Consider the following 230686-nt stretch of genomic DNA (forward strand, 5'->3'; position numbering starts at 1 on the left):
TCGTTGGTGCGTTGGATTGCCGAACGGGAAGGCATCGAGCAGGAAACCTTAGGCACCAAAGGCAAGAGTGGCATCCTCCTGTCCATGGCCACCCGCGCGGCCTTCCTGCACAATCCCACACACACGATAGTTTTCTCTTACACTCCTAAGCATGCTTCCTGGATGAATCAGGTGGAAATCTGGCTCAGCATCCTGGTGCGCAAATTGCTCAAGCGAGGAAATTTCCGTACGCTGGATGATCTCAAACAACAGATTCTGGCTTTCGTTGCTTACTACAATCGGACTATGGCTCATCCATTCAAGTGGATATATCAAGGTCTTACTGTTGATGTTTGATCTCAAAGATATTTCTGCCCACCTGTACTAGATATCCATATCTAATGGATTACAGGAGAAGGCAAACCAGATAAAAAGAGGGCTTCAACGACTCATTAAACAGGTCGACCGATTTGGCATTCACTTGCAAAGCCAAAGTGATAATAGCGTCTTCTACTGACAGTAGAGGTAAATTGCTGACGAGATTTAACTCTCTGGGAGAGATATCGTTCAGGTTTCTCTCAACACGCTTTAGCGATTGCTTCACGGCCTTCCATTAGGAAGATCTGTTATTGAGTTTCTCCTCTAACCATGCTCAAATTGTGATGACCATCTTGAATGCGAGACTCCAGGTAGAGGCACATAAGTATATAGCGTGCAACATGTACCCAAGGCCATGAAGTGCTTCAATAAGGTGCATATAGTGATGATATTACCAACTGTTGCTCAGCTCATACACAACCATTATACTTCCATTTATTGCCCTTCCAGCTTGTAAAATACCACAATTTCCCATTCTACTTTCTAACACAGAATCAAAAACCTCCTTAGGCTTTATGCCTTTATTCTCTCTTGGATTTTTGACATAAAAGTGTCTTGCTCAATATCCTCAGCTGTCAGGAAAAGAACTTGCAAATTCCTGTGTTGTTTGAGATTTGCATAAACCCTTTCCTTTAAGGTCTTTGACTCGATATATTCCGCTTCTTCGCGCCCCCAATACTCAATATACAAGTTATATTCATACAGAAAGAAACTAGGATGAATATAACTTGTGATATTTTCCTCCGTCCGGTAAGGGATACGTGGTTCATGTTCATAAAGGATATTTTCCTTCTCGAGCATAAGAGCTATCTTGTATTCAACTTTCGAGCGAATTTTGACTTCAAGAGGTGTTTGAAATGGTTTTTCCTTCCAGTGCTTTTCCCAGTCTCCTGTAACAAAGAAGGCCTGAGTTTGCTCAGGGTTTACTACGATTACGGAAGTTCCTTCAACATATCCCTCGTCATTAACATTTGATACAATACCAATACCGAGGGAAGTATTAAGGTGATCGCCAAGCTCTCCTGGATCTGCATAGATGGATGCAAGATTTTCTTCTAAAAGAGGCTCTTGTATCTCAATGACACTTTGTCCCCCTGAACGAGACGTAAAAAGTATTTCTCTCAATTTCTTTAAAACACGGCGCGAATTCAAACGTGGCGCGAGGTAAATATGCTCGATATCACTGCTTGCACTCAGACAAACTGGGCAACCATCTTCACATGTATGTTTGTAAAGACCAAGAAGTTGCAAAGCCAATTCATGCCTTAAATCGTTTTGTGCAACCCCAGCTATTTGCAATGCTTCATAGAACTGATAAATAGACGGCAATGTCGCTTTATCAAGATATCGAACTGCGTGTAAAATAGTAGCCCTTCGATCAACATTACCAGGAACTTGCATTTCTAAGAGTTCCTGCACAGTAAAAAGTTCTTTCAAAACCAGTGTAGGGTTAACAGACTGTTTGTCAGCAACATCAACTCTTTTAAAGAGCATGCGCCCCAGCATTCTCGTTGCCTCTTTTGACGGCTTGTACTTAAACCCTAGCTTTTTTAAAAACAGTTGCACCGTTTCCTCTAAATTACCAGAAGTCAGTGCGCGTTGAACTTCTATAATCTGCTCTATGGACGCTTTTGCAAGTGCCGTGCGAATAAGATCCTCTCCTTCGCCAATGGGGCATCTGCCTAATTCAGTTACAAGGGTCCAATAGAGAGAGGTTTCAGAAGCGTCTTGTACATCTAGGCGCTCAAAAGCTTGGGTGATTCCACCGGCTCCCCCTTCGACCGTATCCATAATGAGAATACGTGGAATGTTGGTGTTATCGACAAGCTCGAGTATAGGAAGATCAGCATAAGCGATGAGCGAGTCGCTATCAACACCTCCTAAGCGAGCCACAAGATTTTTGAGCAGTGTACTGAAACTGTGTAATATGACACTAGTTACAAATGCTCTGAATTCCTGTTGGTTTTTCTGGTGAAAAGCTCTTTCTAATACACTATTTAAATCGCTGAAGAAGGCGGTGTTTCTCTCGAGGAACTCTTGAAAATGTTCAACTTCTCTTTCCCGTGCAATACGATGAGTCCTGTAGTATGAAACAAGCGGGTTAAGGTCTAAATCTGCGTCAAGTAGACGAGGAGGGCCTTCGAGCACAGCCACCTCATGGAGCCAATAATCCACAGCTACTTCGGTCCAGTCAAGCTGTGTCTGGATAAAAAGCTCCCACTCAGCCGACTTGGGAGCAATACAGTAAATGGCAAAATTGCGGCGCATAGAAAGGCGCAGACTTGTGTCTTCCAAAACCTTATTGACCGTCTCCTCCAAAAGATCAGGATTGACATAAAAATAAATAGCTTGAGTCTTGACAGAATAACCAACAAGAATAGGCTTTAGCTGGCTCGTTTCGTCTCTTTCTCTCTCTGGGGGATAGAAATAGCGATGGATTCTCGCTACGTGCTCTCTTCGCTCTCCTTTTATATCGATATGCATATCGTAGTAGACCCGGTAAAACCCCGGAAGGGCATTCCCCCCGCGTTTAAATCCTAATATGCTGCTGAAAACGCGATTCAAAGGGTGAGAAAAGTTCAACTCGGATGCAGCTTCTCTTATAGGATCAGTAGGAGCAAAGGGGATAATGATAGAATTTGCCCGTGCTGATGAGCTTCTAGAGATAGGGAACGAGCCTTTGGGTTTAATAGTATTAGGCTCATTTATGTCAAGCGCATACCCATCAGTATGTTCTCTTGTATCAGAATTGGTTTTGGTCGGAACAAACACCCAATTTGGACTATGTGATTTATCCGGCGGGCTAAAGCTTTTTACACGCAATCGCTTTAACGTCATAAATTGCAAGCGGCGAAAGCGCTCATAGATGAATTGAGAAACGCCAAACATACTATCGGGTTGGGTCGCAATATCCTTTTGAATATCGGGGAGATAAGTCTCATCATCCTCTTTTCGATTTTCTTCGTCAGAATTGTCCGATTCAGTTATCTCTTTTTGAGGATAAAGAAAAGTGGATTGACCATCTAAGGGAACAGGAGTCCAGTGTATCGCTTTCCTCTCGCGTAAGCGATATGAAACGTTTCCTGGTAGAAGTTCGGTTAAGGCAAAGGCGACATCTACCGTTAGCAGATCGTTTTCCTCTAGTGGATCTTTCTCTGGATCGGGGTAATGAACAGTAAGGGTTGTTGCCTCTTGGTTCTCTTGCAACATCCAATCAACATGTTTATAGGTTCTGATCCAGTTATCTCTTTCTCGATCATTGCTTAAATGCCAGTTTGGTTTTGCGAATTGATTTAGTAACCGAACAGGGAGCTTACTTTTCTCATCCGATAAGGGAGATAGATAAAATGGATTATAGGTCGGATCTAAGAGAAAATTTTTGCTGACAATCTCTGTATCCTCTATATACTGGTTAAAGTCTCCTTGGCTATTCAACGCATTCCATGCGGGCTTGAGAACATGTGGAAGGAGTTTTTTATCCATGGCCAACCAGCCAGCCATAAAAATATCGTTACCCTCTTCTCGTATCCACTTAAGCTGACCGCGTTTAAATTTAAGTTGTTCTCTTGTCTGAGTCAAAGTAAGAATTAATGTTGTATTATCAGTGTTCTCTGCAAACCATCTTTTTTCACGTACTACATCTTCCCCTAGGCGAAAATAATGCTTTCCAGCTTTCGTGAAGTTAGGGATTTGAGGGTTGCCGCGTACATTATTAATATTTTGCCGACGCCAACACGCCAATAAATCAAAGAATGCTAGTAGAATGTGTGTACGCTGAACATTAAAGTTACTCGCATTGAGCGGTACGTCATCAAACGTAGGAGCGTACAAAGCCTCTGGATGAAAAAAGTAAAAAGCATCTTTATGCCTGTACGGCCAAAGCAATGTAATAATTATTGGAGAATCATTAGGATCACGGCCGGCTCGTCCTCTTCTTTGAATAAAGCTAGCAGCATTCGGAGGAGCTTTATGCTGATACACTAGTTGGATAGCATCATCATCGTAACCCACTTCTAGAGACGGCGACGCGGGGATTAAGTCTTTATCATCAAGTAATGATGCTGTTGCATTTGCATAAACAGGGTCAGCGACGTTTAATTGTTGATTACACCCATGTAACTTTGCAAAAATCCAGCAATCTCCATCGAGGAAATGGGGGCATTCGTGCAAAGTAGCCTCTTTCAGGCGCTGGTCGCATCCCATACCACATAAATCTTCTAAATGCCGTCCCTCTTTTTTGCGATCTGTACGAATTCGCCAAAGCTCATCCTGGTTGGCGGAAGCCTGCTGACTTATTCCGGGAATATAAGAAGGAGCAGGATCAGAGGAAGAGCCGTAATTATATCGGAACTGCCTCAGATCATTGATAGAGTCGAAAAATGCTAAACCCCTCCATGCCTTACGTTGTTTAGACACTGGATTAAGTGTTACAGCATCTGGCTTAGTCATCAAATTGTGTATTGCGGCCATAACAATTTGGATAGCAGCAGTCTGATCAGTAACCCGGAAATCTGCTTTTTCAGGTGTTGGAGAAAGATTTCGAGGATAAATAAAGATGTAGCGCTCTCGACCATCTGTATCTTCAGTATCGCCCTTCTGAGGTTTGATGCATCTTAGCTGTGTATTATTATGATCTTCTATATCTAGTAACTTGGCAAGAAATGCGACTTCGTTCTGAAGCGTCGCAGAGACTCCAATCACCAGAGGATAGCGTTGAGGTTCGCCTGTATGCTTATACACTAACCTGACTCGAGCTTGGAAACGCTTGATGAGGCGTGAAATATGAGCTCCTCTTAATTGCTCATAGAGGTGAACTTCATCAAGGACAAGATAGCGTGGGGGAACAGTAGGCCCAACATTATCCTGGGATGGATTTTCTACCCATAGACCCCACAAATGGCTGTACTCTTCGCGAGAAAGCCATTGACTTAAAGAGATATCCGTAATGATAAGAATATGTGGAGCATTCTTCTTCAATGCCTCATGCGTAATATAGAGAGAGCGAATAGTGTGGTTACACATTCCGTTGTCGCACTGCAATGTTGGGCAACCCCTATCAATATCGGGATCTTCTTCATTTACCCAATATTTCCCCTTCCCACAACGAGCACACTTTTCGAGTAACTCTACCCGGTAAAATGTTTGGTCGCCGCGCTTTTCAGACTTCCATCCTTCTTCTTTGAATTTTTGGGCATTATCTGGTACATTACTGTTTTGAATACCTAATGTGATACGTGGGCCATCCTTCTCTTGAAAACGTGTGGTGTATTTGAGAAGCCGAGTAAGCTGGTTTCTGGCCAAACGAATGCGTGGATACACTAAAACAGCACGTACCCCCTGCCTTGATCGTAGCGATTCCGGCTCATGAGCAATATCTAAGAGAATGGGAAAAAGAAAAGCTTCCGTCTTGCCAGCCCCCGTATCTCCAGCCACAATGAATGATTGATTACTTGTATTTCCTTGCTGAGCACAAGAGAAAATTTCGTTGAGGGACTTAGCTTGAAATGCGCTCACTTTTTCAAAACCGGCAGAATGTAAGAATGCATCTTCAAATTGCAAACCAGGAGGAATTGCACCTCTCAAATCTACCGTCCTTGTAGGACGAACACGCTTACGGAACTCTACACGGATATCCTCAATAAGCAGGGGGGCGTCTTTAAAAAGATCGCTTCTCTTCTCTTGTTTCCAAAAGCGCTGTCGTAATAAGCGTAAGAGACGTACCATCTCAGCAACACGAGATCGAAAATAATTTTGCCTCCATTCAATTACTTCCCCTTTAATAACTAAGAGGCGTAGTATCTCATCAACCTCTTCAAGAGACAGATTCGATAGCTCATCCGACGAGCTCTTACGTTCAGAATCTCGGGAACCATTAAGTTCAGAAAAAACGGATTCTGGTGTAACATGAGTGGAATAGAGTCCGACATTAATTTGTTGTGCCTCAAGCTTCTCTAAAGTAGCAAGCACATGAGACTGAATCTCTGCATCTCTCATCAAGGGATACTCCTCTATTTATATCTAGTCATTAAGGCTTCATCCCACTCATCTCCACTGGATCCAGTATTCTCACCCATACTCAGGGAATGAAATAATTTGACCGTTTCTTTAGGCAAATGAAGATTAAATGGCCTTGGTTCCAAAAACCTGCGTAAGCTCAATTTGTTATATGGCAAGGATGCGCCATACCTCCGATCGAGAAAAACAAAGACACATCGATCACTTTCGCTTCTAATACCTCTTCCGCATGCCTGCAAAATTAACGAGAGAGCTGTCCTCTCCCTCGCATATTCACTGGCTTTCTTGGCCACATCTCCGCCCAATTCTTGAGCAACTACAGCAAAACGTTCTGAGTATAAAGCCTCTAAGCGTTGGTGATACAGTTCCATGCGTTCAAAGGGAAGGGAGACACAAATTACTGTCTTGATAAGGTTTCCGGAGAAATTTGTGCCTTCTGCAACTTTCCCTGTATATATGGCAAAGAGGTAAGCCCGATCGTGTTTTCTGACAAGGATGCGTAATTGATCCTCAATAGGAACTGCGTTTTCTGCCTCTTCCCTTTCTGGCGGCCTCTCCTCTACGATTAATTCCTGTTCGCTCTTATCTTCTATGAGAACTCGCACCTGCCGCAAAAACTCATAGCTGCTAAAAAAAACCACTGTAACACCCGGAGTTACCTGGCCAATTTCTTTTATGTGAGCAGCATAGCCACCTAAGAATTCATTGCGCTTTTTATAACTCCCAACAGTGTTGGGAGAATAGATCCATCGCTGGTGTACCAACGGGAAAGGGGATGCGTATACGCGTGGTAGCGTCTTCTTTATCGGCAAACCAAAGAGTGGCAATTGATAGTACAATTCTTTGGCACTGTCGGAAGGGGCGGCCAGAGTGCCGGACATGCTTACACTTGCGTTAACACGGCTGTAACCCGCTTGTAGTATATTAGTAACATCTACTAACCGGAAAACTAGTCTCGATTTTTGATCTTCTGATGATTCAGCATGGTAAATCACCACTTTTTCATCCGGTTGGAGTAACATCCTAAGGATGCGCGATGGCACAGGAATACTGTTACCCTCTGCCTCAGCGTCCTCTCCATCGAGGAAATCAAGTGCTTGCTGAACCATCTCTCTTCCTCCACATGCTTGTAGAAGTTGAGATGGCAACATGCTTTTATCGAAGGGAGCCTCTTTAACTCGGTCAAAGGCACGCTTCAATAACTCTGAAACAAGAGGATTCGACACACGGCGAATTACTTCCTCAAATTTGCCCACGGAAATATCTATACGCCCCTCTTCTCGGATGCGCTCTGGCAAATTATGAGCTTCATCGACAATCAAAATACTATCTTGTACAGAAAATCCGGCTCTATCTGCCAACGCTTTTCCTTGTGCGGCCTGTGAAAAGAGCCACCAATAATCACAGATAATTATGTGGGCCTGAGGCATCAACTCCTGGAGCGTATGGTACGGGCATATCCTGCCTTTTTGCTTCAAATGAGCTTCAACTTCCGTCCATGAAGCATGGTACGAAGGCAGCATTTCCCAGGTGGCCTTGATCTTTGACTGCTTGCATACATCCGTTAATTGCTTTGACTCGGGGAAAAGACACCATTGGCTTCGCCCAACTAGGTCGATCACACGAAGTGGCTGTCCCGTCCTTTGGCCAAATATCGGCGCTAAATGCTTTTGTATCTCACGTATAGGGTTGTCATGTTGGGCAACACGGTTAACAAGATAATAAATACGACGGTTATGAGGAGCTTTTGCAACCCACGCTAGGGCAGGAATAAGAGCAGACAAAGTTTTGCCAATCCCAGTAGGGGCTTGAGCGAATAAATGGCTGTAGTTTTGATGATGTATAAGGATTGAAGCCCAGTCTGCTATAAATTCCTGCTGGCAGGGGCTTTTTCCGTTCGCAGCTAGTCGCCTTTCACAGGACCCTGGCCAGTAAGTTTCCCAGTCAAGAGCGTTTTCAACAGCAACCCAATCTTCATGTTTAGCTTCTGTAGTAAAGAGCGACTCCTCGTGTTGTCCTAGCTCCCAATCAGGAAAGACTCTCTTTAACGTATTTAGAAGGCTATCTATACTTTCCCACGTTATCTCTGCTATTTCGCGCAGCGCAATGTTAGCGCGGTCAGAAGGCTTCCCCTGGATTGTCAAGGTTCCTGTACTTGGGTAATACCATAAAACACCGCCGTCGGTAAAATCAAATCGTTCACCACCAATCCCACGCTTTTGCCTCCAACCAATGCCAAATACCTTAGAAATATGTATATGAAAATCAGGGAATACTTCAGACACCCTCCCCTTGAGAGACTCTAACGATCTAGGAATGCCAGTGTTACCATTTGGGGAACGATAGATAATTCCATCAGCAATTTCTTTAAAAGTTTTGTAAGATTTGGTCTGTAATTTACCTCTCACAACTAACTTTCCTGTAGAGTACGCATTCCAATCTAATATTCCGCCATCGATAAAAGTGAAACGGTAAAAACCGCTAGGGTGATAATCAAGTCTCCACGCAGGAAGAGAGAGATCTACAGAATCTGCTGTCGTCACAATTTCTGCTGGGCTCGTTAGTGTCGTATTAGGTAATGTTACATTGCCCTTGACGATATCTTGTATAGGTGCAAAATGCATCTTAGCATGCATTCTGAGCGTAGACAAACCATACTTCTGAAGGATGTGTGAAGCAACAGATCGCAACTTGACAATATCGGATGCTCCTCTAGGAAGACCTTCCTCTATTCCTACTGCAAATCCATAGTCCTGCAATGCTCTCATGAAAGCGGCATTGGCAAGGATAGATGCTGCAGCTACTGCAATACTTGTCTCCCCTGCTTCCTGGAATTGAGCCGGTTTGGGTAGACCTTGCTGAGCAAAGGCATTCTCAAGGCGGTCAGTTTTCTGTGAAAATTGATTGCACATAATCACTGAAGCGGGAGAGGCCTGCCAAACTTGTTTAGCGGTCTGAGCGTATAAATCCGCTAAAAGTACATTAACATTGCGAAAATTTTCGTATTGAGTATTATACAATTCTGGACTGAGAACGTTGACAAAATATTGTTTTTCGGGTATTAGTTGTCGAATCTTTTCATCTAGCTCTAAAATTCGAGGCAAGGAGAGTTTTTTACTATCACGTACCCCCAGATTATACAGTAGCATTTGATTTTCTTTAGTAACTAAAACCGCTGCTACAACTAGAGGGCCAAACCAGTCTCCTTTGCCTGACTCATCAATACCCAGCTGGACATCGGAAATTGTAGGGGATCCTTCATTAGATGCCACATCATTATTAGCGAGAAGTTTTTTTTGAGCCAGCTCTGCCGTCACACGCTCCCGATACCACGTTGTTAAAGACATTTTAAGTGGCGATACTGGACCGCCAATTACCATACGACCATTCTTAGGATAAAAATCTACTACTGCATGATATGATGGATGCGAACGAATAATAATCTGTTCCCCATAGGGAATAGACTTACCTTCTACAAAATCCCACCCCTGAGATAACGCATACTCCTTAAGCGCCTCAAACTTATTCCCCATTTATACCTGCTTCTCCCTATCAAAATTAGGACTTCTCCATATAAAGTGAATCCCTTCTCGCCTATTTCAAGCAAACGCTTTATAGCCACACCTTTTCAAGTAGACATAAAACGGCGAAATGAACTAACGATCTCTTGAGGGGCATCGAGAGCGAGGAACACAATTAAACTCATTTTGGCCCTTGAAGCGCCAACATACATCAAAGCGTTTATCTCATCGGCAGATGCCGATTGATCAATCTCACACAGAACAACGACAGTGTTCTCGAGGCCTTTAAAACGGCGAATAGTTGTTGCAAAAATTTGGCCGGCGTTCAAAGGCTGACTATCAACCAGTTGCACATTTCCAAAACTTTGATTCAATATTTTACTCGATTGTATTCCTCGTGCGCTCAAGACAGTAATTTGGTCGTGAGTAAAACCGCGATCAGCAGTAAGCTTGTGAAGGAGGCGCCTCAGTTGTTCCTTTTCATCCTGAGGATCAGTATAGAAATTAACCTCTATTGGAATTCCTTGTGGTCCTAAAGCCTTTGGATGATAGGGCCCTGTGTAGAATTGCTTCACAACTTCAGCAATCTTTTGTGTGTTGCGGCAATTTTCATCTAAATGATAAGGGGGATGGTCTAAAGGAATAGAGGCGCGATCCGGATAAATACGTTGGTTATCATCAAAAAATATATACATATAACCATTTTGAGGGTCATGCGACAGCCACTGCAACGCTTCCCACCACTCAGACCTAAAATCCTGCCCCTCATCAACAATGATAGCATCGTAACGCGATCCTAAAGCATCAGCGGCTTCCATAAGTAGGGTAGGCAAAAAAACGTTAAAATACTCAGGAGAAGCATCTTCTTGATACAAAATACGCTCACCTGCTTCTCTACCAAGAGAAACGCATAAATGATGAAAATCAAAAACATCGAAAATTTTCTTATACTCTAGCTCCTCACCTATATGATGAGCTAATAACTGATTATAGCAGGTAAAGAGGACTTTCTTCTGTTCATCTTCAGCAAGCTGGCGTGCTTTCTCCACGGCAAGAAAGGTTTTACCCGACCCAGCGCACCCTGCAATAGCAGCCCTGCGGTGACTACGTATAAAACGTAAATACCCAAATTGCTTTTCAGTAAGTTGAATAAGAGCTTGCTCATCGGCACGAAGGCTTTCTGCTAACAAGGGATTGCGAATGCGACCAGGTTGATAAAGAGCAGCAATCAACGCATTAATGCCACCAGATCCTGGAGCCCTATCAGGCTGATTTGAGGGAGAGGATTGCTGGAGCCAAAAGTGATAGGCACGCCTTAATCTCGCCTCCAAATTCACTAGATCCATTGCGTCTATGATAATATCATGGGGAGCATTTGCTCGAAACATATTTGCCGAAGGGGGGACGACCATATCAGGGAAAGCAACAACATGACCAATAAGCACACGCTCTCTCGGCCACCCTCGCATATTACGCACTTTTTCAAGAAGATCCTTTTTACATTTCATAGCTTGCTCAAAAGGATCCTTAATATCATGATCTCCAAATCGATTCGTACTGATAAAATGCCCAGTACTTGAATCGAAACGAATGCTGCCTCCCTTTACCTCAATCACAAGCACGCCAATACGTGCATTTGCGACAACAAAATCTGTTTCGCCATCACGAGGTCGCCCCATGTGGTCAGTGCCAATCCATTTCACGTGGTGAAAAACAACCCATTCATCGCCTAATTCGCGTGCAAAAGCCTCATATAAACGTCTTTCTGCTGAAGACTGAACATCCTCATCAAACAAAGGAGGATACATCTGAGCCATTGAGCACTTCCTTTTCTTACCCAGGCACACACAGCGTCCTACAGCCTTTATGGCTAACCAAAAAAAATTCTTTCAAAAATCACCTAGCTCACAATAGACTTCCTTTTTTAAAATTCAAAATGAGCGAATCGGTTTTTAACATAGAAAATTTCTCTTCTGCGCAAGAAAAAGGCCGAGTTCGACAACTAGGTGTGCATCAAAACTTTTCCGGTGAAATACTGCGCTGAGCCCCAATCCAACACATCACGCAATTCATAGCGAAATGCTTCTAATACTCGCTCTCTATCTTCCTCTTCAGGAGCTTCAGACTCTTTCCAAATCAATAAAATATGGAGTTCTTCGGGTTGGGTGTTTGCGGCAATTATATATCGGCCAATAGTGCCAGGGAAAAGATGCTGTTTACTTTTTCGTATATGCTCAAGTCTTTGTATTAAAAGATTGGACATTCCATCTTTTGGATGAACCTTTATAAATATCGAAAAAAGAGGATTGTCATTTGAAGAAATACGCCAAATAGGAACCTTTTTCCGAGGTCGACCAGCAACATTAGGTTGAAACTTTTCAACATCTGCTTTAAGGATCAAATAGTTGCGACCAGCTTTAACAGCTGGAAGACGGCCTTCAGTAACGTATTCATAGACAGTTTTATATGCAAGCCCAAGAGTTTTTGCTGCTTCACTAACAGTAACGCAATTTGGGATATCAGGGATATTAAGGTAGTTTTCCATGAACCTAGTGTATTTTACCAATCTGTTTTTAACAGCGCCTTTAAAGATGTTGTTTTTAAAAGGCAGAAAATAGTACGATCTCACGATATTTTTGAGTTCTAGCAGTACCTTGACGGGTAAAATTATGAGGAATTTTGAAGGAGAAGATCAAAGCCAAGCGCTAGCCAAACACAAGGGTACAAGATATCATATATGTTGTAAAAGATGAATATCCATCCTTTCCAGAATCATAGTGGCTCTCTGGCTCACAATCCTTTGTAAAATAACGACTTTTCTGCCACACTCTGTGCGAATAGCTATAGAGCTTGCTTACCTGTATAAATAAGAGCTTTTCAACCGTTCTAATGGTAAATAAGAACTTCTATGTCAAGCCCTAAAAACTCACCAGGAAGAAATTATGGAGTAAAGACATGAAGCAGGGAAAAGCGGGAGTTCCTTCAACTGAGCATGAGGAAGTGTATCATGCGGTAGTGTGGTGTCAAGGCGGCTGCCCCACGCCGCTTGCATGATCTGATAGGAGTATACTCAGTTCAAGGTCAAAAAAGAGACAGGTTAACCTCGTCAAAGACGAGCCCTTCTAAGCAGCTCTGGGAGCATGATGCTTTCGAGCAGCTTCAAAGGTCTCCCGTTGGTAGGTTTCGCCTCGTTGCCACATGGCAAACACGATGCGTACCCAAATGTTTGCCAAAGCACGTAGAGCCATGCTATGGCTCTTGCCTTGCTTGCGCTTCCGTTCGTAGTAGTCCTTGGCCCACGCTTCTTGTTGGGTACTTTGCCAGGCAAATTGATAGAAAGCGTTCCGAAGTGGCTTGATGCAAGCAAGCCGCTGATGGACTTTGGCGTAGTTGCCACTCTCAAAGGGCACTGGCGAGGTTCCAGCCAGCGCCTGAATACTGTTTGGGTTGGCATACCGCTTGCGATCATCTCCCCATTCCGCCAACAAACGAGGAGCTAACCGTTTGCTAGCTCCAGGGAGACTTTCAAAGATCTGGCTGTCTGGATGTGTCAAAAAAAGCTGCGCAATCTCCTTCTCGTAGGCTGCAATTTGCTCCACCAAAGGGAGCAGTTGTGCCATCAGAGCTAGCATCAAGCGGGACCTCGTTTTAATGGTGATCGAATCGGCTTGAAGACTGGGTTCACGAAGAGCTTCAAAGATGCTAGCCGCTACCTTCTTGTACATTGGATGACCCGCCTGCTTGAGGACAGTGCAAAGCTCTTCTTGCGTCGCCATCTGAGCGGCCTGGAGTGTAGGATAGGTTAGCAAAAAAGCCAACGTCGTCTTTTGCTGAAGCTTGGTGAATAACGTCAAGGCTATGGGGTAGTAGGCTTTGAGACAAGCAGTCAGTTGATTGACCAGGCGGGTTTGCATCTTGATCAAGGTGTCTTGATCACGCGTCAAGGCTTTGAGTTCGGCAATGATCGGGCTATCGGGCTCCAACCGCCGCAGATCCTGCAACTCAGAGCGACCATGTTTGGCCAGCAAGTAGGCATCAATCAGATCGGTCTTGGCTCGAGAGGCTACGCGTCTGCAATCAATGGTTTTTGGATTGACAGGATAGAGAGGGACTCTCGCCTCCAACAAAGCGGTGATGAGCAGGCCATGCTTGGTTTCGATGATACAGGCGATTTGGTCGAGCGGTGCAATTTCACGCAAGAAGTTCACCAATTTCGTCACCCCTTGTGGGGTGTGCTCGATCCGAAGCTGGGCGACTTTGCGGCCCTCTGCGTCAATCACAACGACGTCATGATGATTATCAGCCCAGTCGATGCCGGCAAACCACATAGGAGAATCCTTTCTTTCTCGGCAAGACATTCCTGGAGGATGCGTGTCCTTATACTTGGCGCTCAAAGCGCGTCCTTCCAATCATCATTGGTGTCCAGGAACATGCCCGGGAAGCTCATTCTTATTTTATCGGTCGAGCCGAGTGGCGAAAATGCGCTTTCCCAAGCAAGTCCAGCCTAGCAAGTTGACTCACTTCCTAGTGTCCTCAGTAGGAGGACCTCGTCTCAAGTTTACCGTATAAGGTGAAGAGCGAGCAGGTTTTAAGGTGAAGAGTGAGCAATCGGCGCGAAGCATGAGCACTGGCGTGGAAGTGCCTGGGAAAACCGCTCCACATCTGGTGTGCTGGAATAGAGTGTTGTAAATTGAGTTTCTCGTCTCAGACTGATTGGCTGTTGGAACGCTCTATAGACCACATCCCTACAAGAGCGCTTTCTGAAAAGAGGGTTCTTTCCCCCTTGACAACAAAGAAAATCGATGGATATACTATTACCGTACACTGTTCGGAAATGGGAAGGAATGCCAAAGTGATGAGTCCTCGTGAGAAAAGGCGAGCCAGGACCAGAGAAACCATTCTGGAAGCGGCGATGCAGATTGTGATGCAGCATGGTGTCGATGCTTTATCGATGCGCGAGATAGCCGAACGCATCGATTATAGTCCATCAGGCCTCTATGAGTACTTCTCTAGCAAAGAAGAAATTATTGCTGAATTAGTGAACGAGGGCTTTGAGCGCCTGACGGCACGCATGGAACATGGTACTCAGGGAGCAACGGCGCTGTCGCGTTTACAGGAAGCTGGTAAAGTGTATATGCATTTTGCCTTACAAGAACCACAATTATACCTGATGATGTTCAATCACAGACCGCTCTCCCCATTCCCATTCACCGAAGTTGAGCAGAACACGGCCTATTCTCAATTGGTTCAAATTCTTCAGGATGGCCTCCTGTCTGGAGAGTTTCGTTCAGCAAGTGGAGCCGGTTGGCAAGAGTTAGCTTACGCCAGTTGGTCCCTCATGCATGGCTTAGCGATGTTACGGCTGACATTGATGAGCCAAGTCACAGAAGATATAGACCGTCTCCACGAAAGAGCATTTCAGGCTTTTGTCGCACAGTTGAAATAGCGTCAAAAATTTTGGGTTTTACCGTACAATGTACGGAAAGCGTTTGCTGTTCTAAAGAGAGAGCAAAAAGGAAAAGGAAATTCCTATGGCAAAGCTTATCAAAGAGCGTGTGACCGTTGCAAACGAGCAAGAGCTGGTGGTGTTTCTGATTGGCATGCGTGTCAATAATGTGTGGAAGGTGCAAAAATGGGTACCAGTAGCGGCTGCAATGACACGCATGCTGAAAGAGTTGAAAGAGCATCCTGAGATGGGCTTGCTGGGTATAGAAACAACGCTGAACTTTCCCACGACACTCATGGTTCAGTACTGGCGTTCGTTCGAAGACCTGGCGGTCTACGCGGGGAACAGAGATGCGGTCCATCTGCCAGCTTGGCGGGAATTTAATCGGCAGGTTGGAAGCAATGGTGACGTGGGGATCTGGCACGAAACCTACCGCATTCCAGCTGGACACTACGAGGCTGTTTACAATAATATGCCTAAGTTTGGACTGGGAAAGGTTCTCCCTCTCATTCCAGCAATCGGACAAAGAGAGAGTGCGCGTACCCGTATGGCGGCAAAACAGAAAGCATTGCAAGGTATTCAGCAATAAACGTCAGCATCTGCTCGCAACATCCTGTGATTGACACCCTGGCCGCTGTGCATCGTTCCAGTTCGCCAGGGTTTTTATTTACAACACTCCATTCCAGCACACCAGATGTGGAGCGGTTTTCCCAGGCACTTCCACGCCAGTGCTCATGCTTCGCGCCGATTGCTCACTCTTCACCTTAAAACCTGCTCTCTCTTCGGTTCTTACACATTCCCGGTGAAGCTCGCTTGCTTCCCAATACGGCCTGATGTTTCATGGCGAAATCTTCTTTCCTGCTAGAAAGCATGAAGAACTCGCTGGCGGAGCAGAGAGATACCTGCTCGTCCATACCCCATCCTTTTGATCAGCTTCAGTTTGTTGACGTGCCCCTCAACCAATCCGTTGTTTTGGGGGAGGGTTAGTCCTGCCACGACTGCGGCCTTGTCTCTCTCAACACTGGTAGCAAACCCTTGCAGTTCACGAATCTGGCTCGCTCTGGCCTTCTCAAGCCAGCCGTCAAGCCGTTCTCCGGTACGAGTGCGCAGCATCTGGGCGAACTGCTGAACCAGGGTGTAAGCCAGCTCGATCTCTGGATCGAGTTGGCGGAGGGTGAGAAGTATTTCTTGTTCATCGGTCGAAAGTGCTTCAGGCCGACGAAGAAAGAGAAAAGCCGCAGACTTTGATGAGAGAGGCATTGGAGAGAGGGTGCATGCTTTTGCAGCGTTCTTCTTCCCCTCTGGAAGCAAGCGAAGCAACTGGTCATGCATTGACTGATACGATTGAGTGTAGCCACGCTCCAGCAGTTCCCGATACAACTGCGCCATATTATGACAACCAGCTTCCCACCGTTCTCGCAGATAGGGGAGGTGGCCATCAACACCCGTCTTGCGCAGAGGTGATTGTCGTTCAGGAAAGGTGCCACTCCTCAACCAGCGTGTGACCGTGGCAATACCGATGCCAACCTGCTCGGCAATGGTCGACAGGGTGAAGCCTTGTTTCCGTAAGGCCACGACCTGCTCGTATTGAGCCAGACGCTCCGCTCGCTTCGCTTGGCTCAACTCGGCTCCCTTCCGATGAGGTCTGGGTGGCTGTTTCGCTTGCACTTCCGAGAGAGAGGGGGCCGAGGACTTCTCGGCCTGACCTCTACGACGAGCAGCCAAGTGGCGGGCCAGCACCCCCTCCAGAGCCTCGCCAAGATTCTTGAGGACATGAAACCTGTCTGCACACTGTACCGCCTGGGGAGCGGCGGTCTTGGCTGCTGATGCATAGTCCCCTCCCCGATCTCGACTCACCAGTTCAATTTCTGGGTGGGTCGTTATCCAGGCTGCGGTGGTTTCTGCCGATCGATCAGGCAACACATCAATGACCCTGTGACTGCGCATGTCTACCAGGATCGTGCCATATTTGCGTCCTCGCCGAAACGCAAAATCGTCGATCCCAAGCTCTATCACCTGTTGGAGCGGTTCTCTTGGAAGCGCCATGATCCGACGAAGCACCGTCATCCAGGAGGTCTTAATCCCTAATCGCTCAGCTAAACGCGCTCCCAGCATGCCGCCAGTTGCTAAGCCGAGAGCCTGAACGATTTGAAACAGGCGAGCAGTGACTCGCGCCAGAGGTTCAATAAAGGGGGTGAAACGTTCGGCAAAGATTTTTCGCGCGCACGTACTGACATCACAAAAGCATTTGCGGACCAGAACGCGCAAGCAGACACGCTTTCCACCGGACGGGAGATCCGTGATCTGGCGGACGTAACGGCTATGAAATCGGTGTGCCGGAGTGCCACAGAGGGGGCAGCAGGGATGTTTCCGTATGCAATGAGCGGTAATTGTGAAGACCTCATCAATCATCTCGATCTCTGTGACCTCCAGTTCCTCTGGCAAGGCAAGCGTAACAGGTACTTCCATCTTCATCTGATCCTTCTACAAAAGCAGTATTATTAGTGTAGAACGATCTATCGATACGTCTATAGCAAGCGAACTTCACCGGGAGTGTGTAAGAACCTCTCTTCACCTTATTTACCATCTAAAAACGAGAACATTACTTCGTAATTCGACGGTGGTTTTGTATGGAGATGTGATACCTTGAAGTTCTACTTGCCCAATTTTGAGGATTTAGTTGATCCTGACTATAATTTTGTGACCGACTAGCCTTCGCCCGAACGTGGTGATCGGTGGTTACATGATAGTTTGGCACACGACTTTTTTAATGAGTTAATTTTTGATGGCATGCTTGTCTCAAAAGCGTCATTATCTCCGACTTCCGAAAAGTATATCCAAAGAGCCGGGTGCATGCATGCACCCGCTTAGATAAAGCCGTTCCCGTGATGGACGATTGTGGGGCATTTACTTATTTCTTATCAGAGAACCCAGCCTATACTATACAGCAGACGATAGACTATTATCAGATTTTCGACTTCACCTATAGGGTATCGCTTGATCACCTCTGCATTATAACAATTGACACCCTTGAAGCAGCATTGAAGCAAGGGCGATTAAAGCAAAAATGGTGGGAAGGCAAGACGATCCAACAGATCCAGAAAGAGCGTTTCGAGCGAAGTGCTGGAGAGAAGGAGCTTTCCATGAATAGACCGGCGGCCATCACCTTCGTTCGCTCCACAGGAGATGTGGTCGAGCAAGCTCGCCTGCGGTATCTGCTTGACGGAGAACCTCTTGCACTAACAATCAGGCAGCAGATGTTTGCTGACCAGCAGGAGGATGGAGGATGGAGACCTTTCTGGGCATCCGATTACAGTTCGCTGGATGCTACCTATTTCCGCTTAGCGCAAGCAGAGCAGCTCGGCCTCAGCACAAACGAAGCGGAGATTGCTTCTGCCCTCATCTTCCTCACGCAGCGGCAACGCAAGGACGGCAGTTGGGAAGATGAGGAACAGATGGCCGAGCAGACACCGCTCTGGGCAATGCCAGGCGACCTTTCTGCTCGCCTCTATCTCACCGCCAATTGCGGCTTCTGGCTCACGGCTTTGGCAGACTCATCCGAGAATGCACGGTAAGCCGCAAGCTACTTACAACGGTATCTGGATGAAAGGGGGACAATTCCCCACCTTCGTCCATGCTCAGTGGTTAGCAGGAGGTTTGTGGTATCGCTTGCACTGCCACGAGGCCCAGCGAGTTTTCGGCTCCTTGGCACAACAGCTCATCGGCCTTCCGGCGAGTAATCTCGCCTGGTTACTCTCGACATTGCTTCTGGCAGGGATGCCATTCGACCACTGTGTGATCGAGCACGCCGTTTCACGCTCGGAGCAGCAGCAAGAGCCAGATGGGCGTTGGTCGAGCGAAGATGGGTCAGCCCGAGATATCCATACCACCTTAGAGGCGATGCGAGTCCTTCGCCTTTGTCAACGTATCTAACTGTACGTCATCTGACTAATTGACTTGAATGTTGTTTTTTAACACCCAAATGCGTGTCCAGCTTTTTGGATCCAGTACACACTCAATGCCCAAAAAGTTGCTTGATTGTACGTAGGTACCTTCTCTGTACAGAGCTCCACTTATAGGTAATACTTAGCCGCGTATTCTTCGACTGCACGTACTAAGCTGGTAGATCCACTTGATTGAGGTCGTACTACTTTTGCCGAATCGATAAGAGGCCCAACGCCATACGTCATCGCGTGTTTCATAGCAGTGATAACCATCACAACCATATCAGCCTGCAATGCGATCGATTTTGCCATTTCAGTCAGTACTTTATCTGTGCAGATACGGATTTCCAGCTTTGGATTGCGAGCAAGCAGTTGCTCTTTAGCCCGTTGTGCAGATGGCTCCAGCAAAGAATAGATACCAATCCTATACCCCTCTGGCAAAAGCTTGATAGGATCATCGGTCGCGGTAAGATGACCTCTGAAACGCTCACGCAATGCATCCAAAAGAGCATCGCTACCCGGAACGCAGCGGCTTAGATCTATCCAGCCATTCACGTTCGTTATCTGATGATGTGGCTGGACACGTACCAACTCCGAAATCCAGAGCTGATACCAGGTCGTCAGTGCAGCTGGTTCTAGGCCGTAATCCAGCAGCATCTCACAAGTGTCTAATGCCCACACTTCAAGCCTGGGTATAGGTACGCCACACCACTCTTTCAAGTGGCCAAATACAGCCTCGCAGCTCTCAGATGCGGAGCGTAACTGTGCTTCTGCCAGGCGTAGCAAAAGCCAGCCTGTATACTGCAGCTCCTTGGGTACTGCTAGCAGTGCAAGATACAACGTTTCGTAGAGACTTCTATAGAGAGGCACATCCGTCCTAGGGAACTCTTGGTCAGACAAGAAAAACTGCGTAATCTTCAGGAGCGCATCTCGAACCAAATCTTTCTTGATCAGTTGGGCATCGTCGACAATTTCTAGTAAACGCTCCGTAAACTGTTCTATATGCGGCTCTGTCCAAAAGCGTTCATCACAGATCTCCGCCAAGCGCGTGATTGCCTTGCCCAGTTCCGAGTTAGAAGAAGAAGCGTGTTTGATGTGGTCAAACCACGCCAGCCAATCCTGAATAAGAGCAGGTCCCTGTTCTGCCCCTTCCGCCATCTGTCCCTCGGCCTGGGCAACAAATTGCAGCAAGGTACCATGAATGTGACTGATAAAGGGGAACCGTTGGTTCAATTGCTGCAGCTCGGCCGGGGAATACTTACCGTAGGATACGAGGGCCTCTTCAGCCAGAGATACGTCGATTGTGTGATACGCTATCTGCATGCTGAGAATTATCTTAGCGTCGCTCTCCTCGACTTCTTTACTATACCGCCGAGCTGCATCAAAGTCTCCATAGTCCAAGGCTTCGCGCGCGAGGCTCAAAGGCGTTCTGACAGCAGCCAGCTCATTCACTGGTGCGGAAGACACCTCTGGAGCAAGTAGAGAGAGAAGCTGCTGAATACACAACTGGGCTTCAGAACCTGAATTGACATCCACCAGCGCAAGCAGCGCCACACGGTCCCCCTCCAGTGCGGATTGATACGCAAATACCTGCACCACAGGTCCTTCTGTAAGGCCCAGACGCCCCGTAAGTAACGAGCCAAGCAAAGGAAGGCTCTCACGGAAAGTTTCTAGTGCCTCCTGCCACTGGTTTTGTTGTTCTAGGGGAAAAAGCACCGTCTGGTGGAAAGCTGTTAATAGCGCACCGCGTACAGAACGAGGCACACGTGCTTGCACTAACTGTGCTCTGTCGCGGCATTGCCATATTTCATTCCAGCGCCGCTGTAGGGCAAATTGTTCGATCTTTAAGAAGAGGAGGTTTTCACCCGTAGTCAGATTGAGGAGGAGCATTGTGCGTCGAGCCTGCTCAGCCTCGCCCCACTGAGCAGCGGCAAGCGCCATTCTAAACCGCTCGTAGAGGCGGCCGTAGGTGAGGACCTCATCTCTACGCTCGGCATGCGGATACCTCTCTTCCAGATCCATCCACAAACCGAGGGAATACAACACCTGGTGCTCGAATTCTTTGCGCGACTTTAGTACGTAGTAACCTGATGGGTAGAGTTCGGCCCCCAGAAGCTGCAATGGATGTCTCCCATTGAATGGGAGCGGCTTTAGTTCCTGGGTGAAAGTCGCATATGTGGGCACAAGAAAATGCCTGACGCGCTGACACGCTAGCTCCAATTGTCTGCGATCAGAAGCAGTAATAAGGAAGCGGGACGATTGCAGGTTTGGAACAACAACCGCTTTATAGCCATCGCTTATTCGTTCCAGCAGTTGCGCCAGGAACTCGTTCTCAACGTGTATCTCACATTTTTCTGAGTCACAATCGGTCTGACCTTCCAGAGCGCTTGCTAATTCCAGGACTTGCAATGCGAATTTGTAACGCTTTTGCTCATTATAGCGAATTACTTTCATACTCTAGCCTTTGCCAACTAGCACGCGCTTCCTGCAAGGCGCGAAATATATCCGCAGGTTCGGTGGAAAGCTCTACATTCTCATCGTTGAGATACACACCAGCATGGGTAAAGTTCATAGACCCACGTAGATAGCAATTCTGCGTGATCAAGCCCTTAGAATGAACGTCCCTATCGTAACGATACTCGACGTTGGTACGCCGAAGGTCACGCAGACACTCTTCTGTTGCAGGGTGATGGGGGCGGCACACTATACGAATACGCGTCCCCCTTTCCGCTAACAGCCAGAGAATATCCACGAGTGTCAACTCGCTCTTATTCAATTCGCGCGCAGCCGCACGAAACTGGCCGAAGCGGTTGTCAATCAGTACAACCCTACCCAACCAAGGCGAGAACAAATAGAGCTCCTCACTGGGATTCAGTAGTTCTAGCGCGAACAGCGATTTCAAACAATCGACGAGCAGGAGAGAGCTAACCCTAGATTTTGATCGGATCATACGGTTAGGCATGGGCGAACTCCTTGATCCACAACTCAATTGTCCAGGTAAGGTCTGTACGCATAATACGCTCCACAGTTGGGAACAACAGCTGAAACCCTATTTCTATTGGCTCCGTAAGCAAATCCATTATGTGTTGCTTGCAGGCGAAAAGTTGGTCCTGTGGACACAGTATCTGTACTTTATAAGAAGTGGAAAGTACATGGCGGGCTTGTTGCACCCAGCCCTGCTGCTCACAGGCAACTCTTTGCACACCTGGCGGTAAAAGCGAACGCAGCAGAGCCCGCGAAGGCTTTACCAGTTCCTGATACCAATGAGATTCCTCAATACAATCGGGGCAGCTGTCGGTACAGTTCAACCAGAGAAGGGATTGCAAAATGTTAAAACTTTGGCTCGGATCTTGCGTGCTAACTCCTCCGATACGCTGCAAGATAGCTTGCAGCCTCTGAGAAATTTTCTCATGCTTCAACGCAGCGACTGCAATTACGCGTATATCGATCTTACAATTGAGCCTCTGCTCTTCATCGCGCCAGAAGCGAAGAAGGTGGGCCAGCAAGTCATCGCTGTCCTGATCCGAATTGGGGCGCAGCCATTTCGCATGCAGAGCGACGAGCAATTCCCGCGTCGCAGGTATACCATGCCGCTCCAAAACGGACTTCAGGCGTTTATGCAATTCTTCTTGCTCTTTAATATCGTCTTCCTGGCGCAGAGCTGCGAATACTTTTTTCAGTTGAGGATTTCCGCTCTCTACTAACTCTGCCACCCGTTGCAACTGCGTGGCTAACTCCTGGCGCTCACAGTGGTGCAGTGCATCGTACATTGCTAGTTCGAACTCGTAAGGGCTACTCTCTAGGAGAGAAGCCAGTCGAGAGATGAGACCCACTCCCCCGGGAGTCTTTTCCGAAATCCAGACGCTTTCTCCATCCACATCCATAATCAGTTCGTCCGGATCAGAGTCAGGGATCATTTGTGTAAGCGCTGCGAACAGGGTTGAACCTAACGAGGACGCATAACACTCTCTCAGCCACGCCTCCATGTCCACATCCTCATCCTGCCAGAGCACAGATGAGCATTCTTCTAGCGCCTGCACAATATCGGCATCTCTTAGACGTTGTTGGAGCTTCTCATGTAAAGGTCCAACTTTCTCCTCACCGTAATCTTCAGCCTGCTGGCTTTGGAATATGACTTCCATAGTACGCTGAGCCAGTTTCTGACGTTGATCCTTCACAATCGGCGCTGCTTCAGCGAGGCTTCGAGATATACCGACAGCAGTTGCAACAAGCATCGATAGCTCTAATTGCCAAAGCCACTCGATTTCAAAGCGCGAGAGCCTCTTTTCCTGGACATACCTGTGCCGCCTGAACTTGTAAAGGAAGAATTCTGGGCGTAGATCTCGGTAGATAGACGACCAACTGGGGATATTCCGACAACCCACAATATCAAGGGGCTTGAATTGGAAGCGCAGCGCGTCCACATGGTACACAGTGCCGATTGCAGCAGGGTGACGTGCTTGAGTTTCGAAACTCAACCACAAGGGCAGGGGGTCTCTCTTGTTTCCATTGCGTGTTTCGTATCGCACCTCGGCTTTAATGCCGGTAGCAAGGCGCGCGACTTCGACCCATGAACCGTTGGAGAGGGTATAACTACTAATTGCGGTGAAAGTAGTTTTCCAGTCAGAAGTATCGGGCAACGCAATCGTTCTATCCCCGCTCGCCTCCTCTCCCGCCAATTGTACTTTGTGAGCAAAATGCGAACGCCACTGGTAATGCGCGCTACTACTGGGGCTAATGTCTTCTGGTACTTGCGCCAACGTATAAGCCCGAGGGGAGAAAAGTTGATACTGTGTTCCTCCCACTTCGAATTCTTGCGGAACCTCATCAAACACGATGGAGAGCCCGCTAATCGATAGTGTGTCCCGCAGTTGCTCAGCATGCGGCATGGGCAACCAGTGCGCCTCCTTCTTGCTATCACTCAAGGAGAAGCGTTTGCTAACATTGCCCGGTGCGAACTCGCTTAAACACTGCTGCAAAGAAAGGTAAACTACTTTCGGCTCCGTTTGCGGTATCGACGATCCCTTTTGCCGGGTATTTTGAGACAGCGTTAAGGGTATATCGAGAAGCTTAAGGTCGGTAAAAAGGGTGGACGGAATGAAATCAGGCAAGGGGTTTCTAGAAATATTATCGCCCCATACCTCCACAGCGTGAGTCTCGCTATTCAATCGCTGCCAGCTGCTATTTAATTGCCTCGCCAAGGTTGGCAACACTTCAAAGACGAGTGAACGAGGTTCTTCCCAAAGAACGGAGTCGAGCTCCCTTTGCTCATACAAACCGAGGGCACGGCGTAGATAGCGCCCCAGGTCATCGAGCAGGTCGCCGTTTAAAACATCCTCGACAAGGGTATAAAGAGCTCTCCTCTGGTCAGCATTCCGATTGTGCGCCTTTTCATCACTACGCAAAACGTCCCACAGGTCAATGTTCCTGCAATGCTCCTTCTCCTTTAGCTTCAGCGAGAACCAGTCCATAAGGGCAAAAGTGGCCTGGATCTTGCGCACATAGTAGTTATCAAGCGGAATGTCTATATTTTTGAGCTCAGGGTCAAATAAGTTCTCTGCGTGTTGAAATGCCCAGCGATCCCTTCCGTAAGCTGACGCAACGACAACCATCCATGGACGCATCAAGCGCAAGCGGCCGGCGCGCCCTTTGCGTTGAAGAAAGGACGCCATACTATGTGGGGATTTGTGTTGAATTACCGCGCCAACGCTGGGATCATTGAACCCTACCTCTAGGGTACTGGTAGCGATTACGACATTGGCACTCGTATCGACACCTCGGCTCTGCGATGACGTCAGGCTTATCCGCAGCGGCGCAAACAAATTATGGCCGATATCTTCACACACGCGCCAATCTTGCCCCGCCTGAATCTTCCTTCTCGTATCTGGATCCTGCCTTCTGCGGCTGCGCCACTTACTCAGGACCTTCGCCTTTTCAGCATCCAACTCATTGTAGTACCACCTGTTGAGCACATCTAGCTTATCGGCAAAAGCGAAGATCTTGCGCCCATATGTCCTCCTTGATGGCTGCGTATCGGTTGTATCCAACATGCGCGCCAGCAACATGACGGTCTGAATCGAGGTCGAGAGCAAGTTCTTAGCGGAGACAGGATCGCCTTTCAGAACCAGGTTGTACTCTGCCCCTTCAACCTCAATATCCTCCCACTGCGGTCGTACGTAGCTGACAAGACTCGGCGATATGCCGGTTAATCTAGAAAAGAAAGAGGAGGCATCTTTCAGAGTGGCAGATAAGCCCACACAACAAAGTCTCTCAGTTTGCCTTCGGCAGCGTGCGTGGCGCCAACGACGCAATAGATAGGCGATATTAGCCCCGTGCAGCCCTTCGTAAGTATGAATCTCATCGAGCAGCAACATCGTGGGCAACAAATCAACGCGATCCACGCCAAACAGGCGGTGTTCCCCCGCGTAGCTCAAACGGCGGTTAAGCATCTCAGTGGTCGTAAACAAGATATCCGGAGGAGTGTGCTTCATCTGCTCGCGCGTGAGCAAAAGGTGATGACCTTGTATCTCAAAAGAGCAATCTGGGCAACGCAAGCGCGCGTAGCTGCCGTATTTTTTCTGTTTGTTGTCCTCTGCTTCTCGTTCAACATCCTCCCGGTACCAGACGAGAGCCTGGGGGTTGCTTTCTTCTCCCGGCAATCCGGGCAGGGGAAATAGGGGCATTCCCAGCCTGCAATACCACTTTGTGGCTTAACGGGAGTCCAACCTGAATGCCCATCTTTCAGCAATCTTTCGGCTGAGTATGGGGTATCGCCGTAGTAAGCACCAACCGCGATACAACGCTTCTTATGGGCCTGAAGGAAGCTATCCAGCTTACGAGCCTCCAGATAGGCCTCCAACAGCTGGTCCTTCAATAACTCATTGCGCGGATAAATCGCAAGTGCCTGCACATAGCGGCTCTCCATTCTCAGATTAGAGGCAATCTCAGCCATGGCCGGGATGTAGAATGCCTTTGTTTTACCGGCGCCCGTTCCAGCTCCAATGACTAAACCGCGATCGTTATACATGCCTTTTTCAGCAAGATGCAGGCTACGGTGTTGTTCTACAATGGCTTGCTTTTGAAAGCGAGAGAGAGAAAGCTCTTTGCCAGTCGGACCTTTCAGCAGGCAAGTTACCGCCTCTATATAGAAAGGGTCAGCGCCGTCTGTGCGCAATTCGTCGCACAGCTCTTTTATACTCACATCGCGTTTGGGATAGCTTCTTCTCTTGATGTCTATCTTGAAGTCACTCACTAATCGCGGGGCCGTTTGCCAATCTTCGGGAGAAAAACGCTGCCGCAGCAGAAACAAAAGGCGAATCGCCTCCGCGAAGCGGCTCCGATAAGACTCTTTTTGAGCGTTTGACGGGAAAATGAGCTTCCGATCCTCGAGATTTTCCAGAAGAGCTTCGGGCTCTACCCCAAACCCCTGCAACTCCAACCAAAGCTCTTTTCCTTTCCCGCTGAGGTGCTCCAGTAAATCCGGTAGCATTACTCGAAGGGGGCTTTTGACATCAACAAAACCCCAATTGAGTAATTTCATCTCATTCAATTCAATTTCCGTCAAAAGTTCATTTCCCAAGGCATCGAGCTTCTCGCCTAGTATTTCTTCATCCGGCATATTTCTCTATCCTCTTTTTCTCCCGGTAAAACCAATAAAGAAAGCGCTTGCATGCTCTCCCTGCCGACACCAGTGCAAAACTTCATCTGTAAGGTCCGCAAGCGTGGCTTGATCTTTTAAGATATTCTCCAAAAACTTCTTCACATCTGAGCTCAAGCCTTGGATATCGCTTAAATGCTGATTGAGTTGCCGCAAGCACTCGTCAAACTCTAGCAATTGAGCCGGAGTCAGTGGTATGTGTTCAATGTAGTGCTGCAAGCGTAAAGTCAATGTCTCGTAGGTAGCCTGCTGTGCCTCTACTTCGGGAAGGTAACTCACCAAACGCAGTAATTCAAACGTCTCCCTAGTGTATCCCTGTGCATAGAGTTTCCAATGGGCTTTAAGGTCATCAATGAGTTCTTGTGCTCCCCTCTGAAGTTGTGCCAGTTCCTTTACTTGGCGTAGCTGGCTCTCTTGCCTCTTGGCGCTAGCGTCCACATCGCGGACCAATTGCTCCATAGCAGATCCAATGTCTTGGACTATAGGTTCAGCTAACCGCCCTTTTTGCAATATTACAAGGGCTTTTAACTGCACAGCTACTTCTTTGAACCGAACCAATGCATCAAAGGTCGCTTGTATAGATGTCAGGTTATTTTTCAACCGCTCGAGGTAATCAATTTCCTGTATCTGCTGGCATACTTCTTGCGATAAACTAACAATCATGCCCTCTCCTCTTTCACCCGCTGCACATCAAGAGTGTTAGCGATTTCCCGGTACATAAATACCACCTCTTCCTGTTTTGACGCACTCTCGGCGGTTACCTGACTTTGAAGTTGAGTGAACCTTTTCACATTCGCCTCTCTCAGCTTTGTCGCTTCCTTCACAAAGCTTTCGAAATAGGAGAGGTAGTCCTGCGCCTGCAAATACAATTCCCCGTTATGCGAGAGATGCAGAGCAAGTTGCTCTTGCGTCTGCTTTTTTAAGTGATTCTGTAACTGCGCCTGCATACTGCTAAACTGCGTGGCGTTCAGAGAACGCCTGATGACAAAGTTGGTACCCCGTTGCGTCTCCGCCATAACTTTTACGAAGGTCTGTAAAGCCTGAAACACCTCTTTGGGTGATCTGTCTTCTAAAAAAGCGCTCAAGCGAGCTAGAAGGTCCTCAATTGCCACACAGTCATCGCTTAGAGCTACCGCGAATTGAGTTCGTAGGAGAGTATAGACTGTTACAACATCACTCCATGGCAAGACAGCAGCAGAATCGAGTTGGGCAGCATCAGGCAGTTGCCAGTCATTTCTTCGCAGTTGCTTGAGCAAGCGCATTCCCCGTGGTGCATCCAGAAAGCGCACATCACCGCTTCCTCCTTGAGAACAATTCAAAGCACTCAGCAATAGCGAGCAAAGCTCAGAGGCTCTTTTCTGCGTAATTTGCCTTACGAGACCGGCCCATGTACGAGAGTGCTGTTGCTCCACCTTTTGCCGAAGCTGCTCCCACTCAGCGGTGGAATTCCTGGTACTGACGCAAAAGTTCACAAGGTCAAGCCACAATTCCTCAGGAGACGAATAGGAGATTCGCAGAGCCCCCTGAAGGCAAGCCATAATCAAACAACTGAAGACGAGCATTTCATCGAGTGGCAACACGTTGCTGACCGAGCGATGAGGCTGCTGAACGAACTGGGCAATCTCAGACTCATGCAAGTGCAACCAGATGCTGAAGTTCGATAAACAGCCGCTCAATACGGCATCCGTCAAGTCCTGGCCGCTCTCCCTGATGCTTACCAGCGCTAGCAATACTGCCATAAGCTCGGGATCGCGTTTTAGCGTCAGATAATGAGCAACATTCATCCTCCCATCTTGAGACTCAATGCAGATTCTTCTTCCCTTTAATGCCTCTTCGACCTGGCGATCACTGATATGGTAAAAGTCCCAATCGATAAAGGACCGGAGCAGGGGAACAAGTAATTCTCGATACTCTGCATAGTAGACCAGCTTACCTCCATTAAACCAAGCGGTGATATCTCGCACATACCTGTTTTGCTGTTTCTCCTTCGGCTGATTGGGCAGTGAAGGTGCTCTTTCGGTTATTCCACTTCCTTCCGCCTGACCCATCCCCAACGGCGATCCAGCTGATCCGGGGCCCCCAGATGTGCCATGATGAGATGTCACGGAAAGCGCAGGGCCGGCAATACGCTCACCTGGAATTGGTTTTATGCCAAAGGCTTGAAAAACCTCTTGTGGCAGATCTCCCACTAAATTGCTTGCTCCAACCTCCATTGAGTCAACCGTTCCATTGCCCCAGATCATCATTAGTGTCTCGATACGTTTAGCATCCTTGCCTCCTTGAAAGGCAATCACGTTGTGCTGCATCTTTTCAAGGGAAAACGTGGTAAATTCTCCTCCAAACTCAGAAGATGCAGGAGGATAGGCTCCCTGCTCAACTTTCGGGCCATGGCTTTGCATAATATAGTGCAGTACGTTATGGAGCAGCGATCGTGGAGTGCGCTTGCTGGTGGAGGTATCGATATGCTGATAAAGGGTCCAGATAGCCTTCTGATTAAACGGATAGAGACCAATTTCCTGCTCGTGCTGACCATCCGGCTGCATCTTATGGGTGCCAAAAGCTCTGTGGCAGTCTGTTTTATATGCGCAGCTTGCGCAAGCATTAGGGAGCTGGTCAGGTTTCCCCCCCTGCCCGAGCCACACATCCAACTCTCTTTGTTCCAGGCGCATAACGTTCAAATAACGAGATGCCAGAGCGGCAGTAGCATTTACATCAGAGAGCAGTTCGGAATCACTTAATCCTCCTTGAGTAGCGTTTAGGGAAATGATATGCGTTAAGCGGTCCTTCATATTATCAGGGACATGATCCGTGAAATAGCTGTCTGTAATGCCAACCACAGAAGCGATACGGCAAAATTCCTGATTCCCTTCGCCCACATGCTGTGTTGCCAGTACATCGAGCAGGCCGGCATCGATGCCGGTCAGTGCCGTAATATCCTCAATGAAAAGGGTTAGGGTCTGCTTTCGTAAGCGCAGCTGGCGACGTAGGTCATAAAAGATTTGCTTAAAATCATCGCTTGTGAGTGCGGTGGCGTGCCCAATTGCGAAAGAGAGCAATTGGTTTAGGTAAGATACCACCTGGCGACGCTCTTCTGCCCGATCTTCACCCTGCAAGCGTTCAGCAACAAACCTGGCTTCCTGGTACCCTTCCATCTGATTGAGTATTGCCGCTTTAAAAATGAAATCATTTTCTTCGAACTTCGGCATTTCGCGGTTTTGGATACCTGAACCACTTCTGAGGAACCGTATAATACGGTCGATAGGGCCTCCTGCCTTCATCAATTCCTGGCGCACCACAAAGTCCAGCAGGTACTTTTCCAACCTACTTCTTTTCGCCAGCCACCCAGGCATCTCCACTTGCGGCATTTCGCCTATCCCCACAAGTAACTGGCTAAGGAGTGTACCGGCCAACGCTTCCTTAGAGATTTCGATACGTGCACCATCGAGCTTCTCGAGCTGCTCCTTCATCGTTTCTTTGTCGAAAATACCCGAGTGGATGATTTGCTCCAGAGTGCCACGCAGGCTGCACTGTGCTCGCTCTATGAATAATACACGTTCGTGCTCCTGATCTGCTTCCGCAGCATAGCGCTCTTTGAGCCAACGAATTAAATGCGATTTCCCCGTACCTGGTATTCCTTGGACGACGACAAAAGCATGCCTATCCAACTCAGCGCAATTCTTTAGCTCTTGAAGCAACCCATTCTCGCTGGTATCGCTAATTACTTGGGGATATCGATGGTAAGTGAATTTATTCAGGGGAGTGTGAGTGGCAAGAAACGTGGCTGTATCCACAGAAGCCGCTTCTTTGTTGATGACCTGGCCGATGCGCTCACTTTTCCAGCACTGAACTAAAGCAAAAGGCTTCGTTTGCATACCCTCTAACCTCCCAGGTATTCAATATGGGTTAACTGCTGATGCACACTTCCTTGAGCCGGATACAGCTGCCATACGCTTAGGGAGTCAGCCTGGTACTCCAAACGAATGGATTGCAATCTATCCAGTGTCCGTAGCCCCGTTGAGAGCATTAGGCTTAGCCTGTTCCCCTGGACATCAGAACCCCGGCTGGCTTGCCAGCACAGAGTAAACAACTTTCCACCATCTAGTTCAGGGCACGCTCTTCCCAATCTCTCTATAAACTGCTCCAGAGTCATATATTCGCCTTCTTGAAAAATTGCCGGCAAAGCAGCTCTCAGCCGTCCGGTCGCGTCTGGCACTACTACTTCACGCCCATTAAATCTCATTGACCAACCCAATCCGAGAAATACCGCCCATTTACGCCACCCGTTGAGCTTTGTATCATTGAAGAGCCGCTGGTCATCCGTTGCCTGGCTAGGAGACATATCAGCATTGAACTGGGGGAAATATTTCTGTTCTGCTAGCTCATAGAATACACGTGTATCCTGTACAGCGTACCAGGCAGAGAACAAATTAAAGAGATAGTTTGATCGGTGCCTTTCGGTCACACCTAATAGCAGGTCACGCATACAGTCACGAAACGCCGACTCGCTCGCTAATTTATCTGAGGATACGCCCAAAGAAATCGTTTTATCTTCACGCTCCTGTAGCAAACCTATATCTATAGCCTGCCGTATGGCTATCGCAGTGGTGGAACCGGCGACTGTAGCAGCGGCAGATTTGTCGGTCAGCACCTGGGGCTGCAATAGGTCAAAAATCTCCTGCTGGGTGGAAGTCTCGAGGTCTGCCACCAACCTCGCTAGTGCCCATAAGCGGCGCCACTCAATTCGCGCATCGTTAATAATTTCCATATAAACTCCGTCTAAAACAGCTCATTCTTCCACCTCGTCAAGTGCATATACAGGTGGTCCAATTTTTCGCTCATGCCTTCGATCCGATCAACAAAACGGCCCCGTTCGCTTTCTAAAAACAGCGACCGATGAACAATATGGACCAGTGGAACGCGTTGACTATTCCAACGCCTCAACTGTTTGGACAGGCGGCGATAGAACAGACCTGCAGGGATGTCAGCTGCAGGATATACAATGCCAGTAGGTACTGTGTAAAGGGGGAGAAACTCCAAATCCTCCTCGGTCAAAATTTGATGAGGGGTCGCGTTTTGATTGGCAACGCGTTTGATGAGCCCTTGCAACCACGATGAATCAGAAGATAACTCTTCTGGCAGAATAATTTGTTGAACGCCGGCTTCAATTAACTCCACCAGTAATTCATCGATCTGCTTCTGTGCGGTGAGGTCACGCAAGCCATCCCAGGTAACATGTAAAACGGCTCGCCAACCCATTAGCTCGCGTAAATCAGCGGCGAGGAGCTCCGCGTTTGGTTTGCCAGATTCGATGTCTACGCTCAGTGGAAGTGATTGCTCATAGGGGGGATTTTGCACGCCGCGGCAGTAGGGGCACCCTCCGCATGCTCGTGCACATCCAGGGTACAAATCGCTCAATTCGTAAGCCAGGCATCGTTGAGCCGTTTCCCCGCTGTATTCTTTTGCGATTGTTTCCATTTTTGTCAGGGCGGATAGGATATCCCTGACTTCCTCCCGTCGTTTCTCTTTCAGCAATTGGATGAATTCCGGGTTTTCCGGATACGCCGTTATAACGGGATCTAATAAGCGGACCAGTAACCAATCTCGTATCGAAAGGGTCGAAGTATCGACATTCAAAGAATTGAGTGCCGGCGCAATATCTTCACGGGCATCCACGATCTGGAGCAACCCGGCCCGCTGCATGAGGAGTAGGGTGTGTTCGTTCCACTCGCGATTTTTATCGCTACGGCGCATATCTGGTTCATTCGCTGGAGAGGCATTCGTATCCACTAAAAGGTCGGCTGCATGCTCAGTGGATAGAACGCGTCCAGTTCGGTGCATCCCTTCCCAACGGTTCGCGGCCTGCTCTTCGGTGATACGAGCAGCCCATGTCATGCCTTCAGCCACCCTGTAATCTTCTTCCGTCGTGCAAAGAAGGCTGATTGCGCTGTAGCCGTCACGTCCCGCTCGCCCAACTTCTTGATAAAAGCGGTCGACATTTTCGGGTAAACAGGCGTGAATAATAGTACGTACATCGCTCTTATCGATACCTACACCAAACGCTGATGTGGCAACCATAAGATCGATCTCACTGTCCCTCCAGGCACGGATCAGTTGCTGACGCTTGGCTGGTGGGGTCTCACCCGTAAAAACTCCCAGCCGTTGGAAGCTCTGACGCAGTAAAATTTCCTGCCAATGCTCAGCATCTTTCACCCTGGAAACATAGAGAATAGCCGGGCGTGGCAGATGCCATAAAGCCTCCAACACTCTCTTCTCACGTGTACTGCTATCTCTTGAAAAATGGGACCAATATGATGGCTCCGGACGCAGGCGGTTTGCCTGAACACTGAAAAACGAACCATCCCGCCCAAAGAGCTGTCGAAGCAATGCCATACACTTTTGCGACACGGTAGCCGAAAGCAGTAGCGTTCGTAACTGCCCGCCGGAGTGCTCTAATAGTCGCTCGCGATAGGCAGCGAGGAACTGAAACCGGGTACGGAAACCGGCGCCCCAAGTCTCGACAAGATGAGCTTCATCGACCACCAGCCAATTAATAGTTTTCTGACTGGCTGCCTCCAAACAGACAGTATACAAGTCAGATTGCATCAGCGCTTCCGGCGATGTATACAAAATGGGCAACGTGCCGTACTTGATGCCTGCACATATCGCTGCTCGCATTTCTCGTGGGGTATCCGCAGTCCAGGCCTGCGGCAGATACTCAGGAGAGGTTACCGATTCGAAAAAGCGAAGGGCGCTTCTCTGCTGATCAATGGCAAGTGAGACGGTTGGCACCACCACTAGCGTTGTTCCGCCTTTAATGCGACCTCCTTTCGAAGCATGCCACGCGGGCTCGAGAATAGCCAGGCTTTTTCCCATACCCGTCGGCATAGTTACAAGTAGTGTGGAACCTGGGTCGCAAAACAGGCATCCCTGCACAGCCGCCCGCTGAGCCAATGATTGGTACCCGGCAAAGTGTCCCAGTGTCATAGCATACAGTAACCCGTCGCCTAGTACATGAGTATTCGAACGCCGCCGCACTATATGGTCAATTTCTTCTGTCCCCTGCAACCACTGTGGATGCCACTCATCAGCCATCAGTTGGATCATACCCGGTTCATCGCTATCCACAGCCCCCCATAGACCAGTTCTAGCTTCTTCCGCGCTAAGTCGCTGCCAGAGGCGTACTGGCGCCGCCAACCGTTGTCTATGGCTACGGATGACTTGCCGTAGGAGCACAAGCACATCTGCACTCCCTTCCTCCGTTTCGCTCCAGTGTTGCAATGCTTGAGCAAGACGTAATAATCCATAGCTACGCACACTCTCGGTCTCTGTCAGCTCATCTTGGCAACGCTTCAGCTGATGTATAAAAGCAGAATAATTGGACGTCTCCGTACTCAAAAGCAACTGAAACGCATCAAAGAGCTCGCTCATCACACAACTTACTTTCCTTGTAACACCCAATAACAGGCGGATTCTAGATTCCTGATTGGGCGGCGTATACCCTCAACAAGTGCCTGCGAAATACGCTCGTGATCTTCGATTTGCTCCCACGTCAGCATAGACTGCCCGTTTATGTAGTGGTTTCGCCAGTGGTAGATGGCTTTCAAGCCCGCCGCCTGTTTCTCAAATCTGTCTCGCGCCTCTCCAGCCAACTCTTCCATGTACTCGTCTAATTCCTCGGAGAGAATGGTATCTGCAAGATTAAGCGTGCGGTCGGTAACGGTATGCCACTCATCAACAGGGTGTTCTCTTTTAAAGGTCTGCAACCGAGACACAGCACCATCGCGTTTACCCAGGTGAATGTCTTCCCCCGAACTATAGGCGCGCTGGGTAAGTTTCCACACTGCGCTACTTGTGCTCTCTCGCCGTCCTTCCTCAGAGATAAGCAGGCGAACCGTAGAAGTGTGCAAAAAGCCCAAGGCTCGGAACAGATGAGCCGGATCATAACCGAGCTGGTACAGTGGTCGTGGATCGATAGTTAAGCTAAAAAGGAGTTCGAATCCGCGCCATGTTCCTTGTACTGCTGGGGCATGCCGCAAAATAGCGCAGCAGCGACCTCTGTCGGCCTCTATTGCATTATCGACAATCGCGTCAATCCAAGGGTCGTTGCCTGGGGCAAAAAAGACGAGCTCTTCATGGTGTACAGCAATTTCCCGGTTAAATGTCCCTCGAATTACCAGATTATTTTTACGACCTGACCGGCGCAAGGCCTCTTCCATATTGGGAGGATTGAGAAACCTCGCCTTATTCATGCTCGCAATATTGAAACGCTTCGGATAGAAGGTTACAATATCCGCATGCGAGTCATAAGCTGCGTACAGTCCAGCGATGCGTGCCCACTTGAGACAAGCAGTCCGCAGAAGCTCCCCGTCTTGAAAGCGCTCACTAATGTGATCGAACTCCCCCCTCAAACTGGTATGAACCGAAGCTTCTTCAAAGTAGCGTTCCTCTTCTACTTCTTCACGTAGCTTCTCTGCCTTACCCACCATATCTTTCACCTGGTGGGACACGCCCCAGCGCGGATCTTCTTTTATCGCTGCCAGCAGCTCTTCTTGGACACCCTCCAGCACGATTTCCATCCCACTCATCGAGCGCGTAAAGAGATGAAATGCATCCTGCCAGATATGGAAAAGATCTTCTTCGGGCCAATCCTGACCGTAAGGAACGACTGAACGCACGGTCCCCGATTTTCCAAACCTGTCTACCCGGCCAATACGCTGCTCTATCTGAGCCGGGGTCCAAGGGAGATCTATGTGGATGATCAGATCTGCAATTTGAAAATTACGGCCTTCACCTCCCAATTCATCGCTAAGTAAGATACGGCAGTGGGGAACGCTTTGGAAAGTATCAGCACTGTTCTGAAGTTGCTCATCGTTCAAAGAGCAAGTAAACTGAGCAATGGCATTCCGGCCATAGCGATGCTCAAGATAGGGCAAGAGAGTTTCTAGCGTTTGTAACCAACCAGAGAAGACTATTACCTTCTTCGAAGAGCTTGTACTCATGATCTCATGTAAAGCATTTAACGCACTCACCAGGCGATGAGAAGCGGGCGGAGGAGATGGTGTGAAACGCTGAAGAGATTCGGTCAAAGCCTGCTCTGTCAGCTCCTGCCAGCGCTCAACCAGAACGAGGAGTGGCTCAAGAAAACGCAACCGCTCCTCCTCCAACAGAGGGCCATATTCCAGAATCCCATTAATACGTTGTTCCTCAGATCTAGGCGCAGCAGGTACCAACAGCTGTTCCAAGGTATGGGGCGGAGCCGATTCTACAGGGTTGGTGACATAGGCAATGCGCGACTCCAGTACATCTAGTAACGCAGATGGACTGCTTGCAGAGGCATACATCCATACCTTACAGTATTCTGTTACCAGCGGATGGTCTGTAAATGCGCGGCTATACGCATTAATATACTCATACAGTTCCTCCAGCGCTTCCGTTTCCGCAATGCTAGGAACATATGCCCAAGAAGGGTCGAGTTCACGTCGGGGCATTGGCGCGGTAATGTGGACGCGGCGATTACGTATTATCCTTCGCTCAATCTGATAATTCTCGCTGACATAGGCAAAAACCTCTTTTGCCGCAGATAAACTATCCCCCTGCCGCATCTCCTCATCATCTACCTTATTAATCAAGTCCATCAAGAACGTATCCTGTTTGAGGCCCATCCACATATGATCCATCTCATCTACAAATTCCTCCGCATCGAAATCTTCTTCCGTCAAGGTACGTCCGAGAAGAGTCATGCGGCGCCGTATCTTGGCTTGAGCTTGCAATAGCTCCTCAAAAGCTTCCAAGTCTTGGATCTTATATCTGCTTGGATTCATTAGAGACAGAATGTAGAGGTACTCCCGAGCATAGCGCTGGATAGGGGTAGCAGAGAGTATGAGCACCTTTTCAATACTGGAACTCAGTTGGTGTACACGCTGATAAAGTTCCGGCAGCTTGTGCAAATGGTGGGCCTCGTCTACAATCAGCACTCCCCACTTCTGGGTACGCGCCATAAGCCACAACTCTTCGCTGCGAGCTAGCTCTTCCACACACAGAATACAGCCGCCCAGAGACATACAAGACTCTATTTGCTGTGAGGTGCTAACAATGGGAAAGTCCAGCCAGAACTTCTCATTCAGTTCATTATGCCACTGTCGAGCTAAGGCCGATGGGACGATAATAAGAGCCTTTAGAGAGGGATTGCGTCGGCGCAACCCCTTGAGAATGACACAGGCTTCTATCGTTTTCCCTAATCCGACCTCGTCCGCTAAAATGTAGCGGCATGTTGTATCGGCTAGTACTCTGGAAACGACTTCGGCTTGATGGGCCAACAACATCACACGGGCACTGACCAGTTCATCGACGCCAAAGGTGACATTGTGCAGCTCTCGATAAGCCTGGATTAGGTAGTCGCGGGGGAATTTCCAGCTTGGGTTCTGAAACTCGTAGCTGAAGAGCTGCAAGGCCGGGGGATAGTTTTGGCGATCCGAGGAGACGTGGATATTTCCCTCATCTAGGCGCAAGATCCGCTTCTCCCCCTCAATTTGGACATAGTACTCGATCGATTTTCCCGGGTCCCACACGTCTTGACACTGAAATAATATGTGTCCCTGTTTGCGAGTTACTGGAGAAGTAAATTTCGTATGGGGCAAAATAAAACAGCGGCTGAGATGCTCTAAGAGACATTCTGTTTCGATCGTTTCTTGTTCTGAAGGGCGATACAATTTTACACGAGCAGTGTTTGTTGCATCGTCAACGGAATGAATTTGACCGAGCCCAAAGTCCCGGAATTCAGTGTCTGGTCGCTCGTTTTCCAGAGGTACACGTACATACATGCCGGGTAAAAGAACAGAGTTCTGGAGGCGTTCTATCTCCAATTGACCACCCTTACTTCTATGTAGAGGCATCAACCCCTCTGACAGGATCGTTATATATCAATTGCGTTTTTACTAAAGTCGGTAAGGTATCATCACTAGCTTTTGAAGATATAGAATAGTAGAGGTCTAAGGATGCCCGATTATTATACCAGAAATATATAAATGCACAAGTACCAGAGTAACACCTCCATATGTTCTGAAACGTATAATGCCAATGAGTATCTTTTTTTCTTTCCTTCATTAAAAGGCAAAAATCCTTGATCCAATGGAGTTAGATAACAAAGTTCCATACAGCTCTTTTTTATCGTATTCATGGCTGTGTTATCGACATTACAAACAGAAAATCTACAAGGGACAATAGAAGTAGAGTGATTTCCATATTGGTGTTTAGATAAACAGGACCTATGAGAATGTGCTTCGCACATTCTGAAAAAAGGAAACCATGTTCACATTGACGACTCTCAAAAGACATTTAGCCCTTGGTTTTGGCCTTGTGCTTGCTTTTGAGGACCACGCCATGGCGTGGAGCAGGCTGCGGATGGAACCCAGAGGCTCGTCCTGGCGATTTTCCTCGCTTTTGGCACATCCGAGTCGGCGTTCCCAACTGCACCAAAAGCGAGGGCATTGTCCGACGAACTTGTCGGGGGGTCAGCGGACGTTGCTTGGGTTCCCAAGGCCGATACACGGCCTGTCCCAGCGGACGTGCCAACAGCAACTGGTTCAAAGCCAGCGCCACCAACAGACTCCAACGCTCGAATTGCTCGGGTGTGCGCACACGGGCCTGGGTCCAGAGCAAGTCTTGCTTCATGAAACGGTAGCCATGCTCATGAGAGAAGCGATGGGCGTAGGTGGGAGCGACCTCCTGCAAAGGCATGTCTGCCGAGAGCTGAACAAACCAGCTCTCACGCGGATCGCGCTTGCTGTTCTTGGCCCCCTCGCGCACCACACGCACCACACACACCTCGACATCACGACCTTGTTTGAAGTGCAACCCGCTCCAACGCGTGAGGTGGACAGGCCTGCCCTTCTCATCGTTTGCGCTTACGCTCTCATCGGCCCCTGTCAGCGTTTCTGCTCGTGTGCCTTGCAGCAAGGCTCCATCCAAAGGGATACGGCCTTTCTTGCTTTTGCGCACGGGCTTGCGATACAGCTTGCGGTTGCGCTTGAGACGAATGAGCACCTGGCAGCCCAACTCCTTGCAGGCACGCAAGAACGCAGCCGTCGCATACCAGCGATCTGCCAGGATGACCACGCGACGTTTGAGGTGAGGAACCACCTCGCGCAGCTGGATGAGAGCCACCTCGGTAGCCGTTTGGTCGGTGCGCACGCGTCGCTGATCCAGGATGCCAACCCAACTGCCAGGCTCGGTAGGCAAGAGCATCACCGTCGAGAACTGCCATCCCACACTCACTGGCTTGGTGGCACGAGGCAGATTGGGGACGTAGATGATGCCGCGATCTGGGCTGGTTTCGGCTTCTGGCCGAGGCACACTACTACAATCAATGCTGATGCAAATGAGTTCCTCGCCCCCTCGTTGCTGCAAGAGGGCGTGGATGCAGACGGCGCGCAAGGCGTCCTCATCAATCTTGCCATTGGTCAAGCCTTGATAGAGGCTGGACCAGCCACGCTCGAAAGCAGGCGCTTGCGACAATTCGATCAGCGAGCGAGCCTCGGACTCGCTCAGCAAGGCATCACACAGGTTGAACAGGGCATCGGCTCCGCGACCAAAGCACGCGTAGGCTTGCTGACGAAAATCGGTCAATGTGTTAAAGTACATCCACGTAATGCTCATTTCTTGTTGATTTTTCTTGTTGAAAGAACATTACGTGATGTGGCAGCTCTTGGCAATCAAGACTGCCTTTTTTCTTAGGTTTATCTAAACGTCAATTCCATAGAAAAGAATGGATATTCTTTATAGAACCTCCGCTTCTGGAAACCCCTGTGTTTTAACCAGGGGAGGAAAGAAGCGTTCCTTTTCTGGGTAGAGAGGGTGGCGGTACATCCTTCCCTACTTGACAAAACATGTTATATATGAGATGCTTTCTGTATGGACAGAACAATTGTATTGCAACTCACCCCGACACACGAGCAATCTGCTCTCTTGCAGCAAACATTGCAGGAGCATACGGCTTGCTTTAATGCTGTGGCTGAGGAAGGTTTTACTTCCAAGTGCAGCAATGGTGTAGAACTGCATAAGCGTACATACTTTGATTTGCGTACGCAATATCCCAACCTGCCGGCACAACTGGTGTGCGCTGCGCGTGTCAAAGCCACCGAAGCAGTGAAAAGCGCGCTTGACCGCGTGAAGAAGGGTCGCAAGGCGAGTACACCGCGTTCTCGTGTCTGTCCTATCCGCTACGATCAGCGCTCCTACTGGATCAGGTGGGAGAATCTGGCGACCAGCCTTGCCACTGTGCAAGGACGTGTACAACTCACCTTCACTGTTCCCAAGCATGCAGAGAAGTACGTCGGTGGCAAGGTGTGTAGTGCCGACCTGTGTTATCGCAAAGGCAAGTACACTTTGCACGTGGCGGTGAGCCTTCCTGATCCTGTTGTTTCTCCCTCCAATGAAGTGATTGGCGTTGACCTCGGATTGACCCATCCGGCTGTGACTTCCAAGCATCAATTCTTGGGAGAGCGTCGATGGAAAGAGCAAGAACGCCGTCTCTTCCGCCTCAAACGAAAACTGCAAGCCAAGAACACCAAATCTGCTAAAAGGCACCTGAAAAAGCTTTCGGGCAAACTGTTTCGGCAGAGAAAAGACCATGACCATGTGCTCTCCAAACGCCTTGTTCAGAACGCCACCCCCGGCAGTACCATCGTGCTTGAGAACCTCACCCATATTCGCTCTCGTGCACACATGCGCAAAGGCGAAGGCCAGCGCCGCCTGCATTCGTGGAGCTTCGCTCAGTTCCATGCCTTCCTGAACTACAAAGCTCAGGAGAAGGGCATTGAGGTGGTGAAGGTAGACCCACGCCACACGAGCCAAACCTGCTCGTGTTGTGGACATCAGGCGCGTAACAATCGTCGTTCTCAAAGCCTCTTCCTTTGCCGTGGGTGCGGCTTCAGCCTCAATGCTGACCTGAATGCTTCGCGTAACATTCGCAACAAGTACGTTGCGTCTCTTGCCAGCCTTGGTACATCTTTGGCTGGTGGGCTGTCGTCAAGCAGCCTCTCGTCTCAAGCTTCGGCTTAGGGACAAGCCCCGTGCATGTATGCCGGGGTTCTTGACTTATCTTCAATACCAGATATACGCGCTTTCGTTTCATAACTAGCTCCCACAGACTACCCCTCAAATGATGTTATTCATCTAGTGCTAAATGAACTTTTCCGCTATAGAGGTGTATGAACCAGTACAGGAGATTTACATCGTTTCAGACTAGTGTATAATTGTGGTCTCACCCTAAGTGAAGTTACTTCGCGCATACCTATCTAGATCATCTTTATCAGTAGTGCGGCCAAGCGACGAGGAAAAGGTCAGGGATCACATAACTCACATCAGTATTGTTTTGGTCATTTGAGTGCATCTCGAAGTGGTATACTCTCCCTTGCTAGACCATTACAAGCCGCTGTATTCCTATCGGATCTTTGAGCAACAAAGCTGTAAGGAGAGTCCGGGCTTCAATTCCTTTATATTTCGCTTGCCAGAGCACACAGGATAGGGAAATGTGGTCAGATAACGACAAAACTTGTTTGTCTGTGCAAACAGAAGCATATTATACGTTCTAAATACGAGAACATCGTATTGCACGTCGATGGTGGTTTTCTAAGGAGAAGTGAGACCTTGAAGTTCTACTTGCCCAATTTTGAGGATTTAGTTGATCCAGATTACAATTTTTTGACTGACCAACCATCCCCGCACCGCGGTGATCGGTGGGTACACGATAGACTAGCGCACGACTTTTTTAATGAGCCGATTTTTGATGGTATGCTCGTCTCAAAAGCGTCATTATCCCCATCGTCTGAAAAATATATCCGCGGAGCTGGCGGCATGCATACATTCGCTCGCTTAGATAAGACAGTCCCTGTAATGGGCGATTGTGGAGCATTTACTTATTTCTTATCCGAGAAGCCCACATATACCATACAGCAAACGATAGATTATTATCAAAATTTCGACTTCACCTATGGAGTCTCGCTTGACCACCTGTGCTTTATAACAGTTGATGCTCTTGAAGGTGCATTCGAACAAGGGCGTTTAAAACAAAAGTGGTGGGCAGGCAAGACCACCAGGCAAATCCAGGAAGAACGGTTTGAGCTAACTCTACGGAACGCTCAAGAGTTCATAGACTTGCACGCAAAGCAGAAACCCTCTTTTACGCCAATCGGTATTGCTCAGGGAACAAGTCCTGAGCTTTACTATACAGCTGTAGAGCAACTCATCAAAATGGGGTATGAGCACATCGCCCTAGGTGGCTTAGTAAAAAGCAAAGATAATGCAATCATTGCTATTCTCGAGCGCTTACAACCACTGATACGGAACGGGATCCAACTGCATATCTTTGGTGTTGCCCGCTTATCCCTTGTCCCCGCATTTTTGCAGCTAGGCGTTACGAGTGCTGATAGCTCTGCCCCTCTACGTAAGGCATTCATGGGTGATACCAATTATTGGACATTAGATGGGAAAAAATATCAAGCTATCCGCGTTCCAGAGGCCAGGTCAGAGAGAACAAAGAGGGGTGTGTTTACAGTTAAAAAGGTGCTCCAAAACAACGAGCTCCTCTCAGTCGAGACATTAGTAGAGCTTGAGCAAAAAGCCCTCGATGTATTAAGGGCCTATGACAAGGGACAATACAGCTTAGAGGACACTCTTGAAGCAGTACTAGAGTATGATCAGTTGTACGGAGAGAAACGTGACCACAGAGAATCTTACCAGCGCACCTTACAGGACCAGCCTTGGAAAGCGTGTGATTGTCCTATTTGCCAGCAGCTAGGTATCGAAGTGGTCATTTTCCGGGGCAATAATCGCAACAGGCGACGTGGCTTCCATAATGTTAGGACTTTTTACACTCAGCTCCAATACGTGAAAACCCATTCAGAACCATATGTGACGCCTGCCGAACCAGCAGAAGACATTGACACACCTGTACAGCAGCTCCTTTTTGAAGGAGTATAGTCGTTTCGATAATAGGCTGCATAGAGGCAAACCATTGCACAAGCATTTGCCTCTATGCAGCCTATGCGCGTATTTAGTTCGAAAGCATACAGAGCCGAAGACCAGAAGAGAGCTGTTTGGACTCTTGCATCAACTCAGCTAACACTTCCATGGGAACATCAGATAAAGCCAACCCCCTCTGGCCAGCTTGATAAACTTTTTCAACCCAAACATGCAAATGCGGCGGCAAATCATTCGAAGCCTTCTGATCCAGACGAGCTTGTATTGGTAGCAATTGTTGCTGCCATGCCGCGACTTCTTGCGAGAGGAATCTACTTCCCCAGCGATATTCGGCACTTATAGCGGTAGCATCAACACGAAAAATATGTTGAAAGATATCTTTGGCTGAGTCACCCTCACACCGTCTCGCTAGGCGGGGAGCATCGTACAAATTCTCGCGTAATTTGAAAAAATCGTCGAATAACTGCCCCCATTCCTTGCAGACGTCCTCGCGTATATTACTTCTCATGGAGTACTGAGCATAGCGCGCAATATTCTCCAGAATGGGTTTCGGCAAAGGGGCAACCTCTTCCATAAGTTCTGGATGTAGGCTCCCTCTCCACACATACAGGGAAAGAACAAATCGCTCCAATGGCATCCCTATCTGCGTTTCCAATAAAGCAACCATTCGCTCCTGATACTGATGGGCCTCGAGAATAAACGCAATAACAGAAGGGGTGTTCAAAAGGCGTTTTTCGAGCTGCTTTGTCTCCCCCCCTCTTGAATGAGCGTAGCGATAGAGGTCAAAGGCGACATGGCCGACTTTTCTGGTAATGGTGATACCAACGCCTTCATCTATACCCTCCAAGTAAATGGGTGGATTTACGCTCAAATACGGTTTCTGCCAGGAGAGGATACCATATGGGCGAGCAATATCGGGATAATGAATAGCGGTCGAGAAAGTAGCAGAGCGCAATAAGCGTGCTGCGCCTTGGCGCAAAGTACGAAGCAGCTGCCTGTTAACTGGTTTACCTGATAGCCAATCCCTGATCGTGACTTTTTCCTCATCGTTGCTTTCTACAATTTCTGCTTTTTGCGTCTTATATGATTGGACAAGTGGTTCTATAGGGATAGCAATAGGACCTCTTTCTTGCTTGCCGACGAGTTGTAGTACCTCTTGCGAGATCACCACTTCACGTGTCTCATGGTCAGCAATAATGGGCCCATACAACTCACATATACGAGCGGCTTCCTTATCTATGCAGAGAGCGGTGTACTCGGCACGAGCATACTTCTCCACAGAAAGCAGCAAGGGCTCGCCCTTTTGAAGATCATCAAGGATCATACGCAGGTGACGCAAGAAGTAGCGAGGCTTTCCTTTCCCAGCCGGCAACGCTCGGTACACCCGCACAAGTAACTCCCTATTAAAGGGATAGAGTGGTGTAACTTGGCAAGAACCACAACGAGTGTGATACTCAGCGAGGTATTGAAACGCTAATTGATCGCAGTTCTCTTCAGAAAGAATGTACGATTCCAGTCCAGCCTCATCTGAAAGCCACAATTTCTCCACTCTATCATCGATCGTATCCAGATGAGTAATACGTTCCAACAACAAACGTCCCCGTTGGCTCGTTTCAAAAGCCGCTGGGGTAAGCCCTATCACAACGTCCCAATTTCCTTCCTCTAGCGTAATAAAGTAGTCCAGAAAATCACTTGCAAAGACATTGAGGGATTGCACGAGATCGTCGACAAGAAGGATAGGGCGTGTTCCGTAGTGCTGTTGTACTTCTTGCGATATAAGCCGCAAGGTTCTTGAGAGCGCTAACCCTTGAAGGAGATGGGCATTGAATGCTGTAGTTAATTGATAACGGAATTGCTCATACTCAAATGGGAGAGGGATAGCAGTTTCCCGTGAGATAGCCTCCCATGCTTCTAAACTCAGCAGCTCAAGTGCCCGATTTGTTTGAGTACTATTACCAAGTGACAAAACACGTTCAACGTGAGGTTGAATGATATTGAGCAAACGATAAAATAATGCGTTGATGAGATCATCCGATTCCAAGAGATTCTCGAGAGCAAACAACAAGATCAACTTCGTTAATGCACGTGGTTTTTGACGCGCCATATTCCACTGTTGCTCTATAGTTGCAGAGAGAAAATCATTTGAAAGGAGGCGTTGAAAACGCTCGACAATACTGAGAGCGTGCAATTCATTGCGAGAGATACGTACCATTGTAGCTGCCCTCTCAGCGTCTTCTTGCCTAATACGTGTCTCCAACCACCGCATCACTTCAGACTTGCCGGAGCCTGGCGCCCCGTAAAGTATCCAAATGTGATTGCCCGGCATATGACCCGCTGGCTCAAGAATTGCCTTGAGTAGCTCTTCTTCTGATAGAGTGTAGATAATGTCATTTTTCTTGTACCGCCGGAGATGCATGGGATAGTGTGTGCGTAAGAACACTTCTTCACCCAGAAGATACCGCTGATCTGCGGTCGTGGCAAAAAGTGACAATCCGTTTTGTTCACTCCCCTGCTCAACAGAGAAAGTCATGCCAAGCCTCCTGCCCATCTTATATACTGTACCTGCTCATCGCCGAAGTAAGCCCTACATGGTGTGTCCTTCCGAGCAATAAATGACACAATTCCTCGCTGGGCCAGTGCTTGCAAGGGGATTGTTACAGCAAGGGAGGCATCTAATGTCTGAGTAGCAAATGGCACAAAGCTCGCTACATGCTCTTCGAAGAAAGACTGTAGCGTGGTTTCAACGATTGAGCAACATGCAAGTATGTCTTGTAATAAAGCTGGAGCATAGGTGCATTGAAAACCGCCACCAACTCTCACCCCCACGCCAAAAAATGCCATAACACGCTTCCAAGACTGAATCTTTTCTTTGCTAATCCCACCCACTTCTTTTACACAGTGAAGTTTGTTCACTTCGAGATGCATGTTTTCTATGAAGAGGCAATTGCGCTTGACAAATATTTCATCGAGGATACGCATGTACAGAGGATCGAGGCTGTGCTTGGTTTCGATGATGCCCTGCGAAATGAGGGTTAGTTGCCGCAAAATCAACAACCTAGGTGGTAATGGAACATGAGGTATGGCTTCGTAGAATGAATTGCTCTTCTGAGCGAGTGAGATTGTACACAGAAAAGCTAGTGCATCGTCAACGCTTTGCGTCGAAACTGATGAAGCCGGAGCAAAAATGAAATTACGATAAATGTCTTGCTGTTCAACGGCTTTACGAGCCTCAAGTAGGTAGTTAAAAATGGCAATGATTTCTGGTCCATAGACAGTGCGAAAAAGCATAGCACCATTCCACCCATTCATAAATTTCCTTCCTCTGCTAAGGAGAAGTTCATCAAAGTAGCGCACTCTGGGGCAACGCGGTGAGATGAATAGATTCAATAGCTTCCAACGGCTTGTATAGCCATTTCGTCCACTTTTCTGAGCAGAGAAAGACTTCTCTCCTATTTGTGACATATATTTACATAAAGGGCAAGTTTACCCCCTGCATATTAGTACTTATGAATCACAAATGCGCGTCTAGAGCCGATTGAAAGGGTAGTAGTGTAACATGGAGTTTTTTGTCAGCTGGTACCACGGAGATGCATGTTACCCAGTATACGATAATCATTGTTCCCTACTTGTAAGCATAACGTCAGTACCGTTTGACTGGACTGTCCAGTCCCTTCTGCAGCCACCTCGAAGGTTACTTATCGACAGCGGAGCATTTCATCTCGTCACGGCATCTTCCATCTCACCCAGATTACTCGCCGACAACGGTATGTACGATGAGAAAGGGGCAACACTCAAAGCAGGAGCACAATCAATTGAAGAGAAGATATCACAATTATCTCCCAAGAAAGTACTGGAGAGGCAGCTATCAATATTGGGAGAGGAACAAATCCCCACTATTGTTTGCGCGCTTGACTACCCTATTTTAGACCCGCACCTGAGTTTACAAGAGAAATCAAAGTGCATTACACAAACAATTGCCTTCGCATGGGAATTCAAGCATCTTCTTGAGGAGAGAAGGATGTCAAGCCATGTCACGCCCATGGCGATTATCCAAGGGTATGATATCGATACCTTAAAGTGGTGTGCACATGAGCTGGCCGCAATCGATTTCCCTCTGTATGGGTTGGGGTCCCTGGCTCCACTCAAAAGGCATGAGCCTATTATGGAACGAGTCAGAGCAGTTGCCTCTATCATTGAGCCAGAAAGACTACATATCTTTGGGGTAAGTGCGATACAAACCATTCTAGCACTCAAGGAAATGGGAATCCATTCGTTCGATTCCGCGCGTCCCGCAAAGGCCGCTGCATACAATGAAATTTTCTATAGCCACCCTTTTCGGCGTTTTGGAATTTTAGAGCCTTCCTCAGAAGGCAGTAAGCTCAAAGGGCGCATTCCACGTGTAAATCGACTAACTGAACCGCTCAAATGCCAATGTCCCATTTGCGTAGAACATCCAGAGAGCATTTTAGTTGTTGGGAAACGCGCAAATATTAAGGCTCGGGGCGTCCACAATTATTATCACCTCAAGCGTGTACTTTGTGACGCCCCAATCTGTTAGCACCTCTTTGGTACCTGATAAACAGCAATAGCAGCTAACGTGCTCGCCGAACGTCCACCCCTAGCAACCCAAGAACACGGCGAGCCGCACTAGCATCGAAATCGCGAACCGAGACACCACTGATAAGCTGAACGAGCCATTTCGGAGCAACAGGCGTATCATCGATCAGGACATACCAATCTCTGTAATTCGTTGCTTCTGAATTACCTTTCTCCAAGGCAGTACGGGCCTTCTCGAAAATTTCATCTTTGGTGAGACGAATAGGCACGCCCTTCAAGATCACTTCCTCGCGGGGATTCTCCTTCGCAAGTATCTGGTAATCCGGTGGATACTCCGTAGGCTTCCAAGTTTCCCCCTGCAGCCAGGCTCGAAGTTGATTTGACTTCGTGGCCATCGGCCCATCCGTGATCGTTACAGATACAGTAGGAGAAAGCAAGGACTCCCACCCTTCAAGGGCGGGGAGATAGAGCTGGCTAAGAGCTAAACATATTTCATTGTAATCGGCCGCTAAAAGACAACGTAGTTTCTCTTGAATTTGCGGCTGTAGCTCTCGCGCTCGCTCAGTAGTCATTACTCTGTCATAGAGGGGAATGGGTTGCCCAGCTGGAATAAGACCGAACTCTGCAGAAAGCACATACACATCTAATGAGTCTGCTGACGAAGATGAATGGCGATGATGCTTCCTTAACACTTTCCACATTGGACCGTCATAACGTTCCAGGGCAGGGACTTGGCCTTCCGTCGTCTTTTTTCGATCGGAGCAAGCAAGAATAAGCAGCCGTTTATTCCTCATCTGAGGAGGATCAGCCTCAAATAAAGATAATGTATTTTGTTGGAGCATTGTAAGCGCACTCTCTCTCAAACACAAAGGTAATAGTAGGTTTTAAACCTCATTCTCATTGAATAATAACATATGGTGGAGAGGCTCATGCGGGCTCCTAGCTACTATTGGTGAGTTACTACGAGAGATGATGCGCATAGAACCAAGAAACGCTGCGCGAAGCACCAAAGGAGCCACACCCCTGTTTGTATTCAACACACTTCACAAACAAATGCCGCTCTATATGTCCAGGACAAGAGAGGTAAATAGCTCATCGCTAGAGAATCCAACGCCTGCCTGCAACCATGTATCGGGTATGGTAAGAGTCTTTGGGTTCAGAGGGATTCGCCACTGCTTTATTCCGGAGATAAGGGTGCCATCTGCCAACACATAACGTGGAATGATATACCCCTGAGAAGCCACACCTTTCAGCAAAGGAAGCGCAAAAGAAGTTACATAGCGTTCCCCACGGCAGGATAGTGGAAACGATGCCAATACCGTCCGGTCTGTATCTACAATATCGACAATGACCGATGAGCCAAGGGGGCCATCCATATCTACCACAACTTGCCCATCTTCTACATGGCAAGTGTAGACCACAGGGACCCATCTTATCGTGAAAGAGGCGGTTTGCCCTTCGCTAGACACCTCAAATCGTGTTGATTCGCTCTTACATTCCTGTTGAACGGCATTTAGCTCTGTTAATAGAAAGTTTCCATTACTATCTGCCCTCCTTTGTTGAAGGCATTTGCCTTCCTGAAAGAGAGAGACCAGAGCGCCTGGTCGTGTAAAGACGTATACGACTGTTTGCTGCAATGAGTAATAGTCGCCTGTTTCTACACATTTGTAGTCAGTCACCCTCCTGCCGACCTGCTGCCTTTGATAGAGCCGCACACCAAATACAACGGGGCGTACTGCAATCTCGACGAAGGCGCCTATTGAAGGGAATACAATAGATGTGGTAACCTCCTCGGATGAGAAACCGAACAAACCGGGGTACTGCGCATCCAACTGAGCAATCGTCCTCTTCATGGACGGATAGATGAAGAGCGTCGTTGTTGTATGCAAACGATTCTGCGCCGTGTTCCAGAGCAAAAGAGACGGCGAAGTGCTCACTGTTAATGGCAGAGGTTTCTGTTCCCAAACCAGCTGGTTTATGTCTGTCGAAACCTTCAGAGGAGGCAAGAGAGTGAGGGTAGCGGTGTCGAGCAGTCTTTCATCCCGATAGAAGAAGAATTCATAGTGTCCATAGCGCTCTTCCCCCAATAGCTCTCCAACAACCCGATCAAGGTCCTCAAAAAGCTGCAAACGCGCAGTATAGGAGTGAGGTTCGGTCTCACTTCTGTTGAGATGAGAACAAAAATCTGTTTGAAAGATACATTGCTCCCTGGAGAATACCTGACACTCTATAGAAGCTTCACCAACGTCGATGTCTGTAAAAATACGCAGAGAGGCTTCTGAGAACCGCTGTATTTGCTTTTGAGAGAAACGGAACGGCTCTCTATGTGTATTGGGAATCATTTGCGCAAAGAAATAGCTCCGCCTCAGGAACGCCCACACACAACTCCCTAATTGTAGCCGGAAAGGGCCCTCGTCCCATATGATGCGATAGATAGCAAAGTCTCCCCAGCTGTGCTCTAAGAGCTCAACTTCTAGGCACCGTTCATCGTAGGAAAGCCGGTCCCCTACCGGAGCAAACAAATAATACGCCCGCTCCTCTCCCTCGTCCCTCACTCCCATTGGAATATGCTCAAATGTACGAGCAGAGAAAAGGTATGCTGGTTGGAGCTGAACAAGCTTTTGACTAAGTGGCTGCCCATCCAGGGAAAGTGTGAGAGAAAGTGATTGACAACCTGGTTGTAGGGGAAAGACGATACTACGGCTTTTCTTTAAATACCCTTCTGAAGAGAGGAATCCCTCCCATGTATGGTTTTGTGATGTTGTAATCGCAAGAGGAGCCCTTGGCTTCGTGGGAAAAAACACCTTAAGCGCATCGCATCGAAGTAAAAGCGTAGGCCCCTCTTCCGTCTCACCCATGGCGAGAGCAATCTCCCAACTCACGCCCTCTGACGCCTGACATAGCTTCCCGTCTATCCACAATGGCTCTCCCTTAGGGACTCCTCCAACCCAGATGTAACACACCTTGCCTGTTTCAAGGATACACTCCCGGCTCTCTGAAGTCCTACTACCACTTTTGGCCGTGAAACGTACGGACCTCTTATATCCTACAAATCCCTTACGCAGCGGTACAATCTGCCCACTAGGCCACTGTGCGATGGCCGCTAAAGACACCCACGGCTGGGGAACAACTCGATACATCGTTTGATCAAGAGAGTAGAGGCCGTAGGAAAGCGTTTGGGCTTGCCAATGCTTACATGCTACATATGCTGCCACAGTACCGCTACGCGGAGCTCTTACATGAGCATGTAAAGACCCCTGAGCTATAATTTTAAGGAACAGTGCAGGAGTTACGTAGTTTTCTAAGCGCGCAAAAATTTTCCCTAACTGTGCTGCATTACGGACAAAGTGGATTTTAGCAAAGTCGTATTCTTCACCTAGGCTCTCTCTAATTTGCTGGCTGTAGGAGTCCCGATTGGTCGAGAAAAAAGACAGTCCATTTTCTGTCGTGTACTCCACAATACGACTTAGTAGCTGACAATCTCGACTGAATCCGGGAAGGGCTTTCGGGTGAAGATTCAATACCCTCTTAGTACTTCTCTCGTATTGGAGTAACATCTCGCTGGTTATTTCTTCATGCCCCACTTGATAATAGTACCAGTAGAAAAACTCAATACAATCCTCCAAATTAACTTCGGAAGCTTGTACCTCAGAAATAAGAGATTTGACAATGAGCCGGTTCTGACTACCTCGTAATTGTGGAATGTTATACTCTTCATAGCTCTGCCAAAGCAAGTCAGCCGCTAGGCTATAGTCAATTCCGTCGGGGATTCCTATTTCAGAAGAAAAATTCTTCCAAAAGACATTATCGTCAGTAGGCTTATTTCTTCGTACGTATTCACAAGCGAATGCAAGCAATGCAGCGCGAGCTTCCTTTTGTTGGGTGATGCCAATACGGTTATAATACTTGAGAGTATCGCGTGCGCAAGAGAGCAACTGCTGGTATTCCTCATCATCATACTCTATACGGGCAAAGCGCCTTAAATACTCATATCTACTGCAAATTTCCTTGTAGAGAGAGGATAATGGGTTCTGCAGAGCCGACATTTACACTCCCCCTTGCTGGTTCACATATTGATAAAACGCAAATGCCAGCTGCGGGCACAAGTCCCTATTGTAACGGAAACATGTATATGGCAGTACGAGTTGCTCTGGTTCATCCTGGGCAGCTTCTAGAATTTCGCCCACCATTTGCCAAATTTGCTGCCAATTTTTCCTCAGCAGGTAAAAGCTCCCCGAGCCCCTACAGTAGAGTCAATCAGGGCGCAATCATAATCAGAAGTGTCATTAGGATAGACGATTTCGCGTATCTGATTCTTATTAATACCGGTATACTTCGGCATAGCGGCAATGATCGCATGCTCCAGCGTATGCAAAATCAGATATTTCAGATGAAGCTGGGGCTCAAAATGGGGGCACTCGGGGCAAAACTGCTGCTCTCCCGGACACACTTTCCCTGGCACAAGGTTCTGTACGACGCGACACCACTTTCTCCTCGGATCAGGCTTACGGCCTCTTTCCCAGGATAACAATTCAGGCTTCGGCCCAGTAGACTCCCGCTCCTCCTCATTTGCTTCATCGTACGTTGTGGTCTTTTGCTGACGACAGGTGCACTGTGAATTCGCCTCGTGGCACTCGTGGGCTTGCGGGTGCGTCATAAGGAAGCGTTGCAGCATCTCCTCAAAACCAAAGAAGACGGCATGTGTATCAGAGGTATTTGCTAGGTATCTATTGGTATTGGGGAAAATAGGCTCAATATCAATTAAGCTATCCCGCTCTGAATAAGAATAGAAACGGCGGTAAAACTCTCGCGCCAGTTCTACAATACTCACGTGTTTGAATTCCAGGTAACCTGCAAATGTCATCAAGCGAGGCATCACCTCACCCTTTACGAGGATATACTCTTGTACTGCAGAACGAAATGTGGGGATATTTTTTACGTGAATCTTCTTGTATTTTCCCGCGGCCTTACAATCCTTGCACACAAAACGGGCGGGTTCAAAGCCGTCCTTTTCATACGTTTTACCGAAATAGGACTCTGGCCTCTGCAAGAATGTTCTCGCCATTTGTTGAGGGGTTTTCATCCCTAAGGGAACGTGATCTATCTGCTTTACAATCGCCGGATCAAGCTCATGATACGCATGGTAATTCACCTCCGTACCGCAGCGGCGACATTGCCAGGTCAGCATAGGCAATGCCCTAAATCGAAAATACTCGTTATGGCGATCACCTTTCCCCACACGCTTATAGCCCTCTGCTACAAAAGAACTGTTATCTTTCGAACTCCTAGCCTGCTCTATACACGCTGGATTCACACACACCTTTGGGACAGGAGGTTGGAAGAGCTTGCCACAACCGCCGCACATATACACTTCCGTAAGCTGACGCAGTTCAGAGCGACAGTATGTACAGCGCTCGTCCCCGCTCGTTTGTCGCTATACGTTGCCCCGCACTGCGGACAGTAAAAGCGGTAGGGATTATATTTTACGGCTAAATCTTTCGGGGTCTCAAATTGGGTTTTGATAACAACATTGATCGGATTGTCGGGAAACGGACTACGGTTATTGGCATCGCCAAACATGCGGGAAAAGTAACGAGCCGCAGCCTCTTTGGCGGCAGAAGTAAGGAATAGCTCTTTTATACGTCCCTCTGCCGAGTGATCGTTTTCTTTGATTGTATCTATTTTGAATGTGACGCTCCCCTGTGAAGCATACCCTCCAACAGGCCGAGAGGAGATAGCCTGCCGGCGCGAAACGGTATCTCTTAAATCATCGTTACCATTTTCACGAATAAGGTACATGCCGACGCTTGGGCCCGAACTACGCAGGTCAGGAACTAACTCGCGGTCTTTTGCAGTCATTCCAGAAAGGCAATCGCCGTCCTGCATATCGCCATTCGCGCTAGAAATTTGACTGTAGAGTTGCTGCCACTTTCCTTGCCACCAGGCGCGTATATCGTCAAAAGATATTTCAGTTTCGCAAATATCCGGTATGATGCGCGCTTCCTGTTTGATCCATTCCTGAAGCGTAGATACGCGCTGGCGGGTAAATATTTCTTGAAAGAGGATCTCTCCAATCTCTTCACAATCTTCCTGGTACGTGTATGTACGGCCATTTGCGGACAAACGCAGGTTACGTAAATCGATAACCTGTATTTCCTCTTTCTCCGTTGCATGTAAATGGTATGCTAACCGATCAAGAAACCGTGCGTAAATATGGCTCTTGAGCACGGCTTCGTTCGAGACGATAATGGGCGCATCTTCAAAATCATCGACAGTCGGGTGGGCGTACTGCCGAAAGTGCTTGAGGAAGTAAAAATCGAGCGGGTTACGCGTATCGACCACCGTGAGAGCGAGGGAGTCCTTCCGGCGACCGCCGCGGCCAACCCTTTGCGTATACTCATTAGCGGTAAAGGGAGCGCCACTATTTATAACTGTCGTCACATCGCCTATGTCAATACCCAGCTCCAGCGTACTAGTAGCCACCATGACATCGATAGGTAGCGCTGTAGTGCCGTCATCAGAAGTATGCAAAAGCTTTGCCGATGAAAACCGGTTGACAGATTTGATGCGTTCGTCTCGTTCTAATCCTCCGCGATGCCAGCCGATTTCAAGTTTCTCGTCATACAAAGCGCCTAGCTCATATGCGCGCCGATACCAGCGGTCAACTGCGCTGATAATATCAGCCTCGATCTTGGAGAAAGGCTTGTAGTCACCAGATTGAGCAGCTATACGACGTGTCAACAGACGGGGAAAGAGCTTTGCATGGTACGTAGAATAATAGCGATCTTCTTGATCACGAAGATAGCGAACAATATCATCAGTATCCTGCCGAAAGTTTGAGAAGATAATCGTTTTACGGAAATGGGGATCGCGGAGCAAATGACCAATCACGTCAGCAACGTTAAGGACCGAAGTAATGACCTTTTGCTGCTTTTCTTTGGAGAGCATGACCGGAGCAATAGCATAGTGGTAGCGATACCGTGTCGGAGGCGCTAAATAGTCCAGATAGGGACGTTTCTCCTCAGTTTCCTCTTCTTCCCGCCGTCTCGGCCGGAGATACTTTACCCTCTGGACCTCCGTATTGAAAATGAGACTGGCGAGCTCTCTCGCATTACGTATGGTCGCACTCACGCCTACATACATCGGTTTGTGCTCGCATGCTTCCTCAAATCGGCGTAGAAGATGAGCAATATTACAACCAAAAACGCTGTTATACATATGAATCTCATCAAAAACGACCAAATCGATCGCCTTGGAGAAAATATGCTTATGATAACGCGGAGATTGCAGCATGCGATTGATCATATCCGGACTGGTGATGAGGATATCAGGCGGATACCTGAGGATATCTTGGCGCGTGAGGCGGAAATAGTCAATTTCCGCACCGCATACGCAGCGCGCGATGATGAGTTTTCCATTCCCTTCTTGCATTTCCTTTTCGGGGAAATTCGTCAACACAGCTGAACAATGGGGGCAGAGCTGCAGCAGGCTTTTCTCGGTGAGCAGATTATATCCCGAATTCGGCGTATCGCCGGTGAGGACTCCAACACTTATTTTGCGGTCCTCAATGGTGCCCTCATTCAAAAGGAACAAAATTTCTGCTATTCTCCTTGCCTGATCGTTGGCGAGAGCCCGCGTAGGGTAGATGATCATAGAGCGAACACGATTCGAGGGGATACGACCGGCACGCAACTCCTTTTCACGTTGATTATGTAGATGCGAAATGAGCGGTACGAGGAATGCTTCTGTCTTACCGCCACCAGTTGGAATGGACAAGAGCAGCGGCTGTCTTGCACTATCGTCTGCTTTCGTAAGCTCGCGAATAATATGAACCAGTGCGTCTTCTTGGAATAACCGCAGTCGAAAATCCGCGCCAACTTCCCAAAGCCGAACAATAGCATCGCGTAGAGAGGGAGAAATGAACTTGTTCCGCGAGCTCTCTAGCAACCCATCGACTGCAACAAGCTCACTGATAGGGCGCCCATTTGTGAAAGGATATAGCGCCTCCGGTTCGGATTGTGCAAATAAGCTTTGACTTCCTAGTTTGTCCTCCGAGGAGCTAATATATGCTCGATACTTATGAGTACCATTACCTGTATCAAAGCGATCCTCGGTTGCAGTTAATGTATCAAGCAGAAATGACAAGACGTTTTCAGGGTGAAAGAAAGCAATAAGCAGATTCTCATCTTCTTGAGAAATCAGTTCATTGAGTGTTTGAACAGGAGCAGTCTGATTTCCTTCAAGATAACGTCCTCCCTGCACTTCAATGCGCTTAAAAATAAGTGTTGCAGAATTAAGTCGTTCACCGGTCTGGTCAGTTGCCTTTTGTAGAACTCCAGGGTGCCGGTGCTCTAATTCTTGCAGAATATGTTTGAGCGTTCCAGCTTGGACAGTTTCTACGTTTACTGATTGCTCAGTTTTGATCTCTCCTATGTGAGAAAAATAAACAGAAATCATATATCGCTCCTCTACTGCATCTTAATCTTGCTAAGAACCTATTTTGCTACTCAAATACATTTGCCTTCATCCACTCAAGGATGTACCAGCGCAATACGAGAAGCTTTTGCGCGCGGTCGAGTTCGGGAAGTTTATCCTCTGATAAAGGATGTTGAGATTTTAAAAGAGGTTGGATAAGCAGGCGCTCTATATACTGCCAGTTATACCAATCTGACCAACGATCCTCTCCAGATAAGGGGGGGAGGGAAGGATCGACACCTTCTTCCAAGTTGAAATAGAACTTGAGAGCATCGACTGTTTGCATCCATAAGGCGTCATATGCGGATGCATTGACAAGGGGTGCCCCTCTGGGTTGTTTCTCAACACGGCCACGAGTATCATAACTGATATCAGATTTATTCGATGTATCACCTTCACGCCACAGTTGAGCACTCTGCTGTTGTAATTCCCCTAGTTGCTTTTCGGTCTGTTCAAGTTGGCTATGGAGAAGACGCTTTTGATGAACGAGCGCGTTTTTATCATACTCTAGCTTAGCGACTTTAACTTCCAGGCCTGCACTGTACTCACGTTCTTCGTCGCGCTTTGCATACGCACTCTCAACCTCGTTCTGCAATTTTAAGAGCTTTGCTGATATTCCTTCTTCGGCTTCCTGGGCATATATTTGTGGTAGAGAGTGCAGGTGTTGAACTTCTGCCTGAAGAGATGTGTGTGCTTCTCGGAGAGAAACCACCTGATTATTCAGCTTTTCGCCACGCTGTTTTAATTCATCATTTTGAGCCAGAAGGAGCGCTTTCTCTTGTAGAAGACCGACGCGTTGGTTTTCCAATTCCTCGATCTTGTGGTTAGCAGATTTGTGTCTCGCCTCTATATCTTTGAGTTGCTCCTTCTGGGAAGTTATTTTTGCGTTCGCAACCTCTAGTTCCTGAGCCAGGCGGTAACGCTCAACCCTTACCATTAGATCTGATGCTGGGGTCAGCAACGCGAGCAACAAATCTTTTGCCTTTAGAGCTTGCTGAATAGCTTCCCGTTCATCTAAGCGTAAGGCCCAATAGAGGCAATCAGAATTAATAGAAGTGGTAGCTAATAACTTTGCAACATCGTCTTCAAGAGTTTCTTGATGAATCTTTTGAGTGACTTGCTCACATACTTCTCGATTTGAGATCAGCCAGCACCCAAGCAGAGCAATCTTTCGCTCCATGTCATGAGCGTCTCGAGCCAGTTTAATAGGAACACGCTCCCAAGGTAGGTGTGTGGCACGGAAACCCGGAAAAACCCGTTGCTGCAAATAGCGGTCATGCTTGACTAATTGAATGATTTCATTTCTGTGAATCCCTCGAACTAAACATTCCAAGTCAGGCTCCGAAGAGGATTGAAGCACATTTTCAGCATATTTACTGATAAATTTGGGCTTCGTCATTTATTTTCCCATTTCTAAGGTTATTTCTGAGAGGACATAATCACGAGCCAGTCTCCAAAGGAGGTCAAAAGACGTTGCAGTTCGAAAAAAACCCTTGGACACGAGACGAAGATCACCCAGCAACTGATGAGTGCCGATTAAAACATGTTTAGTGCACACTTCTTTTACTTGTAAACTGTTATTTTGAACTTGCCAGAAATTTGCAGCGTTACCCTGAGCTATCCAGTTTTTAAGCAGCACCCACTCATCCAAAGATATATTCAAATCAGATAGTGTGTAGAAACCAATTTGCTTATTCAATAAGCTCCCAATACAGCCAAGAAGGCGTAGACGTAGTTCCGCATGGGAAGATAAGTCTGCATAGTGAAGAAATAAGACGTCATTAGGTAGCGTATGCAATAAGAATCGCTCCTTCTGAACTAATAGCCATAGTAAAAAGTAACTCTCATTATTGAGGTGCTTTAATGTGTGCTATGGATTGTACTGCAAGGAACACCAACATATCAAGATTTTCGGCATTCAACAGTAAAACATTTATCAATCTATAAAGGAGTTGAACTTTAGGCCAAAGGAACAAAGTGCCCAATGCCCACAACCCTATATTTTCAAGTATCTACACTGAAGAATTAGCGCCTCACTTGATCAATTTGAGCATCAATCCAGCACTGTACTTCAAAACATTAACTGATCAGCTACAATCTATCGCATGCCTGACTCTCAGGAATGAAATATTCGATCTCTTTGCCTCGATCCAAATACACTTGCACTCTTAATTTCCCTGGGTACATGTGCAGATTTTCTAGAAAACCTAAATAATTACAGCCAACATCAAAACAACAAAAGCTACTCTCTTTCCGTCTCTCAAACAATTCACTAAAAGCTGTTAATATCCCCGTTTACTAGAAAGATGGGGTTCAATTTGTCTTTTTTACTAACCTAGAGCATACTTCACGGCAGACAAACGTTCCACCTTTCTACCTGCAGAAAGCAAAAACGATTCAAAGCGATTTTCCGACGACTCACAGGTAGGCAAATGAGACGGAAAGTGATAAACCGAATGCCAACCAAGAGATAAGCAGTTTCATAGAGACTGGAAGACTGCTTTCTTATGTTCCTACCCTTTTAAGCAAATAACGATCTTAATACGCTATTTAAACTGATAAAGGGAATTTATTTCGGTAGGTAATACAAATATGACCTCTGCTCTTGAAATAGATACGGTGTCTTACAACATGGAGAATTATATTAGTACAAAAGCGTGGCTAAACATACACAATAGAAGGGTAAATGCTATAATGTATTACTCGTAATTTATGTCAAGCATGAATCCCTGCTTGTGGAGAATGCGAAACGCTGCAAAGGCTTTTGAGAAAAATAGCGCTAGACCGGCGATGAGGTCGGGTTAAAGTGCAAGATGATAAGGAAGGACCCGGATGAAGTTGGTTGCTGATGAGATATCTAGGGATGGACATGGCTGGGGAGCGTTCTGGCCTGGCGCACGTAATAAGAGAAAAGCGGCGAATGGTACCGGCCCTTGCCAAGAAGAGCTCCTCGAAGATTGGTCTGCTAGCTTGGATCCCCTCCAAAACCAGCGGTACCTACTTGCCCACGCTCCAACCGGCATAGGTAAAACGGTTTCATCCCTTGTACCAGCGCTATGGTGGGTTGCTCAGGCCCCCGATCGCCGCCGCATCTACTATTTGGTCAATCGCGCAGCACAACACGATAATCCTATTCGCGAACTGAAGAACCACCTTGCTCCTCTATTTGAGCAACGAACAGGGCGTCATCTGCGCGTTGCAGACATCGTTGGTCGCCAACAATTCTGCGTGCAGCCGAATTCCCCGGCATTAAGTGGCTCCTGTAAGGATGCCTTCCTCACTGCCACTTGGGAAGATCTGCCCACACGCGTCATGTCCTGGCGAGAGGTAGATGCCCATCTAAAGAGAACGGGCAGTTTTTGCCCCTATCACGCTCTACAGAAGCTCATGGCGAGTGCACACGTCGTGATTTGCGACTACTGGTGGCTCTTCTCCCGCTCAGCTCAGAGGAACGGCATGACCGAGAGAGCAGGCTTTTCCCCCCGAGATAGTATCGTTATAGTAGATGAGGCACACAATTTACCCATCAGAGTGCGCGACGAGCTGTGCATCGATGAATACACCGAGATTATAGAGACTGCTATTGCCGATGCGCCAGAGCTGGTACGGCAGCCTATGCTGGGAGTTACGAGTGCGGTGAAGGACTTGCCGCCTAATGTTGGCATATCGCCCTCGGAATTACTGGGGATCTTCGGGGGGAGGGAGAATGCGGAGGTCGCTCTCGGCGTTCTGGAGTCGGCAGAACAGCGTTTAGAAGAGAAAGAGGATTCCTTACCAGTCCGCATGCTCCGTCTCCTGCTGGAGCCAGACGACCAGGTTGTGATCTACCAGCAGACGCCGTTGGACGAGAGGCAGAAACTCGTCTTTCGCGTGGTAGATGCCACTCAGGTGATGAGTGAGGGCTATAAGCGAGCTTACGCGGTGCTGTGCATGTCGGGTACGTTGGCAGCACCTGCAGACAAGAGCACCGAATTGCCCTACCAGCTTCCCATCTTTGGCCTGCCGCCGGATAAGACATTAGCTCGAGTCTATGCCTCCCCTTTCCCACTTCGTAACCAGGTGTGGGTGTGTGCAGCGGACACATACGGTACTGCCCAACACCGTAATGAGTACTTGGACACCTATGCGAGCCATATACTGTCCGTTGGCCGAGAGACCCCCGGCGTAACCGCTGTTTTCTTCAGCAGCTACTCCTTTTTGGAGCGGGTGCGTGCGAAAATTGTCGACCCGTTCGAGAAGACATTGATCGTGGCAGAGGAGTCGGCAAAGCCTGATGAGCCCCCAATCGCGAGGTGGAGTGCTGGGACCGATGAGGAGAAGCTGCGGGAATTGGTAAAAAGCCACCGGCGTGCGTACCTCTTCGCGATTTATAAAGGGAAGATCGCTGAGGGGGCCGACTTCTCTGATAACCTCATTAAAAGCGTCATCTGCATCTCCCTACCCCTGGAATACCCCGGGCTTTACCACAAGCGTCTCCAAAGCCTCTACGAGAGGGAGTTCGCTCCTTTGGCATTGGAGCCCCATGACAATGTGAAGGAGAAGGCCAAAGAATACGCTTGGCATAGGGGGTCTCTTTCTCTGGTCCTCCAGGCCTGTGGCAGAGGTATACGGAGTGAAAGAGATAGGTGCGCATTTGTCTTGTTGGACAAGCGCTACTGCGACGATCAGCGCATAGGTGGTTACGAATGGCGGCGCTTCCTCTCGCCACCACCGTTTAACCTGATCACCCCCGCTATACCAGTTGGCTCACTGCACCGCTGTACCGTGGCTGCCGTCTCATCGGCAGCGTGGGAGGATGTGCTATTGAGAGTATATAGATAGGCATACAGGGAGAGAGCGAGATTCATATGGATGGGAACAAGGCACACGCCGCAGTACTGGCGGCCCTTGAGTCGGTAGAGGCCCAGCAGATCAACCTGGGACTCTATGCCACGCAAGTAACTCCGGAGACCCTATATAATGCCATTAAAAAAACACCGGATGCCTTCTCAAAAGCCCGACCCCCCTCAGATGCGAGTGAAGTTGAACAGATACTGCGCAGCCTTGCCGCGAAAGGAGAGGCCATTGAATGGATGCCCAACCTCTTCCGCTCGCGTATAGCAGAAACCGTACGTATCTTGCGTCTACTGCGGCAGCGGGTTTGGCGACACGAACTACATGTTGAAGATCCTCTCCTCGTGGAGGACATTCGCGTTGAGTTCCGCCAGCGTATACGGCCTGTGCGGGTTTTGCCCATCGCCGGGCAGATACCCGTCGGCGTAAATCCTAGCGTTGCTAGGGCCCTGGAAGAGTCGCTCATCCCCCCGAGCGGGAGCGAGTTCTGCGTGAGCGGCTTCCAGGCGAAGGCCATGAACGAAATTTTCTCTTGCGCGCTTCAGGGCAATGAGGACAACCGCTCCTTTATCGTCGCGGGCGACACCGGTGCCGGGAAAACCGAGGCTTTTTTCTTCCCCATCCTGCTTGACATCGCGTGCGAACCTGCGCAGTTGCGAGTACGCCAGGGGGTGCGGGCCGTTCTCGTCTACCCACGCATCCGCCTTGCACGCAATCAGTTGAGCCGCCTACTGCGCTATACCACTAAGTTGCAGAAAAAGGGTGCTCCCCCTATCACGCTCGGCGTACAAATCGGGGACGTACCCGACAGCGCCGAGAGCCTCGGCGTCAATGGTAGCAATAAGGGCAAGAGGTGGCATTCTAAGGTACGCAACGGGCGCACATTCTATCGCGTGGAACTGTTAGAGGGGTGTTTCAACTGCAAACCTGGGTGTTACTGGGTGGAGGACGATGACCCCAATATCGACCGTGGCTGCCCGCGCTTGGTATGCGATCATTGTGGTGACATCGTGGACACGCTCTACATTACACAATCCGCGCTCAAGTGCAACGCCCCAGATATCCTCATCATCACTGACATTTCGCTCAGTCAGTGGCTGGCGCGCGAACAGTATAGCCACCTGTGGGGACTGTGGACGCAGGACGCGTTAGGGCAGGTAGAGGCACCCACCCCTCCCCCGCGCTTCCTGGTTCTTGACGAGGTTCACCTCTACGAGCAACTCAAAGGGGCCCACATAGCGCGGCTGATAAAGCGCTTCCAGGCACGCGTGCGACTCATCTACGATCGCGGTGGACCGTCGCTGTACCACCCGACGCATCACCCGGTGGTCATAGGGGTATCTGCGACGCTGCACGATGAGCGCGCCTTCCTGGCAAAACTTCTGGATGTGAACCCGGCCGACGAGGAACAGTACAACCGATTGCAGTGCATTAAACCGCAGCCAGGCGACTCAGAACCAACCGGGGGGAGAGAGCGCTACATCTTTATTTATCCCCGCAACCTCTCGCCCACTCCCAGCAAGCCTGAAAATCGCGTCGACGATCAGACCGCTGCCATCCAGATCCTCATGGCAGCGGTGCATAATCTCATGAGCAGAGATAAAAAATGGCGGGCCCTGGCGTTTTTCGACTCCATTAATGACCTACGCCAGTTCAGCCATAACTACGATGACCCCGATTACGGTTCTAAATCCCGCAGCGGGAACCGGGTGAAACAAATCCCGCCCGCAAATCAGGATGAACTATGGCGCATTCGCACTGACCGCATTAAAAGCGACAGGAGTAAGAGGGTACTCAATAAATGCGGTATTGGTTGTAGCGCCCGGTCGCAGGCGTCTTCCCTTCACGAATGCCCCCATTTTCAATCAGGTGACTGCTGGGTCTTTGCCAAAACGCGCGGCTGTAATCGCGTGCTTAAGCTGGCAGACCCGGTGTATGCCGGCGCTAGGGCGGCAGCCCTGGACAGTATGGACCTTATACCCTCATCGCCTTCTTTAGAGGTGGGCTACGATGATGAGGCCATACAGCTCGTCTACCAGCATAAGGCCCCTGCAAATGCAGTCAGCTTTATTCAGCGCAGAGGACGGGCAGGACGAGACCCAGAGGACTCACCTGTCATCATCACCCTGCTTTGGCCCTATCGGCGCGACGACGCTTTTTACTTCTTCCGGCCTGAGGCGCTTTACGAACCCACCTTCGATGATGTACCACTCAATGCGGGTAACTTCACTGTTCAGCGCACACATACCCTGCTCGCGTTCTTTGATCTGCTTGCCTGCTGGCGACGACAAGACATAAGCAACATACGCGCGGAAGAGCGCATAGCGGACTTTAGCGCCGCCGGATGGCATCATTTCCCCCTCAGCAGCGAAGCCGTGAGGAGCTCCCAGTGGAAAAACAACGGGAAAGAACTCGTTCTATGGAACGCTCAGACAGGACGAAGACTGCCTCCGTTACGGGGCAAGCAAATCTCAGACAGGCACGTAGAACAGCGAGACGGGACCATCTTTATGAGAGGCTGGCTTGCTATGGAGAAGGATCTGCTCCCACACGTCCTCCTGTCGGCGTGGGAGAAGCTCAATGCCCATGGAGACCTTGACAGCTACATACGCCTATCGGAGATCGCGAGCAGAGCATTCCGCGAGGACAGGTCGTATCCGTTCTTGCCAAACAAGCCAGAGCGGCTCCCTGAGGCCCTCGGGCAGTTCGGCAGAAAAGAATGGCACTCCAGTAACGAAAATGACTGGCGGAATTGGCTAAAAACGTATCACCATATCGACTGGCAGCTACAAGGGAGCCAGGAAACGACGACCTTGACTGTTCACTATCCGGCTACCCAGGGTAGCCGGATACTGCGTGAGGAAGAACTGCCGGGCAGGGAGCGAAGAGAGCTTAGCACCGATGTCACATTTGCCCTCACCGAGTTCCTTCCGGGAAACGTCTCCTATCGGTTGCGAGAAGAAAATGCCATTCACTGGACACCTATACCGCGCGAAGGAGAGTCCACTTTTCTCTACCCCCGTAAAGCGGAGGGGGGAGACGATGACCCCGAGTACTTCCCCAAGAAAGAGGATATCGCGGGGCAAGCGAATAGTATCTTTGGCATCTCGACCTACCTGTACAAGCAGTTCCCAGATTTACAATTCTTTCAGCTCAATCGATTGCGAGTGGTCACCTTTGGCGTTCCAAACGAGTCGAGCAGCACCACTTGGTATTTTGTCCCCAACGAGAAGGAACCGAACAAAGGGTATGCAATCGAGCACAAGGAACTAGATGCTAAGCGGGTGGTGGGAGCCTTTCAAATCTCCCGGCGCTCGACGGCCAGCGCGAACTCAGCAATCGTCCCCTTTATTGCCGACTCGCGCTATGGCCCCCGGCGTCTGACTCTCTCACCCCCGCTCAATATCCTATTCAGTTCGGTTGAGGGGTTCTTGGAGGAGGGGAGGTCTCTCCTGGGTTACTATCGCGTCTTCTACGGGATGGACATTACGGTCAAGGGCAGTAATCAATCGATATCCCTTCACCGCCACTTCTACGGACCAGGAACCGGGGGAAGCGAACAAGAAGCTCCTAAGCCGGTAATGGTGGGCTATCGTATCAAGACGCAGGGCATTTGCTTCCAGATCAACCCGAATCTTATAGAGCAGGCTGTGGGGCGCCTCTTGAATGACGAGGACCTTCGCCTCTCTCTGCGCCGTAACTTCACCCTCTATCAGATCGCACCAAAGTCCGCAGAGTGGGACCTGTTTATCAAGACACAGCTGGAGCGCGCGGAGGTGGCGGTTGATTACTGGTTGCATGAGGTCGCGACTCAACCCGGCGAGCCCCGCCTCCTCGAAGCATCACGGGACAAGGAGCCCTTACTGGAGTACTACAGAACGTGCCGCATTGTGCGCCCCGTGGATGTAGAGGGCTTCAGAGAGTTTCTCACCAACCATAGCGATTTCTTCGAGAGCCTCAATAGTTGCCTTGAGAGTTCCTTCAGAAAGACCCCCGCTTTCCGCAAATTTGTTACCAGCGTCATCCTGCACAGCCTAGCCGCCTTGCTCAAAAACCTCGTCGCCCGCCTCGGTGGTTTGGGGAGCGACGAACTAGTGGCTTACATTGATCTCCCCATACTCGAGCGGGTCGACTCCTCGATCTATCCCCGTATTCTAATTATGGATACGGTGGAAGGCGGTTCGGGGGGATAATTCAGGCGTTCGAACGAATCGACTTACATACGGACTCGAATACAGGTAACGGCAAAGACTCGCTCTGGTGGATGCTGCTTGCCGAGCTCGGCCGCTGCCCAATTGGCGACGGCGAGGCGCTGCTGGAAACAGTGCTTTCCAAAGCGTCCGAGAAGCAGATTGTAGATCTACAGGAGGCCCCCGACGCGCATAAGGAGCAGAGGCTAAGGGAGCTGCTTGTCACTCTCGAAAGTCCCCCTCCCAGTAGAGAAGCGGAACGCATGCTGGGGCGAGTGCTTTTTAAAGGCATCGAGGTAAAAGAGGGGCAGACCATCAATCCCGCTTTGATCCTCAAGGAACTCTTTGCACTGCAATCGTCGCTGGAGAGCAGGGTGCCTGGAACCCTCCACCGGCAGGCAACCATACTGCGCGCAGTGCTTAATCCCGATCCCAGCAGGCAACCCGCTATAGCAGCACTGCGCGCAGTGTTAGGGGCTGGCAGCGTTGCCAAGGATGAACCAGATCACGAGTTGGCGCTGCAACTCCTGGACTTGTACAACCGCGCGTGCGACGATGGATGCCCAGTCTGTCTCAGCGCTGACAGTGATATTGAACACCACTACTTGGCCCCACTGCTCAATTCGAGGCGCGCTCTAAAGGGGCTTCGTGGTGTCTTGCTAGAAGGTACCTCTGGGAGCTGCGTCTCAGAGGTAAAGGGCCCCCTAATGGAAGGGAGGTCTGCCCGTGTGCAGGCGGAGCCGGGCAATCTGGGGGATCAACTCAATCCCACTATTGGATTGGGGATCGTACAAGAAATCGATGACGCAGGGCAGGCAAGCGATACGTCCGCCTTTGTAGTCGACTTCGACGCGGCCGCAGATTTCCTGGTCGACGGAAAGTGGCAGCCACGCTGGGGTGACCCCAAAGATATGCCCTACAAGACTCCAAAGGGAAGACGCGTTCGCACTTCGGATGAACGTATCATCGCCTCTGCGCTCGAGGGTGCAGGTATTCCCTTTGACTACGAGCCTGCACTCGCCTACGAGGATGACGAGGAACGGATCCATCACATTCATCCCACCTTTCACCTGTTTAGGCACGAGCTGTACCTCCAGTATTGGGGTCCTAACGATGCCCTGTATATTGAGTCGAGACAACACAAGGAACAGGTCTATATGCGTCCCGACGTTCAGCGTCGCGCGCGCGTCCTGTTTCTAGAGCCAGAGGATCTAGAGAACGGCACATTCATGGAAAAGATAGAAGCGAGGATCAGAGATGATCGCATGGAATGACTTCTGCCAACTGGTGACCCATACCATTCAGCGTACACTGGATCCAAACCGGGACAGGAACCAGTGGGACGCTATCTGTGCGCCGCTTGATACGTCTCTCTTTCTGGTTGCCGGTCCTGGTAGTGACAAAACGACCGTGCTAGCTTTACGTGTGCTCAAGTTCATGTTTGTGGATGGTGTCGATCCGTCGGCTATCTTGGCGACCACTTTTACCCGGAAGGCTGCTGCAGAACTACGCTCTCGTATATTAGGCTGGGGCGATAAGATGCGAAAGGAGTTGATGCGCACCCACCCGGCGCTCAAGCCGAGGCTTGAGCGCCTCGATCTCAATCGTATCATTACTGGTACGTTAGACAGCATTGCTGAGGAGGTAATGCGTGATAACCGGGCTTCGGGCACCTAACCAGCCGTGGTGATAGGATACGATATATGCCAAAAGATATGAGCGCCGATTCGCATCTCTTGAGTTTCTACGCGTTTTTAATATGTGTAAGCATGATATTAATTCCTTTAGGAGTGAGTAAGAACGTACAACACTGCACCTTTCTCGGCAGTATGTCAAGTCCTGTGTAAAAAGGCAAGATCTGGCTGAGCTTGCGATGCAGGTGGCATCGTGAGCTTGTGAAAGGTCAGACTGCGAATGACGGCATAGAAAAGCAGGAGACAGCTGCCCTCATTGCGAAAGGCAGCAGCCATCTTGTGCGAACGCCGCTTAACTTCGCCAAAGAGTCGCTCACTCACATTGTTGGTCCGAATGCACTTCCAGTGCTCCCTGGGGAAGGCATAGAAGGTGAGGCAGGACTCCAAATCTCGCTGGAGGCACTCCACAGCCGTTGGATAGGCCTTCTGGTACTTCTCAATGAAAGCTGCTACGGCTTGATCAGCCTGTTGTCGGCCTGGCTGAGAGAACAGGGCTTTGAGTTCAGGTTCTACCTGCTCTCGCTGTTTGCTGGGAACATAGCCCAGCACGTTTTCCATTTTGTGCATGACGCACCTTTGCCTCTGCGAAGTGGCAAAGTGGCTGGTCATCGCCTTGATCATGGCCTGATGGCCATCACTGATCCACAAATCCACCTGCTCGATGCCTCGCTGCTTGAGATCCTCAAAGAGGTCTTCCCAGGCGTGCTGATTCTCCCGATCTCCAATGCGAAACGCGAGCACTTCGCGTTCTCCGCTTGTTCGAATGCCGACTGCCGCTAAGATGGGCATCTTGCAGCCTTGCCCATTGTAGATGACGGTGAAGTAGGTTCCATCGACAAAGCCATAAGCATAGTGCTGGGCTAATGGACGGGCTTTCCACTGCTCATACTCCTCCTCAAGCGTATGGAAGACTCGAGAAACGGTTGAGGCGCTGGGATGCGAACCCGTGAGAGTCTCGATAACCTCTCCCACTTTGGCCATACTCACCCCCTTGATAAACATCTCTTCGATGGCTCCATCCAGTTCGTCTCGACGCCTGTGGTAGCGCTCAAACAACTGCGTGTGATAGCCTCCACGCGTGCGAGGAACCGGTAAATCGGGGATCTCTCCCACGGTCGTGTCCAGATGACGCGTGTACTGCCCATTGCGCTGATCACGACGGCTCTGGCTGCGCTCATAGGGTTTGGCCCCAATGAAGGCCGTCACTTCTTCTTCTAACACCTCGATGAGGGCAATGCGAACCGCGTACTGGAGTCGCTCTTTCACCAGGCGCTCAAAGGCATCTTGACTGCTGATGATTTCTTGGATACTGTTGTCTCGAGTGGTCATGGTTCTCCTCCTGGTTGTGTTTTCGACTTGTTACCAGGTTTAGGATACCAGACCTTCTTTTTTACACACTACTCAGGATACTGCCCCTTTCTCATCTCGCGCTGATTGCTCTCATTGGCAATTACAATGAATTGCAATTTGAACATCAAAAATGTTAGTGCCACAGATTTGCGCATAAGCGCATCAAGCTCGTTACCTGTGTGACCTCGCGATCTCTGCGAGGAGCCAGATGATCGCTGATCAGTAAAAGCGGCAGCTCTGATGACCTGTATTTCCAACTGCTAAAATCCACTGCAATTCAACAAATTTTGTTCATATACATTTTTATATATGCTCTGTCATCATACGAACTATTTCCAGCGGTCACACCTTTGGTAGAGAGATATTTGCGAAAAAGGAGAGGATCTTCAATGAGCAATTCTTGCAATGCTTGCTCAGAAGCGGCCAATGTCTCTTTCAATACAGGGTATCCATCTGAAGCCAGAACAATGGTTGTAATATTTTCGGGCAAAGGAAGAACCCGGATACCTTCATCAGGGACGTGAAAACCATCAAGTACAGGAAACCAGTACTGACCGGTTGACGGATCGTTCTGGAAGATCATTTGCCGCTCTAACAGGGGGAGAATAAATGCGCGGCCAGTATCCTCCTGACGCAACTGCTCAAGTGATTTTCCCTGAACCACCTCAGCCTCTAAAAACAGCGAGCGAGCGAGGGACGTGATGCGATCCACTTCCTTGGTATTGACAATGGGTTTCCCATCAAGCAAGCACTGGCAATCGCCAACGAACCACACTTCTTTCCGTAAAAAGCTTACTGCAATAAATGAAGCGACCGCACGCTGCACCGGGTCTGCTTGCATGATCTCAACAACATTATGCTTCTCATATAACTGCTGAAGCGCCATCGTCAATTGATCAACCGCCTGGCGTGCGATTACCTCAGGTGGAAGCAATGCAAACGCATCTCGTATTACCGTTGCAGCAACGCGACCTCCTGTTTGGCCATCCCATCTTCTCGACGTTTTCGAGGTCGCCCCATCAATTATCGCGACAAAATGGGGACCAATATAGATGGCATCTTCACAATCCTCCTCAATACCTGTTTTTGCGGCGAGAAACTGTTCTTTCACCATGTATTGCAGTGGGACAACATCCGTTGACGTTTGACGTGGAGCGTTGTTCTCTACCATGCGTAACTTCTCTCAACTTTCATGCGAGTGGGATAGCCTTCAACAACCTGGGTACTCACAAGCAACACAAAATTTCTCCGCCCATCTTTCGTGAGTTTCCGCAGCAGTCCTTGCATATTCTCCGTAAAAAACTTTGCTGCTGCTACCGTACCATATGTATGCGAGCCTGAAAAGAGGATTGCCGTTCGTTTCCGCGAGGTAAAAGGATTATAGGCTCGTATAATGAGGCCGTAGTCGTTCACCACCTGGCGCTTCGTCACACTTCCCTCATACTCAAGAGCCCCTTGATCCACCCATCGCCCTCCAACCTTGTGAGTACGCCAGATAATGAGGCTATCAATGACTTTGGCCGGTTGCTCATCCTCCAACAATTCCAAGAAGCGCGCAGTCACCGCATTCGTTTTCGAGCTCCCGAGAATGAGCAGATCATTCTCAATGCGCTCTTGCAGGTGATCCGTAGCCAGAAAAATATTTCGAATATCGAGATGCTTGTGATAGGCATGATGGAGTGACCGAAGAGCAAGGGCTAACGCTCGCACCTGTCCAATCCCTGTTGCAGGGCGATTGTACACGCCAGTATTCGTCGTGGTGGAACTAGAGGCACAAACAATGAGATTCGCGGGATCCTTAACTTGCCAGAGCGCTCTGTGGGGAAGACGAACACTCAAGAAAAAACCAATATAGGCGAGAAGCGCTCCTAGCGGCAACCAAACAATATTCGAAAGTACATTGATGAGAATGGAATGGATATCTTCCATGTTTCACATTTCCCTTCATACATTCACGTGTTTTACTTCTCACGCCTATGAAGGAAATATACATGGATTTCTGGCTTTCATCTACCTAAAAGATACTTTTCCTATTTCGATGGAGATCCAAATTTTTGACGAACTCATTTTAAACAAATAGGAAAACATTAAACTGAAAAGGTTGCTATAGGCTTGATAGCATAAGGAAATTTAGGCTCAACCTTATACTCGAAACTCTTCTGGAACCTGGTCATCAGGAACATCCTCAAGTAGCTCAGTTCCTGGGACTTCAAGCACTCGTGCAATACGGTTGAGTGTAGAAAGAGAGGCGTCATGATAGGGATTACGCCATATCTTCTGTATCGTTTTGTACGAAATATCGGAAAGTCTCGATAATTTCGCCATCCCCATACCCTTCTCTTGGGCAACATCTTTTACACGCAATCGTAGCAATTTTCTACCTCATAACTCACCAGATCTAGTTCATACTACTACAGCTTGCTACTTGACGTAAGCTGGTCTGTAATGGTATTACTTAAGTGGTCAATACTTAAAGAGTGGTATTTAAAACCAATATCGGACAAAAGAATGCAGGCCTTTAAATAAGCATGGAACGTTTTGAATGCCTGTAAGCAAGGTGGCTCAACTAAAGAGCAACTTACGTTACTAGAAAGCAGTAGATAAAACGATGAATGATCGGAAGAAAAAACCAACCATAGAGCAGATACGAACCCTGTTCCCTTTTGATGTACCCGAGCTGGCACGAACTGCAAGAGTAGAAACAGGTACTGTCTATCAGTCATTACTCATGCGCCCTATCCATCGCCGGGATGCAGAACAGATCCTTCTTGCGCTCTCCACCCACACAAACCTCACCTTGACCTTGGAGAACGTCGGTATCGTGCTCTGGGAAGAATACTTGACCCTCTGGCTGCTTCGAGCCTCAGCCCAGCCGGAAGAATCAGAAGAAGAGCACACAAACGCCTACCATTTCGTCTATGCCCGTGATAAGTTGGAGGCACAGTTCCGTGCCCAGATCTGGCTTGCCCAGCATCTCCACCTTCCCACTCACACGTTCACTCCCTGCCCAAACGGCTTTGAAATCGGGCCTCTACGTGTCCCTGGCATTTGCCCGGATGAACTCGTAGATACGGAAACACTTCCATACCCATTTTGACCAAAGTGAGACCTATCGATGTAGAAAGGACCTATTTCTCGCACCATGAGCACCATCCAACTACCCAACGTGACGCACTCCCTGTTGCTTAATAACCAGCAGTCTACGCTCAACAAGACCTTATACTATTTCCTGGCTCATCACGCTAACCGCGCACTCGACATCTGCACCGCTTGCCTTTCCCTTGCTGATCGAGGACTTGTACCTGGACGTCTCCAACACATAGCAAACATACGTCTGCTCCTCCATCCTACCACCTTTGCCAACATTGGCAGTGATCCTCCGAATAATGCAGCTGCTCCCCACCTCTCAGAAACTCCTCGCGAGGAAACGTGGGCAGAGCATGACTATAAGCAGCGTTGGCACGAGTGATACGCTCAGAAAGATACGCTTGTCTTTTTGTCAGGTCGACAGTAGTGAAGAAGAGGAAAGGGAACGATGTTTCACGCTTCCACCCGTATTTATGCAGGAGGACTCGGCACCTATGGTCCCCTGCTGCTTGATCCACTGGCCTCCGCTGAGCAGGCCCGCGTGATCACGCAGTATCATATGCTCACCTCAGCCCTCAAGGAACCCTTGCCTGAACTGGAAGAGCAGACCTTTGCAGTGTCTTCCCCCTCGCCTCCCCTCATCCTGGATCTTGGGTGTGGGCCAGGTGGCACCTGGGCCTGCGATGTCGCCTTTCACGATCCCTTCTGCCTGGTCTTTGGCGTCTCGGCTCTTGCCCCCTACGTTCGGCAGGCCAATACCTTTCGCCAGATGCAGGAGCAGACCCGTGTCCGCTTTCTCCAGATGGACTTTGCCAGAGAACTGAGTTGCCCTGCCAACTTCTATACCCTCATCAATGGCCGCTTCTTACGCACCTTTCTCGCACACGACGGCTGGTCACGCCTGCTTCAAGAGTGCTTGCGTGTTCTGCGCCCTGGAGGACTCCTTCGTCTTACCGAATGCACGGCCGCAACCTCGAATAGTCCCGCCTGTGAACTGCTGAGCCACTACTGCGAGCAGACCCTTGCCATACGAACACAAACCCTCCTCGCTCAGCATACAGAGAGCAGCCAGGAATCCTCGGCTCTTGCCAGTGCATCCTCTCAGCACGAACACCTCCTGAACCTGCTTCATGAGCTTGGCTACTGTGCCATTGCGGAGCACAACACCGTGCTCGACTTCTCAGCGGGAACGCTCTATCAGGCCAGTATGCGCACCAATGCGGAATCCTTCTTTTATCAGCTTGCCCCGCTGTTGTGTCAGACGATAGACCTCACCCCAGAGAGGTTTACCGACCTCTTTGAGCGCATGCGCGCGGAGATGAGCGCCCCCACCTTCAAGGGCCTTTGGACCCTCTCACGTGTCCATGCCTACAAACCAGGAGGGATCCAATGAGTCACACCCAGAGTATCCCGCTCCGACACGGCCCGCTGCTCTTCTTCGAAGAAGACATGAACGAGCACCAGGATCGCGCCACACAGCCGCATCGCCTCCTGCCGCAGGTGCAGAAGGATCCACCCTCTCCAGCGTCCAGAGGAGCGCTCTATCCCTTCTATACCCCCTCTGACCCGCTGGTCCTTGATGAGCAGGTTCTGGTGTCGCCGGTACATCCACTGGAATGGCGACGCCGCAGCCAGCAGGCGCGCATGCTCATGCAGCATTTTCGCGTTCCCCTTCCCGAACAACCCGAGGGCTTCCCGATGAAGCGCATCCTGGACCTGGCGCTCGATCCCAATGGCGAGTGGCTGCGACACCTGGCGGCACACGCGCCCAGGACGGAGTGCATCGGTCTCACCTCACAGGAGAGCGCTGCCAGGCAAACCGCCTTCTTTGCCGCCGTCCAGGGCTGCCACAATGCCTCTGCTCAGGTCTGTTCACTCACCCGGCCTCTTCCCTTTCCAGCCGAGAGCATAGACCTCATCAGTGGGCATTTTCTGCATGCGACCCTTCCCGAGTACGCATGGCCACTCTTGCTGGAAGACTGTTTTCGGCTCCTTCGACCAGGTGGAGTGTTGCGCCTGCTTGAATGTGTGCAGGGCGAGAGCACCAGCGCGGCCGCAGGTACCCTGTGTGCCACCTACTGGCAGCAGATGGGCAGGCTGCGCGCGGCGGCCCGTCCATCTGCCCGGGGAACACAAACCATTCGTTCCGCCCGACCAGAACGGCTCCCGATCCGGATGGAGAAGACAGGGTTTGTCGCCATTGAGCAGCAGGAGAGCCTGCTCGACTTTTCTGCCGGGACGCCTTTTCATGGCACACTCTGTGAGCAGGCCGATGACTTCTTTCAGCTCCTGGAGCCGTTCTGCACAGCACACTCCTGTTCTCGCGAGACCTACCAGCAGACCTATCACGAGATGCAACTGGAACTGCTCGAGCCGACCTTTCGCGGCTACTGGCACCTCTGCACCACCTGGGGCTACAAGCCATCAAGGCACATCTTACGACCGATCCCTGACATGCATGTGGAGCAGCCATTCCCGCAGGTCCTTTACACGTGCTCGCTGCCATGTTCCCTTTCATTGAGCAGGAGGGAGCACAGGCACACAAGAACAAGCAGAGTAGAGAGACGACAACACCAGCACACACCAATTGATCAGCTGTAAGCAACAGATGCACACCATCACCAAGGAGAAAAGACCATGCAACAGACACACACGACACAGAGAGCACCATCCTATCACCTGCTCCTTGTCACCATCTGTGAGCAAATGCGGGCGACGCACGCGACCTTGTCCCTGACGGCCATCCTTTCACCATCGCTCCCCATTGCAGGCCGACGAGAAGGCGAGGAGACTATCGCAGAAGTGGCCTTTGAACAGGGGAGAATTGTTCGCTGCCATATCTGCATCCGCGCGAACGGACGAGTCCTCATGCAGCACAGAGAAGCGCTCCATGTGCTGCACACAGCAGGAATGCTTCTCTGGCAGGAGTCTTCGTACCAGGACATCCATGTGGCCGATGCCGTGACCTCATCGCTACCCGCTGTGAGCAGCGACACAGAAGAGTCAGATCGTGTTCCCTCTCAAGCTGTTCCTGTTGAGCAGGTGCTTCAGGCCGCGCTACCGATTCGTCTCCGCCACGTCTTTTTGCTCAGCAATGGACACCGTACGCCCCGAGACATTGCGCAGGTGCTCCATTTGCCGCTTGATGAGGTCGAGCGCTTCATAGAGATCCTGCACACACGCCACCTGACGATCTGGCAATCGAAAGCATCCTGAGCCAACCCGGTGGATGCACAGGCCCAAACGTCTGTGCATCTCACACCCACATCGACAAGCCTTACAACAGGAAGGAGCGCAAAGAAGAGGTCATGAACACCGGATATTCCCTCGATAGCGTGCAACAGCACCCGCCTCACATCCTCGTGCTGGGGACACAGGACGAAGCGCGCATGCTCCAAACACGGCTGCGAGGCGGGCATTTCAAGGTGACCCACCTGGCCCATCTCGGAAGTAGTGCCTCCGTCATGACGGTGCGACTGATGCAACACGATGTCTGGCTTGCCTGCTGCATACATACCCAGCAGGTGCAACAGATTCGCCAGATCACGCCGCGCACGCCTCTGGTTATCTGTTCTGAGCGGGAAGAGGAGGCACAGATTGTCAGGATGCTCGATGCAGGGGCCGACGATTATGTCTTCTTTTCCTGCGGGAAGCAGGAGCTCCACGCTCGCTTACACGGGCATGCCAGGCGCTATCGAGCATCCCTCTCATCCTCTTGTGATATGTCAAGGCAAACTGGCCCATGCTCAGTGCTTGAAAGCGAGGACACAAAGATTCGCTTATTATGCGTGGAGCGATGTGTCGTCGTCCGTGGGCAGTTGCTGCGTTTGACACCCATCGAGTGTACGCTGCTGTTCACTCTCATGCGCGAAGGGGGAAAAGTGCTCTCCCATCAAGCATTGCTCCATACCGTCTGGGGAAGCGGGTATCACGAGGAAGTGGATTATATCCGCGTCTACCTGCATACCCTGCGCCTCAAGTTGGAAGACGATCCGAGGCATCCGATCTATCTCGAAACGATCACGGGGGTAGGGTATCGGTTCCACCAGCCATGCATTCCCATTTTTTCGGATTGATCCAATGTGGAAGAGCCGACAATACTCCAGATTATTTGTTCGCATTTTGCTATGCTGTGAAATATCGTATGCCAGTAATACTAAAGGGCTCTGTTTATTTTCCCCTTTTATAAGCGAAAGCAAGGGGTGATAGCGTCTCTTCACCAATATTCCAGGGGTCTAGGCACTGAATTTCGCCACCTACGAAGCTCGAAGGTGTTACTGAAGCAACTTGGATACACGAGAGAAGAAAGAGTGCAGCATTAATCTATATGGTTGAAACTCCTAGGGTGACCTTTTTTATAATAGCCTTCAAATCAGGAACTTCAGATGAAAGTCGTTGCTCAAAAGCGAGGGAATTCACAGGAGCTGCAAGTATATCTACATCATAAGCAAATGAAAATAGAAGAAGATATTTTACGGTTATCTTAAAAAGCAAGCCACTTTGAATAGACCGCATATATTTAAAATATTGAAGTAACTTCTTCTCATCCTTGTCCATAACTTCTTCTTCTACCTTTTGCTTAAATTCCCAATCAAGATTAAGGAACTTTATACTCAGCCTACTGATGAGAACTGCTGAGTATTTTTTAGCGTCTTTTGAATGTTTGATAAAGTTATTAAATGATCGTAGGTTTTGGTCCAACTCACTAATAATATAAGCATCTTTACCCTGCTGGAAAATACCTCCTATTTGTAGAGTAAACTCTTCACAAGCTTTTTGAAAGACTTCACGAGCACCAGCATATTCATTATCATTTTCTTTATATAAGCTGGCTAGCATCTTAAAATCATAATATTGGCTTTCTAAAATCGAAAGAGCTATATTTATTGGCATATACACATCGTCAATGTAAATACGCGCGCTTGTAACATAGCTTTCATCTAGCTTCTGCTGATAAGTCAATTTAATTTCTTTTATCTTCTGACGAGCATTGAGAGCTGAAGCTAAAAAAGAAAGGATAGCCCCTATAACAACCCCGCTCACTCCAATCAGAGCAATCCACAAATTATCTGTCATAGATATATTCCTTATCATTAAGGCTTAAACGAACAATATAACGTCCAAATAATAACATCTTCAATAATAAAAGTACATTTGAGCTCAAATGAGCGTTGCAAGATCCACCACTCCCGCTCCTGATCGCTCCCCCTGGCACCGTCTTTCCAGAGCTGGCTTTTCAGGAAAGGCTATGTAATAGAACAGACGCGAAACCCACCTTCCACAAGAAGCGCCTGGATGCGCGCAAGACGCTCCTCACTGTGGAACACAATGTTCTCAGCTCGACTTTGTACATTTTTGCTAAGGAAGAAGGCATGAAGCCGCCACTGAAGTAAGATAGAAACTGATCAAAGCCTATCTTGCTGAGGAGAATGTTCATGCCCCTACCAGAAGCCATTCTCGCCGTTGTGGCCCCCTTTCGGCCACTGTTTACCGCTCCCACCTGGAGAAAATTGATGACGTTACTCATGGGCACCTTGCTGGCGCACGGACCCCGAACGGTGTGCAGCGCTTTGCGCTTCAGCGGGGAGCAGAGCAATGGGAACTGGAGCCAGTATCATCAGGTGCTCAATCGTGCTCGCTGGTCGCCGCTGGCTGCCAGTCGCTGTTTGCTGCTGCTGATGGTACAGACTCTGCTTGCGCAGGATGCTCCCATCGAGATCGTCATCGATGAGACCCTGGAACGACGGTGGGGACCGATGATCAACAAGCGAGGCCATTATCGCGATAGCGCTCTTTCCAGTCGCAAGCGAGCGGTGAGCAGCAGCGGACTGCGTTGGATGGTGATGGCAGTGGTCGTAACGCCTGGCTGGACCAAGCAGCCCTGGGCACTGCCCTTTCTGGTGGTTCTGACCACGACGCCTTCCTTCAACGTGCATCTGAGCAAGCGGCACAAAACGATTGCTAGGTGGGCAGAGCAGATGATGAGTCTGGTGCATCGCTGGCTCCCCGACCGGCAGATCAGGCTCTTGGGCGATACCGCCTACAGTTGCCTGGAACTGGGCGTGCGCTGCCGCCGCTATGAGGTGGCCCTGATCGTGCCTGCTCGCTTGGACAGCGTCTTGCGAGAGCCTCCTCCTCCCGTCGAGCAGCGCCGCAAAGGGGGCAAGCCTCAGGTGGTCGGCCCGCGCTTGCCCTCCTTGGAGCAGGTCCTTGTCGACCCGGCTACGCTCTGGCACGACCGTAAGATCGAATGGTATGGACAAGGCAAGCGCCGCGTGCAGTGGTGTACGGGCACTGCCCTGTGGTATCGGTTTGGACGGCCCCCCTTGCCGATCCGCTGGGTCCTCACGCGTGACCCGGAGGGCAAGCGGGAAGCCAAAGCCCTACTGTGCACAGATCAGCAATTGGAGGCGCTCACGATCATCAGGACGTTCATGAAGCGCTGGAGTCTGGAAAGTACCTTTGAACAAGCTCGTGCTCATTTGGGCATCGAAACCCAACGCCAGTGGTCAGATCTGGCGATTGAGCGGAGCACGCCGCTCTTGCTGTGCACGTCTAGCTTCGTTGCCTTAGCAGGGACTCATCTAGCTTCCCGTGAGCCGGTCGCTATCGAGCAAACTGCATGGTATCGCAAAACATCCGCCACATTTCATGACGTGCTGGCGGCGTTGCGACTACGTATCTGGATACAGCAGATCATTGCAACACCCTCCCACGAGCCTGCTGTTGGATTGCTCCCTCGTTCTGTGCTTGATCGGCTGCTCTATGCTGCCTGTTTTTAGTTGGAAATGTACAAAGTCGAGCTCAGAGCCTGTTTTGGAACACACCGAAAGATGAGGTAGGCTCAGGAGACGTGATCCCAAGGATGAGAAATGAACGGAAAGGTTGAAACCATGGTGAGTATTCCCTCTTGCATCCGCGTCTTTATCTGGTATACTCCTTCTGGGAAATGGGCGCTTTGGCAATATCCTCAGTGGTGATGGACACTCTCTTCTGGCTTTGTTGGCGAGAGGCAAGACAGCTTGACTTTTCTCTCAGGATCGGACCTCCCAAGAGCATACTGGTTTTCATATGGCCCAGAACATGAGAAGGTTTCCCTCCCAATATCGGGCTTTCCCAAAGCAGAGATGAGTCAAGATCAAACATGGAGACGAAGCCTATTTCAGAGAGTCAGCCTTCCCACGAGAGGCTGCTTCTTCTCTCAACAGCATCCATTGAGCACAACATGGAGGTTAAAAATTGGATCAAGTTCTTGCAGAACAGCTTATTCGCGCCTATGTAGATGGATGGAAGGAACATAACCCTGCCAAAATCCTGAGTACACTCCATCCAGACTGTGTTCTCATCGAGTCTCAAGGCCAGGCCATTCGGGGCGCTCATAAGATCATCCGCGAGGTGGAAAAGCGCATTGCAGGCGAGTATGGCCCCTGGAAGATCAACCGATGGGACATTACCACGCTCGTTGTTGCCAATGAGCTCAGTTTTCTTGAATGGATCTTCGAGGCGCATAAGAGCTTTGAAGGAGCCTCCCTTGTTCGCTTCAAGGAAGGGAAAATCAGTTCTGTGCGGGAATATCGCACCACTCAACCCCTCTGGGAGGCGAGCGAGGAGTGACTTGCACCGCCAGAAACTGCTTCAACATTTCTCTCTCGTCTGTTTTGTTCTGCCTGTCCTTTCCTCTAGGAAGGGGCAGACAGAGACTGCTCCCAACTCGACCCGCACGTTGAGAGCATTTATGAGAGAAGAGGTTCATCGCTTCGGCCGAGACGAGTGACCAGCAGCCGAATCATTGCTATCTGGATAAGCGTTTCACTCGTTTGCACCTTGCGCTCATAATCCTTGCTTAAGCGCCTGTTACGAGACAGCCAGCTAAATGTGCGCTCCACCACCCATCGGCGAGGCACAATGCTGAAACCACGCACACCAGGATCACATTCCACCACTTCCAGATCCCAATCTGCTTGCTCCTTGCACCAGTCAGCCAACTGTTTCCCACGATAGGCAGCATCCGCCCAGATTTTCTTGAGGCGTGGGACGAACGGAGCTAACCCTGAAAGCCAGGCACCGAGCACCTCGAGTATCATGGACATCGGCAGACGTCACGTAGATGGGGAGTGGTAAGCCGAGCATATCGACGAGCAAGTGACGTTTTCGCCCTTTCACCTGTTTATGAGCATCATAGCCACAAATGCCTGCGGATTCCTCGACAGTTTTCACGCTTTGTGCATCCATGATGGCAGCACTGGGATGCGGGTTCCTTCCCTGTCGTTCGCGCTCAGTCTGGTGAAGCGCTCGCAGCAAAAGCGTCCAGGTACCTTTCAGGCGCAAGCGCCGGAAATGATAGAAGACCGTTTGCCACGGCGGGAAATTAGCCGGTAAGTAGCGCCATGGGCAACCAGTGCGCAGCACGTAGAAGATGGCATCAAAAATGATACGCAGGAAGTGGATTGGAGGCCTGCCACGTTTGGACAAGGGAGGAAGGTGACGTTGCAGAGTCTCCCATTCCGCGTCGGAAAGATTGCTTGGGTAACTGGTTCTCATGCATTCAGGTTATCACATAGAGATCCTTAGCCCATTTCCAAAACACGCTCTCACCATCGATCGTACGCAGTTCGACCATCTTCACCTGGAGGTCACGACAAACACGCAAGGCGCGCGGCATGTCCTGTGAAATCTCATCTGTGATAATGCTCAGTTGCAAAAGGCCTCTCCTCGCACTTCAAAAACGCACACATGAGCATCGAAACAGGGTCAGATGCTTCACAAAGTTCAGCTCAATACAGTCCCCGTACCGTTTTAGCACACATGGTCATTTTACAAAATTTTTGTATTTTTGGGCATCAACTTCTTTTCCAGCGAGAACTATTCGTATTTTTCACCTCTCCCCCATAGTAACAATTGCCAGCCAAACGTATGCAAAAATACAGAAAGGGAGCCACTCATCAAGACATGGCCCCCTTCCCGTCTCCTGGCAGATGCCGTCATGGGGTCTCATTCCAGGCGATGCCCAAAACGTCGACCCTTCTGGAGAAGGTCGATCTCCCGATAAAAAGTCTAGCATTGGCAAGAATACGAGACCCTGCTCAAAACGTCGACTCTTGCGAAAAATACTCGACCGTCTGGAAACGAGTCTACGATCGTTGAAGATCATAGATCTTTAGCACCAGAAAAGGTCGACGTTTCTGCGCAATAAACGCAGACCCGAGAGAGCCATACGCATACACGCGCGCACGCGCGTGATGAATTCACTCATCTCATATATTCTCTTTCACCAAAAAAGAAACATGAAAATAATGATAGTGAAGTGAGTGAATATCACCTCACACAAAAACAAATCAGCCATTTCGCTATGGTTGGCACCGATGAGCAATCAGGTCGATCGTCTCCATCCTTCAGGGCTGCAGCTGAAGATCTCTCTGCACTTCCGGTAGCAGAAGAGACCTCTTCCGCTGCTGGCAAGGAGTTGCTCCCAATGTATCGGCCTCAACGTGCGCCTCAAGCGAATATACAGGCACACCTCGCACCCATGTGGCTCTGACTTCGCCCGAAACTGGGAAGAACTTCGCCCACTATTGGGTGGTTTTCCTCTTCCCATTTCATACCCTCGTTGAGTACACTTACCCCTGACACGTGAATAGATCAACAACGAAGAAGGAGCTACTCGATGTCTCACCTGTTTACTCGCGCCTTACTCTCACTCATGACAAGAAGACCGCATGTCATGCTCACGAGATGGGGAGGGATTGTTCTGCTTGTGATAGCGGGGATGCTGCTCACTGTTCATCCTCCTGCTCCCTCTGGCGCATCTCCCGCCGTTCAGGGGATCTCGCTTTCTGCTCCTCCCGTCACACAGGCAGGTGGAAGCGAATACGCACGCATGCATTTCAGCCCTTCCTCTCAGCAGCAAACCTTTCCCTGTGGCATTGGGGATGTTACCTGCTACAGCAATGAGTTTCTGGCCAATCTGACCGAGCAGATCTGGGATGTCGTGCGCCCCATCATCGAACTCTTTATGCAAAATCCCTTTAATTTCCTGTCTCAGACTCCCGCGCTCGCCACCTATGACAACAGTCAGATTCAACAGATGGTGAGCTGGGAACTGGGCTTTCTGGATACAGCGGTGGTGGTCCTTGTCGGCTTCCTGGCCTACAATGTGCTCATTGGGCGAAGCATCGGCGTTCCCATGCCCTCCTTGCAGGAAGCCCTCCCGCGGCTCTGTGTGGCCTTTCTTGCCGCCCACATCAGCCTGTACATCTGTCGACTCATCATTGATTTCAACAATGCCCTTTGCCTGGGCGTCGACGAATTATTTCTCCACACCTTTCTCAAAGACACCCTTTCCCTGATGATCAACTTCGTGGGGCAAACGCCCGATCAGGTCGCGCTTGGCTTCCTCTTGCGCGTCTGGTTTGTGATTTTTCTCTTCTGGCACATGGTCTGGCTCGCCTGGCAAATGCTGGTCCGACTGGCCGTGGTCGCCTTGCTCACTACCCTCTCCCCACTGGGCCTGCTCTGCCTGGCCCTCCCGCAAACACAACGCTGGGGCCAAATCTGGCTCTCTGCCTTTGTCTCCACCGTCATGATCCAGTTCATTCAGGTCACCGCGCTGAGCCTGGGAGGGCTCCTGGTCAGCTATAGCACCAGTATTCAGATCAGCACAGGCCCGGTCGCAGGACTCGACACCATCATTCAGCAGATTGTGGCGCTCCTTCTGAGTGGGGCCGTGTTCTACCTGGTCCCGCGCCTGCCCTCCATGATCCAAAACTATGCCCTGCGCCCGATCTTACAGGCGCAACAGCAAGCCGACTCCGTCCAATCGCAGGTCACCACCCAGGTCGAGTCGATGGCCATTCGAGCCATCGCGGCCCTCTAAGCGAAGGAAAGGTAGGTGAGAAAGGATGCTCAAGTTCCTCCTTCTTGGCGGCATGGTCCTTGTTGTGTTTGGGATGTTTGGCACAAGCATGACCGTGGCGATGGACGCCCAAGCTCAGGGAGCCCCTCAGACAACGAATCCCGGTCTCCCAACCATAGATACTTCGGGCTCGGGCAAACGCGGCGAAGTGGTGCAATGGGCGCTCAAGATGGCAGCCCACCTCCATTGCACGCCAGTTCGCCTTGCCACCGATTGTCAGGGCAGTGGCGCTGACCACTACTATGACGCGGGCTTCCCGCCTGAGATCATCGCCTGGGCGAACACTCACTGTCCAGGATGTACCTCCTGGAGTCCAGACACCTTCCAGTGCGTGGTCTTCGTCATCGCCGCCTATGCCTACGTCCAGCCACTCCCCGTGCAGGGCCAGAACGCCAATCAGTACTGGGACCACTTTGCCTCTCAGCCTGGGTGGGAGCGTCTGCCCATCCGCGGCGCCACGCCCCAGCCCGGCGATATCATGGCCTGGAATGGAGGGGCCTACGGACACGTGAGTATTGTCCTTGGCGTTGACCCTCACCATACTGCCATTACCTTTGCCCAGGCCAATGGGGAATTTCCGGTTCAAACCCTTCCTCTCAACCCCAATGGATCAGTCAATACCCAGAACGGGTACTGGAATGCCTTCGAGGTGGTGGGCTACCTTCACCCCCTCACACTTTCCTAACAAAGAACGAAAAGGAGAACACGATGATGACCATGATTTACTGGCACCCAATACTCGCAGCCACCGTGCTGCGGGTCCTGGGAAGCCTGCCCGCGCTTCACCTTGTGGGATGGCTGGCTGACCCTCCCATTCCTCATCCACTCTTCCCACTCGCCATAGCAGCCGCTGGGGCGGAGGCGATGCCTCCTCCATCACTCAGTTTTTCAAAAACCTCTACGACAACGGCATCAAACCCGTGGCCTATGCCGTCGCTCTCTTCTTCTTCGCGTGGGGCGCGATCGGCCTGATGTTTCCTCATGAGCGATCCCAGGACCACGCGAAGGCCGCGCTCTACCGCGCTCTGGGAGGGCTGGCCCTCGTGTTGCTCGCAACCGCCATCTCGTCCATCATCAATAACGCTGCCCCTTGAGGGGGAAAAGAGGTATATATGAAGGGAGCTTTTTTGCGATGACATCGACCCACACGACAGAGGCGTCCACCAGACGCCAGACCTACACCGTGCCCACGCACATAAACGAACCGGATAAGCTGCTCTTTGGACTCACCGCACGTCAGTTGCTGCTCCTTATCACGGGCGCGAGCCTGGCCTATGCCACCTGGCTCCAGGTGCTGACCTGGGCCATGGCCTGGGGGGTAGGACTGCTCTGGAGCCGGGGACTCGCCTTCCTGGCCGTACTCCCACTGGTGTTAGTCACGCTGGCTGGCGCCTTTCTCCAGATCGCCGATCGCACTCTCGAGATCTGGGTCCTGGTGTGGCTACGCGCGCATCTTGCCCCTGTAACGTATGTGTGGCGTAGCACCAAATGGGATGAGGCTGAGCAGCGTCGTCTTCACACACGAAACAGCGCGCTCACACGACAGAAGGCACAGAAGCACGAAAGTGAGGGATGGTTATGACCTTACAGGAGGATCAACGCACGCATGAACCGCTCCTCGCCATGCAACAGGAGCGCTCCCAGATGGGAACGGTTCGTTCAGAACGCTCCTCTCCTCGCCCTCAGCGCCCACCTCGTCGCCAGCGTCGAGGGAGGCGGAAACACGGAAGTGTACAACGCGAGTTTGTCTTGTTTGATCAGGTTGTACAGGATGTGCAGGTCAATCGCGCGCCCCTCGCAGAGGGATCGCAGGAGCGCGCATATCTGGCTGTCCTTGAGATACGGGCGACCAACTATACACTCAAATCTCAAGAGGAGCGCTCGACGATGATGCTCGCCTTTCGCGCCCTTCTGCGTTCGCTGCGTTTTCCCATCCAGATGCTCATTCGTTCGAAGCGCATGGATCTCTCCTCCTATGTGGAACAGCTTCATACCCACATGGGCCTCTGGCAAGGAGAAGCCTTTGAGATTGCGATCTCGCATGAACGCGCAATGCGCCTGCTTGGAGCACAACGCACGCTCATTGATCGCCGCTTTTATCTCCTGCTCACCGCTGATCAAGAGGGGGTACAAAGTACCTGGAACAGCTCCCTCTGGCGCATACTCAGTCGTCGAGCAAGGAAGCGTGCTCGTCAGGCGCGCTTGGACGAGGCCCAACAGATCCTTGCTACCCGCGTTCAAGCCATACAGCATCAACTGGCCGCGATGGGACTCCTGAGCCATCGCCTGGCAGGCAAAGAACTGGCCGATCTGACGCATGGTGCACTCCAGGGAGAGCAGGCGCTGCGCTTTCCGCTGCCTGAGAGCGTCTTCGCGCTCTCCGAGAAACCATTCGCGCGTCCAGCCCTTGATGTGCTCTCTCCCTCGTCCCAGGAGGAAGAGACCTCGTTCGACCCGTACACCGTCGAGATGGAGGAGGCTTTGCTCCTGCCCTCAGCCCGTGACCGTTTGCTGACCCCTGCTGATCTCATGGCCCTCAAAGACCTGCTGGCCCCGGAAAGTGTGCGCGTTACCTCGCGCTATCTGCAGGTTGGCGAGGAATATGTGCGAGGGCTCGCGGTCGTTGGCTTCCCGCGCGAGATTGTGGAGGGGTGTCTGGCGCCTCTGCTCGCCTGTGATGAGATCTTTGATCTGTGTTTTCATTTCTCGCCACAAAACAGTGCAGAATTCGTCAAACGACTGCTTTTCCGCAAAGAGCAGTACGCCTCCACCCAGCGCATGAACCTGCATCGAGGCAGGCAGCAGGACCCAACTCTCCAGGTGGCCGAGGCCGATGTCACGGCACTCATTGGGCCGCTCGCAGCTGGAGAAGAGAGCATGCTGGAGATGGGGTTCTACCTGTTGGTCCGCGCGCCCGACCTCGCCACTCTTAACACGCGCACTGACCGCCTGCGCCAGATCCTGCACCAGCATCTCTTCGTGGCCCACCCAACCACCCTGGAACATGCCGAGGCCTTCCGCACATGCCAACCCCTCTGTACGGATACCCTTGGGCGGACCTTTACGACGACCAGCACCGTCGCCGCCTGCACCTTCCCCTTCATGAGTGAGTCGTTCGCCATGCAGGACGGCACCTTTGTGGGCGTGACCACCAGTGGTGAACCCGTCCTGCTCAATCCCTGGGCACTGGAAAGCCCACACGAATTCTGGGGCGGGGTGACTGGCAGTGGCAAGTCCTATTCGGTCAAACTGTGGCTGTTGCATGAACGCTTCCGCCATCCCGACACCCAGGTCCTCATTCTCGATCCTTCCCGCGAATATGAGCGCCTGGTCGACGTGTTTAGAGGAACGGTCCTTCGCCTCTCTCCCGGCTCCGAGCACGCTATTAATCCCTTTGATGTGCTCCCCCGGGGCGTCGACATGGACTGGTATGTCACCACTCAGAGGCGAGGAGACCGGCTCGCGGAAAAGATGACGCAGCTGCACGCTTTCCTGGACCTGCTGCTCGCAGAATACATCCCCCATCCCACCACGCTCTCTGCGCGGGAGAAGGCCTTCCTGGATCGGGCCTTCTACGAGTGCTATAGACGCGTGGGCATTACGGCAGACCCACGCACCCATGATCGGCAGGCGCCTCTGCTACGAGACCTCTACGATGTGCTCAAAAGCGGCGTCGTTGGCCAGGACGACTATGGCCTGGCTGATCGGCTGGAGCGCTATGTCCATGGCAGCCTCTCTGGGCTCTTCAATCGCCAGACCAGTGTCTCCCTTGAGACCTCGCTCATTAGCTTTGATGTGAGCGAGCTGCGTGGCAGTCGAGAACTGCGTCCCATCGGCATGTTTTTGATCGCGGAGTTGATCTGGTCGCAGGCCCTCTTTCATCCACGTCCCAGGCGCTGCTACATCGATGAGGCCTGGTCCCTCATCGCGCACGAGGAAGGGGGACGCTTTCTGGAACGGTTGGCGCGTGAGGCACGCAAGCACTACCTGAGCCTGGTCACCATCACCCAGAACCCGGAACAATTCATCCTTAATCCCTATGGCAACATCATCGCGCAGAATGCGCTCATCAAAGTCCTCAAACGCCTGGATAGCGTTGGTGCTCAGGCTGCTCGTGAGGCCTTCGGCTTGACACAGGAAGAAGAGCAGTTGCTCCTGTCCATACAGCAAAACCGGGCCTTGCTCTCCGTTGGTTCCAAACGCATGCTGGTCGAAATGAATGCCTCACCGGAAGAGCATGCCCTGATCACCACCAATCCACAAGAACTGGCAGTTCAACGCCAGCAGACACAGAAGGAAGGGAAGAGAGCATGAAGAACCTCTGGCCATTGGCACAGCAAAAGCCGCTCTCCTTTGTCGCCCGCATCATCCCTGCTCGTGGGATGACGCTTGTTGAACGTAGCGCCCTGGAAGGCACTATGCAGTCACTGGTGCTGCAAGGAAGCGCACTCGCTCTGGAAATGGCAAGCACACCTGCAGACACCCATCAGGCACGAAGTGTGCACTTTCTCTTGCGCGCCCCGTCCGAAGACACCTTACGGGCCGCCACGCGGCAGATCCAGGTGCGCTATCCCCAGGCTATCGTGCGCCATGTTCCCCCAGAAGAAGACCCATTACACGCACAAGAACATGAGATCATAAGTGCGATGGAGCTACGAGCCGGGGGCGAAGCGTACGAGACGCTGCGATCCTGGTCCTCAGGATCGCCCCATGAGCAAGGGATCGATCCGTTGCTCGGGGTGCTCACCACGCTTGAGCATCTTCCCGCCGGAATACGCGCAGTCACCCAACTGGCACTCACTCCGCTGCCACCAACCTGGGCGCGCAAGTATCAGCGCCTCTCCGTCGAGCACCCGCTTGAGGAAGAGCGAGAGCAACGTCGCGAGGCGCAAGCACATCTGCGTCGTGGCGCACCGGGCTCTGAACAAATCGTGCTCGTGGGCATCGTGGTCGGACTCCTGCTTCTCTGGAATTATGGTCAGGCGCAGCATCTCTTCTCCTCGTGGCTGCAAGAGGACGTGCTCAGTCTCCTGCATGGCTCCCTCCCCCATCTCTCCTCTTCCCAGCAAGCCATTCTTGGGATAGGGCTGGTGGTGGGAATCACGCTTCTTGCAGGAACCATCAGAGGCATACGCTGGCTGGGAGAACATCTGTTTGGGGGGACGAGGTACTACGACATGAAACGCGTGGCCGAGAAGATTGGCAAGAGCGCCTACCGGGCGCGTCTGCGTGTCTACCTCATCGAAGGGGCTGATCAAGGGCAATCGCTTGCACAGGCACCACAAGCGCAACCGGTGAACCACACCATCAGAGCACGGCTCGCGTCCTCCTGGCAGGCGTTGCAGCGCAAGCGAGCACAGCAACGACGCCACCACCAGGTGCATGCCACGCTCTTTGCCGCCTACAGGCACTGCCACACCTCAACGGCCTACTTTACCTCCCACAAGCACTCGACACATCACGCACAACACCTGACCCAGGAAGGAGCCTGGTGGAAACATCTGCAACGTGGCACCCTCTTTCTCACTGGAGAGGAAGTGGCGGCCCTCTGGCATTTGCCGCCTGGAGACCACTTGAGTGAAGGGACCAATGTGGAACAACGGCAAGAGCGCTCCCTGCTCGCCCCTCATGTGCTCACAACCGGGAACGGGTGGCAGATCGGCACATCAACTCACGCTGGCAGAAGGGCGCCGGTGCGCTTTCCTCCTTCGGAAATCCTCAAGCACAAGTTCGTGATTGGGCGGACCGGAAAAGGCAAAAGTACCCTCTTTCACCATCTGGCGCTGGCGCATCTCTCTACCTGCCCAAGACCGCACCCTGGTCTCTGCGTGATCGAGCCGCACGGTGATTTGATCGAGGATCTTCTGGGATTGCTGCCGCCAGAACGAGAAGAAGAGGTCGTTCTTCTTGATCTGCATCAACAAGGGTTTCCTCCTGGGATCAATCCCCTTGATGCCACACAGGTCGCTTCCCTGGAAGAAGCAGACCTTATTGTCAGTCACCTGCTCACCACCTTTAAAGGCATCTGGAGTACGGCCTGGGGACCACGTGTGGAAAATGTCATGCGCTTTTCGTTGAAGACGCTCTTAGAGGCCAACCGGACACTCGTACATACGGACCCCCACCAGGGTCCGGCGCAGCAATACACCCTGCTTGATCTCACCGTCCTCCTCAATAAGCAGAGCTTTCGCGCACGCGTGCTCGATCTGGTCGAAGATGTACACGTGCTTGACTGGTGGCACCAGTATTACGAGCGCCTTGATGCCAGGATGCAGGATGAGATTACGACGCCAGTGCTCACCAAAATCTCGGCCTATGCCAGTGCGCCGATCTCACGGCGTCTGCTTGGGCAACCCACCTCAACCATCAACTTTTCGCAGATCGTAGAAAAGAGCCAGATCCTGCTGGTCAACACGGCAAGTGGGCATGTCGGCCAGGATGTCTCCTCGCTCATTGGGGCCTCGATCCTGGGGCTCTTTTCAGCGGCGCTCTCCCAGCAACTTTCCCTCCCACTGGCAGAGCGCAACGTCTTTTTGCTCCTGGTCGACGAGTTCAAAAACTATCCGGTCAATTACGGCTCCATCCTGAGCGAACTGCGCAAAGCAGGCACCTTCCTGGTCCTGGCCACCCAATCCCTGGCCCAACTCGATGTGGTGGACCGGGCCTTGCGTCCAACAGTGTTTGCCAATAGCGATCATCTCTTTGTCTTTACGCTCGCCGGAGAAGATGCCTACTTGCTGCGGCATGAACTGGGTCATCTCTTGAGTCCCGAAGATGTGACCAACCTCCCCGACTACACCTGCTACGCGCGCTGGTCGCTCAACGGGCAACGACTTCCGTTCTTTTCCCTCATGCTTGATCTGCCACCTTCCGGAAACATGCAGGCAGCAGAACACCTACGCGAGCAATGTACGTTGCGGTACGGTCGCCCAGTCGATGAGGTCGATACACTGCTTGATCAACTCAATGCGCGCCATGGAGCGCGTCCACGCAAGAAAGAGAGTCTCCATGAACCGACAGATTCCCCCTTCCCACACCTGGAATCAGTCCCCCCTGTTCAAGAAGCAGACCATCAAGGGGTGGCACTCTCCTCCTCACCTGCCATCATCCCCCTTTCCACGCCCTCATGGCTGGAGGCAAAAGAGGACCCTCCCTACACACAGGAAGCACAAACGATCATCGCTCAGGACGAACAAACACACGCATCGAGCGAGAAACGGGTCCGTATTCGCCGCCCCAAGGCACCGGTGATGCAGGCCTCAGCAGAGCGTGATGCAGTCCCTCCCCAGGAAGCGTCCGTTTCGCCACAAGCACAACAGGCCGCGTCTCAGTCTGCTCCATCCCAAGCGATTCCAGAAAAACACTAGCGGAAAGGAAAACCATCTATGCACCTGTTTCATGCATCTCACATATCCATCGATCAGGGAAACACAGAAGCACTGCTTCTTGAACAACATGCCGAGCGCCAGGCGCTCTCGGCAGTACGCGGTGCCAACTTCACACAGTGTCTAACCCTGCATCACCTCGCGGCAGACCTGGAACTAGTCGATCCACGAGGAAGGCCTCATCTCATGCACGGCAAAGACCTCTTTGATGAGCGCACCTGGACCAAGTTTCTCGCCTCCCTGCAACACCCCATGAACATCCTCTCGCTCACGCAGAGTGCTGAACCGCTGGTCAAACTCTATCGGACGTGGCTGCTCACCAAATACACGCAACGCTATCGTTGGCTCAGTACCCCCACGCAGATTCAGTGGTTTGAGCAGGTGACGGCCCTGGTAATCCTGCGCAAAGTGATGGAGGCCAAACATCACGCCTGGACCTATCAGCAAGACGAGCATGCCTTTGCGGATAGTTGGTGTGCTATGGAGATGAGGCACCTCATGACGCTCAACAGTATGACGACGGAAATCGCCAAGGCCATTCATCACATCGTCAGGCAACCTGAGCAGGCGAAGGAAATGATCGAGCATCTCTTTGATATTCAGGCGACACGTCTCCTGGATCGCCCGGTCCCTCTCCGCCACCCACTTCCCTCGCTCCCTCCACTGCCCGAGGGAGTCGCCTTACCGCAGGCAATTCTGCCTCTGATCGCGCCCTCTACAGATCAGGCAGAGGTGTCGCCTCAGAGTACCGCAAAGGAGTAACGACGAGTATGCAGACGCCCCAGCACACTTCTCAACAATCAGCCCAGCACCTCGGATTCGACTATACCCTTCTCGATGGAGAGACCCGTCACTTCGTCTACCAGAAAACGGTTGAAACACAAGGCTATCTCAAACGTACTGCCGAAGATGTGATCCAGATTGGACGCAATCTGCATGCCGTGAAAGAACGCCTGCCCCATGGACAGTTCATGGCCTGGGTCAAAGGGGAATTGGGGCTGACACGACAGAGTTGTCAGAATTTCATGCGGGTGGCAGAGCGCTTTGGAGAGAACGTGCATCGGTTTGGCGCTATCCCCATCTCGGTCCTCTACGAACTGCTCAACGCACCCGAGGACGTGCTCAAGCAGATCGAAGAGCAGGAGATTCCACCCACGCTCCCTGCGGTCCGTGCGGCCAAAGAGCAAGCGCGTCAGGAAACCATCAAAGAGAGACCCGTCGTGACGGCTTCAACACCCGAACAGGCACCAGACCATGACGAATTGCTCCAACTTCGTCGGCAAATCGAAACGCTGGAACGAGAACGCCTCCAACTCCGTCAGGACATTGCCTCTCACCAACACAAGGAACAGGAGGCACCTGTTCTTCCAGCACACGTCCAACAACATATACAGACCTTGGAGCAGCACGTCAAAGAGTTGAGCACTCAGCGCGACATGCTTTCACGCCATCTTGCCAGCGTAAGCGAGCAAGCACGAGAGAGCGTGCTGGAACGCAATGCCTTGAGCCACGAGCAGCAGACGCGTCTGCGTTGGCGAGAAATCGCCACGGAATTTCTCCATAGTGGAGGAATGTTGCTCTCAAGCATGCCTTCCCCCATGATGCTTGATACCTTCGAGGCTGAAGATTGGACCAGACTGGAACAGATCACACAGATCCTGACACCGTTACTCCAGGCAGTCAACCAGCTCCACTCTCATTCTTCCTCTACTGTTGAGGCTGGGTGAGAGGTGCTCGCTTCTTCTAACACACACGGTGACGTATCGAGAAGCACCTCTTGCCTCAATACGCTGTCCCAGACACAAACACGAGTTGACCAATGTGCTTCATTGGTCAACTTGAGATTCGCCAGTTTTTGTCCAGTCTGAAAACGTGGAAACGGAACCGGAATAGCGAGTAATGTGCTACGCTCTCAGAGGCGAAGCACACTTCTCCTTCAACCACAATTTCTGCTCTTCATAGATCATGCGGACTGACATATCCAAGAGCGGAATGGCGACGTTTTCGGTTTTGACACTCCCCCGGATAAATCCGGGGGGATTCTGATCGGCTCCCTCTCAATCCATTTCTGCTTCGAGATCAACGCGTCACAGTTCGGGGCTGTGTCAAGCAGCCCATCCGTAGGTCGAGCCTCATGCTCCTACGGCACGTATCCTTTGATCAGATACGCCAGCCCTTCGGCTAATATTGATGGCTCCTACTTTATCTCTATGGCCCATCCATCCACAATCAGCGCACACGTAGGTTCTATCTTGTGCTTTGTTTCTTGCTTGACAAGCAGGGCATTCTTGCGAGGTATGGGCAGGATTCACCTGCTCTACCTTGATGCCGAGTCGCTCTGCTTTGTAGGTCAGAAATTGGGTGAGTTGATAGAAGGACCATGTTGCCATCATCCGGTTGTTTTTGCGTGCGTGCGCACGACGGCTTGTGCGTGCCGTCCCTTCTCGGATACCAGCAAGGGACTCAACACGAATGATGCCAATCCCTTGCTCTGATGCATGATTCACCATCTGGCGAGAGAGTTGATGGTTGATATTCTTCATCCAACGAGCTTCTTTTCCCTTGCTCTTGCGTATTGCTCGTGTCTTCCGGGCTTTTTGGAGCTTCTTGCGTCGGGCGTAGAAGCGACGACGCATATGGCGAAGATTTCGTCCATTGCCAAAGAAACGCGTCCCTTTGCCCACCACATAGGCGACGGCTGGCACCTTGATGCCAAGATCAACACCCATGACTCCATCATCTTGTGTGGGCAACGGCTGCTCGATAGTCAAGGTCACATCCGCGACCCACTTTCCACGCTTTTTCTTGATGCGCAAGATACCAGGAACACCGGCATAGACGATCCCCTCACAAGGGATATGCACCTGCTGAATCTTGCCATTGATGTATACGGGAAGGGTGAGCGTGCTGCCAGAGAGTTGCCAGTTCTGGTTGTTCCATTGGCAAATGGGTTTCTTGAGTACTGGCAAGACCCCAAGTTCAAACGAGCGCTTGAAAACGGAGTGAGCATCGCGTAACGCCTGATTCTTTACAGCACTTGGAAGACATGCTTGAAAGTCCTTTGTGCTGGCTTTCTCAGGCAAAATCCCGGCATCTAATGCAGATACCAGCGCATTGACGGTTCCGATGTACTCAAGGCAATGCGCCATGAGCAAGCGTGATTGTTCGGGTGTGGGATGCAAACGCACCTGAAGGGTGGTCTGCAATCCCTTTGCTGATCTACTCATGTGGTACTCTGCTTTTCAATGTATTTCTGAATGAGGTCAGCGCTCACATGCCCTGCTGTACTGTAGAACGTCGAACGCGTCCAGAGTGAGGGCATCCGCATCAGGTGAGCAAACTCTTCGCGCAACATGTGCGAGCTTCGCCCTTTGAGGAGACGCGCAATATCGGTTGGCATGGTGTACGGATTCGACTGGATAAACAGATGTACATAGTCAGGCTGGATTGCCAACTCCACTATTGCCCAATTGTGTTCAATGGCAACCTGCTCAATAATCTGCTTGAGTCGATCATGCACCGGACCAACAAGCACTTTGCGCCTTCGCTTGGGGCAGAAAATGATGTGGTAGAGAATATGGTGAACAGCGTGCTGCTCGTGAATATATTTTTCTTCGCTCATGTAGTTAATATAATACAAAACAACGTACGTTGTCTACATTTAGCCCTGACCTATCCACCCCAAAAACAAGGAAGAGCCAGAAAGCCCCCGTCTTTGAAGCGGGGGCTTTCCGGCTCGGTTCCTGTAAAATGTCTCGATGGAGGAAAAGAGGGCTTGCCTGGCTCCTTGCCGGGTCTGATTAACACACTCATACATAAAAATCTCAACCCACCACTGAGCACTCACCTCGGGCTGCAATTTGCCTCAACGCTCTCCACCTGCCAAAAATGCTGAAGCCGAGTCGCTACCTGATATCTGGCAAGCTCTCGGCTCCAACTCATTTCTCTCAATCGTGAAAGTCTAAGAGACACTGAAAGAAATGCATCTTCGCTGTCGGTGTTTCCTGCGCAACTTTCATTCGCGCAAGTCACATAGCAAAGATGGTCTTCAATCCTGACGCGTCTATTGATTGAGACATTACTAGTATAGACCCCGTTTTCCCTTTTTGCAAACACGACCATCCCTCTTAGCTCCCAGCACGACAGCACCTTTTCGATCTTCCTTTGTTTCCACAATCAACGTATGAGGGAAAGAGGATGACCATGTTGCTGGAAGACTCACCTCTCTGGCAGCAGACGGAGAGGAACAACACACACCAGGATCCATCCTCTCGGCTCCTCCTCCTCAATGACAACAACACATACCATGAATCTTCCTACGCGCGTTCTGGCAAGTGGTCTCTCTACTCATGTTTTCTTTCCTGTCCAGGTTTTCTACATTGATCTTTTTTCAATGTGGAAAACCTGTGGAAAACCTGGACAGCAGAGAGGCACACAAACGCTTTTCGCTGCTCATCCATCTGAGACTGGCGATGAGAAAGGATAGCGAGCGGACTCTGAGATTTGGCATACAGACGCTTTTTCTCCTGAAGGCTCCAGAGAGGTGAGCAGCCAGGTAAGTGGGCCCGCCAGAGGTACCCACAAACAGGTCAGCAGGACATTCAATCCGAGATGCGCCATGGCAGGTTGCGTGAGAGGGCTCGGCCAGCATACCGTGAGCAAGGCAGCAAGAGGATGCAACAACAAGAAGAGCAGACATGCACCCAGACACTTCGTTCCTGTATGGACGAGCGCCAGGCGCTGCCCCAAAGCAGCATTGCGCGATGCCGCCGCGATCAGCGCAGGGAGTGTCGTCCCAATATTTGCCCCCAGCATGGCTGCCAGTGCTGGGACCAGAGGCAGCGTATGACGTGATGCCAGGACGAGCACGAGCCCGATGGTCGCCGTACTCGAATTGAGCATCATGGCCAATGCTGCTCCTAGAAGAAGAAGCAAGAGAGGCGAACTGGCACCTATCTGGAGGATCTCTCCTGCCCATGCGCTGTTTGCCAGAAGCTCACTTGCCTGAGAGAGGGTAAAAAGCCCCAGAAGCATCAGGCCACAGGGGAACGCGATTTGCCCAACCCATCGCCAGCGGGTGCGTGCCGTCATGAGCGCAAGCAATGCAAAGAGGCCAACAAGAGTGAGTGCATAATCCGTCACGTGAAAGGACAGCAGCTGCACCGCAAGGGTCGAGCCAACATTGGCTCCAAGCAACATCATAATCGCCGTTGAGAATGGCATAAGGTCCGTGCTGACCAGTTCAATCAGCAGAGAAGACACCACGCTCGAACTTTGCAAGCAGGCCGTCATGATAAGACTGACGAGATAGGCAATCACAGGGAAACGCGCCGCATGGAGAAACAGGCGGCGAACATGGCCCCCTCGGCATATGCTCAACCATTTCGGTGAACGAGTGGATGCCATACAGCAAGAGAGCCATGCCCGTGAGAAGTGCAAAGAATAATCGTATCAAGAGTACGTAATCAAACATGTGTTTTCCACCTCCCTCTCTTACACAGGTGCGTGAGAAAGAACGCATGCCTCGCCAGTTCCGTGTTTCAGCAATGCCTTCGGAGTACTTGATGTAAAACAAGATGAGCAGACGTACAGAAGGAAAACATGCATCATCTGGACCCATCAAGAACGCGTGCGAAAGCGAGCACAAAACTGCGTCAGATAGGTAGATGCGGAGGTCTGCATACCCAGATAAGGAGCCGTTCCCCGGAAGCCTGCTCGTCTGAGCGCAAAGTAGTGACCTTGTGCCGTCTTGGTATCGATCTGTCCAAGAGTCGAGGGAACATCCAGTGTTGCGACTGCAAGCCCAGCAAGCAGGCTACTATGTATCTGGTACGGCGTGAGTACACCGCCCCCTTCCCCCGTTTGTACAAGCAGGTCAAGCATAGACCCTTTCTCAAAGGCTCGGCGTTCTTGCATTGGCGTCGAAGAGGTCAGCTCGTCTGCCCGGGGAGCAAGGATGTCTTCCTGCGTGCACATTCGCGCCAGAAATGGCTCTGACACCAGCGGCGAGAGACCTGCAAGCATGAACAGAAGTGTCCCGGCACGAAGGCGCGTCATATCGAGTCCATCAAGCAAACTAGATGTCCCAAAGAACAGAGTTGCCTCATACATCACATCTGGAACCTCCTCTCCCCCTCCTTGCATCTCACAGAGCGCCATCTCCCCCTGAAAACCAGAAGCCTGGAGTTCTGCCACCAGTTCCTCAACAGGAGTGTCCTGATCTGGTAACGCACAGAGGGTGAGAGATGCTGGATGTGGCAACGTTGCGAGCAGGAGGCGAAGACAAGTGCTGGCGAGAGGATCAGGTCCGACCACCACCGCCACACGTTCCCGGCAAAGATCACGGGCAACGCGAGCCAGGACCCACTCCAGGTTGAGCAAGGCCGCAGCACTGGTGGTTGCGTCTGTGGTCGTGAGACGTGGACGATGACCAGCACGCACGTACTGACTCTCTTGAATCAACTTTCCTCCATTGGTCTGTGACGCAAGGCGCGCGGAGAGGGCCACACTTCTTGCACCACAGGCCCGGGCAAGGGCGACCGCCTGGCAGGCCTGCTGAATTACCTTGTGCTGCTGCTGTTGTTCTTCTCCGTGCGAGTTCTCCAGGGGAAGCAGGATTGTCCCTACTCGTCCAAGTTGCGTTGTCACAATGCTGGTCAGCGCTGGACGCCCTTGGTGCCATGCCTGTAAGAGCGAGGCTTCTTCCTCTTGAAGGAGAGGAAGACACTGTAACACCACGGCATTGAGAGGCGCCTCTTTTTTGGTCAGTATGCTCTCAAGAAGCACATGCGGGGGCAGCAGTTTCTGCTGCCTACTTTGCATGGGTGAGGATGGGACTTGTGTGTGCATGGTTTGGGGATGAAGCATAACCATATTCTTTCTGTTCTCTAGACGACATATCATTTTACTGTCATTCATATCAAAGATCTATAGGAAAACAGCCAACTTTTGATGAGAGGCTGCCAGCAACCTCTTAGCCAGAGATCTCAGGAAGCGAGAACGGCGCGGTCAACGCTATCAGATCCTGCTCCTGAGAGCTGACAGGACGCTCATCGCTTTGCGTCACCAGACACGAGAGATCCTTGAGCGTTTGAAGAATCATGAGCGGTTTCCCCCACCGCATGTACTCGGTCTCCATGTATTCAACCAGATGGCAGAGTTCGGCACTGGCTTGAGGATGAACCAACCGAATCTGTGACAAGAGTTCTCCAGATGCCCGCTCCTGGGCACATTCCTGCGGGAAGAGTGGTAGGAAGAGTGAGGTCAGTTCCAGAGCCGCCTCATAGGACTCCTCGACATCAGAAGAGCCCAGGCGCGTCAGGAGAGAAAAAGGATAGGAATGAGGAAAGGGAAGAATGGTGAAGGCACGAAGGCGCTCTGCCAGGGCGACGTGCCACTGAAGGGCATCGAGCACGCACATGCCAAATCGGCCTACAGCCACCACGTGAATGTCATCTAGATCAAGCGTCGAACAGCACAGGCTCGCCAGGTCCTCAACCCAGGCAGAAATGGTGTAGGCAGATCGTTCCGCCGGTTTGGAGGAAAACCCATGCCCAAGGATATCCGGAGCCACAACATAGTAGTGACGAGAAAGAAGCTCGAAGTACGGAGTAAACACCGCGCTACTTTGCCACTCACCGTGAAGCAAGAGTAGCGGCGGGTTCTCAGGGGTGCCCGCGAATCGGCACCATATCCGTCGTCCAGCTAGGTGCAGAGGTACATGCTGATCAGAGTAAGGTGAAAGGGATGTTGCCATAGTGAAAGATCCTCCGACTTTACCAAAATTTTGTAATTTAGCCAGACATACTGTTGTTCTGTAGACATGCCTTTAGTATTTGTACCGTTGCTATAAAGGTGATGGATGATGAAGCGGTCCCTGGTATGTTCCTGGCGTGCAGTCATCATCACTGTCGCCAACGCAGATCCAGGGATGCTTCAGTGAATGTCGTGAGTACGTGACTAAGTGTACCCGAGGAACAGGAGGCAAAGGAAGATGAAAACCACCCAATGTAGAGCGAAGTTCTTCCCAATTCTGGGCGAAGTACTACCTATAGGAAAACAATCAACCTCTTGTTCATCCAAAAGAGAGGTTGATTTCCGCCTTTTGCTCATCCTGGTAAGGACGAAGCACATAGCCATGCCCTTTGACGGCAACCAGTTCAAGAAATGGTGGCAGTTTCTGCTTGAGCTTAGACACGTGTTTTTGTAGTGCCACAATATCTTGCATGTTACAGCGAGAGACATCAAGACGAAATGCATAGGCAGCCAGGTCGCGAAAGGAGAGTTCTTGCTCAGGATACAGCAGGAACGCCACCAGAATGCGGCATTGCATCGGGGTACAATACAGTTGAAAGCCCTCAGTCAACTGTTTTCGCTGAAAGATGTAGACAAAACGCTCATCAAAAATCAGCGCCTTATAGGACAAGAAAGAAATGAGTGCTGGTGAGTGATCTGAAGGTCCATCCTGCTCCTGTGGCAAAGATGGTAGCCTTGTAGACGACATATCATCCTCAAGAAAGATCATTGCCTTCCTCTCTGTCTATTCCTGGTCTTTTCCACAAGCTATCCACATCATGTGTCTCCAAATGTGGATAGCTTGTGGAAAACGTTCCGTCCGTTGCGCGAAGGTACATTGGTTTCTCCTTTTTGCTAAATTATGATGCTGAAATAGTATATACAAACTGTTGTCTGCCCGTCTCTACGTAGGCCATGCTGTCCTGAAGAACAGCATGGCCGGGAGAGAATGCAAAGTGCGAAGAGCCTTAGCCGCGAGGAACCGGCTTGTAGGCGACCTGGCCGCCGCGAAGGTATGGATCCCAAGCGCGGGGAGCAGCCTTGTAGGCACTCCGATGAAATGGCTGTAGTGGGGACCGTACGCGGCCGCATGGCTAGCATTCCAGAAAGCGTTTCCACCAACAAAGCTGCCTGTAGCGAGCGCGAGGGCAAGGGCAACTGTCACGAATCCGCGAGAAAGTAGGCCTTTCATAGGAAATTACCTCACTCATCTTTCCGTTGTCCTTGAAGGACAACACAAAAAACAACAGTTAGAAGGGGTTGCGACATGGCGCAATAGGCTTCCTTTGATCCCCCATATCTCCGGCATCTCAAGGAGGCCTCCCTTCGTATTGCGTTCTCCCGATCCCCCTCTCTTTTATTGTAGGCTGTAAACAAGTGTACAAAAAAGCAGAGAAAACAACCATACCGAGGACACCCAATTTCTCTCAGAACATCACGGATTTTCCCGAGAAACATACCAACAAATTAGGGAGAGAGCTGCCGATCATTGACATAAAAAATGCAAAGCAGAGGTGTTAACAGATCGAGCCGGGAAGTCCCGTCTTCATTCATGGGACGGAATGAAAGGCGAGTCCTTTTTGGGCGGATAGGGTGGTTGGGCATTTCCGTTTTCTGTTTTCTGTTCTAGAATAGGCATGTAGAGCTTACGCGAATAACCAGGGTGGTTGTGCTCGTAGGTACGGTATAAGCCCGTTGGCCTGCTCCTCCAGATACCCTTGGCACAGAAGTATTTCGCTTGCTCGCAGACACCTCACGTGTTGGCGCGTGACACAAGGCGTAGACTTGTAGCACCAACGTATCTCCGTACGTTCGAAAGAACTGAAGGAGTAGTAGGGCCGATACGCCCCTGAGAACTTCTGTTCCCTGTTGTCTGAGTGTGGTTGGTTGAGCAGCCGCCTCCATTGTAGGGTTTCTTCGGAAACATGGTCATTGGCCCACCTAAGCTCAGAAGCCCGTCCCATTCTATGGGACGAGGAGTATCACCGAAATAGCTATCAATACATAAAGCCACAAGAACAGGCAGTGCCCTCTCAATGATTGCAGATAGATGATCGAGAGGGCACTGCCTGTTCTTATGGCTTAAACAGAGTCAGATACCCCATGCATAAATGCAGGGGCTTGCCCCTACGCCGAAGCGTGAGACGAGAGGCCGTCTGACAACGACCCACTCAGAACAGATATACCACCCTGAGCAAGAGAAGCAAGGTACTTCTCCCGAATATTGATTGCCGCATTGAGGTCGGCATTGAGTTGATACCCACAGGAGCGGCAGTGAAAGACCGCTTGAGAACGGCGGTTATTGCGAGCTTGATGCCCACAACGAGAACAGGTTTGCGAGGTATGACGAGGATCAATACGCTCAACCACGACTCCTTGCTCTTGCGCTTTGTAGGCAATAAAGCCATACAATTGCGCAAAGGACCAGGAATGCAGTTTACGTTGCGCTTCACCTTTGCGATGACGAACGCCTTCTCGGATATTGGTCAAGTTCTCAAGCACAATCGTGGCTCCTGGGGGAACGCTTTGCACGATGCGCTTGGAAAGGACATGGTCACAGTCCCGGTGGAATCGCAAAGCACGACCAGACAGCTTTTTGAGATGTCGTTTCGCGCTTTTTGTTCCTTTGGACTGAAGTTTGCGGTGGAGGCGAAAACGGCGACGGTCAATTTCTTTCCAGTGACGCTTGCCGAGGAAGTGACGGTTGGAGGTCACAGCAGGACGATTCAAGCCTAAATCGACACCCACAACTGCATCGTGACGTGGCACAACGGGTTCAGGAACAGCCACGACCACATGCAACCACCACTTCCCTTTGCGGTACACCAAGTCTGCGGAGGTAGGCTGACATCTACGATACCGCTCACTGAAGTGAGGGACTGTAAAGGGAATGCTCATCTTGCCCTGGGTAGTGGAGACACGAACGGTCTGCGTTGCCCAATTGAGGGAGTACGTGTGGACATTGTAGCGAACAGCGCATTGCTCGGAACGAGGACAGCGAACAGGCTTGAAAGTCGGAATTGGCTTGCCTTGCTTCTGTGCTTTGGCAACCTTCCTCGGATAGGCAGCTTCCTTCTTGGCTTTCCAGGTAAAAGCACTGCGAAGCGTTTCCGTGGCTTTGACACGGGCCTGGATGAGCAAGTCACTGACCAGACCAGAACACAAGGCTTTCGTCTCGTAGTACGTGGCATGATGCAGTTTGACACCGTTCTTCTCGCCGTGTTGCCACCCAGAGGCACACACATGATTGTAGGCAAGCGTAAATTGTGTCAATGTCTCATGCAAAGCTTGAGCCTGTTCTCTCTTCGGTTGAAGCTGAATCTGTATTGTCCTATCCATGCACAAAATATACCATATATAGGTAGTTTGTGTCAAACATCGAAATGCCAGAGGAGAAGAAAGGAGTGCGCCATGCTCCTCCCCATGTCTGAAGTCAGGGGTCCCCGCATGGCGCAATTTTAAGGATGGATTCAAGCAGTAGGAATTTCTCGCTTCCTTGTCTGTACGCGCCTCTGGCAAGCAGCCTTCGGAAGGATCGTTGGTTGAAGGCGATAACCCACCCGTCGCAAAGACACAATGGTGAGACCCAACTGACGGCAGGCTGCCATTGTATCTGTCATAATCCTACGCAGGTGACGCAGGTGTTGTTCCCGCTGAGAACCTGGCACGGCCAGTTCAAGCAGTTTGTTCATCCGTTCCACTTCATCAAAGAACGGCTGTACGAGCGCGCTCGACTGAGATTCTGTTATTAAGGTGAGCAAAGTCTGCTCAGGCACTCTGAGCGCTGCTAACAAAAACGAGTACGGGCAACTTTCGGGAAAAAGAACCAATGGGATAAGCAGGCGCAACGCATTGGGTGGGAGCAATTGATGGCAACAGATACGAGCCGATTGGCCCGCCCTGAAAAGAGAGACAATTGATTGTGACATATCTACTGCCAGCCATGTTTGGGAACATGCATCGGAAAAGAGCGCCTCCAGAGAAACATGAACTGGCTGGCTTTCTCTTGGTCTATGCGTCTGTACGCGACGAGCAATCATAATCATATACCTTTTTCCTATCGTCGATGATAAAAGCAATAAAGCAATAAGGACACCTGGAATAATATGACTGTTCATATAATATGAACAAACGAGCATCTATGAAAACGAAAAGATCATCTTACGCGATGCTCTCTAATTTAGAGAAACAAACATCCTGATGCACAGAAAAAGTATGCTTTATGTAGTTGCACTCTAACACCCACAAGGGGCTTGCACACCAACGCATTGGCGCTGCATATGCTCGCATCAGGAACCATGGTTGCAATATTCGTTCTGCGTGAACATATCCTTATATCAGACTGTACGCTTGACAGAAGGAATAAGCTCGCAAGATCAAAGGGCAATGGCGCCAGCGCCACAAGGAAGGAGGTCTCACGTCGTAATCACATCAATTACGTTTTCTTATGTTACTTGACCTAAAAACACTATTAAGAACACCAATATGGCTAAAAGGTCGTCATCTCTTGCACCAGACATGCGAAGTGTAAAGCGTGGCCAGCCGTCACACTCCGCGCGTCTGTTCGGTCGGCTATGAGAGCAAATCACTGTTTCTGACATGTGCCGGTGTGGATGGATCGGCCATAGGAGACAATGAGGATGGGACTTCAGGGAGCGATCCCCAAGGGTCGTTGCTATGATTATTCTTCTGATAATGCGATTGTCGCGACTGATGAAATAGCAAAATATAAATCTGGCTGGCAATTTCGTCAATCAACGGGATTTCCGTTTCGAAGCGACCTGGCGCGAGGGTTTGCACTGGCATCCCCCCTATATTTACCTGATACAAACGCCTGCTCAGGTCTTGTGCTGCATTGGTAAGTTGCATCACCGTAAACTCGCCTGACTGACGCCTTAACATCTCAAAGCGTCTCAGGCGTTCGTTCAGAAGCAACACTTCCTGATAAAATGGCTCGTTAGAGGAACGCTGTCTGATATAGGCATTCTGTTGTCCGTTGGCTTGGTTCACAAATGCTTGAATGACTTCCTCTAAAAACTGTGACACTTCACGGGCAATTTGCTCACGAGAGAAAGCTCTAAGATTTGCTTCGATGGTCTCTTGCTTGGACTGTTCAGCCCAGGACAACGATTTCTCAAAACTATAAGCCGCCAGGAAACCGAAGAGCCCTGCAAACAAGTTCAAAAAGACGTGCCTGTTAATCATCGGCCACCACCCGAAATTCGGCAGGTTCATCTCATATTGAATTTCATCGAAGCTTCTTGCCCCCAAGGGAGAAGTGATCTGTGCATGGGGTAAGAACGTAAACGAAGCGGCGATAAAAGCGCCAGCGAGAATACTTAACCAGATCGGCGTTGACTTTTTTGTGATCAGCGCTGACAAGAATATCGGCAGTGTAAAAAGGTCATAGGTTGGCATCCATATCATCCGCAGCCCACCCTTGGCACCTACAAGAGAGAGCACGAGAACCAGCATCATGAAGATAACAATGGAATAACTCGCTATGTTTGGGTGGCTGAGTCTATTGAAGACTAGGGCCAGGGAAAGGACGACCGCCATAATGACGACCGCCACGCCCGTCGAGGGGTCGGAAAGGGAATTACCAATCAGCGCCAACATGAACGCAAAGACGAGCAAGGAGGAAATGCTAATCATCTCGTTGCGTCGCACTTGTTCACGAACCTTCAAATCGGCCATCATCGCACCCGCGGGCCGAGGAGGAGCCGTTAGATTGAGCCATGCACCTAGGAGGCCGCGCCGACCCCACCACAAAGCGCGGTCTTGCTCTACGTTATCCTGGTGAGTTTGGAGGTCAGGGTTAGGGTTAGATCCGGCAGTTGCCCCCATCCCCGGAGGCGTAAATTTTTCAGCAGCGGGCGGACGAACAGGAGTCACAGGGCCGGTAGGCTCCTCTGACATTTTTTGTTGCGTGTGGGCCTTGTGGCCCGCAGCCGGAAACACCCGGTTTGCGTATTGCTGTGGTTGTGCTTGGGATGGCTGTTGCTGTTGCATGGTAAAACTCCTTTTTTACTACATACAAACCTACTCATAAAGAGAATGCTGGTGAAGCCGCCCGGCAAGATAGTCTTGCAGTTGGTTATCAGCCCAACGGCTCTTGCCATGACCGGAGACTCCCCCCGGTAGACAGCCGTGGTATAGGCCATTATCAGTGGCAATCATCCTCCAGGCCGGTTGGTAGCCCCATACCCACAAGCGGCGCCGATTACTCGCTTGTGCGGCTGGTACAGGATATGATGATGCCTGCCAGGGGGTATGCTCGTCGCCACCAAGGGGGAACGGTCCACGACTCAGCATAAAAAGCTTTTTAATTACACGCATAGCAGGCGGGAGCCTTTGGCCGAGTGGTGCCTGAACAAGCGGGTGAACTAGTTCAAGTTGGTGAAGCTGGCCCCAACGCCATATGGCAACGATATTGCCTTGCTGCTGTGAGAGTTCGTCCAATGCGGCTACAAATGCTTCTTGCACAAGTGCTTGCCAGTCTTGAGCCGAAATCGCCTGAAACTCAGGGAGCAGGCAGACCATAAGCGAAAGTATCACTTCACGCATACGCCAGTGGCCCATCAGGCTAGGATTTAGCGGCGTATGTCCCACGCCAAGCCACCTACCAACCGTATCGTCACCAAATAGTTTTTTAGCGATCAACCTGTAAAGATGGTCCTCCGTCATTTTCAGCATTGCACCAGCCGCGCTATCGGCAGACAGCTTTCCATCCCAACATTGCAGCAAATGAAGCGCTTGCTCTGCAAGTGGGTGGACAACCGAAAGAGATGAGGAGGCGGCGAAAGTTGACGTAATACGGTTGCGCAGTGCCAGGGCCGAGTTGCTAGTCTGATCGACCTGGATGTTTTGCGCAGACTCTATCGTGTAGTGACGTCCTTCTTTCGCTTGTTCAATGCAGGTTTTAACAAGCTCTTCAATGCGCTCTGCTCGATATGCGCTCATGTACTCATGGGAGAGTACGAAGGGATAATCAGGGGGAGCCATTCTATTGTTTGCGGAGACCACGTATCCACGCGCCGGGCTGATTTCTTCTGGCAATTCATCAGCCGGGATATACCCATCGGCCCATTGCCCGATAGATTCCCATGCCGGAGCTGGGAGCAGACCCTCAACAGGATTGCGCCGTGCGGGAATCTTACCCATAACCCGCCAGCCAAACGCACCACCCTTTTTCTCAATTTCGGCCCATACAAGGTTGAGGACTGGCCCACCCCATTCTTTTGCGGCGTTGCGTAGCTCCTCGACTGATTGAGCACGATTGAGGCCCCAGATAGCCCAGAGTGTCCCAGGGGCGTCATCCCCACGATGTCCCACCCATTCTAACGAGACATTGCAAGCATCTTCTGCTGGTTTGGGGAGCATGATATCTTTCCCATCGGAGAGGAGCGGCCCGCGAGCGCCCCAGGCAACCGTTTGTATAATTGTTGCCTGTCCCTTGACCTTGATTTCATGTTGAATGGTACGCACTGGCTTGTCTGCTTTACGCTCTAGGCGCAATTCCGCCGTGATTGCACCGGCAACGGTAATACTCCATGCAAACGAGGCATTGCGCCCGATAATGATGCCAGGAATACCAGCCAGCGCAGCCCCGGCAACATTCAGATTATTGGCGCCCGTTTTCAAATGACACTCATAGAAAAATCCTGGTAGGCTCAGAGGCATGTGTGGGTCAGCCGCAAGTATCGGCTTGCCAGCCTCGGTATAAACGCCTGAGATCACCCAGGCATTAGAGCCGGAGCGACGTGGGAGCAAATTGGCTTGTTGTTTGACCTCTTGCCACGCAGGCAATATCTCGGCCAGTTGAGCCAAAGAGACGAAGGCGTCGCGCACACCATCAGCCAGGCGCTTGCGGTGATACGTCGCTTTCTCATCATAGGCCCAGGCATCGGCTTCTAGCAGAGCGGCCTGCTCCGGTCCAAGTGAGGCCAATGTATAGCACCTGACTAATTGTTCCTCCCAATTGCCAGCGAGGGACCAGGAGACGAGGGTTATTATGCGTATGGTATCCTTGGGCGTCCAGGGTTCAGGTTGCACATTCAGGAGGGCAATCTCAACACCCAGATCTTTTGCGTTGCTCAGATAGTAATTGACCCCGTTACTGTACTGTTGCAGAAGCTTCATAAGGTCTGTATCAGCCACAGCTTGGTTGTAGGCTGCATCGACAGCCTCTTTTAATCCCAAGCGACAAACCCAGCGATCTATGTCTACAACAGCAGACCCAGCGATTTCCGCCATGCGCGCAGAGGCAACACGCCGCTGCTGCTCCATCGACCAAAACCGATGCATAGCCGAGATATAACCCTGTCCAAAGGCGCAACTGAGCGCATCAGGCGCTTCCACGGTCGGAACGCCATAATGGTCATGTATGATCCTGATATTATGCGGCAGCGAAATAATTTCTGGTGGGAGGGAACGACGACCAAAGGCCGCACGTAACAAAGGGGCTATACTCATAAAAATAACCATCCTTGCTTTTTTACAGACCCCGTATGGGCGCGGGTAGATAAGATAAAAAAAGAAATCCTCTGCTATGTGGCAGCACCATTTATGAGGCAAGAACATAAAAGCGTTGACTGCCAACATAGCAGTAAAGGCAGAAACGTGGAAGCCGGATAGGGAGTTGCCAGCATCCAACAAACACAGGGAGGGTATATCTCTTGTGTAGCAGTATTGTAACCTAAGAAGATACCTACATACCAGCGCATCTACGCGCATTCCAGCGCGCATTTTAGCGTGCATACCACGCATACCACGCATTTCTTCACTTAAGTAGCCCTTTGCCATTCCTGCAATAACACTTACTGACCTCGACAGAGAGAGGTAAAGAATGAGGAGGGAAAGCCGATAGAAGGAGGAATGGGAGCACCAAGAAAAGCCGATTGGCGAGAAGAAAGGCGCAAACGCGCCTGGGTCCTCAAACATGAGGGATGGAAACAAAAAGATATTGCCGTGGCATTGGGAGTGAGCGAAGGAGCCGTGAGCCAATGGATCAAACAAGGAAGAGAAGGGGGAGAAAAAGCCCTCAAAGCGCATCCTGCAAAAGGAGCGACACCTCGCTTGACGGCTGAACAGAAGGCGCACATTCCGACGTTGTTGGCGAAAGGAGCATCAGCCTATGGGTTTGTCGGGGAGGTCTGGAATAGTCGAAGACTAGCCCAAGTGATCAAACGAGAGTTCAAGGTGAGCTATCATCCCGACCATTGTGGTCGCCTTGTCCGCGAGATGGGGTACAGTATCCAAAAACCGGTGGAACGAGCGACACAACGTAATGAGGAGGCAATTGAAGACTGGAAAGAACATGAGTGGCCCGCTCTAAAAAAAACCGTCAGGGCAGAGATACCGACTGAGTAGCCTCGGTCCAGCGTGATTCGAGCGAGGTCAGCACGGAAGAACGCTTGTGACGGAAACGAAACCGCGTGAGCTGCTCCTGCTGGGCACGGGTCGTCTGCTGGCGCAGTTCTCTCCACCGGCCCCGGTCAAGCTGAGCAATCTGGCGCTGCAAGTGGTGGCGGTGGGTCTCATCTTGCTCCCACCAGGGCGCATAGGCCACGCAGCGCCCATAGCGCAACAGATACGCATTCCAATTCTTGCGCCCGCTCACCCGGCGATACTGCGTTTTGAGCGCGCGAATGCTGCGCTCCATGTCATTGTTGGTGCGCGGAAAGTCCTCCCGCTCATAACACTGCACCAGGTACGGGCGCAGATTCGAAAGCACCTGCAGCAGCTCCCGTAGGCTCTCCTGTTCCAACTCCGAGAGGGGGGACGTTTCCAGAAGTTGGACCATCTGCTCGCGCCACGCGTCCAGGCGTCGTCCCACGCTCTCATTGCTCACGGGTTCTGCGAGCGTGCGTGCCGCTTCTTTCACCAGGATCGCTTCGACCTCACAGAGCCAGCCATACATCCGCTTGACCTGTCTCAGGTGCTCTGCCCAGGTTGCCCGTTCTGTCACAATTGCCTGCAGACGGGTGAGCTTCTGTTCACACCGCCGACTCACGGCGCCCCCTTTTTGAGCAAGTGCTGGAGACTGGCTTCGATCTCCTCCAGCATCTGGCTTGCCTCGACCGTCGCAAAAGTCAGCGGCTGCACGCCGTCGATATTGAGCGCGGTCAAGATCCCAGTGGCGTACGCATCCAGCACGCGGAGCTGCTCGGCCTCCTGAGGCGAGGCGGTCACGAGGGCCTTCTTGATCTGTTTGCGCACCGCACGAACCTTCGGCTGTAAGCGTTTGCGGATCGCCGTTTTCGCCGCTTTGTCTGCTTCAAAGGCGGTCTTGGAGGCATCGCGCAGCGCATGGAACTGACACACCTGATGAGGGACCTCCGGCCAGAGCTCCTGGAGTGCCAGCAGCTCACTTTCCTGGGCATCGCTGATCGTGCCCAGCACCTTCACCCCCAGCTCAACCACCGGAGTCAAGAGTGCTTTCATGACGGCAGTCTCCGAGGAGAGCACATTCTCGGCCACCAGGACCCGCCCAGTCAGCGCATCGCGGACCAGGTACACTGTCTCGTTCCCTTTGTCAGGCTGAATGCCGTCGATGGCAACAATGATGCCCCCGTTCTTCTCGACTTGGGCCAACCACTCCTGGTCCTCGTTGGCCGCACTCGCTGCCCGCAGCAACGTGCAGTACGCATCAAACAGGTAGAGCACTTCTCGGCGCGCGATCTTGACTCCCAACGGGGCCAACCGGGCCAGTAACTCGCGATGGATCTCGTCGACGGTTTGGTGCTCGACCAATCGCAGCCGCCCCACCAACAGCACCACATCCACCCCATACGTGAAGTGGGGCAGGGCCAGCGCATCCGCTCGCGCACTGCGATACGTCCGCTGATGGCCCACACACTGCGCATCGGAACAGCGGTAGCCCGCATGCACCAGTTTGATCACCTCCTGCAACGTGACCACCGTGCGTTCCGACAAGGTGACGGCCCGCCGGAGTCGCTTCTGGCAGTCGGCACAGTGTGTCACTTCGGGACGGTAAAAACGTCGGCTGACCTGGGAAAATGTCCGCGCAGGTTTCATGCGTTTCTCTCCTGGCTGTTTCTGAGATCCTTTCCTGGTGGAGAGTGTACCACATGGGCTCAGTCGGCATCTCTGCCCCTACGGAAAAAAAAGCCGCACAAGAAAGGCGAACGATCGTTTTTGTAGACGAATCAGGCTTTTATCTTCTGCCGATGATGGTGAGAACCTACTCCCCGAGAGGACAGACCCCGATAGTGCGTGTCAAGTTGACCCGCGATCATCTCTCGGCAATTGGAGGCATCACCCAAGAAGGGCGAATCTTCATGCAAACACAAGAGCACGCCTATAGAGCCGAAGACGTCGTACGATTTTTACGAGCCTTACTCCGCAAGATCTCAGGCAAGTTGCTCATTATTTGGGATGGCTCGCCAATCCATCGCGCGAATGTGATCAAAACCTTTCTCTCCAGTCCAATAGGGAAACGGGTGCATCTCGAGCGGTTGCCTGGCTATGCTCCTGACCTCAATCCTCAGGAATACGTGTGGAATCTCCTCAAACGCCGCGAACTCAAAAACCTGTGTTGCCAGGATCTCACTCACCTCAACCAAGAGCTTGTGCGTGCCAAAGAGCGCCTGCGTCATCGACGCGATATCCTTCAACGTTGTTTTTCTTATGCACTTGGTGAAGTTTAGTTGTTTATGACGAGGTCAGTAGATCTCCAGCGCTATCACTGGGAGGAGTCTCCCTGCTACAGAGCTACATTATGTTCCAATGTATTGATAATTGAATTGTCAAGATGCGGTTAAAAACAGCTCTTGCTTTACAAAAGATGCATATGTTAAAATATGAATAATAAATATAAATATGTTCTATTGCAGAAGGATACAAACTGCATGGATTTACAGCGATTGCAACAAATGGGGAAATGCTTGCGAGAAGCGAGAATTGCCATGGATATCACACAAGAGTACGCCTCAGAACTGGTTGGCGTGGATGTTGCCACCATGCGTCGTTGGGAGAATGGGGAAATAGAACCCAGGAACCCCAATAAAGAGCGGTTATGCCAGGTATACCAAAAAAAAAAGGCACGAACTTTTCCCGCAGCATGAGAAGGTCACAATACTCCCACATACCGAGACAGAGAGCAACACCCCTAACGTGTCTCTCAATCGAAGCGAACTACTTTCAGATCGAAGTTTGTGCCTGGAAGTAGAAATCTCTCTCCCAGGTGGTATCCAGCAATCATCACAACAACCTACCCAGCAGCAAGTTGGACGACAGCTACGGCCTTTTATAATGCCGGGGATCAACGGCAGTGTTGAAGTATCTGTGCCCACAGGGGGAGACGCGAATGGCACGTCTGGTCAACACATAACAATCAAGGCGCGTGTTTACCAGGAGGCAATGCAACCCCCGCCTCTACGACAGGCAGTCGGAGGAGAAGTTATTTCATTTCCCCAGCCAGCCACAACGAGGGCGTTAACTCCTCAGGAGGAAGAGAACGGAAATCACGGAAACCGAAACAGGTTTATACCACCACCACCACGACGACCACGTTTTTAAGATGGAAAGAACGCGACACATAGCCAAAGAAACGGCTCTTTCTCCTGCATTGGAAAAGAGCCGTTTCTTTGTTTTTGGATAAGCATGCTTATTCCACGGGCCGGTTGCGCTCTTGGAGCGACTCTATAAGGTGCTTGGTCAAATGCCGGAGCAAGAGATCTTTAATTGAGACTCCAGAGAACACATCGCTTGCATAGAGGTCGGTAGAAGGCTGGACAATCCAGTCAGGGCGCTCATGCAGGAGAAAGACTAAATCGGCATCTGCTACTTCAGAGGCAATGTCGAAGGCAACATCCTCGATGTTACAGGATTTCAGATCAGTATCGGGAATTTGTCCAGCCAGAGCTCGCGCCCATTTCAAGAGGCGCTGTTGCTGCCGACGATAAGCGGTATAACGCAGCGCAGCCAAGCTCGGTTTCTTATCACGTGATGAATTCCCCATGTTGTGAGTCCTTTCGTTTTTGATGCGATTCATGCGTAGTGTAGCACAAACCAGAAATCTCTGTTGGCGCTTGCTCTCTAGCTTTCTTCGGTATCTAGCTCAAAGGAGCGATTTTTCCCTTCCAGGAAGGCATACAAGACCTCTATCGCTTAAATAGCAACGCCATCTGATGAAATCCTACGCCAACGACAACGAGTACGATGTACCTCGCTGTAAGTGTACGGGTTCCCGGGCGAAGGGCCTGGGGTAAAAACACTACCGTGTTGACCGTTTGTATGCCAGCCGATACACTCTCGTCTAGAGCCCACAAGCCGCTCGGCGTGGTTGCAACGAACGATAGGCTCGGACGGAGCCATCAGCAAGCCGAAGCTTGCTGAGAAGCCCCGCATGTATATGTGGGGAGTCGTCACGTCAGCTAACGGTTGCCTAGAACCGATATTTCAAGATAGGAGGCTGACACGCCGCCATGGAATACAGTATTCCTTGCCGGATATGGCGGTGCTTCATATGGGAAATAGATAAAGTTGTCAAACACTGTCGCATTAAGAATATCGGGACGACTCCCAATTTCCAATTTGAGGCGATGGCCATTTTTAAAGAGATTGGCAGTGGGAGTCAAACTGAAGGAAAGAGTGACAGGGCTGCCTGGTATCAACGGCTCTGAACTTTGATGCTCATGAATAATTTCGTCTGACCGAGATAGCTTCTCATCGATCTTGCGATGTGATGCCTGAAGCCAGCCAAATGAGAGGAAGCGGACTTCCCCCTTGGGAGAAAGGTCGCTCAGACGCGCAATAACATGCGTATCAATCGCGGTAGAAGCGAGTGTAAGCAGCAGCCGGATCGGGCCCGTTATCTCGGTTTCCTCGCCAAATGGTTCGCTGAGATAGGTTAACACCTGGGTTGTATATTTATCTAATTCTTTGGGATACTGCATTCCTTGTGGGATGGCTGCAAATTTTAGCGTCGTCTGCTGGGGAGGAATATCCTCTTGTAAACTCTGTAGTCCCTCACTTTCGTTTGAGCTGGTAGCCAGGTAGAGGCGTTGCGTAACTGCTTCTGGTATAGGCCAATTAGAAGCGCTTTTCCAGCAATCGGCCCCCTGCAACCAGTATCGCACGGCGGGCTGCTCACCAACACCAGTGTCAAGCCCTTTGAGGTAGTAGTCATACCAGGCAAGCGCTTCTCCGTGATAGTTTGACCATGGCCATCGGGGATCTGGAGGACCAATAAACAGTTTCTTGGGCGCCTGGATACCATGCCAGGCCTGAAAAGCGCCACGCATATGCAAACCCGGATTCGCCCAGTTAGTTCCAATACATACGGGAACCTGAATACGATCCAATACTGGCCAGGCCGATTTTTCCCGGTAAAATGGGCCATCATATGGTTCATCGAAGGCTAATTCTGCAAAATCGCGCATCCAGGCTTCCTCGGGATGCATTTGTTGTGGCATCTTCTTTTCGTTTTTGAAAAAGAAACTGGTGATTTGTTTCTGAATCCAGTTCCGATTGAAAATATAGCTCATGAGATGGCGCAACATAGGAGGCACAGAAATCTTTTGCGTCGCTCCCACGAACGCATAATATGGAGCAAAAAATCCCGAATGAAACGCACCGCCGTGATAGGCGAAATGGCGATACAGATCAGTGAAGCCCAGGTAAGGGAAAATAGCTTTGAGGTGTGGTGGTTGCTGAGCAGCCGCGAGATATTGGATGGCAGCAAAATAGGACATACCAATCATGCCAATGTTTCCATTACACCAGGGTTGTGCCGCTGCCCATTCGATCGTATCAGCCACGTCTTTCTGCTCTTGCGGAGAAAAATGCATCATGTGATCGCCGCCCGATTTTCCTGTTCCCCGAGCATTCACAGTTAAATGACAATAGCCTCGCGATACAATGTAACTCACCTGTCCCACTTCATTAATTGGAAGAGGAAGACCCGTATTCTGTAATTCTTTGGTGTAGCCCGACCACGCAACAAGGGCGGGAAAAGTCCCATCGGCTTTTGGCCGATAGAGATCACCTCGCAAAATTGTGCCGTCAAGTAGAGGGATAGAAACATCTGGTTCAAAAAGAAATTCATAAACCGGCGCAGAGGCTTTCTTTGGCGTCCAATCACCTGCGAACTGCTCGCCGGTCAATTTGGTGCGTGGACGCACACGTACTAATGATTCGTTAGCAGGCGTCTTCTGTTCTGCAATAGCCATATTTCCTCCTTTAGGCAAGGATGAGCACACATGGGTAGATTCAAAATTATGCAGGAAAGCGTCTATGGGCAGTTTTGATCCATAGACGCTTTCACATTAAAATATCACCTTACGTCGCAGCTTATTTCGCGGAATCGCGTATATACCTGACCTGCAACACAAGGGCAATAAACCCTAGTGTACCAGGGCCTCACTTGGATATGCGCAGTATGCGACGGTAAGGTCAGTTCTGATTTCAATGTTTTCTGCGAGCGCATTACACTGTTTCACATGATGTGGGTTCTTCGCGAGCATTGCCTGCAAATCCGCGAGGCTCCGCCACTGGGCATAATTGATAATTTTTGTGCCATCCTGGCTGAGATGGAAGTTGGCACTGATAAAGCCTGGCGCAGTCACCACAACCTCTTCAGTCATGGCCCTCAAATAATCCAAAAGCTTCTGCTGGTTCTCAGGCTTCACCGTCAACGTATTGATCATGGTGCAGATTGGCTGATTTTCCTGGATTGTGGTAACACGGGCAGTATTTGTTTCGCTCACTGCTTTTTGCCTTTTCTGATTTCTATTTTGCACAAAGAGTCATACCTTGTAAGGCATGCACTCACATTTCTTTCATGAATAATTAAGCCTACAGCGCCGCCTCTGGCATCGCCTCAAGCACCTTCTTAAAGTGCTCCTGATTGTTCTGCATATGCGCTGTCATTCTCGCAAGCACCTGCTCATTTGTGACAGGCGCTTTTGGATCCATCTCAAAATCCTGAATCCAGGTCATACGGACGCCTTCTTCAACTGGCTCGTAGGTCCATGTCAGGTGCATATAGAAAAATGGGAATTTGGGGGTTCCGCGCTGGGCAATAGCTTCGCGCTTTTCAAAGTCCAGGATGCGCCATGACTGCCAAGTTTCGCCTTCTTCGTTCGTCAGTTCAAACTCGATTCTGGCAAAGCGTCCGTCACGCTGGAAGGATAATACTTTTGCTCCACGATACTCTTTAAAGAGTTCCGGCCAACGCGCAATATCGTTGGTAATAGCAAAAATCTGATCGGGATCTCGGCGAATAACGATGGATGCTTGTGCTTGAGGCATTAGTTTGTCTCCGTTCTACAAATATATATAGATATGTAACAATACCGGCAGGCTGTAGATTTTGTAATTGCACTGGAGTGATGCTGAGTTTGCATTGGAGTGTGTGGTGCTGTTTTGGAGTAAGCAAACGAGTGGTGATATTTCTTGTGTACTCCAGAAGAACGCCACAAACTCATCAGTAACAAGGAATACATGTTTGACTCCGCGCCCTTCTCTCCTACCACTCCAAAACAGCACCACATCCACTCCAGTGCAAACTCACACTCCACACAGGCCATCGCTTTTACGGGTAAAAGCGATGCAACGCGAACCTTCATCATAGAGGTTTACTAAGAACCGGAGCAGAGAGATCAGTACGACTAATTTCGCCTCTTGCTTCTTTCATAGCTCGCTCAAGATTGATAGCGTGGCGCTCCGACTCCAACCATTCGCCTAAAGGACCTGGATCAAATTGAGCCAAAGCATCCCGCAATGTTAGCTTGGCCTGTACAGCCTCATACCCCAGGTTATGAATGGTCTTGAAATAGTTCCGTAACACGAGAAGGTCTTCAAGTGTGCCAAGAGAACCATGACCAGGAACCACAACCTCAGGCTTCAGGGCAATCAAAGTATTCAAGGCCTCTATCCAGCCTGAAACCAAACCGTTGAGCGCAAGAGGAACAACCCCCTTAAAGCCGACATCGCCAGTCAGAAGCACTCGCGATTTGGGGAACCATACAGCGAGATCCGCTGCTGTATGAGCCGGCATAAAGGTAAGGATTTTACCTTCCTGTGGCAGAGGCATAGGATCTGGCAATGGTTCAGGGGTAACCAGCTTCAGGTCGGCAAAATGCTCCTTGAACCGCGGCATCAAATGCTCATAAACAGAAACAGGAAATCCCAACTTTTGTCCTGCGTCAATCGACCTGGGATGAGCCAGGATACGAGCACCTGTAAAGACTGCGTTACCACCCATATGATCAACATGGTGGTGCGTATTCAAGACAGTATCGACATGTGCTCCCTGGCGCTCAATCGCCTGCGCCATCTGTGCCGCCATCTCTGGAAAGGTCATTGTATCGACAACACAGGCCCTACCCTGCTCTACAATGAAGGTCGCATTTGAGACCCCCATTTCCCCCTGTCCATGAATGACCGCGAAGATACCGTCAGCGACCTCAGAGATTATTTGTTTTGGCCACTCGCTCATACGCTCTGGACCTGTTCCGCTGCCACAGTCTGCTCGACCAGTTTGACAAGATCTTGAACAGTGGGGCAGCTTTTTAAGCTAGTAATAGTGAACTGTTTAGAGAACTCTTTTTCTAGCGCGACGCCTACTTCCACAAGTTCAATTGAATCGATATTCAGATCATCCGAGAGATGAGTCTCTGGAGTCAACGCTATACCTTCGGCGTAAGGGCGAAGAATTTCATAGACACGTGAAGAAACTGTCGCTTGTCCCGAATCTTTAGCCATATTGCGATTCTCCTTTCGCACATTGTCAACGTATACTACAACTGCTTACCCTGAAAAAAGAAAAGTGGTGTGCTATGCGCTTCCCATTCATTCCGTCTTCTTTGCGCGCTAGGCCCACGTGCGCAGTAACACAGAAGCATTCGCCCCTCCTATACCACGTGCGTTAATGAGACAGCGATCAAGATGGTCAACGGAACGAGGAGTTTGCGGCACATAGTCCAGGTCACACCCCGGTGCTGCCTGATCCAGGTTGAGCGTCGCAGGAAGCACCCGGTGCTGCATCGCAAGCAACGCAATAGCCATATCAACGGGGAATGCCGCACCAAAGAGATTGCCAAAGGCAGATTTAGGTGTCGCGACCGGAACACGCCTGGCTGCCTCTCTCAATGCCAAGTGAATAGCACGCGTCTCAGAGACATCCTCATCGGGTACCGCGGACCCCGCTGCAAAGAGACAATCTACTTCATCAGCAGACGCATCGGCTCGCTGCATGGCCCGAGTCATAGCCGCCGCGTAGCGCTCGCCGTCAGGGGCTGGTTGTACCGGATGATAACCATCATTGGTTGATGCCCAACCTGCCACCTCAGCCAGAATAGTGGCGCCACGCTTCTCAGCATCCTCCGCCCGTTCCAGCACAAAAAAGGCTGCACCTTCACCCGCAACGAGCCCATCGTGCGCTTCATCAAATGGCCGATATGTCTCTGGAGAGCCAGTCACAGCTTTCTTTGACATGAGCCCTGAGGTTTCATAGCAGAGAGCGGCATAGGGAGAGAATGGAGCCTCAGTTCCTCCAGCGAGCATAATATCTGCGCGTCCACGTTGGAGACAATCGGCAGCATGCATGATCGCAAGCGCGCCACTGGCCCGGTCGCTGAGAAAGGTACGCCCAATACCTTTGATGCCAAAATAAATAGACATATTGCCTTGCACTGCGGCCGGGAACCACGCTGTTGCCATGTGAGGACTGACATCACGCGGCCCTAAAGCCCAGAGATGGCGCAATTCGCGTTCGGCAAACTCCCATCCGCCCAGGTTATTGCCAACCGTAATGCCGACACGATGGCTATGCTGCTCTTGTTGGGTCCATACAGGCTTTTTCCCGTCAGACAACAATCCTGCGTCCTGCAAAGCCAGGTGTGCGCTAATCAAACCAAAAGTCGAAAAGCGGTCGATCTTGCGAATGAGGCGAGGGCTAAGATAGGCTTCCGGGCGAAAATCAAGCAGCTGCCCACCAACACGACACTGGATGTGTGATGTCTCAAAGGTTGTAAGCGGCTTCAATCCATTTTCGCCAGCTAGAAGCTTTTCCCAAAGAATCCCAGAGCCAATCCCATAGGGAGAGATAACCCCCATACCAGTGATAACTATTCTTGCCATCATTCTTCCCTTGTTGCGTAGGACTCGAGGACCATAGCCGCATGCAAACCAGAAAAACCACTTGCTGTCGTCAACATACGTTGAATAGGGTGAAACCGAGCATGATTTGGAACGTAATCCAGATCACAACGCGGATCTGGATTCACCAGATTAATCGTTGGGTGAATACGTTGTGCCTGCATACTCATTGCGCATGCCACAACTTCTACGGCACTGGCAGCGGCCAGCGCGTGTCCCACCATCGATTTCGTTGAGTTGACAGGAATTGTCAGGGCATGTTGCCCTAATGATGTTTTCAGGGCCAGGCTCTCAAAATAATCATTTTGCGGCGTGGATGTTCCGTGTGCATTCACAAAATCTATAGCCTGAGGCTCTATATTGGCATTGCCTAATGCCCCTGTAATGGCACGCGCGAGGTCACGGCCTTCCGGCGACATGTCGGTCATGTGAACAGCATGCTCTGTAACGTCACAACCTGTGATCTCAGCATAGATTGGTGCATGGCGAGCAAGAGCGTGTTCTAGTTCCTCAAGCACCACAATGCCACATCCTTCAGAGAGCACAAACCCATCACGATCAACACTAAATGGCCGTGACGCGGCTGTCGGGTCAGAATGATGTGAGAGGCAATTAATAATGTCAAATGCCGCAATAGTTATAGGGGTGATTGGTGCTTCAGACGCGCCTGCTATCATGACATCGTGGTCGCCGTACGCAATGCTCTCATAGGCATAACTGATCGCATCTAGACCAGCAATACACCCAGTTGATAAGGTGACACATTCGCCTTGAAAACCGTAGCGCGAGCCGACAGCCAGAGCCGCGGAGTTTCCCATGGCAGCTGAATAGAGGAAAGGGGAAATTCCCTCTGAGTGAAAAGCTTCCTTGCCCCCATTCGTCGATTTCGTAAATTCAAGATCAAGGGTCTGTGTGCCACAAATCGCAGTAGCCAACGTTATGCCAACACGTGATGCATCCCATGAATCCTGGTCCAAATGTGCATCAAGAAAGGCCTGGTGAGCCGCGGCAAAGGCGAATTGGATAAAACGATCAGCCGAATGATAGGCAGTGGGGACCTGATGGATTACTGGATCAAAGCTCGAAACTTCACAGACCGCCTGCGCACCAAACTCATGATGTCCAAAGAGCGGGGAACAGGTAACCTTATCCAGCGCTACTGCCCCCGAGACTCCATCCAGCAAATTCTGCCAGAATGCTTCTTTGCCAATACCAGCAGGTGAAACCACTCCCAATCCAGTTATTACGACACGGCGCATTATAAGCTCTCCCCTTTATGCGCAACGACCACTGGAAATGGTCCGGCAACATGAAAGCGCTGTGCATCCTGCAGCCCAATCTCAGTCAGCCAGTGTACAATCTCGCCGACGGTTCGTATACGGCCCTGTGCGGTATTGACGAGCATTGAAAGATCAAGCGTAATAGCAGGAGGAGGCCCATTGCGATCGTCTGAATAAAATACATCTGCAACGAGGAGTGTGCCCCCGGGGCGCAAACTCTGCATCAGCCTGGTAAGCAGGGCTTTTGCGCGTTCGTCACCAATGAAACGATAGATGTGTCCACAAAGAATCAGATCATATGCAAGAGGGGGAAACGCAAAGGTTTCCATGTCCGCCTCAATCCAGGTATATCGATGCTCCAGTCCCTGTGCAAGGATGTGTTGCTTTCCCTCAGCAACGACCTCGGAAAGGTCAAGGGCTGTTACATAAGCATTGGGGTATTGCATGGCGAATGCGGCGCTCCATGGGCCACTTCCTGCGCCGACATCAAGTACCTGTAACGGTGCATCCTTCGGCCTTCTCAAAGGGAGGTCGGCCGCCGTGCGACTGGCAATTGGGAAAACGAGAGGGAAAAGATCGACGACACGCGGGGCGAAAAATGCCTCCGCTGTAGTTTGATCGCCCAAATCGCGATATGGTGCCGCCACGCGCATGGTCCGGTCGAGTTCAAACCATGCCGGTACATAGTCGACCATAGCCAGGGTATCACCGCCAAGATAAGAGGATTTCCCCTCGACCAGAAAAAGGTCGGCAATAGGGGTCAAACGGTAGGTGTCGCCTTCTCTTTTTACTAATTCTAGCCCTTCCAGGCCCTTCAAGAGACGTTCCAGTGGTTCTTGATGAGTGCCAGTAAGAGAAGCCAGCTCAACAGACGTGAGCGCCTTCTCAGCAAGGTGGGTAAAAACGCGAAGTCGCACAGAAGCCACTAACATGGCTGTACGAGCAAAAGCATAATTCATATCGAGAATCATTTGCGGAAGAAGCTTTTGCTCTTTATGACCAGATAGAGAAGCGGTCATAGAATATTATTCCTCCTCATGAGGAGACATACGTATATAATTTACTGCCCAAAGAGGGCAGTAACAGATACACTGCTTGGTAAATATGCTCCCTTATATAAGGAGCATGCTAATTGAAATTTTCAATGTAATTCCTAAATAGTAGCAATTACTAATTTCTATGAAGAAAAGGAGAGAGAGTATTTATCAGGAAACAAGCATTCCTAATAGACTCCTTCCCCAACAGGATAAAAACTCTTTTAGCTGCCCACCAAGCGCGACCTTTAGTTCAAAATAACAGATCTATATGCCATCTGTCAAGCGTGTAAGCTATTTGTATCTTATGCGGTATATAATGTAGAATAATCTTGAAATCCACAAATAACTCTTCAGACAAATTGACACAATATGAATCACTTTAAAGCAAATTGTTAACTCTAAGCACTTATTAATTCCAGAGAATTTCAAAAGAAGTTATAAACTAGGCCAACTTATTTTGCTATTTTCTTCAGTAAAAGCAGTGCCGTTGGCATATACTTATACTACATTGGTACTTATAAGTAACAATAAATTGACTTATAGCTCCGCAAGCACTATCTTCTTATAATAAGAAGATGAGATGATTGTTTAAAATGGAATTAGAGGGGCCTTACGGTTGAGTAGAAATACTGAAAAATACAAGGTCACAGCAAAATCTAGACCTCGAAGAAAATACAAACAACTAGTACAGCAAAAAACTAGTAATCAATTGAAGACGAAGGTACAAACTATCCAGACTCCACCTAGAGCAAAACAGGAGTACCTTACACGCGCTAAATCTCAGACGCTAGCTAAATCTCAGACACTGATAGAACAGCCCGCACCCAAAGAGCACCTGGCCATCTCTAAACCTTCGCTACGAAATGGTCGTCAAATAGCATGGCGGCTCATTGCCATTTGCATAGCCCCGATAGCAGTCTGTGTCAACTTTACTAATTATGGGCCGCTTATACCAGTGTTACAAAATGAGCTACACATCAATAGTGGTCAGATTGGGCTTTTTTCGACGTTGCTCTTTCTGGGTATTGCTCTCACAAATATTCCTGGCGGCCTCCTGGCGGATCTCTTTGGGTCACGCTTAACTATGCTTGGCTCACTCATACTTGTTAGCGCTGGTTCGCTACTCTTTCCGTTAATCCCTAATTTTACATGGATGGTAGTTTGCCGGGCTATGATTGGCTTAGGAGCTGGCGCAGCGTTGGTGGCTGGCTCCCATGCCACATCAGAGTTAGGACGGTATGAAGCTTTAGGTCAGGGATTGAATGGAGGAGTGGCACAACTAGGAGCGGGGCTTGGACTCTTCGTCACGCCACAACTGTTAGGACCTCTTGGTTGGCAAGGTGCACTATTCGTCAGCGGAGGTCTAGGTATTCTGGCTTTCGTGGTATGGTTCTTTGTTCCGTCAAATAAATCTGATCATATTGGAGAAGCACACCAGCAAGCCAATCCTGTGACGGGTATTCGCTCGCCTGCTATTTGGGCGCTAGGCCTCTCAAATATGGGTACGTTCGGCCTGGGGAACGCTATTACGGCCTGGCTTGCCATATATTTTACGACTAAGTACAATTTACCTCTCGTACTCGCAGCAGGATTTGGCTCAATCGGCTTATTCGCAGGCATTGTCTTCCGGCCCTTGGGAGGTTTATTGCTAGCGCGCACTCGTCAGCCACTGCACTTCATTCGAGCGGGAACAATTATGGCCTTTCTTGGCTTAGGTGTCCTGGCACTACCAATCGCTTCTCTTCCCCTTGCTTGCATCGGCTTACTTCTGCTCGCACTAGGCACAACACTGCCCTACGCCGCGATTTTTAGTACCGCATCGGCTATTGGGAAAACAAGCCCCATAGGTTCAGGCGTTGCCCAGGGCCTAATAGCAATATTGGCATCACCAGTAGCAATCGCAGGCCCGCCTATTATTGGGCTACTCCTTGAGGAGCAAAAAAATAACTTTACCCTGGCCTTCGGGGTCATTGCCGCCACTTTTTCGATAATCGCTGTCATTGCCTCTATGCAACTAAAAGCCCCAAACAGGCACATAAAGCATAGTAAGTTATTAATACCCAGATATCAATAAAAATTTATACTCAAGCCTGCTTTTTTTGACCTGTCAAGCCTAGTTTGGTATTATAATACTGACAAAGCAAGAGAGGAGTTACATGCAAGGACTATTGCATATCTAGTTGGCGATAGAAGGTGTTCATATTGAAATTAGAAAGAAGTCCGGTCTGAAATTCGAGAGCTCATCTCTCCATTCTTAGATTTGATCGACGATGTCCATGTACTTTGTCTATCCAAATATTCAAGGCAATTATTGCATCGCTGCATTCATAAATATGAATCCTTCTATTCAAAGTATTTCCCGTAATTTTGTCACTCTTAGTAGAGGAGATTAAATCTCGTGAGTAGAGATTTCTTCACAGCTCATAAGGATCAGTTCCCTTATGACAATCAGAACAATGCAGGCGGGCAATCAACGATATCAGTGATTGACCAGACTGTTGAGAAGGATGTAAGTCCTTTACGATGGTGGTATCGCTTCACCGCTCCCAAACCAGCACCTGCAAATGCTACCCTCCAGCAACGAGATATATCTCGTCGTGGCAGACTCACCAGTGCAACCTTGCTTGTGGTTATTCTCCTGGTTCTAGCAGCCGAGCCCACAGCTATCTTCGGAACAAATAAGGCCTTAGTCTTTATTTTGCTTATTCCCGTGTTCATTGATATCATAGCGCTCATTTTTAATAGAGCTGGTAAAATTACCACCGCTGGGATTCTGGTCATTGTCGGCATTGAGGTAGGACTCGTTCTCTCTATTCTTGGACCTGCTCTTGGCTCAGGGGGACTGACAACCTACGCCTTACCACAATATGATCTGCTAGTCCAAGCTGAGTTTGTAGCTGTCACATTGTTACCTCCGGGCACAGTATTTTTGATGCTTTTCCTTCACTGTGCTTTTATCGTTGCCACTATCGAACTCCTGCCACATACTAACGAATTCGCTGCCGTTTTGACAGCCAATCATTACGATTTGTTGTTGCGACCTATTACGTTGCAAATCATCGTGGCTATTGTGACCTATCTATGGGTAACAAGTGCAAATTATGCCATCAAACGAGCTGATCGTGCAGAAGTTGTAGCAGAGTTAGAACGCCGCGAGGTAGAGCGACAACAACAAGAAATTACGCTAAAACAGCAGTTGGATGAGGGGATTCAACAAATTTTGCAAACGCATGTAGAGGTAGCTAATGGTAACTTCTCTGCGCGCACACCATTGAAGCAGGAGAACGTTCTTTGGAAGATTGGCTACTCGCTCAATAACTTATTAGCACGGCTACAGAGCTTGAACCAGGCGGAAAACGAGCTCCAGCGCGCCAGAGCTGAAACAGCACGTCTGGTGGAAGCTATCCAAAAAGCCAAGTATGGTCAGCCTATTAAATTTAACCGCACAGGAACACACCTGGACCCACTTATTTTGGAGCTTATGGGCAGCACATCTCTTTCAAACCCGGCCAAAAACAGCCAACAAGTTCCCGCGCAGGAGAAATCTCCACAACAGCCTAGAACAAATGTAGAGAGAAAAAAATATCGCTAAATAGCCAAGTAGAATGACGTAAAATGTGGCTGGGTGCACTTCGAGAAGTATTCAGCCACACTACAGTCATAAATACATATCTTCTCCCAAAAATCCCTAGTGTGCAAGGGCGCTTAATCACCGCCACCAAAGATACGCCTAAGACCTGATCGCCTTTTTACATTGTCAAGTATAGCTCCATCTAAGTTAGCAGCTTCAAGAATTGTCCCTCGCATATCTGCTCTGGTAAGATTCGCTGCTTGCAAATTGGCAAAACTAAAATTAGCTTGTCTCAAATCGGCATCCGTGACATCAGCGCCGGTCAGATTCGCGTTACTGAGATCTGCAGTCGTCAAATTAGCGGAGCGAAGAATTGAGATACTGAGATTAGCATCTTTCAAGTTGGCACCTTCGAGGTTCGCAGAAATAAGGTTGGCAAAGCTCAGGTTAACCTGACTAAGATTAGCCCCTTTCAAATCCGCCCGGCTGAGATTAGCTTTGCTCAAATCAGGCTGTATCTTTGGGTTTGCCTGTCTCCATTGATTCCAGTAGTTCGTTCCCTGTTTGAGAACATAAAGATGTTCCTGGCGTGCCATTTCTTTGCTCCTTTACCCAGGTATGTTAGCAAAATATGAGGAAGAATCAGGCAACAAAAATAATAAAGGTACGATAGCAGCTAGATTAGAAAGTCAGTATATAATTTACTTTCCTAAGCAATTCCCAAGTTTCCCTTTTAGCTGCTATTACCTATCCTATCAGGTAACACGCTTTTCGATGAAATACACACAAGTTTGTTTCTTCTGCTTATCAATTCGAAATAAGAAAATTTTAGAGAAACATTAACAGTTAATGCAAAAGGATAAAACAGAAGATAAAAATTGGAATGCTCTCATCAATGCCTAACCTCAGAATCTTGCTTTACGTCATAACGATCATGTTAGGAAACTTGGTACTTTCTGTCAAGAAACTCTACAAAATAGCTACTCATGGCCATCAGCTCCCAATTTATAAACGTAGCCAAAATTGTTACCTTTTTGCAACATCTAAGTAAAGACACTGACCCTCGCGCTAGAATCATGATATTCAACCTTTTTGATTAAACTTATGCCACCACAAATTCAATTTTAATATTTAAAAACGCTCTCTTATAAGGTAATTATCACTATTAAAAACAGAATACAAGTTTACAGGTAGAGCCGCACTAACTGGTGAAACTGGGAGGAACTTGAAAAAATCAGGCCCCATTGGCAAGATATGTGTATGCAAACCCACAGATCTAGCCCAATGGAGCCGTCGAAACAATTTTGCCCCAATGTGGCGTGCTCCGCAAGAGGGCAAACAGGGGCCGGCAATATCACCATTCATGATCGCAAACGGCAGCGCTACCGCTGTACGCGCTGTCACAAGACCTTTAGCCAGCGACGCGGAACCATGGTGGAAGGGCTTCGCAAGCCAACAGAGTTGATCGTCATCGTGGTGACCTTATTGTCCTATGGCTGTCCTATTCAAGCCATTGTCCATGCCTTTGGTCTGGATGAACGTACCGTTGCGTCCTGGCGAGATAGAGCAGGTGCTCATTGTCAGCGGGTTCATCAAGACGTGGTCGAAACAGGACAGCTCGATCTGACCCATGTGCAAGCAGATGAGATTCGTGTCAAAGGATGCAAGATCATCGCCTGGATGGGATTGGCGATGATGGTCTCCACCCGCCTCTGGCTTGCTGGGGCGGTACGTCTAAGCCGAGACCGCAAGCTCGCGGATGTCCTGCTGCAACAGGTTCGACGTTGCAGCCAGACGTTGAAAGCGCTGCTGGTGGGTACCGATGGCTGGGCGGCCTACCCAGGCAGCATCAAACGGGCTTTTCGCGAAAAGGTGAAGCTGGCACCAGGGCGAGGACGGGCCTGCTTGCACATCTGGCCTGACCTGCATATTGGAACGGTGATCAAACGAACAGAGAAAAAACACGTGGTTGAGGTGACCCGTAACATGTCACACGGCTCTCAGACCGAGGCAGAGCGTCTGTTGCATCAATCGGCAGGAGGAAGTGTACTTAACACGGCCTTCATTGAACGCTTGAATGGCACCATGCGCCAGCGGCTTGCCACTTTGACGCGCAAATGCCGTCATAGTGCACGTCGCCTGCGCCCATTGGAAACAGGAATGTATCTGATTGGCACCACCTACAATTTCTGTTGGCCGCATCAAGAACTCTCCAAATCGACGCACATGGGGAGAGCGTGCACACCTGCAATGGCTGCTGGCCTCACCGACCATATCTGGTGTGTCGGCGAGGTCTTACAGTACAAAGTCGCTCCCTCGCCGTGGGTTGAGCCGAAACGACGAGGGCGACGAAAGAAACAGGCTGACCTACCTGTTCCCTCAGTGAAGCAATCCAGTCATCGACCGCTGGTCCGCCTTCGTCAGGGGCAATTGTGCTCAACCACCGGTTAGTGATAGTGTTGGCGAATTGATTATGGAGCAAAATATGAGATACTAAAGGAGCACAAAAAAGACAAGCATTCAGGAGAGAACCCATGTCACTACATCCACAAGCGATCCCGCCAGTCCCAGAAGAAACCGTACAGATAGCACGCGCCATTTTGCCCAAGGGAAATACATGTATTCATATGCGAGATGCATTAGGAACGTTTTTTCAGGATGAAGATTTCCTGGACCTGTTTCCAGCAAAAGGACAACCAGCGGAATCCCCTTGGCGGCTCGCTTTGGCGATGGTGATGCAATACGCAGAGGGGTTAACGGATCGGCAAGCAGCGGATGCAGTGAAAACGCGCATTGATTGGAAATACGCGCTTCCGCTTGGAAATCAAGGATCCAGGATTTGATTTTTCCGTGTTGAGTGAATTTCGTGGTCGTCTCCTGGCTAATCAAGCTGAGCGCCGTCTTTTTGATCTCATGTTATCTCAATTCCGAGAACGAGGCTGGATCAAAGCGCGAGGCAAACAACGCACGGATTCAACGCATGTTCTGGCAGCTATTCGAGCTGTGAACCGTCTTGAAGGTGTTGGAGAAGCCATGCGCCATGTCCTCAATATCCTGGCAGAAGTAGCTCCCGATTGGCTTCTTGAGCGTGTTCAACCTGAATGGGAAAAACGATATAGATCACGCTTTAGCGACTTTCGTTTACCAAAGGACGAGAAAGCGCGTCAAGAGCTCGCAGAGCAGATTGGAGCTGACGGCCGAAGGCTCCTGGAGAGCATCTGGGGCAGCACAACCCATGCCTGGTTACAAGAACTCCCAGCCGTAGAGATTCTGCGAAGGATTTGGATCCAGCAGTATCACGCGAATGAGCAGGGAACGCCTTGGAGAAAAGATCAGGAGCTTCCCCCAGCAGCGCTCTTGATCCAATCGCCATATGATGTGGAGGCGCGATACAGCAAGAAGAAGCAGACAGGATGGGTTGGCTACAAAGTGCATTTTACCGAAGGATGTGACGCTGATCAGCCTCATTTTGTGCTCGAAGTCACCACGACAGCATCCACGCTCCCAGATGGAGACGTCATGGAAAATCTTCATGAACGCTTGGCTGGCAAGCAACTTCTCCCCAGCCAGCACTTGGTCGATAAAGGCTATGTGGACGCCGAACTGCTTGCCACGAGTCAGCATCGCCACCAGGTTGATCTGGTTGGGCCGGTTCTTCCTGATACCAGTTGGGCCTCAAAAGAAGCTGGGCGTTTTGATCATAGCCACTTCCACATTGATTGGAAGGCCAAACAGGTCCTGTGTCCGGCTGGGCAGACAAGCCGAGATTGGGGACATATCCCTGATCGACATGGAAAGCCAAGTCTGCGTATCCGGTTTCCCCTTCCCCTTTGTCGGGTTTGCACACTTCATGAGAAGTGCTCGTCAACCGCAGCCAAAGTGCTCATTTTGCGACCAGATGAAGCCAGCTATGTGGCACTTCAGCAGGCTCGAAAACGTCAGGAAACCGCTGAATTCCGGGCGTTGTATGCAGCGCGAGCAGGCATTGAAGGAACCGTTGCTCAAAGTGTACGTACCTGTGAGATACGCAGATCCCGATACATTGGCATGAAAAAACTCAATCTCCAGGCGTTTCTAACAGCGACCTCCATCAACATGCTTCGGGCTTGTCATTGGATTGCAGAAGCGAAGCTGGCAACCACGCCAACCTCTCGTTTTGCAGAGCTGCTCGCTTCTGTCAAGCAAGTAGCTGTTGCGTAGCTTCTGCTCATTCGCCAACAATATCTTAGTGTGGCTCTACCAGTTTACAAAGATGCTCTTAAATTTCATCTCTTTAATAGCGCCTTATTGTTTAAGGGCAGAATATATGTTACACTCAAAACGCCCGTATTGATGGGTTTTAACTTATTGGAACCAGTATCACCTTAGTATTTTGTTTTAATTGAGGTAGTAATACTTGATGCTTTCTATACTTCACCACTAGCCTGCTCTGTTCCTCAATTAAAGCAACAGCAATCTTTGGAGACCTGGAGCAATTACCCTACGCAATCGATCCAATATGTGCGTATTTTGTTCATCACGACAAGGAGTTCTTTTCTATGACAAGCATTCGTCCATTCCGTTTTAGCATTGTAGCGGAGGTGGCAAAATCACGCAAGGAATGGCTTGACAAGGCTCATCGCGCAGAAGATCTTGGATATACAACCTTGCTAATGCCAGATCATCTCGGATTTGATGTCGATCCCATTGTAGGCCTTATGGCAGTTGCAGATGCCACATCTTTACGTATTGGTAGCCATGTTTTTTGTAATGACTTTCGCTATCCCATTGTCTTGGCACGCCAGGCAGCTAATCTCGATCTCTTTTCAGAAGGACGTTTTCAGCTTGGTCTCGGATGTGGCTACCTCGCTGAAGAATATCACCAGGCTGGCATCTCTCTAGATCCAGTTGGAGTCCGCATCTCGCGTTTTGAAGAAGCTCTTCAAATCATTAAAGCATATTTCCGTGAAGAGCAAGTGACATTTTCTGGCAAACACTATCAAATTCAAGGGTTGAAAACGACTATCAAGACTGTGCAAAAACCACATCTTCCCATATATGTTGGTGGTGGCGGGAAGCGTATTCTTTCAATTGCTGCGCGGGAAGCTGATATCGTAGGACTAGTCGCTCGTAACAATTCTAAGGGCCTGGACTGGACATCTGCCCTACCCGATGCAAATAGAGAAAAACGGCAATGGGTACGCGAGGCAGCGGGAGAGCGTTTCTCGCAACTAGAGTTTAGTTCAACCATTTTTATTGCTGCAGCGACTGACCATCCACAGCCTGCTGCTCAAAAAATTGGAAGTCATCTAGGCTTAACGGCTGAACAGGCTCTGGATTGCTTGCATATACTTATTGGCACTACCGATCAAATGGTCGAGGAATTACAAAAGAGGCGTGAGCTCTTTGGCATCTCGAATATTGAAGTAACTGAACCACATATGGAAACTCTTGCACCAGTTATCGCACGCCTGGCTGGGAAATAGGAGCGCAATATATCACTCATCTTGCGTCAAACGCAGGCTCTCAACGCTTTTTACCATGCATTTACCTGGTTAAAGGCAAGTATATTGCCGCAAAAGAAAAGTCATCTTTCAGAGCCATTTTGAGTCTGACAGAGAAGGGCTTTAGCCCGCCGCAAGCCATGCCGTTTAACGGCAGTGGTGAGGCGATTGTAGCTTAAGCCCTTGCCCTCCTTCCTGTTTACGTCTCTTCACTTCAAGGCGAAGAGCAAGAATAATCGCTTGAGTATCACTTGCTAACCCTATGTACCTACTGCTGCGTTCCTCATTGGCATGAATAAAACGCTGAGTCAAGGTTTAGAACCAATGCAGGCATGTTTTGTCCATAGACTCTGCCTGGCAGTAATGATAGAGCCAATGAGGAACGCAGCACTACCGCTGGTTTGTTGACTGCGGATTTTGGTCCATTTGAAGCCCATCAAAGAGTGACCAATTGAGCTCATATTGCTCAGGATATTCACTCGAAATCCCGCATGATTCCCCGAGGCAACAAACTAGCGCTACAACGCTCTTCACAAAGATTGAACCATTCATTAGGCATATCGAGGGGAAAGCTCTGCTTAAAGACAGGCTTTCGCTTGTTGTTCTCAAAGAGGAATATGACAGAAGATGTCATGAAGGTTGCTCTATACTCAGCAGGTGAACCTGAAACGACACTATTACAAAATAAGGAAGAGATTATCAAACCGGCCCATAAAACCCCTGCTTTTAGCCGTGGGGAGTCGTCACATGAACCAAACTCAGCATGGCGTCCAACATGCCACATGATCTCTCTGTCTTTCTTCATGACACTCTCCACATCTGTTGTTTTTGAGGGTCATCTTCGGTCATGAACGAGACAAATGCATCGTTCATGACCGAATTTCTTATTGTCGCCATCGGCACTTCTCATTATCGCTCAACACAACGCATTCCATAAATAAAGGAAAGTATCATTCATTTCCTTCACAAAGCGAGTCATTAGTGTGCCTTAACAAAGAACATGATGGCAGCGGCAAGGGCAGCGAAACATGCGAGGACTGCAAACAAAACAACATAACTGTTGTGCGTTTGTTCTAAAATTAGCCCCGCTACAAGGGGACCTAGGACCATGGGCAAAAAGATGCATGTATTCATCCACCCCAGATCCCGTGCAGCATCCTCTTGCGCTGGAAGAATTTGCGTCACGAGTGCCAGATCGCTACTCAAGAATATTGCCATGCTCAAACCAAACAGAATTGCAAGCAGAGGAATACCTGACCAGTTCCTTGTAAGCATAAAGAGAAGCAGAGTGACCATTACGGAGAGCGAACCGGCAATGACAAAAATTTTGCGTTTTTGTAGGTGATCTGAAAGCCATCCAGCCGCAAACGAGCCAATGAGCAAGCTCGCGGTAAACAAGAGAAAGAATTTCTGTAAACCTGTGCTCAGTGGTTGGCCACTTGTTTGCGGATACTTGATATCGAGTAAGAAAAATGCTAGGTAATTTAAGGTTGTTGTGAATGACAGGAACAAGAAGAGCCGGGATACCCACGTGAGCGCGAAGTCACGGGTGAGGCGCAAGCGTTTGCTCGTACGTTGTTGCTGAACATGATCGGGAGCGAGTTGTGCATAGTCTTGATGGAATGCCTTTTCCTGACAAGAGAACAGAAAGACGATAAGAAACATGATCGAGGCTTCCAGGAGCAATAGATAGGCGGAGGATATATTTGTTTGCGCCCCCAATGCTTGCCCGAATACATTTCCCACCATAGGGGCCATGCCAGCCAATCCAGACGTGATTGCACGCCTGCGAATAGGGACCCCAGGTAGGAAGGCACTAAGTGCAGCCATGATAACCCCGACACCAAATTGAGATACAACAATTCCGGTGGTAAGTAAGCCAATGGTATGAGCCTGACTTGCGAGCAAGAGGCCAACCGAGAGAAATACGGAGCCAATGAGCATCCAGAGACAATAGTTTCGTGCGCCCCATGAAGAGCGATCAATCAGCATGCCAGTAAGAGGGTTCGCGAGGACATTTGCCAGCGCGCCGCAGGTGACGACGAGAGAAAATAAAAACGTTTGCTGTTGCGGAGCAATTTTTGTGATGTGCAGCGGCAGAAGAAACGTTATAATCGCCATGCTTGCTGTCCCCATGCTGATATTGGCGATGACATAGGTAACAATCCAGAGCCAGACATTCTGCAACAAATGTGGTGCCGTTGTGGGCCGTGCTGTTTGCATTTGCGACAAGGGAGAATTCATAGGTAAATTCCATTCCTTTTTTATGGAAGATAAAATGCACTACTATTTTACCCCAAGGTTGCTTACTTTCTCTCAATTGCATGTTTTTCGATCTGAATAGGCCAGTTTTATGTCTGCAAGAGGGTGGTGTGCCTTCGGCACATGATATCTTGACAATACCATTCTTTTTCTTGAAATGATTTATTTTGCTCATGCAGCGGCATAGTGCCATATCGCACCAAACGTTTCGCAGTCATCGCTCTTTGCCATGCACAAACGAGAAGAAACATATAATTAGGGCAAAGGCGTCTCTTGACAAGATGGCAGCTGAGCGACGTACACACGCGCTGTGAGTCCAGCACGAAGACGGATACCAATGTGATTGCGCGTTTGAAGATACCACCCCGCTGCATTACTCTGTACTTGTCCAGGGATCCAATCATGAAAGACACATATTTCGATCCACATCTCTGGTGTGAGCAGTTGCTCATTGAGTTGGAGCTTGTGGTGATGCATGTCATAGCGAAGTACTCCCGGTGAAAGACTCCCCTCATGCTGATTGATCATAGCAACAGTTGGCTTTCCTCCTTCTAAAAATAAGGGCTTCCGTTCAGAGAAATCCAAACAAGCACGCCTCTTTTTATGAGAGTGAGATGTGAATCATATTCTGGCAGAATCCTTTCATCATGATACGGTAACATAGCGTAAAGTCTCACAACAAGCCTTGTCTCTCCAAGAAATCGTGGTTTCGATCAGGTTGCTTGCCAATTTGCAGCGTGAAGTGATCCCGATGGAGTTGGCCCAGTTTGGAGTGGTCGACGAATGTAGAAGGAGAAGATGGATGGGACTCTTTGGCATGGACCAAAAAACGATTCAGGTACCCGTTTGATGATACAAGAAACGTTGCCTAACCGAGTTCTCAGATGAAGCAGCCTCTGGAGTCAGGCCACTGCTCAGAAACAGCTGTAAAATGCACTCGTATCATCGAACGGGTACCTGAACCAGCAAAGTGGGTTCATGACCACAGGGAGCGCCTTAAAGAGATTCTTTGGGGAAAGAAAAAAATATATTCCCTTCTCAAGAGGTTACAAATAGCTAGTAAGAAAAGCAGCTTTTACAGCCTCGATGGGATGATAACGTAGCTGCTTCAACTCCTCAGAAGTAAACCATTGTGGTTTTTTCTCGCCATACGGTGTCCTTTCTGCTGTGAGCGTTCCTCCTGTTACGCTCCCTAAAAAAGTCACAGTAATGCAATGCCAAGGGTTCTCAGGACGGATACGTTCAGATACATCTATCAGGTATTCGAGACGGGCTTAGAAGCCCGTCTCTTCAAGCAATGCACGGATGGCGACTTCTTGAAGCGCTTCTCCAAAGGCAACGTCTCCACCTGGAATACACCACTCTCCAGGGGCATCATCTGTATGAGCGTGTGGAACGAGGAGAATTTTCTTGTCTTGGAGTTGACGTTTAAACTAACACGAGCCTAACTGAGCCATAGAATGGATGGCTCAGAGATGAAAAAGATCAGTCAAATACCCTCAAGCAGAGGCGGCGTTGTTGCTCTTTTTCTGCTTTTTACTCGTTTTACGGATCACGGGACGGCGTGTCCTGGGCTTGGGATGGAAGCCTTTGGCGCGTCCTGGCGCTTTTCCCCGTGGTTGTGGTGGTCGAGCGGGTGTTCCCAACTGCTGCAAAAGGGTGGGCATCGCCCGTCGTACCTGCGTCAACGTCAGCACCGAGTGACGCGTCTCCCACGGTCGATAGCAACCCACCATCTGTGGACGAGCCAGGACCAGCAGATTGTGCGCACAGGCCACCACTTGGGTCCAGCGTTCGGTGCGCTCAGGGGTAGGGATATCCCAGAGCAACTCCTGCTTGTCGAAACGATAGCCATGCTCATGCGAATACCGCAAGCGATACGTCGGGCTGACTTCAGCCAGAGGAGCAGGCAGATCGCCTTGCCAGACAAACCAACTGATCTTGGGATCACGCGCACGGCCTGTGGCTCCATGACGGATGATCTGGATCACCGAGACCTCCACCCAACGGGCGGGACGCAGGTGCAAGTGCTTCCAACACCGCACCTCGACCCGCGCGCCTTTGGGGTCAGTGCCTTCCCAGGTCTTGTCCGGTTTCCCGTGGCTGCTCTCATCCTTGCATTGGAAGCGGTCTCCATCCTTGCGACTGGCCCCGATCTGACCGGGAACACGTGCAGGAGCCGGGTGATAGAACACCCGATTGCCCTTGACGCGCAACAGGCTACACGCCCTCACATCAGCCAGCCGTGCCAGAAACGGCGCGCAGGCGTACCAGCGATCGCCGATGATGATGGGATGCAACCCACATGCGACCAACAAGGCCACTACCGCGTGCAGTTGGCGAGCAGCAACTTCTGTCGCCAGTTCCGTCGAACGCACCCGCACCGTGTCCAGCACATAGGTCCCTTGACCAGCTTGGGTGGGCAAGAGAACCACATGGCTCATGACCCAACCAGGACTGGCCGCATGGCTGTTCTTGGGCAGATTAGCCATCGGAACCAGCGTCCGATCCTCGGCTGTTTCGGCCTCTGGGCGATACAGGTTACTGGTGTCCACGCCCAGAAACACGAACTCGCCTGCTTGAGGCAGGGGCGCGAAGTCCACAAACACCTCGCGCAGCCGCGCTGCATCGATCTGACCGTCTTCCAGAGCTTCGTACAAGCTGGCCCAGGTCCGCTCAAAGAACGGCGAGAACGACAATTCGGGAAAGCTGCGGGCTGCTGCTTCGCTGAAGAGCGCATCGACCAGATTGAACAGGGCATCTTTGGCTTTCCCAAAGCACCGATAGATCTTGTGACGAAAGGCGTTCAATGTGTTCCTGTTCATGGGAGGAATGCTCCTGATTTTGGTTCTTTTGGTCGTAAATTGGTGCGCATCAGCACACCTTTTGAGGTGAAACGGACACGCATCAGCGCGAAGAGTTGAAATCGACCATCCAGGACCTGAAGAAACAGCTCCAAAGGCGGATTGAAGCACTCACCAGGTGTCAATTCACAGCGGGATGATCGGGAAATTCCCAACCTCGAAAGCGAGAAGAGCATGAGGCCCTTGATGAACGGGCCGGAAGACAACGCGAAGTGCTTCGCGTTGTCTTCCGGTCCGTTCATACTTAAGACCTGTTGTTATGAGGAGGGACCCTGAGTCTTACATCAGTTGTTGAAGTAGTGCTGTTCGAGGTCCGGAAGAAGTCGCGGGTGCACAGGCCGCCATCCCAAGAGTTCCTGGGTCTGTGCACTCGACCTCGGGATGTCGAGCGCCGCCAAGGCGCCGAGAAAGCCGAAGTGGGCGTCTGCCTCTTCACGGGAAATGCTGACTACCGGTAGGTTCAGGTGGCGACCGATGACGCTGGCAATGTCGCGGAATGGCACACCCTCGTCGCCAACTCCTTGAAGCCGTGACCCCGCCGGGGCGCTTTCCAGTGCCAGGCGGTACAGGCGCGCCGCATCGAGGCGATGGACAGCAGGCCAGCAATTGGACCCATCGCCGATATAGGCAGAGACGCCCTTCGCGCGAGCGATGGTGATCAGTATCGGCACGAAGCCCTTGTCGCCCTCGTCATGCACGGACGGACAGAGAGAGACGACCGATGATCGCACTCCAGCCAGTGCGAGCACCGCGTTATCCGATGCCTCTCCGTTTAGGTGAGCGGTGGTCACGAATGGCTTGCCTGTGCCTTCCAGCGCCGCCCCCATCGTCTCGACGGCGCGCAGATCGGTGGTGACCGCGGCTGCGAAGTCCGAGAAGTTATGCCCAAACGCCAGGTGAATAACGCCATCCACTGCCGCCGCAGCGGCGCGAAGGCTGTCGAGGTCTTCAAGGGTACCGCGATGCACCTCGGCCCCAGCTTCCTTCAGTGCCTCGGCACCATTGTCTGAACGGGTAAGACCGACGACCTGATGGCCGGCACCAATGAGTTCATGGACGACGGCGGAACCGATGTAGCCTGTTGCTCCTGTGACGAAAACACGCATAAGAAAGTTCTCCTTCTCCTGGTAAGATCAAGCATGAGTGTGATAAAATGAGGCTACCTCCATCTATTAACGGAGGGACCCTCAGATTTACCTCTCTATAATAACGGAGGGACCCTCACTTTGTCAAGGACCACTCTCCCTGGGAGAAAAGAGGAGCATGAAATGAACGAGCCAACACCAGCCAACCGCCCCATGCGAGCTGATGCCCAGCGCAACTACGCCAGCCTGCTGAATACGGCGCGAGCCGCGGTCTCCGAGCGCAGCGCTGACATCGTCCTCGAGGACATTGCCAGGTCAGCCGGGGTCGCAATCGGAACGCTGTACCGCCACTTCCCCACGCGTCAGGATCTCCTTGAAGCCGTGTTCCTGGATGAGACCAATGAATTGAGGGCGCACGCTGAAGAACTTGCAAGCGCTCCGTCCCCTTTCGACGCCTTGATGAGCTGGCTTCGTCTCCAGATGGACTTCGCGGCTCGAGGGCGGAGCATGGGAGCAGCCATCATGGCTGCCAAGCACGTTCCGGGAACGAGAAGCTATGCTGCGAACAAAGCGATGCACGAGGCGGGAGAAGTCCTCTTGCTCCGCGCCCAGGCCGCAGAACAAATCCGAACGGATGTCCATATCCTCGACGTGATACGACTCGTCTACGGAATCGCCCTGGTGAATGAACATGCGTCCGATCCTGATGGGGCCAACCGCATGCTCGATCTCGTCATCGCCGGAATCAGAACAAAGCCGAGTCGGGACTGAAAGATGGTGCGTCACCTCTCGGCTAGGAGTCGATCCTCTTGACGACGGCGTGCGCCAGTTGAGCATGCATACCGGCTTCGCTGGGAAGTCGAAAGGCACTCTTGGGGAGAGCCAACATGGTAACGTTCTCTCAACAGGCATGGAGGCCCAGTACCAGCGAAGCTGACACAGACCGAAAAGGAGATGGGAATAGTTGGGAAACGTCCAACACCTGTTGTAACCACAAGATGTACCCTGCGCTGCCTCACCCATTTCCCAAAATGGTGCGAAACAATCCGTCTCTGGGCTACTTCTCTCGATTCTCCAGAGTCAATTTCCATGTTTCGCGCTGATTTTGTCCGTTTCGCCTCAAAAGTGGGTCTCGCTCACTTTTGAGGCTCTTACACACTCTCGTGAAGGCTCGTCGATAAGATTTACCTGAGTTTAGTCAGCCATGCATGACCAGGATGGACGAGAGCAAGACACTGAGCCAACATTAGCGACTCTTCCCATCAAGGGCGGGGAGTATCCTGGCGAAGTCCGCCTCGTCTTTCGGGCGGAGTGCTTTAGCCTTGTATAAGAGTTGTATTTCTGGTGCGAGATACGGGATACCATCGTTCGTTCGGTGCCCCACAATAGCCAGCGGGCGACGAATACGTGGATCGCGCCGGAAGAGCCATTGGTCATCACTGGTATCGACAACCATGAGTTGGAGCGCCCAGGGATCGGTCTTGCTCGGACGGCACCAGACATCATGAACGCTCGGGCTCAGGAGCGAGCCTGCTTCCCATTCACGGAAAGGTCACTCTGCTGAAAGCGCTCCAGGGTGCGCTCCTTGGACATCCCACGCACGAAAAACGGTACGAACTTCCTGTTGATCACTCCGGAGGATCTGTACGTCAATATCCTCATGCTCTCGTGTTTGAACTCCGAGGAAGAGATCGAGTGCCCATCCGCCAGCGATCCACCAGGGAATCGTGAGCGTGGAAAAGAACCTGGCAACCTCCTCTGGTTGCCAGGGCTGCCATGGCCCAAATTGGTTCGTCTCGTTTGTCATATTGTGCCTTTCAAACAGTGTTTACATCTTTCTCTCTCATACAGAGAGTAGCATCATTTCACGTTTCTTGTCGAACAAGCGCTCCATTTTTCTTCCGAATTCACCTTTCATTTGCACCCGGTCATAGGGCGTGAAGAACTCTCTGGCGTAGCAGCGCAAATCCAGCTCGTCCATATCCCATCCTTTTCATCGGCTTGAGCTTGTTTATATAACCCTCAACCAATCCGTTTAAACAAACTGCCAACTACACCACGGATGGTGAGCATTATGTGGTTTGCCAGTAGTGTTGTCCTTTTTTTTCTCTGGAGAGAACAACGTTGAATCAGCCGCTCAAGGGAGACGATGGTTGTTTCTGTTGAGAAAGAACGAACAGACGTTGACAGGAGGTAGGCCAAGAAGCTGGGAAAACTCTTGCAAAGGATGAGAGAATGACATATACTCAAGCCATTCCCCTGCATTCTCCTCAAAAGCCTCCTCACTCCTCCTAGCAACGCCCAGCTGTCTAATACATCGAGAGGAAAAACGTCGTCCATTCCAGCCCTGTTCAAGCAATAGGAGGTCCGCAGGCGTCTCTCGTCAGTACCTCGATCAGACAACCATCTATCCCAAGACATTGGGAGAAGGAGATCTGCCCATGCGAGTGCCATTGTACACTGTGCAAGGACTTTCTACTGGGAAAGTGAGCATCATGGCACGTCCACGAGGTGGAGATTGGCTCTTCGATGAAGTCAAAGCTCTGCGTGCCTCTGGCGTTGACATCCTGGTGTCTCTGCTGACCTCCGCGGAAGTGCGGGAGTTAGACCTTGCAGAAGAAGCTGCGTTCTGTCAGCAGCAAGCAATCACGTATCTCTCCCTGGCGATCATCGATCGCAGTGTGCCTCCATTCTCTGAGCCGACATTCGTGTTCCTGAAGCAACTCAGAGCATCTCTCTCCGAAGGAAAACACCTCACGTTTCATTGCCGCCACGGGCTTGGTCGAGCGGTCCTCATGGCAGCGAGCGTGCTTGTACTCACCGGTATGGCCCCAGAGCAAGCATTTGATCTGTTGGGCCGAGCGAGAGGATATGCCGTGCCAGAGACCGAGGAGCAACGGGCGTGGGTCATTGCATTCTCCCAAAGCCAGAGGTCAGCCTGATGTGGCGCGAAAAGCGAATGCACTCATCACTGCTCAGGCAACTCGAGAAGCGCGAGACGTTGTAGCGCAGCCTGCAAATCCTGGCGAAGCTCTGCATCAGTCTGTGAGCTACCAGCGGCCAGTTTCCCATAGAGGCGATCTATCTCCTGCAGCTTTTGCCGAAGCGCTCCGTCTTTCGCGCCAGGGCTTGTTTCAATTCCTCAAGACGCCGACGTAAAGCAGCAATCACCTGGTCTTTGGAGTTGCCCCAATTCAGTAGAAGCCAAGAACAGAAGGAACGTTTCCTTCGCCTAGAAATTGAAGCATTCATCATGAGAGAACGCAAAAGAGGCTGAAGTGAAACCGCATCGCTTCAGCCTCTTCCTCCTTATGCTCCAGAATCTGGTTAGATGGCGACAGCTATTCCCTTTCCCTCCAACAACTCATGGATGTCGCTCAGTACGTTTTCTCACTCGCGAGGTTCTACAAGCTCAACTCATCAAGGCTAACTTTCTCTCGTTATTGTTCAGATTTGACTACTTCCCACTACCACATCATTTGCAACGTTCGCGATAGTACCAAGGAGCAGCGGGAGGGAGCCGGTTGCCTCCCTCCTGCTTTGGTTTACACGGCAATCCCGAGCAGCTCGGCCAGTTCGGCCGTCGCTCGCATTAAGTATTGAGTAACTTCGGGCTGCATCAGACGAGAAAAAGATCTCCTTTCTGAAAAAGTCAAACGTTTTCATTGCCATTGATCAACTTTGCTAAAAAAGTCGACGGTATGTCTCCTGGAAATTCATAGATTTCTCTTCCTGAGTCGAAAATCGTTTCTTTCGTGCTTTTCCTTCTTTCTTCATCTTTTTCGCCTTCTGCCATCATTTTGCACCCTCTCTTCATGTACTAAAAATGTGCTAAAATTTATCTATTCCAACCCTGCTGCTATAACATTGCTCGCACAAGGAACAATACGAAGATGACAGCGTCAGATTCTAGCTTTCTTGAAGCCTTTTTCCTTGCTCAAAGAGAAGCCCTCACTGAGCGAGAACAATCCTTCGTCGAGTCAAGATATGGGATTATAAGTGGAGAACCTCAGACTCTCGAGCAGGTCGCTCAGACATTCTCGCTCTCACGAGAACGCATCCGCCAGGTGGTAGAACGTTCTTTACGCAAAATCAAACACAAAGGGCAAAGAGAATTAGCGCAAGGCAAGACAACAGGAGCTTGTGCATCGCTTCTGCAGTCTCTCGACCAGGCATGTAAACCAAGTACACAGGAATCCCTAGAACGCATCATCACGTTTGCTCAGGAAGAACTCCCCAATCTTCCGCCGCAGACACACGCCTTTCCATTACTCGTATTGTTGCTCTTCAAAGAAGCAGAGGCCAAACAGGTCATGGCAGCATTGATGCAGATGCTTGCAGAAACAACAGCAGACCAGATCCAGCAGGCAAAGATGGAAAAATATGCGGCATCATTTACTCGCCTCCTTCCGGGGACCCTCTGGCCTCGTCCGGTTCAGACAGACATTCATCGTCTTTCTGGCCTTATCGATGCATCTCTTGAAAGGACTTCCCAATTGGATGCTTCGGAAAATGCGGGGAAGTTCTTCAGTCAGAAAATGAAGAGAGACGTCTCGTACCGTTCGTTACTTGAGATGCAGATGCTCCAACGCCTCGAAGCAGCAGCAGAAGTAGCTATCTATCAGGAGCAACCTTTTCTCATTACTGAAGAGGCGTATGGGAAAGCACGCACCTATTGTCCTGATATTTTCTTTGTGCTCAAAGATGGAAGGGGAGCTATTGCTGAGATAACCCAATGGACCCATATGGCCCTTCATAGAAACCTTATCAAATATGAGACCACCCGTCTCTTTTGCATGAAACATGGCCTTGGGTTGCTCATCACAGATGGCAGAAAAACGTTTAAGCACCTACGACAGCATATCGCTCCTCCTGCTTTTCAGCAGGCACTCTTGGAAGTTATCGCACAATCATCGACACAATCTCTCTCCTGGGGTGAATATCAAACCATCCGAGATCAATATGCTGCTTCCTGGATGGACTTCTTAGCCATTGTGCTCGCAAACAGACTCATTTGGAGCCTGGAACCTTTTACATTGAAAAATAACAATTTCTAATTCAAATATGACTAACAATTGTTCCTGAGGTAGTAAGTGACCGCAATAAAGTACTCGTTAAAGAGTAAACAGCGAAGATAACACAAAAGATGTTAAAGTGAGTTCAACCTCTTTCTCTTAGCCCCTCAGAGCTCATTAGTTAAGTTCTCCCTTGTTAGTAGTATATTTGCTCTACCGAACCGGTTCTCCGTCATCTCCCGTGCAGAGGAGGCGCGATTCTTGAAGGTAAGTACCCTTTGAGAATTTCGCTGCTGGAGCCAATTAGCGTGACCACTTTTTTTCTACGCATGAGTTTAGCACGGGAGATAACGGGGAACCCCAGTTTGGTGGTTCTCCGTCATCTCCCGTGCTAAACTCAACTATAAACAGGAAGTGCTCTGCCCTTTTGGCTCAAATAGCCAATCTGTCAGGCAGAATGGTTTCAGGCAGCATCTTATTGCTCGGAAGATGGCTGAGAACCACAAAAGCGGCGTAACGACATCTGTTACCTTTCTCGTAAAAAGTTCGTGCCCTACTATAGACCTGTGTGGTCGATACCAAGTAGGATACCTGATGCAGTATGCAGCGTAGCCAATCTTTGAGAAGGAGGACACCATCAGCTATGGCAGAAATTAATCCAGTCCAGGTTGAGAAACACCTCAAGGGCATAGATTATCCAACAAGCAAGGACAACCTCGTCAAGCATGCACAACAGCAGGGCGCTGACAAAGAGATCATGGACGCCCTGCAAAAGCTCCCAGACGAGACGTTTAACAAACCAACAGATATCACAAAAGCGATTGGTCAGATCAATCGCGAATCGAGATAAATGAGTTCCCATGAGAAAATACGCGATAAACCGTAATCAGGCTTTTTACGGTAAAGAGGCGTGGATGGCGTGCTCGTAATGTGAGCACGCCATCCACGCCTCTTTGCCCCTTCGATCTTTCTATCTCACAGGGGTACATGTCCAAACAAAAATCACTATACATACCTTTGTTGAAAAAGGCGCATGTTCCAATGATTTTTTCTGTTATGCGAAACGCTCTGCGAGAGAGGGTTGTACCCATCTATTTCTAGGAGGAGAGGTGGTCTCACTATTTCTCGCACGACAAAGGTTTTTTTGGGGAACTCTTGATAAGCTCAAGTTTACGGGGCTGCTCTCCTTCTTGCAACACAGCCATCTTTCCCAGTTCAATTTTTACAAAACATCTTTATGGTAGCAGCAGAAAGCTTCTCTTCTGTATATGATTTTTCGATACTGGAGCACCCCTGGCAAAAAGGAGGAGTCGATGGATAAGATGGGAGGAAATCTCTCTATGTAGATGTGAAGCAAGCCACCGGTGTACAATAATGAAGATAGGAAAACGCCATATGATGCAGGCTTATGGGCTGAGGGGAGGGAAATGACGTCCTTGTCGCAAGTGAGAGAGCAAAGGTGTCTTTTGCAACCGAAGCTTCTCTAGCAGGAAATACAATACATATGTCGAATCTGCAAGACCATGAGAGCAAGAGATCTGCTCCGCATCTGGAAGTGTTTCTTCCTTACCAACCACTCATATACTAATTGGTGTTGAGCAGAGGACTTGTTGAGAGACCAGGAATCTGCGAGACTGGGAACATCAGCGGGAGAGCCACGGTAACCACTCGTAGCCCGTCTCGTACGCGAGATGGTGACTTCCAGGAAAAGACGGCTCCCCGCCTGCCAGGGTGACAAACGTCGATTCGGCTTGTGGTACGCGTTGCGTTCTCCGTGAGAACCCGATGACTTCCGATCCAAGATGAGTTCACGATTGCTCTGCGTGGGAGGGTGTCCCGTTGAAACAGAGGAAAACAATGCGCACAGGGAAGTGATGGTGAGAAGAAAGCAGGTGTGTGATGGCAGAAGTATCTCCTTCTGTGCTCCTTGACCCGTCGTCGTTTGCGTATGTCGTGGGCATTGATATCGGCAGCGAGGACTGCTGCTTGACTGTTCTGACTCCCCAGAAACAGGTGGTGATCAAACCGACTAAGCTGGCCAATGCCGCCTCCGGATTTGCGCTGCTCCAAGAACGGATGGCCCGTTTAGGCGTGGACCCTGGTCAGATCGTGGTGGGCCTGGAAGCCACCTCGCGCTACGGGGAAAATCTCTTTCACTTTCTCCAGCAGCAAGGATATCATCTGTGTTTGTTGCATCCACGACAAACACATGAGTTTGCCAAGCAACGAGGATTGCGGGCGAAGACTGACCGATTGGACGCCACCACGATAGCACGAGCCCTACTCAGTGGAGAGGCTCGCGTGGGTTATGTCCCCGATGAGCAGATTGCCAGCTATCGCGAGTTGGTCCGTTTGCATTCCCACCTCAGCGATGAGCTCGCGCGGGAGAAGAATGAGATCCAGGCCCTGCTGGTCGTGCTGTTTCCCGAATTCAGCCAGGTCTTTGCCGACCCGTGTCGGCCCACCGCAACCTCTGTGCTGCGGGCATATCCCAGTGCCAAGGCCATTCGCGAAGCGGGAGTGGATGCCATCGCGTCCGTCTTGCAAGCCTCGGCTCCTCACCGTTACGGGCGGGAGACCGCAAGACAGTTAGTGGGGGTAGCTGAGCATTCGGTCAGCAGTGATCTGGCCCTCGATGTCCGCTCACTCAGCTTGAAAATCTGGTGCGAGCAGTTGCAACACACCCTGGCCCACCTGGAGCAAATTGAAGAGGAGATGGAGAAACGGCTCTCCCGCGATCCAGGGGTCAGAGGGCTCCAGGAGGTCCCCGAATTTGGCATGCAAACGGTGGCGGTCCTGCGCGCTGAACTGGGAGACGTGGCTCGCTTCCAGCGTCTCGATCAGGTGGTGGCTTATGCAGGCATGGATGTGGAAATCAAGCAGAGTGGCAAATGGCAAGGTCAGGCCAAGCTCTCCAAACGCGGGAGCGGGTTAGTCCGACGCATGCTCTACATGGCTGCCATGCGCTGCACCTCTCTCCCTGGTTCGGCCTTTGGAGCCTACTATCATCGTCTCCTCGCACGAGGATTAGGCAAAAAAACGGCGCTGATGGCGGTGATGCGCAAGATGCTGATGATTGCTGCCTATTTACTCAGGACCAGGGAGGACTATGATCCTACCTGGGGGGCGGGGTCAGCAGGCTAACCGCTGCGGTTAGCCTGCTGACCCCGCCCCCCAGGTAGGTTACATCCAGGCGCTTCGGGCTTGTCCTCAAGCGCAAGGGAGAGCGTTGCTTTACCCTTTATCAGATGGATTCCTTCGGCTTGGCCCACAAGGACTTGACAGTTTCTATGGCTTCTTTTTCCCATTGAGCGAGCAATACGACATCATTCCTTCGCGAAAATTCCGCTCAAATGGACTGCTTGCAATCAATGTATGGCAGAAGAAGCCTGTGGAGAAGCTCGTCGTATTGGATATGTTCACCTGCAAGACCACGATTTTGCACTCTACCGTTTGAAAATATACCAAACCTTACCTCCTTGCCGTCGTCGCAAGCTCACCACCATGCTGCCAGGAATGTTCATTCTCGATCAGGGGCTCTTCTTTCGTGTCTCCTTTCCAAATCAAGAGCATTCTGGTTGATTCTGGAACGAGTGAGGAAATAGCGGTCACCGTCTCAAAGCGCTCTGGCAACAAAGAAACTGAAAGTGCCTCCATTTGAACAACGAATGGTTTTGCATGCAGAGGGTCTCTCAATCTGCCATATTTTGTTCATTTTACCCCTTCGCTACCGTTTTTTGCAACACTACCCCTTTTTCAATAGTGTCGCCTGGATAACCACGATTATGATGACCGTTCTGACGTTTCTCATTATCCTGACCACGCTTTTTCCAGGATTCTTTGGTGGGGCATGAGGGAGCATAAGAACAGTAATCAAAACGATGCGCAAACATGATCAAACGTGCGCTTATTGCACACATTCGTATACGTTGACAGAGTGACGATAGTATCGTATGATACACCTATCAAATAAGAAAGAATGTTCTACATCAGGGTATCTTCTGTTTCTGGCGAGAGAAGATGTTTTCCGCCTTTCGGGGTGGTATTGAAAGAGAAGGGGTTTCATGCTCCTCTGCAAAAAGATCAAGCTTGACCTTCGCGAGCAAGATGCAGCCACCCTTGAGTTCATGCAAGGCAAATGCAGAGGCCTCTACAATTGGTGGGTCATGAGGCTCAGAGACGGAGAGACGTGGCGCTTCAACGCCTGCAAGAAAACGCTGGCCGAGAGTCGTGTCCACGATCCTGAACTCAATCAGGTGTATGGCAAACTGCTTGCCGAAGTCTACTATCGCCTGGATGGGGCTATGCGAGCCTTCTTTCGTCGCCTCGGCAATGGCGAAACCCCGGGCTTTCCTCGCGTGCGACCTCGCCATGGCTTCTTTACCCTGTGTTATCCGGCGATGTATCTCAGGTGTGAGGGAAACACCCTCATTCTGCCCACTGGAGGCAAGGGCAAGCACAAACAGTATCCCGCGATCCGCGCCGCACTCACCGAAGAGCCTCCAGAAGGCTTTGGAGAGGTGGCCATCAGTCGCGATGGCAGGGGCGACTACTACGCCTCCTTCAGCTACCGAGAGCCCGAGCAAGCCAGACGCGACGGTGGCATTGTGGCCTTCGATCTGGGTCTGAAAACCCTGGCAACTGGGGTAAATGAAGAAGGCCGGATCTATCACATCGGCGGGTTCAAAGGCTCGCGCTGGTACAACAAGCAGTTAGATCGGCTTCGCTCCAAACGCAGTACGTGCAAGAAGAAGTCCCGCCGCTACCTTCACCTGAGCAAGGTGTACAAGCGCGTGGCGCAGAAGAAGCGCAACAAACAGCGCGATAGCCTGCACAAGGCGTCGCACCTGATCGCACGGCGACTGGTTGAGAGAACTGTCGTCGTGGGAGATCTCTCCCAACGGCAAATGGTCATGAAAGAGCATCAGGAGCGCAAGAAAGCCCTCAATCGGGCGGTGTACAATGACTGGGGCCTGTACGCCTTTGTCCAGATGCTCACCTACAAATGCCAGGTGTATGGGAAAGAGCTTCACGTTCTAGATGAGCGCAACACCTCCAAGCAGTGTAGTGGCTGTGGCAAGCTGCAAGCTATGCCACTGCGCAAGAGGACGTATCGGTGCGCGGAATGCGGACTCGTCATGGATCGAGACGACAATAGCGCCGTCAACATCTTGATGAGGTTCCTTGCCCGGCGAGGGCCACACACTCAGGCTCGTCCTGAGTGCGGTGTGCTGCAGGCGACCCAAAGCGGCGTAGGAGTCATGGGGGCTTCCCGTGAGGGGCACGTGCAGCAATTGAACCTGTTCGAGTGTGGATAAACACATTTGAGTAGGTTTAGAATGGCAGGAGATCATGTGGGATAATATGCGTCGAGGAAGAGAATATGTTTCCCCCTCTGAAGGTTTGTTAGCAGCCAAACCAGGGAAACAGGAAGAGAGACGAGCGCAGGTGAAGTTGCCCCCATTGGGTGGAAACTGAGAACAGAAGAGAGCCATGAGTGGAAAAATGACCTATTTCGAACAGGGGAAAAGATGCAATTGTTTATCATACGATCTCTGTCGATTAAAGTGTTCTTAGCGAGACTAAGCAGGGAGAGGCTGAAGTGATGTGGCTTCACTTCAGCCTCTCCCTGCTTAGTCTCGTGAACTTGATTCTATGGTGACCGCTCTTCACTTTTTCTCCAACAACCCATGAATGTCACTCAGTAGTTCCTCTACATCACGAGATTCTCTACGCTCACCTTCATCAAGTTACCTGTTAGAGAACCGAACCACTCTCTTGAGATGGAAGTTTTTTTCAAAGTAGCTTCCCTCATCTTGTGTCTCTCGCTCTGGGTACCAGATATGCTCCTCACTCTAGGATTTTCCCAGTGTGAGGAGCAGTGCAATCGCAGCCACAAACATGAGCGTTGTTGTCAGCCAGCCAAAGATGTTCAGCCAGAGACCATTGGTCCGTTTTTTCATAATCTTTTCATTATTCACTATCAGCATGAGCAATACGAGGAGAGGGGGAGCCAATATCCCATTGATGACGGCGGTCCAAAACAGAGCGGATATCGGGTTGATACCCAGGAAATTCATGAGCATCCCAGTCAGCATCGCAACCACGATGATCGCATAAAAATGCTTGGCCCCGCCTGGTCGTCTCTCGAGTCCATACTTCCAGCCAAAGGCTTCTGAGAGCGCGTAGGCCGCAGAGCCCGCTAGGACGGGCACACCCAAACATCCTGAGCCAATTAAGCCAATGGAAAGCAGGATGCTCGCGAAGTTCCCGGCAATTGGACGTAACGCCTGTGCTGCGTCGGTCGCAGATTGAATATCATGTTTTCCTGTGCGAAACAAGGTGGCGGCAGTTGCAAGGATGATGCAATACATGACTACGTTCGAAATGAGCATTCCCACTGTCACATCCCAGGAAGCTAAACGCAGTTCCTTTTTGGTCACCCTTTGGCGTTGCTTCAGGTTCGTTTTCCCCTTGCTGATTGCGTCCTCTACCTCTTGATCACTCTGCCAGAAAAACAGATACGGCGAAATGGTGGTGCCAATAATGGCAACCAATGTGGCAATAAACGTGCCATCAACACGAAATGTGGGGAGAAACGTGCCTTTGAGCAGCGCCAGTCCATCGGGATGAGCGACAAAGGCCGAGACAATATAGGCAAAGAGCGCCAGGGTGAGCCAGCGGAAAATCTGCTCGATCAAGCGATAGGATCCCCAAATCTGAAGCGCGAGCAGGATGAGCGTCACTGGCACAATCAAGAGTGGGATCGGTAAGGGGAGAAACAGGTTCATCGCGGCAGCAATAGCTCCGAGGTCAGCTCCAATATTGATGGTATTGGCGAGGAACAATGCGAAGACGGCAGGATAGACAACCCAAGGGGAATAATACTTTTTGAGCACACCCGCTAATCCCCTCCCGCTCGCCATGCCTACTTTCGCACACAGATACTGTACAACTGTCATTAGGGGAAACGTGAGAAGGGCAGTCCACAAGGTGCTGTATCCCAATGACGCTCCCGCCGCTGTATAGGTTCCAATGCCTGATGGATCATCATCAGAGGCTCCGGTAATGAGGCCAGGCCCCAAAACCTTGAAGAGATTCTTGAGTGGAGCATGGTTCCCTTGCCCGACCTCCGACATCCCTGTATCTGTGCCTGACCCTTTTGGGGGTTGAACAGGAGATACTTCTCCCTGGTGCTGCGTATCTGACTCGGTTGAAACTGGTTCCATGCCTACCATCCTTTCTCTTTCACGTCCCTTCTTGTAGTACGCAATAAGCACCTCAACCGTGTCAATAGACATGAATATCTTCGTCAATACGAGGTGATCCGTTTTGTGAGAAAATAGACCGCGTTTCCTGCTGGTCTCAGACGTGTTGTTGTCAGATGTTAGTGGGGTTAGGTTGGGATGAGAGAAGGATATCACAGCAATCCGCTCGCACTCGTATTATTGGGACCCTTCAAACCGAGATGCGTGAGGCTCTGGCCTCATTCAATCGCGCACTCCCAACTGATCCCGTCAAAGAGAAGGTGCGCATCCTGGACAAACGAGGAGGCTGGATCTCTCTTTCCCCCTTGGAGGCGCAAGAAGAACCCCGGAATTTGGGACGGCTCAAAGCGGAGGTGGGACGGCGATGGGCTATGACGAGCCTGCTGGATATCCTCAAAGAGGCGGATCTGCGCATTGATTTTACCCGCCATTTTAAGAGTGCGGCCACCCGCGAGGTGCTCGAACGCTCAACCTTACGCAAGCGACTCTTACTTTCCCTCTATGCAATGGGAACCAATACCGGTCTCAAGCGGGTCAGCACCGGAGATCATGGAGAAGCGTACCAAGACCTGCTCTATGTTCGGCGTCGCTATATTCAAAAAGAACAACTGCGAGCAGCGATTGCGGACGTGGCGAACGCGATTTTTCGCGTTCGTGCGCCTCCATCTGGGGTGAGGCGACGACCACCTGCGCCTCAGACTCCAAACAATTTGGCTCGTGGGATCACAACTTGCTCATGGAATGGCATCTGCGCTATGGTGGCAAGGGAATCATGATTTACTGGCACTTGCGACATGAAGTTGCACAATCTATCTGTTGAGGCAGCAATGCACTCAACCAGGAATTCTGCTTCCTGACCCTACCTGAACATGCGGCCAGAGCAATCTGACGGTATGAAGCTTCAGGGACAACGTAGCCTCATCCAAAAGGATGGTCCTCTCACCGCGAGGAAAGAGGACGACTGCCAGCATCAAGGCGGTCGGGAGCCAGGGTTGGTGGTATGGCTAACACATGTGAACTGCTGTTAAACACCGTAAAGATCAACGAGCTAAAGATGCTGACAAGCTCGAACCAAAATGGTACGAGGCCAGGAACGGGGAGTGTGCCATTCCCCTTCGCAGACACAACGGCCTCCGGTGGACAGGCAGAGCCTAACCTATCACGGTAAGTGTGCAAAACATGGTAAGCCCGTTGCTTCCCCACCCAATCGGGAAAGCAACCCGCAAGGGAAGCCGACGGAGCAGCGGGTACAAGAGGAGGGAGCAAGCGAAGGCTTCTCTGCAATGGAGGAGATACGGATTGAAACAGCATCCGATGCGAAAGCAGGCTGACTTCCCTCTGGTCTCTCATCACGAGATCATCTGACAAAACGACAAAGGAGACAAAGCAGATGGCAGCGACCAAAGACGCGGTTCAAGCAACCGAAAAACAGGACGCTGGTGCAGTTTCCCACGAAGAGGAACAATGGCATGGAACCGACTGGTACCAGGCTCACCGAAACGTGCGCCGACTTCAGATCCGTATCGTGAAGGCTACGAAGGAAGGCAGATGGGGCAAAGTGAAAGCCTTACAACGTCTGCTCACCCACTCATACAGCGGCAAACTTCTTGCCGTAAAACGAGTGACAGAAAACCAAGGCAGAAACACTCCTGGCGTAGATGGGATAACCTGGAACACGCCAGAGAAGAAAATGGCAGCCGTACACGCGCTTCGGCAACGAGGATACCTCCCTCAGCCACTCAAGCGTGTGTACATACCGAAGAAAAACGGTAAGATGCGACCTTTAGGCATTCCCGTGATGAAGTGCAGGGCTATGCAAGCCCTCTACTTGCTCGCTCTCGACCCCATCGCAGAGACAACCGGAGATCCCAACTCCTACGGATTTCGGTCACAACGATCAACGGCTGACGCCATTGGTCAATGCTTCTGCGTCCTGGCAAAGAGAGCGTCAGCACAATGGATACTGGAAGGCGACATAAAAGCATGTTTTGACCGTATTTCCCATGAATGGCTTGTTAGCCATATCCCCATGGAGAAATCCATGCTCAAGAAATGGCTCAAAGCCGGATATATGGAACAAAAGACGCTTTACCCGACAGAAGATGGTACACCGCAGGGTGGAATCATCTCGCCAGTGCTCGCCAATCTGACACTCGATGGCCTGGAACGCATCTTGAGGGAGAAGTACCCGAAGCCAAAGACCGGCTTCAATGCGAAGGTCAATTTTGTGCGCTTTGCGGATGACTTCATCATCACCGGTCACTCGAAAGAGTTCCTTGAAGAAGAAATCAAACCGCTGGTCGAAACCTTCATGAAAGAGAGAGGGCTTGAACTCTCTCCCGAAAAGACGGTTATCACGCACATCGATGATGGTTTTGATTTTCTCGGCCAGAATGTACGCAAGTATCACGGCAAGCTGCTTATCAAGCCATCAAAGAAAAACGTCCAGGCGTTCCTCGACAAAGTTCGAGTGATCATCCGGGACAACAAACAGGCCACTGCTGGGCACCTCGTCTGTCAACTCAATCGCGTGATACGAGGATGGGCGAGATATCACCGACATGTGGTCAGTAAAGCGACCTTCAATAGTGTCCAGCGCTCCATTTATCAGGCGCTCTGGCGATGGGCCAGGAGAAGGCACCCCCGTAAAGGTGCTCGTTGGGTGAAGCAGAAGTATTTCTGCTCCGTTCGACAGCGCAACTGGGTCTTCTTCGGAGAAGTCACCCAACAAGAGGAAACCACGCGGGTTTATCTCACCTGGATCACGGATACACCGATTGAACGGCATACCAAGATCAAGGATGCGGCCAACCCGTATGATCCGGCCTGGGAAACCTACTTCGAGAAACGACTTGATCTGAGAATGGAAAGCAACCTCCGCAAACGGCGGCTCCTTCTCCACCTCTGGGAAGAGCAACAGGGAATCTGTCCACACTGCCAACAAAAGCTCACCGAACTTACCGGCTGGCATAGCCACCATATCGTTTGGCGATCCAAAGGCGGCAGCGACGGACCTGCAAACCGTGTCCTGCTTCACCCAGACTGTCACCGAGCCATTCACAGCCAGGGTTTATCTGTAACGAAGCCGTGTCCCACCAAAGGGGCTAACGAGAGGCTTGAGCCGGATGAATGAGAAATCTTCTTGTCCGGTTCTCAGGGGGCTTGGGAGCAGCAATGCTCTCCGGCTACCCGGTGTCGAAAAACACTCCACCTGCATCTATTCTCAGGTAAAGACTGTTTCTTCCTCTGAAGTTGCCGCGATGATCCAGGGAGTGATGCGTCACTGCACCGAGATGCAGGTCAATAAGCACTTTGTGGATAGTCACGGTCAGTCCGAAATTGCTTTTGGCTTCTGTCGACTGCTGGGTTTTCAGCTCATGCCACGCCTCAAGAACATCTATGAGCAAAAACTGGGCTTAGTAGATCGGGCGGATGCCGAGCAGTATCCCCACCTACGCTTGATTTTGGGACGCCCTATTCAGTGGGATCTCATTCGGCAGCACTACAACCAGATGGTCAAATATGCGACCGCGCTGCGTCTTGGCACAGCGGAAACGGACGCCATTTTGCGTCGATTTAGCCGAACCGGGCTCCAACATCCTACCTATCGCGCGTTTGCCGAGTTAGGGCGGGCCGTGAAAACCATTTTTCTTAATGTTATGTGGAATGGATTCCATTCTCTCATAACTTTGATTATGTGGACTGAGAGCGCCTTCATCTTGAAGAGCTTTCAGAGAAGTGCGCGAGCATTCCACATAATCTGTCGCTACTTGCAATCGGAAGAACTACGACGCGAAATTCATGAAGGACTTAATACGATTGAGAACTGGAACTCGGCCAATGCCTTTATTTTTTATGGACATGAGGGAGAGTTTCAAACCAATCGTTTGGATGAGCAAGAACTGGCGGCACTTTCGCTGGTAGAACCCCGCTAACTGGTGAGGTTGGGAGGGTCTTGTAAAAATCGAGCTCCATTGACAATTGACGTTTAGATAAACCTAAGAAAAAAGGCAGTCTTGATTGCCAAGAGCTGCCACATCACGTAATGTTCTTTCAACAAGAAAAATCAACAAGAAATGAGCATTACGTGGATGTACTTTAACACATTGACCGATTTTCGTCAGCAAGCCTACGCGTGCTTTGGTCGCGGAGCCGATGCCCTGTTCAACCTGTGTGATGCCTTGCTGAGCGAGTCCGAGGCTCGCTCGCTGATCGAATTGTCGCAAGCGCCTGCTTTCGAGCGTGGCTGGTCCAGCCTCTATCAAGGCTTGACCAATGGCAAGATTGATGAGGACGCCTTGCGCGCCGTCTGCATCCACGCCCTCTTGCAGCAACGAGGGGGCGAGGAACTCATTTGCATCAGCATTGATTGTAGTAGTGTGCCTCGGCCAGAAGCCGAAACCAGCCCAGATCGCGGCATCATCTACGTCCCCAATCTGCCTCGTGCCACCAAGCCAGTGAGTGTGGGATGGCAGTTCTCGACGGTGATGCTCTTGCCTACCGAGCCTGGCAGTTGGGTTGGCATCCTGGATCAGCGACGCGTGCGCACCGACCAAACGGCTACCGAGGTGGCTCTCATCCAGCTGCGCGAGGTGGTTCCTCACCTCAAACGTCGCGTGGTCATCCTGGCAGATCGCTGGTATGCGACGGCTGCGTTCTTGCGTGCCTGCAAGGAGTTGGGCTGCCAGGTGCTCATTCGTCTCAAGCGCAACCGCAAGCTGTATCGCAAGCCCGTGCGCAAAAGCAAGAAAGGCCGTATCCCTTTGGATGGAGCCTTGCTGCAAGGCACACGAGCAGAAACGCTGACAGGGGCCGATGAGAGCGTAAGCGCAAACGATGAGAAGGGCAGGCCTGTCCACCTCACGCGTTGGAGCGGGTTGCACTTCAAACAAGGTCGTGATGTCGAGGTGTGTGTGGTGCGTGTGGTGCGCGAGGGGGCCAAGAACAGCAAGCGCGATCCGCGTGAGAGCTGGTTTGTTCAGCTCTCGGCAGACATGCCTTTGCAGGAGGTCGCTCCCACCTACGCCCATCGCTTCTCTCATGAGCATGGCTACCGTTTCATGAAGCAAGACTTGCTCTGGACCCAGGCCCATGTGCGCACACCCGAGCAATTCGAGCGTTGGAGTCTGTTGGTGGCGCTGGCTTTGAACCAGTTGCTGTTGGCACGTCCGCTGGGACAGGCCGTGTATCGGCCTTGGGAACCCAAGCAACGTCCGCTGACCCCCCGACAAGTTCGTCGGACAATGCCCTCGCTTTTGGTGCAGTTGGGAACGCCGACTCGGATGTGCCAAAAGCGAGGAAAATCGCCAGGACGAGCCTCTGGGTTCCATCCGCAGCCTGCTCCACGCCATGGCGTGGTCCTCAAAAGCAAGCACAAGGCCAAAACCAAGGGCTAAATGTCTTTTGAGAGTCGTCAATGTGAACATGGTTTCCTTTTTTCAGAATGTGCGAAGCACATTCTCATAGGTCCTGTTTATCTAAACACCAATTGACAAGATATGGATATGCAAAAGACCATATTTTCCTCAATGGAGCCGCCAAACCCATTTTGCCCGAATTTGGCGTGCTCCGCAAGAGGGCAAACCGGAGCGGGCAACATCGTCATTCATGACCGCAAGCGGCAACGCTACCGTTGTACGTGCTGTCGCAAGACGTTTAGTGCTCGCAGAGGAACCATGCTGGAGGGGCTGCGCAAGCCGACAGAGCTTATTGTCATTGTGGTGACACTCCTCTCGTATGGCTGTCCGATTCAGGCTATCGTTCATGCCTTCGGTTTGGATGAACGCACGGTGGCCAGTTGGCGAGATCGAGCCGGAGTTCATTGCCAACGGGTGCATCAAGACATCGTCGAAACTGCCCAGTTGGATTTGCAGCATGTGCAAGCCGATGAGATTCGTGTCAAAGGCTGCAAGATGGTGGCCTGGATGGGACTCGCGATGATGGTCAAGACCCGCCTGTGGCTGGCCGGGACCGTCTCACTCACCCGGGATCGAGCGCTTGCAGATCAGCTCATGCAGCAGGTCAGACGCTGTGGACAAGCCTTAAAAGCGCTGCTGGTCTTAACGGATGGCTGGTGCGCGTATCCAGGCAGCATCAAGCGAGCCTTTCGCGAAAAGATCAAAGATACACCGGGACCAGGACGGGCTCGCCTGTGCGTGTGGCCAGAGTTGCACATTGGGACGGTCATCAAGCGAACCCAGAAAAAACGCGTCGTCGAGGTGACGCGCACCATGTCGCATGGCTCACAAGAGGAGGCCGAGCGACTCTTGCAGCAGTCGCGCAGGAGGGAATGTGCTCAACACCGCCTTCATTGAGCGCTTGAATGCCACCATGCGTCAGCGGCTTGCCACCTTGACCCGCAAATGCCGTCAAGGTGCTCGCCGCCTGCGTCCACTGGAGATGGGAATGTACCTGCTTGGGACCACCTACAACCTCTGCTGGCCGCACCACGAGCTCTGCAAGCCGAGCCATGAGGGCAGAGCCTGCACACCTGCGATGGCGGCTGGACTCACGGACTACATTTGGAGCGTGAGCGAACTCTTGCACTACAGAGTTGCTCCCCCGCCATGGATTGAACCAAAGCGGCGAGGGAGGCGAAAGAAACAAGCTCAACTGTCTCCCCCAGTAGCCGAGCCTTCTCGTCTTCGACCGCTGGTTCGGCTGTGCAAGGGGGCTTTGTGCTCAACCACCGGTTAGTGATATTGTTGGCGAATGAGCAGAAGCTACGCAACAGCTACTTGCTTGACAGAAGCGAGCAGCTCTGCAAAACGAGAGGTTGGCGTGGTTGCCAGCTTCGCTTCTGCAATCCAATGACAAGCCCGAAGCATGTTGATGGAGGTCGCTGTTAGAAACGCCTGGAGATTGAGTTTTTTCATGCCAATGTATCGGGATCTGCGTATCTCACAGGTACGTACACTTTGAGCAACGGTTCCTTCAATGCCTGCTCGCGCTGCATACAACGCCCGGAATTCAGCGGTTTCCTGACGTTTTCGAGCCTGCTGAAGTGCCACATAGCTGGCTTCATCTGGTCGCAAAATGAGCACTTTGGCTGCGGTTGACGAGCACTTCTCATGAAGTGTGCAAACCCGACAAAGGGGAAGGGGAAACCGGATACGCAGACTTGGCTTTCCATGTCGATCAGGGATATGTCCCCAATCTCGGCTTGTCTGCCCAGCCGGACACAGGACCTGTTTGGCCTTCCAATCAATGTGGAAGTGGCTATGATCAAAACGCCCAGCTTCTTTTGAGGCCCAACTGGTATCAGGAAGAACCGGCCCAACCAGATCAACCTGGTGGCGATGCTGACTCGTGGCAAGCAGTTCGGCGTCCACATAGCCTTTATCGACCAGGTGCTGGCTGGGGAGAAGTTGCTTGCCAGCCAAGCGTTCATGAAGATTTTCCATGACGTCTCCATCTGGGAGCGTGGATGCTGTCGTGGTGACTTCGAGCACAAAATGAGGCTGATCAGCGTCACATCCTTCGGTAAAATGCACTTTGTAGCCAACCCATCCTGTCTGCTTCTTCTTGCTGTATCGCGCCTCCACATCATATGGCGATTGGATCAAGAGCGCTGCTGGGGGAAGCTCCTGATCTTTTCTCCAAGGCGTTCCCTGCTCACTCGCGTGATACTGCTGGATCCAAATCCTTCGCAGAATCTCTACGGCTGGGAGTTCTTGTAACCAGGCATGGGTTGTGCTGCCCCAGATGCTCTCCAGGAGCATTCGGCCGTCAGCTCCAATCTGCTCTGCGAGCTCTTGACGCGCTTTCTCGTCCTTTGGTAAACGAAAGTCGCTAAAGCGTGATCTATATCGTTTTTCCCATTCAGGTTGAACACGCTCAAGAAGCCAATCGGGAGCTACTTCTGCCAGGATATTGAGGACATGGCGCATGGCTTCTCCAACACCTTCAAGACGGTTCACAGCTCGAATAGCTGCCAGAACATGCGTTGAATCCGTGCGTTGTTTGCCTCGTGCTTTGATCCAGCCTCGTTCTCGGAATTGAGATAACATGAGATCAAAAAGACGGCGCTCAGCTTGATTAGCCAGGAGACGACCACGAAATTCACTCAACACGGAAAAATCAAATCCTGGATCCTTGATTTCCAAGCGGAAGCGCGTATTTCCAATCAATGCGCGTTTTCACTGCATCCGCTGCTTGCCGATCCGTTAACCCCTCTGCGTATTGCATCACCATCGCCAAAACGAGCCGCCAAGGGGATTCCGCTGGTTGTCCTTTTGCTGGAAACAGGTCCAGGAAATCTTCATCCTGAAAAAACGTTCCTAATGCATCTCGCATATGAATACATGTATTTCCCTTGGGCAAAATGGCGCGTGCTATCTGTATGGTTTCTTCTGGGACTGGCGGGATCGCTTGTGGATGTAGTGACATGGGTTCTCTCCTGAATGCTTGTCTTTTTTGTGCTCCTTTAGTATCTCATATTTTGCTCCATATCAATTCGCCAACAATATCTTAGTGGGGAACTACCAGCACGCGAGAAACGGTGGGGGTAACCCAAACATTTTGTCATAAGCTTCTATCACGTCTCATCTGAGAGGGAGATCCAGCATGCGCGCACAATTGTCTTCTCTTCATGAACTGTCTGCCGGGTGCATCAGCACTATGGCCCGTCCACGCGGTGGCGACTGGCTGATGGATGAAATTACCGCCCTACGCGAGGCAGGCGTCCATGTCCTGGTCTCCCTGCTCACGCCCTTGGAGGTCGATGCGTTCGAGCTTGCGGAGGAAGCTGCATGCTGCCAGACCCAGGACATATCCTTCTTTTCCTTCCCCATCATCGATCGTAGCGTGCCACCTCTCAACGATCGCACCCTGGCACTCTTACAACAGCTTGATGAACAGCGCATGCAGGGCAAGCACATCGCTCTCCACTGTCGGCAAGGGCTTGGACGGGCCGCTTTGATGGCGGCAAGTCTGCTCGTGCTCGCTGACTGGTCTCCTGAGAAGGCATTCGAGCACTTGAGCAGGGTCAGAGGCTACCCAGTGCCGGAGACCGAGGAGCAACGAGCCTGGGTGATGGCTCTCGCGACCAGATACTTCGCTGAGTAGAGGTGGGACTCTATAATCACTAACTTCTATGATGCTTCTACGACAAAAAGGGTGAGCTATGTCTGAAACAGTTGCTTTTCTGCTGCCTGGTATGGAGCGAGTTCAAGTCCGCAGAGCCCTGGTCTCTAAGCCAGGTGAGGGTGCTCCCTGGTTGCTGGACCTCTTTTTGCCAGCAGACTACAACAGGCACCCGTGCATGTAACAATCAAGGTTTTGTGCTGTTCGTAGTTCCTCTGCGAAAGAAGAGATACTCGTCCTTCTCCCTTTCACTTCAGGTCCACTTCCAAAGCGGGTCAATCCCAATTTCTTTTTCCTCTCCCTATTTCGTTGCCTAGCAGCTTGTCGGAGAGAAGCAGGTATCCGCTCGTCTGTTATGGTAGGCCCCTTCGTCCTTCAGAATCTCCCAACCGTAGATAGCCTCTTCTCTGGTGTGATTTCCTGTAGCTAGTAGATCGTCTGAGGGTTCGCAATGTGGCACGACAAGCCCGTTACACGCGATGCTGAGCCGAAGCCGAGCTATTAGGCTATTCGCGCTGTTCGGTATTTGAGAATGGGAAAGCTCTGAGATCCCTATACAGGGTCGTTCCTGACCGCTTTCAATGTTATCTTAACGAGAGAGACATATGAAAAGAGAGGATCAGCACTATGTCAAACACAGAACACATACAGACTGGTTTTGCAGAGATAAACGGCACAACCCTGTATTATGAGGTTGCAGGTGCAGGACATCCATTCGTTCTCGTACATGGACATCTTCTGGATAGAAGATCGTGGGACGATCAGTTTGCCGTCTTCGCCCAACGATACCGAGTTATCCGCTACGATCAGCGAGGTTTTGGTGATTCAGGGCTGATTGCGAAAGGGGAGTCGTATTCTGATCGCCAGGATCTCTACGAATTGATGAAATTCTTGGGAATCGAGAGCGCCTATTTAATGGGAGTCTCTGGAGGAGGCGCGCTGGCTCTCGATTTTACGCTTGAGCATCCTGAGATGGTCGATGCGCTGATCCCCGTCACTGCTGGCGTCAGCGGGTTTCGGCCATCAGAAGAAGTGATGAAAAAGCACCCAGATGTGGTGCGGATGTATACGAGCCTGAATGAAGCCTTTGAGAAGCACGACATTGCGCGAGCAGTTGAGATCTCGCTGGAATTGTGGACGGATGGGCCTGGCCGACTTCCGGGGCAAGCAGCGCCCGACGTGCGCGAGCGGGTCCGCGAGATGACGACGCGCAACTGGGAGCGCCCGGATGGTGAGGCGCAGGCTGAGACGCCGCCAGTGCCATTAGAGCCGCCAGCCGTTGGACGTCTGTCGAAGATTGGAGTGCCAACGCTCGTCATTCTCGGAGAGTGGGACGGGCCAAATCCGCTGGATCAACTGGCCACAGAGATTCCGGGAGCGAAAAAGGTGGTCATGGCAGAGACAGCGCATCATCCGTTTATGGAGAAGCCAGACGAGTTCAACCAGATCGTGCTGGATTTTCTTGGATCGTTACAGTCGTAGCAGACAAGAGAGGCTCCGTGATGGTATATTGGAGAGTATGAGTAGAACGTTCAAAACGGTAGACTACGCCCAGGCACTCGATCTGACGGTGCGGTTGGGAGACTGTCTACCGCCCAACCATCTGGCCCGCTTCGTGGTAGACAGCGTGGCTCTGCTTGATCTCTCGGCCCTCTATGCGAAGTATGGGTCACGCGGGGGAGACCCATACGCCCCCGAAATGTTGCTGGGTTTGCTCCTCTACGGGTATGCCACCGGGGTGTTCAGCTCACGTAAGATTGAGCGTGCCAGCTATGAGACGGTGCCATTCCGTTTCATCGCTGGCAATCTGCATCCCGATCACGATACGCTCGCAGCATTTCGGCGCACGTTCTTGCCCGAACTGAAAGCTCTCTTTGTGCAGGTGCTCTTACTTGCACAGGAGGCTGGTGTGCTGAAATTGGGCACAATCAGTCTGGACGGAACGAAAGTGCATGCCGATGCCTCGAAACGCCGACCACGCGTGAGTGTTGCCTCCTTTGCCGCGCGCAGATTGCGCACCCAATCCACCAGGCCGAAGGTCGCTACCAGGTAGCGCTGCCCGTTCCGCTCCACAACCGCTACTGGGGTCGTGCGCGGCTGCCCGCTCTTGCGGCCCCGCACGGTGAGCAGGTGAATTGGCCCCGCTTTGATTCCAGCGCGAACGAGGGTCGTCGCCAGGGCATTTCCCGCTTGCCTTATAAATGTGTGTCGATATGTCTTTGCCATGTACTTATCCTTTACCCTTCAAGAATAGTGCGAACTTTGTATTCGTGTGCATCTGGCGTCGCGATCTGGCGCAATTCGATCAACAGGGGCGTATCCGCCTTCTCAAACACTTTTGCCGTGGCAACCTGAAACGCCTCATGGCTGCTATATTGGGCGTAATTCACCACGCGGGTACCATCGACGCTCATGTGGAAGTTGGCCGAAAGAAAGCCAGGCACCTCCTTGCGGATCATCTTCGCAATCTCAACCAGCAATTCCAGTCCTCGCTGCTGGTTCTCCGGCTCGAACATGAAGGTATTGATTGTGGTCACGACATCATTGTTTTCTGAGATAGTTGTCATAGCTGTCTTCCCTTTCCTCAAGTACTCTCTCACGATCTGGTTGTATGACCAACCAAATTCGCGCATAAAAAAACGCTACTTCTCCGGTGCAGGTTCTACAACAAGCAAGTGCTGGACAAGCTCATAGGCCGCCGTGAGGTCGAGACCGGGCTGTGCCAGTTGTTGCAGGGCCAGGCCATCAGTACAAGCATGGAACACCGACGCGATAGCCCGTGCTCGTGCCTCATCGATACCTGTCTGCTCTTGAATCGTCTGCGCGATTCCCTGCCGTCCCTTCGCCAGCATCTCGCCTATCGCGGGCAGGAAGTCAGGATTGCGCAACCCGAGGGCATAGAGTTCGTAGCGCAACCTGTACCACGCCGTATGACTGCGACTGACCGTGGCAACCGCGAGCATTGCCACCTCCGCGAATGGGCGCTCGACTGACAACTTCTGAAATTCCTGCATCAACTGTTGATTAAAGCGCGTACCAGCTTCATAGATCACGGCCAGTAGCAGTTCGTCCTTAGAGGCGAAGTAATAATGGAACAGACCGGGCGAGACATCGGCTAGGCGTGCAATCTCTTTGACCGTTGTGGCCTCGATGCCATTCTCTGAAAGCAGAGTATAGCCAGCGTCGATCAGACGCTCACGGTTGTCTCGCTGGTGTGTCCAGGTTTTCTTCGGTTTCTTTGCTATTTGGTCGTCCATACAAATATGATAGCGCGATAAACAGTCCCTTGTCAAGCGTGCTTTCACGCTTGACAAGGGCAAAACACAGGTGGTTTTGTCTCTCAAAAGGCCGGCATTGCTCTCAAGGCGAGAACGAGATAGTCGTCAGACGGCTTTCCTTGCATGAAGTCGCTGAGACGCCTCAAAGGTCGTCGTCTGATAGCTGATACCGTTACGTCTGATGGCGAAGAGGATTCTGACCCACACATTGGCCAGGGTGAGCCTTCCCCGATTTGGTAGAGTCCCTAAAGCTGAGATATACTCTACCAAATCGGGGAAGGCTCATACTGTAGAGTATGCAAACACCAATTACAGAGCCAATAGACACATCGAAGCAATTTTGCCCTAATCCAATATGTTCTGCAAGAGGCAAAATGGGCGAGGGAACGATTACATCTGAAGGTTTGCCACTCTCATGTATTTGTCCGGGAAATACCAACAGAAGTGCGTGCTGGTCAGGTGCATCTCTCCGTTTCACTCACACCTGTGTTTATCACTCGATAAGTTACAGCATTCCCCGAAAAGAATATTCCTTGACGAGAATATTCCTCTTGAGGTATAATCTGGGTATGAAAACACTGTGGACTGCTCTGACGGAGCCAAATCGCTTATACATTATTGAACTGTTGCGCGATGGCCCCCTGACGGTAGGAGAAATCACGGATCGGCTGGGATTGCAGCAGCCGCAAGTGTCGAAGCATCTCAAGGTTTTGAGCGAGGCAGGCATCGTTGAGGTACAGCCGCAGGCCAACCGACGGATTTATCGGCTGAGGCGTGAGCCATTCCAGGAACTGGAATCCTGGCTTTACTCCTTTCGTCACCTCTGGGAAGAACGCTTCGACCGCCTGGATGACTACCTCCTGGAAATACAAGGCACCGAGCAACGGACAAGCAATCGAATTGAGGAAAACGATGTTTGAGTATCACTCTCTGAGTTCCCGTGCTGGCGAGCAAGAATTTACCGTAGAACGGCAATTTGCTGCCCCCCGCGCACTAGTGTTTCAGGTATTCACCCAGCCTGAGCATCTCAAGCGTTGGTGGGCACCTCAGCCCTACACCGTGCCCACCTGCGCCATCGACCTACGACCGGGGGGCATCTGGCACTACGCGATGCGTTCGCCAGAGGGGCAGGAGCACTGGTCGCGTAGCGTGTACAGCGAAATCATCCCGCCGGAGAAGCTGGTCTACACCTCGACCTTTGCCGACGAACATGCTAACCCAATTGAAGGCATTCCTGAACATCTGACCACTATCATTTTCACTGAAGAGGGTGGGAAAACAAGAGTGACTGCACATATTCAGTTCGAGAGTGCCGAGGCTCTCAAAGTCGCTCTCGATATGGGAATGCAGCAGGGAATGAACATGACCTGGGATTACCTGGTCGAGTATGTGCAAACAATGCAAGCAAAGTAAAGGAGAAGGTCCATGTCCACAGCCATCGCGCAGCATACCGTTACGTCCAAAGACGGCACCACTATCGCGTACTCTCAGATTGGTCAAGGGCCAGCTCTCATCCTGGTAGATGGGGCGCTCTGCTACCGGCAATTCGGGCCTTCCCAGGACCTGGCGGCGAAGCTGGCTCCTCATTTCACCGTCATCACCTATGACCGCCGGGGGCGTGGTGAAAGCGGTGATACCCATCCATATGCGGTTGAACGCGAAGTCGAGGATCTTGCGGCCCTCATTGAGGCCGTAGGTGGAACAGCGTATGTGGCCGGGCAATCCTCAGGGGCAGCGCTTGCCATGGAAGCGGCGAATCAGTTACCAGGGATCACAAAACTGGCTCTGTATGAGGCGCCATTTGTTGTCGATGAGACAGGCAAACCGGTAACGCAGGCATTCTTAGCCAGGCTCAAAGAGGCGGTCGCGCAGAACCAGCGCTCGAAAGCGGTCAAAATGTTCATGAAACAGGTCGGAACGCCCGGTTTTATGCTTGCCATTATGCCGCTCTTCCCGATGTGGTCGAAATTGACCGCTGTGGCGCATACCTTGCCGTACGACATCAGCATCATTGTCGCTTACGGGTCGGGCAAACCATTGCCGCCTACGCTGGGGTCCAATATCAACGCCCCAATCCTGGTCATGGATGGGGGAAAAAGTCCGACATGGATGCGACATGCAATGCACACACTGGCCCAGACGCTCCCTAATGCGAACTACCGCACCTTGGAAGCGCAAACCCACATGGTCAAGGCAGAAGCCCTTGTTCCCTCCCTGGTCGAGTTCTTGACCGCCTGATATCTCTAAGAAGAACTGAGAAAGGAAGCTCACGCGTGCAATTTTGTACACAAATAGAACGACATGGGAAGACAGCAACAGGTATTCAGGTCCCACCCGATATCGTTGAGAGCCTCAAGTCGGGCAAGCGCCCACCGGTTCGCGTCACGATCAACAACTACACCTACCGCAGCACAGTCGCCCCCATGGGGGGCAAGTTCCTGCTTCCCGTCAGCGCCGAGAACCGTGAACAGGCTGGTGTGAAGGCTGGCGACGAGGTGGATGTAGAGATCGCATTGGATACCGAGCCGCGCGAGGTGGCAATACCCCTCGATTTCAAGGAAGCCCTTGACGTCCACGCAGATGCCGGGCGCATCTTCGACGGACTATCAAAAAGCGCGAAGCAACGCATCATACTCTCCATCGAAGGAGCCAAAACCGCCGAGACAAGGCAGCGGCGCATCACTAAGGCCATCAGCGAACTACGCGAGGGATGAGCCTGGCGCAGACATTCATACAGCGATTGTGATCTGCCAAGCAAGCTCTTACAGAGAACGTGGCGAGAAAGCCCTGGTCATTGATGCCAGGGATGAATCGCCACATCCGCTCTCGTGCGCGAAGAGAACAGCGTATTTTTCTCAAATAGAACTTGTGTTCTTCTGCTCGTTCTGGTAGAATCGGCATATCAGCACGATTCATCGGTGGGAATGGAGAGAAGGAGCCGACATGCCTGGACAACGCCAGAGACAGCAGAAGCCAAAACATCCCAAGGAGAAGCGACTGGCAACGCCTACCTTTCTGCTCGAACTGCCCCTCGTCGTCGACCCAGGACAAGCCACTCGCCTGCGCGCTCACCTGGAAGCCGCTCGCCAACTCTACAACGCCATCCTCTCCCAGGGACAGAAACGCCTGCGCTGCATGCGAGCTGACGCTGCCTGGCAAGCGGCTCGCGATCTTCCTCGCACGCACAAGACCCAACGAGCAGTAGCCTTCTCCGCTTTGCGCAAGCAGTACGGGTTCACCGAGGCGGCATTGCATGAAGCCGTCAAAGGCTTGCGCGTAGGATGGATTGCCGAGCACATCGATGCCGTGCTCGCCCAAACCCTGGCGACCCGTGCCTACCGCGCCCTCAACCGCGTCTGCCTGGGCCAGGCCACACGCGTGCGCTTCAAGAGCCGAGGGCGTGGTTTCTCCAGCATCGAGAACAAGCGCAATGATACCGGCCTGCGCTTTGTCCTGCAGCCACCCAAGAAGGGAAACGCAGGGTTCCTGCTCTGGAACGGAGACCAGCTTCCTGCCTTCATCGATTGGAAGGACGAGGTGGTGATCCATGGGCTCAGGCACCGCATCAAGTATGCCCGCCTCGTCCAGCGTCCTGCCAGCAGTCCCAGAGCGGCGGGCGCCGATGAAGAGGGCTATCGCTATGTCGTGCAACTGGCACTGGAGGGCAAGCCCCACCGAAAGAAAAAACACCCAGTTGGCACGAGCATTGTTGGCGGTGACCTTGGTCCCTCCACCCTGGCCCTCTTCCCTCAGGAAGGAGAGGCAAGCTTGGAGGTGTTCTGTGCACAACTGGCTCCTGACGCCGGAGCCATTCGTCGCTTGCAGCGGCAGATGGATCGGCAACGAAGGGCAGCCATCCTGAGAACTACGACGAGAAGGGGCGCATCAAGAAGCAGGGCAACAAGAAGCTGCGCTGGAAGCAGAGCAAGCGCTACCAGATCACGCGGCGGCGCAAGGCGACCAGAGAGCGCAAGTTGGCGGCGCACCGCAAGAGCCTGCATGGCCGCAAGGTGCATGAAGTGCACAAGCTGGGCAACACCATCATCATCGAAAAGATTTCCTACAAGGCATGGCAAAAGCAGTTTGGCAAGAGTGTGGGATTGCGAGCACCAGGAATGTTTGTTGAACTGTTGAGACGCACCGTTGCAAGCACGGGCGGCATCCTAGTGGAAGTTCCCACACGAACGACGGCGCTGAGCCAATGGTGCCACGGCTGTGGCAAGAAGGTCAAGAAGCCGCTCTCCCAGCGCTGGCATCAGTGCGCCTGTGGCATAGGTCCCGTCCAACGCGACCTGTATTCGGCGTTTCTGGCCACGTATCTCGATCCAGCAAATCCCCTTCCCTCGTGTGCCCGATACCAGCCGTATTGGGAAGGTGCGGAGGCGCGCCTGCGGGCAGCACACGAGCGTACCACACAACGTGCGAGAGAGGGGCAGGCGCTGCCCCGAAGCTTGGGTGTGACTCGAGCCAGAGCGCGTCTGCCCGAAAGTCCAGGGGAACCACCACTAGAGCCTGCTCTTCTCCTTTGGCGTGAAGAACGGGAAGCGTGGGCCGAACTTTTGGAACCCCCGTTGCTTTAGCACGGGGAGCTCTCAGCTATCGAACGTATCTGAAGGCTCTCCCGGCTCACATTACGAGTGCGAGCCTGACCATGAAGGGTGTGTCTGTGCGACTGGGGTACTTGCCAGTCGCACAGACACACCCTTCATCCTGAGCGCCATAAGCGTGAATGTTCGCAGTCAGCAAGGATGCTACTTACGCACCATGCTATTCTGATACAGGAGATTGCGGGCGCTGTTGACAGCACCAGCTAGCGCTTGATAGCCCGCGCTGTTTGGATGGAAAGAATCATGAAGCGCGTCATTCAGTCCCGCGATTTCGTTAATCCACTCCTGGCTTTCGTCAGCGGTACAGGCTTCGTGACCGGCGAAAGCCTGCTCAACTTCCTGCGTGGCAGCGGAGACTCCGGCCTGACTCGCTGCTTGCGCGATGGTATCGTTCAATTGCGCAGCCAGATCCCGAATCATCTGCATTTCGCCCGCGCCCAGACCCGTGTAGACGATAGGGTTATGACAGTCCGCGATAGTTGGGTCCGCGACGAGTAAAGGGTAGCCAAGGATAATGATATCCGCTCCCGGTGCCGCTGTCCTTAGTTCCTTATAGACCTGAACCAGGCGTGGCTCCAGGTTCGTAATCCGTTGCGAGATCGCGTCGCGCCTGGATTTACAGGAAGTAAAGCTCGTGATGCAATTAGTTAGCTCAGACGAGAAACCAATATCATTGCCACCAATCGTGAGCGTAATGAGCGTCTTCCCGCGTGGGTAGCTTTGGAGTTCACCAAGTTGTGTGCCAGGCAACCAGGAATACTGAACGGTCTTGTCAATGTTATCCGCCACGGCTCCTGAGCAGGCAATCAAAATGGGTGTTGGTGCGCCAGAAGCAAGCAGATACGGATAGCTCTTGGTGGAGCGATAGCAATTCTTCGCGCCATTATAGGGCGGCGCGCCGTCGCCAGCCGTGTAAGAGTCACCAAGAGCATAATAGTTGTCATAGCTCCCAGAAAAGCCTTTTGTCCGAACTTCAATAGGATCGGACGACAGCCCCTGAGTTGTTTCCGCTACAGGCGTGATACTAAAGCGATACCAGCGTCCTACCTGTAAGCCGATTAGCGAATACGAGGTACCAGTCACAACCGTTGGAAGCTGCGTCGTTTGCCCGCTCACCAGGTCCGTTTCATTGATCAGGTACCCCGTCGCGTTCGTTGCCGCGCCCCAACTGAGGGATACCTGCTGGTTGCCAGGTGTGCCATTGAGAGACGTTGGCTTGCCCGGCGTCACCGCCTCTGCCAGAGCGCCGCCAGGAAAAAAACCGTCAGGGCAGAGATACCGACTGAGTAGCCTCGGTCCAGCGTGATTCGAGCGAGGCCAGCACGGAAGAACGCTTGTGACGGAAACGAAACCGCGTGAGCTGCTCCTGCTGGGCACGGGTCGTCTGCTGGCGCAGTTCTCTCCACCGGCCCCGGTCAAGCTGAGCAATCTGGCGCTGCAAGTGGTGGCGGTGGGTCTCATCTTGCTCCCACCAGGGCGCATAGGCCACGCAGCGCCCATAGCGCAACAGATACGCATTCCAATTCTTGCGCCCGCTCACCCGGCGATACTGCGTTTTGAGCGCGCGAATGCTGCGCTCCATGTCATTGTTGGTGCGCGGAAAGTCCTCCCGCTCATAACACTGCACCAGGTACGGGCGCAGATTCGAAAGCACCTGCAGCAGCTCCCGTAGGCTCTCCTGTTCCAACTCCGAGAGGGGGGACGTTTCCAGAAGTTGGACCATCTGCTCGCGCCACGCGTCCAGGCGTCGTCCCACGCTCTCATTGCTCACGGGTTCTGCGAGCGTGCGTGCCGCTTCTTTCACCAGGATCGCTTCGACCTCACAGAGCCAGCCATACATCCGCTTGACCTGTCTCAGGTGCTCTGCCCAGGTTGCCCGTTCTGTCACAATTGCCTGCAGACGGGTGAGCTTCTGTTCACACCGCCGACTCACGGCGCCCCCTTTTTGAGCAAGTGCTGGAGACTGGCTTCGATCTCCTCCAGCATCTGGCTTGCCTCGACCGTCGCAAAAGTCAGCGGCTGCACGCCGTCGATATTGAGCGCGGTCAAGATCCCAGTGGCGTACGCATCCAGCACGCGGAGCTGCTCGGCCTCCTGAGGCGAGGCGGTCACGAGGGCCTTCTTGATCTGTTTGCGCACCGCACGAACCTTCGGCTGTAAGCGTTTGCGGATCGCCGTTTTCGCCGCTTTGTCTGCTTCAAAGGCGGTCTTGGAGGCATCGCGCAGCGCATGGAACTGACACACCTGATGAGGGACCTCCGGCCAGAGCTCCTGGAGTGCCAGCAGCTCACTTTCCTGGGCATCGCTGATCGTGCCCAGCACCTTCACCCCCAGCTCAACCACCGGAGTCAAGAGTGCTTTCATGACGGCAGTCTCCGAGGAGAGCACATTCTCGGCCACCAGGACCCGCCCAGTCAGCGCATCGCGGACCAGGTACACTGTCTCGTTCCCTTTGTCAGGCTGAATGCCGTCGATGGCAACAATGATGCCCCCGTTCTTCTCGACTTGGGCCAACCACTCCTGGTCCTCGTTGGCCGCACTCGCTGCCCGCAGCAACGTGCAGTACGCATCAAACAGGTAGAGCACTTCTCGGCGCGCGATCTTGACTCCCAACGGGGCCAACCGGGCCAGTAACTCGCGATGGATCTCGTCGACGGTTTGGTGCTCGACCAATCGCAGCCGCCCCACCAACAGCACCACATCCACCCCATACGTGAAGTGGGGCAGGGCCAGCGCATCCGCTCGCGCACTGCGATACGTCCGCTGATGGCCCACACACTGCGCATCGGAACAGCGGTAGCCCGCATGCACCAGTTTGATCACCTCCTGCAACGTGACCACCGTGCGTTCCGACAAGGTGACGGCCCGCCGGAGTCGCTTCTGGCAGTCGGCACAGTGTGTCACTTCGGGACGGTAAAAACGTCGGCTGACCTGGGAAAATGTCCGCGCAGGTTTCATGCGTTTCTCTCCTGGCTGTTTCTGAGATCCTTTCCTGGTGGAGAGTGTACCACATGGGCTCAGTCGGCATCTCTGCCCCTACGGAAAAAAAATAGTTCCCGCCATCGCCACGATAGCAGGAACGAAGAGCATGAGCCAGAAGCGTGAAAATAATGGGGGCTTTTGGCCTCTCACCGAAACATGAGGGGAGTGTCGCATGGTTCCTTCCTCTCTTTACTCGAGCCGATTCAGGGAAACACCAATACATCCTATGTGGTATTTGCCACTACGCTCACCTCTGAGCGCACTCGAGCAGATCTATTTCAAGAGTAACATGCAAGACACTCTATTGCAAGCGTTTGAGGTATGGATTCGGAGAACCTTTGTACCTGCGACTTCGCGTCCTCTGCCACGTTTCACCTGTCCGGCTCAGGAGGCCCGCGTCTCTAGAGACGCGGGCCTCCTGAGCCGGACAGGTGAAACGCAAATTTATCCCGTTGCAATAACCACTGCCTTTTCAGCCTGGATATGCTGCTGGAGTTGGGCCTGTCTGAGCCGTAGCATCCCTTGCAATGCCTCAGGAGAAATGCCTTTGTCCAGAATCTCGACAATCTGTGTGAGCCCCAGTCCAAGCTCCTTAAACGTCAGAATGCGATGCAGGTACGGCAATCCATCATAAGAATAGCGCCATGCGGGGACCTCAGGCTTGAGCCATGGAGAGGAGCATGGCGCACTCCGTTTCTCATTGCATGCAATTGACGAATAATACTCATATATGGTACACTTTGTGCATGGAAAGAACCGTGCGGATTCAGCTCCAAACGACGGGAGAACAGGCCAGAGCCTTGCAGGAGACGCTGGCTCAATTTACCCTGGCCTACAATCACGTGTGCGCCTACGGCTGGCACCAGGGCGAGAAGAATGGCGTGCGACTGCACCACGCCACCTATTACCAGACCAAAGCCCTCTGCCCTGGACTGGTGAGCGACTTGCTCATTCAGGCTCGCGTCAAGGCCACAGAAACGCTCAGGAGCGCCTTCACCTGGAAAGCCAAAAAGGAAGCGGCTTACCCCAAAAAAGCCGCCAGGGCGCAACAACAAGGCAAGCCTGCCCCACCCTTCAAGCCAGTTCGCTGTCCTTGTTCGCAGCACTGTGCGGTTCGCTACAATGTCCATACCTACACCCTCGACTGGGCGAGTCAAACCGTTCGCCTCTCTACGACCCAGGGCAAGATGAGCCTTGCCTTTACCGTTCCTCATTTCAGCGAGCGCTATCGAGGCTGCAAGATTGCCACGGCCGATCTGCTCTGCTGCAACGGACGTTGGTGGTTGCATGTGGTGGTGAACGTCCCCGAGCCCGTGGTGCCGCCTCATCCAGAGGTCATCGGGGTGGACCTGGGCCTCAATCGCCCTGCAGTCACCTCCACGCGTCACTTCCTTGGCACCCGCCGCTGGAAAGAGATTGATCGTCGCACCTTTCGCCTGAAACGCAAGCTGCAGTCCAACGGATCCAAATCGGCCAAACGCCACCTCAAGAAGCTGGCGCGCAAGCAGATGCGCTTCCACCGGGACTGCGATCATGTGCTCTCCAAACACCTGGTGCAGCAGGCTGCCCCTGGCAGTACGATGGTGCTTGAGAACCTGACCAACCTGCGAGAAGGGGTTCGTCACCGCAAAGGAGAGGGACAGCGCAGGCTGCATACCTGGTCCTTTGCGCAATTGTACGGCTTCATTGCCTACAAAGCTCAGGAGCGAGGGATCGTAGTCGAGCGAGTCGATCCGCGCCATACCTCGCAAACCTGTTCGCGTTGTGGGCATCAGGCGCGCAACAATCGTCGCTCGCAGTCGCTCTTTCACTGCCGCTTCTGTGGATATCAGCTCAACGCCGATCTCAATGCGGCGATCAATATTCGAGACAAATATTGTCTTGCTCAGAATGGTAGACCTGTTCTGAGTGGGCCGCTGTCAGACGGCCTCTCGTCTCAGGCTTCGGCCTAGGGACAAGCCCCTGCATGTATGCATGGGGTCTCTGACCGTGTAGAATCTATAGTCAGTCTCAGGGTCGACATGGATCGGCTTGAGGAGTCCGATCTCATCGTAGTAGCGCAAGCTGGTCATCGACACCTCGGCGAGCCTGGCAAAATCGCGAATCTTTAACATCTTATTTTAACGTGAGTTCTGGATAAGTAGATCCCACTCCGATGAGCTATGATAGGAGCAAAACCAACCACTTCTATCCGCCTGTCCATTTGGGAATTCTATGGGTGGAATCAGGATACATTGATGAGTGACCTGCTCTCTTGTCTCCGGGAGGACCCACTCACCGATGTATCAATATGTTCGCTCACGGAATTCCCAAATGGATACGAAGTTGACCAACCGTATCGAGGTACGGCTGTTGCTTCTTCTCTGGATCAGCAGGATCAGGTCGATCTCTCCCCCCGGAGTCCCGCAATGAGCAGTTCGACCATGCGGCGGGCGTCGTAGCGCGGGTCAAGGTCTCCACCAACGCAGAGGCTACCGATGCCACGCATCAGTTCATAGGCGTCAATATCGGCGCGGATCTCTCCGGCTTCTGCGGCGGCGGCGAGCAACTGAGCGCACACGGGCACGAGGCGGTCAAGGAAGTAGGCATGCAGCGCATCGAAGCCGGCGCTGTCTGATTGCAGGACCGCAGCGAGTCCATGCTTGGTGACCAGAAAATCCACGAAGAGGTTGATCCACTGACAGAGGGCCGAGTGCGGCGAGTCACTCCTGGCCAGCAGGACCGGACCAGCCTCGGCACAAGCTTCGACCTGATGGCGGTACACGGCCACCACGAGATCCGCTCGCGTTGGGAAGTGGCGGTAAATCGTCCCCATTCCGACGCCTGCCGCCGCCGCGATGTCACGCACTGGCGCCTCGACACCGGACGTGACGAACACAGCAGCGGCGGCGGCGAGCAACGCCTGCTCGTTGCGCTGCGCGTCGGCCCGAATCTTGCGGGCTGGTTGCCCTGCTCCCTCGTCGTTGGTGGTCATCGCTTCATTCCTCAAACCAGAGCTTGACAAACGGAACATCGTTCCGTATACTATGAATCGGAGCAACGCTCCGATTCATAGTATACCATGGAGGAAAACAATCATGCAATATCGTACCCTCGGCCGCACCGGCATCGCGGTCAGCCAACTGTGTCTTGGCGCGATGATGTTCGGCTCCTTCGGCAACCCCGATCATGACGAGTCGATCCGCATTATCCACAAGGCGCTGGACGCCGGGATCAACTTCATCGACACCGCCGATGGCTACTCCGCCGGCGAGTCAGAAGAGATCGTGGGCAAGGCGCTCTCTGGCGGACGGCGCGAGCATGTAGTGCTCGCGGTCAAGTTCGGCCCTCCTTTCGACCAGGACCCCAACCATCGCGGAGCGTCGCGGCGCTGGATCACGGAGGGGGTCGAAGGCTCGCTGCGCCGGCTCCAGACTGATTGGATCGATCTCTACCAGGTGGGTGTTCCCGATCCCAACACCGATATCGACGAGACCCTTGGCGCCTTGTCTGATCTCGTCCATGCCGGCAAGATCCGCTCCTTCGGCGCGTCGAAGGTTCCCGCCTCACAGATCGTCGAGGCCCAGTGGACCGCTGATCGCCGTGGACACGAACGGTTTCGTACCGAGCAGCCCCCCTACAATCTCCTGACCCGCACGATCGAATACGACGTGCTGCCGACCTGCCTGCGCCACGGCATGGGCGTGTTGGCCTACAGCCCGCTGGCCGGGGGGTGGCTGTCGGGCAAATACCGCAAGGGCCAGGGAGTCAGCGGGTCAGCCTCCCCCTTTCGCGCCTGGTTCTCTGGGCTCTTTGACTCCACCAACCCAGCCAATGCCGCCAAGCTCGACGCCGCCGACGCCCTCGGCGCTCTCGCCGACGAGGCTGGGATGACCCTCATCCAGATGGCAGTCGCATTCGCCATCCGCCATCCTGCGGTCACCTCCACGATCATTGGCCCGCGCACCATGGAACACCTGGACGCCTACCTCGAGGCTTCCGGGATTGACCTGTCGAGCGACGTGCTGGACCGCATCGACCAGATTGTTCCCCCCGGAGTCACGATCAACGTCGCCGACAACATGTGGGACTTCGGCACAACAGCGCTGAGCGCCGCGTCTCGCCGCCGCTAATTTGTCCATTTGGGAATTCTATTGGGTGGAATCAGGATACATCGATGAGTGACCTGCTCTCTTGTCTCCGGGGGGACCCACTCACCGATGTATCAATAGATTCGTTCACGGAGTTCCCAAATTGACACTACCGGAGGGGTATAAGGATGAGTTTACTTGAATTGTTTTGTGATGTCGATGATTTCATGCTTAGTTTTGCTTCAGAGTGGAAGGCCAACCAACTAGCCACAGGCAAGCAGCGAGAGCGCGCCGGCCAGTTATGTCCAAGTGAGGTGATGACGATTCTCATTCATTTCCACCAGTCGCATTATCGAACATTCAAAGCGTACTACACGGAACACGTTCAGGTGCATCTGAACAAAGAGTTTCCGCACCTGGTTAGTTATACACGCTTTGTTGCACTCATCCCAGGGATGCTGATACCCCTTCTGGCCTACTTGCAGAGCCGATTTGGACCTTGCACTGGGATCAGTTTTATCGATTCCACCTCCCTGGAAGTTTGTGATCCCAAACGGATCAATCAGCATCGGGTCTTTGCTACTGATGCCAGGCGTGGGAAGACGAGCATGGGCTGGTTCTTTGGCTTCAAGTTGCACCTGGCAGTCAATGACCGAGGCGACCTGCTGGCATGTTGTTTGACAGCTGGCAATGTCGATGATCGCAAGCCGGTTCCCCAGATGGTCAAACGCCTGCGGGGCAAGTTGATTGGAGATCGAGGCTATGTCTCGGCTCCTTTGACTGCACTCCTTTTTGAGCAGGGACTCCAACTCCTCACTCGCCTCCGCAAAAACATGACCAATCAGCTCATGTATCTTTCAGATAAACTGCTGCTGCGCAAACGAGCCATCATTGAATCCATCATTGACCAGCTCAAGAACATCTCTCAAATTGAGCATTCTCGTCATCGTAGCCCGACGAATTTTGTTGTCCATTTGATCGCTGGGCTCCTTGCTTACAGCCATCAGGAGAAAAAGCCCGGCCTGCATCTGGATAAACGCGCTCTTCTGGCTGCTTGATGAGTTTGGCTTATCCAGAACTCACGTTATTTTATCTCTTCCTGTCCGTTTGCAGATAGGTGAACAGTTCTTGTCACAAGCATACAACCTTCAGGTAGGGTGAAAGTCAAGAGGGGGAATGAGTGTTTGGTCGATCTGGTTCAAATGAAAGATGTGGGCAAAGCGAGGTCTTGCTCTATCTCTGACCCAAGGGTCAAGCCCGTTTCATATTGGAAAGGGTCTGCACTCTGATATAGTATGTCTTTGCGTCGGCACTGCGAGGAGGGAAGGCGTTTGGGGCCTAGAAGACCTAAGATCTTCCAGACCCAAATACTTCTTCCGCGTGCGGGTCAGCAGGCACAAAGGAGTAATGAATCCGTAGAAGCAACCTGGGAGACTTTTTCCTTGACTGGTAATGCGGCTTCAATCAATCCCTCTTCGTCAAAGTAGCTGATAGCATCTCCAAGATTGATCAGTTCTAGATAGGAAATAATTGTTTGTAATTGTTCTATAGTCATGATCTCTCCCTCGCTGTCACTTAAGATTCCTCTCTATCAAGGAGGCTTTTCCTTGGCGATACAGACAATATGTACCGGCATGAGATGCGGAATGGACATAAACAAATTATCATCGCTCAGGCACATCCACTACCTTGCCAGCCAATATGAGCATATATCAATATTTTGCCGGAGGCATGGGTCAATGTACCCATTTTCTCCAGGTTGGGTGAGAATCTGCCCTTCCTCTTACTTTACATCCAACCACTTTATTAACTCACCAACGAACTATTTGTTTCCATATTACAAAAAGTAAGTGCATATGTCAATAGGTAGAGTTATCGGACCGAGCGTAAAACCCCTGCCTTGAGGTCAACCGGACACTTGTCCAGATGGACCCCCACCGGGGTCTAGAGCAACAATACACCCTCCTCGACCTCACCGTCCTGCTCAACAAGCAGAGTTTTCGTGCGCGTGTGCTCGACCTAGTGGAAGACGTCCATGTGCTTGACTGGTAGTACCAGTACTACGACCGCCTCGATGCCAGAATGCAGGAGGAGATTAGGACACCCGTCCTCACCAAAATCTCGGCCTATGCCAGTGCACCGGCCTCACGACGTTTACTTGGGCAACCTACCTCCACCATTGATGTTCGTCGCATTGTGGAACGGAGCCAGATCCTGCTCGTCAATACTGCCAGTGGGCACGTCGGCCAGGATGTCTCCTCGCTCATTGGGGCCTCGATCCTGGGACTCTTTTCCGCGGCGCTCTCCCGGCAGCTGTCCCTCCCGCCGGCGGAGCGCAACGTCTTTTTGCTTCTGGTCAACGAGTTCAGGAATTACCCCGTCAATTACGGTTCGATCCTGAGCGAACTGCGCAAAGCTGGCACCTTCCTGGTCCTGGCCACCCAATCCCTGGCTCAACTCGATGTGGTGGACCGGGCCTTGCGGCCGATGGTGTTTGCGAACGCCGATCATCTCTTTGTCTTTACGCTCACCGGAGAAGATGCCTACTTGCTGCGACATGAACTAGGGCATCTCTTGAGTCCCGAGGACGTGACCAACCTCCCTGATTACACCTGCTACGCTCGCTGGTCACTCAATGGGCAACGGCTCCCGTTCTTTTCCCTCACCCTCGATCTCCCCCCGTCTGGGAGTCGTGAGGGGGCAGAGCACCTGCGCGAGCAATGTGCGCTGCGCTACGGTCGCCCGGTTAGTGAGGTCGATACGCTGCTTGATCAGCTCAATGCGCGTCATGGAGCGCGTCCACGCAAGAAAGAGAGTACCTATGAACAGGCCGCTTCATCATTATTACACTTGGAGTCAGTCCCCGCTGTTCGGGAAACATCCAACCCAAATATGGCATACTCCTCCTCACCTGCCATCGCCCCCGTATCCTCTCTCTCGGGGCTGGAGGCGAAAGAGGAACCCCACACACGCAGGAAGCACAAACGATCATCGCTCAGGACGTACAGGCACGCTCACCGAGCGAGAAACGGGTCCGTATTCGCCGCCCAAAGGAAGCAGTGACACAGCCCTCAGCATCTGGTGATGCAATACCTTTCCAGGAAGCATCCATTGCGTCACCAGAACGACAGGTTGTCTCTCAGCCTGTCCCTCCCCAGCCAATTCCAGAAGCACACTAGCAGAAAAGGAACACAGAAGCACTGCTTCTTGAACAATATGCCCCGTCATGCAGAAGACACGCCCTGACTGGGATCTCGCTCAACCCAGCCTGCGCGAGAACTGGAAGGGCGACAAGACATTGCATCATCCCTACAAGGCAGCCAGGCAATAAGCTTATAGAGAAAGAGGATGCCGCCCCTGATGAAGCCAGGGCGGCATCCTCTTTCTCTATAAGCTTATTGCAACTTATTCACGGAGTGCGTATTTGTACCAGGTGTCGCGTCCTCGCTGGAGGCCAGTTCGCACATCTTCTGGATCGGTATCAGGCCAGACGCTTTGCAGGCACCAACTCACGCCCGCGTCCTTGTAGTCGATTAAAAGCGCCTGAGCATCCTCATCATCATATGCGGCAAAGACATTGCTGCTTACAACTATATCCAGTGGTAGATCGGATTCGCGGTGCTCATCCATAAAGGCACGCAACTGGACAACCTCTTCTGGCAAGATTTCTCCAAAGGTTCCATCTTCGCGTTGGGCAAAGGCATTCACACCATCCCTACGCGCAGCACGGAGCATAGGTCCCTTTCGCGGCCAGGTTCCAGCTATCCAAACTGGAATGCGCGGCTGCTGGAGAGGAGTGGGTAGGAAGGTGATCTCCTGCACCTGGTAATGTTCGCCACTGTAGCTAAACGGCTCTCCGCTCCATAAACCATTCAGGATATCCAGGCTTTCGTCGAGCAATTTGGCACGTGTGCGACTGTCTTGCTCCTCACCAAAATGGGTAAAGCCCTTATCACTCTCGTCGCCAGCACCCACGCCAAGAATCAAGCGGCCACCAGACAGGCGATCCAATGTGGCCGTTTCGCGTGCGACCTTCCAGGGTCGGCGGCGCGTCAGAGCCTTGACACTCCCCGGCTCAAGCCGGAGGATTCTTCCTTCACCCAGGCGACTTGCTGACTTCCATTGCTGAGAGACAGTAGAGGTTTTCCTGTCCAGAAGCGTTTCATGCACTCAGAGATGCATCAGTTGCCGTGTGCCCCACGGTACTGAGAGCCTTTTGCAAAATGTTCAACGCGGCGTTATGGTCCCTGTCTAAGACCACACCACACCCCGTACACACATGCGTGCGTACACTCAAGGTTTTCTTCACAAGCGTTCCACACGCACTACACGCTTGACTGGTGTAGTGGGGGGCTACTGCGATGACAGGAATAGTATGCATGGCTGCATAATACTTCACCCAAAGCAGAAATTGCCCCCATCCAGCATCATGAATGCTCGTGGCAAGGTGTCTGTTCCTCACCATATTGCGAATCTGCAAGTCTTCAAAGGCAATGAGATCGTGAGATGACACTAACGCGTTTGCCTGCTTTCCGGCAAAATCTTCGCGCTGCCTTTGGACTTTCAAATGGGCATAGGCCACGGCTTGGCGGGCTTTTTTGCGGTTTTTACTCTTCTTCTGTTTGCGTGAGAGGTGACGTTGCAAGCGTTTGAGGCGTTTTTCTGCTTTGCGATAATGGCGGGGATTCTCAACAGTGTTCCCCTCAGAATCAGTATAGAACACCTTCAAACCAACGTCAATTCCAACTTGTTTGCCAGTGGGAACATGTTCCACTCGTCGTTGTACCTGGATGCAAAACTGGGCATAATAGCCGTCTGCATGTCGGATAAGACGAACACGCATGATAGCGGGGATGGGACGAGTGGCAAGATCACGACACCCGATCAAACGCACTCTCCCAATCCCACAGCCATCAGTGAAGGTGATATGCTTGCCATCAGGGTCCAGCTTCCAGCCCGTTTGTTTGTATTCCACAGAACGATTATCTTTTTGAAAACGGGGATACCCCTTCTTGCCGGGCTTCTTCTGTTTGCAGTTATCGTAGAAGCGTACAATGGCAGACCACGTTCGATCCGCGCTGGCTTGTCGAGCCTGAGAATTGAGAGAAAAGACAAAGGGATGTTCTTTGGCAAGGACAGCGCAATACAGTTGTAAGTCATTCCTGGTGGCGTGATCATCCATCCACAAACGCAGGCACTTATTGCGAATGAATTGCACGATACGAATAGCTTCATCAATGGCGGCATATTGGAATTTCGTACCATCAAGCTTGTATTCGTAGATCAGCATTGCGCCCCTTGCTCCTTTTCTCATACTCTGCTATAATTATACATCATAATCTTGATGTATGCAAGAGGTAAAAAAGTGAGACGTACCAACATTTATCTGAATGAAAAACAACATGAAAAATTACATGAGCAAGCTGAGAAAGAGGGTGTCCCAGTTGCAGAATTAGTACGACGTGCCGTGGATGCGTTTCTTATGTGGTATGATCCATCCTATCAGCCAACTCCACCCAATCCACTCCAAACAAGGAAGAGCAATTCATCGCCCGGATAAATCACGGGGACTTTCTGGCTCGTTTCTGTACCATGGTACCAATGTGAATGCGCTCGGTGTTCAACGCGAGGGCCGTTAGCGCGATCCAAGGGTCACACACCTCCTGGCTATCGGCTTGGTAGTGGAGTGTGTCCCAGAGAAAGATACCATCCCAGCCATCGCTTTCCGCCAGAAACGCCAGGTCAACCAGCGTAGCAATATCACTATATCTGCCGACATTGGGCAGCGCCAGACCAAATCGCATATGAAATTGTTTCCTTTCCGCCGTTCTCCGAAACTTACCCATATATAGACATGCCATACACAGTGTTCGGTTCCTGCTTCAATGCAGAGCGAAAACGTACTGTTATCTATATCGAATTGCCAAAGCATACAGCAAAAACCAGGGGAGGGATGCAGGGCATCCTCGAGAATGCCCTGCATCCCTCCCCTGGCAATCTCCCACTTAGCCGTTGGAAGACGTTGGTGGCGAAAGGACCACCACTTGCCGATCGACAATCTCCACTCCTGGATGGAGTTGGATTTCGTACGACCGGCTATTGATCATACCCACTACCTGGGCATTATCTCCAGTACTTGAGAGAGGGGCCCATTCTCTTCCTTGCTCGGACAGAGATGCCAAATACTCAATCTCCCATGGCAAGGAAATGTGGACTGTCACTCCCTCTTGCCTCTTCATCAACCGCATGAGTCCTCCTTGTTCCATAGCCCCCCTTATTGTACCGCATTCGACGCCTCGCCTGACTCTGCTACCTTTCTCATACTCGAAAGTGAGCGAACCCACCCTCAAGCGGTTAGTTCTTCCTGCTTCATCGTCGATAGCCAGCGCACGGGAACCTTTGGATCAGCCCTCCCGTTTCGGTCTCACATCAACTCCCCAGGCATTTTACGTCCGGCGGTAGCCACTCTCCAGGACGGCCAACTTTACGCGTGAAGTTGGCGAAGCTGTTCTGTTGCGAACCACAGCACATTCAAGGCGGCATTGAGATCCCGGTCGATGAGCAGCCCACAGGCCAAGCACTGGTAGGTGCGGTGTTTGAGCGGCATGCGCTTTTTGACATGCCCACAGCACGAACAGCGTTTGGTCGAGGGAAACCAGCGCGAGGCGATGAAGAGATCGCCCCCGACGGTGGCCACTTTGGTCTTGAGGAACTGCAACAGTTGCCCCATCGCAGCATCGGCCACGGCACGCGACAGCTTCCGGTTGGCCATCATCCCCAGGATGTTGAGGTCTTCGATACCGATGGCCACACAGGTTCGCGCCAGTTCGGTCGTGAACTTGTGCTGGACATCCCGCCGGATGTTGGCGATCTGCTGATGCTTGCGCGCTACCTTGAGTCGTTGCTTCTCATACTGCTTACTGAACACGGTTCGCTTGGTTTGAGGATCCTTCGTCTTCTGTTTCTTTGACAGCTTCCGTTGCAGTTTGCCGAGTTTCTTGAGATGGAGTGCTAATGGCCTTTGGTTCTCAAGCCTGCGTCCATCAGAGACCACGGCAGCCCGCTTTAATCCGACATCTACCCCAACCACTGGGACGGGTTGGGGAGGGAGCTCTCTCTTGATCTCGACTTGAACCGAGACGTACCAATGACCTGCTTCGCAGGAGACGCTCGCCCCCAGGATTTTGACGGAGCCGCACAAGACGTGCTTGCGTTGGGTGCGCTTCTTCGTGGGAAGGCTTGCTTTCCCCTTTTCAACAAAGCGCAGCTTTTCTGCCAGATTGACCGTTCCTAGCTTACGCAGCAGCTTGCCTCGGTCCTTCTTCGTTTGGCGTTGATCGAGGATGAAGCGCCCTAAGCCGGGGATCGAGATCCAGTGACTGCCAACAGTGAATTTATCGTTGGAGAGATAAAACGATTCGTGCGACTTCCCCTTTTTCTTGTACTGGGGGGTGTTCGCTCTGCCCGCAAAGAAGTTGTCATACGCTTTCTTGAGGTCGTCGAAGGCTCCCTCCACCACACACTTCGTCACGTGATAGGTCCACGGATATTCTTGCTCCCGGATCTGGTTGAATTGCTTCTTGAGTGCGAGGGCATGTGGCGCTTTGAGCACGCGCTGCTCTTCGGGAACGCTTTCCTGCTCAGCTTTATACGCCTGATACTGCTTTTCCCACTGCTCCCGTCCCCAGTTGTAGATAAATCGCCTCGTGCCACAGGCTCGTTTGAGATACTCCACCTGTTCAAGTGTGGGGTTCATCCGGATCTTGTGCGCGGTTTTCATCCTTCAGCGCCTTTTCTAACGCTTTGCGGTAGTTCCGCAGACCATACAATCTCGATGAAAAACAGTGGAGAATGCTCATCAAATCCTGGACAAGCTCTTGTTCTGGAGAGAACGTCTCGGTGTTCATCACGACCAATTCCGTGTGGTGGGTCTCGCACAGATGTTTGATCAGAGCAAAGCCAAAGCGCGCCAGCCGATCCTGGTGCGCAATGAGCACACGCTCCACTTCTCCTGCCACAATGGCATCCACCAGAGCCAGAAACCGTTTGCGCTCAAAATTGAGCCCCCCACCGATCTCCAGAATCCAGTCGTCCACCACAAGCTGCTTGGAGACCGCGTAGCTCGAGAGCGCTGCCCGTTGGTTCTGCAAGTCCGATCGTTGAGCAGGACTGGACACCCGGCAATAGGCTATCGTTCGGCGAGCGGCTGGCCGCTGAGGAAGGTTGAGCGCCGTGGCCAGATCGGCCTCGCTATAATAGCGACGCCCAGAAAGCGTTCGTTTGGCATTGAGCCTGCCTTCCCGGTCCCAGCGCTGCAACGTTTTCACGCTGACACCCACCTGCTTGGCAAACTGTGCGACTGAGTACATATGACAAGTTTAGTTCACTTTCACACACTTTGTCAATACCTGATATATATCTCCTTTTCCTCGGCACAAACCCACGACTAGCAGCAATGGCAAGAATTCAGCCCCAGATCACACGACGGCTCTGTTCAGTGAGCAAAAGGGAAGAGATTTCAGCGAACCACCGAGGTTTCCACGCCACGTTGAGAGGAAGAACCGCTGGGGATCAACATATGAATAGTTGCATCTCCCTCACATTGCCTGCTGAGTGCCGCACGAGATTTTGGCTGTCTTAGTCTGTTACAGTAACGTCTCCCTGTGATGTTCCTTGTCATAAAGTATTGAGCAGCTCAAAAGCTGCTCACGGCACTAGAGGTTCGTCCTCTCGGCTCTTGCGTCTCTCAAACGCCCTCCAATGCTAAGTGAGAGGAATGCTCTGCTCAAAGTGGAAAACATTCTCTGGGTCGTACTTGCGCTTGACCTCCTGAAGCCTGGCAAGGTTGTCGCCGTAATAGACCCTGAGATCGGTGATGCTGCGGTTGGGAACGTTAATATAGGATCCATTAACATAGGGTTGCAACGCTTCACGGAATTGCTCAACCCATGCGGTGGCCGGACCCGCCTCCGTATCGTTCGTCCATGGGGAGTCCCACTCCATGTAGAACTTTGCCTGTCTATGGTAGAATGCCGTGGCGTCGGTCGGTATCCTGCTCACCGCTCCACCCCAGTTCAAGCACCAGATATTGGCCTGTGGGCTGGGGGCATTTGCCAGGAAACGATGGACCGTTTCAATGGCCTCAGGCGGAAAGGCGTCATAGACCCAGACCGAGGAAAACTTGTCAGGGCGCGGCGGATCGGGAGGGGCAGCGAAGTGCAGCCAGGCATCGAGATAGGGCATGGTCTGGATCGTCACGTTGGGCGTGCCAATTCCAAGCAGTGGTTGGAGCAACTGGCGCAACGGTGCCTCCTGTGATCCGAGGAAGATACCACCTGATGAAATGCTGCCATCTTTCAGGGAATTCGCGCTGAAGGTCGAACCCAATCGATCGTCCGCAGAGGGGGCCAAGGACTGCCAGATGCTCAAAAGCTCACTTACGTGCTGCCAATCGGCGGAACCCCAGGTTGCGTCATAGATCGTGACTGTTGAGATGGGGCGAATGGTGAAGGTGAAGGAGGTTGCGATGCCGAAGTTGCCTCCTCCCCCTCCACGGCACGCCCACAGCAGGTCGGAATGGTTGTGCTCATCGATCTGGATCACCTCGGCCCCCTGCTTGCCGCTGGGGACCACCATTTCGACGCCAATCAGGTGATCAGAGGCCAGGCCCATGGAGCGAGCGAGCATACCAATGCCTCCACCGAGCGTCACGCCACCTATCCCGGGGGTTTTCTCTCCTCCGCTGGGAATGGCGTAGCCGATCTTCCCCAGCGCGGTGACGACTGCTCCTTGCGTGGCCCCGGTCTGGACCGTCGCAACCTCTGCGCTTGTATCAACGTGAATCTGGTTCATATCACTCACATCAATGACCACCCCATCATCCAGCGATGACCACCCTTCCAGGCAGTGCCGACCGCTTCGTGCCCGAAGGGCGACATTGTGTTCTCGACACCAACTAAGCGCATTCACGACATCCTGCACGTTTTGACAAAAGACGATGACGAGGGGGAACTGAGAGAACTGCCGAGCCCAGCCCAAACGAGCGCTGTCATAGTCCGGGCTATTGGGAAAGACGAGACGCCCTGTCAGTTTGGTCTCCCCGGTAGCCTGCCCACCAGGTCCTCCATCGCGAAGCGCAGCCATGGCACGCTCATCGAGACCAGCTAGTTGTAGTCCTTCCAAACAGCTGGTTCCTGCGAGGGCCGCCAGAGCCTGGAGAACCTTTCGCCGCGAGGTCGGGGCTTTGGCGAATGCATCAAATAGAGTTGGTTTCATCTTCGTTTGCACCTTTTGGAGGATGTGAGCACAACGTTCTTACATCCGTACGTTTAACAGAACAGCCAGAGAAATAAGCAACTTTTACAGGGAACAACGAAGGAGAAACGCTGTTTTCTTTTCTTCGTTGCGGTAAAGACACTATCTACTGGCAGTCTAGCCTATGGGCTAAAAAGAGAAATCTACCTACACTTACCTATATAGAAGTTCCCTTCTCCATGAGGACTTCGCTGTCTTGCTCTGTCAGTGAAAGAGGCCAACCTCCCGACCATCCGTCTTGAGACTCGCACATGTGTTGCTCGCCTTTCTCTTGTGCAAGCAGGTCCAGGCGCTGGACAAGCACACGCTCGTCCTGATTTAGGATAATGCCTCCTGGCATGTGAGTAAGCAGGTTAAAACCTGGCTGCGCGATCACAATCAGATAGTACAGCAGGAGGGCAACGATGGTGTGCATATCATTCCGTGCTGGTTGCCTACGAGGAATCCCTGGCCGAACCGAATAGAGCCAAAGTGGGTTCACGGCAAACGAGCGATTGTCGAACCTGCTCGACTGCTACCTGCTCAAGAACTCAAACAGCGCGAGCGCCTTTTGCCAGCGCAGTTTCATCTCCCAGTTGGAGGAAGGAGGCGGCGGACACCAGGGCTACGACGGGAGGAATTGGCTCATCTGGCAGGGATTGGGCTGACCTGGTATGTCAAACTGGAACAAGGCCAGGATATTCAGGTTTCGGCTCAGGTATTGGAGAGTCTTGCCTGCACGCTTCAACTCACGCCTGATGAGCGAAACTATCTGTTTCTCCCGGCACGTGAGCAGTTTCCCCTGCCTCTACATACCCCTCTTCCAAACATTAGTGTAGAACTCCAAAACGTCCTGGATGCGCTTCTTCCAAACCCCGCGTTTGTGACGAACGAGCGGCTCGATATTCTTGGCTGGAACCGGAGTGCCTCGCGCGTTTTTGCGGATTATGCCTCTTTGCCAGCCTGGGAACGCAATCTGGTCTGGCTTATTATCATCAGCCTTTTTCCTCTTGACTTCAAGTTCACTTGAACCAATATACTTCTTTGTAACCGAGAGAAACGTATCGGCCAGAAGCCCCGCGTTGCCTCCCGGTTTGAGGAGAGTGCTTGAAATATCTCATCGAATGATGGCAATGCGCGACCGTAATTGCCATCGCCCATTGCATGAGAGGAGAAGGATATGGCAAAACCGAATATGAACGACTGGAACCAGCAGATCATCAAGGAATTTCGTGCGAATGGAGGCAAGGTTGGAGGATCGTTTGAGGGCGTGCCCTTGCTTTTGTTGATCACCACGGGGGCAAAAAGTGGGCAAAAGCGCATCAACCCACTTACCTACCTTCTCGATGACGAGCGTTTGTTTGTTTTTGCAGCGTATGGTGGCTCACCGACGAACCCAGACTGGTATCACAACCTGGTAGCACACCCCCAGGTGAGTGTCGAGCTTGGGACAGAGCAATTCGAGGCTACAGCAGTGCTTATTGAGGGTGAGGAGCGCGATCAGATCTATGCCAGGGAAACGCAAGTTCATCCAGGTGCTGCTGAGTACGAGAAGAAGACGACCAGGAAAATCCCGGTCGTGGAGCTTGTTCGTCGCAATAGTTCATGTTGACACTTCACTGGCTGAAGCCCTGATACTGATACACAAAAAGGGGTACTTTAATTGTTGATGTGAACTGGCTTGCTTTGAATCGAACAAAGCAAGCCAGTTCTTCGCGTTTGTCAAAAGAAGCGAGCATTTTACTGACATCGTGATAAGAAACTAAACTGAGTAGCCGCATTGCAGTGAACAACTACGAATAATGTCGCGTTTGTGACGTAATCGCTCTTTTGCTCGAAGCAGCTCTTGATACAAGTGATCGAGGTCCCGACAACAGAGATTGCCCATCTCGACGCGCTTGAGATACTGCCAGATGCCCTCATCTGGGTTGAGGTCGGGAGCGTAGCCTGGAAGTTGCTCCAAATGCAGTCGTTTGCCCATCTTCGTTTTGAGAAAGGTCTTGATCTCATGGTTGCGATGGATGGGAGAGCCATCCCAGATGATCAGGACCTTGCCGCTGATCTTACGCAACAGCACTTTCAGAAATCCGACCACTGCCTCCGCATCATAGGAGGTCTGGCGCACTTGCATGAAAAGCCGCCCATCCAGGGTAATCCCACTGATCGCGGAGAGGTGATCCCGTGTCAGTTTCACGCGCAGAAGAGGCGTTTGCCTGCGCGGAGCCCAAGTACGAACCGCCATTGGCAGCAGATAGAACCCAGCCTCATCTACCCAGAGGATGGTGTATTTCTCGTTTTCGGCTTTTTTTTAATCGCTGGCCAACGATCTTCATACCACTGCTTGATAGCTTCTTCATTCCGTTGCGTCGCCCGTTCGATTGGCTGTTGAGGACTCCAACCAGCTTCTCGTAACAGTCGTCCGGCGTGATCGGGATGGTAACGGACACCAAAGCTGCGATAGATCACTTCCGCGATCCGCTTCCCTGTCCAGACATCTCCCCGAAATCCATAGGCTTCTGCCCCCTCCACCAACAAGCCAGGAATCTGCGCTTGTTGCTCAATTGACAGTTTTGGCTTCACGCCTTTAGGAGGATGTGCTTTGAGTGCTTCTATGCCGCCTTCTCTTGCTTGTTTCATCCATTGGCTCACGGCTCCCTTACTTACCCCTAGTGCTTTGGCTATATCCTTTTGTTGCCATCCTTGTTGCTTCAGTTTCCATGCTTGTTTGCGTCGTTCTTCTCGCCAATCGGCTTTCTTTGGTGCTCCCATGCTGCCGATTCTATCACAGTTTACTTGCTTCCGTCGACGTCAGTAAGTCACCAGACCCCATGAGTAAACTCCTGGCACTTATACACAAATCTGAAAGTTTGCAGAAGATCCTCAGAATGATGTGAGGGAAAGGTGTGGGAAAAACGCGCATCGATGCACAATGATGTGCTTTTAGCTTGGCGAGACAAGCGACGTTTTCAGCGAAAGTGAGTTACCTCTCGTGTGGAAAAAAACGAGGTACGTGCAGAGCATCGCTTCCGTGTTTTTTCTCGATATCGCATATTTGTGTATAAGTGTCAGGGCTTTAGCCATGGGGTATCTGACTAACCTTCAGGGAGACGTGGCAGAGCAGAGGAGAGCCTCCCTTAGTTTTCTACGAAGCAGCCGTTTTTGCCTTCCGCTTGCCGTCAGTGAGAACACTCTTCCCACATTTTGCCAGGTACATCTCCATTTCGGGCGAAGGCACCAGCTTTGAAGCTAAAGCATTCGCAGATGAAGGCAGGACTTCTTCGTTGAGCTGAGCGCCGTTCTTCACGCGCCCGAGCAGGAGGAAACTCCACGCCAGTCCAGTTCCCAGCACCACACAACCGATCCATAAGGCGAATCCCCATTGCTGAAGGACCAGGCCTCCCAACAGAGGACCAGCAAAGGCAGAGAGGCCCCAGGACATGCGTGCCACCCCCTGGTACAGCCCACGCTCAGTGGAAGGAGAAAGCAGGGCAACAATCGTGGCTGAGACGGGGACAAAGATGATTTCCCCGATCGTCCACACCAGAACCGAGCCAGCATACAGAGGAAGCGAAAACAGGGAGTCAGCGAGAGCGGTCAGGCCGAATCCCGCCCCCAGGAGCAAGACCGATACCGCGAGGGCCTTGAAAGGGGCAAAACGCGTCAGCAGATGGGAGAGCGGCAGGCCAAGCAGGACCACCACGATCCCGTTGATGGAGATGACGAGACCATAATGCGCGGCATCCAGCCCATGGAGCTGCATATCTGCTGGCAGCGTGGAAGAGTACTGAAAGTAGATGCTTGTCAGGAAGAAAGACAGACCAGTATAGAGCAGGAAGCGACCATTCCGCCAGATTCCGGACGTACTCGCCGCCTGTTTGAGCTGAGGCACTGAATGCATGGAGGATCTGGTCGCGGTTGGACGTGTTTCCGGTAGACCGAGGAAAATCAGCAGACAAAAGAGTGCGGTCCCGATGCCATCGGCGCAAAACAGGATGGTATAGCCAATATATGGGACGATGATACTTGCCAACAGGGGAGATGCGGCCATGCCCAGATTATAGGCCCAATACACCAGGCTATTGGCCTGGGCCTGGCGCGTTTGCGGAATGAGATCGGCCAGCACCGCATTCGACGCGGGGCGATACCACGAGATCCAGAAGCCCATCAGGAATGTGAGCAGTGCAATCAACCAGGTCTCCTGAATAAAGGCCAGGGCAAAGGTCGTCGCGGTCAGGCCCACCAGGCCAGAAAGAATGGTGGGGCGACGTCCAATCCTATCGGCTAGCACTCCTCCAAGCAGTGCCGAGACGCACGAGCCAATCCCATAGAGTGCGACAATGGCCGACGCCTGGCTTACCAGAAGATGTCGGACTGAGACCAGGTAGAGCGATTCAAACGGGAGGACAAAGGTGGCCGTTCCATTGATCAATGTCCCAAACAGTAGGTACCAGTAGGCTCGGGGATATCCCGTGAACATCGCGAAAGCATGAAACATGGTTCGCTTTCGATGTGCCGCAGGGATTTCCTGTTTGGGCGCATCCTGTTCTTCCATCAGGGCGCGCGATTCTGCAGGCAGAACAGTCCGTCGCGAACGTGTTTGCTGTCGCTCTTTCTGAGAGATCGGCATGGGGTTGGGAACCGGGCGTAAAGCACGCTCAAAGAACGCCAGAACCCGTGTGCGATACGCCTGACGATCCGCGAAATACGCCCGACAGTGCTCTGCCCCTGACACCTGCCAGTGTTCAGTAGAATCAGGCGCAGCCGCCGTATCTCGTCCTCCGTGGATCAGCAACGATCGGACACCATAGAGTAAAAACGCCATACCAGTAAGGATAGAAAAGCATATCCTTAAGAAAAGCGTGGGATCAAACATCATCTCTTCACCAATCCTTCAGAGTCATCACATCCAATGAAGCATATTCTTCGTGTAAACAACATGGTGGGTGTGTACCACAACCCTCCTTCTTTGCTCTACAGAGGCAAGCAGAGAGAACACTCCCTGGTAGAACCCCCTCACACACGGTTGCGAAAGCGAGCTCGAAACTCCATAAGGCATGCCGATGGGGCGTCCTGTACGCCCAGATGAGGCGCAATTCCTCGGGCCCCGGCCCGCCTGAGCGCAAGGTAGTGGCTTTGTGCCGTTTTTGTGTCGACCCATCCAAGGGCCGGGGGAACATCGAGTGTTGCCACAGCAAGCCCGGCTAGCAAGGAGCTTTTGATCTGGTATGGAGTGCATCCTCCCCACCTTTCCTCAGTTTGTAAAAGCAGATCTAGCATCGATCCTTTTTCAAACCCCCGGTGCGCCTGTACTGCTGTGGGGAATGTCAGCTCATCTACCAGGGGGACAAGGATGTCCTCGTGTGCTCTTACCCGAGCAAAAAGCGGCTCTGCAACAAGAGGCGAGAGCCCGGAAAACCTGAAGACGATCGTACCAGCGCGAATGCGATCGATGTTGAGCCGTTCAAGAAAACTCCCTGTCCCAAGCAGAAGCGTTGCCTCGTACACAGCATCTGGAGCGCTTTCGCCTTCTTGCAGCGTGTCGATAAGCAGTATTTCCCCCTCAAAGCCAGAGGCGCGAAGTTCTCTCACAAGCCGCTCAATCTGTGCCTGCTGACCCGGCTGAGAACAGAGAATTACGGATGCAGGATGGGGCAAAGTTACAAGCAAAAGGCGAAGGAACGTGCTGGCAAGAGGGTCAGATCCTACTGCCACAATCTGTTCACGGCGCAGATCACGGGCGACGCGAGCAAGTATCCATTCAAGCGTGAGCAGCGCTGCAGCGCTGGTAGTTGCATCTGCAGTGGTGAGCCTTGGCCGATCATCTGCCCGCAAAACCTGGTACTCCTGGATCAGCCGCCCTTCATGCGTGACAGAGGCAAGAGGAGTAGAGAGGGAAACACTTCTGGCACCACAGGACCGGGCAATGGCTACCGCCTGGCAGGCCTGCTGAATCAGCTTCTGTCGCTGCTCGTCGTCATCAGCGTGCGAGATCGCTATGGGCAGAAGTATATTTCCTACGCGCCCAAGTGGCGTTGTTACAATGTCCGTGAGTGCGGGACGTCCCTGGTGCCAGAGACGCAGGAGCAAGGTCTCCTCCTCTTCAAGAGGAGGAAGACAATGAAGCGCTACAGCATCAAGGGGGGCCTCGCGTTGTGTGAGCACGCTCTCAAGGAGCACATGGGAAAGCGGGAACCACTGCTGCTCACCTTGAGACCGTGGCGATGTTTCCTGCGGATGGATGGAATGGGAAACTGTATGCATCATACTCTCATCTCTTCTCTTTATAGACAACATGTCCTTCTATTGTCATTACTAGGCAAACAAGACCGCGATAGAAAACTGCCTGTCCTCTGGGGCGTTTATGAACGCACAACTACCGTCAACAGGACAGATCAGGAACACATGGAAGCGAGAAAGGCACAGTATCTGCCAGATAGTTCTCCTCCTGAGAATCGGTTTCCGCGGCAAGGGACACATCACTCTGCGGTACAAGGCAGGAGAGATCCTTGAGCGTCTGAAGAATCATGAGCGGCGTTTGCCAACGTGTGTAATCCGTCTCCATATGTTCAACCAGATGACAGAGGACATGATTGGCTTGAGGATGCACCAGTCGAATCTGTGACAGGAGTTCTCCATGTGCACGCTCTACGCCTACTCCATCCTGTGGAAAAAGAGGGGACAGCACCATTGTGAGCTCTTGAGCAGCGTTATAGGAAATGTCGACACCAGTTGAGGCCAGGTGCTTCAGGAGAGAGAGAGGATAAGCGCATGGGAAGGGAAGAAGAGCGAATCCCCGTAGACGCTCTGCCATAACCACGTGCCACTGAAGCGCATCGAGCAAACACAGGCCAAACCGGCCTACTGCGACCACGTGTATATCGTCCAAATGAAGAGTGGTATCGCACAGGCTCGCCAGGTCCTCAACCCAGGCGGAAATGGTATAAGCAGACTGTTCCGCTGGTTTGGAAGAAAAACCGTGCCCAAGGAGATCCGGCGCCACAACGTAGTAGTGGCGAGAAAGAGATTCAAAGTAGGGGGTAAACACGGCACTGCTTTGCCACTCACCGTGAAGCAAGAGTAACGGTGGGTTCTCAGGGGTGCCTGAGAAACGACACCATATCCGTCGTCCTTTTGGATGAAAGGGGACATGCTGATCAGAGCAAGGCAAAAGAGATGTTCCCATCGCGAAAAATCCTCCGAATTTTACCAAAATTTTGTAATTTGACTAGACATACTGTTGTTCTGTAGACGTGCCTTTAGCGTGTAAACCGTTGCTATGAAAGCGTTAGATGACGAAGCAATCCCTGATCCATTCCTGGCACTCAGTCATCATCACAGGGGGCTCCGGTCAACATCGTGAGGTACGTGACTAAGTGTACCTGAAGCAAAGGAGACAAGGGAAGATGAAAACCACCCAATAGTGGACGAAGTAATTCCCAATTCTGGGCGAAGTGCTATCCATGTGAGCAATGCCCCAGGCGTTTACTCATTCAGGCGCTAGATTGCTGCCCTCTTTTGGCTCATCCTGGCAATGGCGAAGCACATAGCCATGCCCTTTGACGACAACCAGTTCAAGAAATGGTGGCAATTTCTGCTTGAGTTTGGACATGTGCTTCTGTAGCGCCACAATATCTCGCAAGTCACAGCGAGAGACATCAAGACGAAAAGCATAGGCAGCCAGGTCACGAAAGGAGAGTTCTTGCTCAGGATGGTGCAGGAACGCAACCAGAAGGCGGCATTGCATCGGGGTACAATGCAGTTGAAAGCCCTCAGTCAGTTGTTTGCGCTGAAAAATGTAAATAAAACGTTCGTGGAAAATCAGCGCCTTATAGGACCAGCATGAAATGAGTGTGGGAGCGTGGTCTGAAGATCCATTCTGCCCCTGGTGCTGAGACGGGAAATCTATCGGCGATAGAGTATTCTCAAGAACAATCATTATCTTCTTTCCTTTCCTGAAGTGCATGGAGTGGGACGAGCAGCGTCCCCTCGTAAGCCATGCAAACAATCCTGTCACTCGATGACAGAGCAGGTACTTATCTCCAAACACTTGGTGTTAGTATGCAAGTTTTCATGTCAGAAAAGAACATACAGCAATCACACAAAACTCAGACAAAACTTATACAAGACTCATACAGGTGGCTACATACAGCTTCTCATCGCTTCAAAGTGCTTGAAACCTTGTTAAATATGAAAAGCTGTGCTACTATCAGTTTGTGTTTTTGAATATTTGTAGATTGTAAGGATTAGAATCGTGCATTTCTATACATTGTTGTACATTGTCTCCTTAGTGATTGCAGGGAATGCGTTATGAGTCCGAACACCTTCCTCAAAAAAGCAAGAAGAGAACGGGGTCTCACTCAGGTAAATCTGGCCGAGCAACTTCATGTTGGTGTTCAAACCGTCAGCAGTTGGGAACGGGGAAAACGCGCTCCGCAGCCAGAAGTTCGCAAACGATTATGTGAGATCTTAGGAAAGTCTCCAGAGGAACTTGGTTTACCTCCGCTCGATCAAGGATTACGCCACTCGTCGACCCAGAAAGACCACGTCACATACACAGTGGTGCTCTCTGCTGAAGAAGATAACGTCTTCCCAGAAGAGGGTTCGGAGCGGAGGCGGGATGTTGCGGAACCATCACAAACTGCTCATCGGAATACATTCGCATATGCATACGACGATGTAAACCGCCAACGCCTGCTCACCCGTGTTCACGAGCGCTGGATCAAGGGCGTTTTTGAAGAATCGCTCTATCATTCCACCCTTCTCGTTGTACCGTTACAAGAACGACCCGATGTGCTTGAAGACCCATGGCAAGAGGTGTTTCAGGAGTCTCCCTTGCCATCACGTTCGTTGCCACCTGGAACCCGGATTACGCAAGTGTATGACCAGGCGGATGGAGAACTGCTCATTCTTGGTGAGCCTGGTTCAGGCAAGACAACCTTGCTCCTTGAACTAGCACGCCATGAGATTGCACGCGCCAGGCACTATGAACGATATCCTCTTCCAATCTATTTCAATCTGGCATCGTGGGCAGAGAGACAGCTTCCGTTGGAAAAATGGCTGGTCGAAGAAATCAATACCAAATATCGAATTTCACCCAAACTGGCCCAAACATGGATTGAAGCGGAGCACATCACGCTCTTGCTGGATGGATTAGATGACGTTGGGCCTGAATACCGGACAGCATGTATTCAGGAGATCAACACCTACCGGCAAAAATATGGATTAGCCCCGGTCGTGGTCTGTTGCCGTTCTGCAGATTATCTGGCACAACCAGCGCGTCTTGCCCTGAATAAGTCAGTCGTGGTCAAGGCGTTGACCACTGAGCAAATAGACGAATTTGTAGCTCTAGCGGGCCAAGATCTTGCCATCCTTCGCTTGACGCTTCAACGTGACGCTGCACTCCGAGAAATGGCCTCCACTCCCTTAATGCTCAATACGTTGGCCATTGCCTACCAGGGAGTACAGATGGAGGAGGTCCTGACTGATGGTGTATTTCAGATACAACGACATATGATCTTTGCGAAATATGTTGAGCGCTTGATTGAGCGAGGAGGTGCCAAGACAAAGACGTACACCAGCGTACACATCAAACAGTATTTGACATGGCTGGCGCGGCATCTGCAAGCACATAATCAGACAGAATTCCATATCGAGCGCCTTCAACCCGATTGGCTGGAAAGTAACCGTGAGCAACATCGATATCAACGAACCGTTATTCGTCTCGTCACTGTCATCCAATGCATCGTCGGAGGTGCCCTGGCAGCGTGGTTGAAAGGAGGGCTGAAGAATGGGGTGGTAGGCTCTGGAAATGGGATCCTGGGGCTATTTGGCGGTGGAACAGGCAATAGCATGCTTGGATGGATGGCACCAGGCATTGGAGGGGGAAGCCAAGGGGGAGCCAGTCTTATTCTCATTCTGAGTATCGTGATCTGGTTGGTTTCCATCCTGGTGGGAAGTCCCTCTCTCCCAACGCTGACCCCCCGCGCCATCTGGCATGGGTTGGGAACTGGGCTACGCACTGGACTGAAGTTTGGCCTCATCATCAGTCCGTTCTCCATTACCTTGTTTACCATTCTTGGTGGCCTTATGCATGGAATCTCCTATGGCCTGGGAATTGGCTTCTTTCTGGCCATGCTTATTGGACTCCTCAGTGGATTAGGAGGTGGATTACGCTACCAGCAAGAAGAACCACCAGAGAAGGTGCCATTTAAAGATCGACTTGTTGATGGTCTGACCTTTGGAACTGGAGGAGGACTCAGCTTTGCCATCGTCGAACTGCTGCTCCAGGTCAATCACCAGTCCACCATCATTTACAGTTTCATCGCAGCGCTCTTCTATTTCCTGGCCTTTGGCTTTGGTGGGGGGACCCGTCTCTTCACCTCGTTAGGAAAAACCATTCAACCAGCTGAGATTGTCACCTGGTCCTGGAAACAGATGGCCCAGGACATGGGAAACACTATCAAAAAGAGTCTCCTGGTTGCGCTCGTTACGCTCGCAAGCGTAGGCGTCATCATTGCCGGGATCACGAGCCTCTTTTTTGTCGATCCTGGGTATGGACTTCACTACGGGCTGGTTTTTGGGACGATCAGCGGCCTCATTGTGGGCATTGCAGGCATTTTAACGAGTATGCTTCAAAGTGGTTGGTCAAGTGAGATTCTCGCAGATGACCAGCATACGATCCCAAATGAAGGCATCGCTCGTTCGGGACGTAATGCACTTCTTGGAGCTTGCATATTTGCTCCCATTGGTGGAATTGCCAGCGGCCTCGCGACTGGCATCGGTTTTGGCCTTCTTGGACAGCTTTCAACCTGGCCAGTGATGGCGAAAGCCTTTGCGGTGATGATTGCCATACAGTTCTTTGTGATTTTTACCATCGCCCATGGTGGTATTGCATGGATAGAGCATTATACGCTTCGCTGGTATCTCTGGAAGTGGAGTCGCATTCCCAGGAACTACGTGGATTTTCTTAATCGTGTCACCAGCCACGCATTAATGCGCAACGTTGGAGGGGGATACATGTTCACGCACCGATTGCTCTTGGAGTACTTTGCGCAGCTCGCTCCATCGCTGAATGCTCGGTCAGTATCTGTGCTCAGCGAGCACAAAGAGCGCAGCGCACGCCAAGAGCTCAGCACATTATAACGGGAGAGATCCCAGTAGCATTTGATACCATTTTTTCCGCACCTATTACTTTGCTAAAGGATTGATTATGTTGACATTACTCGTATGTGTGCTTCTTCTCATTACTCTTCTGCTAGTGGTGCTTTGTGTCGGTTTGTGTTGGTATGTTGCACAACGACTGCTCCATCGCACAACCAATGCATCAACATCTTTTACTATCCCACTTGTGGAGATCAATGCGGAGGCAATGACGCTACAAAGCACAAAGAATACCAGACGGCCAGGAGTGTTTGGTATTCAAGGTCCAGAAGGACAGGCCATTGTGGGACCCATTCTCTCCTCTGATGCCAAGACGGTTACCCGAAAGCTGCTCCAAGTAGCAGGAACGCTCACACCTCAGACCAACGTCGCCTGGAATACGACGGTCTACAGAGGGAAACTGCGAGAGCACCTCCAACTCACCATCAATGAGGTGTCTGTTCCTACCCCTCTCGGCACCATGCCGGCATGGTTTGTTCCTGGGCAGCAGCCGATCTGGGTCATCCTCATCCATGGTGCAACGGGGACACAAGAACAAGGGCTACGTGCGTTTCAAACACTGGCTAACCTGGGGTTTCCCATTTTAGCTATCACGTACCGCAATGATAAAAACGCTCCGGCAAGCACTGATGGGCTATCACATCTGGGAGAGACGGAGTGGGAAGATGTGGAGGCCAGCGTCAAGTATGCCTTGACCCAGGGGGCACAAAGCATTCTCCTCTATGGCATCTCCATGGGAGGAACCATGGTCGAAGTCTTCCTCGCTCGCTCATCCTATGCTGACCATATTCACGCAGTGGTCCTCGACTCACCGGTGCTTGATTGGCGGGCCACGATCGAGAGCCAAACCAGAAAGAACAAACTCCCATTCTTCATTGCCAGAGGAGCAGAGGTCATTATCTCAAGGCGCACACATATCAACTTTGAGGCACTCAATTTCCTCAAGCAACCACCTCGCCACATTCCAACTCTGCTCTTTCATGGCATGGATGATACGAGCGCGCCCATAGCGTTAAGTGATATATTCGCGTCGATCCACCCCTCGATCACCTATATTCGTGTTCCTGATGCCGAACATACCCAATGCTGGAATGCAAATGCTCAGGAATATGAATCCCAGTTGCGCACCTTCATTGAAGAAACCGTCTTAAAGGGATAACCATCGATAGCCTCGAAATCACAGAAAAAGCCATCGCTCTCTCTGTTTACAAGGTGATAGAGAGGGCGATGGCTTTCCTTTGCGTGAGTGAACATCCTACGCTCTTGAAAAGGTGCTGATCGCGCTTCCTCCACTTACGCGACGCTTTCCGAGGGCGCTCAAAAGTAGGCATGAGTCTGTTCCAATTTCGGAGAAACCAAAACAGCAGAGAGTCTTTCCTCTTCTTGAATCAAGATAGGCTTTGAAGAGAAAATATCCTTCACGAGGATGTTACCACTCGTAGCTGCATACTCCAGCCAAAGAGGAAGAGGTTGAAGTGATGGGGTATCACTTCAACCTCTTCCTCTTTGGCCTCAAACCTTATGAGATTGCGACCACTATTCCCTTTTTCTTAACAATTCATGGATGTCACTCAGCATTTCTTCTACATCATGAGGTTCTATATGATCACTGTCATCAATGAAATGGGGATGCCATAACGAATGTTGTGTAAAGGGGGAAGGCTTCCCAAGGAGGAAAGAAAAGGTGATACTACAGGCATAGAATGTTTTTACTCAGTCCTGCACAAAGGACAAGGAGGAAGACTATGCCTGTGCACAAAAAACACCATAACACACCAGAGTCACCAACGACAAGCGTACGTATCTCCCCATCGGATGTTCCCAGCCAAGAGAGCTTTCATCAGCATCTGCGTGAGTTGATTCGTGGAGCAACCCGCGTGGTGATGGAAGAAATCATGCAAGAAGAACTCCGTCTGTTCTTGGGCGCAGAATGGGGAGAAAGCACCAGCCAGCGTCGAGGCTATCGCAATGGCTCCTACACCCGCGACCTGGTGCCCACAAGTGGCCGTATTGAAGATCTGAGCGTTCCACGAGATCGAGAGGGCCAGTTTCATACGCAGGCGTTTGAGCGCTACAGCCGCTATGAGCCTGAGGTAGCAGAGGCCTTAACCGAGATGTTTGTCAGCGGAAGCAGCACCCACAAAATTGGCAAGGTCGCCAACACGTTGCTGGGGGTCGCTCCCAGCGCCAGTAGCGTGAGTCGCTTGAATGAAAGCCTGAGTGAACAATTTGAGGCGTGGCGCACCCGTCCGTTACAAACGCACTATCGCATTGTGTACCTCGATGGGATTCATTTCAGCATTCGTCATGGCTCCAAGTGCGATGCGAGCATCATTTTGACGATTTTGGGCGTCGATGGGGAGGGAAACAAGGAGGTCTTAGCGCTGCAAGCCTGCGCCGAAGAAAGCCGTGAGGGGTGGCTGGGCATCTTACAGGACATGCGCAGTCGTGGAGCCACTGAGGTGGACCTCTTTGTCACGGATGGGCATGAAGGACTCCTGGGAGCGCTTGACCAGCTCTTTACAGCGACTGCACGCCAACGCTGCCTGGTTCACAAGCAGCGCAATGTGCTCAGTGCCATTCCTCGTCGAGAGCGCGAGCTGGTGCAAGCCGATCTGGTGGGGATCTGGAAGCCAGAGAAGAAGGAGGATGCTCTGGCCAATCTTGTCGCCTTCAAAGCCAAATATGCCGAGCGCTATCCCCAAGCGGTGCGCAGTTTGTGTGAGGATGAGGAGCACTTACTCACCTTTTATGACTTTCCAGTCGGGATGCATCGGCATATCCAGAGCACCAACGCGATTGAAGGCTTCTTTAGCAATGTGCGGCAGAGAACCGATCAGATTGACGCCTTTACGAGCGAAACCAGTTGTGTGCGTCTGGTGTGGGCTGTGATGCAGGACATTCGTTTTCACAAGGTCACGGTGAGCTAAGCCGTAAGAGCATTGAGCAGATCAACGCTCGGCTGCTGTGGCCGAGGAGGGAGAAGGTGGCCTTTTTTGTCTCTTGAGGACAGCCAGGAGCGTTTTCTCGCATGCTTCTCAATGAATGATGGGATGTGAAGCCATTGTGCTCGCTAGCTCTGAGGCTCTTGCGCCGTGAGGGTTACTGGCCTTTCATCAGTACACAACATTCGTTATGGCATCCGTATTTGCATCGCACTGTATGAAAAAGATATTGAAGAAGTGATAGAGGCTACGAAACTTCCATTTAAGGTGGCCTATCACACGGAAACTGGCGAATATTTACACCATCTACAGGTTTATGCATTCCATGGTGAGGAAGAGAATGCGGAAAAGAATTTCCGAGGACAAAGATTTTATACGATAATGACATGTGAAAGCTTCTGGTCTTCACAGCAACACAAAGCCATGAAGAAGCTCATATTAGATAAAACCATTATTGATTGGTGGATGTATTGGCCAAGAAACGGCGAGTCACTTGCTCGAGATTATATAATACCAAAACAACTTTATCCAGAATTTGAGTATCATTTTGAAGATGCAGTGAAGCAAATTTATAAACGTATACAAGCGCAGGAAAAGATAGAAAGGCTACTCCCCCTCTTAGCTGAGCTTCAACTGCCTGTAGAGGATATAGCTTCTGATGAATGGGAAACATACGTTGCCAATAGATTAAACATATTAGGGCCAGTTAGCTGGATCCCCGAAAATAAAGATGATTTACTTAGATATGTTAGGGAGGCCTACAGTGTCCCTATTGCATCAAAGCACCTTGATGGTTATGAAGATGATATATTTTTCCATGAAGTTAAGCTTATTCCATTAGAAATCGCCTCAAAAGATGAGGAAATAGTGGCGGCCTGGACAACTTATCTTGATGATAATCCTCAGGGTGTACCTGTTGCCGAGTACCTCATTGCGGGGAAGCGCATATACAAATATTATGATACCAAAGTAGAAAATAAATAATACTACTTGGTAGTTTTGAATGCTACGATAAGAAGATGAAAACACTCACCTTGCCAAAGGGATTACCAGACTCCCTCCCAGAATTAGCAATCTTTTTGCGACCGTTTGCGCCCTTGTTTCGATGCAGCACGAGTCGCAGATCACTTGAGCGGCACGTCACTGGCTTGTTGGCCGATTTGCCACGTAAGAACTGCGGGACGATTGCTCAGACAGTAGCCAATACCTCGTTGGAGCAATTGCAACATCTTTTGACCGATGCTGTCTGGGATCTGTTGGTTCTCGATGGGCGACGGGTGCGCTTGTTGGTTGAGCACAGTCCAACCAATGGCATGCTGGTGCTCGATGACACAGGCTTGCCTAAGCAAGGTAATGCGTCTGTGGGTGTCCACCATCAGTATTCGGGCACATTCGAGAGATTTCGGAGGCGCTGAGACCGGAAGCGTTTCCTCAGCTTCCGGTCCAGCCCCTTCAAAGCCCTCTATGATGTCCCCAACAAATATGCTCTTGCCCCTCCTGGTGCTCTTGCAACAACTTCGGCGAGGGATAGGTCTTACAGAGCGCCATGGTATCGCCAAAGCGATAGATTACGGAGAGACGCACCGCTTTCTTCCCATCTACTCTTACCGGCGTCTCAAGATGAATATGCTTGGCCAGGGCCTCGATCACCTGTTCCCAAGATAAGGGCTGCTCAAGCTGCTCATGCAACCGACGTTGGAGCGCATGAAGTACATCCCCCGCCGTTTGAAGAGAACTGATCTGTGTCTGCATCAACGAGAGATGCTCATGCAATCGCGCCAAGTGGTCACGGACCTGCTGCGTTTCGGCCTCAATCGCAATCCAACTGCTGATCAAGATCGCTCTCACTGATACGCCCTCTGCGAAATAAGCCAATCACACTCTATTTTTCATGACCCTTTTCTTGTACGATGGACTCTTAGAAAGCGATATCATAGAGGAACAGGCCTTAATTGGCTGTCTGAAAAGACATCTGCATTTCAAATTGACGAAGCAACCCTCACCCGTGCAGATAACAATGGAGGTTTTTTGTGCCGTTCGTGGTTCTTCTGCTAAAACAAAGATGCTCTTCCTTCTCCCTTTCACTTCAGGTACTCTTCCAAATCGGGTCAATCCCACATGTTGCCATCTTACTCCCTGATAATCTTTGGGTGATGGCAATATTTGTGTTCTCATCTGCCGATCGAAGCCAATAAGCTCAAACACCTGAGTTCTTTAAAAGCCTAAGGAATCGCCGAAATTTCTTGAAGCGTGCTCTTCCTCAGGACGCCATGCTATCTTATCTCTTCGGGGGTCGCATTCAAGAGTTGTTGCGCAACAATGTAGCCTGATCCTCCATTAATTCCATGCCCTGGCCATGTTGCTGCTCCCAACAGAAAGAGATTTGGCACTGGGGACTTATGCCCTGGTTGACCGGGGAGCGGGCGGAAGAGGTAGCTCTGAGCCAGATCGTGTGCACCTCCGTATGGATCACCAGGGCCTTGATTGGGGCTAAACTGTGCCAGTGTATCGGGTGTCATCACAGTGTGACCGATAATAGCGCCAGGAATATTTGGAATATGCCTGCCCACAATATCAATGACTCGCTCTGCAAAGCGTTCAGTAAGGTCGTGTGTCCATATCCCGTCACCTACATCGATCAGATCGGCAGCGTCACCCCGAGGGTGACAGGGCACCTCAAGAACCTGAACGCGCATAATGGATTTCCCTTCCGGTGCGCGTGAAGGATCGAGGTTCGTTGGGCAATCCACAGTAAACGTTGGTTTCACCGGAAGTAAGCCAGCCATTCCCTGGGCAATGGCGAGGGTACACCCATCGAGTCCATCCGTTAAGTGTGGCTGTCCCACGCTGTTGAAGCGCTCATCTGGCCAACGTGGCGGCTCACTAAGCGCCAAGTGAATCTGTACACATCCACGTCCATACCTGAACTGCCTGGCCTGTGTACGCAGAGATTCATCGACATCTGTATCAGCAAGCAGCGAGAGGTAGAGCTGATCTGGATTCATTGAAGCAACTATAGCCTGGCGCGCACGGAACTCTTCACCGCTAGATGTACGTACGCACGAAGCTTGCCCGTGTTCTACAACGATACGATTGACATGAGCCTGCGTGCGTATTACTCCCCCCTGATCTATTACCAGTTGTGTCAGCGCGCGCGCCAGCATTTCGCTTCCCCCCTCGGGTATTGGCATGCCCCCTCCCATTAATGCCAACACGGCGAGTTTAATCCAGATACCGCTGCCAACTTCGTCGGGAGTGCGTCCCATATGCATGACCCAGGGGGCAAGCATTGCACGCAAGACTGAAGACTGGAAAGGACTGACCACAGTGCGCGCAGTATCAAATAGCGAGGCAGCAAAGGATGAATAGCCGGAATGCTTCTTATCATACAGTAGACGCGTAAGGATCTCCTGTGCGCTAGGTGAGGTAAGGTCCAAGTTAAATAGGGTGAAAACATCATTCACATAGGGGTTAAGCGCTTCCAGTAGACGAACAAGGGCAGCTCCATCGCCAGGAGCAAGTCGCTCCGCCTCTGCGATGAGTGCCTCAATAGAGCGTGGAAACACCGCTGTTTGACCCTCTTCCAAGGATACACCCGTTGGGAGATCGGTATTCAAATAATGCAATCCCCGCTTTGCCAGTGCGTCTCCGAGATCAGTATAGGCTGGTCCAGTGAGGAAGAGAGGGTGTGCGGCAGAATAGACGTCGTGTTTAAAGCCAGGAAGTGTCAGCTCATCTGTGCGAACTAGCCCCCTGGACGGTCATTTTTCTCCAGCACGAGGACACTGCGTCCCGCGCGGGTGAGGTAGGCTGCGGTAACGAGTGCATTGTGACCGCTACCAATAATAACGATATCATATGTTTCCATCGTGTGCGCTCCCTGCTGTATGGGTAAAACTACTCCGATCGCATATACTAGGGACACCCTAATGCATGAGATTTTCTAAGTATACATTAACGTTGATCCTACTCGGGTATGCTAGACACATCGAAGAATTACACACAACATGTGCTGAAAGGATGAAGTTCCTGTATTGTGCTACTTTTAAATGCTATACGTTTGCACTTTCATTTTTTAACTGATGCATATTTTGACAGAGACCAGGAGCAGCGAAATATGAAAAGCGACCGGAGGCAAATAAGCTCTCCGGTTTCTAGCATTCGTGTCCATCTCAGGAAAGCCCTGCAAATCTATCCATCTTCGTCATTGCATTGAACACAGCATTGACCTGTATCTCCTCGCCTGAAGAGACTCGCCCAAACGACGAAGCGAGCCGTTGAAAGCGGGTCAGTTGCTCTTTTTCGAGTTTGGCGAGATCCAGAGCAATATCTGGGTAAGGCCAGAATCTTTCCTCCGGGTCTTCGCCTTTTTGGGGAAGCGGAGCGTAGATTGAGCGGTTTGCCGAAAATGCGTCTGGCATGGGCGCTCTGTCTGTTCGCCCAGGTTGGTAGGTAGCTTTCATCTCCTGAATTCTGCTGGCCATCTCGGCAAAAAGGAGGCCATGGAATGCTTGCACTTCGTCTAAGAATTGAGCGCGGGTCAGGTGGATCTGGCCTTTTTGCGCGGTCCAAGCCGGGATGGTGTCAATGTCTTGCTCACGATTATCCCAACAGGCATGGATATGCTGGTCATTATTCCAGAACCACAGACGCGGCCCTGCTATCAAAGGATGTGTGTCAAGCTGCCGATCATACCACCAGCTTGATGCTTGTAGGTAGGTGTCCCATATTTCCCTCCCGGATTGTTCTTCCTCTTCTGTTTCCTCTTCTTCCTCACTCGGTTCGAATAATGTTTCCCATTGTCTGATGCGTTCCTGCCATTGATTCACCTGTTCTTCTGTTGCTAACAGCTGCGCAAGCCTGGGAGGAAGCGGCTCAAGGATACGGGGTAAAATGTCCAAAAGATCTTGCCAAAAACGGACGACGTAATAGTCGGCATAAGGGAGATGCCTGGGCTCATCCAGGTATTCCTGTTGCCAGTAAGACAGAAGCTCCGGGCTGTAACGGAAGATTTCATCCTTTTCGTTGACGTGCAACCAGTACCATCCTTCTGTCAGACCAAACCAGTGCAGATAGAGGTGTCCCTGATAAACCCAGGGGGTTACCTCGGAGAGTGGGCGCAATTGGAAATTGAAGAGCATACATCATCCCTTATGAAAAAATAAGCAGTTTTCACTGTATAGACGTTTCTTCTCGAAAGGATCCAGTATCCTATCCTGGAAATCTGGAACCAGGAGGCATAGATCTGGAGTGTCAAAATCGATTTGCATAGTACTAAAGATGACCTACACAGTTCCCCCTCCTTCTCGCTAACCTGAATAGCTACCATATTTATCTACGTAAATAACATACTTCGTGGCAATTATCCCTTAAAAATGGGCCTACTGGTCTGTATCTTGTTATCTTTGCCTCTGTTATAGTTAGCATTGTCGGAAATATTCAGCCCTGTAAAGAGCTATATTGACTTCTTTCACTCCTTCTGCTATCCTCATGTCGAGATGGGCCGCTTGGTGTTGGTTACCACTGAAAATGGTAGGGGCGCAAGTTCGAATCTTGCTGATAGAGGAAACTCTGTCGTAGCTTAGTGGTAGAGCACTAACATCAACATCTACCTTTTGCCTATCTCTGGACTTATTGACACGGGCCGCTGTTTGTAGGTTATCTTTGGGTGATTATCCTACGGACGACCTCTTGCCCGTGTCTTTTTGTATGCAGGAGGCAACATGAAGCAGTATCTCAACTTCGGACGTCGCGCACCCAACACGCCACAGACGGAGCCAATCCCCGGCTCTGGCCAGACGAAAAATAATGCCAGCGGCTTTTCCTGGTCCGTCGAAGATGCCACACGCCTGCAAAGGTTCCTCATCCTGGGTAGTGCCAATGGGACATTTTATGTTTCCCAGCGCCAGCTGACTAAGGAGAACCTGGGTGTGATCGAGAAAATGCTGAAAGAGCACAAGGGCCGCGATGTCGTCACCTCAATTGTGGAGGTATCCAAGGCTGGCCGCGCTGCCTCAAATGATCCGGCACTCTTCGCGCTTGCGGCTTGTGCAGCGGCCGATGATATCGATGTGCGCCAATATGCACTCTCTGTTCTCCCACAGGTTGCCAGAACGGGTACCCATCTCCTGCATTTCCTGGCTTACGTGAAGCAGTTCAGAGGCTGGGGGCGTGCACTCCGTCAGGCAGTCGCATCCTGGTACAACAACATGCCAGAGCAGCGTCTTGCCTACCAGCTCGTTAAATACCAGAACCGCGACGGGTACACCCAGCGCGACGCGCTGCGCCTGGCACACCCCAAAGGCGAAACTCCTACCTATAACACCCTGTATCATTGGGTAGTCAAAGGCTGGGAAGGCGTCGGCGATGAGCCGCACCCTGACCAGGCGCTGCGGATCGTCTGGGCATTCGAGCGAGCCAAACGCGCTCAGGATGAGAAGGAGGTGGCCGCGCTTATCAGGGAGTACAAGCTTCCACGTGAAGCCGTGCCCACACAGCATCTCAATTCTGAGCGGATCTGGGAGGCGTTGCTTGAGGATATGCCCATGGAGGCCATGCTCAGGAACCTGGCAACGATGACGCGTGTTGGGCTGATCAAGCCTCTGAGTGATGCTACCAACGAGATTACACGCCGGTTGCGCGACCAGAACGCGATCAGGAAGCCACGTCTACATCCCATGAAGATCCTGGCTGCACTCACGACGTATAGCAGTGGTAAGGGCGTGCGTGGCGACAATACCTGGACACCAGTACAGAGCATAGTGGATGCCCTGAATGATGCGTTTTACCTGTCATTTGCTAACGTCGAGTCGACTGGCAAGCGCATCCTCATTGTTGTGGATACAAGTGGCTCAATGAGCTATGGAAACATTGGGAGCATGCCGGGTATGTCCTTGCATAAAGCGGCAGGTGCGATGGCCCTGATCACCGCCAGAACGGAGCCAAATCATCATATTATCGGGGTCGATACGCGTGTACATGAGCTACCTATCTCGACCAGTCAGCGCCTGGATGATGTGGTGCATATCCTAGACAAACTCGGCGGGGGTGGGACTGATTTATCCCTACCTATGCAGTATGCGCTCCAGAAAAAGTTACAGGTGGATACGTTTGTGGTGCTTACCGACAGCGAATCGTGGGCCGGGAGAAACGGCCATCCCGCCCAGTGGCTCATGCGCTATCGCCAGGAAATTAACCCAGAGGCGCGCATTATCAATGTGCAGATGACGTCGACACATGTCACCAACAACGACCCAAATGATAGGCTAGCACTTGAAGTGGTCGGCTTTGATGCCAATGTCCCAGAGATAATCTCCTCTTTCATTAAAGGCGATTTCTAGGTAAATAGCCCTCTTGGCAAAAGAGGGCTATTTACTTATCGTTATTTACACTGATTCTAAAATGGTAAATAATATACCCATCCGTTACAATGTTAGAAGGGGGATCTAATGTTTAGGAAAGTTGCGGACTGGCACAAAGTTGGACTGGGCACAAAGCCTGATACAGATTTAGCGAGAGAATTGGGTGTCCATAGGGAAACTGTTAGCGCAATGAGAAGAAGATTGGGCATACCTGCCTTTGGCACCAAGACTGAAAATATAGACTGGGAGACCGTTGGTCTTGGGGAAAAGCCCGATTATGTTCTAACACAAGAATTAGGCGTCCATTTCAATAGAGTTGGGAAAGAGAGACGGAAACGCAACATTCCTATCTATATAAATCCAAATACTATTGATTGGAATAATGTGCCCTTAGGAACAAAGCCCGATAGTGTTATTGCTCATGATTTGCAGATTCCGAGAGAGAGAGTTAAGTATCATCGCAATCTCCGTAACATTCCCGCATTTGTAGGAGTCATACTTTTACAAGAGGGGTATCCATGTAGATCAATTTATGAGGCGATGTATGACGCATGTCTACATTGGAAACAAATAGCACATGAGCACGAAGCAAGAATAGAAGGACTGCCGTACATTGCTGATTTTAAAATAGATAGTCGATTCGTTGAGATCCCCGGAATGCTACATTTCCCCAAGTATAGAGAGAAATATAACTTAAAAAGAAAAGCGCTAGAGGAGAATGGCATTCCAGTAACTTGGCTTCAGATTGAAGATATTAAGCGTTTGTACGCTGACTGTCCAGTTCCCTTGCGCTTTAGAGAGCAACGCGAATGTTTAGATTGTGGCAAACAAACTCATAATTTAGTAAAAGGGGTTTGCCGCACATGCTATATGCAACAATGGCATCAACAATCCTTGTATACAACCATATGCGGATCTTGCGGCAAGGAATTTTCTTACCACGATAATGATGCCCCCAAATATTGTTCTAAAAAATGTTATTGGACCTAAGTTTTGGCCAAATAAATGGCGACATGCGCAGGAGCGACGAAGGTTTGGAAAGGGCTGAGTAAGACAGGAGCCAGCGGAGCATCCTGATTGAGTCCGATCTGACGGACGCGCCCCCACGCATCAAGGAGGAGAAAGCCACTGATATGAAAAACATCGCGTACCAAACGCAAAGGTCCGTAGTGCTGCACCGCAGAGGTCGTTACGACCAACCACTCTTGTGCCCAGACGAGCACATTGTGGACCAGGCTGCCCAAGAGCATAACCATCTGTTGCGCTTCAAACCGCTTTTTGCTGCGCTTGCCGAGGGCACCCCCCTGTTTGTCGCCTTTGAACGAGGTTTCGACCCCACCTCCACGCTGATCGTAGAGACGCAGGTGGGCAAGCAGCAGATCCTTGACAGGATCAAGACTGTGGACAAGCAGGCCATCACTCAGTTCTTCAACCTCATCGGGCAGCAGGCTGCAGATCAGGACCGCGATGCCCCACTGTCCATTAGGTTTGCGCTTACGAACTGCGATGCGCCTCACAGGCCGCACATACTCCGGCGCTTCCACTTCGACCCATCCCACTTGCCGCCCCGGCTCATCGGGATCGTCAACCCAACGGGTCACGGAAGCTGCCAGGCGAGTCGCACGTTGGCCGGAGTAATCCTTGCACAGGATCTGGTAGCCTTGGGTGAGCGACCAGTTCACATCGTTCATGCTGCCACCCCCAGCATCCACCCGCAACAGGGTGCGCGCGCGTTTCGCGCCATTAAGGTCCAGGATCTCCTCGGCAGCTTGAACCAGAGGCACAAACGCCTCGGACAGTTTGGTCCGGCCCTCAAAGAGTTGATCGACGACGACTTCCCCGTAGCGGGTCGCCAGGACACGGCCCAATTGCCGTCCACGGCGGTTGCGCGCCCCAGCAAAGTAGCCTTTGGTAGCCAGAGCAGCCTTTTTGCCACACGGCAGACCCGTGAGATCAACATCCAGGATTTGAAATTGCCGATGGTAGTCATGCCGATAGCCTTGGCTGTGTTGGCGATACATCAGCTTCATCGCGTGCTCCATTTGCTTCACCGTCTCGGCGGTACAGGCAGAGAGCGTTTCCTGGACGACCGATTGCTCGGCGCAGCGCGTCCGTCCAAACGCGTGTTGCAGCGCACGATCGCTCCTCAAGCGGCTGTTGATCTCCACCAGCCCTGTGGCTCCCGCCAGGATACTGATGAAGGCATCGGACAGTTTCTCAAAGGGCGTGTCTTTCACGGTCTTCTGCGGGATCTGAACGAGCTTTCGGATCGGTGCCAGCAGATCCAGGGTGCGTAGTTTGATGCCCAGTGCGGCTAGGCTCGCACATCCGGTAAAACGTTGGGTCAGTTTCATCGTAGATTCTGTCATGATGATGAATCTCCTCTTGTTTGGTTGACTTTCTGCAAGAGCTATAGATCATCATCTTTTTCTTTGCAAGCTCTTCTTTTGCCAAGCTTGCTGCCACTATTTTGGCCAAAATTTACGTTGGAAAAGCCTTGAATTTGATTGGCCTTCATGGGAATGGATCGATGAGCAGCTAAAACACATATCTGCTCGTCAATTAGCATTCCAATTGGGTATAAATCCAACTGCGTTATATATGCGGATGCACAGGAGGAAGAAAAGAGGATTGTAGGCTTTGATAGCTGGCCGGGGACATCCTGCACAGTGGCTTGAGAAATATAGGAAAGCTCTCAATCCTGAGGCGCGCATCATCAACGTGCAAATGACGTCATCACATGTCAGCAATAACAACCCAAATGATAGACTCGCGCTTGAAGTAGTCGGCTTTGATGCAAACGTGCCTGTCATGATGAATGAGTTCATCTCAGGCACGTTCTAACCCAGCGAAAGGCCCTCTCATTGCAAGACTGATGGCTTTAGCACAGCCTTATGGATAAGAGTGGTCTATTTGGATAGTTGTTTTTTTCTAGGATGGCAAGCCTGTCTTGAGAAGGATCTCCTCCAACGCCGCAAGGTAGGCAGCGGGATTCTTGCGGAAGCGCAACTGTTTGCGACGTGCTTCGTGCCGAAAGGTGAGCTGCTCACGCATACTGTACCACGCCTCTGGATCAGAGAACACTAAGGCCCGTGGTAAAAAACACTGTCGTCGTAAGGCCAAAGCCGTGAGCACGCGTACCGGCCCGCGCACCACCAGCGCAGCAATGGCTCCCCGCCGTCCTGAGGCGCGCCGTTCCCCGTAGCGCACCGAACCAAAGCAGTGTTCCAGTTCATTGTTGGTCCGAGGCAGATCAGCCACGTCATAACAGTGGAACAAGCCGGGCCAGTAGCTCTCGGTCACCTTCACGAACGTGTCAATGGCCTCACCGAGCGTTCCCAAGGAGGCTTGCTGCTCGCGCATGGTATCCAGTACCTTTGTGTAGCGCTCACGCACTGCCTGACCACTTTCGTTTTCGTGATTGGTCAGCACATGTGCCGCCTGGTGGACCAACGCATAGGCTTGCTCGAGTGCTGGCCACACCGCCTCAGTTTTCTTCAAAGCGCGTGTGAGGAGGCGGTGGAGTTCGTCCAAAGCCGGATGAAGACCCCCCTTTTTGCCTCAACCCGCGCCAGTGAGTCGGAGATCTGGGTGAGGCGATCATGCAATTTGAGGCCGGAGGCGCATAATGGGGGACGGCCATCATCAGTGAGCGCGCTGCGCACCGCTAAACAGTAGCTCCGCATCGCGTCGGCTTGTTCCTCCTCCCCATTCTCCAGCGAGCGCTCAATGGGCCGAACCCCACGTACCAGTTTTTTCAGTTCGGTCTTGGCATGCCGGTCCGCCTCGAAGATCGGATCTGCCGCTTCATCCAAATAGTGATAGTGACAAAGTTGATGGGGCACTTCAGGCAAGCTGCGCTGCACTGCCTGGCGGATAGTCTGCTGCCCATCAGAAATCACCCCACTGATAGGCACAGGCACGGCTTCCTTGACCTCATCCAGGAGAGTGGCGAGATCTCCTCGCGTACTGCTGAGTAAGGTCCGGGCCAACAACACTTCGCCGGACAAACAATCGCGGATGATCCAAAGCACTTCGTGACCAACGTCTGGCTGCATCCCATCAATGGCCAGCAGGACCTGGCCTTGCTGCTTCAGCCGGGTCTTGATCCGCTCCTCATCCGCCAGATGCAGTGCCACTAACTCCTCGTAGCGTTCGAGTAGATCAGTGACGGTCCGCTGGCCGATACGTACTCCCTGCTGGACCAGGCGCTGATGGATCTCTGGGATCGAGCGATGTTCCCCATAGCGCAACTGACCGACCACCGTGATGATATCTAAGCCAAATTCCCCGTGGGGCAGCGCCCAAGCTCCTTCTTCTTCTGCGCGATAAGGCAGATGATACAAGTCACACGCCTGGTTGCGGCAGCGCCGCACCACCAACGTGAGGCGGACCAACCCTCGAAAGGTCATCAGCGTGCGCTGGGCGTGGTAGGCGACCCAAAGCCGCTGTTCGCAGTTCACACAGTGGAGGCGCTTCGGGGTGAGGCGCACTTCTCGTTCTGCTGGGGGACGAGCGTCTCGTCTAGCCATCTTCTTGCTCCTCGGTTACGGGATTTCCAGACACCTTTCTGAGGAAGAAGGTGCGGTCGTCTTTGAGCGTTGAGCGCACATCCTCAACAATTTCGGGAGACACGAGGCCACTTTCCCCCATCCACTTGAAGAATTTCTTGAACGAGGCCAGGTACACTTTCATGCTCGTCACGGAAGCCCACAGCGCTTTGCGCGGGAACCAATCCTCTAAAAAGTCATAGACATTCCCCTCGGTTGCTTCATCAAGCCGGCGCAGGGAATAGGCATACAAGAGTAAATAGCGAGAGAACAAGTGCATGTTGTCGACATGCTCTTTGATGGTTGGTTCGCTCAGCCCAGATTGCCTCAACCAGGTCTCAAACCCATCCAGGATCGGTTGGTTCGCCTGTTGAATCGCCTGAACTCGTTGCTCATACGTCTCGGCGTGGTCCGCTTCCGTCATGGAACCGCTCCCTTTCTGATCTGCCGTTCTTCTTCCCTCAGTATCCCCCTCCCGTCAAGATAGGCTTGCCATCCTAGTTTTTTTCGCTGAACGGAAAACTTCACTGGAGCAGGCGAGCTTCGATTCTCGCTAAATAAGCGGCAGGCTGTTTGCGAAAACGCCACTGCAGCCGACGAGCCTCCTCCCGCTGGCATAATTGTCGCCGCAACTCGCGCCAGCGCTGGTAATCCCTGGGCCGCAGTTCATCCACCGAAAAGACCTGCTCCTTGCTGGTCACCGCAGCCATCACGCGCACCGAGCCTCGAACGACGACGCCGGGAATGGCTCCCCGCCGACTGGTGGCGCGTCGTTCATGCACGCGCGACCCCAAAGCAGTGCTCCAGGTCATTGTTGGTGCGTGGCAGGCCCGCGATGTCATAACACCGAAATAGCTCTGCTGAGAAGTTGTCGGTAATGTGGCAAAAATGCTCAAAGGCCTGAGCAAGCGGCCCCAGAGAAGCAAGGTCCTCTCGCATCTGGGCAAGCAGGGTCAGATATCTTTCCCGAATGAGTTGAGCGGATTCCTGTGATTCGTTAATCGCTCATAGTGATAGACTTTTATACATATCCTGGACCTCCCTCTACTTGGCTAGGCAAATTTTGCAACTATCAATATCCTACTGCGCTCCTGCTGGCCAGCAGGAGCTAGAAAAGATTGGAGTACCAGCACAATATGCCCAAAGATGTAACCCGCTTCCGGCGCGATCTACGCAATATTGGCTTTGTAACTTCTGATGACGTGCTCGCGCTGCTAGACTTGCTAGACATGGTGTATGAAGAGGCAGAAGCGTTTGAAGACGGCCTAAAACCTAACACGAACTATCGAATTGACCTTACAGAAACCAACATAACTGAGTTCTTGGAAGAGAATGCGGATCGTCTGGTAGTCGGCCTGGCACGGATTGAATATATCGGCATTCAAGGTGTGATAGATGATCTAGTTGCTTACGGCGGCTATGAGCGTGTAGAGGCAGCGCTAGCCGATAAGAAGCGACGCGACGCTGAATATAAAATTGCGCTAGAAGAGTTAGGCGATTTAGGCGACTACCCCCCATCCTGGGGCTAAATGAGCCAGGCTGTCATAGCTAGCAAAGTAACATCACGGACTGGATCAGCTGATTTCATCCGGCTGGCTTCACAAGCCTGTTAGCAGATTTTAACTCGCAGCAGAAAACTTGTAGGAAAATATAGAGGAAGGTCTTTGGCACGACGGTATGTGGCGGACCCCTTTGGTTGGACTCTCGCGTCCAAGGATGTGATATAGATGAAAGGGAACACCTGCAACTCTGAAAGAGGGAATAGCTTGTTATGCCTCACAAAGATGAAAGCTAGAAACTCAGCCATAACTGGGAAAAGATCCCTCCACTACCTACAACAGGGCTCACCTCTTTGGCGTATGTGGTAGGGGTTGGGTCTGATCTTGGCAAACAGAAGAAACTGAACGAAGATAGCCTTTTTGCGGCTCAGAGCATAGGGGATAGAGATACCTTACCGTTGTCCTTTGGCTTGTTTGTGCTTGCTGACGGGATGGGAGCATATGCCGATGGGCAAGATGCGAGCAGCAGTGCAATCCAAACAATGGTTGACTTTATCTGGCCACAGGTTGTCAGAAGCACTACATTTCGGCCGGAAGGCTGGGTCACATTGTTGGCTGAAGCAGTCCAACTCGCGAACGAAGTGGTCTATCAGCAGAATATCCCTCTGCAAGCCAGAGATGTGGATTTCAGTGTGATGACGACCGTTACCGCTGCAATGATTGTTGGTTCAACTGCCTACGTTGCGAACGTCGGAGATAGCCGCACCTATCTCTATCGTGCCAGTGAAGGACTTAAAAAGGTCACGACTGATCATTTGTGGGTTGCTCGTCAGATTGAGGCAGGAATCCTCAAACCTGACGACTTATATACCCATCCACACCGCAATGTGATTGAGCGTGTCCTGGGCTGGAAATTGCCCGTGGAGGTTGATCTATTCACTGTACAATTACACCCCAGCGATACGGTATTGCTTTGTTCGGATGGCCTGTGGAACATGGTACGTGATTCTAAAATTGAAGACATTCTCTGTCATACACTTCCCGATCCATCTCAGGCCGCTGAAGTGTTGATCCAATCCGCGCTGAATGGTGGTGGCAAGGATAATGTCAGCGTGATTGTAGTCTCGATGTTAGAGGCATCAAACCAGACACTTGTGCCCAGCGTACAGTTCTTCGCCAGACCCGATAGTCTCCACACACCACAAGCCTAGCATCTGAGATAGGGTGATTACCATCGCCGAAATTGTGCCATCATCTCTTCGAAGAAATCTCCGTCCTCTTACACAATACTCGGCATGGTATCCCTTTTGTCGTCGGCTCTGCAAAGACGACGAGTTCTTGCCAGAAAGCAGCGAAAGTGGGATCTATGCGTCTCAGAATCGCTTGCTTCTGCGTCACTTGGCGAGAGACCCATCTTGAAGCCTTTATATGCAGTCTCTAGTCAGGCAGCGACTTCGCCAGAGAGATGAGTTGTTTTCTAGTATCCTCGTCTGGCCTGTCGATGTCACCCCAAGGCCCTGGCGGCAGATCGGCAACTCCGAAAAGTTTCTGGCAAAGCAGAGATGCCTCCCACCATTCGCCTGGCTCGCTATCGCTGGAAACCTCAATCTCAGGAAAGTAGTAAACCAGACGTATAAGGGCCGCCTTGGCAACGATATCGTGTGGATCACCAACCAGGTTCCAAAAGTAGTAGCCTTCCTGAAGAAGATCCTCCACCCTGAGGCAGAATGCGTCGCCATGATCATATATTGCAATGTCTATGTTGAAGGCAACCTCAATCTTTGTAACTATGGGTTCTCCTGTGCCGTCAGGTCCTCGAATGGGAATGGGTTCCGTCCCTCCTTGTTCCATTGCCAGAAGAAAATATCTACCTTTGCCAGGCAAGTTGAGCAACATAGAAATATTTGGACCGTGCCCATACAAGCTGCTGATGGTTTGCTCATAGTTATAAACTTGGGATCCTTCTTTGAGCTGCGCATCCACTTGGGTGTTTACGGGAAGTTGTTGAATAAATCGCTTATAGGCCTGCCACTGATTGGGAAGGATGAGCGGCTCCAGACAATGTTGTTCGTGGTATTTACGGAACAGGTTAGCAGAGATGAGCATCGTAGGAACACCCTCCCATGGTAATGCAAAAACACGCTGTTTTCTCCCTGCCGCAACGTAGCGAGGGAGGTAGTCGAGCACTGTTTGCACATCTCGGCTCCATGTAGAAAATTGCTCTAGGCGCTTGATTGACGATGTCACCGTAATGGAATGGACAACAGACATACCATGCTCTTTTCTTCGGTTATGGCACCATTTTTATTGGCTAAATACTATCAGCACAGTCTCTTTTTGCCCATCCAGGTGGATTATTTGCTTTAAGGCGTTTCGCCTCTGCCTCTTACATTGTCCTCAAATAGGCAAGAATCGCCTGGGAGCCTTGGGCAATGATCTTCGGCGGTGGTGTCTGTAATGGATTCCCATCCAGATGAAGCCGTTTTAACGACGGGAGATTCCCTAACGCCATAGGCAGAGAGCTGAGCTGATTATTGTTCACGTAAAGCCAGCTTAATGACGAGAGGGAACTGAGCTCCATAGGCAGAGTATTCAGTTGGTTACCATCTAAATGGAGCTGTTTTAATGACGAGACATGACCTATCTCTTTCGCCAGCGTGCCGAGTTGGTTATGGGATAAACGGAGTATTCGTAGGTCAGGGAGCTTGACGATTCCCATAGGCAAAGTACGAAACTGGTTGTGACTTAGATTCAGGAGGCGCAAAGCAGAGAGGTTACCAATTTCCGCAGGAAGACTTTGCAACTGGTTGTTGTCTAGATCAAGAAATTGCAACTCAGAGAGCTTGCCAATTTCCATAGGTAGAGTATTGAACTGATTGTGGCCTAAATCAAGCGAGCAGAGATGACAAAGGTTCCATAGCGGCTCTGGCAGCGTGCGAAGTTGGTTATGCTCCAGGTGAAGCCATTGTAATGAGGAGAGCCGACCCACATCTTCAGGCAAGGAGCGAAACTGGTTATGACTCAGGTAAAGCGATTTTAGACCCTTAACGTTCCACACTTGCTCAGGCAAAGAACTGAGTTGGTTGTGCTCCAGGTCCAGCCGTTGCAACGAAGAGAGCCTGCCCACATCAGCAGGAAGGGAACTGAGCTGATTATGGCTCAGGTAAAGATCTTGCAATGTTGAGAATTGCCATACTTCCGAGGGAATCTGCGTCAAATCGTAATCGCAGAGATGCAGTTCAATTACACGCCCGTATTGATCATATTGACACCGCTTATTCTTACTCAGATAAGAGTGAATGTGACATTGCGTATCAGGGTCCCAATCTCTCAACTGCCGTTGAAGCTGTTTCACCAGCCTCTGTCGTTGCAATTGCCCCATGACCTGCCGATTCGATTTCATCGCCGTTCTTCGTCTCCATTCGCGTATTTTCCCCATTCTAGCTGATCAGCTTTCTTCTGTATAGACAAAATGCATAGTGAATTGCTCTGGCCTCGTAAAAGTAACATGCTCGCAGAGAGAGCTTCTAGAGCGGAAAAGTTGCTTACGGCAAGCGTATGTGCATCGCAATAGACCTGGAAAAGGCCACCTATCGTTCTCTTTAGAATGAGCCAGACGACGTTTGTTCCTCGACACGTTCTTCTTCACAATTTATCCACACCCCTTTTGGATAAGTTCGTGGTTCTCTGTAATTACCGGTGTTCATTAACAGGCTCTTGTCCACTTTGGGGCTTACTAGTTGCGTTTTCGGTACGTGAGTTTTGCGCCATAAGAATCTTGTTGAGATGAAATTAGCCGAAAAACATATCACATCTGTTTTGTGCGATACTAAGACCAGGACGAGGTCAGATGAGAACCATTTGTTTCGCGAGCGAAGGAGAAACCTCATGTCAACCATCCTCAACGATTCTACGCCATTGGAGCGCTACGGACACAACCTGACTGAGCTTGCGAAACTCGGCGCTTTCTCACCTCTCAGTGGTCAAGATGCAGTGATAAATAGACTGTTTCAGGTTCTTCTGCGAGAGAACAAGTGCAATCCGGTGCTCTTAGGTTCTCATGAGGCCGGACGGTGGGCAGCCCTGATAGAAGTAACTCGTCGGATGGCCATAGGCGATGCACCTGATCCTTTACCCGACAAGCAGGTGATTGTGCTAGATTACGAAGCGTTGCTCGCTGGCCTCCCTGAGCATATTTTCCGTCCCAGAGTGGTGAAATCATACTCTTTCGATGCATTGATCCATGCAAAGCCGGGGTCGGAAGAAAGGGCGTTCCTGGAACGGCTACGCGGTCAGCCCTCTCTGGAGGAAAAAGATACCCCCACGAAACGACTCCAGTTGCTCTTCACTGCAATGCATCAAGCTGCTGGTTCTTTCCTGTTGTTGGTCGATCATTTTCATCGCATCGTTGGAGGCGAATGGGATCGCTACCCGATTGATGTGGCTCCATTGTTGAAGCCGATGCTAGCACGCCGCCAGATCCAATTGATAGGTGCTTGCACGCTGGAACACTATCGCCAACATATTGAGCGGGATGCCGCCATCCAACGCCGCTGCCAGGAAATTTGCATGCCAGAAGTCTAAGACCATCCTTGACGAAGTGATTGCGCAAAACTCCTGTACCGACAGCGCAGAATTTACCTACAATCTTCATTCATCACTCGCTGATAAAGAAACCGGAGGACAGAAACTCTGTCAATTCACATGAAGGGAGATCCCTTTGGAGAAGATTGAGAATATACCACCCATGCGCTCGCTGACCATGCCGCTCTCCCCTCCTGTCCATTTGCTCACCATTGATGGGATGCCAAAACTGATGGCGGGAGGAGATCCTCAGCACGCGCGGATGTTGCTCGGGCTCACTTTGTTGGTCCTAGCGCCGATCTGGCGCCCGTCACACTCACCTTCTCAGGTGATATGCACCACCCAGACCTGGTGGTGACCGTCAGCAATCTTCAAGTGATGTTTCATAATACCGGCAGCAACTATGAACCAATGCGATGAAGCCTGCGAGTGTTCTCATGCTCGCTCGCTTCGTTCTCCTATGTGCATCAGGTCCTCAAGCAACATGGCGATGCTGTCCTTCCCACCACTCACAGAGACGACAACTCGTGTCGGTTGTCGCTGGCCAGCCATATATTTATTCATCCTGGATAGAGAGGTCCATTATCTCACCTCAAAAAAACCTCACAGCAGGTGCTATAAGGGCTAGTAAGTGAAATCAACAACGGATAAACTAGGAGGAGCAAGAGATGAAAGGAGCACAGCATGAAAAACATGTGGTGCTGGCGCTGTCAACAAGAAGTTCTCATGTTAGATGAGGAGGAATACAACACGATTTACACGTTGTATGGTGAATGTTTCCTGCGTGCCAGCAAGGAGAGAAAAGAACTCTCTCGCCATGAACATCTTCCACTGCCAGATTACTTTCTCCCTGTGAGCAAAGAGTACGAGCGCATGACTGGTATGAAAGATATTCACCCAAACGTTGTTCTGCATCATCGCATCGCTACCTATGGGGCACCTTGCCCTCGATGTAGCAAACCACTACGCACACCTATAGCGCGTTTTTGTGCTGCTTGTGGAGAAGTAGTCAATTAAAAACCTCTCCACAAGAGGTATACACATCTCCGTATTTCCGCCATCTCCTGATCCCAGGCGGCATAGGTGGTCATGTACCCAGCTATGGCGGCCTCCGCCCGTTCCTTGTTCTTCACTTGTCGTGGCTCTCGCACTAATGGCCCCAACCGGTTTAGCTCTCTATCGCCGTAGCGATCAAAAGCCCGCTGTATCTTTTCCCAGGTGGGATGAGTCGGCCAGCGCGTTCTATTTTTCGTCTGGCCTGGTCGCACCATGAGCAACCACTCTTCTGTACAGTAGGCCCATAACCGCTTGACGTTGTGTAGTGTGTCATAGACATCATCCAGGCCCATCTCTCTAAGTACTTCGCGTTCCAGGGAGAACTCCACGCGCCAGACCTCTTCACCAGGTTCCCAGCTACGCTTCTCCCAGACGATTTCAAACCATTTTTTGTCTGAGTGCTTAATCTCTTTGGACTTGTTGTAGACTTTGCAGCTGACGGGGCAACCGTGGCCGCTAAAGTTGACCGTCTCCAACTTGCGACCCTTGTAGACTGCCTGATCTTTCTGAGATTCGCCTATAGGGCGTTTCCTGAGTGCGTGGGAAATGAAGACGCGTTCCCTCCCACTCTGTTGGAAGCTTCAGGCCTACCAGGTCGACACAAGCATCAATCTGAGCTACTTCCCACGAGTTGTGCAACGAGTTGGTCAAGGAGAGGAAGAGAGCAGAAAGTAATGGGCAGACCGAAGGCCACGTGACCCGTTTGAAGCTGGTTAAGCGTGAAATGTATGGCCGAGCTAAGTTTGACTTACTCCATTTGCGCGTGATTCATGCCGCCTGAATCTCACATAGGCACTTTGTGTTAACGTTTTTGGCAACGCTCTTGAATAGATTGAATGGCTCTTACGGCAGAAGCACTGACTTTGTTTGCACCTGCATACCCCGTATCGTTTTGCTGTATCCAGCACAACGCAGGTAACGCGCGCTCATCGCCACGTTGGCCTAACATACTGGCGGCAGCAGCACGAACGCGACCATCTGGATCACTCAACACGTCAAGCAGTATATCAAAAAGGCGTTCGTCTTGTAGCTTTCCCAAAACAAGTACAATCGCATTGCGTACTCTGGGCTCTTGATCCTTAAGGGCATCGACAAGGAGAGCAAATACCGATTGGCCGCCTAGCTGACCTAAGGCAGAGATGGCACGAACTCGGACAGACCATTCTGCATCGGCGAGCAGAGCGGTAAGTGGCCCAATGGCATGTTCGTCACCAATCTGTGCCAAAGCTGCTGCTGCACGTCCTCGAACGATGCTTGTTTCATCTTGTAAAGCCTTGATAAGAGGATCAACGGCTCGTGGGTCACGCAGCGTTCCTAATGCCTCAATAACTCCTTGCCGTACAGTGTCATCTTCATCCGAGAGTGCGTTTAGGAGAGCACCAAGAGATGGCTCTCCGATGGCAGCCAGGGCAGCTGATGCCTTTTGCCACGCCGTAAACGTTTCTGTGTCATTCCAGTCATGTCGAAAGACATTGATAAGTGGCTCAATGGCCCGTGGATCACCAATGTGACCAAGTGCTTTGGCTGCTTCTTGAGCGGCGTGAACATGGTCGCTAGCGAGAATATCAATCAGCAGATTGATAGCCCGTGGATCACCAATACCGCCCAGGGCTCGCACAGCCTCAGGCAAGTAGTGGTAACCGAACCGTGCGTTGCAGATCGCATCTATGAGTGGCAAGACCGCTGGCTTACCGAGCTGGATCAATGCGTCCGCAGCTTCGGTCCGAGTCCGCCACACCTGAGCACTTAATGCGTTGATAAGACTTTCGATTGTCTGTTCTTTCGCTGGTTGCTCCATATCCTTCTCGCTTCCCTGGCATAGATGTAGCCCCTTGTGAGCTCTTATCGCCTCATTCTAAGCTAACGCTTCTGGTTCGTCAATGAACTCTTAGCCTCTCAAAAGTGCGTTTGAGCCCACGGGATACGCAACGAGCTTGCAGCAAACGAGCAATGAAGGAATGGAAGAGATTGTTGAAAGCAGACAGGGACTCTCGGCCCTCATGACAAGCTCAGAGGAGCAATGACACCTCGCTCAAATCGCCTGTTTGTTCGCCAGTTCCTCCTGTATTACTTGATAGCGAGAAAGGTGGGGACGCCTGCCACGGAAACACGCCGTTGCGGTGGTCCCCACCAGGCATTACAGGCGAGCCGGTCGGACCACCTCCAGCGGTAATGCGAACGCACTTCACGAGGGGGACGTGGTGGTGGGAAAACCTTCTCAGGACACTCAACAAGCGCGATGATCTCGGTGTGTTGACGACGCCAATGGGTCGTCCAGGTGCGGCGAAGCGCTCGACCTGCGACATCCACCCATCGTATTGGTCCGAGAAGGACAGGCGTTTGCTCACACGCAGCCAAAGCAGGTGGGGGCAAGAGGCGACGGACAGCGCTGACCCGTCGAGCACGATTGCCTTTGGCACCTTTCGCCAGGCATTGTTCTCGCAGAGAACAGCGCTGACAGTCGGTCTGATACGCGAGATAGACGGCACGCTGAGTGAACGCATTTTCTTGGCGCACTTCGCTCAACCACAAGCTTGCTCCCGCTGGACAGCGAAGCTTGCCATCCTCTTGTAACGTAAAGGCATCAGCCCCGAAGCGTCCAGTGGCTCGTCCGAATGCTGCGGCCCACTCCCACGGCCCATACTCCTCAACTGGTTCTTCAATGGTGAGAAGCACAGGAGGTGTCTTTTTCGGAGATGCCCACTCGATCTCGCGTAGCTCAGCTTTTTGCATAGCCTGTCCAAGTGAGAGCCGGAGGTTCCACACCCATTGACACGCAATCTGCCAGAGTTCTTGTCCACACTCGGTGTACGAACACCAGCGGTCGGGATCTTCTTCGACATCTTCATCCGCAAGTACCGCTTCAAAGGCTCCCCGCCCATGATAGAGATCGAGCACATCGCGCGACGAGGAATCCATCGATGGGCAGGGTTGTGATGAAGACCTCATACACCCACTCACCGATGCACTTGCCCACCGACACCCTCTTGCCTGGTGCGGGGGCACGATGCCGAGCCACAATGATGCGGGTTTGAGGTACCCCCTCATCCAATGACAACCAGCCTCCATCAAACAACTCGACCTCCTCATCACTGTTCACTCTGGTCACCCTCGCGGTTGGTAGGTGAGCGAGCACGCGCTGGATCTGAGGGTGCTCCAGGACGCGATACCCTCTCGCTCGTGTCACCAGATGGACGCCTGCTGCAATCAGTTGTGCAATGGCTACTGTATCCCCATATTGCCCGTCGAGGCGAACAAGAGCTACCTGTGCAGTGAGCGCAAAGAGCTCCAGGTAGGTTGTGATGGCCCGAAGCGCTGAAGCGAGCTCTGCTTGATAGTCACCATTGCCCCGGCCTGCAAAGGTGCCGATCCATTGACGAGTATGCATCTGAAGCGCGACGGTGCGTGTGCGGACGACCTCACCTCGTTTTCGTCCGGTGTAGCCTGGCGCGCAGACCGCATCGAGTCGGCGTCGAGGGGGAGGCAAGCTTGGATCACAGGGCAACGCTCGCTGCCGTGCTGCCTGACGTGTCGCATCGACATCAAAGACGATGTAGCGGCGGCTCTGTCGATCCCAAATACCGCCGATCGTCTCCGAGGTCCACCCTTCAGTGAAGCCGTATTGCTCGAAGAGCTGGCGAAACACTTCCAAGCAGGGACGATCGACACTCGCCAGAAAACGGCTGAGCGTGGCACGATGGGGAAGGTTCGCACGCTCAAACAGGGCCATGAAGGCTGACCCAAAGGGGGTGACTCGCTCAAAGAAAGCCGATAACGTTCGTTCTCCACTCATCGCGTACCCGAACAGGAGCGCGAGAAAATCAATTGGTTCATAGCTGCCGAAGCGTCCGCGCACCAATTGGACTTGATGGGCGAAGGCTTCTAGAATCCCTTTCGTTGTGAGGTGCTGGGACAGGATGACGACTTCGGCGAACCACGCTGGCACCGAGGGACGATCTACGGGAGAGGTTTGGACCTCTATGCTCGGGTTGGGTATCATACTCAGAGAGACCTCCTTGTGAGAGTATGGTTTGTTTCCCTCTCATTAGATGTCTCTTTTCTTTTTATGCTGCTAGCTTGCTGTCAGCTCGTTGCGTATCCCGTGGGTTGAGCCACAGTTTATTGAGTCATCCAAACCGGGACAATTACAACCCGGTAGGAAAGGGCCTTGCCCAGCTGCTGTCTGAAGTCGCCTTTCTGTATAGCTGCCAGGGCATCTGGCAAGGCAGTGTAGAGGCCTGACAAAGTCCCATTTTCGTCTTCGCTGGTCGAGCCTGCCTTGAAATCCCGGGCGAGCAATGACGCCAGGATCTGGCTGTGCTGATAATACGCGTACCAAGCATGCAACAAGGCCACCCACTGTAAAGTGCCTTCGTTCTGAGCAGAGATGCTCTTCCTTCCCCTTTACTTCAGGTATTCTTCCCAATCGGGTCAATTACAGATGAGCAAGAGAATAGGTAGGCGGCTCTGCCTCTCAGCCACGCCTTTGCTTAGTGATATATACTATGGCCAAAGCTTTTTGTCCACAGAGCACTTTTTCTTGAACGAGCCCACATTGGCATGCCACATAGATGTGGAGGAGTAACAAGATGAAACCCAGCATTGATCAGACTATCTTTGGCTCAATTACCATTGAAGGAACCGTCTTCGCGCACGATGTGATGATCAGGCAGAGTGGCCAGGTAAAAAAGCGGAAGAAAAAATTATCTAAGGCCCTCTATGGTACATCGCACATACTTTCTCAAGACGAGGCGAAATACATCTATGAAGAAGGGACGAAACGGCTCATCATTGGCACGGGACAGTTTGGCAATGTCAGACTTTCTGATGAGGCAACTGAGTATTTCCAGCAAAAACAATGCCAGGTGGATTTGTTACCCACACCCCAGGCAATCCAAACCTGGAATGAGGCCACCGGCACAGTCATCGGTCTGTTCCATGTCACCTGTTAAGTACAAAGCGCTTTTTCAGTAATAGCTGTGTGTAAGGAAGCTCTCGTAGGCAACGTTCGACTCGTTGTCGGCCTAGATACGATACAGTCAAAGAAAAGTTTCTAAGGATGGAACGAGGTGAGGTATGCCCCTACAGTCCAATGGCGGAAAACTCCTTATGCCTGTCGAAACCGAGGCTGATGTTTGCGCATTATTTAAAAAAGCTCTCGCGCTCTCTCAGACATCTGGTTTCCTCACAAGAGATCGCTATCGCGCTGATATTGAGGACCATTTCTATTACATTGGAGCCATTTGCCCACAGCATTTTCGTCCACTGCAACAGGAAGTAGTCAACCTTCCCGGCGAGCAACTCACCTTTTTCCGCTTTTCGTTTTCAACCTGGCTCTATCTCCTCCACGATGCCCCTGATAGCTGTGTCGAGCAGTTACTACAGAGGCTCTTTCGTGCTAACCAGGACTGTTCCCCATCCATTCTTGAGGCGATGCTTGCTGCCATCGGAACGCCAACAGCCCTGGCTGCGATGGCAGAATATGCCGAAAGAACACACAAGCAGAACGTGTTCAGAGATCTGGGGTTCTGGCTCCCGGGAAAGGGAAAGCGTGCTGAACCTCGTTTTACTCGGCACCGTAACGCAGTACGTTTCCAGCCAGTTGACACCACCCTTCCTCTTCAGGAGCTTGTGAAGCGACCCCATCCTGTAGGGCTTCCCGTATCTTTCATCGCTGGGGAGCCAGCGTCAAGCATGATCACATGGCATTATTTGACGCTCGACCTTGCTCGGATTGATGGTCTTCCCCCCACATCTTTTTCGCGCATTCACCTGGTAAGTCCGCCGCAACATGGCGGATGGACGCTCTTCTGCACTATTTCACAGCAGAATCTCTATACGCAGGCACATCTACAAGTATCCGAAGATCAAGATTTCGAGATGCTCGAGCAACTCCAAAAGCAGGCGATTGACCATCATATGGCAAGAGGAGAGCTTCTCCTCTTGCCATATGATGACCAATTAGTGTATTGCAATGGCCATACCCAGTTGACGAAGGGCGTTCATGGAGATGTGGGTGGTCCCCCTCTTGGGCTAGATGAGAATCCTTGCTGTTCAATCTGCAAAAAATTGATGTTTCATGTGTGTACTGTTGCCACCCCACTTCGTGAATATGGCGATGGGTTCCGCAGCCTCTTTTTCTGCGAAGGATGCATGCAAATCGCCTCTCAGGCCATGGGTTGGAATTAACACGCGCATCCTCTTTTTGAAGCATCACATCAAGCCTCCTTGGAGGAAACCACCGTACAATTGCTCACAGCTTCTTTCTGGATAGATCAATAATGATTCCTGCCGCTCCCAAGCTTCACCCGTACGTGTAACAATGGAGATCTTTAAAGCAACCTGATATCACTTCCCGCTTCCTATTTCGCTGTCTAGCAAAGCAGATACCGGACACTCGCAGTAATGGGAGTCATCCTGCTCGTCCAGGAGAAATCTTTCGCGAAGGGACAGTAAAGAACAGATTCTTCTGTTTGTGAGAGGTCACTTTCACAAACAGCCAAAAGCCTTCATCGCGGTTGGCCTGATTGCCCCACTCGGTGCCATTGATGCATTTGAGGATCAGGGAGCGCGGCGCTGTCTCCGGCGTGTCTGGGATATAGGTTATTAGCAAAGGCATCGTGGCAGAGTTAAAAGCACCAGTCGGCTGCAGATCAAACGCCTGCACCTCACCACACGGTAAGGCACCTGCCTCGCGCAACACACCAGTCAACCATACAGGCGTAGTCTATTCGGGGGAAGCAATCATAGACAGGGAGACTCCTTCCTCTAGTTCGTCGTCGTTACGGGAAGAGACGAAAAGCATAACAAAATGCTCGTCGTTCTGTCAAACGTTCATGAGTGTTCAACCTGATGGCAAGTCGCAACTGGTAACAGGATCACGATGCTGGCTCTCGGCAGGTCTCACGCACTGCGACCTGAGCACTGCATTGATACCCTGCTCCCGCATCAGACGCATGATCCGTTTTTCGTACAAATACCTTCCTGGGCCCGCAATTCAGCATGAATATGCGGGCTACTATAGGTGAAGGTTCGTCTGATAGCTCTGCTCAATATGGAGTTCACTCTTTTGTGGCTCCCATTGTGACACCAGAGATAAATTTATCCTGGAAACGTAAGAACACAAGTAGTATGGGAATTGTTGCCAGTACGCAACCGGCCATAATAATACCATAGGTAGGAACATACCCAAGTGCGGGATCACGTAAACTGGGTAATGTGACCATCAGTGGTGCAACGCTCTGGTCGTTTGCCATAACCTGCGGCCAGAGATAGCTGTTCCACATATTAAGAAAGTGCAAAATAGCGAATGCCGACAGCATAGGAGATGAGACCGGTACAATAATATGCCAGAAGATACGCCAATGATTGCCACCATCAATTCGAGCCGCCTCGATGAACGAGTCCGGGATAGTCAGCATATACTGTCGAATCATAAACAGACCGAAAACGGGGGCAATAAAAGGGACAATCTGCACCTGATAGGTGTCGATCCAATCGATACGAGAGAACATCAGGAAAAGAGAAGATAGCCGAATCTCTCCTGGTACCATAATGGTTGCTAACAAGAAGAAAAAGAGGGTATTTCTGCCAGGGAAGCGCATCTTTGTAAAAGCATATGCGGCCAATCCCACGATAAATACAGCAATAACCGTCGTGATCGACGCAACAACGATGGAATTGAAGAAATTGAGCAACTGGTTACCTTGCGTTGTGGGAAGTTGTGTATAATCTTCTAATGTCCAGTGCTGGGGCCAGCCGCCAGGATTCAGCATAATTTCCGCATTGCTCTTGAACGAGTTGATGATCATCATGACCAGCGGATAGAGTGACATACAAGCTACCAACGCTAGCACCACATAAGCTAAAAAGAGAAGAACCAGGCGCTGAAAACGCCGTTTGCGCTCGTGAAACTGCCGATTTGCGTAAGAATCATGATCTCCTGTTTTAGGTCGTGGCATATTGCGCTCCTTCCATATTCTTTCCTCTAAGAAAGACACTCTTTTGATACCATAGTTCATGGATTATCAATCGCTGCTCCTATTGCGGAAGAGAGCGAATTGTAAGGCAGCAGCAAATATCGTCAGAATGAACAGCAGCCAACCAACTGCAGCACTTTGCCCGAAATCACCATTTTGCAAATTGGTGACCAACAGATTGAGCATCGGCGCAACGCTGGGAGCCACTGGGGTAGCGCCACTCACCAGGACATTGGGTTCAGCATAGAGGCGTATAGAACCGATAGCATCGATGACAAAGGCAAAGAGAAAGACATTACTCATCAGAGGTAAGAGTATAAAGCGAATACGCTGCCAGGCTGAGGCGCCATCGACCGTCGCAGCCTCCTCTAGCGAAGGATCAACGGAAGTAAGCCCGGCCAGGAAGACAACAAACCAGAAGCCAAGACCACGCCATATGAGCAAGATCACAACGATCCAGCGTGCGAGAGTATAGTCCTGCAGCCAGGGAATATGGGTATGCAAGAGTTGATTAACGATACCATACTCGGTGCTAAAGAGCGTCTGAAAGACCAGAGAGGCTGCGACAATAGCGATCACCTGGGGCAAGAAGATAACAGGCTTCCAGAAACTTTTGCCACGGATGAGTTTAGATCGAACGAGCAACGCTAAAAGAAATGATAGGGGAATTAATGGAATGGCATGCGCAATCCAGTAAAAGAGCGTATTGCCCAGTTCTGTCCAGAACACGTGATATTGAAGAATAGTCAGATAGTTTTCAAAACCTACCGGAATCGCCGAGCCATACCCTTTGTAACGAAAGAAACTCAAAATGAGTGCATAGATATCCGGACCAATCTGAAAAACGAGGTATATCAATATAAATGGAGAAATGAACAGATATGCAAGTAGGGCCTCGTATTTGCTGGCTCGCTTCCTCATTCCTTTCGCTCTTGAACTGTTTAGCTCTTGATGCGCGCTATGGGCGAAGAATTGTTGCATACTCATCATAAGGCCTTTCTACATGAGTTCCAGGCACAGCTCTCCCTGGTGTACACCATTGTTGCGCAACGTTAACACAACACTGATGCACACCAGGGAGAGCCGGCACAATATCGTCATTATAATAGCTAGCTCGTTTTTATCTGTAGTACAACAAGAGACAAGGCGAGTCAAGACTTATACGGATTGCCAATCTGCGTTTCCAAATCGTGCTGTGCTCCGGCGAGAGCAGCCGTCACATCACTCTTTCCCTGGACCACTTGAATAAGCCATTGATTCAGAATAGCAAACTCCTTGGTTGCAGCAGGATCATAATCAAAGATCTTTACATGATCATAGCTAGCAAACTCTGCTGGATAGAAGTCTTTACCAAAGAAGTTTTGCGGCTGCTGAGCCCACAGTTCATCAGTCATACTGGAGGGTTTAGACGCTGTATTGACATAATCAAGCAGAGCAGGCTGGACGCTACGAAGCAAAGGAGTCAGGCTATTAGCTTTAAACTGAGCAAGAGATCCCTTCTTGTCCAAGACGAGCTTATTCAGGAATAGGCGGGCAAGATCCTTATTTTTCGCCTCCTGAGGGATAAAAAAGACAGAACCAGCAGACTCAGATCCATACGCCTGAGTAGCAAGAGGCGAGAGGGCAGGCCAGGCGGGGAGAACTTTCCATTTCCCTGCCTGTATAGAGGTAGCGTATCCGGGGAGAAAGAGCTTTAGCCAATTAGCATGCAGAGCAGCCCCGATACGTTGATTCTTAAAGGCGGGACCCCAGTCGGGCGAAAAATCATCAACAGGTAAAGTAATGCCCGAATCATGAAGACGCTTGACAAAGGTGAAGGCATCAGCAAAAGCAGGATTCGACGAAACAATATAGTGACCAGAGGAATCAGCAGTACGAGGGTTGGGGTAGGCTGACATGATTTCACCAATCCAGGCGCCAGAAGGCTGGGGACCCATGTTGAGCATGAAAGCCTGAGCATTGCGAGCATGGAATTTCTGGCCTGCGGCGATGAGACCATCAACGGTAGCTAGATCGTCCGGAGTAAGATGGGCCTGCTCAAAGAGATCGGTGCGATAATAAAACATCTTACTCTTGACCTGCTCGGGAACAGCTACAAATTTTCCCTGATAGGTCGCCAGTTTTTGCGCACCAATATAGAGATCATCTTTCACAGGATTGATCAGGTCTGAAAGATCGTCAATCACACCAGCCTGCGCAAATTCAATTAGTTCCGTATAATTGAGCCGCACAATATCGGGGATATTTTTATGCGCAGCCAAGGCCAGACGAAAGGCCTGGGTCACATCAGCATCTCCGCTACCAGCTACAATTACATTGAGCTTAATACCGCTAAAATCTTTGGGATAGGTGGAGGAAACAGCCTGAAAACTTTGCTTCAGGCGTTTATCCGATCCCCAGGTCATGATTGAGAGTGTGCCAGAAGGCGTTGCTGCATCAGTAGAACTACCACAGCCCGCTAGTGTGAGGCTAGCAGTAGCAGCGGTAACCATTCCGAGCTTGAGCACGTCACGGCGGCTCATCCTTGTTTGATTATTCATAGTAAATCTCCATCGATATACATCTACAAGGCAAAAACCTTTGTGCTCGTCTGCATCCATAGCAAACGTAAAGAGCAATGCAACCGGGATTAATCTATTCTCTGTAGCCAGGGAAGAGGGCGCAATGTATGACCATATGTCTCTAGCCAGGTATACCAGGAGGCCTTGTCTTTTCCCCAACTCTGGCCGCTCACCGCCATCAGTTCATCCTCTGCATGCTCGGCCAGCACGCTGCGTACATCATCCAGGTAATCAATCAGAATACGTGCCCCTTCCGTTGATCCGCAGCGAGCTAGGGCGCATGCAATCTCTACTTCAAGATAGGCGATCCGCTCATCAAAATAATCGGTCTGGTACCTGGTGGTATGTAAACCATGTAACCCTTCCTTATCATGCAGTGCTAACAGAATCGGCATCGCGGCTGGACTTCCCAGCCGCTCTGCGACTGTGCAGACAGCATCCACATAATAAAAAGTGCCTTTGAAACGATCCCGAAAATTCTCAGCCGTCGGTTCCAACAGAGAAACTACATGCTCAAGGACAGGAAGCACGCGCTCATCACGTGTCATACCAAGTGTGAAGAGCAAGTAGCAAATCTCTGGCATGGCTCCTTGATCAGGTGGGAAACCAGCATGGCGAATTTTCTTTGTTCGAGCGGGCAAGTGCTCACCTGCCAACTCCTCCTCGATAGCATTAATGAGGCAGGAAACGCCAACCGAAGAACCATACCATGCCAATAGACGGGCCAGAAGGAGTTGCCGTTCTCCTACCGAGGACAAATAGGCTTCTGTAAGCAACGGGACAATCGACGGGCCAGCAGTGCAGATCTGCACAAGCGTCATAGGCTCATGCTGCACATCATCGAATCCCATATCAATATAAAAGGGCTCAAAACCCGTCAAATTCGCGACCAGTGACACCATTTCAGCATCTGACAACGGCTTAGAAGAAAGATCGCGGTCGAGGACCTCAGAGGGAAGAATCCCATACTCCACCAGCCGCCTCTGTAACTTGCTGACATCAACATTCCGCACCTCGACGTCGTCACGGATGCTGATCGCTGCTGCCACACCACACGCGGCACCCAGATTTTGCATATCGGCCTGCATGCGAATCGCAGCGAGAGCATCATGCGTACAGGAGAGGGCCTTGCCCGCTACCAGGATCCCGTCTAGGCCGACAGGGATCAACGCTCGATAGGAAATCTCCGACTCTACATTCGGTGGCAACAATCCCCACAATATCCAATCAGCAGCACTTTTCCCTTTCACATCATAATTGCTGAACGTAATATTAATGACATCATGGAAACGGCGCAACGTTAACTGGTCGGTCAGAGTATGTGTAAGCTCACCAACGATATGCCGTGATTCGCGGGGAGCTACATAAGCTCCATGATCATAGGATTGATCTCGGCGACGGCCAGCTATAATAGCACGCGTATAATCGTTTATATTCGAGACATCAACGGCACTGGTGAAATTATTACGTGTCTGACCGGGCTGAGCAAATTGAGCAAGCGAATACCACAAAGGCAGACGATCACGTACAGAACCATAGGTAAAGCGTGCACCCGCAAAGGCAGCCACATCACCATCACCGGAAGCATCAATCACAATCCTGGCGCGAACCGCAAAGAGGCCGTCAGGAGTCGCAACTAGCACGCCACACACGGTATTTCCCTGCCTCAGAGCTCCTATCACCACTGTGCGAAAAAACACCTCTATGCCAGCATCCGTCGACCAACGCAGTAAGGCCTGCATACGTGCCTCAAGGTTCCACTTTGGTGTATTTTGTCGTAGTGCGAGTCGAGTAACCTCATCCTCATAATGGGCATCAACGACGCTGGTAAAGCCAACGCGGCGTCCATACCAGTAGCTATCAACTCCACCAAGCGTCCCCGTGCCACCCAGGCCTGAATTCATCTCCAGAATTGCCACCTTCAATCCTTCCTGCGCAGCCGCCAGAGCCGCTGGTACACCACTTGTACCACCACCAACCACCAGCACATCGACGGAGGTAAGGAGAGGAAACTCCTCCGCAGGTTCAGGAACACGCGCATAGGATCGTCCACGCTGAGGTGCCTCTGGTTCCCAGAGCATTACAGTATGATCCGCATGCCCCTCAACAGGCACTCCACAGCGAACATGACAATGATGAACCAGAGGAAACGACGTCATCTGTATCGCTCTTTCTACGAGCGGAGCCAGAGCGGTCCCAATATGAGCAGCAGACAGTGGTTCCAAAAGGAGAGAACGATCATCTCTCTCAGAAAATGCAGCGGCCGTGTTAAGCAGAAAGAGATTGTGGTAAGCAGAGGAAGTAAACGCAGCAAAGGGTATCGTGTGCTTGCCAGCCTTATCTTCCAGCGTGAACAAAGTACTCGGCGATTCCGATGCTGTCAGATGCCAGGGTGAGGGAAGGGAAAGTTCCCACGATGTTTGAACCAGGCGTGCATCATGAAAAGCGACGTGTTGCGATAGCAGGTAAGCAGCCAGGTCCGTCATACGTACACGGGCCTCAATTTCCAGAGCCATGCGGCCCCGTGGATCCGCCGAAGATAGCTCAAGTTGGAAGACACACTCAAGCAGGAAATGGTGAGATCCTAACCCTCCCCGGTGAACGTGGACAAGATTGTTCAGCATAGAGAACTCTTCCGGCACTGAGAGTTCTCTGGCAAGATTCCCTGTAACATGAGTAAACTCAAGTGTACGGCGTACTCTCACCGGTGTGGGTAGCGTATCATGAGATAAAGGGAGTTGACAGAGTCGAGCAAGCAGAGCCCATTCCGTCGCATCGACGAAAGCACGTCCCAGAAGAATCTGACGGCCGGACTTATTGCCCACCACAACACCACGTAGTTGCTGCTCATCATCAAAAACAGTGCCACAGAGTTGGCTGGCATAATAAAGGTGGACTCCTGCACCAAGCAGAACGTCCTCAAGTCCACGTTTCAGTTTATCTGGATGAAGGGCTATTTCATCAGAAGAAGAAGAAATAGAGGCTTCTGTAAGCCAAGGTTGGACAACGGGAGGTGGCTCTGAACGGGAAATATCTAGCCAGGGGCGAAGTGTAGCTGTAGTCTCGTAGCCGGGATATGTGCGAGACTCGACTAGCGCAACCTCGTAGCCAGCACCAGCCAGAGCATGAGCAAGAGCACAGCCTGCAAATGAAGCACCTACAATAACAAGATCGCCTGTCCTCTCAATCGGTAAAGAGGTCGGGGGAATATAGATTGGCATATCCAGAGAATCCTTCTCTCACACTGATGCGTACAATACCATGCAGCGGTCAGAAGATAAAACCAGCCGCCCGCACGAGCAGAACAATTATCCTTTTCATCAAGAATATTTCCTAGAACGTTCTACTAGAACGTTCTAATTCGTTAATATTAATGTTAATATAGAAGCGGTACAGTGTCAAGGGGATTAGAGGCTGCGCATAGCAGTGAGTAAAAGAAAGCAAAGAGTGAGATACATGCGCATAACAATAGAAGATGTAGCGCGCGAGGCGGGAGTGAGCCGGTCAACAGTCTCTTTAGTACTGCGGGGAAGTGGGGAAGTAGCAGAGGAGACACGTAAACGTGTGAGAGACGTGATCAAGAAACTGGGATATCAACACAACCGTCTAGCGGCAAGCCTGAGGAGCAAACATTCCTATATTCTGGGCCTAGTCGTCAGCGACCTATCCTATCCTTCTTATGGGCAAATGGCTGTAGGGATTGAATCCGCTGTTGAAGATGCGGGATACAGTCTTATTGCAGCAAATTCACATGAGAGTAGGGAGAGGGAGAGAAGGCACGTTGACATGCTGCGACAATACAGTATTGATGGACTGTGTGTGACACCTGTCAATCTTGTTGCTGAGGAGGTTGACTACCTGCGAGTATTGCAAGAAAGTGGCTTCCCGCTAGTAAGCCTGTATCGCGAAATAGAGGGTTTTAATTTTTGTGGCACTGATGCTTACGGCTCGACGCGGCAACTCGTCAGCTATCTGGTTGACGAATTAGGGCACTGTCAGATTGCCTTATTAAGTGGTCGGCTCTCTAATACAACTAATCCTTTGCGCGTGCAGGGATGGAGAGACGAGTTGCAGAGTCGCGGTTTACCCGCAGGAGACGATCTACTCGTATTTTGTTCGGGGGAAAGCAATGGGGGAGAACTTGGAGTAGCAGAATTGTTGCAGCGAAATGTGTCATTCACTGCAATGATCTGCCTCAATGATTTCATTGCATTTAGCGCTCTACGGAAGCTCTACCTGGTAGGGAAGCGTGTACCGGAGGATGTGTCGGTAGCAAGTATGGGAGGCTTTGCACAATTTTCGCCACCAGAAAAACCGCTTACGACCATTGTTGAAGATTACCACGCACTTGGGCGCGAGGCGGGTCTTCTTCTGCTCCAATGTATTGCAGGAACAGCGCCACTAAAGCCGGAGCGCCGCATTCTTCCTGCACGTTTACTCATCGGTCAAACGACGGGTATGAATCCCGATGTTGTGGGAAAGAGCAAGTAGCACCATACTAGCCGAGGATATATTATTGATCACAGCATAGCGAACGAAAGATAGCCGGAAGCATGGACAAAGCACTGACGAAGGATGGGTCTGAGCTTACCCCGTTTTTGTGGAGTGTTCGACATGAAGCACCTCATCATTTCTTCCTAATATACTCACACAAAAACAGGAAAGGCCCATACAGTATGCACGATTGTCTCCTTGCTTGCTAATCACTTTTCTAATCTAGACACTCCCTGCATCTAGATTGTTTACCTGCCAATATGGGATACTAAGTACGGCGCATCACAAATATGCTCCGAGTTATGAGGTTCTCAAGCAGCCTTGCACTTGCAATCGCACGGCTCCATATTTGTGAAATTCTGTACTAAGAAGGAGAAGATAGATGAAGATCATTACACTAGAAGAGCATGTTGAAATAGCTGAAATCAAAAAAGCGGTGGCCAGATTTCTTCCTGCTTCCCGTGAACATGCCTATCAACCACCGACAAGGCAACTCGAAGATCTGGGAGCTCATCGTCTGGCGGAGATGGATGCCGCAGGCATTAATGTCCAGGTCCTCTCTCATACCTCGGCGGGTATTTCGCGAATTCCGGTGGCCGAGGCGATTGCGCTAGCGCGGGCTATCAATGATCAGCTTGCGGAGACCGTTCAGAGCCATCCCGATCGTTTTGCTGGCTTTGCGACCTTGCCCACCCTTGATCCAGAAGCGGCGGCTCGCGAATTGGAGCGCGCGGTCACTGTTCTTGGTTTGAGAGGGGCGATGATTCACGGGCAAACCAACAATCGCTTTCTGGATGATCCTTCGTTTCGCCCCATTCTTGAAGCGGCTAGCGCGCTCGATGTTCCTCTCTATTTACATCCCGATCCTCCATCGCGCGCCGTACAGGATGCGTATTATGCGGGCTTTGATCCTGCTGTCAGCGCAAGCTTTGCGACTTTTGGCTGGGGATGGCACCTGGACACGGGCATTCACGCGCTACGCATGGTTCTGGGTGGAGTTTTTGATCGCTATCCCAGTCTACAACTTGTGCTCGGTCATTGGGGGGAAATGATCCCCTTCTATCTGGATCGCTTTGCCCAGGTGTTTACCCAGATAGCCAGACAGTTGCAGCGGCCTGTGATGGACTACTTTGTTCAGCAGATGTATGTCACCCCCAGCGGGATGTTTACGCTGCCTCCTTTCCTGCTGGTCATGCAGGTACTGGGGGCTGAGCGCATTCTGTATTCCGTTGATTATCCCTTTCAGGATGCAGGACAGGCGAAAGCATTTCTGGAACATGCCCCGATCAGTCCTTTTGACAAAGAAAAAATCGCCCACAGCAACGCTGAAAAGCTTCTCAAACTGATCTGACTGATCTGAATGCAGGTTTTCTCTCTCCGATTTATTCGGAGAGGGGTTGACAGCACTTCCTCTCACCTATTATTATTAATTAGACGGCATAATAATAAACAGGGGTTGTCTATGAAAGAACCAATCGCAACGTATCTGCAAGGGAGTATCAGTATGTCCCTAGTCCGGCTTGCTAAGGCACACCGCCAGCAGTCGGGCGTACGTTGTCAGCGGATCGGACTGCACACGGGTCAGGAGCATGTCATTTTCCGCCTATTGGAGGACGATGGCCTTTCGCAGTCGCAGCTCGCAGCGCGGCTCAAGGTCGAGATTGGTACGGTGGCTAAGATGGTGCAGCGTATGGAGAAAGAGGGGCTGCTGATCCGTCGTGAGGATGCTGAGGATGCACGCATCTCGCGGGTGTATCTGACGGAAAAGGGGCGCGCTCTTGGGGAGCCAGCTGCGCAGATCTTGCAAGATCTCGATGCTTGCATGGTGCAGGGGATGAGTCAGGCTGAACAGTTGCTCTTTCAGCGCCTGCTCGATCAGGCGGCGGCCAATGTCGCGCGCTGCTCGCTTTCGCCAGCAGATGAACACGCATAGCCTCTTTTTTTCTGTTATTAATATGCCGGCATAGTATTATGTAGAAGGCTATTTCGCCCAGG

187 protein-coding genes and 6 pseudogenes (1 of these 193 running past the window's edge) are annotated in these 230686 nt (G+C 51.2%); 85 read left to right on the plus strand and 108 right to left on the minus strand.

Annotation, left to right across the window (positions count from 1 at the left end):
• Window positions 1–336, plus strand: the 3' portion of a protein-coding gene (locus JMJ16_RS53480; RefSeq protein WP_236601104.1) for a transposase. It extends 282 nt beyond the left edge of the window; 336 of the gene's 618 nt are visible here — the last part of the coding sequence; its start codon lies beyond the left edge, outside the window; it ends in the stop codon at window positions 334–336.
• A 534-nt stretch (window positions 337–870) separates the two neighbouring features.
• Here the strand turns inward: JMJ16_RS53480 and JMJ16_RS01060 are convergent.
• From JMJ16_RS01060 to JMJ16_RS01080, 5 genes are all read right to left on the minus strand, one after another.
• The gene (locus JMJ16_RS01060) at window positions 871–6351 is read right to left on the minus strand and encodes a DEAD/DEAH box helicase (protein ID WP_201377739.1); all 5481 of its coding nucleotides are present in this window, start codon (window positions 6349–6351) and stop codon (window positions 871–873) included.
• A gap of 14 nt (window positions 6352–6365) precedes the next feature.
• Window positions 6366–9905, minus strand: a complete 3540-nt coding sequence (locus JMJ16_RS01065) for a helicase C-terminal domain-containing protein (RefSeq protein WP_201377741.1) — start codon at window positions 9903–9905, stop codon at window positions 6366–6368.
• A gap of 95 nt (window positions 9906–10000) precedes the next feature.
• Window positions 10001–11710 (minus strand): nuclease-related domain-containing DEAD/DEAH box helicase, encoded by a 1710-nt coding sequence (locus tag JMJ16_RS01070; protein ID WP_201377743.1) that lies wholly within the window; start codon window positions 11708–11710, stop codon window positions 10001–10003.
• 185 nt (window positions 11711–11895) lie between these two features.
• Window positions 11896–12438 carry a helix-turn-helix domain-containing protein gene (locus tag JMJ16_RS01075; RefSeq protein WP_201377745.1) on the minus strand — a complete coding sequence of 181 codons (543 nt, stop codon included), beginning with the start codon at window positions 12436–12438 and terminating at the stop codon, window positions 11896–11898.
• A 577-nt stretch (window positions 12439–13015) separates the two neighbouring features.
• Complete coding sequence (locus JMJ16_RS01080; protein ID WP_201377746.1) at window positions 13016–14221, minus strand: IS110 family transposase; 1206 nt, start codon at window positions 14219–14221, stop codon at window positions 13016–13018.
• A gap of 527 nt (window positions 14222–14748) precedes the next feature.
• Between JMJ16_RS01080 and JMJ16_RS01085 the strand changes: the two genes are divergently transcribed.
• Both JMJ16_RS01085 and JMJ16_RS01090 read left to right on the plus strand, forming a co-directional pair.
• Complete coding sequence (locus tag JMJ16_RS01085; protein WP_201377747.1) at window positions 14749–15339, plus strand: TetR/AcrR family transcriptional regulator; 591 nt, start codon at window positions 14749–14751, stop codon at window positions 15337–15339.
• A gap of 85 nt (window positions 15340–15424) precedes the next feature.
• Window positions 15425–15928: a DUF4188 domain-containing protein gene (locus tag JMJ16_RS01090; RefSeq protein ID WP_201377748.1), complete on the plus strand. Its 504-nt coding sequence runs from the start codon at window positions 15425–15427 to the stop codon at window positions 15926–15928.
• Between the two features lie 272 nt (window positions 15929–16200).
• Here JMJ16_RS01090 and JMJ16_RS01095 read toward each other — a convergent pair whose 3' ends face one another.
• Window positions 16201–17808: an ISL3 family transposase gene (locus tag JMJ16_RS01095; RefSeq protein WP_201377749.1), complete on the minus strand. Its 1608-nt coding sequence runs from the start codon at window positions 17806–17808 to the stop codon at window positions 16201–16203.
• A 674-nt stretch (window positions 17809–18482) separates the two neighbouring features.
• Between JMJ16_RS01095 and JMJ16_RS01100 the strand changes: the two genes are divergently transcribed.
• Both JMJ16_RS01100 and JMJ16_RS01105 read left to right on the plus strand, forming a co-directional pair.
• The gene (locus JMJ16_RS01100; protein ID WP_201377751.1) at window positions 18483–18914 is read left to right on the plus strand and encodes a hypothetical protein; all 432 of its coding nucleotides are present in this window, start codon (window positions 18483–18485) and stop codon (window positions 18912–18914) included.
• 28 nt (window positions 18915–18942) lie between these two features.
• On the plus strand, window positions 18943–19272 hold the full coding sequence (locus JMJ16_RS01105; protein ID WP_201377753.1) for a hypothetical protein: 330 nt from the start codon (window positions 18943–18945) through the stop codon (window positions 19270–19272).
• A gap of 140 nt (window positions 19273–19412) precedes the next feature.
• On the opposite strand, the gene dpdD is transcribed toward JMJ16_RS01105, so the two are convergent.
• The 10 genes from dpdD to JMJ16_RS01155 form a co-directional block, all read right to left on the minus strand.
• A complete protein-coding gene (gene dpdD, locus JMJ16_RS01110; RefSeq protein WP_305068032.1) occupies window positions 19413–21737 on the minus strand; it encodes a protein DpdD in 2325 nt (774 codons plus the stop codon).
• Window positions 21718–22245, minus strand: coding sequence for a phospholipase D-like domain-containing protein DpdK (gene dpdK / locus JMJ16_RS01115; RefSeq protein WP_201377757.1), 528 nt, complete (start codon window positions 22243–22245; stop codon window positions 21718–21720). Before dpdK ends, dpdD begins: the two co-directional genes overlap by 20 nt.
• Window positions 22238–25792, minus strand: coding sequence for a protein DpdJ (gene dpdJ / locus JMJ16_RS01120; RefSeq protein ID WP_201377759.1), 3555 nt, complete (start codon window positions 25790–25792; stop codon window positions 22238–22240). The genes dpdK and dpdJ overlap by 8 nt, the downstream gene beginning before the upstream one ends.
• Window positions 25771–26901 carry a DEAD/DEAH box helicase gene (locus JMJ16_RS01125; protein WP_201377761.1) on the minus strand — a complete coding sequence of 377 codons (1131 nt, stop codon included), beginning with the start codon at window positions 26899–26901 and terminating at the stop codon, window positions 25771–25773. The genes dpdJ and JMJ16_RS01125 overlap by 22 nt, the downstream gene beginning before the upstream one ends.
• 6 nt (window positions 26902–26907) lie before the next feature.
• Window positions 26908–27603: a hypothetical protein gene (locus JMJ16_RS01130; protein ID WP_201377763.1), complete on the minus strand. Its 696-nt coding sequence runs from the start codon at window positions 27601–27603 to the stop codon at window positions 26908–26910.
• Window positions 27600–30812: an ATP-binding protein gene (locus tag JMJ16_RS01135; RefSeq protein WP_201377765.1), complete on the minus strand. Its 3213-nt coding sequence runs from the start codon at window positions 30810–30812 to the stop codon at window positions 27600–27602. The genes JMJ16_RS01130 and JMJ16_RS01135 overlap by 4 nt, the downstream gene beginning before the upstream one ends.
• 5 nt (window positions 30813–30817) lie before the next feature.
• Window positions 30818–31705, minus strand: coding sequence for a protein DpdG (gene dpdG, locus JMJ16_RS01140; RefSeq protein ID WP_201377766.1), 888 nt, complete (start codon window positions 31703–31705; stop codon window positions 30818–30820).
• 11 nt (window positions 31706–31716) lie between these two features.
• Complete coding sequence (gene dpdF, locus JMJ16_RS01145) at window positions 31717–34368, minus strand: protein DpdF (protein ID WP_236601525.1); 2652 nt, start codon at window positions 34366–34368, stop codon at window positions 31717–31719.
• A gap of 8 nt (window positions 34369–34376) precedes the next feature.
• Entirely contained in the window at window positions 34377–37448 is a 3072-nt protein-coding gene (locus JMJ16_RS01150) for an SNF2-related protein (protein WP_201377768.1), read from the minus strand.
• An 826-nt stretch (window positions 37449–38274) separates the two neighbouring features.
• A complete protein-coding gene (locus JMJ16_RS01155; RefSeq protein WP_201382681.1) occupies window positions 38275–39579 on the minus strand; it encodes an NF041680 family putative transposase in 1305 nt (434 codons plus the stop codon).
• A 270-nt stretch (window positions 39580–39849) separates the two neighbouring features.
• Here JMJ16_RS01155 and JMJ16_RS01160 point away from each other — a divergent pair, with 270 nt between their 5' ends.
• Together JMJ16_RS01160 and dpdA are read left to right on the plus strand one after the other, a co-directional pair.
• The gene (locus JMJ16_RS01160; protein ID WP_201377769.1) at window positions 39850–40998 is read left to right on the plus strand and encodes an RNA-guided endonuclease TnpB family protein; all 1149 of its coding nucleotides are present in this window, start codon (window positions 39850–39852) and stop codon (window positions 40996–40998) included.
• 588 nt (window positions 40999–41586) lie between these two features.
• Window positions 41587–42918 (plus strand): tRNA-guanine transglycosylase DpdA, encoded by a 1332-nt coding sequence (gene dpdA / locus JMJ16_RS01165; protein WP_201377770.1) that lies wholly within the window; start codon window positions 41587–41589, stop codon window positions 42916–42918.
• 73 nt (window positions 42919–42991) lie between these two features.
• Here the strand turns inward: dpdA and JMJ16_RS01170 are convergent, their stop codons facing one another.
• Window positions 42992–45448, minus strand: coding sequence for an ATP-binding protein (locus tag JMJ16_RS01170; RefSeq protein WP_201377771.1), 2457 nt, complete (start codon window positions 45446–45448; stop codon window positions 42992–42994).
• The gene (locus JMJ16_RS01175) at window positions 45445–46227 is read right to left on the minus strand and encodes a hypothetical protein (RefSeq protein WP_201377772.1); all 783 of its coding nucleotides are present in this window, start codon (window positions 46225–46227) and stop codon (window positions 45445–45447) included. The genes JMJ16_RS01170 and JMJ16_RS01175 overlap by 4 nt, the downstream gene beginning before the upstream one ends.
• A gap of 247 nt (window positions 46228–46474) precedes the next feature.
• Here JMJ16_RS01175 and JMJ16_RS01180 point away from each other — a divergent pair, with 247 nt between their 5' ends.
• Window positions 46475–47476 carry a tRNA-guanine transglycosylase gene (locus JMJ16_RS01180; protein ID WP_201377773.1) on the plus strand — a complete coding sequence of 334 codons (1002 nt, stop codon included), beginning with the start codon at window positions 46475–46477 and terminating at the stop codon, window positions 47474–47476.
• A 34-nt stretch (window positions 47477–47510) separates the two neighbouring features.
• Here the strand turns inward: JMJ16_RS01180 and JMJ16_RS01185 are convergent, their stop codons facing one another.
• The 6 genes from JMJ16_RS01185 to JMJ16_RS01210 form a co-directional block, all read right to left on the minus strand.
• Window positions 47511–48317, minus strand: a complete 807-nt coding sequence (locus tag JMJ16_RS01185; protein WP_201377775.1) for a hypothetical protein — start codon at window positions 48315–48317, stop codon at window positions 47511–47513.
• A gap of 219 nt (window positions 48318–48536) precedes the next feature.
• Entirely contained in the window at window positions 48537–51521 is a 2985-nt protein-coding gene (locus tag JMJ16_RS01190; RefSeq protein WP_201377777.1) for a hypothetical protein, read from the minus strand.
• Window positions 51522–51691: 170 nt separating this feature from the next.
• Complete coding sequence (locus JMJ16_RS01195) at window positions 51692–52663, minus strand: hypothetical protein (RefSeq protein WP_201377779.1); 972 nt, start codon at window positions 52661–52663, stop codon at window positions 51692–51694.
• A gap of 122 nt (window positions 52664–52785) precedes the next feature.
• The gene (locus JMJ16_RS01200; protein WP_201377781.1) at window positions 52786–55932 is read right to left on the minus strand and encodes a DEAD/DEAH box helicase; all 3147 of its coding nucleotides are present in this window, start codon (window positions 55930–55932) and stop codon (window positions 52786–52788) included.
• 46 nt (window positions 55933–55978) lie between these two features.
• Window positions 55979–57349: a hypothetical protein gene (locus JMJ16_RS01205; protein ID WP_201377783.1), complete on the minus strand. Its 1371-nt coding sequence runs from the start codon at window positions 57347–57349 to the stop codon at window positions 55979–55981.
• Window positions 57350–57748: a hypothetical protein gene (locus JMJ16_RS01210; RefSeq protein ID WP_201377785.1), complete on the minus strand. Its 399-nt coding sequence runs from the start codon at window positions 57746–57748 to the stop codon at window positions 57350–57352.
• A 1034-nt stretch (window positions 57749–58782) separates the two neighbouring features.
• Here JMJ16_RS01210 and JMJ16_RS01215 point away from each other — a divergent pair.
• The 4 genes from JMJ16_RS01215 (at window position 58783) to JMJ16_RS01230 (ending at window position 66650) form a co-directional block, all read left to right on the plus strand.
• The gene (locus JMJ16_RS01215; RefSeq protein ID WP_201377787.1) at window positions 58783–60771 is read left to right on the plus strand and encodes a helicase C-terminal domain-containing protein; all 1989 of its coding nucleotides are present in this window, start codon (window positions 58783–58785) and stop codon (window positions 60769–60771) included.
• A 26-nt stretch (window positions 60772–60797) separates the two neighbouring features.
• Complete coding sequence (locus JMJ16_RS01220; RefSeq protein ID WP_201377789.1) at window positions 60798–64976, plus strand: DEAD/DEAH box helicase; 4179 nt, start codon at window positions 60798–60800, stop codon at window positions 64974–64976.
• Between the two features lie 71 nt (window positions 64977–65047).
• A complete protein-coding gene (locus JMJ16_RS01225; RefSeq protein WP_201377791.1) occupies window positions 65048–66247 on the plus strand; it encodes a hypothetical protein in 1200 nt (399 codons plus the stop codon).
• Window positions 66231–66650 (plus strand): UvrD-helicase domain-containing protein, encoded by a 420-nt coding sequence (locus JMJ16_RS01230; RefSeq protein ID WP_201377793.1) that lies wholly within the window; start codon window positions 66231–66233, stop codon window positions 66648–66650. The genes JMJ16_RS01225 and JMJ16_RS01230 overlap by 17 nt, the downstream gene beginning before the upstream one ends.
• Window positions 66651–66805: 155 nt before the next feature.
• Here the strand turns inward: JMJ16_RS01230 and JMJ16_RS01235 are convergent, their stop codons facing one another.
• From JMJ16_RS01235 to JMJ16_RS56625, 4 genes are all read right to left on the minus strand, one after another.
• Window positions 66806–67996: an IS256 family transposase gene (locus tag JMJ16_RS01235; RefSeq protein ID WP_201377795.1), complete on the minus strand. Its 1191-nt coding sequence runs from the start codon at window positions 67994–67996 to the stop codon at window positions 66806–66808.
• A gap of 298 nt (window positions 67997–68294) precedes the next feature.
• Entirely contained in the window at window positions 68295–69188 is an 894-nt protein-coding gene (locus JMJ16_RS01240) for a hypothetical protein (protein WP_201377797.1), read from the minus strand.
• Window positions 69182–69946 (minus strand): hypothetical protein, encoded by a 765-nt coding sequence (locus JMJ16_RS01245; RefSeq protein ID WP_201377799.1) that lies wholly within the window; start codon window positions 69944–69946, stop codon window positions 69182–69184. Before JMJ16_RS01245 ends, JMJ16_RS01240 begins: the two co-directional genes overlap by 7 nt.
• A 213-nt stretch (window positions 69947–70159) precedes the next feature.
• A complete protein-coding gene (locus JMJ16_RS56625) occupies window positions 70160–70390 on the minus strand; it encodes a helix-turn-helix domain-containing protein (protein ID WP_374228907.1) in 231 nt (76 codons plus the stop codon).
• Window positions 70391–70625: 235 nt separating this feature from the next.
• Here JMJ16_RS56625 and JMJ16_RS01255 point away from each other — a divergent pair, with 235 nt between their 5' ends.
• The 6 genes from JMJ16_RS01255 (at window position 70626) to JMJ16_RS01280 (ending at window position 75180) form a co-directional block, all read left to right on the plus strand.
• A complete protein-coding gene (locus JMJ16_RS01255; RefSeq protein ID WP_201377803.1) occupies window positions 70626–71114 on the plus strand; it encodes a hypothetical protein in 489 nt (162 codons plus the stop codon).
• A gap of 45 nt (window positions 71115–71159) precedes the next feature.
• Window positions 71160–71486, plus strand: a complete 327-nt coding sequence (locus JMJ16_RS01260; protein WP_201377805.1) for a hypothetical protein — start codon at window positions 71160–71162, stop codon at window positions 71484–71486.
• Between the two features lie 66 nt (window positions 71487–71552).
• Window positions 71553–72497 (plus strand): class I SAM-dependent methyltransferase, encoded by a 945-nt coding sequence (locus JMJ16_RS01265; protein WP_201377807.1) that lies wholly within the window; start codon window positions 71553–71555, stop codon window positions 72495–72497.
• Window positions 72494–73705 (plus strand): class I SAM-dependent methyltransferase, encoded by a 1212-nt coding sequence (locus JMJ16_RS01270; protein WP_201377809.1) that lies wholly within the window; start codon window positions 72494–72496, stop codon window positions 73703–73705. Before JMJ16_RS01265 ends, JMJ16_RS01270 begins: the two co-directional genes overlap by 4 nt.
• Window positions 73706–73741: 36 nt before the next feature.
• Window positions 73742–74320, plus strand: a complete 579-nt coding sequence (locus tag JMJ16_RS01275) for a hypothetical protein (protein ID WP_201377810.1) — start codon at window positions 73742–73744, stop codon at window positions 74318–74320.
• 92 nt (window positions 74321–74412) lie between these two features.
• Window positions 74413–75180, plus strand: coding sequence for a winged helix-turn-helix domain-containing protein (locus tag JMJ16_RS01280; RefSeq protein ID WP_201377811.1), 768 nt, complete (start codon window positions 74413–74415; stop codon window positions 75178–75180).
• A 247-nt stretch (window positions 75181–75427) separates the two neighbouring features.
• Here the strand turns inward: JMJ16_RS01280 and JMJ16_RS01285 are convergent, their stop codons facing one another.
• A complete protein-coding gene (locus JMJ16_RS01285) occupies window positions 75428–76180 on the minus strand; it encodes a hypothetical protein (protein WP_201377812.1) in 753 nt (250 codons plus the stop codon).
• 359 nt (window positions 76181–76539) lie between these two features.
• Here JMJ16_RS01285 and JMJ16_RS01290 point away from each other — a divergent pair, with 359 nt between their 5' ends.
• Both JMJ16_RS01290 and JMJ16_RS01295 read left to right on the plus strand, forming a co-directional pair.
• On the plus strand, window positions 76540–77886 hold the full coding sequence (locus JMJ16_RS01290; protein ID WP_201377813.1) for a transposase: 1347 nt from the start codon (window positions 76540–76542) through the stop codon (window positions 77884–77886).
• Window positions 77887–78343: 457 nt separating this feature from the next.
• Window positions 78344–78718 carry a nuclear transport factor 2 family protein gene (locus JMJ16_RS01295; protein ID WP_201377814.1) on the plus strand — a complete coding sequence of 125 codons (375 nt, stop codon included), beginning with the start codon at window positions 78344–78346 and terminating at the stop codon, window positions 78716–78718.
• A gap of 119 nt (window positions 78719–78837) precedes the next feature.
• Here JMJ16_RS01295 and JMJ16_RS01300 read toward each other — a convergent pair.
• Both JMJ16_RS01300 and JMJ16_RS01305 read right to left on the minus strand, forming a co-directional pair.
• A protein-coding gene (locus JMJ16_RS01300) for an IS5 family transposase (RefSeq protein WP_201377815.1) occupies window positions 78838–79645 on the minus strand; the annotation gives its coding sequence in 2 pieces (ribosomal slippage) (window positions 78838–79161 and window positions 79163–79645; 807 coding nt in all).
• A 4-nt stretch (window positions 79646–79649) separates the two neighbouring features.
• Window positions 79650–79805, minus strand: coding sequence for a hypothetical protein (locus JMJ16_RS01305; protein ID WP_201377816.1), 156 nt, complete (start codon window positions 79803–79805; stop codon window positions 79650–79652).
• 963 nt (window positions 79806–80768) lie between these two features.
• On the opposite strand from JMJ16_RS01305, the gene JMJ16_RS01310 reads away from it, so the two are divergent.
• From JMJ16_RS01310 to JMJ16_RS01345, 9 genes are read left to right on the plus strand one after another with little or no spacing between them, the layout of a single operon-like run.
• Window positions 80769–81977 (plus strand): type IV secretion system protein, encoded by a 1209-nt coding sequence (locus JMJ16_RS01310; RefSeq protein ID WP_236601106.1) that lies wholly within the window; start codon window positions 80769–80771, stop codon window positions 81975–81977.
• Window positions 81978–82002: 25 nt separating this feature from the next.
• A complete protein-coding gene (locus JMJ16_RS01315) occupies window positions 82003–82701 on the plus strand; it encodes a CHAP domain-containing protein (protein WP_201377817.1) in 699 nt (232 codons plus the stop codon).
• Between the two features lie 23 nt (window positions 82702–82724).
• Window positions 82725–82988, plus strand: coding sequence for a hypothetical protein (locus tag JMJ16_RS01320; RefSeq protein WP_236601107.1), 264 nt, complete (start codon window positions 82725–82727; stop codon window positions 82986–82988).
• Complete coding sequence (locus JMJ16_RS55800) at window positions 82988–83110, plus strand: hypothetical protein (RefSeq protein WP_255553150.1); 123 nt, start codon at window positions 82988–82990, stop codon at window positions 83108–83110. The genes JMJ16_RS01320 and JMJ16_RS55800 overlap by 1 nt, the downstream gene beginning before the upstream one ends.
• Before the next feature lie 38 nt (window positions 83111–83148).
• Entirely contained in the window at window positions 83149–83598 is a 450-nt protein-coding gene (locus tag JMJ16_RS01325; RefSeq protein WP_201377818.1) for a PrgI family protein, read from the plus strand.
• Window positions 83595–86330 (plus strand): VirB4 family type IV secretion system protein, encoded by a 2736-nt coding sequence (locus JMJ16_RS01330; RefSeq protein WP_201377822.1) that lies wholly within the window; start codon window positions 83595–83597, stop codon window positions 86328–86330. Before JMJ16_RS01325 ends, JMJ16_RS01330 begins: the two co-directional genes overlap by 4 nt.
• Window positions 86327–89383 carry a type IV secretory system conjugative DNA transfer family protein gene (locus tag JMJ16_RS01335; RefSeq protein WP_236601108.1) on the plus strand — a complete coding sequence of 1019 codons (3057 nt, stop codon included), beginning with the start codon at window positions 86327–86329 and terminating at the stop codon, window positions 89381–89383. Before JMJ16_RS01330 ends, JMJ16_RS01335 begins: the two co-directional genes overlap by 4 nt.
• An 18-nt stretch (window positions 89384–89401) precedes the next feature.
• Window positions 89402–90163, plus strand: coding sequence for a hypothetical protein (locus JMJ16_RS01340; protein WP_201377823.1), 762 nt, complete (start codon window positions 89402–89404; stop codon window positions 90161–90163).
• 8 nt (window positions 90164–90171) lie between these two features.
• Window positions 90172–91128 (plus strand): DUF3102 domain-containing protein, encoded by a 957-nt coding sequence (locus JMJ16_RS01345; protein ID WP_201377824.1) that lies wholly within the window; start codon window positions 90172–90174, stop codon window positions 91126–91128.
• A gap of 405 nt (window positions 91129–91533) precedes the next feature.
• Here JMJ16_RS01345 and JMJ16_RS01350 read toward each other — a convergent pair whose 3' ends face one another.
• From JMJ16_RS01350 to JMJ16_RS01395, 10 genes are all read right to left on the minus strand, one after another.
• Window positions 91534–92628: an RNA-guided endonuclease TnpB family protein gene (locus tag JMJ16_RS01350; protein WP_201377826.1), complete on the minus strand. Its 1095-nt coding sequence runs from the start codon at window positions 92626–92628 to the stop codon at window positions 91534–91536.
• A complete protein-coding gene (tnpA, locus tag JMJ16_RS01355) occupies window positions 92625–93023 on the minus strand; it encodes an IS200/IS605 family transposase (RefSeq protein ID WP_201377828.1) in 399 nt (132 codons plus the stop codon). Before tnpA ends, JMJ16_RS01350 begins: the two co-directional genes overlap by 4 nt.
• 830 nt (window positions 93024–93853) lie before the next feature.
• On the minus strand, window positions 93854–94807 hold the full coding sequence (locus tag JMJ16_RS01360; protein WP_236601109.1) for a Na/Pi symporter: 954 nt from the start codon (window positions 94805–94807) through the stop codon (window positions 93854–93856).
• Window positions 94808–95020: 213 nt separating this feature from the next.
• Window positions 95021–96268: a thioester reductase gene (locus JMJ16_RS01365; RefSeq protein WP_236601110.1), complete on the minus strand. Its 1248-nt coding sequence runs from the start codon at window positions 96266–96268 to the stop codon at window positions 95021–95023.
• Window positions 96269–96374: 106 nt separating this feature from the next.
• Window positions 96375–97157 (minus strand): alpha/beta fold hydrolase, encoded by a 783-nt coding sequence (locus JMJ16_RS01370; RefSeq protein ID WP_201377830.1) that lies wholly within the window; start codon window positions 97155–97157, stop codon window positions 96375–96377.
• Window positions 97158–97475: 318 nt separating this feature from the next.
• Window positions 97476–97904, minus strand: coding sequence for a helix-turn-helix domain-containing protein (locus tag JMJ16_RS01375; RefSeq protein WP_236601111.1), 429 nt, complete (start codon window positions 97902–97904; stop codon window positions 97476–97478).
• A 1418-nt stretch (window positions 97905–99322) separates the two neighbouring features.
• Window positions 99323–100534: an RNA-guided endonuclease TnpB family protein gene (locus tag JMJ16_RS01380; protein WP_201377832.1), complete on the minus strand. Its 1212-nt coding sequence runs from the start codon at window positions 100532–100534 to the stop codon at window positions 99323–99325.
• Window positions 100535–100665: 131 nt separating this feature from the next.
• On the minus strand, window positions 100666–101124 hold the full coding sequence (locus JMJ16_RS01385) for a hypothetical protein (RefSeq protein ID WP_201377833.1): 459 nt from the start codon (window positions 101122–101124) through the stop codon (window positions 100666–100668).
• Between the two features lie 643 nt (window positions 101125–101767).
• Entirely contained in the window at window positions 101768–103207 is a 1440-nt protein-coding gene (locus JMJ16_RS01390) for a hypothetical protein (RefSeq protein ID WP_201377834.1), read from the minus strand.
• Between the two features lie 30 nt (window positions 103208–103237).
• The gene (locus JMJ16_RS01395) at window positions 103238–105670 is read right to left on the minus strand and encodes a penicillin acylase family protein (protein ID WP_201377835.1); all 2433 of its coding nucleotides are present in this window, start codon (window positions 105668–105670) and stop codon (window positions 103238–103240) included.
• 402 nt (window positions 105671–106072) lie between these two features.
• Between JMJ16_RS01395 and JMJ16_RS01400 the strand changes: the two genes are divergently transcribed.
• A complete protein-coding gene (locus JMJ16_RS01400) occupies window positions 106073–106567 on the plus strand; it encodes a winged helix-turn-helix domain-containing protein (RefSeq protein ID WP_236601112.1) in 495 nt (164 codons plus the stop codon).
• Here JMJ16_RS01400 and JMJ16_RS01405 read toward each other — a convergent pair.
• Window positions 106542–107210 carry a transposase gene (locus tag JMJ16_RS01405; RefSeq protein ID WP_201377837.1) on the minus strand — a complete coding sequence of 223 codons (669 nt, stop codon included), beginning with the start codon at window positions 107208–107210 and terminating at the stop codon, window positions 106542–106544. The genes JMJ16_RS01400 and JMJ16_RS01405 overlap by 26 nt on opposite strands.
• Window positions 107207–108235, minus strand: coding sequence for a hypothetical protein (locus tag JMJ16_RS01410; RefSeq protein WP_201377840.1), 1029 nt, complete (start codon window positions 108233–108235; stop codon window positions 107207–107209). Before JMJ16_RS01410 ends, JMJ16_RS01405 begins: the two co-directional genes overlap by 4 nt.
• Window positions 108236–108288: 53 nt before the next feature.
• Here JMJ16_RS01410 and JMJ16_RS01415 point away from each other — a divergent pair, with 53 nt between their 5' ends.
• Window positions 108289–108867 carry an IS630 family transposase gene (locus tag JMJ16_RS01415; protein ID WP_236601113.1) on the plus strand — a complete coding sequence of 193 codons (579 nt, stop codon included), beginning with the start codon at window positions 108289–108291 and terminating at the stop codon, window positions 108865–108867.
• A gap of 153 nt (window positions 108868–109020) precedes the next feature.
• Window positions 109021–109284 carry a helix-turn-helix transcriptional regulator gene (locus tag JMJ16_RS01420; protein ID WP_201377841.1) on the plus strand — a complete coding sequence of 88 codons (264 nt, stop codon included), beginning with the start codon at window positions 109021–109023 and terminating at the stop codon, window positions 109282–109284.
• 542 nt (window positions 109285–109826) lie between these two features.
• On the opposite strand, the gene JMJ16_RS01425 is transcribed toward JMJ16_RS01420, so the two are convergent.
• From JMJ16_RS01425 to JMJ16_RS01465, 9 genes are all read right to left on the minus strand, one after another.
• The gene (locus JMJ16_RS01425) at window positions 109827–110180 is read right to left on the minus strand and encodes a hypothetical protein (RefSeq protein ID WP_201377842.1); all 354 of its coding nucleotides are present in this window, start codon (window positions 110178–110180) and stop codon (window positions 109827–109829) included.
• Window positions 110181–110595: 415 nt separating this feature from the next.
• Window positions 110596–112392 carry a CocE/NonD family hydrolase gene (locus JMJ16_RS01430; RefSeq protein ID WP_201377843.1) on the minus strand — a complete coding sequence of 599 codons (1797 nt, stop codon included), beginning with the start codon at window positions 112390–112392 and terminating at the stop codon, window positions 110596–110598.
• 174 nt (window positions 112393–112566) lie between these two features.
• Window positions 112567–112929: an antibiotic biosynthesis monooxygenase gene (locus JMJ16_RS01435; RefSeq protein ID WP_201377844.1), complete on the minus strand. Its 363-nt coding sequence runs from the start codon at window positions 112927–112929 to the stop codon at window positions 112567–112569.
• Between the two features lie 88 nt (window positions 112930–113017).
• Complete coding sequence (locus tag JMJ16_RS01440; RefSeq protein WP_201377845.1) at window positions 113018–113473, minus strand: SRPBCC family protein; 456 nt, start codon at window positions 113471–113473, stop codon at window positions 113018–113020.
• A gap of 316 nt (window positions 113474–113789) precedes the next feature.
• Window positions 113790–114662: an MBL fold metallo-hydrolase gene (locus tag JMJ16_RS01445; protein WP_201377846.1), complete on the minus strand. Its 873-nt coding sequence runs from the start codon at window positions 114660–114662 to the stop codon at window positions 113790–113792.
• Complete coding sequence (locus JMJ16_RS01450; RefSeq protein WP_201377848.1) at window positions 114659–114928, minus strand: acyl carrier protein; 270 nt, start codon at window positions 114926–114928, stop codon at window positions 114659–114661. The genes JMJ16_RS01445 and JMJ16_RS01450 overlap by 4 nt, the downstream gene beginning before the upstream one ends.
• Window positions 114929–115036: 108 nt before the next feature.
• A complete protein-coding gene (locus JMJ16_RS01455; protein ID WP_201377850.1) occupies window positions 115037–116308 on the minus strand; it encodes a beta-ketoacyl synthase in 1272 nt (423 codons plus the stop codon).
• Entirely contained in the window at window positions 116305–117582 is a 1278-nt protein-coding gene (locus JMJ16_RS01460) for a beta-ketoacyl synthase (RefSeq protein ID WP_201377852.1), read from the minus strand. Before JMJ16_RS01460 ends, JMJ16_RS01455 begins: the two co-directional genes overlap by 4 nt.
• Window positions 117582–118622 carry a class I SAM-dependent methyltransferase gene (locus JMJ16_RS01465; RefSeq protein WP_201377854.1) on the minus strand — a complete coding sequence of 347 codons (1041 nt, stop codon included), beginning with the start codon at window positions 118620–118622 and terminating at the stop codon, window positions 117582–117584. The genes JMJ16_RS01460 and JMJ16_RS01465 overlap by 1 nt, the downstream gene beginning before the upstream one ends.
• A gap of 727 nt (window positions 118623–119349) precedes the next feature.
• Between JMJ16_RS01465 and JMJ16_RS01470 the strand changes: the two genes are divergently transcribed.
• The gene (locus JMJ16_RS01470) at window positions 119350–120714 is read left to right on the plus strand and encodes a nitrate/nitrite transporter (RefSeq protein WP_201377856.1); all 1365 of its coding nucleotides are present in this window, start codon (window positions 119350–119352) and stop codon (window positions 120712–120714) included.
• A 324-nt stretch (window positions 120715–121038) separates the two neighbouring features.
• Entirely contained in the window at window positions 121039–122232 is a 1194-nt protein-coding gene (locus JMJ16_RS01475; protein WP_201377858.1) for a hypothetical protein, read from the plus strand.
• Between the two features lie 113 nt (window positions 122233–122345).
• Here JMJ16_RS01475 and JMJ16_RS01480 read toward each other — a convergent pair whose 3' ends face one another.
• Window positions 122346–122807, minus strand: coding sequence for a pentapeptide repeat-containing protein (locus JMJ16_RS01480; RefSeq protein WP_201377860.1), 462 nt, complete (start codon window positions 122805–122807; stop codon window positions 122346–122348).
• A 664-nt stretch (window positions 122808–123471) separates the two neighbouring features.
• Here JMJ16_RS01480 and JMJ16_RS01485 point away from each other — a divergent pair.
• The 3 genes and pseudogenes from JMJ16_RS01485 to JMJ16_RS01495 all read left to right on the plus strand — a co-directional run bounded on the left by JMJ16_RS01485 (window position 123472) and on the right by JMJ16_RS01495 (window position 127676).
• Window positions 123472–124662 carry a hypothetical protein gene (locus JMJ16_RS01485; protein WP_236601114.1) on the plus strand — a complete coding sequence of 397 codons (1191 nt, stop codon included), beginning with the start codon at window positions 123472–123474 and terminating at the stop codon, window positions 124660–124662.
• 83 nt (window positions 124663–124745) lie between these two features.
• Window positions 124746–126411 (plus strand): annotated as a pseudogene (locus JMJ16_RS01490) (IS1182 family transposase).
• A gap of 338 nt (window positions 126412–126749) precedes the next feature.
• Entirely contained in the window at window positions 126750–127676 is a 927-nt protein-coding gene (locus JMJ16_RS01495; protein WP_201377866.1) for a TIGR03621 family F420-dependent LLM class oxidoreductase, read from the plus strand.
• Window positions 127677–128672: 996 nt separating this feature from the next.
• Here the strand turns inward: JMJ16_RS01495 and JMJ16_RS01500 are convergent.
• The 5 genes from JMJ16_RS01500 to JMJ16_RS01520 all read right to left on the minus strand — a co-directional run bounded on the left by JMJ16_RS01500 (window position 128673) and on the right by JMJ16_RS01520 (window position 133926).
• Complete coding sequence (locus tag JMJ16_RS01500; RefSeq protein ID WP_201377867.1) at window positions 128673–129938, minus strand: MFS transporter; 1266 nt, start codon at window positions 129936–129938, stop codon at window positions 128673–128675.
• Window positions 129939–130211: 273 nt separating this feature from the next.
• Window positions 130212–130484: a DUF5348 domain-containing protein gene (locus JMJ16_RS01505; RefSeq protein WP_201377869.1), complete on the minus strand. Its 273-nt coding sequence runs from the start codon at window positions 130482–130484 to the stop codon at window positions 130212–130214.
• Window positions 130485–131230: 746 nt separating this feature from the next.
• A complete protein-coding gene (locus JMJ16_RS56630; RefSeq protein WP_201382687.1) occupies window positions 131231–131362 on the minus strand; it encodes an NUDIX domain-containing protein in 132 nt (43 codons plus the stop codon).
• 93 nt (window positions 131363–131455) lie between these two features.
• Entirely contained in the window at window positions 131456–132781 is a 1326-nt protein-coding gene (locus JMJ16_RS01515) for a transposase (RefSeq protein ID WP_201377871.1), read from the minus strand.
• Window positions 132782–133104: 323 nt separating this feature from the next.
• A complete protein-coding gene (locus tag JMJ16_RS01520; protein ID WP_201377872.1) occupies window positions 133105–133926 on the minus strand; it encodes an SDR family oxidoreductase in 822 nt (273 codons plus the stop codon).
• A gap of 162 nt (window positions 133927–134088) precedes the next feature.
• Between JMJ16_RS01520 and JMJ16_RS01525 the strand changes: the two genes are divergently transcribed.
• Complete coding sequence (locus tag JMJ16_RS01525) at window positions 134089–134676, plus strand: TetR/AcrR family transcriptional regulator (protein ID WP_201377873.1); 588 nt, start codon at window positions 134089–134091, stop codon at window positions 134674–134676.
• Window positions 134677–135151: 475 nt separating this feature from the next.
• On the opposite strand, the gene JMJ16_RS53485 is transcribed toward JMJ16_RS01525, so the two are convergent.
• The 3 genes from JMJ16_RS53485 to JMJ16_RS01535 all read right to left on the minus strand — a co-directional run bounded on the left by JMJ16_RS53485 (window position 135152) and on the right by JMJ16_RS01535 (window position 135886).
• Window positions 135152–135361: a hypothetical protein gene (locus tag JMJ16_RS53485; RefSeq protein ID WP_236601115.1), complete on the minus strand. Its 210-nt coding sequence runs from the start codon at window positions 135359–135361 to the stop codon at window positions 135152–135154.
• 96 nt (window positions 135362–135457) lie between these two features.
• On the minus strand, window positions 135458–135712 hold the full coding sequence (locus JMJ16_RS53490) for a nucleotidyltransferase domain-containing protein (protein ID WP_236601116.1): 255 nt from the start codon (window positions 135710–135712) through the stop codon (window positions 135458–135460).
• 36 nt (window positions 135713–135748) lie between these two features.
• A complete protein-coding gene (locus tag JMJ16_RS01535) occupies window positions 135749–135886 on the minus strand; it encodes a hypothetical protein (RefSeq protein WP_201374047.1) in 138 nt (45 codons plus the stop codon).
• Window positions 135887–136346: 460 nt separating this feature from the next.
• On the opposite strand from JMJ16_RS01535, the gene JMJ16_RS01540 reads away from it, so the two are divergent.
• Entirely contained in the window at window positions 136347–136847 is a 501-nt protein-coding gene (locus JMJ16_RS01540; RefSeq protein WP_201377874.1) for a hypothetical protein, read from the plus strand.
• A 710-nt stretch (window positions 136848–137557) separates the two neighbouring features.
• On the opposite strand, the gene JMJ16_RS01545 is transcribed toward JMJ16_RS01540, so the two are convergent.
• Complete coding sequence (locus tag JMJ16_RS01545; protein WP_201377875.1) at window positions 137558–137704, minus strand: hypothetical protein; 147 nt, start codon at window positions 137702–137704, stop codon at window positions 137558–137560.
• Between the two features lie 94 nt (window positions 137705–137798).
• On the opposite strand from JMJ16_RS01545, the gene JMJ16_RS01550 reads away from it, so the two are divergent.
• From JMJ16_RS01550 to JMJ16_RS01570, 5 genes are all read left to right on the plus strand, one after another.
• A complete protein-coding gene (locus JMJ16_RS01550) occupies window positions 137799–138962 on the plus strand; it encodes a sigma factor-like helix-turn-helix DNA-binding protein (RefSeq protein ID WP_201377876.1) in 1164 nt (387 codons plus the stop codon).
• Between the two features lie 601 nt (window positions 138963–139563).
• On the plus strand, window positions 139564–139770 hold the full coding sequence (locus tag JMJ16_RS01555; protein WP_201377877.1) for a DUF2795 domain-containing protein: 207 nt from the start codon (window positions 139564–139566) through the stop codon (window positions 139768–139770).
• Window positions 139771–140819: 1049 nt separating this feature from the next.
• Entirely contained in the window at window positions 140820–142064 is a 1245-nt protein-coding gene (locus tag JMJ16_RS01560; protein ID WP_201377879.1) for an IS110 family transposase, read from the plus strand.
• Between the two features lie 231 nt (window positions 142065–142295).
• Complete coding sequence (locus JMJ16_RS01565) at window positions 142296–142502, plus strand: hypothetical protein (protein ID WP_201377881.1); 207 nt, start codon at window positions 142296–142298, stop codon at window positions 142500–142502.
• Between the two features lie 482 nt (window positions 142503–142984).
• Complete coding sequence (locus JMJ16_RS01570; protein WP_201377883.1) at window positions 142985–144238, plus strand: RNA-guided endonuclease TnpB family protein; 1254 nt, start codon at window positions 142985–142987, stop codon at window positions 144236–144238.
• A 537-nt stretch (window positions 144239–144775) separates the two neighbouring features.
• Here the strand turns inward: JMJ16_RS01570 and JMJ16_RS01575 are convergent.
• The gene (locus JMJ16_RS01575; protein ID WP_201377885.1) at window positions 144776–146149 is read right to left on the minus strand and encodes an Nramp family divalent metal transporter; all 1374 of its coding nucleotides are present in this window, start codon (window positions 146147–146149) and stop codon (window positions 144776–144778) included.
• A gap of 410 nt (window positions 146150–146559) precedes the next feature.
• Between JMJ16_RS01575 and JMJ16_RS56635 the strand changes: the two are divergent.
• Together JMJ16_RS56635 and JMJ16_RS56640 are read left to right on the plus strand one after the other, a co-directional pair.
• Window positions 146560–146780, plus strand: a pseudogene (locus JMJ16_RS56635) (Tn3 family transposase); the annotation flags it as partial.
• Between the two features lie 72 nt (window positions 146781–146852).
• Window positions 146853–147008, plus strand: coding sequence for a Tn3 family transposase (locus JMJ16_RS56640; protein WP_374228977.1), 156 nt, complete (start codon window positions 146853–146855; stop codon window positions 147006–147008).
• 119 nt (window positions 147009–147127) lie between these two features.
• On the opposite strand, the gene JMJ16_RS01585 is transcribed toward JMJ16_RS56640, so the two are convergent.
• Window positions 147128–147313: a hypothetical protein gene (locus tag JMJ16_RS01585; protein ID WP_201377889.1), complete on the minus strand. Its 186-nt coding sequence runs from the start codon at window positions 147311–147313 to the stop codon at window positions 147128–147130.
• Between the two features lie 265 nt (window positions 147314–147578).
• On the opposite strand from JMJ16_RS01585, the gene ltrA reads away from it, so the two are divergent.
• The 5 genes and pseudogenes from ltrA to JMJ16_RS53495 all read left to right on the plus strand — a co-directional run bounded on the left by ltrA (window position 147579) and on the right by JMJ16_RS53495 (window position 152884).
• The gene (gene ltrA, locus JMJ16_RS01590) at window positions 147579–149321 is read left to right on the plus strand and encodes a group II intron reverse transcriptase/maturase (RefSeq protein ID WP_201377891.1); all 1743 of its coding nucleotides are present in this window, start codon (window positions 147579–147581) and stop codon (window positions 149319–149321) included.
• Window positions 149322–149382: 61 nt separating this feature from the next.
• Window positions 149383–150108 (plus strand): annotated as a pseudogene (locus JMJ16_RS01595) (Tn3 family transposase); the annotation flags it as partial.
• Window positions 150109–150279: 171 nt separating this feature from the next.
• Window positions 150280–151584 (plus strand): NF041680 family putative transposase, encoded by a 1305-nt coding sequence (locus tag JMJ16_RS01600; RefSeq protein WP_201382689.1) that lies wholly within the window; start codon window positions 150280–150282, stop codon window positions 151582–151584.
• A gap of 108 nt (window positions 151585–151692) precedes the next feature.
• Window positions 151693–152502: a hypothetical protein gene (locus JMJ16_RS01605; protein WP_236601118.1), complete on the plus strand. Its 810-nt coding sequence runs from the start codon at window positions 151693–151695 to the stop codon at window positions 152500–152502.
• Complete coding sequence (locus JMJ16_RS53495; protein WP_236601119.1) at window positions 152480–152884, plus strand: hypothetical protein; 405 nt, start codon at window positions 152480–152482, stop codon at window positions 152882–152884. The genes JMJ16_RS01605 and JMJ16_RS53495 overlap by 23 nt, the downstream gene beginning before the upstream one ends.
• A 26-nt stretch (window positions 152885–152910) precedes the next feature.
• On the opposite strand, the pseudogene JMJ16_RS01610 reads toward JMJ16_RS53495, so the two are convergent.
• A pseudogene (locus JMJ16_RS01610) lies at window positions 152911–154576 on the minus strand (IS1182 family transposase).
• Between the two features lie 177 nt (window positions 154577–154753).
• Here JMJ16_RS01610 and JMJ16_RS01615 point away from each other — a divergent pair.
• The 3 genes from JMJ16_RS01615 to JMJ16_RS53500 all read left to right on the plus strand — a co-directional run bounded on the left by JMJ16_RS01615 (window position 154754) and on the right by JMJ16_RS53500 (window position 157325).
• On the plus strand, window positions 154754–155254 hold the full coding sequence (locus JMJ16_RS01615; RefSeq protein ID WP_201377895.1) for a protein-tyrosine phosphatase family protein: 501 nt from the start codon (window positions 154754–154756) through the stop codon (window positions 155252–155254).
• 645 nt (window positions 155255–155899) lie between these two features.
• Window positions 155900–156754, plus strand: coding sequence for an alpha/beta fold hydrolase (locus tag JMJ16_RS01620; RefSeq protein ID WP_201377896.1), 855 nt, complete (start codon window positions 155900–155902; stop codon window positions 156752–156754).
• 37 nt (window positions 156755–156791) lie between these two features.
• On the plus strand, window positions 156792–157325 hold the full coding sequence (locus JMJ16_RS53500) for a transposase (protein WP_374228908.1): 534 nt from the start codon (window positions 156792–156794) through the stop codon (window positions 157323–157325).
• Here JMJ16_RS53500 and JMJ16_RS53505 read toward each other — a convergent pair.
• The 3 genes and pseudogenes from JMJ16_RS53505 to JMJ16_RS01635 form a co-directional block, all read right to left on the minus strand.
• Window positions 157298–157498: pseudogene (locus tag JMJ16_RS53505) on the minus strand (nitroreductase/quinone reductase family protein); the annotation flags it as partial. The gene JMJ16_RS53500 and the pseudogene JMJ16_RS53505 sit on opposite strands and share 28 nt — an antisense overlap.
• An 11-nt stretch (window positions 157499–157509) precedes the next feature.
• Window positions 157510–157839 (minus strand): antibiotic biosynthesis monooxygenase, encoded by a 330-nt coding sequence (locus tag JMJ16_RS01630; protein WP_201377904.1) that lies wholly within the window; start codon window positions 157837–157839, stop codon window positions 157510–157512.
• A gap of 75 nt (window positions 157840–157914) precedes the next feature.
• Entirely contained in the window at window positions 157915–158529 is a 615-nt protein-coding gene (locus JMJ16_RS01635) for a TetR/AcrR family transcriptional regulator (RefSeq protein WP_201377905.1), read from the minus strand.
• Window positions 158530–159119: 590 nt separating this feature from the next.
• On the opposite strand from JMJ16_RS01635, the gene JMJ16_RS01640 reads away from it, so the two are divergent.
• From JMJ16_RS01640 to JMJ16_RS01660, 5 genes and pseudogenes are all read left to right on the plus strand, one after another.
• Complete coding sequence (locus tag JMJ16_RS01640; RefSeq protein WP_201377906.1) at window positions 159120–159470, plus strand: helix-turn-helix transcriptional regulator; 351 nt, start codon at window positions 159120–159122, stop codon at window positions 159468–159470.
• On the plus strand, window positions 159463–159963 hold the full coding sequence (locus tag JMJ16_RS01645) for an SRPBCC domain-containing protein (protein ID WP_201377907.1): 501 nt from the start codon (window positions 159463–159465) through the stop codon (window positions 159961–159963). Before JMJ16_RS01640 ends, JMJ16_RS01645 begins: the two co-directional genes overlap by 8 nt.
• Window positions 159964–159975: 12 nt before the next feature.
• On the plus strand, window positions 159976–160788 hold the full coding sequence (locus JMJ16_RS01650; RefSeq protein WP_201377908.1) for an alpha/beta fold hydrolase: 813 nt from the start codon (window positions 159976–159978) through the stop codon (window positions 160786–160788).
• Between the two features lie 35 nt (window positions 160789–160823).
• Window positions 160824–161264 (plus strand): YdeI/OmpD-associated family protein, encoded by a 441-nt coding sequence (locus JMJ16_RS01655; RefSeq protein ID WP_201377909.1) that lies wholly within the window; start codon window positions 160824–160826, stop codon window positions 161262–161264.
• 229 nt (window positions 161265–161493) lie between these two features.
• A pseudogene (locus tag JMJ16_RS01660) lies at window positions 161494–163130 on the plus strand (AAA family ATPase).
• Window positions 163131–163301: 171 nt separating this feature from the next.
• Here the strand turns inward: JMJ16_RS01660 and JMJ16_RS01665 are convergent.
• From JMJ16_RS01665 to JMJ16_RS01680, 4 genes are all read right to left on the minus strand, one after another.
• Window positions 163302–164387 (minus strand): GDSL-type esterase/lipase family protein, encoded by a 1086-nt coding sequence (locus JMJ16_RS01665; RefSeq protein ID WP_201377910.1) that lies wholly within the window; start codon window positions 164385–164387, stop codon window positions 163302–163304.
• Window positions 164388–164421: 34 nt separating this feature from the next.
• Complete coding sequence (locus JMJ16_RS01670) at window positions 164422–165090, minus strand: transposase (protein ID WP_201377911.1); 669 nt, start codon at window positions 165088–165090, stop codon at window positions 164422–164424.
• A complete protein-coding gene (locus JMJ16_RS01675) occupies window positions 165087–166115 on the minus strand; it encodes a hypothetical protein (RefSeq protein ID WP_201377840.1) in 1029 nt (342 codons plus the stop codon). Before JMJ16_RS01675 ends, JMJ16_RS01670 begins: the two co-directional genes overlap by 4 nt.
• 468 nt (window positions 166116–166583) lie before the next feature.
• Window positions 166584–166763 carry a hypothetical protein gene (locus JMJ16_RS01680; protein WP_201377912.1) on the minus strand — a complete coding sequence of 60 codons (180 nt, stop codon included), beginning with the start codon at window positions 166761–166763 and terminating at the stop codon, window positions 166584–166586.
• A gap of 134 nt (window positions 166764–166897) precedes the next feature.
• Between JMJ16_RS01680 and JMJ16_RS01685 the strand changes: the two genes are divergently transcribed.
• A complete protein-coding gene (locus JMJ16_RS01685) occupies window positions 166898–168091 on the plus strand; it encodes an RNA-guided endonuclease TnpB family protein (RefSeq protein ID WP_201377915.1) in 1194 nt (397 codons plus the stop codon).
• Here the strand turns inward: JMJ16_RS01685 and JMJ16_RS56645 are convergent.
• Window positions 168059–168253 (minus strand): MerR family DNA-binding transcriptional regulator, encoded by a 195-nt coding sequence (locus JMJ16_RS56645; protein WP_201377916.1) that lies wholly within the window; start codon window positions 168251–168253, stop codon window positions 168059–168061. The genes JMJ16_RS01685 and JMJ16_RS56645 overlap by 33 nt on opposite strands.
• Before the next feature lie 263 nt (window positions 168254–168516).
• On the minus strand, window positions 168517–169113 hold the full coding sequence (locus tag JMJ16_RS01695; RefSeq protein WP_201377918.1) for a TetR/AcrR family transcriptional regulator: 597 nt from the start codon (window positions 169111–169113) through the stop codon (window positions 168517–168519).
• 103 nt (window positions 169114–169216) lie between these two features.
• Between JMJ16_RS01695 and JMJ16_RS01700 the strand changes: the two genes are divergently transcribed.
• Entirely contained in the window at window positions 169217–170251 is a 1035-nt protein-coding gene (locus JMJ16_RS01700; RefSeq protein ID WP_201377920.1) for an aldo/keto reductase, read from the plus strand.
• 146 nt (window positions 170252–170397) lie between these two features.
• Entirely contained in the window at window positions 170398–171267 is an 870-nt protein-coding gene (locus JMJ16_RS01705) for an IS982 family transposase (protein ID WP_201377922.1), read from the plus strand.
• Window positions 171268–171596: 329 nt separating this feature from the next.
• On the opposite strand, the gene JMJ16_RS01710 is transcribed toward JMJ16_RS01705, so the two are convergent.
• Window positions 171597–171764, minus strand: coding sequence for a hypothetical protein (locus tag JMJ16_RS01710; protein WP_201377924.1), 168 nt, complete (start codon window positions 171762–171764; stop codon window positions 171597–171599).
• 371 nt (window positions 171765–172135) lie between these two features.
• Between JMJ16_RS01710 and JMJ16_RS55805 the strand changes: the two genes are divergently transcribed.
• On the plus strand, window positions 172136–172261 hold the full coding sequence (locus JMJ16_RS55805; protein WP_255553151.1) for a hypothetical protein: 126 nt from the start codon (window positions 172136–172138) through the stop codon (window positions 172259–172261).
• Between the two features lie 30 nt (window positions 172262–172291).
• Window positions 172292–173272: a hypothetical protein gene (locus tag JMJ16_RS01715; RefSeq protein WP_201377926.1), complete on the plus strand. Its 981-nt coding sequence runs from the start codon at window positions 172292–172294 to the stop codon at window positions 173270–173272.
• 342 nt (window positions 173273–173614) lie between these two features.
• Here JMJ16_RS01715 and JMJ16_RS01725 read toward each other — a convergent pair whose 3' ends face one another.
• Window positions 173615–174379, minus strand: a complete 765-nt coding sequence (locus JMJ16_RS01725) for an LLM class flavin-dependent oxidoreductase (RefSeq protein WP_201377928.1) — start codon at window positions 174377–174379, stop codon at window positions 173615–173617.
• The gene (locus JMJ16_RS01730) at window positions 174372–175499 is read right to left on the minus strand and encodes an RNA-guided endonuclease TnpB family protein (RefSeq protein ID WP_201377930.1); all 1128 of its coding nucleotides are present in this window, start codon (window positions 175497–175499) and stop codon (window positions 174372–174374) included. Before JMJ16_RS01730 ends, JMJ16_RS01725 begins: the two co-directional genes overlap by 8 nt.
• 54 nt (window positions 175500–175553) lie before the next feature.
• Here JMJ16_RS01730 and JMJ16_RS01735 point away from each other — a divergent pair, with 54 nt between their 5' ends.
• Complete coding sequence (locus JMJ16_RS01735) at window positions 175554–175769, plus strand: ribbon-helix-helix domain-containing protein (protein ID WP_236601526.1); 216 nt, start codon at window positions 175554–175556, stop codon at window positions 175767–175769.
• Window position 175770: 1 nt separating this feature from the next.
• On the opposite strand, the gene JMJ16_RS01740 is transcribed toward JMJ16_RS01735, so the two are convergent.
• The gene (locus JMJ16_RS01740; protein ID WP_201377934.1) at window positions 175771–176013 is read right to left on the minus strand and encodes an LLM class flavin-dependent oxidoreductase; all 243 of its coding nucleotides are present in this window, start codon (window positions 176011–176013) and stop codon (window positions 175771–175773) included.
• 149 nt (window positions 176014–176162) lie between these two features.
• Here JMJ16_RS01740 and JMJ16_RS01745 point away from each other — a divergent pair, with 149 nt between their 5' ends.
• Entirely contained in the window at window positions 176163–176312 is a 150-nt protein-coding gene (locus tag JMJ16_RS01745) for a hypothetical protein (protein ID WP_201377936.1), read from the plus strand.
• A 381-nt stretch (window positions 176313–176693) separates the two neighbouring features.
• Here the strand turns inward: JMJ16_RS01745 and JMJ16_RS01750 are convergent, their stop codons facing one another.
• The 4 genes from JMJ16_RS01750 to JMJ16_RS53510 form a co-directional block, all read right to left on the minus strand.
• Window positions 176694–177989 (minus strand): RNA-guided endonuclease TnpB family protein, encoded by a 1296-nt coding sequence (locus JMJ16_RS01750; RefSeq protein ID WP_201377938.1) that lies wholly within the window; start codon window positions 177987–177989, stop codon window positions 176694–176696.
• Window positions 177949–178578 (minus strand): IS607 family transposase, encoded by a 630-nt coding sequence (locus JMJ16_RS01755; RefSeq protein ID WP_201377940.1) that lies wholly within the window; start codon window positions 178576–178578, stop codon window positions 177949–177951. Before JMJ16_RS01755 ends, JMJ16_RS01750 begins: the two co-directional genes overlap by 41 nt.
• 394 nt (window positions 178579–178972) lie before the next feature.
• Complete coding sequence (locus tag JMJ16_RS01760) at window positions 178973–180484, minus strand: FAD-binding oxidoreductase (RefSeq protein ID WP_201377942.1); 1512 nt, start codon at window positions 180482–180484, stop codon at window positions 178973–178975.
• Window positions 180485–180680: 196 nt separating this feature from the next.
• Window positions 180681–180938, minus strand: a complete 258-nt coding sequence (locus JMJ16_RS53510; protein WP_236601120.1) for a hypothetical protein — start codon at window positions 180936–180938, stop codon at window positions 180681–180683.
• Between JMJ16_RS53510 and JMJ16_RS53515 the strand changes: the two genes are divergently transcribed.
• A complete protein-coding gene (locus tag JMJ16_RS53515; protein ID WP_236601121.1) occupies window positions 180933–181532 on the plus strand; it encodes a helix-turn-helix domain-containing protein in 600 nt (199 codons plus the stop codon). The two genes, JMJ16_RS53510 and JMJ16_RS53515, sit on opposite strands and share 6 nt — an antisense overlap.
• A gap of 165 nt (window positions 181533–181697) precedes the next feature.
• Entirely contained in the window at window positions 181698–182114 is a 417-nt protein-coding gene (locus tag JMJ16_RS01775; protein ID WP_374228978.1) for a nitroreductase family deazaflavin-dependent oxidoreductase, read from the plus strand.
• A 150-nt stretch (window positions 182115–182264) separates the two neighbouring features.
• Here JMJ16_RS01775 and JMJ16_RS53520 read toward each other — a convergent pair whose 3' ends face one another.
• From JMJ16_RS53520 to JMJ16_RS01800, 6 genes are all read right to left on the minus strand, one after another.
• A complete protein-coding gene (locus tag JMJ16_RS53520) occupies window positions 182265–182744 on the minus strand; it encodes a transposase (RefSeq protein WP_236601122.1) in 480 nt (159 codons plus the stop codon).
• 26 nt (window positions 182745–182770) lie between these two features.
• The gene (locus JMJ16_RS53525; RefSeq protein ID WP_236601123.1) at window positions 182771–183271 is read right to left on the minus strand and encodes an IS630 family transposase; all 501 of its coding nucleotides are present in this window, start codon (window positions 183269–183271) and stop codon (window positions 182771–182773) included.
• A gap of 373 nt (window positions 183272–183644) precedes the next feature.
• Entirely contained in the window at window positions 183645–185378 is a 1734-nt protein-coding gene (locus tag JMJ16_RS01785; RefSeq protein ID WP_201377946.1) for an MFS transporter, read from the minus strand.
• Window positions 185379–185515: 137 nt separating this feature from the next.
• Entirely contained in the window at window positions 185516–186766 is a 1251-nt protein-coding gene (locus tag JMJ16_RS01790) for a thioester reductase (RefSeq protein WP_201377948.1), read from the minus strand.
• A gap of 115 nt (window positions 186767–186881) precedes the next feature.
• Window positions 186882–187685, minus strand: coding sequence for an alpha/beta fold hydrolase (locus tag JMJ16_RS01795; RefSeq protein ID WP_201377950.1), 804 nt, complete (start codon window positions 187683–187685; stop codon window positions 186882–186884).
• Between the two features lie 303 nt (window positions 187686–187988).
• Entirely contained in the window at window positions 187989–188438 is a 450-nt protein-coding gene (locus tag JMJ16_RS01800; RefSeq protein WP_201377951.1) for a helix-turn-helix domain-containing protein, read from the minus strand.
• Window positions 188439–188809: 371 nt separating this feature from the next.
• Between JMJ16_RS01800 and JMJ16_RS01805 the strand changes: the two genes are divergently transcribed.
• The 5 genes from JMJ16_RS01805 (at window position 188810) to JMJ16_RS01825 (ending at window position 196022) form a co-directional block, all read left to right on the plus strand.
• Entirely contained in the window at window positions 188810–191644 is a 2835-nt protein-coding gene (locus tag JMJ16_RS01805; protein ID WP_201377953.1) for a helix-turn-helix domain-containing protein, read from the plus strand.
• A gap of 67 nt (window positions 191645–191711) precedes the next feature.
• Window positions 191712–192821: a S9 family peptidase gene (locus JMJ16_RS01810; RefSeq protein ID WP_201377955.1), complete on the plus strand. Its 1110-nt coding sequence runs from the start codon at window positions 191712–191714 to the stop codon at window positions 192819–192821.
• 586 nt (window positions 192822–193407) lie between these two features.
• On the plus strand, window positions 193408–194592 hold the full coding sequence (locus tag JMJ16_RS01815; protein WP_201377957.1) for an IS256 family transposase: 1185 nt from the start codon (window positions 193408–193410) through the stop codon (window positions 194590–194592).
• A gap of 165 nt (window positions 194593–194757) precedes the next feature.
• On the plus strand, window positions 194758–195591 hold the full coding sequence (locus JMJ16_RS01820; RefSeq protein ID WP_201377959.1) for a hypothetical protein: 834 nt from the start codon (window positions 194758–194760) through the stop codon (window positions 195589–195591).
• A gap of 35 nt (window positions 195592–195626) precedes the next feature.
• Complete coding sequence (locus tag JMJ16_RS01825) at window positions 195627–196022, plus strand: transposase (protein WP_201377961.1); 396 nt, start codon at window positions 195627–195629, stop codon at window positions 196020–196022.
• Between the two features lie 37 nt (window positions 196023–196059).
• Here JMJ16_RS01825 and JMJ16_RS01830 read toward each other — a convergent pair whose 3' ends face one another.
• From JMJ16_RS01830 to JMJ16_RS01845, 4 genes are all read right to left on the minus strand, one after another.
• The gene (locus JMJ16_RS01830; protein ID WP_201377963.1) at window positions 196060–196455 is read right to left on the minus strand and encodes a hypothetical protein; all 396 of its coding nucleotides are present in this window, start codon (window positions 196453–196455) and stop codon (window positions 196060–196062) included.
• Between the two features lie 425 nt (window positions 196456–196880).
• Window positions 196881–198224: an NAD(P)/FAD-dependent oxidoreductase gene (locus JMJ16_RS01835; RefSeq protein ID WP_201377965.1), complete on the minus strand. Its 1344-nt coding sequence runs from the start codon at window positions 198222–198224 to the stop codon at window positions 196881–196883.
• A gap of 128 nt (window positions 198225–198352) precedes the next feature.
• Window positions 198353–198475 (minus strand): FAD-dependent oxidoreductase, encoded by a 123-nt coding sequence (locus tag JMJ16_RS01840; protein ID WP_201377966.1) that lies wholly within the window; start codon window positions 198473–198475, stop codon window positions 198353–198355.
• A 304-nt stretch (window positions 198476–198779) separates the two neighbouring features.
• Window positions 198780–199748 (minus strand): DUF5984 family protein, encoded by a 969-nt coding sequence (locus JMJ16_RS01845; protein WP_236601124.1) that lies wholly within the window; start codon window positions 199746–199748, stop codon window positions 198780–198782.
• A gap of 582 nt (window positions 199749–200330) precedes the next feature.
• On the opposite strand from JMJ16_RS01845, the gene JMJ16_RS01850 reads away from it, so the two are divergent.
• Both JMJ16_RS01850 and JMJ16_RS01855 read left to right on the plus strand, forming a co-directional pair.
• Window positions 200331–201947 (plus strand): TROVE domain-containing protein, encoded by a 1617-nt coding sequence (locus tag JMJ16_RS01850; protein WP_201377968.1) that lies wholly within the window; start codon window positions 200331–200333, stop codon window positions 201945–201947.
• A gap of 108 nt (window positions 201948–202055) precedes the next feature.
• Window positions 202056–202958 (plus strand): hypothetical protein, encoded by a 903-nt coding sequence (locus JMJ16_RS01855; protein WP_201377969.1) that lies wholly within the window; start codon window positions 202056–202058, stop codon window positions 202956–202958.
• On the opposite strand, the gene JMJ16_RS01860 is transcribed toward JMJ16_RS01855, so the two are convergent.
• The 5 genes from JMJ16_RS01860 to JMJ16_RS01880 all read right to left on the minus strand — a co-directional run bounded on the left by JMJ16_RS01860 (window position 202955) and on the right by JMJ16_RS01880 (window position 207457).
• Entirely contained in the window at window positions 202955–204337 is a 1383-nt protein-coding gene (locus tag JMJ16_RS01860; RefSeq protein WP_201377970.1) for a transposase, read from the minus strand. The genes JMJ16_RS01855 and JMJ16_RS01860 overlap by 4 nt on opposite strands.
• 562 nt (window positions 204338–204899) lie before the next feature.
• A protein-coding gene (locus JMJ16_RS01865) for an ISNCY family transposase (protein WP_201382693.1) occupies window positions 204900–206380 on the minus strand; the annotation gives its coding sequence in 2 pieces (ribosomal slippage) (window positions 204900–205526 and window positions 205529–206380; 1479 coding nt in all).
• A gap of 112 nt (window positions 206381–206492) precedes the next feature.
• A complete protein-coding gene (locus JMJ16_RS01870; RefSeq protein WP_201377971.1) occupies window positions 206493–206942 on the minus strand; it encodes a site-specific integrase in 450 nt (149 codons plus the stop codon).
• Window positions 206943–207042: 100 nt separating this feature from the next.
• Entirely contained in the window at window positions 207043–207300 is a 258-nt protein-coding gene (locus tag JMJ16_RS01875; RefSeq protein ID WP_201377972.1) for a hypothetical protein, read from the minus strand.
• Complete coding sequence (locus JMJ16_RS01880; protein WP_201377974.1) at window positions 207293–207457, minus strand: hypothetical protein; 165 nt, start codon at window positions 207455–207457, stop codon at window positions 207293–207295. Before JMJ16_RS01880 ends, JMJ16_RS01875 begins: the two co-directional genes overlap by 8 nt.
• Before the next feature lie 179 nt (window positions 207458–207636).
• Here JMJ16_RS01880 and JMJ16_RS01885 point away from each other — a divergent pair, with 179 nt between their 5' ends.
• Entirely contained in the window at window positions 207637–208047 is a 411-nt protein-coding gene (locus tag JMJ16_RS01885) for a hypothetical protein (RefSeq protein WP_201377976.1), read from the plus strand.
• Window positions 208048–208379: 332 nt separating this feature from the next.
• On the plus strand, window positions 208380–209228 hold the full coding sequence (locus JMJ16_RS01890; RefSeq protein WP_236601527.1) for a PP2C family serine/threonine-protein phosphatase: 849 nt from the start codon (window positions 208380–208382) through the stop codon (window positions 209226–209228).
• Between the two features lie 226 nt (window positions 209229–209454).
• Here the strand turns inward: JMJ16_RS01890 and JMJ16_RS01895 are convergent, their stop codons facing one another.
• Entirely contained in the window at window positions 209455–210288 is an 834-nt protein-coding gene (locus tag JMJ16_RS01895; protein WP_201377980.1) for a hypothetical protein, read from the minus strand.
• 115 nt (window positions 210289–210403) lie between these two features.
• Window positions 210404–211420 carry a leucine-rich repeat domain-containing protein gene (locus JMJ16_RS01900; RefSeq protein ID WP_201377982.1) on the minus strand — a complete coding sequence of 339 codons (1017 nt, stop codon included), beginning with the start codon at window positions 211418–211420 and terminating at the stop codon, window positions 210404–210406.
• A gap of 485 nt (window positions 211421–211905) precedes the next feature.
• Between JMJ16_RS01900 and JMJ16_RS01905 the strand changes: the two genes are divergently transcribed.
• From JMJ16_RS01905 to JMJ16_RS01915, 3 genes are all read left to right on the plus strand, one after another.
• Window positions 211906–212601 carry an ATP-dependent Clp protease ATP-binding subunit gene (locus JMJ16_RS01905; protein ID WP_201377983.1) on the plus strand — a complete coding sequence of 232 codons (696 nt, stop codon included), beginning with the start codon at window positions 211906–211908 and terminating at the stop codon, window positions 212599–212601.
• Window positions 212602–212737: 136 nt separating this feature from the next.
• The gene (locus JMJ16_RS01910) at window positions 212738–212959 is read left to right on the plus strand and encodes a hypothetical protein (RefSeq protein ID WP_201377984.1); all 222 of its coding nucleotides are present in this window, start codon (window positions 212738–212740) and stop codon (window positions 212957–212959) included.
• Window positions 212960–213285: 326 nt separating this feature from the next.
• Window positions 213286–213618 (plus strand): hypothetical protein, encoded by a 333-nt coding sequence (locus tag JMJ16_RS01915; protein WP_201377985.1) that lies wholly within the window; start codon window positions 213286–213288, stop codon window positions 213616–213618.
• On the opposite strand, the gene JMJ16_RS01920 is transcribed toward JMJ16_RS01915, so the two are convergent.
• From JMJ16_RS01920 to JMJ16_RS01935, 4 genes are all read right to left on the minus strand, one after another.
• A complete protein-coding gene (locus JMJ16_RS01920) occupies window positions 213615–214133 on the minus strand; it encodes a hypothetical protein (protein WP_201377986.1) in 519 nt (172 codons plus the stop codon). The two genes, JMJ16_RS01915 and JMJ16_RS01920, sit on opposite strands and share 4 nt — an antisense overlap.
• 326 nt (window positions 214134–214459) lie before the next feature.
• Window positions 214460–215455 carry a HEAT repeat domain-containing protein gene (locus JMJ16_RS01925; protein ID WP_201377987.1) on the minus strand — a complete coding sequence of 332 codons (996 nt, stop codon included), beginning with the start codon at window positions 215453–215455 and terminating at the stop codon, window positions 214460–214462.
• A gap of 269 nt (window positions 215456–215724) precedes the next feature.
• A complete protein-coding gene (locus JMJ16_RS01930) occupies window positions 215725–216606 on the minus strand; it encodes a transposase (protein ID WP_236601125.1) in 882 nt (293 codons plus the stop codon).
• Complete coding sequence (locus JMJ16_RS01935; RefSeq protein ID WP_236601126.1) at window positions 216521–217657, minus strand: hypothetical protein; 1137 nt, start codon at window positions 217655–217657, stop codon at window positions 216521–216523. The genes JMJ16_RS01930 and JMJ16_RS01935 overlap by 86 nt, the downstream gene beginning before the upstream one ends.
• A gap of 589 nt (window positions 217658–218246) precedes the next feature.
• Here JMJ16_RS01935 and JMJ16_RS01940 point away from each other — a divergent pair.
• Window positions 218247–218609, plus strand: coding sequence for an Mth938-like domain-containing protein (locus JMJ16_RS01940; protein ID WP_201377989.1), 363 nt, complete (start codon window positions 218247–218249; stop codon window positions 218607–218609).
• Between the two features lie 124 nt (window positions 218610–218733).
• Window positions 218734–219846 carry a hypothetical protein gene (locus tag JMJ16_RS01945; RefSeq protein ID WP_201377991.1) on the plus strand — a complete coding sequence of 371 codons (1113 nt, stop codon included), beginning with the start codon at window positions 218734–218736 and terminating at the stop codon, window positions 219844–219846.
• A 223-nt stretch (window positions 219847–220069) separates the two neighbouring features.
• Here the strand turns inward: JMJ16_RS01945 and JMJ16_RS01950 are convergent, their stop codons facing one another.
• The 5 genes from JMJ16_RS01950 to JMJ16_RS01970 form a co-directional block, all read right to left on the minus strand.
• Window positions 220070–220360, minus strand: coding sequence for a hypothetical protein (locus JMJ16_RS01950; RefSeq protein ID WP_201377992.1), 291 nt, complete (start codon window positions 220358–220360; stop codon window positions 220070–220072).
• Between the two features lie 358 nt (window positions 220361–220718).
• Window positions 220719–221618 (minus strand): carbohydrate ABC transporter permease, encoded by a 900-nt coding sequence (locus tag JMJ16_RS01955; protein ID WP_201377993.1) that lies wholly within the window; start codon window positions 221616–221618, stop codon window positions 220719–220721.
• A gap of 66 nt (window positions 221619–221684) precedes the next feature.
• On the minus strand, window positions 221685–222557 hold the full coding sequence (locus JMJ16_RS01960) for a carbohydrate ABC transporter permease (RefSeq protein WP_201377994.1): 873 nt from the start codon (window positions 222555–222557) through the stop codon (window positions 221685–221687).
• Between the two features lie 230 nt (window positions 222558–222787).
• Complete coding sequence (locus JMJ16_RS01965; RefSeq protein WP_201377997.1) at window positions 222788–224254, minus strand: ABC transporter substrate-binding protein; 1467 nt, start codon at window positions 224252–224254, stop codon at window positions 222788–222790.
• Window positions 224255–224265: 11 nt separating this feature from the next.
• Window positions 224266–227418, minus strand: coding sequence for an FAD-dependent oxidoreductase (locus tag JMJ16_RS01970; protein ID WP_201377999.1), 3153 nt, complete (start codon window positions 227416–227418; stop codon window positions 224266–224268).
• Window positions 227419–227653: 235 nt separating this feature from the next.
• Between JMJ16_RS01970 and JMJ16_RS01975 the strand changes: the two genes are divergently transcribed.
• The 3 genes from JMJ16_RS01975 to JMJ16_RS01985 all read left to right on the plus strand — a co-directional run bounded on the left by JMJ16_RS01975 (window position 227654) and on the right by JMJ16_RS01985 (window position 230624).
• Window positions 227654–228688, plus strand: coding sequence for a LacI family DNA-binding transcriptional regulator (locus JMJ16_RS01975; protein WP_201378001.1), 1035 nt, complete (start codon window positions 227654–227656; stop codon window positions 228686–228688).
• A 385-nt stretch (window positions 228689–229073) separates the two neighbouring features.
• Complete coding sequence (locus tag JMJ16_RS01980) at window positions 229074–230042, plus strand: amidohydrolase family protein (RefSeq protein ID WP_201378002.1); 969 nt, start codon at window positions 229074–229076, stop codon at window positions 230040–230042.
• Between the two features lie 111 nt (window positions 230043–230153).
• Window positions 230154–230624, plus strand: coding sequence for a MarR family winged helix-turn-helix transcriptional regulator (locus tag JMJ16_RS01985; RefSeq protein WP_201378003.1), 471 nt, complete (start codon window positions 230154–230156; stop codon window positions 230622–230624).
• Window positions 230625–230686 lie beyond the last annotated feature (62 nt).

Source organism: Ktedonobacter sp. SOSP1-52, assembly GCF_016587395.1.

Excerpts from the sequence above, each read along its gene's own strand:
- JMJ16_RS01630 (WP_201377904.1), bottom strand. The coding sequence starts at position 157,839 with ATGACAACTATCTCAGAAAACAATGATGTCGTGACCACAATCAATACC.
- JMJ16_RS01270 (WP_201377809.1), top strand. The coding sequence starts at position 72,494 with ATGAGTCACACCCAGAGTATCCCGCTCCGACACGGCCCGCTGCTCTTC.
- JMJ16_RS01255 (WP_201377803.1), top strand. The coding sequence starts at position 70,626 with ATGAATGATCGGAAGAAAAAACCAACCATAGAGCAGATACGAACCCTG.
- JMJ16_RS01870 (WP_201377971.1), bottom strand. The coding sequence starts at position 206,942 with ATGACGGAAGCGGACCACGCCGAGACGTATGAGCAACGAGTTCAGGCG.
- JMJ16_RS01550 (WP_201377876.1), top strand. The coding sequence starts at position 137,799 with ATGACAGCGTCAGATTCTAGCTTTCTTGAAGCCTTTTTCCTTGCTCAA.
- JMJ16_RS01155 (WP_201382681.1), bottom strand. The coding sequence starts at position 39,579 with ATGTACTTTAACACATTGACCGATTTTCGTCAGCAAGCCTACGCGTGC.
- JMJ16_RS01375 (WP_236601111.1), bottom strand. The coding sequence starts at position 97,904 with ATGTCGTCTACAAGGCTACCATCTTTGCCACAGGAGCAGGATGGACCT.
- JMJ16_RS01240 (WP_201377797.1), bottom strand. The coding sequence starts at position 69,188 with ATGGTAGAGAACAACGCTCCACGTCAAACGTCAACGGATGTTGTCCCA.
- JMJ16_RS01640 (WP_201377906.1), top strand. The coding sequence starts at position 159,120 with ATGAAAACACTGTGGACTGCTCTGACGGAGCCAAATCGCTTATACATT.
- JMJ16_RS01855 (WP_201377969.1), top strand. The coding sequence starts at position 202,056 with ATGTTTAGGAAAGTTGCGGACTGGCACAAAGTTGGACTGGGCACAAAG.
- JMJ16_RS01615 (WP_201377895.1), top strand. The coding sequence starts at position 154,754 with ATGCGCGCACAATTGTCTTCTCTTCATGAACTGTCTGCCGGGTGCATC.
- JMJ16_RS01955 (WP_201377993.1), bottom strand. The coding sequence starts at position 221,618 with ATGCCACGACCTAAAACAGGAGATCATGATTCTTACGCAAATCGGCAG.
- JMJ16_RS01230 (WP_201377793.1), top strand. The coding sequence starts at position 66,231 with ATGATCGCATGGAATGACTTCTGCCAACTGGTGACCCATACCATTCAG.
- JMJ16_RS01415 (WP_236601113.1), top strand. The coding sequence starts at position 108,289 with ATGGGCTCAGTCGGCATCTCTGCCCCTACGGAAAAAAAAGCCGCACAA.
- JMJ16_RS01800 (WP_201377951.1), bottom strand. The coding sequence starts at position 188,438 with ATGATTGTTCTTGAGAATACTCTATCGCCGATAGATTTCCCGTCTCAG.
- JMJ16_RS01710 (WP_201377924.1), bottom strand. The coding sequence starts at position 171,764 with ATGACTATAGAACAATTACAAACAATTATTTCCTATCTAGAACTGATC.
- JMJ16_RS01440 (WP_201377845.1), bottom strand. The coding sequence starts at position 113,473 with ATGCCTCAAGCACAAGCATCCATCGTTATTCGCCGAGATCCCGATCAG.
- JMJ16_RS01075 (WP_201377745.1), bottom strand. The coding sequence starts at position 12,438 with ATGGAAAACTACCTTAATATCCCTGATATCCCAAATTGCGTTACTGTT.
- JMJ16_RS53485 (WP_236601115.1), bottom strand. The coding sequence starts at position 135,361 with ATGGTTGTCGATACCAGTGATGACCAATGGCTCTTCCGGCGCGATCCA.
- JMJ16_RS01105 (WP_201377753.1), top strand. The coding sequence starts at position 18,943 with ATGAAAGGGGGACAATTCCCCACCTTCGTCCATGCTCAGTGGTTAGCA.
- JMJ16_RS01985 (WP_201378003.1), top strand. The coding sequence starts at position 230,154 with ATGAAAGAACCAATCGCAACGTATCTGCAAGGGAGTATCAGTATGTCC.
- JMJ16_RS01215 (WP_201377787.1), top strand. The coding sequence starts at position 58,783 with ATGAAGTTGGTTGCTGATGAGATATCTAGGGATGGACATGGCTGGGGA.
- JMJ16_RS01445 (WP_201377846.1), bottom strand. The coding sequence starts at position 114,662 with ATGAGCGAGTGGCCAAAACAAATAATCTCTGAGGTCGCTGACGGTATC.
- JMJ16_RS01260 (WP_201377805.1), top strand. The coding sequence starts at position 71,160 with ATGAGCACCATCCAACTACCCAACGTGACGCACTCCCTGTTGCTTAAT.
- JMJ16_RS01970 (WP_201377999.1), bottom strand. The coding sequence starts at position 227,418 with ATGCCAATCTATATTCCCCCGACCTCTTTACCGATTGAGAGGACAGGC.
- JMJ16_RS01065 (WP_201377741.1), bottom strand. The coding sequence starts at position 9,905 with ATGGGGAATAAGTTTGAGGCGCTTAAGGAGTATGCGTTATCTCAGGGG.
- JMJ16_RS01460 (WP_201377852.1), bottom strand. The coding sequence starts at position 117,582 with ATGCGCCGTGTCGTAATAACTGGATTGGGAGTGGTTTCACCTGCTGGT.
- JMJ16_RS01275 (WP_201377810.1), top strand. The coding sequence starts at position 73,742 with ATGCAACAGACACACACGACACAGAGAGCACCATCCTATCACCTGCTC.
- JMJ16_RS01925 (WP_201377987.1), bottom strand. The coding sequence starts at position 215,455 with ATGGAGCAACCAGCGAAAGAACAGACAATCGAAAGTCTTATCAACGCA.
- JMJ16_RS01100 (WP_201377751.1), top strand. The coding sequence starts at position 18,483 with ATGAATAGACCGGCGGCCATCACCTTCGTTCGCTCCACAGGAGATGTG.
- JMJ16_RS01400 (WP_236601112.1), top strand. The coding sequence starts at position 106,073 with ATGGGAGCACCAAGAAAAGCCGATTGGCGAGAAGAAAGGCGCAAACGC.
- JMJ16_RS01775 (WP_374228978.1), top strand. The coding sequence starts at position 181,698 with ATGAACGACTGGAACCAGCAGATCATCAAGGAATTTCGTGCGAATGGA.
- JMJ16_RS01880 (WP_201377974.1), bottom strand. The coding sequence starts at position 207,457 with ATGCGAGAGGACCTTGCTTCTCTGGGGCCGCTTGCTCAGGCCTTTGAG.
- JMJ16_RS01790 (WP_201377948.1), bottom strand. The coding sequence starts at position 186,766 with ATGATGCATACAGTTTCCCATTCCATCCATCCGCAGGAAACATCGCCA.
- JMJ16_RS01905 (WP_201377983.1), top strand. The coding sequence starts at position 211,906 with ATGTCAACCATCCTCAACGATTCTACGCCATTGGAGCGCTACGGACAC.
- JMJ16_RS01350 (WP_201377826.1), bottom strand. The coding sequence starts at position 92,628 with ATGAGTAGATCAGCAAAGGGATTGCAGACCACCCTTCAGGTGCGTTTG.
- JMJ16_RS01895 (WP_201377980.1), bottom strand. The coding sequence starts at position 210,288 with ATGTCTGTTGTCCATTCCATTACGGTGACATCGTCAATCAAGCGCCTA.
- JMJ16_RS53520 (WP_236601122.1), bottom strand. The coding sequence starts at position 182,744 with ATGGCGGTTCGTACTTGGGCTCCGCGCAGGCAAACGCCTCTTCTGCGC.
- dpdF (WP_236601525.1), bottom strand. The coding sequence starts at position 34,368 with ATGAGCGAGCTCTTTGATGCGTTTCAGTTGCTTTTGAGTACGGAGACG.
- JMJ16_RS01095 (WP_201377749.1), bottom strand. The coding sequence starts at position 17,808 with ATGGAAGTACCTGTTACGCTTGCCTTGCCAGAGGAACTGGAGGTCACA.
- JMJ16_RS01845 (WP_236601124.1), bottom strand. The coding sequence starts at position 199,748 with ATGCTCTTCAATTTCCAATTGCGCCCACTCTCCGAGGTAACCCCCTGG.
- JMJ16_RS01555 (WP_201377877.1), top strand. The coding sequence starts at position 139,564 with ATGGCAGAAATTAATCCAGTCCAGGTTGAGAAACACCTCAAGGGCATA.
- JMJ16_RS01900 (WP_201377982.1), bottom strand. The coding sequence starts at position 211,420 with ATGAAATCGAATCGGCAGGTCATGGGGCAATTGCAACGACAGAGGCTG.
- JMJ16_RS01465 (WP_201377854.1), bottom strand. The coding sequence starts at position 118,622 with ATGACCGCTTCTCTATCTGGTCATAAAGAGCAAAAGCTTCTTCCGCAA.
- JMJ16_RS01560 (WP_201377879.1), top strand. The coding sequence starts at position 140,820 with ATGGCAGAAGTATCTCCTTCTGTGCTCCTTGACCCGTCGTCGTTTGCG.
- JMJ16_RS55805 (WP_255553151.1), top strand. The coding sequence starts at position 172,136 with ATGGACCCCCACCGGGGTCTAGAGCAACAATACACCCTCCTCGACCTC.
- JMJ16_RS01495 (WP_201377866.1), top strand. The coding sequence starts at position 126,750 with ATGACAAGCATTCGTCCATTCCGTTTTAGCATTGTAGCGGAGGTGGCA.
- JMJ16_RS01225 (WP_201377791.1), top strand. The coding sequence starts at position 65,048 with ATGCTGCTTGCCGAGCTCGGCCGCTGCCCAATTGGCGACGGCGAGGCG.
- JMJ16_RS01915 (WP_201377985.1), top strand. The coding sequence starts at position 213,286 with ATGAAAAACATGTGGTGCTGGCGCTGTCAACAAGAAGTTCTCATGTTA.
- JMJ16_RS56645 (WP_201377916.1), bottom strand. The coding sequence starts at position 168,253 with ATGTTAAAGATTCGCGATTTTGCCAGGCTCGCCGAGGTGTCGATGACC.
- JMJ16_RS01315 (WP_201377817.1), top strand. The coding sequence starts at position 82,003 with ATGCTCAAGTTCCTCCTTCTTGGCGGCATGGTCCTTGTTGTGTTTGGG.
- JMJ16_RS01600 (WP_201382689.1), top strand. The coding sequence starts at position 150,280 with ATGTACTTTAACACATTGACCGATTTTCGTCAGCAAGCCTACGCGTGC.
- JMJ16_RS01605 (WP_236601118.1), top strand. The coding sequence starts at position 151,693 with ATGCAAAAGACCATATTTTCCTCAATGGAGCCGCCAAACCCATTTTGC.
- JMJ16_RS01650 (WP_201377908.1), top strand. The coding sequence starts at position 159,976 with ATGTCCACAGCCATCGCGCAGCATACCGTTACGTCCAAAGACGGCACC.
- JMJ16_RS01525 (WP_201377873.1), top strand. The coding sequence starts at position 134,089 with ATGAACGAGCCAACACCAGCCAACCGCCCCATGCGAGCTGATGCCCAG.
- JMJ16_RS01735 (WP_236601526.1), top strand. The coding sequence starts at position 175,554 with ATGTATGCAAGAGGTAAAAAAGTGAGACGTACCAACATTTATCTGAAT.
- JMJ16_RS01175 (WP_201377772.1), bottom strand. The coding sequence starts at position 46,227 with ATGAATGGGTGGAATGGTGCTATGCTTTTTCGCACTGTCTATGGACCA.
- JMJ16_RS01840 (WP_201377966.1), bottom strand. The coding sequence starts at position 198,475 with ATGGAAACATATGATATCGTTATTATTGGTAGCGGTCACAATGCACTC.
- JMJ16_RS01480 (WP_201377860.1), bottom strand. The coding sequence starts at position 122,807 with ATGGCACGCCAGGAACATCTTTATGTTCTCAAACAGGGAACGAACTAC.
- JMJ16_RS53510 (WP_236601120.1), bottom strand. The coding sequence starts at position 180,938 with ATGCACACCATCGTTGCCCTCCTGCTGTACTATCTGATTGTGATCGCG.
- JMJ16_RS01760 (WP_201377942.1), bottom strand. The coding sequence starts at position 180,484 with ATGAAACCAACTCTATTTGATGCATTCGCCAAAGCCCCGACCTCGCGG.
- JMJ16_RS01430 (WP_201377843.1), bottom strand. The coding sequence starts at position 112,392 with ATGGCTATTGCAGAACAGAAGACGCCTGCTAACGAATCATTAGTACGT.
- JMJ16_RS01505 (WP_201377869.1), bottom strand. The coding sequence starts at position 130,484 with ATGATCAATCAGCATGAGGGGAGTCTTTCACCGGGAGTACTTCGCTAT.
- JMJ16_RS01080 (WP_201377746.1), bottom strand. The coding sequence starts at position 14,221 with ATGTGGTTTGCCGGCATCGACTGGGCTGATAATCATCATGACGTCGTT.
- JMJ16_RS53500 (WP_374228908.1), top strand. The coding sequence starts at position 156,792 with ATGAGTAGAACGTTCAAAACGGTAGACTACGCCCAGGCACTCGATCTG.
- JMJ16_RS01675 (WP_201377840.1), bottom strand. The coding sequence starts at position 166,115 with ATGAAACCTGCGCGGACATTTTCCCAGGTCAGCCGACGTTTTTACCGT.
- JMJ16_RS01390 (WP_201377834.1), bottom strand. The coding sequence starts at position 103,207 with ATGCAACAGCAACAGCCATCCCAAGCACAACCACAGCAATACGCAAAC.
- JMJ16_RS01380 (WP_201377832.1), bottom strand. The coding sequence starts at position 100,534 with ATGGATAGGACAATACAGATTCAGCTTCAACCGAAGAGAGAACAGGCT.
- JMJ16_RS01620 (WP_201377896.1), top strand. The coding sequence starts at position 155,900 with ATGTCAAACACAGAACACATACAGACTGGTTTTGCAGAGATAAACGGC.
- JMJ16_RS01570 (WP_201377883.1), top strand. The coding sequence starts at position 142,985 with ATGCTCCTCTGCAAAAAGATCAAGCTTGACCTTCGCGAGCAAGATGCA.
- JMJ16_RS01425 (WP_201377842.1), bottom strand. The coding sequence starts at position 110,180 with ATGGGGAATTCATCACGTGATAAGAAACCGAGCTTGGCTGCGCTGCGT.
- JMJ16_RS01310 (WP_236601106.1), top strand. The coding sequence starts at position 80,769 with ATGTCTCACCTGTTTACTCGCGCCTTACTCTCACTCATGACAAGAAGA.
- JMJ16_RS01485 (WP_236601114.1), top strand. The coding sequence starts at position 123,472 with ATGCAAACCCACAGATCTAGCCCAATGGAGCCGTCGAAACAATTTTGC.
- JMJ16_RS01130 (WP_201377763.1), bottom strand. The coding sequence starts at position 27,603 with ATGATTGTTAGTTTATCGCAAGAAGTATGCCAGCAGATACAGGAAATT.
- JMJ16_RS01330 (WP_201377822.1), top strand. The coding sequence starts at position 83,595 with ATGACCTTACAGGAGGATCAACGCACGCATGAACCGCTCCTCGCCATG.
- JMJ16_RS01935 (WP_236601126.1), bottom strand. The coding sequence starts at position 217,657 with ATGATACCCAACCCGAGCATAGAGGTCCAAACCTCTCCCGTAGATCGT.
- JMJ16_RS01535 (WP_201374047.1), bottom strand. The coding sequence starts at position 135,886 with ATGGACGAGCTGGATTTGCGCTGCTACGCCAGAGAGTTCTTCACGCCC.
- JMJ16_RS01795 (WP_201377950.1), bottom strand. The coding sequence starts at position 187,685 with ATGGGAACATCTCTTTTGCCTTGCTCTGATCAGCATGTCCCCTTTCAT.
- JMJ16_RS01635 (WP_201377905.1), bottom strand. The coding sequence starts at position 158,529 with ATGGACGACCAAATAGCAAAGAAACCGAAGAAAACCTGGACACACCAG.
- JMJ16_RS01360 (WP_236601109.1), bottom strand. The coding sequence starts at position 94,807 with ATGGCATCCACTCGTTCACCGAAATGGTTGAGCATATGCCGAGGGGGC.
- JMJ16_RS01740 (WP_201377934.1), bottom strand. The coding sequence starts at position 176,013 with ATGCGATTTGGTCTGGCGCTGCCCAATGTCGGCAGATATAGTGATATT.
- JMJ16_RS01395 (WP_201377835.1), bottom strand. The coding sequence starts at position 105,670 with ATGAGTATAGCCCCTTTGTTACGTGCGGCCTTTGGTCGTCGTTCCCTC.
- JMJ16_RS01410 (WP_201377840.1), bottom strand. The coding sequence starts at position 108,235 with ATGAAACCTGCGCGGACATTTTCCCAGGTCAGCCGACGTTTTTACCGT.
- JMJ16_RS01940 (WP_201377989.1), top strand. The coding sequence starts at position 218,247 with ATGAAACCCAGCATTGATCAGACTATCTTTGGCTCAATTACCATTGAA.
- JMJ16_RS01975 (WP_201378001.1), top strand. The coding sequence starts at position 227,654 with ATGCGCATAACAATAGAAGATGTAGCGCGCGAGGCGGGAGTGAGCCGG.
- JMJ16_RS01200 (WP_201377781.1), bottom strand. The coding sequence starts at position 55,932 with ATGATTTCTGTTTATTTTTCTCACATAGGAGAGATCAAAACTGAGCAA.
- JMJ16_RS01455 (WP_201377850.1), bottom strand. The coding sequence starts at position 116,308 with ATGATGGCAAGAATAGTTATCACTGGTATGGGGGTTATCTCTCCCTAT.
- JMJ16_RS01070 (WP_201377743.1), bottom strand. The coding sequence starts at position 11,710 with ATGGCTCAGATGTATCCTCCTTTGTTTGATGAGGATGTTCAGTCTTCA.
- JMJ16_RS01750 (WP_201377938.1), bottom strand. The coding sequence starts at position 177,989 with ATGAAAACCGCGCACAAGATCCGGATGAACCCCACACTTGAACAGGTG.
- JMJ16_RS01135 (WP_201377765.1), bottom strand. The coding sequence starts at position 30,812 with ATGCAAACGAAGCCTTTTGCTTTAGTTCAGTGCTGGAAAAGTGAGCGC.
- JMJ16_RS01245 (WP_201377799.1), bottom strand. The coding sequence starts at position 69,946 with ATGGAAGATATCCATTCCATTCTCATCAATGTACTTTCGAATATTGTT.
- JMJ16_RS01220 (WP_201377789.1), top strand. The coding sequence starts at position 60,798 with ATGGATGGGAACAAGGCACACGCCGCAGTACTGGCGGCCCTTGAGTCG.
- JMJ16_RS01190 (WP_201377777.1), bottom strand. The coding sequence starts at position 51,521 with ATGTCGGCTCTGCAGAACCCATTATCCTCTCTCTACAAGGAAATTTGC.
- JMJ16_RS01980 (WP_201378002.1), top strand. The coding sequence starts at position 229,074 with ATGAAGATCATTACACTAGAAGAGCATGTTGAAATAGCTGAAATCAAA.
- JMJ16_RS01205 (WP_201377783.1), bottom strand. The coding sequence starts at position 57,349 with ATGACGAAGCCCAAATTTATCAGTAAATATGCTGAAAATGTGCTTCAA.
- JMJ16_RS01500 (WP_201377867.1), bottom strand. The coding sequence starts at position 129,938 with ATGAATTCTCCCTTGTCGCAAATGCAAACAGCACGGCCCACAACGGCA.
- JMJ16_RS01705 (WP_201377922.1), top strand. The coding sequence starts at position 170,398 with ATGAGTTTACTTGAATTGTTTTGTGATGTCGATGATTTCATGCTTAGT.
- JMJ16_RS01420 (WP_201377841.1), top strand. The coding sequence starts at position 109,021 with ATGAATAATAAATATAAATATGTTCTATTGCAGAAGGATACAAACTGC.
- JMJ16_RS01180 (WP_201377773.1), top strand. The coding sequence starts at position 46,475 with ATGGAGTTTTTTGTCAGCTGGTACCACGGAGATGCATGTTACCCAGTA.
- JMJ16_RS01810 (WP_201377955.1), top strand. The coding sequence starts at position 191,712 with ATGTTGACATTACTCGTATGTGTGCTTCTTCTCATTACTCTTCTGCTA.
- JMJ16_RS01365 (WP_236601110.1), bottom strand. The coding sequence starts at position 96,268 with ATGCTTCATCCCCAAACCATGCACACACAAGTCCCATCCTCACCCATG.
- JMJ16_RS01320 (WP_236601107.1), top strand. The coding sequence starts at position 82,725 with ATGATGACCATGATTTACTGGCACCCAATACTCGCAGCCACCGTGCTG.
- JMJ16_RS01290 (WP_201377813.1), top strand. The coding sequence starts at position 76,540 with ATGCCCCTACCAGAAGCCATTCTCGCCGTTGTGGCCCCCTTTCGGCCA.
- dpdD (WP_305068032.1), bottom strand. The coding sequence starts at position 21,737 with ATGAAAGTAATTCGCTATAATGAGCAAAAGCGTTACAAATTCGCATTG.
- JMJ16_RS01335 (WP_236601108.1), top strand. The coding sequence starts at position 86,327 with ATGAAGAACCTCTGGCCATTGGCACAGCAAAAGCCGCTCTCCTTTGTC.
- JMJ16_RS53525 (WP_236601123.1), bottom strand. The coding sequence starts at position 183,271 with ATGGGAGCACCAAAGAAAGCCGATTGGCGAGAAGAACGACGCAAACAA.
- JMJ16_RS01265 (WP_201377807.1), top strand. The coding sequence starts at position 71,553 with ATGTTTCACGCTTCCACCCGTATTTATGCAGGAGGACTCGGCACCTAT.
- JMJ16_RS01930 (WP_236601125.1), bottom strand. The coding sequence starts at position 216,606 with ATGAGGTCTTCATCACAACCCTGCCCATCGATGGATTCCTCGTCGCGC.
- JMJ16_RS01545 (WP_201377875.1), bottom strand. The coding sequence starts at position 137,704 with ATGATGGCAGAAGGCGAAAAAGATGAAGAAAGAAGGAAAAGCACGAAA.
- JMJ16_RS01645 (WP_201377907.1), top strand. The coding sequence starts at position 159,463 with ATGTTTGAGTATCACTCTCTGAGTTCCCGTGCTGGCGAGCAAGAATTT.
- dpdG (WP_201377766.1), bottom strand. The coding sequence starts at position 31,705 with ATGGAAATTATTAACGATGCGCGAATTGAGTGGCGCCGCTTATGGGCA.
- JMJ16_RS01785 (WP_201377946.1), bottom strand. The coding sequence starts at position 185,378 with ATGATGTTTGATCCCACGCTTTTCTTAAGGATATGCTTTTCTATCCTT.
- JMJ16_RS01185 (WP_201377775.1), bottom strand. The coding sequence starts at position 48,317 with ATGCTCCAACAAAATACATTATCTTTATTTGAGGCTGATCCTCCTCAG.
- JMJ16_RS01700 (WP_201377920.1), top strand. The coding sequence starts at position 169,217 with ATGCAATATCGTACCCTCGGCCGCACCGGCATCGCGGTCAGCCAACTG.
- JMJ16_RS53490 (WP_236601116.1), bottom strand. The coding sequence starts at position 135,712 with ATGACAAACGAGACGAACCAATTTGGGCCATGGCAGCCCTGGCAACCA.
- JMJ16_RS01280 (WP_201377811.1), top strand. The coding sequence starts at position 74,413 with ATGAACACCGGATATTCCCTCGATAGCGTGCAACAGCACCCGCCTCAC.
- JMJ16_RS01540 (WP_201377874.1), top strand. The coding sequence starts at position 136,347 with ATGCGAGTGCCATTGTACACTGTGCAAGGACTTTCTACTGGGAAAGTG.
- JMJ16_RS01815 (WP_201377957.1), top strand. The coding sequence starts at position 193,408 with ATGCCTGTGCACAAAAAACACCATAACACACCAGAGTCACCAACGACA.
- JMJ16_RS01755 (WP_201377940.1), bottom strand. The coding sequence starts at position 178,578 with ATGTACTCAGTCGCACAGTTTGCCAAGCAGGTGGGTGTCAGCGTGAAA.
- JMJ16_RS01730 (WP_201377930.1), bottom strand. The coding sequence starts at position 175,499 with ATGCTGATCTACGAATACAAGCTTGATGGTACGAAATTCCAATATGCC.
- JMJ16_RS01575 (WP_201377885.1), bottom strand. The coding sequence starts at position 146,149 with ATGGAACCAGTTTCAACCGAGTCAGATACGCAGCACCAGGGAGAAGTA.
- JMJ16_RS01345 (WP_201377824.1), top strand. The coding sequence starts at position 90,172 with ATGCAGACGCCCCAGCACACTTCTCAACAATCAGCCCAGCACCTCGGA.
- dpdK (WP_201377757.1), bottom strand. The coding sequence starts at position 22,245 with ATGCCTAACCGTATGATCCGATCAAAATCTAGGGTTAGCTCTCTCCTG.
- JMJ16_RS01285 (WP_201377812.1), bottom strand. The coding sequence starts at position 76,180 with ATGACAGATAATTTGTGGATTGCTCTGATTGGAGTGAGCGGGGTTGTT.
- JMJ16_RS01695 (WP_201377918.1), bottom strand. The coding sequence starts at position 169,113 with ATGACCACCAACGACGAGGGAGCAGGGCAACCAGCCCGCAAGATTCGG.
- JMJ16_RS01860 (WP_201377970.1), bottom strand. The coding sequence starts at position 204,337 with ATGACAGAATCTACGATGAAACTGACCCAACGTTTTACCGGATGTGCG.
- JMJ16_RS01325 (WP_201377818.1), top strand. The coding sequence starts at position 83,149 with ATGACATCGACCCACACGACAGAGGCGTCCACCAGACGCCAGACCTAC.
- JMJ16_RS01160 (WP_201377769.1), top strand. The coding sequence starts at position 39,850 with ATGGACAGAACAATTGTATTGCAACTCACCCCGACACACGAGCAATCT.
- JMJ16_RS01170 (WP_201377771.1), bottom strand. The coding sequence starts at position 45,448 with ATGACTTTCTCTGTTGAGCAGGGGAGTGAACAAAACGGATTGTCACTT.
- JMJ16_RS01850 (WP_201377968.1), top strand. The coding sequence starts at position 200,331 with ATGAAGCAGTATCTCAACTTCGGACGTCGCGCACCCAACACGCCACAG.
- JMJ16_RS01520 (WP_201377872.1), bottom strand. The coding sequence starts at position 133,926 with ATGCGTGTTTTCGTCACAGGAGCAACAGGCTACATCGGTTCCGCCGTC.
- JMJ16_RS01450 (WP_201377848.1), bottom strand. The coding sequence starts at position 114,928 with ATGGCTAAAGATTCGGGACAAGCGACAGTTTCTTCACGTGTCTATGAA.
- tnpA (WP_201377828.1), bottom strand. The coding sequence starts at position 93,023 with ATGAGCGAAGAAAAATATATTCACGAGCAGCACGCTGTTCACCATATT.
- JMJ16_RS01235 (WP_201377795.1), bottom strand. The coding sequence starts at position 67,996 with ATGACCACTCGAGACAACAGTATCCAAGAAATCATCAGCAGTCAAGAT.
- JMJ16_RS01090 (WP_201377748.1), top strand. The coding sequence starts at position 15,425 with ATGGCAAAGCTTATCAAAGAGCGTGTGACCGTTGCAAACGAGCAAGAG.
- JMJ16_RS01565 (WP_201377881.1), top strand. The coding sequence starts at position 142,296 with ATGGCAGAAGAAGCCTGTGGAGAAGCTCGTCGTATTGGATATGTTCAC.
- JMJ16_RS01085 (WP_201377747.1), top strand. The coding sequence starts at position 14,749 with ATGAGTCCTCGTGAGAAAAGGCGAGCCAGGACCAGAGAAACCATTCTG.
- JMJ16_RS01805 (WP_201377953.1), top strand. The coding sequence starts at position 188,810 with ATGAGTCCGAACACCTTCCTCAAAAAAGCAAGAAGAGAACGGGGTCTC.
- JMJ16_RS01715 (WP_201377926.1), top strand. The coding sequence starts at position 172,292 with ATGCAGGAGGAGATTAGGACACCCGTCCTCACCAAAATCTCGGCCTAT.
- JMJ16_RS01945 (WP_201377991.1), top strand. The coding sequence starts at position 218,734 with ATGCCCCTACAGTCCAATGGCGGAAAACTCCTTATGCCTGTCGAAACC.
- JMJ16_RS01825 (WP_201377961.1), top strand. The coding sequence starts at position 195,627 with ATGAAAACACTCACCTTGCCAAAGGGATTACCAGACTCCCTCCCAGAA.
- JMJ16_RS01195 (WP_201377779.1), bottom strand. The coding sequence starts at position 52,663 with ATGCTGACCTGGCAATGTCGCCGCTGCGGTACGGAGGTGAATTACCAT.
- JMJ16_RS01370 (WP_201377830.1), bottom strand. The coding sequence starts at position 97,157 with ATGGCAACATCCCTTTCACCTTACTCTGATCAGCATGTACCTCTGCAC.
- JMJ16_RS55800 (WP_255553150.1), top strand. The coding sequence starts at position 82,988 with ATGTTTCCTCATGAGCGATCCCAGGACCACGCGAAGGCCGCGCTCTAC.
- ltrA (WP_201377891.1), top strand. The coding sequence starts at position 147,579 with ATGGCAGCGACCAAAGACGCGGTTCAAGCAACCGAAAAACAGGACGCT.
- JMJ16_RS01385 (WP_201377833.1), bottom strand. The coding sequence starts at position 101,124 with ATGTCACAATCAATTGTCTCTCTTTTCAGGGCGGGCCAATCGGCTCGT.
- JMJ16_RS01340 (WP_201377823.1), top strand. The coding sequence starts at position 89,402 with ATGCACCTGTTTCATGCATCTCACATATCCATCGATCAGGGAAACACA.
- JMJ16_RS01060 (WP_201377739.1), bottom strand. The coding sequence starts at position 6,351 with ATGAGAGATGCAGAGATTCAGTCTCATGTGCTTGCTACTTTAGAGAAG.
- JMJ16_RS01515 (WP_201377871.1), bottom strand. The coding sequence starts at position 132,781 with ATGAACAGGAACACATTGAACGCCTTTCGTCACAAGATCTATCGGTGC.
- JMJ16_RS01960 (WP_201377994.1), bottom strand. The coding sequence starts at position 222,557 with ATGAGGAAGCGAGCCAGCAAATACGAGGCCCTACTTGCATATCTGTTC.
- JMJ16_RS01745 (WP_201377936.1), top strand. The coding sequence starts at position 176,163 with ATGCAGGGCATCCTCGAGAATGCCCTGCATCCCTCCCCTGGCAATCTC.
- JMJ16_RS01125 (WP_201377761.1), bottom strand. The coding sequence starts at position 26,901 with ATGCCGGATGAAGAAATACTAGGCGAGAAGCTCGATGCCTTGGGAAAT.